This is a genomic window from Halorubrum sp. FL23 (assembly GCF_052439115.2).
Taxonomy (GTDB): Archaea; Halobacteriota; Halobacteria; order Halobacteriales; family Haloferacaceae; genus Halorubrum; species Halorubrum persicum.
In genome coordinates, this window is record NZ_JBQVRO020000005.1 from 1 (window position 1) to 223280 (window position 223280).

At 69.4% G+C, this 223280-nt stretch carries 209 protein-coding genes, 3 tRNA genes and 3 pseudogenes (1 of these 215 running past the window's edge); 113 read left to right on the plus strand and 102 right to left on the minus strand.

Annotated elements, in window-relative coordinates; genetic code table 11:
* A pseudogene (locus tag ACT4MF_RS07420) lies at nt 1–70 on the plus strand (IS6 family transposase); the annotation flags it as partial.
* Nucleotides 71–162: 92 nt separating this feature from the next.
* On the opposite strand, the gene ACT4MF_RS07425 reads toward ACT4MF_RS07420, so the two are convergent.
* The 7 genes from ACT4MF_RS07425 to pdxS all read right to left on the minus strand — a co-directional run bounded on the left by ACT4MF_RS07425 (nt 163) and on the right by pdxS (nt 6744).
* Complete coding sequence (locus tag ACT4MF_RS07425; protein ID WP_099253995.1) at nt 163–942, minus strand: ABC transporter permease; 780 nt, start codon at nt 940–942, stop codon at nt 163–165.
* The gene (locus ACT4MF_RS07430; RefSeq protein WP_444682365.1) at nt 908–2224 is read right to left on the minus strand and encodes an ABC transporter substrate-binding protein; all 1317 of its coding nucleotides are present in this window, start codon (nt 2222–2224) and stop codon (nt 908–910) included. The genes ACT4MF_RS07425 and ACT4MF_RS07430 overlap by 35 nt, the downstream gene beginning before the upstream one ends.
* Nucleotides 2221–3084 (minus strand): ABC transporter ATP-binding protein, encoded by an 864-nt coding sequence (locus ACT4MF_RS07435; RefSeq protein WP_099253997.1) that lies wholly within the window; start codon nt 3082–3084, stop codon nt 2221–2223. The genes ACT4MF_RS07430 and ACT4MF_RS07435 overlap by 4 nt, the downstream gene beginning before the upstream one ends.
* A 3-nt stretch (nt 3085–3087) precedes the next feature.
* Complete coding sequence (locus ACT4MF_RS07440; protein WP_099253998.1) at nt 3088–4041, minus strand: ABC transporter substrate-binding protein; 954 nt, start codon at nt 4039–4041, stop codon at nt 3088–3090.
* 246 nt (nt 4042–4287) lie between these two features.
* Complete coding sequence (locus tag ACT4MF_RS07445) at nt 4288–5076, minus strand: Nmad3 family putative nucleotide modification protein (protein WP_444682364.1); 789 nt, start codon at nt 5074–5076, stop codon at nt 4288–4290.
* Between the two features lie 22 nt (nt 5077–5098).
* Nucleotides 5099–5692: a DJ-1/PfpI family protein gene (locus tag ACT4MF_RS07450; RefSeq protein WP_444682363.1), complete on the minus strand. Its 594-nt coding sequence runs from the start codon at nt 5690–5692 to the stop codon at nt 5099–5101.
* A gap of 143 nt (nt 5693–5835) precedes the next feature.
* Nucleotides 5836–6744: a pyridoxal 5'-phosphate synthase lyase subunit PdxS gene (pdxS, locus tag ACT4MF_RS07455; RefSeq protein ID WP_444682362.1), complete on the minus strand. Its 909-nt coding sequence runs from the start codon at nt 6742–6744 to the stop codon at nt 5836–5838.
* 145 nt (nt 6745–6889) lie between these two features.
* On the opposite strand from pdxS, the gene mobA reads away from it, so the two are divergent.
* On the plus strand, nt 6890–7579 hold the full coding sequence (gene mobA / locus ACT4MF_RS07460; RefSeq protein WP_099254002.1) for a molybdenum cofactor guanylyltransferase: 690 nt from the start codon (nt 6890–6892) through the stop codon (nt 7577–7579).
* Between the two features lie 27 nt (nt 7580–7606).
* Here mobA and ACT4MF_RS07465 read toward each other — a convergent pair whose 3' ends face one another.
* Together ACT4MF_RS07465 and ACT4MF_RS07470 are read right to left on the minus strand one after the other, a co-directional pair.
* Nucleotides 7607–8170, minus strand: coding sequence for a J domain-containing protein (locus ACT4MF_RS07465; RefSeq protein ID WP_444682361.1), 564 nt, complete (start codon nt 8168–8170; stop codon nt 7607–7609).
* A 101-nt stretch (nt 8171–8271) separates the two neighbouring features.
* Nucleotides 8272–8997: a hypothetical protein gene (locus tag ACT4MF_RS07470; protein WP_444682360.1), complete on the minus strand. Its 726-nt coding sequence runs from the start codon at nt 8995–8997 to the stop codon at nt 8272–8274.
* 94 nt (nt 8998–9091) lie between these two features.
* Here ACT4MF_RS07470 and mutS point away from each other — a divergent pair, with 94 nt between their 5' ends.
* Both mutS and mutL read left to right on the plus strand, forming a co-directional pair.
* On the plus strand, nt 9092–11947 hold the full coding sequence (gene mutS / locus ACT4MF_RS07475; RefSeq protein ID WP_444682359.1) for a DNA mismatch repair protein MutS: 2856 nt from the start codon (nt 9092–9094) through the stop codon (nt 11945–11947).
* Nucleotides 11937–13637, plus strand: coding sequence for a DNA mismatch repair endonuclease MutL (mutL, locus tag ACT4MF_RS07480; RefSeq protein ID WP_444682358.1), 1701 nt, complete (start codon nt 11937–11939; stop codon nt 13635–13637). Before mutS ends, mutL begins: the two co-directional genes overlap by 11 nt.
* A 22-nt stretch (nt 13638–13659) precedes the next feature.
* Here the strand turns inward: mutL and ACT4MF_RS07485 are convergent, their stop codons facing one another.
* Both ACT4MF_RS07485 and ACT4MF_RS07490 read right to left on the minus strand, forming a co-directional pair.
* Nucleotides 13660–14871: a mechanosensitive ion channel family protein gene (locus ACT4MF_RS07485; protein WP_444682357.1), complete on the minus strand. Its 1212-nt coding sequence runs from the start codon at nt 14869–14871 to the stop codon at nt 13660–13662.
* A gap of 84 nt (nt 14872–14955) precedes the next feature.
* Nucleotides 14956–16332, minus strand: a complete 1377-nt coding sequence (locus tag ACT4MF_RS07490; protein WP_444682356.1) for a DUF7115 domain-containing protein — start codon at nt 16330–16332, stop codon at nt 14956–14958.
* A gap of 194 nt (nt 16333–16526) precedes the next feature.
* Between ACT4MF_RS07490 and ACT4MF_RS07495 the strand changes: the two genes are divergently transcribed.
* The 8 genes from ACT4MF_RS07495 (at nt 16527) to ACT4MF_RS07530 (ending at nt 24051) form a co-directional block, all read left to right on the plus strand.
* Nucleotides 16527–16680: transfer RNA gene (locus ACT4MF_RS07495), tRNA-Met, on the plus strand.
* A 155-nt stretch (nt 16681–16835) separates the two neighbouring features.
* Nucleotides 16836–16973 carry a hypothetical protein gene (locus ACT4MF_RS07500; protein ID WP_444682355.1) on the plus strand — a complete coding sequence of 46 codons (138 nt, stop codon included), beginning with the start codon at nt 16836–16838 and terminating at the stop codon, nt 16971–16973.
* Complete coding sequence (locus ACT4MF_RS07505) at nt 16966–17172, plus strand: hypothetical protein (RefSeq protein WP_444682354.1); 207 nt, start codon at nt 16966–16968, stop codon at nt 17170–17172. Before ACT4MF_RS07500 ends, ACT4MF_RS07505 begins: the two co-directional genes overlap by 8 nt.
* Nucleotides 17165–17455, plus strand: coding sequence for a homing endonuclease associated repeat-containing protein (locus ACT4MF_RS07510; RefSeq protein ID WP_444682353.1), 291 nt, complete (start codon nt 17165–17167; stop codon nt 17453–17455). Before ACT4MF_RS07505 ends, ACT4MF_RS07510 begins: the two co-directional genes overlap by 8 nt.
* A 438-nt stretch (nt 17456–17893) precedes the next feature.
* Nucleotides 17894–21523 carry a BGTF surface domain-containing protein gene (locus ACT4MF_RS07515; RefSeq protein WP_444682352.1) on the plus strand — a complete coding sequence of 1210 codons (3630 nt, stop codon included), beginning with the start codon at nt 17894–17896 and terminating at the stop codon, nt 21521–21523.
* Nucleotides 21524–22020: 497 nt separating this feature from the next.
* Complete coding sequence (locus ACT4MF_RS07520; protein WP_444682351.1) at nt 22021–22260, plus strand: hypothetical protein; 240 nt, start codon at nt 22021–22023, stop codon at nt 22258–22260.
* Between the two features lie 113 nt (nt 22261–22373).
* Complete coding sequence (locus ACT4MF_RS07525; RefSeq protein WP_444682350.1) at nt 22374–22901, plus strand: hypothetical protein; 528 nt, start codon at nt 22374–22376, stop codon at nt 22899–22901.
* Nucleotides 22902–23556: 655 nt separating this feature from the next.
* Entirely contained in the window at nt 23557–24051 is a 495-nt protein-coding gene (locus tag ACT4MF_RS07530; RefSeq protein WP_099254007.1) for a CBS domain-containing protein, read from the plus strand.
* Nucleotides 24052–24064: 13 nt separating this feature from the next.
* Here the strand turns inward: ACT4MF_RS07530 and ACT4MF_RS07535 are convergent, their stop codons facing one another.
* Nucleotides 24065–25180 carry an Rv3195/Rv3626c family protein gene (locus ACT4MF_RS07535; protein ID WP_444682349.1) on the minus strand — a complete coding sequence of 372 codons (1116 nt, stop codon included), beginning with the start codon at nt 25178–25180 and terminating at the stop codon, nt 24065–24067.
* 114 nt (nt 25181–25294) lie between these two features.
* Here ACT4MF_RS07535 and ACT4MF_RS07540 point away from each other — a divergent pair, with 114 nt between their 5' ends.
* The 3 genes and pseudogenes from ACT4MF_RS07540 to ACT4MF_RS07550 all read left to right on the plus strand — a co-directional run.
* Nucleotides 25295–26359, plus strand: a complete 1065-nt coding sequence (locus tag ACT4MF_RS07540) for a M28 family peptidase (protein WP_444682348.1) — start codon at nt 25295–25297, stop codon at nt 26357–26359.
* A gap of 121 nt (nt 26360–26480) precedes the next feature.
* Nucleotides 26481–26555, plus strand: a tRNA-Glu gene (locus ACT4MF_RS07545).
* A gap of 175 nt (nt 26556–26730) precedes the next feature.
* Nucleotides 26731–27143, plus strand: a pseudogene (locus ACT4MF_RS07550) (alkaline phosphatase PhoX); the annotation flags it as partial.
* Between the two features lie 580 nt (nt 27144–27723).
* Here the strand turns inward: ACT4MF_RS07550 and rdfA are convergent.
* On the minus strand, nt 27724–28350 hold the full coding sequence (gene rdfA / locus ACT4MF_RS07555) for a rod-determining factor RdfA (RefSeq protein ID WP_444682347.1): 627 nt from the start codon (nt 28348–28350) through the stop codon (nt 27724–27726).
* A 251-nt stretch (nt 28351–28601) separates the two neighbouring features.
* On the opposite strand from rdfA, the gene ACT4MF_RS07560 reads away from it, so the two are divergent.
* Nucleotides 28602–30116: a phosphoenolpyruvate carboxykinase (ATP) gene (locus tag ACT4MF_RS07560; RefSeq protein ID WP_444682346.1), complete on the plus strand. Its 1515-nt coding sequence runs from the start codon at nt 28602–28604 to the stop codon at nt 30114–30116.
* Nucleotides 30117–30275: 159 nt separating this feature from the next.
* Here the strand turns inward: ACT4MF_RS07560 and ACT4MF_RS07565 are convergent, their stop codons facing one another.
* Nucleotides 30276–32204 (minus strand): archaea-specific SMC-related protein, encoded by a 1929-nt coding sequence (locus ACT4MF_RS07565; protein ID WP_444682345.1) that lies wholly within the window; start codon nt 32202–32204, stop codon nt 30276–30278.
* 712 nt (nt 32205–32916) lie between these two features.
* Between ACT4MF_RS07565 and ACT4MF_RS07570 the strand changes: the two genes are divergently transcribed.
* Genes ACT4MF_RS07570 through ACT4MF_RS07590 form a run of 5 tightly spaced genes read left to right on the plus strand, consistent with a single transcriptional unit; the run spans nt 32917 to nt 40365 of the window.
* The gene (locus tag ACT4MF_RS07570; RefSeq protein ID WP_099254012.1) at nt 32917–34017 is read left to right on the plus strand and encodes a hypothetical protein; all 1101 of its coding nucleotides are present in this window, start codon (nt 32917–32919) and stop codon (nt 34015–34017) included.
* Between the two features lie 54 nt (nt 34018–34071).
* Nucleotides 34072–35094: a hypothetical protein gene (locus ACT4MF_RS07575; protein ID WP_099254013.1), complete on the plus strand. Its 1023-nt coding sequence runs from the start codon at nt 34072–34074 to the stop codon at nt 35092–35094.
* Nucleotide 35095: 1 nt separating this feature from the next.
* The gene (locus ACT4MF_RS07580; RefSeq protein WP_099254014.1) at nt 35096–35731 is read left to right on the plus strand and encodes a hypothetical protein; all 636 of its coding nucleotides are present in this window, start codon (nt 35096–35098) and stop codon (nt 35729–35731) included.
* On the plus strand, nt 35724–37469 hold the full coding sequence (locus ACT4MF_RS07585) for an ATP-binding protein (protein WP_444682344.1): 1746 nt from the start codon (nt 35724–35726) through the stop codon (nt 37467–37469). Before ACT4MF_RS07580 ends, ACT4MF_RS07585 begins: the two co-directional genes overlap by 8 nt.
* Nucleotides 37462–40365: a hypothetical protein gene (locus ACT4MF_RS07590; protein ID WP_512053246.1), complete on the plus strand. Its 2904-nt coding sequence runs from the start codon at nt 37462–37464 to the stop codon at nt 40363–40365. The genes ACT4MF_RS07585 and ACT4MF_RS07590 overlap by 8 nt, the downstream gene beginning before the upstream one ends.
* A 57-nt stretch (nt 40366–40422) precedes the next feature.
* Here the strand turns inward: ACT4MF_RS07590 and ACT4MF_RS07595 are convergent, their stop codons facing one another.
* The 11 genes from ACT4MF_RS07595 to ACT4MF_RS07645 form a co-directional block, all read right to left on the minus strand.
* Entirely contained in the window at nt 40423–42705 is a 2283-nt protein-coding gene (locus ACT4MF_RS07595) for a hypothetical protein (protein WP_444682342.1), read from the minus strand.
* On the minus strand, nt 42698–43723 hold the full coding sequence (locus tag ACT4MF_RS07600) for a hypothetical protein (RefSeq protein ID WP_444682341.1): 1026 nt from the start codon (nt 43721–43723) through the stop codon (nt 42698–42700). The genes ACT4MF_RS07595 and ACT4MF_RS07600 overlap by 8 nt, the downstream gene beginning before the upstream one ends.
* Nucleotide 43724: 1 nt before the next feature.
* Nucleotides 43725–46664, minus strand: a complete 2940-nt coding sequence (locus tag ACT4MF_RS07605; protein ID WP_444682340.1) for a hypothetical protein — start codon at nt 46662–46664, stop codon at nt 43725–43727.
* A 9-nt stretch (nt 46665–46673) separates the two neighbouring features.
* Nucleotides 46674–47903, minus strand: a complete 1230-nt coding sequence (locus ACT4MF_RS07610) for an FtsZ/tubulin family protein (protein ID WP_444682339.1) — start codon at nt 47901–47903, stop codon at nt 46674–46676.
* A 3-nt stretch (nt 47904–47906) separates the two neighbouring features.
* Nucleotides 47907–50003, minus strand: a complete 2097-nt coding sequence (locus ACT4MF_RS07615) for a hypothetical protein (protein WP_444682338.1) — start codon at nt 50001–50003, stop codon at nt 47907–47909.
* Nucleotides 50000–51016, minus strand: a complete 1017-nt coding sequence (locus ACT4MF_RS07620) for a hypothetical protein (RefSeq protein ID WP_444682337.1) — start codon at nt 51014–51016, stop codon at nt 50000–50002. Before ACT4MF_RS07620 ends, ACT4MF_RS07615 begins: the two co-directional genes overlap by 4 nt.
* Entirely contained in the window at nt 51013–51288 is a 276-nt protein-coding gene (locus tag ACT4MF_RS07625) for a hypothetical protein (RefSeq protein WP_099254532.1), read from the minus strand. Before ACT4MF_RS07625 ends, ACT4MF_RS07620 begins: the two co-directional genes overlap by 4 nt.
* Nucleotides 51285–52568 (minus strand): FtsZ/tubulin family protein, encoded by a 1284-nt coding sequence (locus tag ACT4MF_RS07630; protein WP_099254531.1) that lies wholly within the window; start codon nt 52566–52568, stop codon nt 51285–51287. Before ACT4MF_RS07630 ends, ACT4MF_RS07625 begins: the two co-directional genes overlap by 4 nt.
* Before the next feature lie 126 nt (nt 52569–52694).
* Nucleotides 52695–54716 carry a magnesium transporter CorA family protein gene (locus ACT4MF_RS07635; protein ID WP_444682336.1) on the minus strand — a complete coding sequence of 674 codons (2022 nt, stop codon included), beginning with the start codon at nt 54714–54716 and terminating at the stop codon, nt 52695–52697.
* 232 nt (nt 54717–54948) lie between these two features.
* Nucleotides 54949–56577, minus strand: a complete 1629-nt coding sequence (locus ACT4MF_RS07640) for an FtsZ/tubulin family protein (RefSeq protein WP_099254529.1) — start codon at nt 56575–56577, stop codon at nt 54949–54951.
* Between the two features lie 113 nt (nt 56578–56690).
* Nucleotides 56691–58382 (minus strand): hypothetical protein, encoded by a 1692-nt coding sequence (locus ACT4MF_RS07645; protein WP_444682335.1) that lies wholly within the window; start codon nt 58380–58382, stop codon nt 56691–56693.
* Nucleotides 58383–58484: 102 nt separating this feature from the next.
* On the opposite strand from ACT4MF_RS07645, the gene ACT4MF_RS07650 reads away from it, so the two are divergent.
* Nucleotides 58485–59078 carry a class I SAM-dependent methyltransferase gene (locus ACT4MF_RS07650; RefSeq protein ID WP_444682334.1) on the plus strand — a complete coding sequence of 198 codons (594 nt, stop codon included), beginning with the start codon at nt 58485–58487 and terminating at the stop codon, nt 59076–59078.
* A gap of 29 nt (nt 59079–59107) precedes the next feature.
* Here ACT4MF_RS07650 and ACT4MF_RS07655 read toward each other — a convergent pair whose 3' ends face one another.
* From ACT4MF_RS07655 to ACT4MF_RS07670, 4 genes are all read right to left on the minus strand, one after another.
* Nucleotides 59108–59797, minus strand: coding sequence for an Sjogren's syndrome/scleroderma autoantigen 1 family protein (locus ACT4MF_RS07655; RefSeq protein WP_444682333.1), 690 nt, complete (start codon nt 59795–59797; stop codon nt 59108–59110).
* Between the two features lie 82 nt (nt 59798–59879).
* Entirely contained in the window at nt 59880–60302 is a 423-nt protein-coding gene (gene sufU / locus ACT4MF_RS07660; protein ID WP_099254525.1) for a Fe-S cluster assembly sulfur transfer protein SufU, read from the minus strand.
* Nucleotides 60303–60382: 80 nt separating this feature from the next.
* The gene (locus ACT4MF_RS07665) at nt 60383–60913 is read right to left on the minus strand and encodes a response regulator (RefSeq protein WP_444682332.1); all 531 of its coding nucleotides are present in this window, start codon (nt 60911–60913) and stop codon (nt 60383–60385) included.
* Nucleotides 60914–61101: 188 nt separating this feature from the next.
* Nucleotides 61102–62379, minus strand: coding sequence for an aminotransferase class V-fold PLP-dependent enzyme (locus ACT4MF_RS07670; RefSeq protein ID WP_444682331.1), 1278 nt, complete (start codon nt 62377–62379; stop codon nt 61102–61104).
* A 280-nt stretch (nt 62380–62659) separates the two neighbouring features.
* Here ACT4MF_RS07670 and ACT4MF_RS07675 point away from each other — a divergent pair, with 280 nt between their 5' ends.
* The 5 genes from ACT4MF_RS07675 (at nt 62660) to ACT4MF_RS07695 (ending at nt 66576) form a co-directional block, all read left to right on the plus strand.
* Complete coding sequence (locus tag ACT4MF_RS07675; RefSeq protein WP_444682330.1) at nt 62660–63025, plus strand: hypothetical protein; 366 nt, start codon at nt 62660–62662, stop codon at nt 63023–63025.
* A gap of 63 nt (nt 63026–63088) precedes the next feature.
* On the plus strand, nt 63089–64264 hold the full coding sequence (hemC, locus tag ACT4MF_RS07680; protein ID WP_444682329.1) for a hydroxymethylbilane synthase: 1176 nt from the start codon (nt 63089–63091) through the stop codon (nt 64262–64264).
* Complete coding sequence (gene cobA, locus ACT4MF_RS07685) at nt 64257–65090, plus strand: uroporphyrinogen-III C-methyltransferase (RefSeq protein ID WP_444682328.1); 834 nt, start codon at nt 64257–64259, stop codon at nt 65088–65090. The genes hemC and cobA overlap by 8 nt, the downstream gene beginning before the upstream one ends.
* Entirely contained in the window at nt 65087–65899 is an 813-nt protein-coding gene (locus ACT4MF_RS07690) for a uroporphyrinogen-III synthase (RefSeq protein WP_444682327.1), read from the plus strand. The genes cobA and ACT4MF_RS07690 overlap by 4 nt, the downstream gene beginning before the upstream one ends.
* A 278-nt stretch (nt 65900–66177) precedes the next feature.
* Complete coding sequence (locus ACT4MF_RS07695; RefSeq protein ID WP_444682326.1) at nt 66178–66576, plus strand: hypothetical protein; 399 nt, start codon at nt 66178–66180, stop codon at nt 66574–66576.
* Between the two features lie 37 nt (nt 66577–66613).
* On the opposite strand, the gene glmM is transcribed toward ACT4MF_RS07695, so the two are convergent.
* Nucleotides 66614–67975: a phosphoglucosamine mutase gene (gene glmM / locus ACT4MF_RS07700; RefSeq protein WP_444682325.1), complete on the minus strand. Its 1362-nt coding sequence runs from the start codon at nt 67973–67975 to the stop codon at nt 66614–66616.
* Nucleotides 67976–68082: 107 nt separating this feature from the next.
* Between glmM and ACT4MF_RS07705 the strand changes: the two genes are divergently transcribed.
* A complete protein-coding gene (locus tag ACT4MF_RS07705; RefSeq protein ID WP_099254516.1) occupies nt 68083–68685 on the plus strand; it encodes a hypothetical protein in 603 nt (200 codons plus the stop codon).
* A 21-nt stretch (nt 68686–68706) separates the two neighbouring features.
* Here the strand turns inward: ACT4MF_RS07705 and ACT4MF_RS07710 are convergent, their stop codons facing one another.
* From ACT4MF_RS07710 to ACT4MF_RS07725, 4 genes are all read right to left on the minus strand, one after another.
* Nucleotides 68707–69312, minus strand: a complete 606-nt coding sequence (locus tag ACT4MF_RS07710; RefSeq protein WP_099254515.1) for a DUF7504 family protein — start codon at nt 69310–69312, stop codon at nt 68707–68709.
* Nucleotides 69313–69355: 43 nt separating this feature from the next.
* A complete protein-coding gene (locus ACT4MF_RS07715) occupies nt 69356–69748 on the minus strand; it encodes a DUF8057 family protein (protein ID WP_444682324.1) in 393 nt (130 codons plus the stop codon).
* Nucleotides 69748–70443 carry an RAD55 family ATPase gene (locus ACT4MF_RS07720; protein ID WP_099254513.1) on the minus strand — a complete coding sequence of 232 codons (696 nt, stop codon included), beginning with the start codon at nt 70441–70443 and terminating at the stop codon, nt 69748–69750. Before ACT4MF_RS07720 ends, ACT4MF_RS07715 begins: the two co-directional genes overlap by 1 nt.
* An 84-nt stretch (nt 70444–70527) precedes the next feature.
* On the minus strand, nt 70528–71013 hold the full coding sequence (locus ACT4MF_RS07725) for a chemotaxis protein CheW (RefSeq protein WP_099254512.1): 486 nt from the start codon (nt 71011–71013) through the stop codon (nt 70528–70530).
* Nucleotides 71014–71115: 102 nt separating this feature from the next.
* Between ACT4MF_RS07725 and cheB the strand changes: the two genes are divergently transcribed.
* The 12 genes and pseudogenes from cheB to ACT4MF_RS07785 all read left to right on the plus strand — a co-directional run bounded on the left by cheB (nt 71116) and on the right by ACT4MF_RS07785 (nt 85533).
* Nucleotides 71116–72228, plus strand: a complete 1113-nt coding sequence (cheB, locus tag ACT4MF_RS07730; RefSeq protein ID WP_180271722.1) for a chemotaxis-specific protein-glutamate methyltransferase CheB — start codon at nt 71116–71118, stop codon at nt 72226–72228.
* Nucleotides 72228–74495, plus strand: a complete 2268-nt coding sequence (locus tag ACT4MF_RS07735) for a chemotaxis protein CheA (RefSeq protein ID WP_099254510.1) — start codon at nt 72228–72230, stop codon at nt 74493–74495. Before cheB ends, ACT4MF_RS07735 begins: the two co-directional genes overlap by 1 nt.
* Nucleotides 74492–75301: a CheR family methyltransferase gene (locus ACT4MF_RS07740; protein WP_099254509.1), complete on the plus strand. Its 810-nt coding sequence runs from the start codon at nt 74492–74494 to the stop codon at nt 75299–75301. Before ACT4MF_RS07735 ends, ACT4MF_RS07740 begins: the two co-directional genes overlap by 4 nt.
* Complete coding sequence (locus tag ACT4MF_RS07745; RefSeq protein ID WP_099254508.1) at nt 75301–76509, plus strand: HEAT repeat domain-containing protein; 1209 nt, start codon at nt 75301–75303, stop codon at nt 76507–76509. Before ACT4MF_RS07740 ends, ACT4MF_RS07745 begins: the two co-directional genes overlap by 1 nt.
* Nucleotides 76510–77382: a CheF family chemotaxis protein gene (locus ACT4MF_RS07750; protein WP_444682323.1), complete on the plus strand. Its 873-nt coding sequence runs from the start codon at nt 76510–76512 to the stop codon at nt 77380–77382.
* 80 nt (nt 77383–77462) lie between these two features.
* Nucleotides 77463–78098: an IS6 family transposase gene (locus ACT4MF_RS07755; protein ID WP_444682322.1), complete on the plus strand. Its 636-nt coding sequence runs from the start codon at nt 77463–77465 to the stop codon at nt 78096–78098.
* A 199-nt stretch (nt 78099–78297) separates the two neighbouring features.
* Nucleotides 78298–79011 (plus strand): ribulose-1,5-bisphosphate 5-phosphatase, encoded by a 714-nt coding sequence (locus ACT4MF_RS07760; RefSeq protein WP_099254506.1) that lies wholly within the window; start codon nt 78298–78300, stop codon nt 79009–79011.
* Nucleotides 79008–79697, plus strand: coding sequence for a ribulose-1-phosphate aldolase (locus tag ACT4MF_RS07765; protein ID WP_444682321.1), 690 nt, complete (start codon nt 79008–79010; stop codon nt 79695–79697). Before ACT4MF_RS07760 ends, ACT4MF_RS07765 begins: the two co-directional genes overlap by 4 nt.
* Before the next feature lie 337 nt (nt 79698–80034).
* Nucleotides 80035–80232 (plus strand): annotated as a pseudogene (locus tag ACT4MF_RS07770) (hypothetical protein); the annotation flags it as partial.
* Nucleotides 80233–80637: 405 nt separating this feature from the next.
* Nucleotides 80638–83142, plus strand: a complete 2505-nt coding sequence (locus ACT4MF_RS07775) for a heavy metal translocating P-type ATPase (protein ID WP_444682320.1) — start codon at nt 80638–80640, stop codon at nt 83140–83142.
* Nucleotides 83143–83455: 313 nt separating this feature from the next.
* Entirely contained in the window at nt 83456–84421 is a 966-nt protein-coding gene (locus ACT4MF_RS07780; RefSeq protein WP_099254504.1) for a ribose 1,5-bisphosphate isomerase, read from the plus strand.
* On the plus strand, nt 84418–85533 hold the full coding sequence (locus ACT4MF_RS07785; protein WP_444682319.1) for an ATP-dependent ribose-1-phosphate kinase: 1116 nt from the start codon (nt 84418–84420) through the stop codon (nt 85531–85533). The genes ACT4MF_RS07780 and ACT4MF_RS07785 overlap by 4 nt, the downstream gene beginning before the upstream one ends.
* Before the next feature lie 20 nt (nt 85534–85553).
* On the opposite strand, the gene ACT4MF_RS07790 is transcribed toward ACT4MF_RS07785, so the two are convergent.
* Nucleotides 85554–86747, minus strand: coding sequence for a hypothetical protein (locus ACT4MF_RS07790; protein WP_444682318.1), 1194 nt, complete (start codon nt 86745–86747; stop codon nt 85554–85556).
* A gap of 292 nt (nt 86748–87039) precedes the next feature.
* Between ACT4MF_RS07790 and ACT4MF_RS07795 the strand changes: the two genes are divergently transcribed.
* The 3 genes from ACT4MF_RS07795 to ACT4MF_RS07805 all read left to right on the plus strand — a co-directional run bounded on the left by ACT4MF_RS07795 (nt 87040) and on the right by ACT4MF_RS07805 (nt 90064).
* The gene (locus ACT4MF_RS07795) at nt 87040–87261 is read left to right on the plus strand and encodes a DUF8028 family protein (RefSeq protein ID WP_099254501.1); all 222 of its coding nucleotides are present in this window, start codon (nt 87040–87042) and stop codon (nt 87259–87261) included.
* 190 nt (nt 87262–87451) lie between these two features.
* Nucleotides 87452–89110, plus strand: a complete 1659-nt coding sequence (locus tag ACT4MF_RS07800; RefSeq protein WP_444682317.1) for a DUF255 domain-containing protein — start codon at nt 87452–87454, stop codon at nt 89108–89110.
* Nucleotides 89111–89257: 147 nt separating this feature from the next.
* A complete protein-coding gene (locus ACT4MF_RS07805) occupies nt 89258–90064 on the plus strand; it encodes a TrmB family transcriptional regulator (protein ID WP_444682316.1) in 807 nt (268 codons plus the stop codon).
* Between the two features lie 30 nt (nt 90065–90094).
* On the opposite strand, the gene mptA is transcribed toward ACT4MF_RS07805, so the two are convergent.
* Complete coding sequence (gene mptA / locus ACT4MF_RS07810) at nt 90095–91024, minus strand: GTP cyclohydrolase MptA (RefSeq protein WP_099254498.1); 930 nt, start codon at nt 91022–91024, stop codon at nt 90095–90097.
* A gap of 177 nt (nt 91025–91201) precedes the next feature.
* Between mptA and ACT4MF_RS07815 the strand changes: the two genes are divergently transcribed.
* The 6 genes from ACT4MF_RS07815 (at nt 91202) to ACT4MF_RS07840 (ending at nt 95103) form a co-directional block, all read left to right on the plus strand.
* Nucleotides 91202–91495 carry a 50S ribosomal protein L21e gene (locus tag ACT4MF_RS07815; RefSeq protein WP_004047020.1) on the plus strand — a complete coding sequence of 98 codons (294 nt, stop codon included), beginning with the start codon at nt 91202–91204 and terminating at the stop codon, nt 91493–91495.
* 5 nt (nt 91496–91500) lie between these two features.
* Nucleotides 91501–91857: an RNA polymerase Rpb4 family protein gene (locus ACT4MF_RS07820; protein ID WP_004047019.1), complete on the plus strand. Its 357-nt coding sequence runs from the start codon at nt 91501–91503 to the stop codon at nt 91855–91857.
* Nucleotides 91858–91988: 131 nt separating this feature from the next.
* Nucleotides 91989–92831: an eIF2B alpha/beta/delta subunit family protein gene (locus ACT4MF_RS07825; protein ID WP_444682315.1), complete on the plus strand. Its 843-nt coding sequence runs from the start codon at nt 91989–91991 to the stop codon at nt 92829–92831.
* Nucleotides 92832–92956: 125 nt separating this feature from the next.
* On the plus strand, nt 92957–93922 hold the full coding sequence (locus ACT4MF_RS07830) for a DUF7260 family protein (RefSeq protein WP_099254496.1): 966 nt from the start codon (nt 92957–92959) through the stop codon (nt 93920–93922).
* Nucleotides 93923–93961: 39 nt separating this feature from the next.
* A complete protein-coding gene (locus tag ACT4MF_RS07835; RefSeq protein ID WP_444682314.1) occupies nt 93962–94165 on the plus strand; it encodes a hypothetical protein in 204 nt (67 codons plus the stop codon).
* The gene (locus ACT4MF_RS07840) at nt 94162–95103 is read left to right on the plus strand and encodes a TIGR03571 family LLM class oxidoreductase (protein WP_444682313.1); all 942 of its coding nucleotides are present in this window, start codon (nt 94162–94164) and stop codon (nt 95101–95103) included. The genes ACT4MF_RS07835 and ACT4MF_RS07840 overlap by 4 nt, the downstream gene beginning before the upstream one ends.
* A 381-nt stretch (nt 95104–95484) precedes the next feature.
* Here the strand turns inward: ACT4MF_RS07840 and ACT4MF_RS07845 are convergent, their stop codons facing one another.
* Complete coding sequence (locus ACT4MF_RS07845) at nt 95485–96558, minus strand: aldo/keto reductase (RefSeq protein ID WP_444682312.1); 1074 nt, start codon at nt 96556–96558, stop codon at nt 95485–95487.
* Between the two features lie 140 nt (nt 96559–96698).
* Between ACT4MF_RS07845 and ACT4MF_RS07850 the strand changes: the two genes are divergently transcribed.
* From ACT4MF_RS07850 to ACT4MF_RS07865, 4 genes are all read left to right on the plus strand, one after another.
* Complete coding sequence (locus ACT4MF_RS07850; protein WP_444682311.1) at nt 96699–96875, plus strand: hypothetical protein; 177 nt, start codon at nt 96699–96701, stop codon at nt 96873–96875.
* 63 nt (nt 96876–96938) lie between these two features.
* Nucleotides 96939–97850: an acyltransferase gene (locus ACT4MF_RS07855; RefSeq protein WP_099254492.1), complete on the plus strand. Its 912-nt coding sequence runs from the start codon at nt 96939–96941 to the stop codon at nt 97848–97850.
* A gap of 74 nt (nt 97851–97924) precedes the next feature.
* Complete coding sequence (locus ACT4MF_RS07860) at nt 97925–99217, plus strand: phosphoglucose isomerase-related protein (RefSeq protein WP_444682310.1); 1293 nt, start codon at nt 97925–97927, stop codon at nt 99215–99217.
* Between the two features lie 88 nt (nt 99218–99305).
* On the plus strand, nt 99306–100034 hold the full coding sequence (locus ACT4MF_RS07865; RefSeq protein ID WP_444682309.1) for a CPBP family intramembrane glutamic endopeptidase: 729 nt from the start codon (nt 99306–99308) through the stop codon (nt 100032–100034).
* A 13-nt stretch (nt 100035–100047) separates the two neighbouring features.
* Here the strand turns inward: ACT4MF_RS07865 and ACT4MF_RS07870 are convergent, their stop codons facing one another.
* Nucleotides 100048–101337, minus strand: coding sequence for a DNA double-strand break repair nuclease NurA (locus ACT4MF_RS07870; RefSeq protein ID WP_444682308.1), 1290 nt, complete (start codon nt 101335–101337; stop codon nt 100048–100050).
* Between the two features lie 165 nt (nt 101338–101502).
* On the opposite strand from ACT4MF_RS07870, the gene ACT4MF_RS07875 reads away from it, so the two are divergent.
* The gene (locus ACT4MF_RS07875; RefSeq protein ID WP_099254488.1) at nt 101503–103443 is read left to right on the plus strand and encodes a methyl-accepting chemotaxis protein; all 1941 of its coding nucleotides are present in this window, start codon (nt 101503–101505) and stop codon (nt 103441–103443) included.
* Between the two features lie 36 nt (nt 103444–103479).
* Here the strand turns inward: ACT4MF_RS07875 and ACT4MF_RS07880 are convergent, their stop codons facing one another.
* Both ACT4MF_RS07880 and ACT4MF_RS07885 read right to left on the minus strand, forming a co-directional pair.
* Nucleotides 103480–103914: a DUF7993 family protein gene (locus ACT4MF_RS07880; protein WP_444682307.1), complete on the minus strand. Its 435-nt coding sequence runs from the start codon at nt 103912–103914 to the stop codon at nt 103480–103482.
* On the minus strand, nt 103914–104435 hold the full coding sequence (locus tag ACT4MF_RS07885) for a DUF2240 family protein (protein ID WP_099254486.1): 522 nt from the start codon (nt 104433–104435) through the stop codon (nt 103914–103916). The genes ACT4MF_RS07880 and ACT4MF_RS07885 overlap by 1 nt, the downstream gene beginning before the upstream one ends.
* 155 nt (nt 104436–104590) lie before the next feature.
* On the opposite strand from ACT4MF_RS07885, the gene ACT4MF_RS07890 reads away from it, so the two are divergent.
* Entirely contained in the window at nt 104591–105475 is an 885-nt protein-coding gene (locus tag ACT4MF_RS07890) for an aldo/keto reductase (protein WP_444682306.1), read from the plus strand.
* Nucleotides 105476–105483: 8 nt separating this feature from the next.
* Entirely contained in the window at nt 105484–106266 is a 783-nt protein-coding gene (locus ACT4MF_RS07895; protein ID WP_444682305.1) for a class I SAM-dependent methyltransferase, read from the plus strand.
* Nucleotides 106267–106306: 40 nt separating this feature from the next.
* Here ACT4MF_RS07895 and ACT4MF_RS07900 read toward each other — a convergent pair whose 3' ends face one another.
* Nucleotides 106307–107146, minus strand: a complete 840-nt coding sequence (locus ACT4MF_RS07900; RefSeq protein ID WP_444682304.1) for an ion transporter — start codon at nt 107144–107146, stop codon at nt 106307–106309.
* Between the two features lie 140 nt (nt 107147–107286).
* Entirely contained in the window at nt 107287–108750 is a 1464-nt protein-coding gene (arcD, locus tag ACT4MF_RS07905; RefSeq protein WP_099254482.1) for an arginine/ornithine antiporter ArcD, read from the minus strand.
* Between the two features lie 222 nt (nt 108751–108972).
* On the opposite strand from arcD, the gene ACT4MF_RS07910 reads away from it, so the two are divergent.
* Nucleotides 108973–109959, plus strand: coding sequence for an NOG1 family protein (locus ACT4MF_RS07910; RefSeq protein WP_099254481.1), 987 nt, complete (start codon nt 108973–108975; stop codon nt 109957–109959).
* Between the two features lie 79 nt (nt 109960–110038).
* Here the strand turns inward: ACT4MF_RS07910 and ACT4MF_RS07915 are convergent, their stop codons facing one another.
* The 3 genes from ACT4MF_RS07915 to ACT4MF_RS07925 form a co-directional block, all read right to left on the minus strand.
* Nucleotides 110039–110797 carry an SIMPL domain-containing protein gene (locus ACT4MF_RS07915; protein WP_444682303.1) on the minus strand — a complete coding sequence of 253 codons (759 nt, stop codon included), beginning with the start codon at nt 110795–110797 and terminating at the stop codon, nt 110039–110041.
* A gap of 91 nt (nt 110798–110888) precedes the next feature.
* Nucleotides 110889–113027 carry a formate/nitrite transporter family protein gene (locus ACT4MF_RS07920; protein ID WP_444682302.1) on the minus strand — a complete coding sequence of 713 codons (2139 nt, stop codon included), beginning with the start codon at nt 113025–113027 and terminating at the stop codon, nt 110889–110891.
* Nucleotides 113028–113243: 216 nt separating this feature from the next.
* Nucleotides 113244–114533, minus strand: a complete 1290-nt coding sequence (locus ACT4MF_RS07925) for a TIGR00341 family protein (protein WP_512053250.1) — start codon at nt 114531–114533, stop codon at nt 113244–113246.
* A gap of 182 nt (nt 114534–114715) precedes the next feature.
* Here ACT4MF_RS07925 and ACT4MF_RS07930 point away from each other — a divergent pair, with 182 nt between their 5' ends.
* Complete coding sequence (locus ACT4MF_RS07930) at nt 114716–114967, plus strand: DUF8006 family protein (RefSeq protein WP_099254478.1); 252 nt, start codon at nt 114716–114718, stop codon at nt 114965–114967.
* Between the two features lie 248 nt (nt 114968–115215).
* On the plus strand, nt 115216–116097 hold the full coding sequence (locus tag ACT4MF_RS07935) for a homoserine kinase (RefSeq protein ID WP_099254477.1): 882 nt from the start codon (nt 115216–115218) through the stop codon (nt 116095–116097).
* A gap of 105 nt (nt 116098–116202) precedes the next feature.
* On the opposite strand, the gene ACT4MF_RS07940 is transcribed toward ACT4MF_RS07935, so the two are convergent.
* Genes ACT4MF_RS07940 through trxA form a run of 3 tightly spaced genes read right to left on the minus strand, consistent with a single transcriptional unit; the run spans nt 116203 to nt 118302 of the window.
* Complete coding sequence (locus ACT4MF_RS07940) at nt 116203–116775, minus strand: class I SAM-dependent methyltransferase (RefSeq protein WP_444682301.1); 573 nt, start codon at nt 116773–116775, stop codon at nt 116203–116205.
* Between the two features lie 45 nt (nt 116776–116820).
* Nucleotides 116821–117960 (minus strand): aminotransferase class V-fold PLP-dependent enzyme, encoded by a 1140-nt coding sequence (locus ACT4MF_RS07945; protein WP_444682300.1) that lies wholly within the window; start codon nt 117958–117960, stop codon nt 116821–116823.
* On the minus strand, nt 117961–118302 hold the full coding sequence (trxA, locus tag ACT4MF_RS07950) for a thioredoxin (RefSeq protein WP_099254474.1): 342 nt from the start codon (nt 118300–118302) through the stop codon (nt 117961–117963).
* 137 nt (nt 118303–118439) lie between these two features.
* Between trxA and ACT4MF_RS07955 the strand changes: the two genes are divergently transcribed.
* The 3 genes from ACT4MF_RS07955 to ACT4MF_RS07965 all read left to right on the plus strand — a co-directional run bounded on the left by ACT4MF_RS07955 (nt 118440) and on the right by ACT4MF_RS07965 (nt 120556).
* A complete protein-coding gene (locus ACT4MF_RS07955; RefSeq protein ID WP_444682299.1) occupies nt 118440–118970 on the plus strand; it encodes a DUF5817 domain-containing protein in 531 nt (176 codons plus the stop codon).
* Between the two features lie 111 nt (nt 118971–119081).
* Nucleotides 119082–120095, plus strand: coding sequence for a DUF7490 domain-containing protein (locus ACT4MF_RS07960; RefSeq protein WP_444682298.1), 1014 nt, complete (start codon nt 119082–119084; stop codon nt 120093–120095).
* Nucleotides 120092–120556 (plus strand): DUF8060 family membrane protein, encoded by a 465-nt coding sequence (locus ACT4MF_RS07965; RefSeq protein ID WP_099254471.1) that lies wholly within the window; start codon nt 120092–120094, stop codon nt 120554–120556. The genes ACT4MF_RS07960 and ACT4MF_RS07965 overlap by 4 nt, the downstream gene beginning before the upstream one ends.
* A gap of 22 nt (nt 120557–120578) precedes the next feature.
* On the opposite strand, the gene ACT4MF_RS07970 is transcribed toward ACT4MF_RS07965, so the two are convergent.
* Both ACT4MF_RS07970 and ACT4MF_RS07975 read right to left on the minus strand, forming a co-directional pair.
* Nucleotides 120579–120914 (minus strand): DUF8113 family protein, encoded by a 336-nt coding sequence (locus tag ACT4MF_RS07970; RefSeq protein ID WP_099254470.1) that lies wholly within the window; start codon nt 120912–120914, stop codon nt 120579–120581.
* Nucleotides 120915–121002: 88 nt separating this feature from the next.
* Nucleotides 121003–121845, minus strand: a complete 843-nt coding sequence (locus ACT4MF_RS07975) for a Rieske (2Fe-2S) protein (protein WP_099254469.1) — start codon at nt 121843–121845, stop codon at nt 121003–121005.
* A 184-nt stretch (nt 121846–122029) separates the two neighbouring features.
* Between ACT4MF_RS07975 and ppc the strand changes: the two genes are divergently transcribed.
* The gene (gene ppc / locus ACT4MF_RS07980; RefSeq protein WP_444682297.1) at nt 122030–124732 is read left to right on the plus strand and encodes a phosphoenolpyruvate carboxylase; all 2703 of its coding nucleotides are present in this window, start codon (nt 122030–122032) and stop codon (nt 124730–124732) included.
* A 294-nt stretch (nt 124733–125026) separates the two neighbouring features.
* Here the strand turns inward: ppc and ACT4MF_RS07985 are convergent, their stop codons facing one another.
* From ACT4MF_RS07985 to ACT4MF_RS07995, 3 genes are all read right to left on the minus strand, one after another.
* Nucleotides 125027–125482, minus strand: a complete 456-nt coding sequence (locus ACT4MF_RS07985) for a 30S ribosomal protein S19e (protein WP_099254467.1) — start codon at nt 125480–125482, stop codon at nt 125027–125029.
* 137 nt (nt 125483–125619) lie between these two features.
* Nucleotides 125620–126963: a hydroxymethylglutaryl-CoA synthase gene (hmgB, locus tag ACT4MF_RS07990; protein WP_099254466.1), complete on the minus strand. Its 1344-nt coding sequence runs from the start codon at nt 126961–126963 to the stop codon at nt 125620–125622.
* Nucleotides 126964–127029: 66 nt separating this feature from the next.
* The gene (locus ACT4MF_RS07995; RefSeq protein ID WP_444682296.1) at nt 127030–128931 is read right to left on the minus strand and encodes an Ig-like domain-containing protein; all 1902 of its coding nucleotides are present in this window, start codon (nt 128929–128931) and stop codon (nt 127030–127032) included.
* 347 nt (nt 128932–129278) lie between these two features.
* On the opposite strand from ACT4MF_RS07995, the gene ACT4MF_RS08000 reads away from it, so the two are divergent.
* Complete coding sequence (locus tag ACT4MF_RS08000) at nt 129279–130004, plus strand: guanosine phosphorylase (RefSeq protein WP_099254465.1); 726 nt, start codon at nt 129279–129281, stop codon at nt 130002–130004.
* 23 nt (nt 130005–130027) lie between these two features.
* Here the strand turns inward: ACT4MF_RS08000 and ACT4MF_RS08005 are convergent, their stop codons facing one another.
* Nucleotides 130028–130477 (minus strand): UPF0179 family protein, encoded by a 450-nt coding sequence (locus ACT4MF_RS08005; protein WP_099254464.1) that lies wholly within the window; start codon nt 130475–130477, stop codon nt 130028–130030.
* Nucleotides 130478–130600: 123 nt separating this feature from the next.
* On the opposite strand from ACT4MF_RS08005, the gene tmcA reads away from it, so the two are divergent.
* Entirely contained in the window at nt 130601–132961 is a 2361-nt protein-coding gene (gene tmcA / locus ACT4MF_RS08010; protein ID WP_444682295.1) for a tRNA(Met) cytidine acetyltransferase TmcA, read from the plus strand.
* Between the two features lie 107 nt (nt 132962–133068).
* On the opposite strand, the gene ACT4MF_RS08015 is transcribed toward tmcA, so the two are convergent.
* Nucleotides 133069–133398, minus strand: a complete 330-nt coding sequence (locus tag ACT4MF_RS08015; protein ID WP_099254462.1) for a 4Fe-4S dicluster domain-containing protein — start codon at nt 133396–133398, stop codon at nt 133069–133071.
* A 93-nt stretch (nt 133399–133491) separates the two neighbouring features.
* On the minus strand, nt 133492–135264 hold the full coding sequence (locus ACT4MF_RS08020; RefSeq protein ID WP_444682294.1) for a glutamate--tRNA ligase: 1773 nt from the start codon (nt 135262–135264) through the stop codon (nt 133492–133494).
* Here ACT4MF_RS08020 and ACT4MF_RS08025 point away from each other — a divergent pair.
* Together ACT4MF_RS08025 and ACT4MF_RS08030 are read left to right on the plus strand one after the other, a co-directional pair.
* Entirely contained in the window at nt 135263–135415 is a 153-nt protein-coding gene (locus ACT4MF_RS08025) for a hypothetical protein (protein WP_444682293.1), read from the plus strand. The genes ACT4MF_RS08020 and ACT4MF_RS08025 overlap by 2 nt on opposite strands.
* A gap of 234 nt (nt 135416–135649) precedes the next feature.
* Complete coding sequence (locus tag ACT4MF_RS08030) at nt 135650–135889, plus strand: DUF8527 family protein (protein ID WP_512053257.1); 240 nt, start codon at nt 135650–135652, stop codon at nt 135887–135889.
* 14 nt (nt 135890–135903) lie between these two features.
* Here ACT4MF_RS08030 and surE read toward each other — a convergent pair whose 3' ends face one another.
* Both surE and carA read right to left on the minus strand, forming a co-directional pair.
* Nucleotides 135904–136797, minus strand: a complete 894-nt coding sequence (gene surE / locus ACT4MF_RS08035) for a 5'/3'-nucleotidase SurE (protein WP_444682292.1) — start codon at nt 136795–136797, stop codon at nt 135904–135906.
* 163 nt (nt 136798–136960) lie between these two features.
* The gene (gene carA, locus ACT4MF_RS08040; RefSeq protein WP_099254459.1) at nt 136961–138022 is read right to left on the minus strand and encodes a glutamine-hydrolyzing carbamoyl-phosphate synthase small subunit; all 1062 of its coding nucleotides are present in this window, start codon (nt 138020–138022) and stop codon (nt 136961–136963) included.
* Between the two features lie 96 nt (nt 138023–138118).
* On the opposite strand from carA, the gene ACT4MF_RS08045 reads away from it, so the two are divergent.
* Both ACT4MF_RS08045 and ACT4MF_RS08050 read left to right on the plus strand, forming a co-directional pair.
* Complete coding sequence (locus tag ACT4MF_RS08045) at nt 138119–138532, plus strand: Lrp/AsnC family transcriptional regulator (protein ID WP_004047093.1); 414 nt, start codon at nt 138119–138121, stop codon at nt 138530–138532.
* A gap of 163 nt (nt 138533–138695) precedes the next feature.
* Nucleotides 138696–139277 carry a hypothetical protein gene (locus ACT4MF_RS08050; RefSeq protein WP_444682291.1) on the plus strand — a complete coding sequence of 194 codons (582 nt, stop codon included), beginning with the start codon at nt 138696–138698 and terminating at the stop codon, nt 139275–139277.
* Nucleotides 139278–139505: 228 nt separating this feature from the next.
* Here the strand turns inward: ACT4MF_RS08050 and ACT4MF_RS08055 are convergent, their stop codons facing one another.
* The 6 genes from ACT4MF_RS08055 to ACT4MF_RS08080 all read right to left on the minus strand — a co-directional run bounded on the left by ACT4MF_RS08055 (nt 139506) and on the right by ACT4MF_RS08080 (nt 148324).
* Nucleotides 139506–142367, minus strand: a complete 2862-nt coding sequence (locus ACT4MF_RS08055; RefSeq protein ID WP_444682290.1) for a TRAP transporter permease — start codon at nt 142365–142367, stop codon at nt 139506–139508.
* Nucleotides 142364–142861, minus strand: coding sequence for a DUF1850 domain-containing protein (locus tag ACT4MF_RS08060; protein ID WP_444682289.1), 498 nt, complete (start codon nt 142859–142861; stop codon nt 142364–142366). The genes ACT4MF_RS08055 and ACT4MF_RS08060 overlap by 4 nt, the downstream gene beginning before the upstream one ends.
* A 103-nt stretch (nt 142862–142964) precedes the next feature.
* Nucleotides 142965–144005 (minus strand): TAXI family TRAP transporter solute-binding subunit, encoded by a 1041-nt coding sequence (locus ACT4MF_RS08065; RefSeq protein WP_444682288.1) that lies wholly within the window; start codon nt 144003–144005, stop codon nt 142965–142967.
* 283 nt (nt 144006–144288) lie between these two features.
* Nucleotides 144289–145551, minus strand: a complete 1263-nt coding sequence (gene icd, locus ACT4MF_RS08070; RefSeq protein WP_099254453.1) for an isocitrate dehydrogenase (NADP(+)) — start codon at nt 145549–145551, stop codon at nt 144289–144291.
* A 90-nt stretch (nt 145552–145641) separates the two neighbouring features.
* Complete coding sequence (locus ACT4MF_RS08075; RefSeq protein ID WP_444682287.1) at nt 145642–146580, minus strand: glycosyltransferase family 2 protein; 939 nt, start codon at nt 146578–146580, stop codon at nt 145642–145644.
* A 106-nt stretch (nt 146581–146686) separates the two neighbouring features.
* Entirely contained in the window at nt 146687–148324 is a 1638-nt protein-coding gene (locus ACT4MF_RS08080; protein WP_444682286.1) for an HTTM domain-containing protein, read from the minus strand.
* Between the two features lie 116 nt (nt 148325–148440).
* Between ACT4MF_RS08080 and ACT4MF_RS08085 the strand changes: the two genes are divergently transcribed.
* On the plus strand, nt 148441–149373 hold the full coding sequence (locus ACT4MF_RS08085; protein WP_099254450.1) for an isoaspartyl peptidase/L-asparaginase: 933 nt from the start codon (nt 148441–148443) through the stop codon (nt 149371–149373).
* A 120-nt stretch (nt 149374–149493) separates the two neighbouring features.
* Here ACT4MF_RS08085 and ACT4MF_RS08090 read toward each other — a convergent pair whose 3' ends face one another.
* Together ACT4MF_RS08090 and ACT4MF_RS08095 are read right to left on the minus strand one after the other, a co-directional pair.
* Entirely contained in the window at nt 149494–150144 is a 651-nt protein-coding gene (locus tag ACT4MF_RS08090; protein ID WP_444682285.1) for a potassium channel family protein, read from the minus strand.
* 3 nt (nt 150145–150147) lie between these two features.
* On the minus strand, nt 150148–151611 hold the full coding sequence (locus tag ACT4MF_RS08095) for an APC family permease (RefSeq protein ID WP_444682366.1): 1464 nt from the start codon (nt 151609–151611) through the stop codon (nt 150148–150150).
* 136 nt (nt 151612–151747) lie between these two features.
* Here ACT4MF_RS08095 and cofD point away from each other — a divergent pair, with 136 nt between their 5' ends.
* The 8 genes from cofD (at nt 151748) to ACT4MF_RS08135 (ending at nt 157437) form a co-directional block, all read left to right on the plus strand.
* Complete coding sequence (gene cofD, locus ACT4MF_RS08100) at nt 151748–152782, plus strand: 2-phospho-L-lactate transferase (protein WP_444682284.1); 1035 nt, start codon at nt 151748–151750, stop codon at nt 152780–152782.
* Complete coding sequence (locus ACT4MF_RS08105) at nt 152779–153609, plus strand: tRNA-dihydrouridine synthase (protein WP_444682283.1); 831 nt, start codon at nt 152779–152781, stop codon at nt 153607–153609. Before cofD ends, ACT4MF_RS08105 begins: the two co-directional genes overlap by 4 nt.
* Entirely contained in the window at nt 153606–154574 is a 969-nt protein-coding gene (locus ACT4MF_RS08110) for a triphosphoribosyl-dephospho-CoA synthase (RefSeq protein ID WP_444682282.1), read from the plus strand. The genes ACT4MF_RS08105 and ACT4MF_RS08110 overlap by 4 nt, the downstream gene beginning before the upstream one ends.
* Complete coding sequence (locus ACT4MF_RS08115) at nt 154571–155218, plus strand: DUF447 domain-containing protein (RefSeq protein ID WP_444682281.1); 648 nt, start codon at nt 154571–154573, stop codon at nt 155216–155218. The genes ACT4MF_RS08110 and ACT4MF_RS08115 overlap by 4 nt, the downstream gene beginning before the upstream one ends.
* 123 nt (nt 155219–155341) lie before the next feature.
* Nucleotides 155342–155536 (plus strand): 30S ribosomal protein S17e, encoded by a 195-nt coding sequence (locus ACT4MF_RS08120; protein ID WP_008007028.1) that lies wholly within the window; start codon nt 155342–155344, stop codon nt 155534–155536.
* A gap of 133 nt (nt 155537–155669) precedes the next feature.
* Nucleotides 155670–156905, plus strand: coding sequence for a tripartite tricarboxylate transporter permease (locus ACT4MF_RS08125; protein WP_444682280.1), 1236 nt, complete (start codon nt 155670–155672; stop codon nt 156903–156905).
* 83 nt (nt 156906–156988) lie between these two features.
* Nucleotides 156989–157168, plus strand: coding sequence for an HVO_2753 family zinc finger protein (locus tag ACT4MF_RS08130; protein WP_004047107.1), 180 nt, complete (start codon nt 156989–156991; stop codon nt 157166–157168).
* Between the two features lie 2 nt (nt 157169–157170).
* On the plus strand, nt 157171–157437 hold the full coding sequence (locus tag ACT4MF_RS08135; protein ID WP_008007020.1) for an elongation factor 1-beta: 267 nt from the start codon (nt 157171–157173) through the stop codon (nt 157435–157437).
* Between the two features lie 99 nt (nt 157438–157536).
* Here the strand turns inward: ACT4MF_RS08135 and ACT4MF_RS08140 are convergent, their stop codons facing one another.
* The 5 genes from ACT4MF_RS08140 to ACT4MF_RS08160 form a co-directional block, all read right to left on the minus strand.
* Entirely contained in the window at nt 157537–157917 is a 381-nt protein-coding gene (locus ACT4MF_RS08140; protein ID WP_099254442.1) for a thioredoxin family protein, read from the minus strand.
* 60 nt (nt 157918–157977) lie between these two features.
* Nucleotides 157978–161622 carry a UvrD-helicase domain-containing protein gene (locus ACT4MF_RS08145; protein WP_444682279.1) on the minus strand — a complete coding sequence of 1215 codons (3645 nt, stop codon included), beginning with the start codon at nt 161620–161622 and terminating at the stop codon, nt 157978–157980.
* Complete coding sequence (locus ACT4MF_RS08150) at nt 161585–162892, minus strand: PD-(D/E)XK nuclease family protein (RefSeq protein ID WP_444682278.1); 1308 nt, start codon at nt 162890–162892, stop codon at nt 161585–161587. The genes ACT4MF_RS08145 and ACT4MF_RS08150 overlap by 38 nt, the downstream gene beginning before the upstream one ends.
* Nucleotides 162889–163707: a hypothetical protein gene (locus tag ACT4MF_RS08155; protein ID WP_444682277.1), complete on the minus strand. Its 819-nt coding sequence runs from the start codon at nt 163705–163707 to the stop codon at nt 162889–162891. Before ACT4MF_RS08155 ends, ACT4MF_RS08150 begins: the two co-directional genes overlap by 4 nt.
* 218 nt (nt 163708–163925) lie before the next feature.
* Nucleotides 163926–165029, minus strand: coding sequence for a sensor histidine kinase (locus ACT4MF_RS08160; protein ID WP_444682276.1), 1104 nt, complete (start codon nt 165027–165029; stop codon nt 163926–163928).
* Between the two features lie 104 nt (nt 165030–165133).
* Here ACT4MF_RS08160 and phoU point away from each other — a divergent pair, with 104 nt between their 5' ends.
* The 6 genes from phoU to ACT4MF_RS08190 all read left to right on the plus strand — a co-directional run bounded on the left by phoU (nt 165134) and on the right by ACT4MF_RS08190 (nt 167770).
* A complete protein-coding gene (phoU, locus tag ACT4MF_RS08165; RefSeq protein WP_099256470.1) occupies nt 165134–165808 on the plus strand; it encodes a phosphate signaling complex protein PhoU in 675 nt (224 codons plus the stop codon).
* A gap of 5 nt (nt 165809–165813) precedes the next feature.
* Nucleotides 165814–166212 (plus strand): acyl-CoA thioesterase, encoded by a 399-nt coding sequence (locus tag ACT4MF_RS08170; protein WP_444682275.1) that lies wholly within the window; start codon nt 165814–165816, stop codon nt 166210–166212.
* Nucleotides 166213–166337: 125 nt separating this feature from the next.
* Entirely contained in the window at nt 166338–166577 is a 240-nt protein-coding gene (locus ACT4MF_RS08175) for a glutaredoxin family protein (protein ID WP_099256472.1), read from the plus strand.
* Nucleotides 166574–167107: a cob(I)yrinic acid a,c-diamide adenosyltransferase gene (locus tag ACT4MF_RS08180; protein WP_099256473.1), complete on the plus strand. Its 534-nt coding sequence runs from the start codon at nt 166574–166576 to the stop codon at nt 167105–167107. The genes ACT4MF_RS08175 and ACT4MF_RS08180 overlap by 4 nt, the downstream gene beginning before the upstream one ends.
* Before the next feature lie 136 nt (nt 167108–167243).
* Entirely contained in the window at nt 167244–167525 is a 282-nt protein-coding gene (locus ACT4MF_RS08185) for a DUF7553 family protein (RefSeq protein ID WP_099256474.1), read from the plus strand.
* Between the two features lie 170 nt (nt 167526–167695).
* A tRNA-Val gene (locus ACT4MF_RS08190) sits at nt 167696–167770 on the plus strand.
* Between the two features lie 286 nt (nt 167771–168056).
* Here ACT4MF_RS08190 and ACT4MF_RS08195 read toward each other — a convergent pair.
* The 4 genes from ACT4MF_RS08195 to ACT4MF_RS08210 form a co-directional block, all read right to left on the minus strand.
* Nucleotides 168057–168908 (minus strand): SDR family oxidoreductase, encoded by an 852-nt coding sequence (locus ACT4MF_RS08195; protein ID WP_444682274.1) that lies wholly within the window; start codon nt 168906–168908, stop codon nt 168057–168059.
* Between the two features lie 213 nt (nt 168909–169121).
* A complete protein-coding gene (locus ACT4MF_RS08200) occupies nt 169122–169400 on the minus strand; it encodes a DUF7123 family protein (RefSeq protein ID WP_444682273.1) in 279 nt (92 codons plus the stop codon).
* Nucleotides 169397–169675 (minus strand): DUF8028 family protein, encoded by a 279-nt coding sequence (locus ACT4MF_RS08205; RefSeq protein WP_099256538.1) that lies wholly within the window; start codon nt 169673–169675, stop codon nt 169397–169399. Before ACT4MF_RS08205 ends, ACT4MF_RS08200 begins: the two co-directional genes overlap by 4 nt.
* 377 nt (nt 169676–170052) lie before the next feature.
* A complete protein-coding gene (locus tag ACT4MF_RS08210; RefSeq protein WP_444682272.1) occupies nt 170053–170730 on the minus strand; it encodes a hypothetical protein in 678 nt (225 codons plus the stop codon).
* A 206-nt stretch (nt 170731–170936) separates the two neighbouring features.
* On the opposite strand from ACT4MF_RS08210, the gene ACT4MF_RS08215 reads away from it, so the two are divergent.
* From ACT4MF_RS08215 to ACT4MF_RS08225, 3 genes are all read left to right on the plus strand, one after another.
* A complete protein-coding gene (locus ACT4MF_RS08215) occupies nt 170937–172064 on the plus strand; it encodes a tRNA (guanine(26)-N(2))-dimethyltransferase (protein WP_444682271.1) in 1128 nt (375 codons plus the stop codon).
* An 80-nt stretch (nt 172065–172144) separates the two neighbouring features.
* Nucleotides 172145–173428 carry a YihY/virulence factor BrkB family protein gene (locus ACT4MF_RS08220; RefSeq protein ID WP_444682270.1) on the plus strand — a complete coding sequence of 428 codons (1284 nt, stop codon included), beginning with the start codon at nt 172145–172147 and terminating at the stop codon, nt 173426–173428.
* 16 nt (nt 173429–173444) lie between these two features.
* The gene (locus ACT4MF_RS08225) at nt 173445–174425 is read left to right on the plus strand and encodes a phosphatase PAP2 family protein (RefSeq protein WP_444682269.1); all 981 of its coding nucleotides are present in this window, start codon (nt 173445–173447) and stop codon (nt 174423–174425) included.
* 124 nt (nt 174426–174549) lie between these two features.
* Here ACT4MF_RS08225 and ACT4MF_RS08230 read toward each other — a convergent pair whose 3' ends face one another.
* The 4 genes from ACT4MF_RS08230 to ACT4MF_RS08245 form a co-directional block, all read right to left on the minus strand.
* The gene (locus tag ACT4MF_RS08230; RefSeq protein ID WP_099256495.1) at nt 174550–175002 is read right to left on the minus strand and encodes a hypothetical protein; all 453 of its coding nucleotides are present in this window, start codon (nt 175000–175002) and stop codon (nt 174550–174552) included.
* 129 nt (nt 175003–175131) lie between these two features.
* Nucleotides 175132–175287: a hypothetical protein gene (locus tag ACT4MF_RS08235; RefSeq protein ID WP_444682268.1), complete on the minus strand. Its 156-nt coding sequence runs from the start codon at nt 175285–175287 to the stop codon at nt 175132–175134.
* Nucleotides 175288–175380: 93 nt separating this feature from the next.
* A complete protein-coding gene (locus tag ACT4MF_RS08240; RefSeq protein ID WP_099256496.1) occupies nt 175381–176355 on the minus strand; it encodes an aldo/keto reductase in 975 nt (324 codons plus the stop codon).
* A 65-nt stretch (nt 176356–176420) separates the two neighbouring features.
* Nucleotides 176421–176618: a hypothetical protein gene (locus ACT4MF_RS08245; protein ID WP_099256497.1), complete on the minus strand. Its 198-nt coding sequence runs from the start codon at nt 176616–176618 to the stop codon at nt 176421–176423.
* A 195-nt stretch (nt 176619–176813) separates the two neighbouring features.
* On the opposite strand from ACT4MF_RS08245, the gene ACT4MF_RS08250 reads away from it, so the two are divergent.
* The gene (locus ACT4MF_RS08250) at nt 176814–178502 is read left to right on the plus strand and encodes a cryptochrome/photolyase family protein (protein WP_444682267.1); all 1689 of its coding nucleotides are present in this window, start codon (nt 176814–176816) and stop codon (nt 178500–178502) included.
* A gap of 30 nt (nt 178503–178532) precedes the next feature.
* On the opposite strand, the gene ACT4MF_RS08255 is transcribed toward ACT4MF_RS08250, so the two are convergent.
* Together ACT4MF_RS08255 and ACT4MF_RS08260 are read right to left on the minus strand one after the other, a co-directional pair.
* Complete coding sequence (locus ACT4MF_RS08255; RefSeq protein ID WP_099256499.1) at nt 178533–178778, minus strand: DUF8151 family protein; 246 nt, start codon at nt 178776–178778, stop codon at nt 178533–178535.
* Between the two features lie 90 nt (nt 178779–178868).
* Nucleotides 178869–179048, minus strand: coding sequence for a DUF7470 family protein (locus ACT4MF_RS08260; protein WP_099256500.1), 180 nt, complete (start codon nt 179046–179048; stop codon nt 178869–178871).
* 91 nt (nt 179049–179139) lie between these two features.
* Here ACT4MF_RS08260 and eif1A point away from each other — a divergent pair, with 91 nt between their 5' ends.
* Together eif1A and ACT4MF_RS08270 are read left to right on the plus strand one after the other, a co-directional pair.
* A complete protein-coding gene (gene eif1A, locus ACT4MF_RS08265; RefSeq protein ID WP_008847545.1) occupies nt 179140–179430 on the plus strand; it encodes a translation initiation factor eIF-1A in 291 nt (96 codons plus the stop codon).
* 56 nt (nt 179431–179486) lie between these two features.
* Nucleotides 179487–180389, plus strand: a complete 903-nt coding sequence (locus ACT4MF_RS08270; RefSeq protein WP_099256501.1) for an ATP-grasp domain-containing protein — start codon at nt 179487–179489, stop codon at nt 180387–180389.
* Between the two features lie 54 nt (nt 180390–180443).
* Here ACT4MF_RS08270 and ACT4MF_RS08275 read toward each other — a convergent pair whose 3' ends face one another.
* Nucleotides 180444–180821, minus strand: coding sequence for an Hsp20/alpha crystallin family protein (locus ACT4MF_RS08275; protein WP_099256502.1), 378 nt, complete (start codon nt 180819–180821; stop codon nt 180444–180446).
* 253 nt (nt 180822–181074) lie between these two features.
* Here ACT4MF_RS08275 and gap point away from each other — a divergent pair, with 253 nt between their 5' ends.
* Both gap and ACT4MF_RS08285 read left to right on the plus strand, forming a co-directional pair.
* Nucleotides 181075–182127, plus strand: a complete 1053-nt coding sequence (gap, locus tag ACT4MF_RS08280; protein ID WP_099256503.1) for a type I glyceraldehyde-3-phosphate dehydrogenase — start codon at nt 181075–181077, stop codon at nt 182125–182127.
* 100 nt (nt 182128–182227) lie between these two features.
* Complete coding sequence (locus ACT4MF_RS08285; RefSeq protein WP_444682266.1) at nt 182228–183451, plus strand: phosphoglycerate kinase; 1224 nt, start codon at nt 182228–182230, stop codon at nt 183449–183451.
* Between the two features lie 82 nt (nt 183452–183533).
* Here the strand turns inward: ACT4MF_RS08285 and lrp are convergent, their stop codons facing one another.
* A complete protein-coding gene (gene lrp, locus ACT4MF_RS08290; protein WP_004047126.1) occupies nt 183534–183995 on the minus strand; it encodes an HTH-type transcriptional regulator Lrp in 462 nt (153 codons plus the stop codon).
* A 126-nt stretch (nt 183996–184121) separates the two neighbouring features.
* On the opposite strand from lrp, the gene glnA reads away from it, so the two are divergent.
* On the plus strand, nt 184122–185492 hold the full coding sequence (glnA, locus tag ACT4MF_RS08295) for a type I glutamate--ammonia ligase (protein ID WP_099256505.1): 1371 nt from the start codon (nt 184122–184124) through the stop codon (nt 185490–185492).
* A 227-nt stretch (nt 185493–185719) separates the two neighbouring features.
* Here glnA and ACT4MF_RS08300 read toward each other — a convergent pair whose 3' ends face one another.
* Nucleotides 185720–188866 carry an adenosylcobalamin-dependent ribonucleoside-diphosphate reductase gene (locus ACT4MF_RS08300; RefSeq protein ID WP_444682265.1) on the minus strand — a complete coding sequence of 1049 codons (3147 nt, stop codon included), beginning with the start codon at nt 188864–188866 and terminating at the stop codon, nt 185720–185722.
* 427 nt (nt 188867–189293) lie between these two features.
* Here ACT4MF_RS08300 and ACT4MF_RS08305 point away from each other — a divergent pair, with 427 nt between their 5' ends.
* Entirely contained in the window at nt 189294–189533 is a 240-nt protein-coding gene (locus tag ACT4MF_RS08305) for a DUF8029 family protein (RefSeq protein ID WP_099256507.1), read from the plus strand.
* 61 nt (nt 189534–189594) lie between these two features.
* On the opposite strand, the gene ACT4MF_RS08310 is transcribed toward ACT4MF_RS08305, so the two are convergent.
* Together ACT4MF_RS08310 and ACT4MF_RS08315 are read right to left on the minus strand one after the other, a co-directional pair.
* Nucleotides 189595–191862 (minus strand): CDC48 family AAA ATPase, encoded by a 2268-nt coding sequence (locus ACT4MF_RS08310; RefSeq protein ID WP_444682264.1) that lies wholly within the window; start codon nt 191860–191862, stop codon nt 189595–189597.
* Nucleotides 191859–192110: a DUF7127 family protein gene (locus ACT4MF_RS08315; protein WP_099256509.1), complete on the minus strand. Its 252-nt coding sequence runs from the start codon at nt 192108–192110 to the stop codon at nt 191859–191861. Before ACT4MF_RS08315 ends, ACT4MF_RS08310 begins: the two co-directional genes overlap by 4 nt.
* A gap of 151 nt (nt 192111–192261) precedes the next feature.
* On the opposite strand from ACT4MF_RS08315, the gene ACT4MF_RS08320 reads away from it, so the two are divergent.
* From ACT4MF_RS08320 to ACT4MF_RS08335, 4 genes are all read left to right on the plus strand, one after another.
* Nucleotides 192262–193044: an alpha/beta fold hydrolase gene (locus ACT4MF_RS08320; RefSeq protein WP_444682263.1), complete on the plus strand. Its 783-nt coding sequence runs from the start codon at nt 192262–192264 to the stop codon at nt 193042–193044.
* A gap of 281 nt (nt 193045–193325) precedes the next feature.
* Nucleotides 193326–194054 carry a DUF2391 domain-containing protein gene (locus ACT4MF_RS08325; RefSeq protein ID WP_444682262.1) on the plus strand — a complete coding sequence of 243 codons (729 nt, stop codon included), beginning with the start codon at nt 193326–193328 and terminating at the stop codon, nt 194052–194054.
* A gap of 67 nt (nt 194055–194121) precedes the next feature.
* Nucleotides 194122–194502, plus strand: a complete 381-nt coding sequence (locus ACT4MF_RS08330) for an Hsp20/alpha crystallin family protein (RefSeq protein WP_444682261.1) — start codon at nt 194122–194124, stop codon at nt 194500–194502.
* Nucleotides 194503–194505: 3 nt separating this feature from the next.
* On the plus strand, nt 194506–196179 hold the full coding sequence (locus ACT4MF_RS08335) for an ABC1 kinase family protein (RefSeq protein WP_444682260.1): 1674 nt from the start codon (nt 194506–194508) through the stop codon (nt 196177–196179).
* 77 nt (nt 196180–196256) lie between these two features.
* On the opposite strand, the gene ACT4MF_RS08340 is transcribed toward ACT4MF_RS08335, so the two are convergent.
* The 3 genes from ACT4MF_RS08340 to ACT4MF_RS08350 form a co-directional block, all read right to left on the minus strand.
* Nucleotides 196257–197408, minus strand: coding sequence for a site-2 protease family protein (locus ACT4MF_RS08340; protein WP_444682259.1), 1152 nt, complete (start codon nt 197406–197408; stop codon nt 196257–196259).
* A gap of 281 nt (nt 197409–197689) precedes the next feature.
* The gene (locus ACT4MF_RS08345) at nt 197690–197950 is read right to left on the minus strand and encodes a DUF7123 family protein (protein ID WP_004047147.1); all 261 of its coding nucleotides are present in this window, start codon (nt 197948–197950) and stop codon (nt 197690–197692) included.
* Between the two features lie 335 nt (nt 197951–198285).
* Nucleotides 198286–199155, minus strand: coding sequence for a molybdopterin synthase (locus ACT4MF_RS08350; RefSeq protein WP_444682258.1), 870 nt, complete (start codon nt 199153–199155; stop codon nt 198286–198288).
* Between the two features lie 140 nt (nt 199156–199295).
* Here ACT4MF_RS08350 and pyrH point away from each other — a divergent pair, with 140 nt between their 5' ends.
* From pyrH to ACT4MF_RS08370, 4 genes are all read left to right on the plus strand, one after another.
* On the plus strand, nt 199296–200021 hold the full coding sequence (pyrH, locus tag ACT4MF_RS08355; protein WP_099256516.1) for a UMP kinase: 726 nt from the start codon (nt 199296–199298) through the stop codon (nt 200019–200021).
* Nucleotides 200018–201727 carry a lysine--tRNA ligase gene (lysS, locus tag ACT4MF_RS08360; RefSeq protein WP_444682257.1) on the plus strand — a complete coding sequence of 570 codons (1710 nt, stop codon included), beginning with the start codon at nt 200018–200020 and terminating at the stop codon, nt 201725–201727. The genes pyrH and lysS overlap by 4 nt, the downstream gene beginning before the upstream one ends.
* Nucleotides 201728–202021 carry a DUF7573 domain-containing protein gene (locus tag ACT4MF_RS08365; protein ID WP_444682256.1) on the plus strand — a complete coding sequence of 98 codons (294 nt, stop codon included), beginning with the start codon at nt 201728–201730 and terminating at the stop codon, nt 202019–202021.
* A 77-nt stretch (nt 202022–202098) separates the two neighbouring features.
* Complete coding sequence (locus ACT4MF_RS08370; RefSeq protein WP_444682255.1) at nt 202099–203106, plus strand: sensor histidine kinase; 1008 nt, start codon at nt 202099–202101, stop codon at nt 203104–203106.
* A gap of 51 nt (nt 203107–203157) precedes the next feature.
* Here the strand turns inward: ACT4MF_RS08370 and ACT4MF_RS08375 are convergent, their stop codons facing one another.
* The 9 genes from ACT4MF_RS08375 to ACT4MF_RS08415 all read right to left on the minus strand — a co-directional run bounded on the left by ACT4MF_RS08375 (nt 203158) and on the right by ACT4MF_RS08415 (nt 209067).
* Complete coding sequence (locus tag ACT4MF_RS08375) at nt 203158–203292, minus strand: hypothetical protein (RefSeq protein ID WP_008847522.1); 135 nt, start codon at nt 203290–203292, stop codon at nt 203158–203160.
* Nucleotides 203293–203445: 153 nt separating this feature from the next.
* Nucleotides 203446–203739 (minus strand): DUF5808 domain-containing protein, encoded by a 294-nt coding sequence (locus ACT4MF_RS08380; protein ID WP_444682254.1) that lies wholly within the window; start codon nt 203737–203739, stop codon nt 203446–203448.
* A gap of 92 nt (nt 203740–203831) precedes the next feature.
* Nucleotides 203832–205523 carry a bifunctional N(6)-L-threonylcarbamoyladenine synthase/serine/threonine protein kinase gene (locus ACT4MF_RS08385; protein WP_444682253.1) on the minus strand — a complete coding sequence of 564 codons (1692 nt, stop codon included), beginning with the start codon at nt 205521–205523 and terminating at the stop codon, nt 203832–203834.
* Nucleotides 205524–205532: 9 nt separating this feature from the next.
* Complete coding sequence (locus ACT4MF_RS08390) at nt 205533–205841, minus strand: 30S ribosomal protein S24e (RefSeq protein ID WP_099256522.1); 309 nt, start codon at nt 205839–205841, stop codon at nt 205533–205535.
* Nucleotides 205842–205936: 95 nt separating this feature from the next.
* A complete protein-coding gene (locus ACT4MF_RS08395) occupies nt 205937–206515 on the minus strand; it encodes a GTP-dependent dephospho-CoA kinase family protein (protein WP_099256523.1) in 579 nt (192 codons plus the stop codon).
* Nucleotides 206516–206555: 40 nt separating this feature from the next.
* Nucleotides 206556–206753, minus strand: coding sequence for a transcription elongation factor subunit Spt4 (gene spt4, locus ACT4MF_RS08400; RefSeq protein WP_099256524.1), 198 nt, complete (start codon nt 206751–206753; stop codon nt 206556–206558).
* Entirely contained in the window at nt 206753–207328 is a 576-nt protein-coding gene (locus ACT4MF_RS08405; RefSeq protein ID WP_008007806.1) for a DNA-directed RNA polymerase, read from the minus strand. Before ACT4MF_RS08405 ends, spt4 begins: the two co-directional genes overlap by 1 nt.
* A 22-nt stretch (nt 207329–207350) precedes the next feature.
* Complete coding sequence (locus tag ACT4MF_RS08410; RefSeq protein ID WP_099256525.1) at nt 207351–207821, minus strand: type II toxin-antitoxin system VapC family toxin; 471 nt, start codon at nt 207819–207821, stop codon at nt 207351–207353.
* Nucleotide 207822: 1 nt separating this feature from the next.
* Nucleotides 207823–209067, minus strand: coding sequence for a translation initiation factor IF-2 subunit gamma (locus tag ACT4MF_RS08415; protein ID WP_099256526.1), 1245 nt, complete (start codon nt 209065–209067; stop codon nt 207823–207825).
* A 187-nt stretch (nt 209068–209254) separates the two neighbouring features.
* Here ACT4MF_RS08415 and ACT4MF_RS08420 point away from each other — a divergent pair, with 187 nt between their 5' ends.
* Both ACT4MF_RS08420 and ACT4MF_RS08425 read left to right on the plus strand, forming a co-directional pair.
* On the plus strand, nt 209255–209743 hold the full coding sequence (locus tag ACT4MF_RS08420; protein ID WP_444682252.1) for a DUF5810 domain-containing protein: 489 nt from the start codon (nt 209255–209257) through the stop codon (nt 209741–209743).
* Nucleotides 209744–209779: 36 nt separating this feature from the next.
* Nucleotides 209780–210217, plus strand: coding sequence for a DUF5809 family protein (locus tag ACT4MF_RS08425; protein ID WP_099256528.1), 438 nt, complete (start codon nt 209780–209782; stop codon nt 210215–210217).
* A gap of 132 nt (nt 210218–210349) precedes the next feature.
* On the opposite strand, the gene dpsA is transcribed toward ACT4MF_RS08425, so the two are convergent.
* Complete coding sequence (gene dpsA / locus ACT4MF_RS08430; RefSeq protein WP_444682251.1) at nt 210350–210898, minus strand: DNA starvation/stationary phase protection protein DpsA; 549 nt, start codon at nt 210896–210898, stop codon at nt 210350–210352.
* A 169-nt stretch (nt 210899–211067) separates the two neighbouring features.
* On the opposite strand from dpsA, the gene ACT4MF_RS08435 reads away from it, so the two are divergent.
* Both ACT4MF_RS08435 and ACT4MF_RS08440 read left to right on the plus strand, forming a co-directional pair.
* On the plus strand, nt 211068–212504 hold the full coding sequence (locus tag ACT4MF_RS08435) for a HEAT repeat domain-containing protein (RefSeq protein WP_444682250.1): 1437 nt from the start codon (nt 211068–211070) through the stop codon (nt 212502–212504).
* A gap of 69 nt (nt 212505–212573) precedes the next feature.
* Nucleotides 212574–214313, plus strand: coding sequence for a phospholipase D-like domain-containing protein (locus tag ACT4MF_RS08440; RefSeq protein WP_180271847.1), 1740 nt, complete (start codon nt 212574–212576; stop codon nt 214311–214313).
* A gap of 36 nt (nt 214314–214349) precedes the next feature.
* Here ACT4MF_RS08440 and han read toward each other — a convergent pair whose 3' ends face one another.
* A complete protein-coding gene (gene han / locus ACT4MF_RS08445) occupies nt 214350–216296 on the minus strand; it encodes a Hef-associated nuclease (RefSeq protein WP_444682249.1) in 1947 nt (648 codons plus the stop codon).
* Nucleotides 216297–216446: 150 nt separating this feature from the next.
* Here han and ACT4MF_RS08450 point away from each other — a divergent pair, with 150 nt between their 5' ends.
* From ACT4MF_RS08450 to ACT4MF_RS08470, 5 genes are all read left to right on the plus strand, one after another.
* The gene (locus ACT4MF_RS08450) at nt 216447–216968 is read left to right on the plus strand and encodes a JAB/MPN domain protein-containing protein (RefSeq protein ID WP_099256532.1); all 522 of its coding nucleotides are present in this window, start codon (nt 216447–216449) and stop codon (nt 216966–216968) included.
* Complete coding sequence (locus ACT4MF_RS08455) at nt 216965–217426, plus strand: FAD synthase family protein (RefSeq protein WP_444682248.1); 462 nt, start codon at nt 216965–216967, stop codon at nt 217424–217426. Before ACT4MF_RS08450 ends, ACT4MF_RS08455 begins: the two co-directional genes overlap by 4 nt.
* A gap of 115 nt (nt 217427–217541) precedes the next feature.
* Nucleotides 217542–218945, plus strand: a complete 1404-nt coding sequence (locus ACT4MF_RS08460) for a heme o synthase (RefSeq protein ID WP_444682247.1) — start codon at nt 217542–217544, stop codon at nt 218943–218945.
* 48 nt (nt 218946–218993) lie between these two features.
* Nucleotides 218994–219236 carry an Rdx family protein gene (locus ACT4MF_RS08465; RefSeq protein WP_444682246.1) on the plus strand — a complete coding sequence of 81 codons (243 nt, stop codon included), beginning with the start codon at nt 218994–218996 and terminating at the stop codon, nt 219234–219236.
* 102 nt (nt 219237–219338) lie between these two features.
* Nucleotides 219339–219884 (plus strand): hypothetical protein, encoded by a 546-nt coding sequence (locus tag ACT4MF_RS08470; protein ID WP_099256536.1) that lies wholly within the window; start codon nt 219339–219341, stop codon nt 219882–219884.
* A gap of 8 nt (nt 219885–219892) precedes the next feature.
* Here the strand turns inward: ACT4MF_RS08470 and ACT4MF_RS08475 are convergent, their stop codons facing one another.
* Nucleotides 219893–222370, minus strand: a complete 2478-nt coding sequence (locus tag ACT4MF_RS08475) for a heavy metal translocating P-type ATPase (RefSeq protein ID WP_444682245.1) — start codon at nt 222368–222370, stop codon at nt 219893–219895.
* A gap of 97 nt (nt 222371–222467) precedes the next feature.
* Entirely contained in the window at nt 222468–222668 is a 201-nt protein-coding gene (locus ACT4MF_RS08480) for a DUF8131 family protein (protein ID WP_099253964.1), read from the minus strand.
* 97 nt (nt 222669–222765) lie between these two features.
* Between ACT4MF_RS08480 and ACT4MF_RS08485 the strand changes: the two genes are divergently transcribed.
* Entirely contained in the window at nt 222766–222942 is a 177-nt protein-coding gene (locus ACT4MF_RS08485) for a hypothetical protein (protein WP_180271690.1), read from the plus strand.
* Between the two features lie 7 nt (nt 222943–222949).
* Nucleotides 222950–223280 carry the 5' portion of a cytochrome c oxidase subunit II gene (locus tag ACT4MF_RS08490; RefSeq protein WP_099253963.1) on the plus strand. 185 nt of this gene lie beyond the right edge of the window, so the window shows 331 of its 516 coding nt (coding positions 1–331); its start codon is at nt 222950–222952; its stop codon lies off the right edge, out of view.

A 223280-nucleotide genomic window follows, 5' to 3' on the forward strand; every position in this document is an offset into this window, starting at 1 on the left:
TGTCGCGCTCGAGACAGCTCAAAATTGGCTCGAAGCCCTCGCCGTCTACCACAATTCACGCCAAACTTAACGCGACCAAGCCGGCGTGTGAAACCGGCGTGCGAAACCGGCGTGCAGAACCGGCGCGCGCGACGGCGTCGGGGGAGGGAGAAGCGAGACCGGCTATCCCCAGTTCCACCGGGCGTGGAGCCGGCGGACGGAGAGGTCGAGCCAGAAGCCGATGAAGCCGATCACCAGCATGATCGCCGGGATCTCCGCGTAAGAGAACCGGTCGCGGGCGTCGAGGATGAGGTAGCCCAACCCGGTGTTGACCCCGAGCATCTCCGCGGGGACGAGGATGATCCAGAGGATCCCGATCGAGAGGCGGATCCCGGTGAGCATGTCCGGGATCACCGCGGGGACGACGACCCGGCGGAGCAACGCGCGCGTGTCACCGCCGAGCGACTCGCCGACCGTGATCCAGTCGTCGTCGATGGTCCCGATGCCGTGAGCGGTGTTCAACACGATCGGCCAGAGGCCGGCCATGAACATGACGAACACCGCCGACCGGGTCCCCACGCCGAAGACGATGATGGCGATGGGGAACCACGCCAGCGGCGAGATCATCCGCATGAACTGGAACAGCACGGTCGTGGCGCGCTCGGCCGCCGCGAAGTAGCCGACGACGACCCCCACCGGGAGCCCGACCGCCAGACAGAGGCCGAGCGCGACCGCGAACCGGTAGAGGCTGACGAACACGTGGTCGTAGAACTCGGGCGACACCACCAGCTCCGCGAGGACGGCGAACGTCGCCGCCGGCGCGAAGTTGGTGATGATGCCGCTTCCGAGCGCCGTCACCGTCCACCAGACGGCGAGGCCGACGAGGAGGCCGACCGCCGGAAGCAGGCGGTCGGTCTCCCCGAGCAGCTCAGAACCGTATCGTCTCTTGTCTCTCGTAGCCATCTTCTTCAGGTACGTCGAACGCCGGCGGTCCGCCGGCGTCTTCCAGCGCTGTGCGAACGGGGTCGTACGCGACGAGGTCGTCGGCGACGGTCGCGGGGTCGAGCTCGTCGAGGAAGGCGTCCTCGCCCTCTACGCGCGTCTCGCTCATGCGGCGGATCAGCTCCTCCGTGTACGACGGGTACGGGTACGGGTAGAAGCCGATGCGGTCGATGTCCCAGTCGGCGTTCCGGATCGCGCCCGACTCGAGGTACGGCTCGTGCTCGTCGTAGTGGGTGAGCGCGCGGTCGATCGGCTCCGGCCCCTGCGGGAGCAGGCCGCTCCCCTCAGAGGAGAGCAGCCGCGCCGCCTCCGACCGGTTCTCGCGGAGGTACTGTTGGGCGTCGACGAGCCCGCCCATCACGTCGGTCGTCCACTCGGGCTGCGACTGCACCAGCTCCTCGCGCATCACGACGACGCAGCAGGCGTGCTCGCGCCAGACGTCGCCGGTGAACCGCAGTATCTTGCCGCCGGCGTCGAGCTCGCCGATCGCGTTGAACGGCTCGGCGACGATGTACCCCTCGATGGAGCCGTTTTCGAGCGCCGCGGGCATGTCCGGCGGGGGCGTCACGACGAGGTTCACCTCGTCGTCCGCCACGGCGTCCGCCGAGGAGTCGGTCCGGGGCGTGAGTCCGTGCTCGCGGAGCCCCATCTGGAGGATCACGTTGTGGATCGAGTACCAGAACGGGACGGCGACGGTGCCGCCGCCGAGGTCCGACCACTCGTCGATCTCCTGCTGGACGGTGAGCGCGGAGCCGTCCGTGTGGTCCCACGCGACGACCTGCACGTTCGCGTCCAGCTCGTCGCCGTAGCGCATCCACACCGTCATCGGCATGAGGAAGTGCGCGACGTTCACCTCGCCGGAGAGGAACGCCTCCGCGAGGTCCGACCAGCCGCGGAACAGGGTTGGCTCCGCGGCGTCGACGCCGTGGTCGGCGAAGTGGTCGTTGGCGTACCCCGTCAGGAGGGGCGCCGCGTCCGTGATCGGGAGGTAGCCGATCTCCGCGGTCGGCGGGCCGTCGTCGCCGCCGCTCCCGCCGCCGAGACAGCCGGCGGTCGAGCCGACGCCGGCCGCCGCGAGCGACGCCAGCCCGGACTCCTTCATGAACTCGCGCCGCGAGAGCCCGCTCGTGCGGGCCTTCTCCGACGGGTTCCGCCAGCCGGCGCCGCCGACGAGTTCGCGCGCGCTCGCCGCGACGTCGGGGTCGACGCTGTCGTCGCGGTTTGCGGAGTGTTCGTGCGTCATTCGAGCCCCACCGCCTCCAGGCGTTCGAAGGTCGCCGCGCGCTCCGCGAGGAACGCCTCGTCGTCGCGCGAGCGCGTCTCGCTGTCGATCCGCTCGACGTGTTCGATGCCGGCGGGGACCGGCCCCATGATCGCGACGCGGTCGCCGAGGTACACCGCCTCGTCGATGTCGTGGGTGACGAAGACGGCGGTGACGCCGAGCTCGTCGACGATCCGGAGCAGCTCGTCCTGCAGCTCCATCTTCGTCAGCTGGTCGAGCGCGGAGAACGGCTCGTCCAGCAGCAGCACGTCGGGGTCGTTCGCGAGGGTCCGCGCGAGCGACGCGCGCTGCGCCATCCCGCCGGACAGGTCGGACGTGTCGGCGTCGGCGACGCCGTCGAGTCCGACCAGTTCGAGCAGCTCGTCGACGTGGTCGGCGTCGGGCGTCTCGCCGCGGAGGCGCGGGCCGATCTCGACGTTCTCGCGCACCGAGAGCCACGGGTAGAGGAGCGGGTCCTGAAAGACGACGCCCCACCGGTAGTCGGGGCCCGTCACCGCCTCGCCGTCGATCTCGACGCGGCCGTCGGTCGGCTCTTCGAGTCCCGCGAGCAGGTGCAGCAGCGTCGTCTTGCCGCAGCCGGACGGGCCGAGCAGACAGCAGACCTCGCCGGGCGCGACCCGGAGGTCGAGCCCGTCGAAGACGAGGGTGTCGTCGTACCGCTTCGTGAGGTCGCCGGCGACGATCGGCGCCGCGTCGGCGGCGTGACGACCGACCGTCTCGGCACCGTCGGCGGCGGCGCCGACCGGGGACGCGGCGTCGGACCGGCCACCGGACCCGTCAGCGTCATCGTCGGCCGCCGCCGGACGGGACTCGAGGGACATCGGTTAGTCCGCCGTCGCCTCGGGCTCGTCTTCCTCGGACTCGGCCTCGTCGTCCGGGATGACGCCCTCGTTATCGAGCTCCTCTGCGGTGCCGATGTCGGCGTCGTCCGGGACGAATCCCTTCTCGCGCATCCACTCCGTCGTCGCGCCGATCCGGTCCTCGTCGGGGGCACGCACGGGGAGGAACTCGCGGAGCTCGAACTCCTCGCGGAGCCGCTCGAAGTTCACGTCGTCGAAGGCCGCCTTGTCGGCCGCCTCGTCCTCGAGGAGCGCGACGTAGCGGTCGGTGTACCCGTCGAGGTCGTCGTTGATGTCGGCGACCGCGCGGTTCAGCGCCGCGAGGAACCCCTCCAGCTTCTCCGGGTCGGGCTGCTCGCGCGTCGTGATGGCGGCGCGGCACGGGCCGTCGAACACCTCCTTCAGCTCCTCGTCGTAGCGGCCGAGGGTGACGAACGGCTCCAGAACCGCGATGGAGTCGACCTCGCCGTCCTTCACCGCGTCGAAGCGGTCCTCGGCCTCGCCGACGTGTTCGAGGACGATCTCGTCGTCCTCGAACCCCTCGTTCTCCAGCATCTCCCGCATCGAGTAGAACGAGGTGGCGTACTTGTTGATCCCGACGGAGCGGCCGCGCAGGTCGTCGATCGTCTCCGCGTCGTCGGCGGCGTCGACGAAGACGACGCGGTCCCACTCGCTGTAGGAGCCGACGATGTCGCGGTCGGTCTCGGAGACCTCCTGCACCGCGTTCCACTCGCAGACGCCGTGGGTGCCGCCGTCCTCGTCCATGTCGTCCCACCAGTCGGCGTCGAAGGCGTTCTCGCCCTCGAACTCCTGCGTCCCCGGCGCGAAGTACGAGAGGTCGGCGTCGACGCCCTCGTCCTCGAAGTACCCGTTCTCCTCCGCCACGTCCTGCACGAGTCTCCACGTGAAGTATTCGTGGGAGACATTGAGATCTGACATCGAATGTCTCTTGGTTTTATTGTAAGGTATAGCTCCGGAAACCGACAAGCATGAGCGGTGAAACCGTCTTCGCGCAAATGTTGCGACGGCCGACGAGCCTCGTTCATTGACGCTTCGACAGAATCACCGTAACGTCCCGTTACGTCCCGAGACACGCCCGTTCTGCGGCAGCGACCGTGAGCCGTTCGCACTCGGGAAATCGGCAACATTTGTCTCATCCTGCGTCGCTGGAGAGAAGTCGGCCACTCAGCCCCTCTCAACGCGATTCAGCAGGGTTTCGGTCGCGTCGGCGTCGAACGACATGGGTCGTCGCCACCACGGCCCCTTCCCGGAGTCGCTGGAGAGCGCCGTGACGAGGCGGTTCGCGTCCGCGCCAGCCTCGGGCGTGCTCAGCGGGACGACGCGCTCGAAGAGCCCGGAGGCCGTCGGGTCGCCGGCGACGACGACCCGCGCGTCGAACGGGTCGCGCTTCAGGTGGGCGTTGGTCGGCGCGAGCGCGGCCGCCGCGTCGCGGTCGACGGCGCGGTCGCCGTCACCGACCGCGAGCACCCGCTCGACGCGGATCCCGGCGAAGAGGTACGCGCCCCAGTCGGGCGCGATGTCGTCGTCGGGATCGAGGCCGCCGGCGTCCGCGTCGCGACCGCCGGTCTCGCCCGGTCCGACCCACCCGTGGGGGCGCAGCGACAGCGTCGCGTAGAAGAACAGCCAGTCGCCCGGTTCGAGGCCGGCGATCCGACCGGCCTTCACGCCGTGGGGGTCGCCGTAGGTCGCGCGGTCGCGGCCGTGGACGCCGGGGAATTCCGGATCCATGTGGACCGGGGTCTCGCGCAGGTCGGCGGGCACCGCGAAGGGGAGATTGAGGTCGCCGTAGGTCGGGAGGGGTTCGTCCACCGGGAACCGCTCGCGCGGGAGCGTCGCCGCCGACTCCGGGATCGGCACGTACGCGAACGACCCGTCGGGGTAGACGGGGCCGCGGAAGTCGGGTTGGTTCGTGTTGGCGGCGACGTTGACGGCGACGGCGCGGGGGTCGGTCACGAAAAGCGGGGATCCGGGCGCGTCAGTCCACCGCGGGGGCGGGCGTGCCGTGTTCGATCTCGGTGCCGAGCAGGTCGAGGAACTGCGCGATCCACTCGGGGTGGTCGGGCCACGCCTGCCCCGTGACGAGGTTCCCGTCGGTCGTCACGCCGTCGACCCACGAGCAGCCGGCGGCCTCGACCTCGGGCCTGACCGCGGGGTAGGCGGTGAGCTCGTAGCCGTCGAGCACGCCCGCGGCCGCGAGGATCTGCGGACCGTGACAGATCGACGCGACCGGCTTGTCGGCCTCGAAGAAGTGCCGCACCGCGTCGAGCACCTCCTCGTACCCCCGCAGGTACTCGGGCGCGCGCCCGCCGGGGACCACCAGCGCGTCGTACTCCGTCGGGTCGATCTCGTCGAATCCGTGGGTGAGTTCGAAGTCGTGACCGCGGGTCTCCAAGTACGTCTGGTCGCCCCGGAAGTCGTGGATCGCGGTCTTGACCGTCTCTCCGTCCGCCTTTTCCGGACAGACGGCGTGGACCTCGTGCCCGACCGCCTGCAGCGCCTGGAACGGAACCATGATCTCGTAGTCTTCGCCGAAGTCCCCGACGATCATCAGTATCTGTTGTCCTGTCATGTGTACAACACCACTGCCACCTACGTCCCGATCGGTCATAACGGTACTGGCAGGTGGTGGCACGGCTCGAGGCGAACGATATCACGACGCAGCCGCTCGATCGAAGCGCGTCCGAGGAGGTGCGGACGCTTTCGCGCCGTCGTTCAGACGCCGCGGCCCTGCAGCTGCTCCTCTTCGCTCATGTCCTCGTTCGACTGACCCTTCATCCCCTTGCCGATGCCGGAGGCGATGTCGGCGAGTTCGTCGGGGTCGTCCCAGTTGTTGACGGCCTCGACGATCGCGTTCCCCATCTCGACCGGGTCCTCCGCGCCGAAGATACCGGAGCCGACGAAGATGCCGTCACACCCGTGGTGCATCATCAGGGCGGCGTCGGCGGGCGTCGCGATGCCACCGGCCGCGAAGTTGACGACCGGGAGTCGACCGGCCTCGGCAGTCTCGTGGACCAGATCGCGGGGGGCGCCGTGTTCGCGGGCCCACTTCTCTCGCTCCTCGTGGTTGAGCCCGGTGAGCGTCCGGATCTGGTTTTTGATCGTGCGCTGGTGTTGGACGGCCTGATTCACGTCGCCGGTGCCGGCCTCGCCCTTCGTTCGGATCATCGCCGCGCCCTCGCGGATGCGGCGGAGCGCCTCGGGGAGGTTCCGGGCGCCGCAGACGAACGGCGACGCGAACTCCCGCTTGTCGATGTGGTACTCGTCGTCGGCGGGCGTGAGCACCTCCGACTCGTCGATCATGTCGACGCCGAGCGACTCGAGAATCTCCGCCTCCTTGCGGTGGCCGATCCGGGATTTCCCCATCACCGGGATCGACACCTCGTCGATGATCTCGGTGACGTTCTGCGGGTCGGGCATCCGCGCGACGCCGCCGCGCTTGCGGATGTCGGCCGGGACCGCTTCGAGCGCCATCACCGCGACAGCGCCGGCGTCCTCCGCGATCCGCGCCTGCTCGCGGGTGACGACGTCCATGATCACGCCGCCCTTCTGCATCCGCGCGAAGCCGCGCTTGACTAGGTCGGTCCCCCGCTTCAGCTCCTCCAGATCCGTGGCCTCTGCCATGTCCGATCGGTGGGCCGCCGGCCACTTAACGGGTCGCTTTACCCGGAGTTGGAGGGGTATCGTCGGGTCGGTCCCGGAGCGTCGGCGCCGACCGGATTCCCGAGCGATCGCAACCGCGAAGGCCCTCGGGGGCGAGACGCGAGCCGTGACGACCGGAGCCATCCTCGCCGGGGGGCGCTCGACGCGCTTCGGCGACCGCGATAAGGCGACCACCCCGCTCGCGGGCGTCCCCATGGTCCGCCGCGTCGCGGACCGGCTCGCCGGCGACGCCGACCCGGTTCCGCCGGGTGCCGACCGCGCCGCCGGCGGCGACCCGATCGTCGACGAGCTCGTGATCAGCTGTCGCCCCGATCAGCGGGAGGCGATCGCCAGCGCGCTCGGGGGGCTCTCGCTCCCGCTCCGCTGGGCGATCGACGACGAGGCGGGTCTGGGGCCGGTCGCGGGGATCCAGAACGCCTGCCGGACCGCCGCCGCCGAGTACGTCGCCGTCGTCGCCTGCGACATGCCGTTCGTCGACCCGTCGTTTCTCGCGGGGCTCACCGACGACGCCGCGGGACGCGACGCCGCGATCCCCCGGCTCGACGACGGCTGGCTCCAGACGACGCAGGCGGTGTACCGCGCGGAGCCGATGGCGGCCGCCTGCGAGCGCGCCCTGGCCCGGGGCGACCGAAAAGTGCTGGCGCCGATCGACGGGCTCGACCGCGTCGTGGTTGGCGACGCCGCGATCCGCGAGCGCACCGCGGAGCGGACGTTCACCAACGTCAACACGCGGACGGAGCTCGCGGAGGCGGAGGCCGTGGTCTCGGAGGCCCTCACCGACACCGACGCCCGGTGATCGAACGGGGGTGTCGAACGCCCGCCGTCACTCCCGTAACAGCTCGTACGCCTCGTTCAGCTCCTTGAACGCCGCCTCGTCGCCCGCCTCCCCGTCCGGGTGGAGCCGCTTCGCCCGCTCCCGGTAGGCGGACCGAATCGTCTCGCTGTCGGCGGTCCGGTCGACCCCGAGCGTCGCGTACGCCTCGCGCTCGGACATCCCGCTCGCCGACGGAGCGCGGTCGCGGGGGTCGCGACCGTCGGCGCCGCCGGCTCCGGATCGAGCTCCGCGACCGCCGGTGCCGCCCGCCGCTCCGCGACCGAACCCGCCGTCCGTCGCGCCGGCCGAGCGGTACGCGGATCGACGGTGTTCGGCGGCCCGTGCGCGCTGTCGGGCCCGTGCGCGCTCTCCGGGCCCCACCTGCGCGGCCTCGCGTTGGACGCGGTCGCGGAGCCGGCCGCTGGCGTGGTACCAGAAGAAGTACGAGACGACGGCGAACGGAACGGCGACCGCCAACAGGACGGGGGAGACGACGACTCCGGCGACGAGCAGGAGGGCCGTCAGGCCGATGAACGTCGCTGCCATGCCGACGACGATCGCGCGGTTCGTCACGGTCTCCCTCAGGGCTCCATCGTTGTAAGCGCTCGGGCGGAAGGCGAGCGCTCCGGGCGGATATCGGGCAACGGCGTGTTCGATCGCACGGGGGCGATCGCTCAGGCGAGGGTGTCGCTCCCGCCGAGGCCGTCCACGGAGTGGCGGACGTACTGGACCGCGATCCCGGCGACGAACAGCGCCGCGAACGCGGGGTTCGAGAGCGTCGCCTGCTCGACGAACGCCACGGGCTCGCCGGCGGCGACGGCTCGCCAGACGGGGACGGTCGTCGCCACGAGCCCGGCGCCCAACGCGACGAGCGACAGCGTGATGATTGAGTCGTAGTACCGTAGCGCGAGGAGTCCGGCGACCGCACCGACGACCACCGCGATCAGGAGGAACCGCTGAAACGCGGGCTGTGAGAGCAGCGACGACTCGATCGCCGCGTCCACCGCGACCGCGTCGGCCCCGGACGCTCCGGGGCGGTAGAACTGCCGGAGGAGCGATTCGCCGGCGGTCAACACCAGCACGGCGAGGGTCGCGAAGACGAACGCCGCGATCGACACCGCGAACCGCGCCGCCAGCGGGATCAGCACTCGACCGAGCACGGTGCCGATCAGCACGGCCGCCCCGGCGAGGAGCAGCCGTTCCCCGCCGACCGGCGGGGCCGCCGTGAGCTCGGGGACCACCACCCAGCCGACGAACCCGCCGACGATCGCGCCGCCGAGCCAGCTGATCCATCCGAGCACGTGGTCCTTGAGGTCGTACGCGCTGACGACCAACACGGCTCCGACGAGGGTGTTCACCGCGAGCACCGACAGCGCGAACGGCCCCGACGAAAGTGACATTCGTTGACACTATTCGGCGATCGACTTAGTTGTCCGGGCGACACCGCCGCCCGGCTCCGCACCGCTTATGCCCGCGGGCGACCGGACTCGTGGTATGCCGACTGCGGACCGCGAGACGGTGACCGGGCTCCCGCCGGGGATCGCCGACGCCCGCGAGGAGCTGACGCCGATGCTCTCGCAGTACGCCGACCTGTGTGCGGCCCACGAGGACGCCCTCGTGCTGTTCCAGGTCGGCGACTTCTACGAGGCGTTCTGCGAGGCTGCCGAGGCGGTCGCCCGCGTCTGCGAGGTGACGCTGACGGAGCGCTCCGACTCGACGGGCGACTACCCGATGGCGGGCGTGCCCATCGACAACGCCGCCCCCTATCTCGAATCGCTGCTCGACGCGGGGTACCGCGTCGCCCTCGGCGACCAGGTCGAGGACGCCGAGCAGGCGTCGGGGCTCGTCGACCGGGCCGTCACCGAGGTGATCACGCCCGGCACCGTCGTCGAGGACGAGCTGCTGGACGCCGGGACGACGAACTACGTGGCGGCGGTGGCGGCCGGGGAGGGTGACGGCGGGACCGGCGCCGAGCCGGACGCCGTCGGCCTCGCCGCCGTCGACGTCTCCACCGGCGAGTGCCTCGTCACGTCGGGCGACCGCGATGCGGTCGCGGAGGAGCTCGACCGGGTCGCCCCCGCGGAGCTGATCGCCGGGCCGGACGCCCCCGCCTTCGAGCCGGCCGACGCCGAGCGGGGGTGGACGACCCACGCGTACGACGACGCCGTCTTCGAGCGGCGGGCCGCGATCGAGCGGCTGGAGCCGTACCTCCCCGCCCCCGACCGCCGGTTCGAGGGGGACGCCGAGCTCCGCGCCGCCGGCGCCGTCCTCGCGTACGCCGAGTACACGCAGGGCGACGACGGCCCGCTCTCGTACGTCACCCGGATCCGGCGGTACGACCCGCGCGACCGCCTCCGGCTCGACGCGGCCGCCCAGCGCAGCCTCGAACTGTTCGAGAACCGGGGGTTGGGCGCCAGCGACACCCTCTTCGACGCGCTCGACGAGACCAGCTGCGCGCTCGGCCGCCGGTGCCTCGAACGGTGGCTCCGGCGCCCGCTCGTGGACGCCGACGCGATCCGGAGCCGCCACGACGCCGTCGGCGAGCTGGCCGACCGCACGCTCGTTCGCGAGGGGCTCGCCGACGCGCTCGGGGCGGCCTACGACCTCGAACGCCTCGTCGGACGGATCTCCCGAGGGCGCGCCGACGCGCGCGACCTGCGCTCGCTGCACGCGACGCTCGCGGTCGTGCCGGCGCTGAAGGCGACGCTGGCGGGGGCGGATGGCGACACCGACGCGGACGCCGACAGCCCCCGCACCGACCACCTCCGCGACCTCCGCGACCGGCTCGACGAGCTGGTCGAGGTCCGCGAGCTGATCGACGAGGCGATCGCCGCGAACCCCCCACCGGAGATCACCGAGGGCGGCGTCGTCCGGGAGGGGTTCGACGACGACCTCGACGACCTCCGGGCCACCGAGCGCGAGGGGCGCGAGTGGGTCGCGGAGCTCGAGGCGAGCGAGCGCGAGCGCACCGGCATCGACTCGCTGTCGGTCGGCCACAATCAGGTCCACGGCTACTACATCGAGGTGACCGACGCCAACCTCGATCGCGTCCCCGACGACTACCGCCGCCGGCAGACGCTGAAGAACAGCGAGCGCTACTACACCCCCGAGCTGAAGGAGCGCGAGGAGGAGATCGTCGGCGCCGCGGAGCGCGCGGACGCCCTCGAGTACGAGCTGTTCGTCGACGTGCGCGAGCGCGTCGCGAGCGAGACGGAGCGGATACAGGGGCTCGCGGACGCCATCGCCGAGCTCGACGCGCTCCGCTCGCTGGCGAGCGTCGCCGTCGAGCACGACTACGTCCGCCCGGCGATCGTCGACGACCCCGACGCAGGGGTCGAGATCGAGGGGGGACGCCATCCAGTCGTCGAGCGCGCCGAGGAGTCGTTCGTGCCGAACGACGCGGACCTCCCGCGCGGGTCGGTCGCGGTGATCACGGGGCCGAACATGAGCGGGAAGTCGACGTACATGCGGTCGGTGGCGCTCGCGGTCGTGCTCGCGCAGACCGGCTCGTTCGTCCCCGCGCAGGCGGCCTCGCTCCCCGTCTTCGACCGGCTGTTCACCCGTGTCGGCGCCTCCGACGACATCGCCGGCGGCCAGTCGACGTTCATGCGCGAGATGAGCGAGCTGACGGAGATCCTCCACGACGCCGGCCCGGACTCGCTCGTCCTCCTCGACGAGGTTGGCCGCGGGACCGCCACGACCGACGGGCGGGCCATCGCCCGCGCCGCCGCCGAGTTCATCCACGACGAGCTGGGCGCGACCGCGCTGTTCGCCACCCACTACCACGACCTGACCGACCTCGCGGCGGAGCGGGAGCGCGTCTTCAACCTCCACTTCACGGCGACCCGCGAGGGCGGCGACGTGACGTTCCTCCACCGGGTCGTCCCCGGCGCCTCCTCCTCCTCGTACGGCGTCGAGGTCGCCGAGCTCGCCGGCGTTCCGACTCCGGTCGTGAATCGCTCCCGCGACCTCGTGAGCGCGGAGACCGGGGAGGCAGCCGACGCCGATGGCTCGACCGACCCCGGTGGGTCGACCGACGCCGAGGCCTCGGCCGACATCGGAAACTGGGACGACACCGAGGACTCGGCCGACGACGAGGAGGGCGACGCCTCGCTCCGGGAGTTCCTCGCGGAGGACGAGGGCGACGACGCCGCGGACGGGGGCGACGACACCGGAACCGCCGCCGGCGACGCGGACCCCGGACGGAAGGGCGGTTCGGAACCGTCGTCAGCCGAGTCCGACCCCGATCTGGCCGCCGCTCTCCACGACCTCGACCTCGCCCGGATGACGCCGATCGAGGCGCTGAACGCCCTCCACGACCTCCAGTCGCGAGTCGACGATGAGGGGTGAGGACCGCGTCCGTCGGCTCGACCCCGCCACCGTCGACCGGATCGCCGCCGGGGAGGTTGTCACCCGCCCCGCTCGGGTCGTCGGCGAGCTGATCGACAACGCGCTCGACGCCGGCGCGTCGCGGGTCGAGATCGCGGTGGAGAGCGACGGCACCGACCGCGTCCGGGTGGCCGACGACGGCCGGGGAATGAGCCGCGAGGACGCCCGGCTCGCGGTCGAGCGCCACGCGACGAGCAAGCTCGCGCCCGGCGGCGACCCGGTCGGCGTCGGCTCGCTCGGCTTCCGCGGCGAGGCGCTGGCCGCGATCGCCGAGGCGGCTCGGCTCGAACTCGTCACGAGCGACGGCGACGCGGTCGGAACGCGGGTGGTCGTCGACGGAACGGAGAGCGACGGCGGTGCCGCGGACCCGACCGTCGCCGACGCCGGGCGCGCTCGCGGCACGACCGTCGTGGTCGAGGACCTGTTCGCGACCCGGCCCGCGCGCCGGGAGTCGCTCGCGGGGCCGGCGGCCGAGTTCGCGCGGGTCTCATCGCTGGTCGCCGACTACGCGCTGGCGAACCCTACGGTGGCGTTCACGCTCGACCACGGTGGGTCGCGGACCCTCTCGACCCCCGGATCCGGCATCACGGAGGCGTTGCTCGGCGTGTACGACCGCGAGACCGCGAGCCGCTCGACGGAGATCGCGGCGAGCGTCGAGGACGCGGCGGGGGGAGACGAATCCGGCTCGATCGAGGTCGGCGGCGCCCTCGCGTACCCCTCGGTGACCCGTTCCTCGCGCGATCACGTCCGGATCTCGGTGAACGGGCGCCCCGTCCGGAACGACCGGCTCGCGGCCGCGGTCCGGGCCGGGTACGGCCGGCTGATCCCGGACGGCCGCGAGCCGGTGGCCGCCGTGGACGTCTCGCTGCCGCCGGCCCGCGTGGACCCGAACGTTCACCCGGCGAAGCGGGAGGTCGGGCTCCGAGACGCCGACGCGGTCGCGGACGCCGTCGAGTCGGTCGTCGCCGACGCGCTCACGGGCGCCGACCTCCGGCGGAAGGCCGAGGTGGACACCGGACTCGACGGGGCGCTGGAGCCCGTCGGCGGCGACGAGGGGGAGCGCCCGGCGGCCTTCGCGGACGCGACGCCGATCGGGACGTTCCGCGACCTGTACCTCCTCGCCGAGGCCGGCGACGAGCTGCTCGTCATCGACGGCCACGCCGCCCACGAGCGCGTGAACTACGAGCGGCTCGCCCGGGCGTTCGACGGCGAGGCGGTGCCGACCGCCGCCCTCGACCCGGCGGCGACCGTGTCGCTGTCGGCCGACGAGGCGGCGGCCGCGGAGGCGCACGCCGACGCCCTCGCCGCGCTCGGGTTCGAGACGGAGCCGTTCGGCGGCGGGACCGTCCGGCTCCGGACCGTCCCGGCGCCGTTCGGGAGAGCGGCCGACGCGGCCGCGTTCCGGGACGCACTCGCGACGCTCTCGGACGGGGAGCCGCCGCGAGACGCGCGGGACGCGCTGCTCGCCGACCTCGCGTGTCACCCGTCGCTGAAGCGGGGAGAGATCGGCGCGCTCGACGCGGGGGAACTGCGGTCGCTGCTCGACCGGCTCGGCGAGTGCGACCGCCCGTACGCGTGTCCGCACGGGCGGCCGACCGTCCTCTCGGTGACCGAGTCGACGTTCGCGGCGGGGTTCGGTCGGGACCGGTGAGGGGTCGCTGTCCCCGTCCGCGCTAGGTGGGGCGGTCGCTCGGGCGCCCGTCGCTGCGGCGAGCCGCGCGCTCGACGGTCTCGCCCGTCTCCGGCGTTCCCGGCGGGTACGACACGGTCCGCTGCGGGTACGGGATGGATATCCCGGCGTCCGCGAAGCGGTCCTGTATCAGCCCGACGGCCGTCGCCTTCGAGCGCCAGCGCGCCTGCGGCGTCGGCGGCTCGATCCAGAACCGGAGGTCGAGGAGGATCGCGGAGTCGCCGAACCCGGAGGGGATCACGTACGGCTTCGGGTTGTTGGCGATGGTCTCGATCTCAGTCAGCACCTCCTCGGCGATCTCGCTGGCTTCGTCGGGGTCGTCGTCGTAGCCGATCCCGACCTCCATGTGGATCCGGAGCCGCCCCTCGCGGCTCCGGTTCGTGATCGCCTGGTTGGTGACGAGGTCGTTGGGCACGACGACGTACTCGCCGTCGAAGTTCCGCATGTGCGTGTTCATGATCGTGATCTCGGTGACGAACCCCTCCTCGTCGCCGATCTCCACCCAGTCGCCGATCTCGAAGGGGCGCGCGAACATCAGCACGAAGCCCGCGATCAGCGACCCGAGGGTCTGGCGGGCCGCCATCCCGAGCACGATCCCGAGGAACCCGGCGCCGACGAGGAGGCCGCCGAGGTTCACGCCCCAGATGCCGAGGACGGTTACCCCGGCGATCACCAGCACGCCGACCTGCATGATCCGGCTGAGCAGCTGCTCCTGGTGAGCGGTGATGCGGTCGCTGTCGGCCGAGAGGTCCTCGACGTACTCGTCTAACACGTCGCTCGCGACGTAGGCGGTGCCGAGGAGCATCGCGGAGAGGAACGCCCGCGCGCCGATCGTCAAGGCGTTCTCCGCGACCGGGAGCACCGCGACGACGACCGCGAACTGGCCCCACAGCGCCAGAATCGCGACGGCCGCGAGCGCGAACAGCGCGAGCTGGAAGAGGCCGACGAGCAGGCGCAGCGCGAACGACGTCGGGAGCGCCTCCCGCATCGTCTCGAGCGAACTCTCGCCGCGCCCGTCGAGGAACCGCTCCAGCCAGCGCGTCGTCACTCGTTCGCCGGTCCGAACGGCCCGAGGGAGGAGCAGCCAGCCGACGGCGAGCGTCGCAAGCAGAATCCCGGCGGTCACGGCGACGCGGGCCTCCGTGCTCGCGACGCTCCCCAACAGCGCGTCGAGTCGCGTCAGTTGTGCGGTCACTGTCCGACGGTTTCCCTTCGCGGTTAAAAATCGTCTCCGACAGCTATCGATCGAGAGAACTGGGCGCAGGCGACGGCGTCAGCGTCAGCGACCGCGGCGGAGCTCCTCGATGAGCTGTTCGATGAGCGCGGACTGCCTGTCGAGGCGCTCGGACTGCTGTTCGACGGTGTGACGCAGCTCGGCCACCTCCGTCGCGAGGTCCTCGCCCTCGACGCCGGCGCTCTCGAACGGTGAGCCGTCGAAGGCGTCTGCCTCGGTCGTCTCGGCCGTCTCGGGCGTGTCCCCCGTTTCGACGGTGTCGGTCGCCGCGATCTCCTCCGCGGTGGCCTCCCCCGCGGCGTCGCTCGCGAAGCCGGCCTCTGACCGCGCCGCCGGGTCGGCGTCGACGACCGGCTCCGGCTCGGAATCCGCGATCGGGTCGTCGGCGAGCGGATCGTCGCCGAGCGGGTCCGAGTCGACGGCGTGGCCGGCGACCGGCTCCTCGACCGACTCCGCGCTCGGCGCATCCGCGGGGTCCTCGACGGGCGAGGACGAACGCTCACTGCGCCTCGACGCCTCGCCCCGCGCCGGCTCCCCGTCGCGCGTCCGGGCCTCGCCGGCCGCCGTCTCGCTTCCGGCGACGGGCTCCGGCTCGGAGCGTGTCGTCGCGTCGGGCTCGGCCTCCGAAACGGGGCTCGGATCCGACGGGGCCTCGGTCCCCGGTTCCGCTTCCGCCTCCGCGTCGGCGACCGGCGACGCCGACAGCGGATCGGGGCCCTCGCCGAAGTCGGTGGTGCTGCCGCTGTCTCCCGCGGCGTCCGCGGCCACGCCGTCGTCGTCCTCGTCGGCGACGGTCACGCGGAACTCCTCCAGGCTGTCGACGCCGTAGTACGAGCAGAGGGCGTCGACGAGCGTCTCGCGGACCGCGCGAGCCGACTCGTTGGGCGCTTTGAACCGCTCGGAACGCCCGCCGTGCGTCAACACGACCGCGGTGGCGACCGTTCCCTCCTCGAAGTCGAGGTCGGTGATGTCGTCGTAGGCGAACTCCTCGAACTCCTCGTCCCAGACGGCGGAGCCGACGTGTTTGACCAGCCGGTTGCTGGTGACGACGAGGGTGAGCTCGGAGAAGCGGAAGGTGCGGACGACGGACTCGCCGGGGTCGGTGACGCCCGTGGCGGAGAGGACGCCGGCGAGGATCGGGTGGAGCACGTCGTCGGCGCGCTTGGCCGGCACCGAGATGGTCTCGTCGCCGTCGAGGCCGTAGCCGAGGGTGAGTTTCGCCTTGCGGCGACCCGTCGAGACCGCGATTCGCTCGACGTCGTGGGAGTACTCCGAGACCGACTCGTCCGACAGCAGCCCGTCGCCGCGATAGACGAGCGTCCGCGTCGGCGTGACCGCGAGCCGGTCGGCTCCCCCGAGCGGGACCTCGGCCACGACCTCCTCGTCGCCGACGGTCCCCGCGAGCAGTTCGGGAAGGCTCATATCCCGGAGATACGACCCGCCGGCCATAAATCCGCGGGGTCCGCGTCGGCAACGGTTACGGGGGTGGTTGCGGATGGGATGGACGGGACCGTCGCGGTCGGGGTTCTCCGCCGACCCTGTAGACTCTGTCACCGGTTCGCAACCTTCCGACGGATGGGAAGGTTAAAGGGTTTCATCGCGGTACGGAGAGGTGAGGCCGGGTGGCTTAGCTGGACATAGCGCCGCACTCATAGGGTTCGGAGATTCGGTGCGGTGACGCCTTGGAAGCGTCCGCGTCCTTCCCGTGGCTCCGCCGAGCCTCGGACCTGGGACATGCGGAGATCGTGGGTTCGGAGCCCACCCCGGCCATTCACTATATTGTTTATATTTCTAGTTATAAACCCCGTAATCAGGGTTTTAGACGGTCTCAACGCGGATCCTGTTCTGTCGGACGTTCGAAACACACACCAAATACGGCGATAGCGAGTGGCTCACCGGGTGCTACAACGGAGGTGACCGCGTAGATGGCGGTCTCATCCGGCCGTTCTGCGGCGCACTCGGTTGTCGTGAAGACGCCGAGGTCATCATTCGCAACCGGTACGGCGTACCGCTACGCCTGCGACGAGCACGCCGACGACGGCGAGGTGGTCGACGATGTCTGAGAGCGATGTCTCCGCCCGTGACGCCCTCGCGATCGCACAGCGGTCGCTCGCACGCTTCCAGGAGGTCGAGGACGAACTGCGTGGCGACCTCGAAGAGACGAACGAGACTGTCGACCAGCTCCAAGACGACCTGACCGCGATCCGAGCGCCCTCTCTGCAGACGAGAAGGTCGGCAACCCAGCCCTACAGACATGCGTGAATATGTCTTACACAGTGAACAGACGTACACGAGACGGTTCGGCTCGTGGTTGGCGGCGCTCGAGGCGGCCGGCTTCGATCCCGATCGCGGCCCGACTGACGCCGAGCTGCTCGCCGAGCTCCGACGACTGCGCGACGACCTCGAGAAGCAGCCCTCCGCGCAGGACATGTCCGACCACGGCGCCTACGGGACGACTACGTACGTGCGTCACTTCGGGTCGTGGTCGGCGGCGCTTGAGGAAGCGTTCGACGGAGAGGGTGACAGAAACGGGGAGTCCGGGTGAGCCCGACGCGCCGGTCGACGTGCGTCCGGCAGCCAGAAGGGCAATCGCGGTGTACCCAACCCAACAACACTGTCTGATGCCCCGCTGCGGGCTCACACGATACTACTCGGCCGCGTTTGGTAAGTGTTCTGTTAGAGCGATGCTCGCAGTCGGTGTCGGCGTTCCCTCGGGGTGCTGAGCGGTGCAGATCCGCCTGAACGCAAATCCGGCGTTTGACGGGTTCTCGCGGGCATTGGTACGGTTTCACACGCCACGAAATAGACACAAAGTATTTACCAAGACCGCCACTCGTTCTGAGTGCAGTACCCCACCCGATGTGCTAGAGCAAGTAACCCTGACCCGAGTCCACTTGTGCCCTCGATGCAGTGTTGGTCGATCGACGAATGGGCGTCAGGCGATGGAGAAAGCTGCTAGCGCGATGCAGAACGAAACTACACAATGACAAACGAAACAAACTATCGCAAGAAGACCAGCGCGGTCCTCTTTGCGGCGATCATGGTTGTGTCCATGTTTGCGGCCGGTTTCGCTGCAGCACCTGCTGCGGCGCTCACCGTCGGCAATAATGGACTCTCCGCTTCCACGGGAAGCGATATTCCGGTCGACTCGACTGGAACGCAAGATGTAACGTTCAACATCGACGTTGAATCAGGCGATACTGACGTCCCCGTCACACTGGATGTGTCCGACACGTCCGACTTCAGTAGCTTCTCTGTCAATTCGGTTTCGACTTCCGCTTCTGGAGTCACAATCAGCAGTGATGGGACGGTCGATAGTGGTCTACACACCCTGACTGTCACCAAAGATAACGGTGATCAGGAGGCAGAGGACGCCACGATCACTATCACGTACGACTACGACAGTAATGGCGCCTCTGCCGGTAGTGCAGCCCACGACATCTACGTAGACCAGACTGACGCCAGCGGTGATGCAGATGGGTCTGCTTCCTACAGCGTCACATCGAGTGCCGTTGTGGGCGGTATCGCTGCCTCCACCACTGATGCTGACCCCGGTCAGCAGGTTGAGGTGACTGGTGTTAAGACGCAGAACAACGACGACCACGTCGCTGTCTGGACGACCGACGGCGATGGTAACCCGGAAACCCCCCTCGGCTCCACGCAGGTTGGCGCTGGTGGCTCGACGGCAGTAACCGTTGGTCTTGACGAACCGTACACGAGCGAGCAGGAACTGATCGCTGCTGTCCACCCGAACGACGGTGGTAGCCCGGATCAGGGACAGATCTACGCGACTGCCTCGGGTACCGTGACGCCGACCGCAAATGCGATTGCGGTCACGACTGGTGCGTCCGAACTTGAGCCCGGTCAGACGACGGCCGCAACTGCGACGGCGACCTACGAAGGTACCAACGGAGAAACTGGTACTGCCGATGTCACGAGCGACGTGACCTTCGACAGCGATAACACGGGCAGTATCACTATTAGCGGCAACACGCTGTACGCACAGAATCAGTTCGGCCAGTCTAATATCGGTCTCGCGAACAACTTCCAGAGCGTCGCAACCGGTGACGTCACCGAGACAACGGTCTCTGTCGTCAGCGATGCTTCTGGCGGTAGTAGCAATGCGGATGTCCAGTTCCTTGACGACGACTTCGCGTACCAGGGTCAGGACGTCCTCGTGGACCTTTCCGACACTGGTCAGAGCGTCGGTAGTACGGTGCGCCTGCGTCAGGTCGACAGCTTCGACAACAACAACATTGACTCGAGCAGCAACGTCGAGCAGCTCAACGTCGAACGTGCAGATACGTACGACCAGTTCGACCTTTCGGGTGCGGGTCTCGCTAACGACGACCCGGTCGTCCTCGTCGAGACGGACGACCTCGAAAGCGCTGACTTCTTCATCCGTGGTAGCGGGATCGCCGAGATCCGCGCGAACACGTTCGAAGTCGGCACGCAGAGTCTGAGCGCCGAGTTCGACGATGATTCGGTTAACGACGCTGGCTCGCAGGCCCGCACGGACCTCGACATCTCGTCGAACCGTGCCAGCTACAGCCTGAACGTCAGTGCCGACGGCGACCTCTCCGACGAGGAGCTGTACGGCATCTTCGCGCCTGGGCACTCGGACAGCTTCAGTGACCTTCCGGTCTACGAGTACGACGAGTCTCAGGACGACAACCTCAACCAGATCGACGGTGGTACCGGTCTGGCCGGTAGCTTCGGCGTTGCTCGCTACCAGGACAGCGAGGAGGACGCTGACGAGAAGATCGTTCTCGTCGGCTTCAGCGACGAAGAGTACGAAGTCGACTTCACGGACATTGACACGGGCGACTACGACATCGACTTCAACTCGACTGACACGGAAGCCTCTGACGCTGGCTCCATCACGGTCGAGGAGCAGGACACCGGCGCAGGCTGGAGTGAGGGCGTTTACTCCCAGTCTGCTGGTGACGTCGTCGAGATGAGTGTCGAACTTGAAGACGCTGAGGACGCGTACGTCCAGGTCGGTGACGAAGACTCCGGCTACGTCGACATCCTCTACATTGAGGACGACGACGACGACGACGAAGTGACCTTCCAGGTCAACACGCGTACTGTCGGAACCACTGGCGCTGACTCGTACTACTCCGACGAGGACATCGTCGAGAGTATGGCTGAGGACAACAGCGGCCAGATCAACGACGAGTTCTCCGATGTCACCTTCCACGACGAGGAGGTTGACTCGGGAACCACGTTCAGCACCCTCGACGACTACCGCGATGCGCTTGACGTTGAGCCGCTTGTCCGTCCGCTTCAGCCGACGGACTATCCGGTTGCAGTGAACGGTAACGGCGACTTCGTCGTGAACGACGATGACGAGTCCGAGCTCGACGACGAGCTCGACCTCGCCACGATCGACCTGGTGGCGCCCGAACTGGGCGACATCACCACGTGGACCGCGCCGTCTGACAGCGCCGACGAGAACGACAACCTCACGGAGGTCCTCGACACGGTGTCCGAGCGGTCGGAAATCGCCGAGGACGACCGCCTGGTCATCCAGGTTGAGGCGTCGGGTCTCTACGGTGCGATGGTCCAGAAGGAAGGCGACTACGAGGCACTCGATAACGGCTTCGAGCCGCAGACGGTGCAGGAGGTGCTCGACGAGGACGGTGAGGGCATCAACATCGATGTTGAGGCCCAGTCCTCCACGGGCAATCAGCAGGCGACTTCGCTCAACTTCGGCGGCAGCGCCGACACTGGCGACGTCTTCACGCTGGTCGACAACGATGCCGGTGAGATGTACATCATCGTCGACACGAGTTCGAGTGATGCGTGGTCCGGTTCGAGCGGCGTCGAAGCCGGCGACGACTTCGACGTTGAAGTCGAATACGAAACGGACGACGACAACCGCTACGAGTTCTTCAACAACGGATTCGAAGCGAACGGTCCGTTCAACGGCGCCGCTGACGGTGACAGCACCGCGAACGACCCCGCGTACCCGTACTTCATGGCTGACAGTACGGTGACGTCCACGGGCGAGTTCAGCATCGTTGAGGAGGACGCTGAGTTCGACAACCTCAACAACAACGATGAGGTTGAGGTCGAAGTGAGCGAGACCGCAGAGGTCTCCGGTACGACGAGCGTTGCGCCTGGCTCGGATGCCAGCGTCCGCATTCGCTCCGCGGATGGCGTCTCGCCCTCGTTCGTCGAAACGGCTGACGCCGAGATCAGCGAGGACGGCTCGTTCTCGGCCGAGTTCGACCTGAGCGGTAACGCTGCCAACGACACGGGTACGGTCAACTTCCGTGTCGAGGGCAGCTCGATCTCGAACTCCGACATGGTCCTCATCGAGGAAGTGCAGGATGAGGATGGTGAGGACGGTAGCGACGACGGCGAAGACGGCAGCGACGACGGCGAAGACGGTAGCGACGACGGTGAGGACGGTTCCGACGACGGTGAGGACGGCTCCGACGGAACTGACGACGGCTCCGACGGAACTGACGATGGTTCCGACGGTGAGGACGGCTCCGACGACGGCGGTGACGGCTCCGAAGACGGCACGCCCGGCTTCGGTGCGCTCGTCGCCCTCGTCGCCCTCATCGCGGCTGCGCTCCTCGCGACGCGGCGTAACGAGTAACGCAGCAGCGACTCACCACACTCGCTAACTATCGGCCCTCGCGGGCCGACCCCGTGCGGTCTTTCTTTATCGCGCCACGCCTCGACCGCTGAGCGACTGCTGTCAACGTCGTGTTGGGGATCCGTCTTGCCCCCCTGAATGAAAAGACCGAGGCCGCTACGTGTCGAGCAGCGCGTCACGCGTGGGAACAGTCACCCGCGGACGCCCGACATCGGTTCCGAGGTGGTATCAACAGTCGAGATGCTGATGAGCGCCGAACAATGGTCACTTCAAGGAGACACGCCGAGCGACGGACACGCTGGTACCACGGTCGAAACGATGTCGTAACACCACAACACACATACGAACGCGGTTGCAGAGCAGCTGCGGCTCGCCAAAGAGAACGGCACCCTCCCGACGAGATCGAGTTCAACGACAACACGGACGACCAGGAGACCGCCGATGACTGATCCAGAGCGCGCGTCCGAGGGTATGACGACCACGGAGGGGCCGTGACAATGCGCTCGTTCGCTGACACCGAAACCCATTTCGCGATCGTCCCGTCGGGCAGTCAACCCTCCGCGGACGGGGTCTCGATCACGGAGCCGAAGTTCCTCCGCTGTGACGAGTGTGGCGCGCAGGTCCGGATCGACGGGCCAGAGGGTTACACGACGACGATCGACAACCTGCCGCACGAGCGCAACTGCCCACAGCGCGGCGTGACGAGTCAGTACTTCGAAGAGCAGCTCGTACGGTAGGCGCTCTCTAGAGACGTACAGCGGGTGTCTCGAAGGGTGACACCGAGGCGGTTCGGGTTCGCTTCTTACCCCGAAAGACAAGAGTTACAAGCGATTTTCCGTAATATGAGCTAATGAAACAGCGTCCAGGCCGTCGATCGTTCCTCGCAATGACCGGCACCGGTGCAAGTGCAGCCCTTGCTGGGTGCTCCGGCCCGACTGGCCAGTCGCAAGCCGAGGGTAACGAGGGGACAACACCCGACGGAGAGGCAACACTGACGATCCAAATTCGAGGGGATCAAGAAGCGCTCACCAGCTTCCAGGAAGAGCTGCAGACAGAGCTTGAGAATGGGAACATCACTCGAACGGAAGCACAAGAGGAGTACGAGAGTAAACAGCAAGAGCTGATAACAAACGCTACAACCACGTACAAAGATTCTGTCGCGGATGCTGACGCCGTCGCAGTCAATGACGTTGCACCGGAGGTTGGCCTCCTGCGCCTCACCGCTCCCGCAACGACGTTTGTGAACGGGCTCGAGGACGGCGATCTGGCTGCGGTTCTTCCCAACGAGTACTACGATCAGTACCTCCAGCAACAACAGATTCAGGATGCGGTTGAAGACCAAGCAGCAAACCAGGAGAACAATTCGACGAGCAACTAGTTCCTCCCAGCGCGACGTGACGAGTCACGACTTCGAGGAGCAGCTCATGCGTAGGATTCCCGTCTTCAGTTCCATTCCGGAAGCGCAGCGGCGCTTTATTATCTCACCTCTCAAGTATCTTCAACTCAATTGTATTTAATACAGAGTATTCGATGACGAGACGCCGCCAGCGTCACCCGTGAGAGTATCCAGACGCTGCGCGTGGCCGTTAGCTCGCACCGAACGCAAACACCGACCCATGATGCCGACATCAACGACGCATACAAGCAGGTTCACGCCAGCGTCCGTGAATCGAACCTCTCGTGACTGCCGTTTCACCATCAGTTCTGTACGAGCTGATCCGCGACATCGGCAAGGTGACAGGCCGACAGTTCCACGCGCGATACGAAGGGACACAAGAGTGGCGCCACGATCACGGAGCGGAACGCGAGCGTTCAAAGTGCGGCCCGTACTTTTTCGAGATACACATTGTCGGGACTCGCGGCGGGCCTAGTGACCGGGACAGCAACGTCGGACCGCGACTCGACCATGCCGGATCGGTGTAACGAGTTGATGGGTACTGTTCGTGTATTAATACGTTCTCTGTCCGACTCCATCCCCGATCGGCGCGGGCGTGGTCGAAACGCCTACCCCTGAGCGACGCGACGGCGACCGTATGCAAGCGCGTGACCTGATGGAGACAGATGTCAAGACGGTCGCCCCGGACGACGACGTGGCGGACGTGTTCAAGAAGTTCGCTCGGTTCGACTTCAGCGGGTTCCCGGTCGTCGACGACGAGGGGGGGCTGGTCGGCGTCGTCACCGAATCCGACCTCGTCGACCTCTTCGAGCCGGACGACGAGACGCTGTGGATCCCGATCGGCCTCCCGCCGTTCGTCGACACGCTCACGTATCAGGTGAAGGCGCCGTGGGGCGATCTCGATCTCGGCGTCGACATGGTCCGGAACGCCGACCGCCCGATCTCGGACGTGATGAGCATCGACGTGGCGACCGTCTCGCCCGACACCGACGTGAACGAGGTGCTCGACCTGCTCGCCGGCGACGACCCGAACATCAACCGCGTGCCGGTCGTCGACGATGACGGAGCGATCGTCGGCATCATCGCCCGACAGGACGTGATCCGGGCGTTCCGCGACAAGCGCCTGACGTAACGCCGCCGCCCGTTCAGGGATCGACCCGGGACAGCCACGCCGCGGGGTCGTCGAGCTCGTCGCCGGTCGGGAGGTTCTCCGGGCGCTCCCAGACCGCGCTCGCCGCCTCGATCCCGCGGACGTCGGCGACCGCGCGGAAGAAGGCGGCGCCCCGCTCGTACTGCCGGCGCTTCAGGCCCAGCCCGAGGAGCCGGCGCGCGAGTCGCTGAACCGGGCCGCCCCCGCCCCGGCGCTCGTCGAGCTTCCGACGGAGGTCGGCGTACTCGCCGTCGAACGCGCGGTCCATCAACACCTCGGCGTACCCCTCGACCGCCGTCATCGCCGCCTGTAGCTCCGCGAACGGCCCGGTGTCGAGCGCGTCGACCGGCAGGCCGCCCGCGGTCAGCCCGTCGCTGCCGGCGACTCCCCCCTCACCGCCGGCGAACCCCTCGATCCCGCGCTCGACCCGCGATTCGAGGTACTCGGGGAGCCACGGCGCCGCGCCGAACTCCGCCGCGTGCGTCACCTCGTGGAAGGCGATCCAGCGCCGGAACCGCGGGAAATCGACGTCGAGCGACGCCGCGACCGCGACGATGTTCGGGTGGACGAAGTAGAGCCCGTGGTCGGCGTCGGGCTCGTCGGCCAACAGGAGCGGGTCGTACTGGCCGAGCACGTTCCGCGCTAAGAACCCGAGCGTGAACGCCATGGACCCGGTGTTGGCGATCCGCGAGAGGTCCCGCGCGAACCCGCGCGTGAGGTCGCCGCCCGGCACCCCTGCGGGCCCTCCGGTCGGCTCGACGATCCCGCCGGTCGGCGAAGTCGCTGACCCGACCGACGCGTCGTCGCGCCCGGTCGCGGCCGCCTCGATCGGCGCCATCACGTTCCGAAACGTGTCGACGCTGGCGTCGATCCAGTGGTGCCGGTGCTGCACCTCGATCATGTCGGGCACGTCGAACTCGATCCCGGCGACCTCGCGAAGCCGGGAGCGCGCGTCGCGTACGTCGGTCGCGTACCCCGCGCGATCCGCGTCGGTGAGCGCGAGCGAGCCCGGATCGGTGCTCGCCTTCGCGGCCGCCGCGGCCCGTTCCCAGTCGACGACGCCCGGCCCGCTGGCCTCGGAGACGGTCCGGAGGCTTCGGAGGATGTCCATACGGACCGGAGGGGGGCGCGCCTCAAGTCCCTTGTGTCGGTTGCGAGGGGAGAGCGAGCCCGTCGCGCTGCCCGGTATCGGCGGTTTCTTGCGACTCCCCGGATCAGCGAGCGTATGCGCGACGCACACAGAGCGTTCCTCGACGATCTGCTCGCGACCGCCAGCCCGTCCGGCTTCGAGACGCCGAGCCAGCGAGTCTGGACCGACTACGTCCGCGGGTTCGCCGACGAGGTCTCCGTCGACGCCTACGGCAACGCCGTCGCCGTCCACGAGGGCGATCCCGACGCGCCCACCATCGCGCTGACGGGTCACGCCGACGAGATCGGCTTCATCGTCCGCGACGTGCTCGACGACGGGTTCCTCCGGATCGCCCGGATCGGCGGCTCCGACCGCACCGTCTCGAAGGGCCAGCACGTCACCGTCCACGCCGACGAGCCCGTCCAGGGCGTGATCGGGCAGACCGCGATCCACCTGCGCGACCGCTCGGAGGACGAATACGAGGAGATCGCCGAGCAGTTCGTCGACATCGGCGCGGCCGACGCCGAGGCGGCCCGCGAACACGTCGAGATCGGGGACCCCGTCACCTTCTCGACCGAGGTTCAAGAGCTCGTCGGCGACCGGATCGCCGCCCGCGGGATCGACAACCGAACCGGCACGTGGGCGGCCGCGGAGGGGCTCCGGCGGGCGGCGGAGCGCGACGCCGACGCGACCGTCTACGCCGTCTCCACGGTGCAGGAAGAGGTCGGACTGAGAGGGGCTCAGATGGTCGGCGTCGACCTCGACGCGGTGGACGCGTTCGTCGCCGTCGACGTCACCCACGCCACCGATAATCCAGACGTCGACAGCGAACACCGGGGGCCGGTCGAACTCGGCGCCGGCCCCGTGATCGGTCGCGGGAGCGCGAATCACCCGGTCCTCGTCGACCTCGCGCGCGACGCCGCCGGCGCCGACGGCATCGACGTTCAGCTACAGGCGGCCGGGTCGCGGACCGGCACCGACGCCGACGCCTTCTACACCGCCCGCGGGGGGGTCCCGTCGCTCAACATCTCGATCCCGAACCGGTACATGCACACGCCGGTGGAGGTGATCGACACGAGCGACCTCGACGCCGTGGCCGATCTCCTCGCCGCGATCGCCGACGGTGCCGTCGACGCCGCCCCCTTCGCAGTGGACGTGTGAGCGACGCGTCACGCCGGCGGCAGCGAGACAACTGGGCACGGTAAACCGGGGCACGGCGGGGTTGAAACGGAACTGTTTTACAATATCCTGCCATACCGGTAATTGCGTCGAACGGACGCGCGCTCTGGTGGTGTAGTCCGGCCAATCATATCACCCTCTCACGGTGATGACCTGGGTTCGAATCCCAGCCGGAGCATCCTTTTGCTGTCGTCGTTCTGTGAGTGTGAACTGATACCGCGATCACCGACGCCGCTTGCCGGAGGTCGATGCGAGTTGGAGCGTCGGTGACCCGCGTGAGCCGAGGGACCGCACGGCGTCCGCCCGTCTCTGTTGTCGATCCGAGCGGTATATACCCACAATAGGTTTCAAATATACCGGAGGGTGAGACGCCCGGTGTCCCGAGCGTCAAAGGGGATCTCAAGCGCCTCTCGACGGCGGCCTTCGGAGCGGAGGTGACGGGAACAACGACGACTTCCCGGAGGTCGGGATCCCCGACACCCAAGCGAAACAGCGCCGGGTTCGGTCCAAGGCCGGCGACTACGAGACCCTCGTTCGGGGGCGCGAGCCGATCGACGGCGGCGAGGAGCTGCTCGGCGTCGCGCAGACCACGGACGGCACCGACATCAACCAGGACGACTTCGCGGGGACGCAGTACGGCGCCGCGGCGACGAACCCCGACTGTAACCGGTTCGTCGCGACGGACGAGGAGGGAACCGAGGAGTACCTGTTCACCAACTGGGTGAACAGTCCCGGCTGCATCTCGCGGGTCTTCATCAGCCAGGACGCGGACGACGGGAGCGCCTTCACCCCCGCCACGCAGCCGGGCACGGTGACGGTCGCCGAAAGCGGCGCCGGAAGCGACGCCGACCAGTCGACCGGTGGCTCCGCGGCGGACGGGGCCGGCGCCGAGTCCACGGCGAACGACGTGCCGCGCTCGCCGGTCCTGCCCCTGATCGCCACCGGAATCGTAGCAGCCGCCGGCGCCCAGCGACGAGACTGACGGGAACAGACGCAGGTCGCGACCGGCGGTTCGCCGTGGCGGAGCGGCGATCCGTCGGGACGCGGCTCCGACGACCCGTCCGACGCGTCACCGGCCCACCATCACCGTTCCACTCCATGAGTTGGACAGTTCGACTCCCGAGAGCAATTCGGATACGGAAGATGGATCGCGATGCGCGGCGTGACCCGACGCGGTCGATCTCGAACGACGGTTCACCTGGCGGGGCAGGGGGAGTCGACGGCTGCGGTGCGCGGTTCGATGCCACCTTCTGTGGCGAGACCTATAAGATTTATACACTATATGTGAAACTGATAGCTTGACGCAGTCAGCGCCGAACTCCCGATCCGGCGAACCGATCGCCGACTCACTCGTCGCCGTCGCCCTCGGACGCAGCCGTACAGCCGCAGCCGCCCCGTCGGATCAGCTCCCCGACCGGTGCGTCGGCCCCGCAGTTCGGGCAGACGGCGCGCACGTCGACGAGCACGTCGTAACCGTCCCGGTCCAGCTCGCCCGCGTTCGCGAGCGACGAGACGGCGGATTCGGCGACCGCCGAGACCCGGCCCTGGAGCTTCTCGATGGTCTCGACCTTCCGATCCGCCATATTTTCATCTGCCGCCGGGAGGCTCGCCTCGCGCTCCTGCGTGAGGTACGTGTGGATCGCTTGGTGGGTGACGAAGTCTCCGGTGAGCTCGTCGACGTCAACCCCCTCGCGCTCGAGACGGCGACGCGCCCGCGTCGACGACGATCCGGATTCCCCGCGGAGAGCGTCGTAGGTGGTCGACACGTCGACGCTGAGCGACGAGACGCCGACCTCGCGGAGAGCCGCCTCCAACACCGCCTGGTTGAACTCGTCGGCGAGGTCTCGCAGGCTCGTCCGCTCGCCCGCCTCGCCGGTCCACGCGGCCTCCAAGTTCGCGCCCATGTCGTCGAGACCGTACTCGCGGATCACCCGCGCGACCTTCGTGTTCGCGCCACTCGCTTCGGTGGTCATACCCGGGTTTCGGCCCCGAGCGTGACAAAATCATCGGTGTCCGGGCTCTCGACGGGACGAGAGATCGCCGATCGTGGTTGGATTATATTCCATATTTCATATGTTTTTGCGTATTAGACACTCTACGTAAGTGATCGTCCGGGAGTTCACACGTCCTCTGACCCCACCCGACGGCACCCTACGATCGGCGGGAGTCGGAGAGTGTTCTCCCGTTCAGTACCCTTATTATACTCTCGCTCGCAATGCTGTACATGGCCTCTCATAAACCAGTCCCGGAGCCCACACAGTATCCGGATCCGGCGACGACAGAGCACATCACGTACAACCCCTCGTTCGCGGAGCTGCGCGAGCTATCGGCGGACGAGGAGGTGACGACAGAGCACGGGTCGCCGTCGTACGTGAGCGACTACCGGTCGCGGAGCGCCGATGCGACGGCGAACACCGTCGACGACGACTTCGACGACGCCGATTTCGACGTGTTCGCGCGCGGGGTCGAGTGGGTCAACGATCCGGACAACGACGTGGTGTGCGTCGATCGGGTCGTCGGTCGACACGAAGAGGCCTCGTACGTGTGCCGGCTGTTCCTTCCCGCGGAGTACAGCCGGATCGCGCTCTCGTGGGCGAAGCTCCTCGAACCGGCACAGGGCCGACCGGCGGAGTTCGTCACGGTGCAGTTACCCGACGCGACGGACGATCCGAAGATCCGCGTCGATCCCGAAGCGGGCGTCACGACGGTCCTGGGAAGCGATTACACGGGCGAGGCCAAGAAGTCGTTCCTCCGGCTGTTCATGCGCCGTGCCAAACAGCAGGGCGGACTGGGCCTCCACGCGGGGAGCAAGCGCGTCACGCTCGCCGACGGCGACGACACCCGGACGGTCGGGCAGGTGTTCCTCGGACTCTCCGGCACGGGGAAGTCGACGCTGACCAGCCACGGGCTCTGGCTCGACGAGCCGGAGGGCGTCGAGATGATCCAAGACGACGTCTGCGCGCTCCTGCCGTCGGGGACGGTCGCCGGGAGCGAGGGCGGCGGCCTCTACGTGAAGACGATCGGGCTCGACGCGTCGGAACAGCCGGAGCTGCACAGCGCCGCGACCGACGAGAGCGCGGTCTTGGAGAACGTCGCGGTCGACGACGACGGCACGGTTCACTTCGACGAACCGCGGTACGGCCGCAACGCGCGGGCGACCATCCGCCGAGACCGGCTGGAGAGCTCGGCCGACGACATCGACTTGAATCGCGTCGATCAGGTGTTCTTCATCACCCGGAACCCCCTCATGCCACCGATCGCGCGCCTGGACCACGAACAGGCCGCGGTCGCGTTCATGCTCGGTGAGTCGGTCGAGACGAGCGCTGGCGACCCCTCGCGAGTGGGCGAGCCGATCCGGGTCGTCGGGACCAACCCGTTCATCGTCGGCTCCGAGGGCGGGGAGGGGAACCGATTCCGCGACCTCATCGCCGACCTCGACATCGAGAGCTACGTCATCAACACGGGCGCGGTGGGGACCGACGATCCGATCGACGTCGGCGTCGAGGAGACCGTCGCCGTCCTGGAGGGAGCCGCCCGGAACCGCATCGAGTGGGAGCGCGACGAGGACCTCGGGCTGACCGTCCCGAGCAGCGTTCCGGGGATCGACATCGGCCGGTTCGCCGTCGCCGATCGCGTCGACGACTTCGAGGCCGCTCGGGACGCGCTCCGCGAGGACCGCCGGGAGTACCTCGCCGGGTTCGAGGACCTCGACGACGAGATCCGCGACGCGCTGTACTAGCGGGCGCACCGGAACGCCCGAATCGGACGACTGCGGCGGGAGCGGTGAGCCGGGGGCTATGAGGGTTCATCATTACGCCCTTAGTTTTGTAATGTATCGACGCCGATGCGGCGGAGTCGTGAGAAGCGAACGGCGAGTCGCTCCGCGCGAGACGGAGGGTCAGTCGATGCTCTCGACGTAGGTGTACTCCTCGGAGAGGGCGGCGGCGTCCTCGGGCAGGAGCGCGGCGAGGAGGTAGTCGGCGTGCGTCCGGAAGTAGTCGACGACGCGCGCGATTCGGTCCGAGTCGATCGCCTCGAGCGAGTCGAGCAGGACGAACGGAACCGTCTCGTGGACGTCGTGGACGAGGTACCCCGCGAGCGCGAACACGAGCCCCGTCACCTCCCGCTCGCTCTCCGAGAGGTGGTCGACCGTGTCCTCGTAGGCGGTCCCGTCAGGCGACGAGCGGACGATGTGGAGGTCGAACCGAGTCCGGGTGACCTTCCGGCGCCCCTCGCGGACCTCCGTCTCTCGGCGCTCGATCCAGATCCGGTCGAGATTCTCGTACTCCAAGATGTCGAGGACCGTCGCCATATGCTCGTTGAACTCCTCGACGGCGTTCTCCTCGATCCGGTCGACGCGCGTCCGCAGCTCCGTCAGTCGGTCGGCGAGCGCCTCGCGCTCCGCCTTCAGCTCCTCGCGCCGCTCGATCGCGGCCTCGCGCTCGTCGATCTCGTCGTCGATCTCCTCGATCTCGTCCTCGAGCCGCTCGATCCGGAGCTCGATCCCGTTCGCCTCGCGGTGGAGCTCCAGCGCCTCGTCGTAGCCGTCGACGTCGATCGACTCGGCCGCCGCCTCCAGCTCCTCGATCTCCGCCTGTTTCGACTCGATCTGCGCTTCTAACTCCTCGATTCGCGACTCGGTCGACTCGATCTCCGTCTCGACGGTGTCGAGCCGCTCCTCGGCGCGCTCGATCTCGCGTTGCGCCTCGCGGATCGACGACTGCTTGTCGGTGAGCTCCTGGATCTCCGCTCGGATCTCGTTACGCTCGTCGAGCTTGTCGGAGCGGAGCTCCCGAAGCCGGTCGAGGGTCGCTTCTATCTGGTCGGTTTCGACCTCGGACCCGCAGGTCCAACAGACCGTCTGGTCGCCCGCGGTCAGCGCGTCGGTCGGGTCATCACCGGGCGTCCCGTCGTCGATGTCGATCCCCGAGCCGTCCACCATGTCCTCGTTGAAGCCGATGACGCTCCCGAGCTCGTTGATGTCGTCGTCGAGCGAGCGCTTCCGGCGGCGCAGCTCGTCGATCCGGCCCGCGAGACGGTCCGGGTTCTCCTCGGGAGCGTCCGCCTCCTCGACCGTCTCTTGAAGCGTCTCGCGCTCCGATTGCAGCTCTGTAAGCGTCGAGCGCTCCGTTTCCAAGTCGAACTCGAGGTCGTCGAGGGCCGACCGAGCGTCGCGGACTCGCTGGAACGCCTCCTCCATCTCCTCCTTGCGCGTCCGGCTCTCCTCGACGCCGGCGTCGAGGTCGTCGAGCTCCTCGCGGACCGATTCGAGCTCGGCTCGTGCCGCCTCCAACTCCTCGACCTTCTCGCGGCGGTCCGCTTCGAGGTCGGGCAGGTCGCGTTCGAGGCTGTCGAGCGTCTCGATCTCGGACACCAGGTCGTCGCGTTCCCGCTTGCACTCGCGGATCTCCGCGTCGATCGCGTCGGTGTCGATCGGACGCATGATGATCTCGCGGAGGTCGTCGCCCCGCGCCACCGCCCGGCGCGCCTCGTTGTTCTCGAGCAGGAACGCGAACAGGTCGGCCAGTTCCGGGTCGTCGAGGTACGGGTCGCCGCCGAACGCGATGGAGTCACCGCGGCGCTGCAGCGTTCGGGTGTACGTCTCGTCGCCGAGTTCCAGGGTCACTTCGCCCTCCTCGGCGTCACCCTTCAGGGAGCTCTGCCGGCTGCCGAGTCCGGCCATCAGCGCCTGCAGGAAGGAGGTCCGGTTCGTCGCGTTTCGTCCGGTCAAGATCGACACGCCGTCCGGGAGCGTCACCGACGCCTCGTCGATGCCACCGATGTTCCGAACATCGACGCGGACGGCGGATTTCGAAATCTGAGACATCGATATGCATTCAGAACGACGGTCGCGATGTTAAATCTATGCTTCGCGTGACGACCCGCGCGGCTTCGTGCAGCGACCCACGGCGCCTCGGCGACCGGGAGCCTCTCGTCGCTCCAGCGGTGGTTGCGGCCCGCCGAGACTGCCGGGGAGACGTTTCTGTGATCGAATAGTTCTAGGATATGTTAAGAGCCCAGAAACGTCGGTGACCCGCGGCCGGCGACATCGATCCGAACGGCGGAGCGAGTCGATCCGCGCCGAACGCCGCCGCGATCGTCTGTCTCGTCGATGAAAAGAGCCGAAATCATAGGGATAATCGCACAGCCTACCATAATTAACTAACATGTGGAAAATACAACCACAATTAAATTGCAAAGAAATAAAGTGGCGTCACGGAGCAACGACAGATAGGTTTCCTCAGAGAATCGCCCGAAATGGGCGATCTGGCGAACAGCCATCGGGAGGGGTCCGGCTTTTAAGAAAAAGTGTCAGAAGTAAAAATAATAACCTAAATTTATCATTCCGGAGTCAGACCGTCGCTCGGGCGATCGGATACTCCGACGGACCCTCCGATTTTCCCGCGAACCGCGTGGAGCCGACGGAGGGCCCCCGGCCCGAGCACGGAACGCCGCGGCGGTGCGGGGTTCGGGTCGGGTCGGGACGCCGGCCATCGTGTTCGCAAGGTTTAGTATGAGAGCCTGTCACGCATGTGGTAATGACGATTCTGCCGGTGGATACGGACGTCCTCGAGGACGTCTGTCGAGATATCGCCCAAGACAACTACGGGTTCGTGTACGTCGCGGACCAGAAGTCGGAGATCAAGGCCGGCTACGAGAACGCGGACGTCGGAACCCTCAACGCCGGATCGCTCGCCGCAAGCGACATGCGAAAGGCGCTCTCGGAGATGTCGGGTGACGAGTTCGTCGACCTCGAACAGCTCCGAGACGGGGTGTACTACGTCGACCCCTTCGGCGTGAAGGGGAACATGAACATCACTCGGGAGCTGACGAACCTGTTCGGCCAACGGCTGGTCGTCACCGGGGAGACGCTCCGCTCGCGGTTCTCGCTGGCGATCGACGACCTCGACTTCTTCGTCGACGAGCTCACCAACCGCGACTACCTCCGCCGCATCACGGCGGGCAAGCGCGACTACTACACGATCGGTCCGAAGCTCAAGGAGCACGCCGACGACGTGGGGCTGGACGCGCGTCTGGAACGCGAGGCGTCGAACGGGAAGATCGCCCACAGCGACCTCGAGAGCGTCATCGACGTGAACGCCACTTCCGACGTGATCCGGTACCTCGACCGGGAGGGGTACATCGTCGACCTCGACGGCGAGTACCTCGTCGAGGAGGCGATAGACGAGTACGCGGAGTTCCTCGCGGACGAGATCGAGGAGACGGTCGGCGAGGAGTTCGAGGGGTCGCACCACGCGCTGCGCGTCGGAGAGTTCGAACAGGTGGTCGAGAACGCGATCGACTCCCGGTTCGACGTGCTGTCGGCGGCGCGGAGCGTCCGGCCGGAGATACTCAGGGAGACGCGGTCGACGCTCGTCGACCGGCTGGGGCTCGCCGAGGGCCCGGAGATCGTCACGGTGGAGGAGCCCTTCGACCGGCTCGTCGACGAGCGGGCCCGCCGGATTCTCGGTGAGGTGAAGGGGAAGTACGACGTGTTCGCCTCTCCGTCGGAGTTCACCGAGCGCGCCGAAGAGCAGTTCGACGAACTCCGGGTCGCCCGCGACGACCGCGTCAACGAGCACGTCCGCGAGGCGGTGATCGACCGGTACGAGACCGTCGTCGCCGACGAAGAGTTCTGAAAGCCGATGGAATAATGTGGATTGACTGATTTATACAGACTCAACGACTACCGAATGACTCGCAAATATTCCTTCGAAACCAAGACGATCAACGGTCAGCAGTTTGTCATCGCGGACGGGCGTGGTCAGTCCTCCGAACCGATCCGCGTCCGAGCCGACTGGATCGAGAGCGACGACATGGAGGGGAAGTGGGAGGATCTGATCAAGCAGATCGTCCAGCCGGAGAACATCGACCAGATCGACATCGACGAGGGGCACGGCGGGATCAACCGTCGGGAAGCCGTCGAGGCGCTCGCCGGGGCGACCGCCGACGGAGAGACGATCGTGTCGAGCGAGCAGCAGGCCGACGTGCTCGTCGAGTACCTCGCGGAGGAGGACATCGTCGAGATCGAGGGCGAAGAGCTCGTGCTGTTCCGGGACCCCGACGAGGAGAGCCTCAACAGCGCGGCGCTGATGAACTGGGCGGCGCTTATGTCGGCGGTGATCGAGAGCATCGACGAACACCTCGAACGGGTCGAAGACGCGAAAGAGCGGTTCCAGGAGACCGTCGACACGCTCGAAGTCGAACAGCAAGACTCCGAAGAGCGCCTCTCGAAGACCGCACAGCGGATCCAGAACCTCGGCCCCGGACAGGGCGTCCCCGACCCGGACACGCTGAGCGACGAGGAACGCCAGGAGTACACCCAGCTCAAGGAGCACTACCTGTACCTCCAAGACATCGAGAAGGCGAAGTCGGAGAACTTCGTCGAGAACGTGAGCGCCGGCGTCGATCAGATAGGGATGGCCATCGAACGGCTCGAGGCCGCCCGCGAGGCGTACGACATGTTCCACAACAACACCCGGAAGGCGGCGCTGAAGAGCTCCGTGTTCCCGGAGGAAGCGCTGGAGTTCGTCGACAACGCCGGGAGCCTGATCAACGAGCTCGCCGGGCAGGAGGAGAGTCAGGCGGACGACGTCGCTGACGAGGACTTCGCCGAGATGATCGAGGAGAACCACGGCGAAGCCGTCCAAGAGCAGGCCGCGGAGACGGCGAACCTGGCCGAGACCGCAGAGGAGGCAGCGGGGTTCAAACGGTAGGATGTACGCCTCATCGTTTATCGAGGCGTTCGAGACCGTCGAGAGCGCCGTCGAGCGCGCGCTCTCGCTCGACACCTACCGGCGAGCGGGCCGGGTTCGCCGGATCCGGTCCGAGGCGGTGGCGGCGGTGGACGATATCGCCGAGCTGGCGACGGTCGCCGTGGCCGGGGTAGAGCTGTCGGGGTACGGAGAGTGGGAGACCGACGACACCGTCGAATCGGTTATCGCGGCCCGGATCGCGGGCCGCGACGACCCCGACCTCGCCGTCGAGGACATCGACCGCGCCGTGAGCGCCGATCGCCTCGTCGAGGAGGCGGGAACGGTTCTCGTCCCGTTGACCGAGGGCTCGGGAGCGATCCGAAACTGGTGGCTCCTGGCGGACGCGCTGCGCGACTGGCTCGCGGATCTGATCGACGACGCGAGGCGGCTTCACCGCCGCGCGTCCGTGGACGGATCTGATCTCGTGGAGACCGCGTTCTGGACGCTCCTGGACCGGCTGGTCGCGCTCCGTGAGCTGCTGGACGAGGCGCTGACGATGGGCGAGTTCGTGTACCGGTCGACCCGGCGGGAAACGTTCGAACTGCTCACCGACGTCGGTCGGATCGCGGGAACGATCACGGAGCGGACCCATGCTTAACATCAAGCCGATCGCGCTGTCGCAACAGCCGACCTCGCACGTCAAGATCGGCGATTCGAAGATCAGCGCGTCGACCGAGGTGGTGCAGCTGAAACACAAGGGGATCGGCGCGTACTTCTACGTCAACACCGTCGACGACCTGTTCAACGACATCGGGAACGAGGTCCGCGTCCACGAGAACGTCGAGCGGCTGTTCGGGGGGTTCGACCGGAGTCGGGACTTCCTCGTCGACACCGATGTCTCGATCGGGGAGGTGCCAGACTGCACGTCGGTCTCGATCCACGCGGAGACCGACGAGAGCGAACTGGAGGCGTTCCTCCGAGAGAGCAATTACCTCCTCCACCCGATCGAGGAGGCGGTCGAGCGCGGCGACCGCCTCGAGACGTTCGATCCGGTCGAGCTCGAACCGTCCGGCTACAACACCCTACGGGTGACCGACGAGACCGAGATCGAGTTCGTCGACACCGGGGAGTACCGCGAGCGCAAAGCGATGTCGGACTCCCGGTCGAGGGGACCGGGAACGGGCGGACAGGGCCGCGGCGGGCAGGAAGAGGATGACGAGGCGGTCCAGGTGTCGCTCGAGCCGAAGAAGCCGACGGTCAGCTTCGAGGAGGACGTGGCCGGGCTGCCGGAGGTGAAACGCACGGCGGAGAATCTGCTGGCGCTGTTCGACCCCGACGTGCGCGACGAGGTCGTCGACCGCTACGGCGACGAGTTCGCCTCGCGCGGCAACAGCATGCTGCTGTACGGGCCGCCGGGCTGCGGGAAGACGCTCGTCTCTGAGGCGATCGCCTACGAGGCGAAGTACAACTCGAACATCGAGGAGAGCTACGGCGAGGTGAAGTTCCTCGAGATCAAGGGCAGCGACGTGCTCTCGAAGTACTCCGGGGAGTCGGAGAAGCGCGTGGAGGCGATCTTCGAGAAGGCGCACGGGATCGCACAGGACGGGTTCGCCGTCCTCTTCTTCGACGAGGTCGACACGCTGATCCCGGACCGCGGCGACGACTCGCTCCAGCGCCACGAGCGCTCGCTGACGAACGCGTTCCTCCAGGAGATGAACGAGATCGAGGATAACCTGCTGGTGATCGGGGCGACGAACATGCCATTCACGATCGACCCGGCCGCGACCCGCCGGTTCCCGATCCAGCAGTTCATCCCGCAGCCGGAGACGGAGGTGATGGCGCAGGTGTGGCGAAAACACCTCGCGTCGATGCACGGGACCGACGAGATCGACTACGATCGGCTCGGCGAGCTGTCGACCGGATACACGCCGGCGGAGATCGCCGACCGGGTGCTCGGAAGCGAGCTCCAGCGCGAGTTCGTCGAGAGCGTCCACCTTCCGGACCGAGAGCCGATCGAGCCGACGACCGACTACTTCGCGGACCGGCTCGGCGAGACCGAGCCCAAGACGATCCGCCAGTACGTCGCCAGCGTCCGGACCCAGATCGACGACCTCGAAGGGTATCCGGAGCTGCGGCGGTACGTCGAGGAACAGGCGGAGCGACTGGACATGCGGCTAGGCAACGAGCCCTCGTCGCTCGAACAGCTGTTCGGCGGGGAGGAAGGCGACGACGGGGGCGGTGGCGACGACGGGATCGGCGGTGGGGGAGGCGGCGAGCGCGGAGGCCAGAGCGGCGAGGGACCGAGGGCGGAAGGCGACGCCGCCGGGGGGACCGAGGACACCGGACCCGTCACTGAGACCGCCGAGGCGGAGGTCGGGGGTGACGGCCGTGACTGACGGCTACCGGCAGGTCGGCTCCTTCGAGAGCGACGCCCCGTCCGCGGTCGGGGTCGGACGCGACGTGATCGCGTTCGGGCTCGGCGCCCGGATCACGCTGGTCTCCGGGCGAGAGCGGACCGCGATCGACCACGGCGAGCCGATCGTCGATCTGGCGGTGGCGGACCGCCTGCTCGTCCTCTCGCCGGAGACGCTGACGGCGTACTCGCTCGACGGAGACCGGGTTTGGAGCCACGACGCGGTCGACGCGTACGCCGTGGCCGGCGCCGAGTCTCGAGAGTGCTGCGGCGTCCTCGACGCGGACACCCTCCGGTTCGTGGAGGTCGCGAGCGGCCGCGAGCGGTTCGCAGTCAGCCGGACCCGCCCGGGGACGCCCGACGACGCCTTCCTCGCGACGCCGACCGGCTTCGTGATCGCGACGTGGTCGTTCCTCACCGCGGTCGACGGCGACGGCGAAGTCACGTTCGACCGCGATCTCTCGGCGGTCGTTCGGAGCGTCGGCGTCTGCGGCGGGACCGTGGTCGCGGCGCTCCAGAGCGACCGGCTCGTCGGGCTCGACCGCGGGAGCGGCGAGGACAGCTGGCGCACGGAGCTGGACGCCCGACAGGTCGCGCCGGTGGGGGACGGGTCGGTGCTGGTCAGCGCGGCCGACGGCGTGCTCGACGTGGGGCCGGACGGGGCGACGGAGACGGTCCCAGACCTCCCGACCGGCGACGTGTACGCGACCGGGGACGGCGCGGTCGTCTGCTCGGTGCGCGACGGAACGATCGCGACGTACGTCCCCGACCGGGATCGGGTCGACGTGGCGCTACTCACCGACTCGGTCGGGGTCGGGGGGACGGTCGACGTCGAGGTGTCGAACCCGACCGAGCAGGAGCGGACGGTCGATCTCGCGCTCGACGTGGACGGCTGCTCGCTCTCGCCCGCCGAGCGGACCGTGACGGTCGCCGGTGAGGGCTCCGAGGTCACCGACTTCCCCGTCGCGTCGGTGCGCCGAGAGGGGCGTGCGGACGCGACGGTCGCGGTCGACGGCAACGAAGCCGGACGCGGGACCGTCGAGGTCGAAGACGCGGCGAGCGGCGGGCTCGCAGTCGAGACGGCCCTCCACACGGCGCGGATCGACGACGGGGTCGCCGAGATCGGGGTGACGGTCGAGAACGTCGGGGGCGTCCCCCTCGACGCGGTCCGGCTGTTGGAGGCCGGCACCGAGGCGGCCGGCGTCGCCCCTGGAGACACGTGGGAGGGGACGGTCACTCGGCCGTACGAGCCCGACACCCGGGTGTCGGTCGGGCTCGAAGTGACGCGCGGCGACCGCCGTCGGGAGTACGCCCCCACGTGTACGCTCCCGTCGCGGCCGACGATCGACGCGGCGGTGGAGCGCGACGCACTGCGGGCGACCGTTTCGGTCGCCGACGGCGTTCCGGTCGAAGACCGGCTCGTGGTGGAGATGCCGGGGGCCGGGCGCGTGCGGTCACCGGTGACGATCGACAGCGACGAACTGCTGCTCCTCGTCCCCCAGTACGAGTCGGGGGTGGCCCGGATCGCGCTCGACGCGCTCGACGCCGAGGAGCGCGTCCGCGTCCCCGGGAACGGAACGTTCACGACACCCTCGTCGACCGGGGGGCGCGACCGCGACCGGTCGCGGTCGTCTCGCGATCGCGGCTCGGAGCGGAGCCGGACGGACGAATCAGAGGAGAGCCGGAGCCGGACGGACGAAGCGGCGAAAAGTCGGAGCCGGTCGAGCGAAGCGACGAGCGGCCGAGACGAGGCGGCGTCAGGGCCCGCGTCGACGGGAACCCCCGCCGAGGATCGAGCGGAACCGTCGGCCGAGGCTCCGACGGAGGGGCACTCCGCGAGCCGATCCGAAGGCGGACCGTCCCTGTCGGTGACGCGACACGCTCCGGACCGCGCGCCCGGGATCGGCCACGCGGTCCGCGATCGGATCGTGGTCGAGAACGAGGGGGAGTCGACCGACTCGGTCGAAGTCGCCCTCGACGACGGTGAGCGCCTCTCGCTCGGCCGCCTCGACCGCGGCGAGACCGCGTCGATCGACCGATTCGTCGCCGCGGGCGAGGACAGCGAACTCGCCCTCCAGTCGGTCGCGGTCGAGGCGAACGGAACGGTCGTCGGCGAGGTCGACGCCCGGCGGCTCCCGGTGAGCGACGACGCGGTCGGCGTGGTGGCGACGGTCGATCCGGCCGACGGCGCGCTCACGGCCGCGGTCGAGAACGGCACCGACCGAGCGTGTCGCGTCACCGGCGTCGACCCCGGACCGGACGGCGGTCGGGCGCCGCTCTCGACCGCGGTCGACGCCGGCGCGAGCGCGACCGTCTCGGCGACGGTCGCAGAGCGCCCGGCCCCCGGCGACGCCGTCCCCGTCTCGTTCTGGGTCGAGTCCGACGGCGAGGAGCGTCGGATCGACGTGTTGGCGGCGGCCGACGGGGACGCGCCGGCAGCCGGTGGAGAGCCGGCGCTAACTCCGGGGATCAGCCCGGACACTCACGTCGCGGGCGAGTACAGCTCGGTCGTGCTCGCGTTCGAGAACGACGGCGACGAACCGCTGACGGACGTTTCGGTGGTCGCCGACGGCGACCCGATCGACTCGATGTTCTACTCGCCCGCCCGTCGGGATCGCGTCGCTCCCGGCGGTCGGATCGAACACTACGTCGACCTCGAGTCGGGGTACGCCGAGCCGAGCTTCGAGGTCACCGTCTCGTACGCGGTCGACGGGACCGAGCGGGAGTACGCCGCCCGCGCCGCCGGTCCGGCCGGAGAGGACGAGTCCGCGTGGACCGACGATCTCCTCGCCGCGTGGTCGCTCGATCGGATCGACGCGGCGACCGCGTCGCCCGAGGTCCCCTCCCGACTCTCGACGCCGCTGCGGAGCGAGGACTGAGAGCGCCGCCGACCGCGGTCGTCCGTCTCAAAAAAGTCGCCGTCGCGGTTTCCGGACCTACACGAGGAAGTCGCCGCTGACCGACTCCCGCGTGTCGCGGACGTACCAGAACATCCGCCTCGCGGTTCGGAGAGTCAGTCCGACCGCGACGAGCGCGTAGACACCTATCGCGCCGAAAAGCGAGTATCGGGCGATCCCGAGCGCCGTGGTCCGCGACTCGTGCTCGGCCCTCACCTCCTCGGCGCGCGTGGTCTCGCCCGCGCTCTCGAACGCGTCGATCGCCTCCTGATAGGTGGCGTCGATCGACGCCGTCCCCGCCACGAACGCGTCGTAGTTCGCCGGGTTCAACAGGAGCGGCTGGCCGAGGACGACGACGAACTGCTCGTCTTCCATCCGGCTCCACGTGCTCTCCGCCTCCTGTACCGCCTGTTCGCCGGCCGAGACGGAGTCGGAGTAGCTGCTGAACGCCTCCTCCGCGTCGCTTTCGAGCTGGTTCGCGCGCTCTTCGTCGCCTTGCAGGAGCGCGATCCGCGCGAGCTGGCGCTGCGTGGTCGCCTCCTCGATCAGCGACATATCGCCCGATTCGAGCCGGTCCTCGTAGTACGCCTGCTGTTCTTGGATGAGCCGATCGAGGTCGCCCTCCGCGTCCGACTGAGCGGTGTTCGCGAGTCCGCGGAGCTCCTCGTTTTCGAGCCGATCGGCCTGGAGCCCCATCGTGTTGTACGCGGCGGCCGCCCGGATGATCGCGGACTGCGCTTGGGCGTTCTCGCCGTTCTCCAGGTGGCCGTCAGCCTCCGCGACCGCCTCGGAATACAGCGTCACCGCCTCGCCGAAGGTCAGCACGGTGGAGATCTCCTGGTTCGCGCTCGCTCCGCTCCGGAGACGCTCGTCCATCCGGTCGACGAGTTCGAGGGTACTGTCGGCGACGGCCGTGTCGTACCCGGAGAGATCGTTTCGGATCGGTTCGAGGTCGAGCGGGACCGGCGAGGCCGTGACCTCGATGGTGGCGTCGTCGCTGTCGCCGTCGACGTTATACACCCATTCGTAGCTCTCTCCGAGCTCTGCGCTGGTATCGAACTCCAGCGAGAACGTGGCGTCAGCGCTGCCGCCCGCGCTCACCGAGCTCGGCGCACTCTGGAGCGTGAGCCACTCCTCCGGGCCGTCGGTGAGCGTCGTGTCGACATCGTTGACGTCGTTGTAGCCGAGCTCCTCGCTGACCGTCACGGTCCGGCCGTTGGCCTCGCCGATCGCCACGTCACCGATATCGGCGTTGTCGGCGACGAGGCGCGTCTCGTGGACGATATCGAAGCTTCCGTCGAGGCTCGCGTCGTCGCCGTCGAACCCGGGCGTGTCCACGGTCGCGGAGATGTCGTACGACCCTTCCGGGAGGTCCCGGTCGGCGGTGACGCGGAGGGACGCGTCCTCGGTCGACTGCCCGTCGATCTCGTTCGGCGTGCTCGAGGCCGTCACGGAGACACCCGCGTTGGGCGAGGACGCAGAGACGCTGCCGACCTCGATCGGGGTGTCCCCGTCGTTGGGGATCTCCAGATCGATCGTCCGGGTCAGCGTGTCGCCCCCGTCGCGCGGCTCGTCGAACGTGAACTCGTCGTCGCCGAGCTCCAGCTCACCGAAGTAGCCGGGGTAGATGGCGCGGGCCTCGACGTCGACCTCGCGGGTCGCGTCTGGGTACCGCGAGTCCGACAGCTCGACGGTCCACTCGAGGTCCTCGTGTTGCGGCGCGTCCGAGTCCGGGGTCACCGTCCAGTCGACGGTCCCGCTGCTGCCGCTGACGGAGGCGCCGCCGGAGAAGTCGAGATCCGCGTCCTGATCGCCGCTCACTTCGGTGATCTCGACCCCGTTGAGCGACCCGCCGCCGCTGACCTCCTCGACCGTGACCTCGCCCGAGGCGGTTTGCCCGACGAGCACGTCGCCGAGGTCGAGCGGCTCGTCCTCGAAGCCGGCGAGCGGCGGGGTGTTGACCGTCAGGTAGAACTCGAACGGCTCGCCGTTGACGTTCCCGGAGACGGTGCCACTCTCGGCGTCGAACCCGGCGGTGATGTCGAGCGGGACGTCGGTGGTCGTCCCCGGTGCGAGGTACGTGTCCGCGCCCGAGACCGAGACGCCGGACGGCTCGCTCGTGATCGTCACGTCGGCGTTCGTCCCGTTCTGGCCGCTGTTGGTCACCTGAATGTCGTGGCTGTCCGTCTGGCCGTCCGTCTGGACATTCATCGTGTAGTCGCTCGCCTGCACGTCCGAGACGTTGGCCGCGCCGACCGCGGGCGCCGCGAGCAGGCCGAGGACGACCGCCACCACGAGGGCGGCGGAGCGCCGCTTAGACATCGCCGTCACCTCCCGAGACGATCGACCCGATCTGGGCCATCTCGTAGGTCCGCCGCCAGAGGAAGATCCGGCCGAGCACCACCGTGCCGATCAGCCCGACGACGAGCCCGTAGCCGACGAGTATCGAGGCGGAGGCGACGCCGAGGGAAAGCCGCGCGTCGCCCACGTCGTCCGCGAGCGCGCTCAGTTCGGCTGTGCGCTCGTCGAGGCCGTTCTCGCTCGCGTCTGCCTCTGCCGACCGCACCTCCGAGAGCACGTCCTGAGAGGACTGATAGCGCCCGAACGTCTGGACCGGGTTGGCGCTGCCGCCGATCGCCCCGGCGACGGTACCGCAGTCGAGACACTGATCGAGGAAGGCGCCGGCGGTGGTCTCCGCGTCGTCCATCCGCTCCACCGCGGCGTTGTACTCGGCCGAGAGCTGTTCGGCCTGCAGGTTGAACTCCGCGGCCTCGTTCGGGCGGTTCGCCCGTTCGTACGCGGTCGCGGTCATCGAGAGCAACTCGATCCGGTCCGGCGTCCGCTCGGCCGCCGATGCCTGATCGCGGAGGCCGTCGCCGAGGCTCGCGTAAAAGCGGGTCACCGCGAGGTCCGCGAGCGTCGCTTGGGTCTCCTCGTAGGACTCCAGCTCGTCGATCGCGGCCTCGGCGTCCTCGGCCGCCGCGAGACTCGCTTCGTACTCGCCGGCGCCGGCGCGGTCGTACGCCTGCTCGAACGCCACCATCGTGTCGAGCACCGCGTCGAACTCGGCGCGGTCGTCGTCGTCGAGCGTCCCCACCTCCTGCGCGCGGGAGACGGCGAACGTCCGGATCGTTTCGAACTCCTCGTACTCCTGATACGCCTCGGTCCCCTCCATCGAGCGGAACGTCTCGAAGTACTCGTTCGCGGTCTCCGGCTCCTCCTGTGCGGCCGCCGTCCCGGCGCCCCCCGCCGCGATCGACGCGAGGACGAGCAGGCCGGCGAGCGCGCAGGCGACCACCGTCCGAGTCGTCCGCGTGCGTGTTGTGCGTGTTTCGGTCATGTCAGAACACCGTTCGTGTGAGCCGCTCGCGGAGGGCGTCGTGCTCGAACAGCTCCTCGACCGCGTCGAGTAGCAGCAGGGACGTGTAGCCGATCGCGACCGCCTCGGGACCGCGGTCGGCCTCGCGCGTCAGCTCCCACGCGCGCTGTTGCATCTCTCTGGCCGGCGCGATCTCCGAGAGCTCGCCGCGCCGGTCCTCGATGAGGCCGTCGACCGCCTCGTAGCGCTGCTTCACCTCGCGGCGCTGCGCGCCCGAATCGGCTTCGAGCCGGTCGAGCAGCTCCGCGAGGTCGAAGGTCCCGCTCCACCGGACATCCGCGTCGGGCATGTCGGCGCAGGCGGCGAACAGGTCGACGTTCCGCTTCGTCGTCATCGCCTCGGCGATCGCGTCCGTCGTCCGCTCGGCCGCCGCGAGGATCCCGTCGACCGCGTCGCCGGGATCGGCCTCGCGGCCGACGAACTCGTGGCCGGCGTCGGGCACCGACTCGGCGACATCGAGCATCGACTCGACGACTGAGGCGTAGTAGCGCGGAATCGTCCCGTCGCGGCCGCCGCCCTCAGAGACCGACCGAACGTCGCGTCGGATGCGGTCGATCCGGTCCCGACGGTCGGCGTCGAGCCGCCACGTGAACCGGGCGTCGACCTCCGCCCGCGCGGTTCCGGACTCGCGCACGGTGACCGTCGTCTCCGTTTTCTCGTACCCGTCTCCGTCCGCGAGCGTGGTCTCGACCCGGTACTGGCCGATCGGCAGCGTCCGCTCCTCGAGCGTTCCGTCGGCGTTGGTGGAGACCGTCTCGACCTCGAAGCGGTCGGAGAGGAACTCGTCGTCGGGGACGATCCGGATCGGAACCGCTCCGACCGCCGTCCCGTCGACCGTGGCCGACCCGCGGAGGCGTCCGGTCCGGCGGTCGAGTTCGACGGTCGGGCTCGCGTTCTGCCGGAACCGGACCCGTTCCGTGGCGTCGGCGTACCGGTCGTGGGACACCTCGATCTCCGCGTCGGTCGCGTCCTCCGGCGGGTCAAGCGTGACCGCGCCGTTCCGGTCAGTCGTTCCCGAAATGCCGGCTTCGCCGCTGATCGTCGCGTCGGCGACGGGCTCGCCGTCGACCGCGTCGACCACGGTGAGCGTCGCCTCAACCGGGATCGTCAGGGTCGCCGCCGGATCGTTCGCGTCGACCGTCTGGACGTTCGAGCGCGCGGAGCCGTGGCGCGCGTACACCTCCCAGGTCCCGGTGCCGGGCAGCTGGATCGTCTCGCGGCCGCCGCGCACGGACACCGGGTCGTACCGGTCCCGTCCGTCGGGCTTCCGGTAGTGGACGCTGACATCGCCGCGGAAGAGGTCGGAGCCGTCGGTGACGGTCACCTTGGCGGCGAACGGGCCGGACGCGGCGACGACTCCGGGTTTCCGCGAGGCCACCACCGTCGGTACCACCGGGGTCACGGCGGCACCGATCACGACCCCGACGAGCCCGACCCACTGGAGCGCCGTTCCAAGGATGGTGATTGGCGCCAGCGCATGAACCGCGAGGAGTGCGAGGAGTGCTAACGCGAGTCCCACCCCCCCGAGTATGAGCTTCGACACGATGTCGGGAACGTCGTTTTGGAACTGGGAGATGATCCCGCCGAGCCCGAGCCCGACGACGATCGGAACCAGGAGCACGGCGAGAATCGGGAGGATGCCGCCGATCGCTCCGACGGAGCCGGCGGCTGCGCTGCCGCTACCGCCGCCCGATTCGAGCGACGCGGCCACGTCGCCGGCGGCGGTCGACAGCAGCAGCGTCTTCGCGCCGCTCAGGTCGGTCTCCTCGGGAGTCAAACGCCCCTCACTACCGATTTCGCCCTCGATATCGGCGTACGTCGAGCCGCCTTCGTCGCCGGCTCCGACGACGGCGCCGTCGACGGCGAGTCCCGCGAGCGATCGGTCGAAGCGGAGCGTGCCGTCGTCCGAGAGCTCGGCGTCGACTTCGGGCGGTCCGGAGTAGGTGATCGGGTCGTCGTCGGTGTAGTTGGCGAGCGTGGTCCCGTCGGCGGTCGACACGCGGATCGCGGTGTCGTTCGCCGACAGTCTCGACAGTTCGAGGTAGCCTTCGTCGGTCTCCGCGGCGGTGGCGGTGTAGCGAGCGTCCTCGCCGACGGTGCTCGCGTCCACCGTGTACGTCTCGCCAGAGGCGAACAGCGGGTGCCAGAGCGCGAGTCCGTCTCCCCGCGAGCGCAGTTCGGGTTCGATCTCCGGTTCGTCGACCACCGGACCGGCGCTCGACAGCACCCGGAGGTCGAGCGTCTCCCGCGAGTCGCCGACCTCGGAGAGCAGCTCGTCGCGGTCAACGGTGAGTTGTTCTCCGTCTCCGTGAACGGTCCCCGTCACGTTCGCGGTCTCGCTGCCGTCGACGTCGATGTCGACCGTGTCTCCGTCGGGCACGCCGACGGTGCCGGCGGCGTCGAGGGGGACGTAAAGCGTATCACTCGCGTTTTCGGCCTCTCCTTCGCCGATCCACGCCGGGCGGTCGTCCGCGAACGCGACCGCGTGAAGGGGAACCGACGTGCCGTTCGTCAGCTGCACGGCCGTGGCGTTGTCGCCGCTCGGATCGACGGTGACGGTCACCGTCGCGTCCCGCAGGTCGGTGCCGTTGACGGATCCCGACGCGGGGTCCGTCACGTCGATTCGGACCGTGTTACCGTCGCTCCGCGTCGCGTTGGCTTCGTAGCTGATCTCGGGGTCGGCCGGGTCGGTCACCGCGACGGTGACCGTCTCCGGATCCTCGACCTCCGAGACGTTGACGACGAGGTCGGTTCCGTCGCGTTCGAGCGTATCGTCGGCCGAGGCGACGCCCGGCGCGAACCCGACCGCGACGAGGCCGACGAGGACCAGCGAGACGGCCACGATGGCGGCTCGCCGGGACGATTCGGACGCTGCGCCGGCCGGTGATTCGTGTGGGCTCATCTCGCTGGATCACTCCGCATTCTTGTCGACGTACGCTTCGAGGTTGTCGACGATTCGGTCGAGTTGTGCTTGCGTCAGCTCGCCGCCGGTCCCGCCGCCGGTCCCGGCGAGGCTGTCCCCGAGCATCTCGAACTCGTCCCACGAGTGGTCGAGCAGCGGGTTCAGGTCGAACCCGCCCAACAGGAGGAGCACGTCGACGTCGCTACCGCGCCCCCGTTTCGGGGTGAGGCTTGCCTGTCCGGCCACGTTGATGTCGTGTTTGGTGGTCCAGTCGCGGAACGCGCCGTACACCTCGGGCTCGCTGATCTCGTCGTCGTCGATCATGCTCTCCGGGGCCCGGACGATGGCGTACGCGGCGGTCGTCGTGCCAACGTCCATCGGCACGTACGTGTTCTCCGCGGCCTGATCGAGCATGTACTCGAGCTCGTACACCTGTCCGTTCATCTCGGTCGCGACGGCCGGCGTGAAGTGGTACGCGTCCATCTGCGAGGGGATGGTCACGTAGTCTTTCACGTCGATGACGCTGCGGGTCTCGCGGCCGGCGCCGATCATCAGGTCGATGGCCGTGATGATCGCGTCGTTGATCGAGTCGTAGTGTCGCCCGTTCCCGTTCTCCTCGTCGTCGAGCTGGGAGTTCGAGGCGAGCAACACCATGTCCGCGTTCTGCGTGTCGTCCGCGGTTCGAAGCAGCCGCGAGAGCCCGCACACCGCGTTGAAGTGCCGCTGCGGCTGCTCGTAGTAGTAGGGCCACACGCCGAACGCGGTGTGGATCACGCTGTCCATCCAGTCTTCCGTCGCGCCGGCTTCTTCGAGGTCGGCGAGTCCGGTCTTGAACTGCTCTATCGTGTACGGGATCGACCCGTTTCCGGTGCCGCCGCCGAGCGTCGCGACGTGCATGAACGCGTCCGAGGTCCCGAAGTCCTTGATCCGGGACACGATGCGGTCGAGGTCCTCCCGCGCGCACGCCTCACCGTTCGGGAAGAAGTTCCCCGCGCCCTGCTGCGAGCCGAACTCCAGCGCGTGCGACTCCATCGTCTCCTCTTCGCCGCGCTCGTCCTGGAGGGTCCCGCGCATCCGGTCGATCGTGTTCCGGAGGTCGGCCCGGTTCGTGTTCATCACCAGCACCCGGTCGTCGATCCCAGGGTTCTCCGCCCGGTCGAAGAACTGCGACGCGATGCGGCCGCCGCCCTCTCCCGACGCGATAACGCTCCATCTCGTAAACGTGTCCGTTTGTGCCATTGGTCAGTGTTCGTTGATCTCGAGTCCCGTTTCGGTTATCGTCACGCTGTGCTCGCCGTCGATCCCACCGACCACGTCCCGGACCACGGAGTCCGGGACCGGCGCCGAGAGGAAGTTCCGTCGCAGATCGGCGAAGCTCACCCGGTCGCCCGGGTCGACGTTGTACCGCAGAACGTTGGTCACTTCGCGTTCGATCTGATCGTCGTCGTACACGACGACGTCGCCGTCGCTCCGACAGATACCGTGGCCCGCCTCGTCGCTCCAGACGGCGAGCAGGCAGGCCGCGTGGGTGTCTTGCACGGGGAGGTCCATCTCCGTCGACACGTACCCCTCCTCGGCGAACGACGACTCGAGTCGGGACCGCATGTCCGGCAGGACCTCCGTCATGTCGACGTCGACGTCGGCGCAGAGCTGTTCGCGCAGCTCCCGTTCGCGGAACTCCACGGACACCGACGCGTCGCCGTCGACCCGCACGTCGCGCTCGATCGCGCCGAACGCGTCGTCGCCCGGGTCCGCCGAGAGCTCGTGGGTGCCCGCCGGAACGTTTTCGAACGCCGCCGTTCCGGCGACCCGCGTCTCCACGGTGACGGCCTCAGAGTAGCCGCCGCCGTCGAGCTCGACCGTCGCCGTGCGCGGGCGTTCGCTGCCGTGTTCGTACGCCACCTCCACGGTGAGGTCGTGCGTTTCCACGTCGCCGCGCCGGAGTGCGGGGACGCTCGGGTCGAACTCCAACCCCTCGTTCCGTCGATAGTAGAGCCCGAGGAACTGGTCCGCGTGCCGCATCGGGAGGTCGTCGCCGACGACCTCGCCGCGCTCCGCCAGCGCCGTCTCGATCGTCTCCGAGACGTCGTCGTACGCGTCGACGACCGCGGCCTTGGTGCTCGCCGTCTCGACGGCGTCACGCAGGTCGGTCGCCGCGGCCTCCCACCGCTCCGTGAACAGCTCGAGGTCGTCGATCGCTTCGAGTTCGGCCGCGAAGCGCTCGTCGACCGCGTCCGGCTCGGTGTAGTACCCCGGCGGGAGGTCGGCCGCCCGCAGCGTCTCGGCGTGGTCGGCGAGGCGGCGCTCCATCGTTCGGATCATGTCGAGACAGACCCGCCGGAGGTCGGAGCGGTGGCGGCTCGCCTCGGAGAGGTCGAGCGCCGAGTCGAGGTCGGACACCGCCGCGTCGATGCGGTCGACCTCGTCGATCGAGCTCGCCTCGACGTGCGCGTCGACGTCGGCCCGGTCGACCGCGTCGACGAGGTCGCGGATGGCGTCCAGCTCCTCGTTGAACGAGCCGGAGAACTCGTCGCGGAGCCGGTCGCGCGCCTCGAGCACGGACTCGACGGCCGACTCGAACTCCACGCGGTCCAGCGCCGCCTCGGCGTCTTCGAGGTCCGCTTCGATCGCGCCGCCGTCGTCCGCGCGGTGCCCGCCGCGCCGCATCTCGCGGACGGTCTCGATCGCCTCCTCGATCGTCCCGCGCGTCGCCTCGCGCGAGCTGTCGAGCACGTCGCGGCACTCGGCGACGGACGCGCTCGAATCGGGCGCCGAGAACGACTCGCTCGGCTCCGCGAGGTCGACCTCCGCCAGTCGGTCGAGCACGCGCTCGCGCCGGGAGAGGTCGCCGGCGACGAACTCCCGGAACGACGACTCGACCTCGTCCTCGAGCCGCTGTGTCTCGTTCGAGAGGCGTTCGAACTCCTGGAGGTCGGCCGACTTGACGCCCGTTCCGAGGTCGAACGCACCGGTCTCCCGATCGACGGTGACGCCCTGCGTCTCGAAGTCACCGACCGCGGACTCGACCTGCGCGTCGATCCCCGGGTCCCAGTCGGGGTAGGCGGTCCGGAGCGTCTGCCGCTGCCGGAGGAGCGCCTGGAACTCCTCGGCCGTCGACCGGGCGCGGGTGCGGACGAACTCCTGTTCGCTCGTCCCGCTGCGAGTGATCACGCCCCGGACGTACAGCCCGATTCCGAGGACGACGAACAGCGGGATCCCGATGAGGACGAACCAGGTCGCCGCCTGCGACCCGGACCAGATGAAGATGCCCGCGCCGATCGCCGCGGCCAGCACGACGAGCGCACCGATCCCGAGCGCGGTCCGTCGGTTCGCGTTCATGCGATCACCCGGAGGAGGGGGTCGACCCCGATCATCACGGCGAGGATCGCCGCGCCGCCGACGGCGGCGACGATCCCGATCAGGATCGGGAGCAGCGCCGTCTTCCGGTCGTAGCTCACGTCGCGGCTCAGCTTCATCTTCTCTTTGACGCGGCGCGCGGCGATCAGCGGGACCGCCGCGCCGGCGACGAGCCCGAGCGCCACGCCGGCGCCCAGCGATCCGAGCACCGAGAGCCGCACCGTCGAGCGGGGGCCGTCGGCCGTCGCCTCGACGGCTTCGGTGTACGCGGTCGCCGCCGCCGTCACGTTCGAGTCGGTGCGTTCGTACTTCTCGTCGGCCGCTGCTGCGGCCGCGACGGTGCCCGCCGCAGTCCCGTTCTCACCGGCCGATCTGAGACGGCCCAGTAGGTCCGCCCGTGTCTCCGTCATCGTCTTGTACTCCTCCCGCAGCGAGTATACCGTTTCGTTCGCGTCATTGAGGCTGACCTCGTCGGCCTCGAGGCCGCTGGTCGTTTCGTTCAGCGCCGTCGTCGCGTTCTCGGTTTCGTCTACGGCGCTGCGGTACTGGCTGTCGTCGACCCCGTCGACGGCCGTGGGGCCGGTACCGCTCGACTCGGCCACGGTGACGACCAGCCGGTCCTCGAACGTCGGCTGGTCTCCGTCCGCGAAGTGGTCGGCGAAGTCGACGGTCTCCGTCTCGCCGGTGATCGTGACGGTGTACGTGTGACCGTCGCGCTCGCCGACCTCGTACCCGGTGCCGTCGGAGAGCCAGTCGCGGTCGGCCGGCTCACCGAACGAGCAGTAGCCGACGGTCAGCGTCGATCCGGGATGGAGCGTCACCTCGTCGGTGTAAACCGTGTCGCCGGCGCCGCCGACGATGGCGCTCCGGTTCTCCCCGACCCCTTCGCAGTAGTCGCCCGGGCCGGCGGCGGCCGCCCCGTTGACGGCGACGAGGGAGAGAAGGCCGACGCAGAGCAGCGACGCCAGCAACAGGCGTTCCGCTCGGCCCGTCATTCGAGCCGCCCCCCGATCTGCTTGCTCTGGTACCAGTACGTGGCACCGCTCGCGACCACCGCGCCGATGCCCAACCCGATCAGCGCGCCGCCGGCCGCGAGGTACGGCACCTCCCCGGCGAGCGAGGCGGCGGCCGTCGCCGTCGCCGTCGCCTCGATCGCCGACCGAACGGTCGCGCTCCCGTCACCGACGACGACGCCGACGGAGCCGACCAGCACGGCTGCCGCGACGAAGGCGATCCTCGCGAGCCGCGGTCTCGCCGTCCGAGTCATGCGAACAGTTCCTCCGTCTCCTGTTCGTAGGCGTCGGCCGCGGCCTCGATCTCGTCGAGGCGGTCGAGGTCCTCGCGGCGGTACGTGAGCAGCGTCACGACCGATGCGAGGTTGCGACCGCTGAGCGCGACGCCGATGTTGACCTCGCTGAGCCGACAGCTCCGTTCGAGGTACTCCTTGATCGTCCCGGTCTCGACGCTGTGTGAACCCGGGCCGATGTTCGCGCTTGGCGCGCGGACCAGCGCGATCGCCTTCTGGGCGTCGTTCGGGTCGGCCTTCGCGAGCGACTGTTTCGACGCCGAGAGCCGCGCGAGCGCCGCGCTGTCGATGTCGCGGCGCCCGACGAACGGCAACAGATACCCCGACAGCGACCGCGTCATCGTCACCGATCGCCCGATCGCGCCGTAGCCCGGTCTGGACTCCTCCCCGGCGACGCCGAACGACAGCGACGTGACGATGTCGCGAACGTCGATGTCGGGTGTGTCGACGCCGTCGACCTCGCTGGCGTCGACATTGCTCAGCATCGGGCCGACGACGATGTCGTGGAACGCGGCGGCGACGTACTCGTTGTACTCGCCGAACTCGCCGCCCGCCGAGTCGAGGTACGAGATCCGCTGGTTGTCGACGAGGACGATTCCGTCGACCTCGTCTTCGAGGCGGTCGAGCCCGTACCGGGCGTTCCACGCCTGACGGCCCGCGCTGACCTCGCCGTCCGTCTGGTCGTCCTCGACCCCGCCGCGGGTGTTCGGGAGGACGGTCACCGCGACGACCTTGGTCCGGTCGTCGGTGAACTCCTTGATACCGCGGGCGATGTGCGGGCTGATCCCGCACCCGGTGCCGCCGCCGAGCCCGACGAACAGGAACGCGAACTGGATCGCGTCGGTGTCGGTCGCCGCCACCTCCTCCTCGTCGGCCGCGGCGGCGGCCCCCCGCCCCCCGAACTTCGATTCGAGGGTCGTCTGGAGCTCGTCGGCGTGGTCCGCCATCACCTCGTCGGCGTCGACGGGGTTCCGTCCGAAGCCGCCTGTTACCATCTCCTCGAAGCCGGGCTCGGTCCCTTGGACGAGCCCGTGCTGCTGTGCGACCCCGTACTGGTCTTCCGCGGGGACGTTCGAGAGGTTCTGTAAGTCCCGCATCGTCGAGTTGAACACCAGCGGCCGACCCAGCGTCGAGATGTCCGTGGACTCGAACAGGCCGAGCATGGAGTCGTCCGTGTACTCGAAGATCGCGTCGACGATCGCTCCCCCCGCTTGCCCCGCGCCGATAAACAGATACGTCATTTAGCTGGTGGTTCCTTGGTACGCCTGCTCGGGAAAATAGTTATCGAACAGTACATGTCTCTACGACAGATATTACTGGAACATCGGATTATAAAGATGGTGGACGTACCAGTACACGGACAGGCGTCAGCCGCGCAGCCGACGAAGCATCACGCTGTACTCGTTGCGCTCGTATAGCTCCTCGACGTGGTCGAGGAGGTCGCTCGCTGCGGCGAGCTGGCCGGCCGCCTGATGCGGCTGTTCGTTCCCCATGCGCCGCGCCCGGTCACAGAGCGTGTCGGCGAGGTCGAGGAAGTGCTTCGGGATGGTGTGGTTGTGGTCGGCGCGCACCGAGACGTACTCGTCGTTGACCGACGCGATCCGGTCTTCGATGTCGCGCGCCCGTCGAGCGACATCGACGCTCTCCGAGGAGCCGTCGGACCGCGAGAGTCGGGGGACGAGCGTCCGGTCGTAGAAGGTGCACTCCTGATAGATGGCGTACAGCTGCACGTCGTCGACACCCTCGCCGACCATCGCCTCCAGCTCGCGGACGCGATCCGCGAGGTGCCGGTACACCGTCCCCTCCTCGCGTTCGAGTTCGCTGTCGAGCGAGTCGAGCCGGCGGCGGACGTCGCTCGTCCCGATATCCGCCACCGCCGCGCGGAGCTCGGCGTACTCGTCGATGGTTTCGACGGTCGATTCGAGGGCCGCGGAGAGCTCGTCGTCCGCCCAGTCGGAGCCGCCGAGCGCCGCGAGCAGCTCCCGTGACTGCGCCGTCTGCGGCCGGAGCGTGTGCTCGACCTCGTCGACGATCGGAGCGAGCTCCCCTCCGGGGGTGTCGAAGACGATATCGCCGTCTTCGAGCGCGTCGGCAAGTTCCACCAAGCGGTCGTCAGTGTCCGTCGTTCGGAACGAGAGCGCGTCCGTCCGAGCGGCCTCTTGACAGACGCTCCCGGCCGCGCCCTCGATCCGGTCGTAGCGCTGTTGGTACCGGTCCAGTTCGGCTTCGAGCTCTTCGATCTCCTCCCGGTGCTCCCGGGCGTGGTCCGTACCGGAGTCCGCCTCGGACTTCGCCTGCGAGAGGTCGCCTTCGAGCGTCAGTATCCGATCGAGCGCCGATTCGACGCCCTCGGCGAGCGGCCCGTCCTGGCGGCCGACCGAGCGCTGCGCCGACTCGACCCGCCGCTCGTCCGGCGAGCGACCGAGGTCCTCGACGGCGTCTGTGACGGCACCGGCGCGCTCCAGCCGGTCGATCACGTCGGCGAGGACTTCTTCGAGCCGCTCCTCGTCGGGCGAGCCGTCGGACAAGGCGCGACACAGCTCGGCGGCCAGCGGATCGCTCGGTCGGGTCCGCGAGGCGATCTCGTCGGCGACCGTCGTCACCGGGTGGACGGCCGACGTGTCCGTACCCTCGCCGGAGGCCGAATCGCCGCTCGGATCGGTATCAGCGTCGGTCTCGGTGTCTTGCGCCGCGGGGGACGCGGTGGACGACTGCGTCGCCCGATCGGACGCGCCGGACGCGCGTCCGGGATCGTCGCGGCGGTCCCGGCGACGGCCCTTGGGGTTCTTGATCTCGCGGACGCGCTGGCGCACTTCCGAGACGACCTCGTCGACGGTGTCCGTCGCGGCCGAGCTGATCCGGGTCGATCCCCCGCCGGAGGTCTTGATCTCGAGCTCGGTGAACGTGCCGTCTTGATGCGACTGCACGCCGGTCACCTGATCGTAGTATATCTCCTTGTTGGTCCCGCCGCCGACGCCCGACCGGGACTTCATGTCGTACTCCGCGCCCTCGTTGAGGTTGATCGAGGTCTCACTGACGACGATAGTCGTGTTGTAGTAGGTGTCGGACGCTTTGACTAACAGGGGAGAGCTCCCGGAGTTGTACGTGAGGTTGTACAGCTTCGCCTCGTCGAGGTCGATCCCCCGCTTCGCGTTGCGTTCGGATTCGCCGATGAACTTCTGGACGAACGACCGGTAGTTGGCGTTGATCTCGCGGACGCCCCAGTACCACGTGATTATCCCCGCAAAAATCCCGAGAACGAAGAGCAGTCCCGGCTGATCCACGCCCGCTCCGATCAGCGTAAACACGATCGTGACGCCGATGGTGACGGCCCAGGGAGACCACCCGATCTTCCACCGGACGTTGTTGACGCTACCGTCGTCTGTCATGAACAGTACATGCCCTCACGCCGTGATTAATCTTCTGGACTGATAGGTTACCGCTCCGAGCAGTTCCCGACTCTCCGGGGCGGACGCCGCCTTCCTGTCAGCGGGTCGATCCGCGGATCGAGACCGCCGACCGGGAACATCGCCAGAATCCGACACGCGGAAGCGACGCAGCGCGGCCCGCGGCGGGGGATCCCATCTCACGGAGCGATCGGAGCGGGAGAGGCGAGGCGGTTCAGGCCATGTTCTCGCGGCCGAGACACGAGAACAGCGCCTCGACCTCGTCCCACACCTCACGGACGTTTTCGGCCTGTTCGCTGTTCCCCTCCTGTTTGAGCGTCAGCGCGTGGTCGTACATGGCCTCGATCGACGGCATCTCGGGGTTCCACAGCGTCCCCCACAGGTACACGTCGTCGAGGTACGGCGTCACGAGCTGTTTGATGTGGATGTCCACCGACTCGATCCCGGTCGAACGGCCGGCGTCGAGGAACTCCTCGTCGCCGATGATGCTCGCGAGGGTGCCGTCGCCGATCAGCTCCGAGACCTCCCGCATCTTCCCCTCGGGACCGTACATGAGGAAGGTCCCGCCCCACGCGGTCGTCGGGTCGAACTCGGCGAGCTTGTTCTGGAACAGCGCGTTCCGGACGAGCAGCTCCAGCTTCGACTCGTCGAACGTGTTCGCTCGCGAGCGACCGAGCACCGGCGCGAGCACCACCGCGGGCGAGAAGTCCCGGTCGGGGTCGCGCTGGTACTTGTCCTGGACCGGGCGGAAGCTGTCGGCCGGATCGAACACGTCGCCTTTGATCGACATCGTCGCGTCCCGGTCGAGGAACTGCGGCACCGACGACATCGTGAACGCCTCCAGAAAGGCCACGAGCGGCTTGTTCACCTCGACGTACTGCGGGGGGTTGTACTCGCCGAGCCGGTCGATCCGGGGGCGAATGTCGGCGCCCACGTCCTCCAGCCGCTTGTTGTCGAACGGGACGATCGCGTCGACGGTCCGGGAGGTGCGGGCCAACCCGACGACGCCGTTCACCTTCGCGCGGCCGCCGAACTCCGAGTACTGGGTCCCCTCCGAGGGGATCACGACGCTGCTGAACAGCGGCTTCGAGACGATCCCGTCGTCGAGCACCTTCTCGCGGAGCTTCTCGGCGAGGACGGGAGTCGCGCCACAGCCCGTCCCCTTGGTGACGCTGTGGACGAACATCACGGCCTGCGAGTCCCGGAGCCGCTCGCCCTTGAGGTCCCATCGCTCCCGGAAGGGGTCGGCGTCGTCGGCGAAGTCGGCCTCGATCAGGTCGCGTCCGAGGTCCCACCGGTAGCCGGCGCCGGCGTAGTCGTGTTCGCCGAAGCCGATGATGCAGTTCGGGAGGAGGTCGTTGCGGCTGTACCCCTTCTCCTCTTGGGCGTAGTAGGTCTGTTCGAGCTCGCTGACGTTGGTGTTCAACAGCCCGTACCCCGCTAACCCGCCCTGCCAGATCCGAGCGCGACGCTCGTTGTTCTCCTCCAGCGTCGCGCGTCGGAGCAGAATCGCGTCGAGGATGTTGTTGCCCGCGCCCCCGACGCCGACGAGGTACCACTTCTTCCCGTACGCGTCGTCCATCAGGTCGTCGCTCGGCGTCTCGGCCCCCGAGGGCGCCGGCGTCGCCGCCCGACCGAACTCGTCGGTGTCGGCCGGGTCGGCCGGGTCGTCCTGACCGTCGGCGGCCGGGCCGCCCTCGGACAGCGCCGCCTCCTTGAGGTCCGGATACACCTGCTCGACCGATGCGGGCTCGTCCGCGTGGGCCCGGGACAGGTGTTCGACTAGCGACCCGCCCGCCCACTTGTTCGAGCGCTGCATACAGATCTTACAGATGTCGGTCATGTTCGGATACGGTAGTGGGGGTGACGGAGCTACATAAAACATTACGGACGCGGCCGGTCGCGCCCGATGTCGTTTTCGGAGCCTGACAGAAGTTCGTCAGCGTTCCCCGCCGCCTACCCGCCGTGTCGTTCCGTGAACCGCTCCCGGAGCGCGTCGAGGCCGGCGGACGCGGTGGTCCCCTCGCTGAACTCGACCTCGAAGAAGCCGGGCGGCGCGTTCTCCTGAAGCGTCACCGACGCCACGAGGTCCGTCTGTCGGCGGCAGAACGTCGCCAGCGGTTCGAGCACCTCACGGCGTGCCACGGCGTCGGGGAGCAGTTCGGTCTGGTACTCGACGGCGCCGGCCCCGCCGCGACCGTCGAGCTCCCGAAGCACGAAGAGGATCTCGTCCGCGACCGCGTCCGGCGTGAGCTGCTCGCGACCACCGCCTTCCTCCCGTCCCGATCCGGCCGTCGAACCGGCCGACGGCGAGAGACTGCCGGCCTCACGCCCGGGGTCGGACCCGTCGGCGCCGGGGGTCGATCCCCCTCCGCCGGCGGACCGAGCGGAGCCGCGCGCTCCGGCCCGCGACGACTCGCCGCCGGTGACGACGAGCTCGTCGCCGTCGAGCTCGACGTCGACGGCGTACTGTCGTTCGAGGATCGGCGCGAGATCGGCGACGAACGCGTCGTCCACGCCCTCCGGGATCCCGACACGACCGCTCCCGTGGTCGATCGTTCCGGTGACCCCGCCGAGGAAGTCGACCGCCATCAACAGGTCGTCGCCGGCCCGCTCGGCGTTGCGGATCACCCGGTCGGCGTCGTCGAACGCGCAGGCGTGAAGCGTCCGGTCCGCGTTGTCGATCCGGCGCTCGATGTCGCGGACCCCCGGGAGCGCCTCGTGGCGGCCGTCGACGACGAACTCCCGCACTCGGTCGGCGAGGGCACCGTCGAAGCGTCCGGTCATCTCTCGGACATCCTCGAGCGAACGCTCCGCCTCGCGTCGCGTCTCGAGGTACGACTCCTCGCGGCGCCGGATGTGCGACTCGATATCGCCGCAGTGGTCGTGGACCACCGCGGCCGTTCGAGCGGCCTCGTGGATGTCCCAGTCGGCGAGCGCGTCGCGGACGGCCCCCTCCAGATCCGCCACGTGAACCGTCTCTCCCCCGGGCGGAACCGTCAGTTCGCGGAACCGACCCGGCAGGTTCACCACGTCGTAGGTCCCGCCCAGCGGCGAGGTCACGGTCGGGTCGAACACTCCCCCGTCGACCGCGTCCTCGACCGACTGCCGGAGGTCACGCTCCATCGCGTCGACCGCGCTGGGCGCCGCGTTCCGATCGGTCGGGAGCCGGTCACGGACCTGCGAGACCGCGTCCGGCACGACCGGTTCGAGCCGGTCCAGGGTCCGATCGCCGATCCGGTCGTCGAACGCCGATCTCGTGTCGCCGGCGTCCGATCGGTCCGCCCCCTCACCGTCCGACGCGGTCGCGCTGCTCGTTCCGGGGCCCGCCCCCCCGTTCCCGTCCGCGGTGGCCCCGGCGCCGCCCGCGGAGCCGCCGCCGGTCGGAGACGCCGAAGCGCCGCTGGATCTGTCGGTGGTCCGGCGGCGGTACACGGCCAACGCTCCGACCGCGACGGCGAGAAGCACCGCGGCGCCGGCGGCGGCGAGCAGGGTCGACCCGGAGCCGCCGGTGACGCCGACGACGCTTCCGGCGGGTTCGACACTTCGGACGGCGTCGGAGGGGACCGCAGTCGCGCCCGGTTCGGAAGCCAGCTCGGTCCGCTCGGCGATCGCCGACCGGACTCCCTCGAAGCGGTCCACGTCCATACGAGCCATGTGTAGCTGACTGGGCTAAAGACCTGTCGCCCGCGCGAGAGGACCGCCGGGAGCGATCCGAGCCGCTAACTGCGCCGAGCGTCACGCCCGGGTATGGATCGCTTCCGGAACACGGGACAGCCGGACTGGGACTGGTGGGGTCGAGTGTGGCCGACGCCGGGCGCCACCCTCGATCGGCTCGGGCTCGCGCCCGGCGACCGCGTCGTCGAGATCGGCAGCGGAAACGGCTACTTCGCGCTGCCCGCGGCGCGGATCGCCGACCCGGCGACGGTGTACGCCGTCGATGTCGACGAGTCGCTGCTGGCCGAGCTCGACGCGCTCGCGGCCGAACAGGGGATCGACACCGTCAGCACCGTCAAGGGGGACGCGCGAGCGCTCCCGGAACTGCTCCCCGAACCCGCAGACTTCGCGCTGCTCGCGAACGCGTTCCACGGTATCGAAGACCAATCCGCGTTCGTGGAGGGTGTCGCCGCCGCGCTCGCCGTCGACGGCCGGTTCGCCGTCGTAAACTGGCACGACCGACCGCGTGAGGGGACGACGATCGGCGGCGAGCCTCGGGGGCCGCCCACCGACCTGCGCCTCCCGCCGGAGGCGACCCGCCGAGCCGTCGAGGACGCGAGCGATCTGCGTCTCGCAGAAGCGATCGAGCTCCCGCCGTACCACTACGGGCTGGTCTTCGAGCGCTGAGGTCGTCTTCGAGCGCCGCGGTGTCGCCGTCAGTCCAACGCCGCCAGCGCCTCCGCCGCCTCGCGGGCCGCCTGCAGGTTGTCGCGGGCGCGTCGCGGGTCATCCGTCTCCTCGGCCGCGCGGGCGAACCGGGCCAGCGTCCGCGTCAGCGACGCCCGAGCGTCGGCGACGGTTTCCGATGCGGCGGGCTCGGCCCGTGGGGTCGGCGTCGACCCTCCCGATCGCTCGGCGTGCGACGAGGGCGAGGCCGAGGGCGCGCCGGAGGCGGGAGCGCTCTCCGCCGGAGGGGACGTGGCGCTCGGACCCGTGGCGTGTCGGCTTCCGTTCGAGGGGGGCGACTGCCCCTCCGCCGCGGACGGAGAGGCAGCCGGGGCGTCCGCCTGCGGTTGGATTCCGTCCCGGTCCGCGGTTTTCGCCTCCTCTCGGGGGGGCCGTCCCGCCGTTTGAGCCGCGGTCTCCGCGGTTCCCGTCTCGTCGCTTCCCGTCTCGTCACTTCCCGTCTCGTCGCCCGAGCCGGTCGCCTGACACGTCGGACAGAACTCCTGTCCGTCGTGCCGGAAGATGGGGTCGCCACAGTCGTCGCAGTGGCGGTTCGTCATCGTCGCGCCCTGTAACAGCAGCTCGGACATCCGTTGGGTGTGCTCGCGCTTCTGTTCGTCCTCCGCGAACTTCTCGCGGAGCTTCTCGCGTTCGGCCTCTTTGTCGAACCCGTCGCTCATACGCGGACGAACGTGACTCACGAGCAAAAGTCCGGTGGGCTCGGGACGGTTCGGGGACGCCGGGAGAGACCGGGGAGCGAGGCTACTCCTCTGTCTTCGTGCGGTCGTCGGGGTCGAGCTCACCGCGGTAGATCTTCGAGCCGTCCTGCGCGACCTGCCGCCCGAGCACCGCGCATTTCACGCGCATCGGAGAGATGTCGACGCCGAGCATCTCGGTGATGTCGTCGGTGTCGAGGTCGTCGAGCTCCTCGATCGACATGCCGTGGAGGCGCTCGGAGAGCATGCTCGCCGAGGCCATCGAGATGGCGCAGCCGTCGCCGGTGAACCGCACCGCGTCGATCGTCTCGCCGGCGTCGTCGAGGGCGACCTGCATCCGGATCGTGTCGCCACAGGAGGGGTTCTCGCCGACGTGGGTGAAGTCGGGGTCCTCGAGCTCCCCGTAGTTGCGCGGGTTCTTGTAGTGGTCGAGGATCTGCTGCCGGTACATGTCCGAGCCCAGTCCCATATCGGTCTCGAGTAGGCCCGTGCAAGTCAAAAGGGTTCCGTCGATCCCGGCGGGCCGGAGCGCCGACGGCGAGCCGCCGACTACTCCGCCGAACGAGACGCGCCCGACGACGGCTCCGGGAGGTCCGGCGAGACCGGCGTCGGCGTGCGGAGGGTCCGAACGTCGTCGTCGTCGACGAGCCGACAGAGCCGTTCGAGAATGCGGTCGTACTGGCCGCGCTCCGGACGCTTCGAGAAGAAGCCGTCCGCGCCCGCGTCGAACGCCTTCGCCGCCGCCTCGTCTCCGCGGCAGGTGGTGTGGAACACGACCGGCACCTCGACGCCTCGCGTCCGGAGCCGTTCGATCAGGTCGACGCCCGTGCCGTCCGGGAGCCGCTGTTCGGTCACGATGCAGTCGGCCGCGTCGATCTCGCGTCTCGCCGCCGCCATCCCGTCGACCGACCGGACCACGAACCCGTCGGCGAACCGCTCCGCGAACACCGCCAGCAGCTCCGCGGAGCGCGCGTCCGGCTCGACGTGAAGCAGAACGACGGAGCCGCCGTCTTCCGTCGCGTCACCGGCGGCGCGGTCGTCCCGAGAGCGGTCGTCTGCCGTCCGCGATTGGTCTGTCATACTGATTCGGCGAACGCGGTGCGTACGGGTATAAAATGGAGATCCTCACCCCGAATTTGCCCGGATTAAGCCCGTTTAACCGTCGAGTGAGGCGGGCGTGTATCTCGGGACGACGACCACGCGCCGATGCGGGAACCTGCGGCCGAGAAGCGGCCTCCAGAGTCTGGCGCGCGGAGCGCGCCGCCGAGTCAGGCGAACAGGTCGCGGGCCTCGCCGACGGCCTCGACGAGCGCGTCGATCTCCTCGACGGTGTTGTAGAGGTAGAAGGAGGCGCGCGCGGAGGCGGCGACGCCGAGTTCGTCGTGGAGCGGCTGGGTGCAGTGATCGCCGGCGCGGATCGCGACGCCGTAGTCGTTGAGGATGCTGGACAGGTCGTGGGCGTGGACGCCCTCGACGTTGAACGCGACGAGGCCGCCGCGGTCGTGGCCCGGCGGACCGTAGATCTCAACGCCGCCGAGGGCCGTCAGCTCGTCGTACGCGTACTCGGCCAGCAGGTCCTCGTGGGCCTGCACGTTCTCCATGCCGATCTCCTCTAAGTACTCGATCGCTGCCGCGAAGGCGATCCCCTGCGCGATCGAGGGCGTGCCGGCCTCGAACTTCCACGGGAGGTCCTCCCACGTGGAGTCCTCGAAGGAGACGCGCCGGATCATGTCGCCGCCGTAGAGGTACGGCTGCAGCTCGTCGAGGAGCGCCTCGCGGCCGTACAGCGCACCGATTCCGGTCGGGCCGCACATCTTGTGGCCGGAGAAGGCGAGGAAGTCGACGCCGAGGTCCTCGACATCGACCGGGCGGGTGGGGACCGACTGGGCCCCGTCGGCGAAGACGTACGCGTCGTGGTCGTGGGCCATCGCCGCGAGCTCCGGGATCGGGTTGACGGTGCCCAGCGTGTTCGAGACGTGGACGACCGACACCATCTGCGTGTCGTCGTCGATGCACTCCGCGGCGTGTTCCATGTCGAGCCGACCCTCGTCGGTCACCTCGATGAACCGCACGTCGGCGCCGGTGCGCTTGCCGATCTGCTGCCAGGTGACGAGCGAGGAGTGGTGCTCCATCTGCGAGAGGACGACGTTGTCGCCCGGTCCGAGCTCTTCGAGCCCCCAGGCGTACGCGACGAGATTCATCGCCTCCGTGGTGTTCTTCGTGAAGACGATCTCCTCGCGGCCCGACGCCCCGACGAAGTCGGCGACGGTGTCGTGGGCCTCCTCGTAGGCGACGGACGCCTCCTGGCTCAGCTGGTGGATCCCGCGGTGGACGTTGGCGTTGTAGCCGCGGTAGTAGTCCGCGATCGTGTCGACGACCTGGTCCGGCGTGTGCGAGGTCGCCGCGCTGTCGAGGTAGACGAGCGGGGTGTCGTCGCCCGGCCCCTCCCCCGGCGTCTCCGGATCGCCGCCGACCTTCCGGTCGAGGATCGGGAAGTCGGCGCGGACGGCCTCGATGTCGAACGGGTACTGTTCCTGAACTCCCATTACCCGTATCTGGGCCCCGAGCACTAACACACCTTCGGTCCGGTACGTGTTGCCAGTACCGCGGAGGCTCCCTCACGGCGACGAGGCGCACTCGTAGAACCCTCCCGAGACAGCGCTCACGAGACAGCACTCGCGTGTACTCGTGCGGCGTTCGTGGGAGACAGCACCCACGCGTCCTCGTGCGGCGTTCGTGGGAGACAGCACTCACGCGTCCTCGTGCGGCGTTCGGTGGACGCGAACACACGAAGTTTAATAGACGATAGGCGACGCTTTCGAGTGGATGCCCTCCAACAGAAGCGGTACGATCGTCGCGGTACTCGTTCTGATCGGTGTCGCTGTCCTCCTGTACTCGACAGTTATCCTGCAACAGATCCTCCGGGGCGTGGGGGTCGCGGTGTCGGCCTTCGTCATCGCGGCGTTCGTGTATTACGGGGGTACCGACCGGCAGACGCTCACCCGGGCAACGATCGCTGTGACGGTCGTCTACGGCGTTTTTACTCTCCAGTTGCCCCTCGCCGTCATCGCGGCCTGTGCCGTCTATCTCTCCGCGTGGCTCACCGGTTCGGACGGCCCGCTCGACGCACCCGACACCGAGATCTTCCCGGTCGAACGTACGGATACCGATGAGCCCGAGGACGGCGACTGAGCGACGCGACGGCGTCACGCCCGAACTAGTGCGCTTTTGAACGCGGGGGACTTCGGTTCGGGTATGACCGATACGCTCAGGCTCGCGACGCGCGGGTCGGACCTGGCCCTCCGGCAGGCCGGGACCGTCCGCGACGCCCTGTCGAGCCGCCGCCGCGACGTGGAGCTCCGGCGCGTCGAGACCCGCGGCGACCAGATCCCGGACGAGATGATCCACCGTCTCGGCAAGACGGGCGCCTTCGTTCGCTCGCTCGACGAGGAGGTGCTCGACGGCGACGCCGACCTCGCCGTTCACTCCCTGAAAGACGTACCCACGGAGGAGATGGGCGAGATGGTTATCGCCGGCATCCCCGAGCGCGCGCCCTCCGGCGACGTGCTCGTCCACCCCGACGGCCTCGGCATGGAGGACCTCCCGTCCGGCGCCGTCGTCGGGACCGGGTCGCTCCGGCGGACCGCCCAGATCAAGGCCGCGCGGCCAGACCTCGTCGTCGAACCGCTCCGCGGCAACGTCGACACCCGGATCGAGAAGCTGCTCGCCCCGCGTCTGCAGGCCGACCACGAGCGCCGGCTGATCGCCTCGGGGGAGGCGTCCGCGGCGACCGCCGAGGAGGGCGGTGGCGACGGCGGCGACGACGCGGACGCGGAAGACGAGATCGACGAGGAGTTCGACCAGACGGTCGAGGAGTGGTTCGACTCGCTCTCCGACCTGGAGCGCTCGGCGATGGAGCGCAAAGTCGAGACGGAGTACGACGCCATCGTGCTCGCGGAGGCCGGGCTCCGCCGCTCGGAGCTGTTCTACGACGTGCCCACGACCCGGCTCCCCCGCGAGGAGTTCGTCCCCGCGGCCGGGCAGGGCGCCATCGCCGTCACCGCGACCGATCCGGACGTGATCGACGACGTGCGCTCCGCGGTCGACCACCCGCGGACCCGAGTCGCCGTCACCGTCGAGCGCACGGTCCTCGGCGAGCTCAACGGGGGGTGCGTCGCGCCGATCGGCGTCTCGGCGCTCGTGCAGGGCGAACACGTCCACACTCGCGTCCGCGTGCTCTCGACCGACGGCACCGAGGAGGTGGCCGACACCCGCGACCTCCCGATCCGGTCGCACGCGAAGGCCGCCGAGGAGTTCGCGGCCGATCTGGCCGATCGCGGAGCCGCCGACCTGATCGAGACCGCTCGCGAGGAGGCCGAGGCCGACGAGGCCGCTCGGGAGGGAACGCGGCAGGAGGCCGACGATGAGTGAGGAGGGCGGCGCCGAAAGAGCGCCTGACGGCGACGTGGGAACCGTCTACCTCATCGGCTCCGGACCGGGCGATCCGGACCTGCTGACGGTGAAGGCCGCGGAGCTGATCGAGGCGGCCGACGTGGTGCTCCACGACAAGCTCCCCGGCCCGGAGATCCTCGGGCAGATCCCCGAGGCGAAACGCGAGGACGTGGGGAAGCGCGCGGGCGGCGAGTGGACCCCGCAGGAGTACACGAACCGGCGCCTCGTCGAACTGGCTCGCGAGGGGAAGTCGGTCGTCCGCCTGAAGGGCGGCGATCCGTTCGTCTTCGGGCGCGGGGGCGAGGAGGCCGAACACCTCGCCGAGGCCGGCGTCCCCTTCGAGGTCGTCCCCGGCGTCACCGCCGCGATCGCGGGTCCGGCGGTGGCCGGGATCCCCGTGACCCACCGCGATCACGCCTCGTCCGTCTCCTTCGTCACGGGTCACGAAGACCCGACGAAGGAGGAGTCGGCGGTGGACTGGGACGCGCTCGCCGCGACCGGCGGCACCATCGTCGTGCTGATGGGCGTCGGGAAGCTGCCGGCGTACACCGCGGAGCTCCGCGACGCCGGTCTCGGCGGCGACACCCCGGTCGCCCTGGTCGAGCGCGCGACGTGGCCCGGCATGCGCGTCGCGACCGGCACCCTCGACACCATCGTCGACGCGCGCGACGAGGCGGGGATCGAGCCGCCGGCGATCACCGTGATCGGCGACGTGGCCGCGACGCGCGACCGGGTGCTGGCGTTCCTCCAAAACGGTGACGGGCAGGGCGACGGCCACGGCGATCGAGGGGGTGACGAGGCGTGAGCGACGAGCCGGACGCGACCGACGCCTCCGGCCCCCCGAGCGTCGCCGTCTTCCGCCCCGCGGACGAGCGGATCGAGGACGCGGAAGCGCTGTTGGCGTCGCTCGGCGCCGACCCGGTCGCCGACCCGATGCTCGCGGTGGAGCCGACGGGCGCGACGCCCGGCGAGGCGCCGTGCGTCGTCCTCACGAGCAAGACCGGCGTCGAGCTCGCCGCCGAGGCGGGCTGGGGCCCGGGCGACGCGACCCTCGTCGCCATCGGCCCCGCGACCGCGGACGCGGCGCGGGCGGCGGAGTGGACCGTCGACCTCGTGCCGGACGAGTACACCTCTGCGGGGTTGGTGGCGGCGCTGAAGGGCCGCGTCGACGGCGAGCGCGTCGAGGTGGCGCGCTCCGACCACGGCAGCGACGTGCTCCTGCAGGGGCTCCGTGACGCCGGCGCGAACGTGACCGAGACGGTGCTCTACCGCCTGACGCGCCCGGAAGTGGCCGGGGAGTCCGCGGCGCTGGCCGCCGCGGGCGACCTCGACGCCGCCGCGTTCACCTCGTCGCTCACGGTGACTCACTTCCTCGACGCCGCGGCGGAGCGCGGCGTCCGAGAGGCGGCGATCGCGGGGCTGAACGACGCCGTTGTGGGCGCGATCGGCCCGCCGACCGCGGAGACGGCCGCCGACCACGGGATCGACGTCGACGTGGTCCCCGACGACGCCGACTTCGAGGCGCTCGCGCGGGCCGTGGTCGACGCGGCCGCCGGCAGCGGAGAGGGCGACCGCGCGGAGGCCGACGACGGGACGGCGGAGCGCCGTCGATAGCGGCCGGGACGCTCACCGGACGCCGAACGGTTGTGGGCAGCCGCGGACGGGGGATCGCCGATCGGGAGCCCAAATTATCAGAGTTTTAATACGCCGGTGAATATCACGTTCGATATCGAGACGAGTCTTGACATCGTCTTGCGAAAACGCTCAGACTCAGGTTAATCCCCGGTTAAAACCTGTTTGCGAATCCGCCGGACAAACCCCCAACCGCTCTGGTTATCAATGGAAATAACCAGTACGTCACAGTTATCCGCCGACACGTGAGAGCTGATACCATGGAACCGAGCGAGCGGTGGTCGATCCGAGTCGACGACGGGGTAATCGTCGTCGAGCTCCCACACGGGACGGGGCTCTCCCCGTCGGACGGCGAGCGACTGCTCGACCGGTGGCAGACGCTCGTGGCCGATCGACGGGTGCACGCCGCCGTGCTCGTCGTGCGGACGACGCGCCCCTGCTCGGACGCCGGCCGCCGGACGCTCCGGCGCACGGCGCGGGCGGCGGCCGATCGCGGCGTGACGCGGTTCGCGGTGGCCGCGGAGCGTCCCAAGCGGCAGTACCTCGAACGGACGATGGACGTCGAGGGGATCGACCCCGAGCCGTTCAACGACGCCGCGGCCGCGGTGCGCTGGGCGAAGTGCCCGCCCGAGCCGGCGGTGTCCGCCGTCTCCGAGTGAGTGGTCGCCGTCTCCGCTCGAACTACCCGTACCCCTCTTACCGCCCGCTCTCGACGGCGACGTACATGTCCGTCGCGAGCCGTTCGGCGCGGTCGGCGTCGGCGGACTCGGCGTAGATCCGGATCTTCGGCTCGGTGCCGGAGGGGCGAACGAGCACCCACGCGTCGCCGTAGTCGAGCCGGTAGCCGTCGGTCGTGTTCGGCTCCGCGTCCGCGGTCTCGACGTAGGCGCGCGCGGCCGACAGCATCTCGTCGCGCTCGTCGTCATCTGCGTACTCGACGTTACGCCGAACGAAGTGGTAATCCTCGTAGGGAGCGACCGCCTCGCTGACCGGCGCGTCGGCGGCCGCGAGCAGTTCGAGGAACCGCGCGCCGATGTACGCGCCGTCCCGCGAGAGCCGGTACGGCGGGAAGAACACCCCGCCGTTCCCCTCGCCCGCGATGGGGACGTTGACCCCCTCCTCGTGGAGTTCGCGCGTCCGGGTGATGATGTTCGTCGCCCCGATGGGCGTGAGTTCGAGGTCGGCGTCGTTGGCGTCGCAGACGTCGACGAGCCGCTGGGAGACGTTCACCGCGCTGACGACGGCGTCGCCGGGGTCGAGGCAAGCGTCCGCCATCGCCGCGAACGAGGTGTCGCCGTCGACGAACTCGCCGTCTTCGTCGACGAACACCGCCCGATCCGCGTCGCCGTCGTGGGCGATCCCAACGTCGGCGTCGGTGGTCGCGACGAGTCGCTGGAGGTCGCCGAGGTTCTCGGGGACGGGCTCGGACTGCCGACCGGGGAAGTGGCCGTCGGGCGTCGCGTTCACGGTCAGCACGTCGCAGCCGAGTTCGCGGTAGATCCGCGGGGACGACACCGACGCCGCGCCGTGGCCGGGGTCGACCGCGACCGTGAGCCCCGCGTCGGCGATCGCCTCGGCGTCGACGGCGTCGATCAGCTGGCCGACGTAGTCGTCGACCGCGCCCTCGATCCGAGTCGTGGCGCCCGCGTTCCGCCAGTTCGCGTGGTCGTAGTCGTCGTCGAGGACCCGCCGCTCGACGCGTTCGAGCACGCCGACCGACAGCTCCACGCCGTCGTCGCCGACGAGCTTGATCCCGTTGAACTCCGGCGGGTTGTGCGAGGCGGTGACGAGGACGCAGGGGACGCCGGCGGTCTCGCAGTAGTTCCCGACCGCGGGCGTCGGGACGACGCCGAGTCGGTCGACGTCGCAGCCGACCGCGGCCAGCCCGCTGGCGGCGGCGTTGGCGAACAGCTCGCCGGTGGTGCGGGTGTCGCGGGCGACGGCGACCCGGTCGGCGTCCCAGGTCGTACCGGCGGCCTTCGCGATGTCGAGGACGAGCTCCGGCGTGAGATACCGGAGCGCGACGCCGCGAATGCCGCTGGATCCGAACAGCTCCATGGGCGGTCATGCGCCGGCCGACGGGAAAGCGGTTCCGAACCGGGCGCGCGCTGACGCGGGCGGGGGCGACGCGTGCGGTTCAAGCCGGCCGCGCCCGAACGGACTGCATGGAGCGCACGCGACGCGATCTGTTGGCGACGAGCGCGGCGACCCTCACCGCCGCCGGCTCGGTCGGGGTCGCGGGGTGTCTCGACTTCGCCGCGGGCGACGGGCCGCAGGGCCCCGAGGGGGTCCCGACGACGCTGACCTGCGAGGACGACGCGTTCGTCCGGCTGACGGCGCCCTTCGACGAGCCGGTCGAGGGGACCATCGTCGACGCCGCCGGGACCCGGTTCGAGCTGGCGACGGAGGGGAACGCCGAGACGTACGGGCAGTCGATGCGGCTCGTGTTCCGCAACACGGGCGATCGGTCGGCGACCGTCCTCGGCAAACACGCCTACTCGTTCCAGCGCGAGACGGGCGAGGGGTGGGTCGACGTTCGGGGATCGAGCTCGGGCGAGGCGGTCGAGCTCCCGCGCGACGAGGAGACGCTCGACCCGAGCGGCGCGTACATCTGGTCCATCGACCTCGAGGAGGCGGCGATCGCGTCGGCGGTCCCCGACCGGGACCTCGAGGTGTGCCCGCCGCTCGGAGCCGGCACGTATCGGTTCGTCTACTGGGGGATCCCCGACGCGCCGCCGCTGGGGGCCGAGTTCGACCTGGTCGGGTGAACGCCGGAAGAGGGCAGTGTGCTAAAACGAGATCCACTCCGAGGGTTGCCCGACCCGTCCGCGGACGCGGAACTCCCGGTCGTCCTCGACGCGGGTCTCGGCGATCACGTCGAACGGCTCGTGGAGCGTGTGGACCACTTGCTCGTCGTGGGCGGTCGAGTTGAGCACGCCGACGAACGGCCATCCCTCGCCGGACGTCTGGGAGGTCATCACGCGGGTGAACCGGTAGATCCGTTCGGGGTCCCAGTACATCAACAGCTGTGACAGCGAGTAGACGCCGACGGCGCGGTCGCGGCCGACCGACGACTCGACCACGTCGGTGAACTTGATCCCGATGTCGGTGAGGTTGCCGGCGCTGGCGACGTACTTCGTCATCGGCGTGTCGTCGCGTTTGTCGCCCTGCTCGTGGGTGACGCAGTCGATGACGACCACGTCGTCGCCGTCGTGTCCCGTGATCGACTCGTAATCCTCGCGGACCTTCTCCGCGGTGCGACCGGTGGAGATGACCACCGGCCCGGTCGACCACGCGGCGAGCAGTCGGTTGAACAGGTCGTACTTCCCGCTCATCGGCGGCCCGGTGACGAGCACGCTGTCGGCGTCGCGGACAGCGTCGGGAAGCACGGTCATGTGTCTGGCTTGAGGGGGTGTCGGGTAAAACCCTTCCGAGGGATCACTTCCGGAGCATCGACGGGAGGTCGAGCGACGACGGGGGGCCCTCTCGGGGGCTCCTCGTCAGTGTCAGTTCCGTTATCGCTCCGGGAAGCGCCGCCGAGACGGGCGAACCGCGCGGAGAGCCGGCGCCGTCGACGAGCTGGTCCCAGACCGCGTCGGGGTCGTCGGTATCGGTTTCGGCGGCGATCTCGAGCGCCTTGGTCCGGCCTTCGTCGTACGAGAGCTCGATCAGGCTTCGGTCGTACGCGTTCTCGAAGGCGTCCAGAATGCGGTCGAGCTCGGCCGGACGCTTGCTGTCGACGCCGTCGGCGACCCCGAGTGCGAACGCGCGCTCGACCGCCTCCTCGCGGTCGAGGTCGTCCCACTCCGTCCCGAAGGTCCGGTCGTACATCAGTGGCTCACCGTCGCGGCCTCCCCGACCCGGAGCCCGCCGTCGGTGAACTCGATGCCCTGAATGTCGGTGTCGAGGTCGGTCCCGCGCATCTTCAACACCTGAATCCCGCGCTGCATCCCGTCGTCTTCGAGGTAGTTGTGCATGAAGACGACGCCGTGCGCGAGGTAATGCTCCTCGGAGTAGGCGCTCGGGTCGGTCATCTCGGAGATGAGCAGGGTCGTCGCGTCGGTCCGCTTCAGCGAGGAGAGCAGCTGGATCATCGTGTCCTCGTCGTCGTCGAGGAGGAACCGCAACAGCATGGTGGAGTCGAAGACGACCCGGTCGATGTCGCGGGAGTTGATGAACCCCGTGAGCCGGTTCGTCACTCCCGAGTGGTCCCGTCGCTCGCCCGGCAGGCCGAAGAAGCGCCGACCGTCGGAGGAGAAGGAGTCGAGGAAGGTGATCCGGTCGGTGTCGAGGGCGCGGTCGAACCCGAACTCGTACCCGCTCATGTCGCGACGGATCCCCTCCTTCGTCTCGTGCATGCTGATGTACAGCACGTCTTCGCCGTTGCGGGCGCCCTGCGCGGCGAACTGCGAACAGAACGTCGTTTTCCCGCTTCCAGGAGGGCCGCTGACAACGTACAGGCGATTCTCCGGGAAGCCACCGTCGACGATGTCGTCGAACCCGGGAACGCCACTTGAGGCGCGCATACGGAGGAACGTGTCGGTTATCGGATAAGGGTTACCACCCAGTTCTCACGGGTGAGAACGATCGACAAGGATCGGTCCGGGGCGCTATGCGTCGTCCGCCTCGCCGTCGGCGTCGATGTCGGGGGCGTCGAGGGCCCCGATATCGTCGATGTCCGGCGAGACCCAGACCACGAAGCGGTCGTCGGATTTGACGATCCCGTTGACCCCCTCGTCGTCGACGGTCGTCGCCTGGTCGACATCTTCGGGCGCCACGTCGCGGACCTGAAACACCTCGTCGACCATCCAACCGACGGTGCCGCCCTCGTCGATCTCCTCGTCGTCGAACACGACGATCCGCTCGCGGGGGCCCTCCTCGTCGATCGAGAAGAGCGTCTTCGGATCGACGATCGTGGTCGTGCGTCCCCGGAGGTCCATCACGCCCTCGACGTGGTCGGGGGAGTTCGGAATGCGCGTGAGCTCGCCGGCGTCGACGATCTCGTCGATGACCCCGATGTCCAGACAGTACGTCCCGTCGCCCAGCCCGAACTCCAGCACCTTCGTGGGTTCGGCGTCCGTCTCCATGGCTGCCATGGACGTGTCTGCGGCGAAGAGGCCAATAACCGTGTCCCCTGAATTATCAGGCGTGATTACCGGGTCCGTGGATTTATGCTGATTCTGGGCCCGCTTCCCTACATGAGTAGGACGACGGATCGGCGAGACGATCGCGACGACTCCTTGCGGGCGGTCGTCGTCGACGACTCGCCGTTCATGCGAGGCTTGATCTCCGACCTCTTGACCGACGCGGGGGTCGCGGTCGTCGGCGAGGCGGGGGACGGCGCCGAGGCGCTGTCGGTGGTCGCCGAGACGCGTCCGGACGTCGTGACGATGGACGTCGAGATGCCGGGGATGGGCGGGCTCGAGGCCGTGGAACGGCTGATGGACGAGACGCCGACGCCGGTGTTGATGCTCTCGGCGCACACCGCCGAGGGCGCGGAAGTGACGTTCGAGGCGCTCGAACGCGGCGCGGTCGACTTCTTCTCGAAACCCGGCGGTGAGGTGTCGACCGGCGTCTCCCGCGAGTCCGACCGGCTCGTCGAGGCGGTCCGATCGGTCGCGGGGGCCGACCTCGCCGCGGCGACGCGCGACCGCCGCGAGCACGACGCCGCCGAGGAGAACGCGAACGCGACGGCCTCCCGAGCGTCGACGCCCGCCACGCGGACCGCGAGCGCCGACATCGACGAGCCGCTAACGGTCGTGATCGGGGCGTCGACCGGCGGACCGAACGCGGTCGAGCGCGTCATGTCGGCGTTACCGATGACCGACTGCCGGCTCGTCATCGTCCAGCACATGCCGGAGGCGTTCACCTCGCGGTTCGCCGACCGCCTCGACGAGGCCTCGGCGTACGACGTGCGCGAGGCGAGCGACGGCGCCCGGATCGGCTCCGGAGAGGCGCTCGTCGCCCGGGGCGGGAGCCACACCCGGATCGACAGCTACCGGTCGGGGCGCCTCCGCGTCAAGCTCGACGAGGACGACTCGCAGTCGGTCACGCCCGCCGCGGACGTGACGATGCGCTCGGCCGCCGAGGTCGTCGACGGCCCCCTCGTCGGGGTCGTGTTGACCGGGATGGGCGCCGACGCCTCCGAGGGGATCCGAGCGATGGCCGACGCGGGCGCGCGGACGATCGCACAGAGCGAGGACACCTGCGTGATCTACGGGATGCCGAAGCGAGCGGTGGAGACGGGCGGGGTCGACGAGGTCCACGACCTCGACGACGTCGCCGGCGCGATCGTTGGGGGTGGGGCCTGATGGACTCCCACCGCGCCGCGTTCGTCGCCGAGGCCGAAGACGGGATCACGGACCTGAACAACGCCCTGCTCGCCCTGGAGGCCGACCCGGAGGACGCCGAGGCGATGGACGACGTGTTCCGCGTCGCCCACACGCTGAAAGGGAACGCCGCGGCGATGGGGTACGAGGACGTTTCCGACTTCGGGCACGCCCTCGAGGACCTCCTCGACGCGGTGCGACAGGGCGACCGCGAGGTGACGCCGGAGCTGATGGACCTCCTCTTCGAGGGGGTCGACACCGTCGAGGCGATGGTGTCCGAGATCGCCGACACGGGCGACGTGTCGACCGACCCCACCGACTTGGAGAGTCGCCTCCGAGAGATGGAGGAGCACGGGACCGTCGGCGGTGAGGACGCAGACGAGGACGGGACCGCCGGCGCGGGCGATTCCGGCAGCGAAGCGACCGACGGGCCCGAGGCCGGCGCCGACACCGCCGACGACGCGACCGATGAGGGCGACGGAGACGCGGACGACATCTCCGTCCCCGATCTCCCCGACGAGGCGGCCGCCCTCGGCGAGCCGGTCGCGTACGCGGACGTGACGGTCGGCGAGACCGCGATGGCGGGCGTCGACGCGGCGCTCGTCTTGCAGGCGCTCGACGGCCAGTTCGGCGAGTTCGTCACCGTGCCCGGCCCCGAGGCGCTGGAGGACGGTGAGTACGAGGAGCGGTTCGACGCCTTCGTCGCCGACGCCGACCCCGCGGTCGTCGCCGAGGGGCTCGGCGCGCTCACGCAGGTCGAGTCGGTCGCGACGACGCTCGTCGGAGCGAGCGAAAGCGGTGGAGACGCCGAGGCGGACGAGTCGGGTGAAGCCGACGCCGACGCCGAAGCGGGTGTGGACGACGAGGGCGCCAACGCGGAACCCGAGGTCGAGGACGCCGCCGACGCGGAAGCGACCGACGAGGGTGCCACAGACGACGCGAACGCAACCGACGAGAGCGACAGCGGCGAATCCTCGTCCGGGACCAACTCCGGCTCCAGCACGGACTCCAAGTCCGGCGACGAGATCAAGTCGATCCGGGTCGACGTCGATCAGGTCGACGAGCTGTACGGTCTCGTCGAGCAGCTGGTGACGAGCCGGATCAAGCTCCGCCGGGAGCTGGAGGAGCTGGACGCGCAGTCGGACGCGTTAGACGAGCTCGACAAGCTCGCGTCCAGCCTGCAGGATACGGCGATGGACATGCGGCTCATCCCGTTCTCGCAGGTGTCCGACTCGTTCCCGCGGCTCGTCCGCGACATCTCGCGGGACCTCGACAAGCGGATCGACTTCGAGATCGAGGGCGACGACGTGGAGCTCGACCGCACCATCCTCACGGAGATGCGCGACCCGCTCGTCCACGTCCTGCGGAACGCGGTCGATCACGGGATCGAGTCCCCCGAGGAGCGCGAGGCCGCCGGCAAGGACCCGACCGGACACGTCAGGCTCACGGCCGAGCGCGAGCGCGACCACGTGATCATCGAGGTGGCCGACGACGGCGGCGGGCTCGACCCCGATCAGCTCCGCGAGAAGGCCGTCGACGAGGGCGTCAAAAGCCGCGAGGCGGTCGAGGCGATGGAGGACGGCGAGGTGTACGACCTCGTGTTCCACCCCGGCTTCTCCACCGCGGAGGAGGTGACCGACGTCTCCGGACGCGGCGTCGGGATGGACGTGGTCCGGACGACCGCCCGCGACCTCGACGGCTCCGTCTCCGTCGAGAGCGACCCGGGCGAGGGGACCACGGTGCGGTTCCGGCTCCCCGTCACCGTCGCCATCGTGAAGGTGATGTTCGTCGACGTGGGCGGCACGGAGTACGGGATCCCGATCAAGTCGATCGCCGAGGTCGCCCGCGCGGACGACGTGGAAGAGGTCCACGGAGACGAGATCGTGCGCCACGAGGACGACCTCTACCCGGTGATCCGGCTGAACGAGCGGCTCACGAACGGCGGCGCCGCGGCGGCCGGGTCGGGCGCCGGCGCCCCCGATGGTCCCGACGAGTCGGGCGGCGACGGGCCTGCGGAGGCCGACGCCGCGTCCGCGACGACCGACGGCGGCGTGACCGACGACGGGATGCTCGTTCGGATCCGCGAGGAGACCCGGCAGGTCGCGCTCCACTGCGACGCCGTGCTCGATCAGGAGGAAGTGGTCGTGAAACCGCTCGACGGGCCGTTGTCGGGGACGCCGGGACTCAGCGGCACGGCGGTCCTCGGCGACGGCGACGTCGTGGCCGTGCTCGACGTGGTGAGCCTATGAGCGGCGAGACCGAGACGGAGTTCGAGGGCGTCCTCAGGCAGATCGACGACACGGTGCCGTTCGAGCCCGGCTACTACAACGAGTCGTACCTCGACCGCCGGATCACCGCCCGGATGCGCCGCCGCGACACCGAGTCGCACGCCGAGTACGAGCGGCTGCTCCGAGAGGACGACGGGGAGCGCGAGGCGCTGATGGACGCGCTCACGATCAACGTGACGGAGTTCTTCCGCAACCCGGAGATGTGGGACGTGCTCCGCGGCGTGCTCCGCGATCGGACGAGCGAGCAGCGTCGGGTCCGCGTCTGGTCGGCACCCTCGGCCGACGGTCGAGAGCCCTACTCGGTCGCGATGTTGGCCTGCGACGACCCCGAGATCGACGAGTCGCGCGTCGAGGTGCTCGGCTCGGACATCAGCGAGGAGGCGCTCGACGACGCCCGCGAAGGGGTCTACCACACCACCCGGACGACCGACATCGCGGCCGAGCTCGAACCGCTCTCGGACCCGGACCGCTACGTCGAGCGCGACGAGGACGCGTTCCGGGTCCGACCGGCGGTCCAGCGGCTCGTCGACTTCGAGACGCACGACCTGATCCGCGACGGCGCTCGCGATCCCTTCGACGTGGTGTTGTGCCGCAACCTGCTGATCTACATCGACGTCGACCACAAGGGGTCGCTGTTCGACACGCTCGAATCGTCGCTCGCTGACGACGGCGTGCTCGTGCTCGGTATGACCGAGAGCGTCCCGCCGGACCGGTCGGACAGATACGAACCGATCGACAAGCGCCGCCGGGTGTTTCGGAGGGTCTGATGTCGCTGTACCAGCACGCCCGGGACGGGAACGCCGAGCGGCTCAGGGACGCCATGGGCAGCGACAGCGCCGCGGTTCGGAAGCGCGCGTCCGAGTTCCTCGGCGAGGTCGCCGACCCAGACGACCAGCCGTCCATCGACGTGCTCCTGCGCGCCGCGACCGGCGACGAGGACGCGCAGGTCCGCGGGGCCGCGGTCGACGCGCTGGACGAGATCGGCGAGGCGGCGCTCGAACAGCTCCTCTCGGAGCTCACCGGCACCAAGGGCTCCGAGGCGGAGTGGGTCACCGCCCGGAAGTTCGCTCGCGCGCTGCAGGCCGACCGCCCGGAGCTCCGGATGGCCGCCGCGAACGCGCTCGGCCGGCTCGACGACGGCAGCGGTCTCCAGCACCTCGTCGAGGCGCTCGACGACGAGGACCCCCGCGTCAGGCTCCGCGCGTGTCAGGCCTGCGGGACGTTCGCCGACCCGCGGGCGATTCCCGGGCTGACGGAGCGGCTCGACGACGAGCCGCGGGTCCGGCGGGCGGCCGCGAACGCGCTCGGGAACATCGGTACCGATCAGGCGCTCTCTCCCCTCCTGGACCTGCTCGACGACTCGGACGAGTCGCTCCGGCGCATCGCCGCCGGCGCGCTCGGGAAGGCGAACAACCCCGAACCGGTCGAACCGCTGGCGCGCGCGCTCGGCGACGAGAGCGCGGTGGTTCGGAACGCCGCGGTGTACTCGGTCATCGAACTGCTCTCGAACGTGCCGACCCAGCAGAGCCACGCGGTCCGCGATCAGGTCGTCTCCGAGCTGAAACAGGCCGACGACGCGACCGTCGTCGAGCCGCTCGTCGAGATCCTCACCGACGGCCAGCAGAGCCGCCAGCGGCGGAACGCGGCGTGGATCCTCGGCCGCGTCGCGGAACCGGAGTCGGCGGTCGCGGTCGAGGCGCTCGCTGACGCGCTCGCCGACGAGGACCCACAGACCGCGCAGTTCGCGGCCACCAGCCTCAAGAGCCTCGGCGGGCCGATCGTCGAGGACCGGCTCCTCGACCGGCTCGGCACCGAACATCCCGAGGACGCCCGCGCGAAGGCGGTGTTCGTGCTCGGACAGGTGGGCGGCCAGGAGACGCTCAACCGGCTCGAAGAGTTCACCGACGACGAGAGCCCCGCGGTCCGGAAGCGGGTGTTCTCGGCGGTGTCGAAGCTCCGAGCGGGGGGGCGGTAAATGTCGGGCGGGAGCAGCGAGTACAAGATTGCCGACACCCAGGCGCGGTTCGCGGTCGCCGTCCGCGAGGGGCGGAAGGTGAGCGACGTCTCGTGGACGCCGGGGCGCGTGCTCCTGTCGAACCGCCGGCTCATCTTAGCCGGCAACGACGGGAAGCGAACGGTTCCGCTCTCGAAGCTCGAAGGGCTCGGCGGGCGCCACGACGCCAACCAGTCGGTCGCGCGCGTCTCTAACTACGTCAGCTTCGACCTCGGCGATCAGGTGTTGCTCGTCGCCGCCTCGGAGCACGAGTCGTTCGAGCGCGACGTGTACCGAGCGCTGCTCGACCAGCGGACGGTGACGGCGAAACACCCCGCGATCGAGGGCGGCGTCGTCCAAGAGACGGAGTGGGAGCAGGCGCGGGTGAAGATCGACGAGAACGGGCTCAACGCGGCCCTCGAGAGCGGCGCGTTTGTGAAGTTCGACCTCGACGACATCAGCGGGCTCGACGCCGCGAAACGCACGGTCAACGGCGAAAAGAAACCCGTTATCGAGGTGTCGCACACCGACGACGAGGGGACCAGCATCGAGACCCACATCGCCGGGGACCCCAACCGGATGCGATTCGTCGAGGCGTGGCTCCGGAAGGGCGAGGAGCGGAGTTCGACGAACGTCGACCTCTCCAGCCGCGACCGCGAAGTGTTGATGGCGCTGTACTCCGGCGTCTCGCCGTTCGAGATCCCGTCGTTCCTCGGAATGGACGTCGACGCGGTCGAGGAGACGTTCGAGCGGCTCGTCGAGCTCGAAGTGGTCGAGGAGGTGCGGGTACGCCGCGAGGTGGCGCTGAACTCCCGCGGCCGCAACATCGCCAGCGAGGCGATGAACGAGCAGTAGCTGGCGGGCGATCGCCCGACTGAGGAGGCGGTGTTCAGATAAGGATTGAAAGGAGAGGCGGTGCGTTTTCAAAGTGATCTATGCCCGAAAACGACCGCCTCAGCGGCTGTTTAGACGAGATCAACTTAGAGTTTGTGGAGCGAGAAGCAACACCAAAACTGTTGATGAAGCTCAGTATTCAGCTCCATCTGGCTGGATTATCTCTTTCGAATACTGTTTCGTTTCTTGAGGTGTTTGGTGTTGATCGGGTTCGATCTACCGTTCATAACTGGGTTCACAAGGCCGATTTACAGCCGAAAACAGGGCAGAGCCCGAATCACGTTGCGGTTGATGAAACTGTGATTCAACTTGATGATGAACAATATTGGCTGTACGCCGCCGTCGATCCGGACTCGAACGATCTGCTACACACAAAGCTTGAGCCGACGAGAACAAACGTGATCGCGGATCAGTTTTTCGTGGAACTCCGCGAAAAACACGACGTGAATGACGCGATCTTTCTCGTTGATGGCGCGGTTCCACTTCATCGAGCCTGTGAAAAGCACGGCTTCGATTTCAGATACGAACGACATGGAAATCGGAATAGCGTCGAACGTATCTTTCGTGAGATAAAACGCAGGACTACCTGTTTCTCAAACTGTTTCAGCAACGCCGAAGCAGAAACTGCTGACGAGTGGTTGAGATCGTTCGCTTTCGCATGGAATCAGCTTATCTGAACACTACCACTGAGGAGTGGCGAACAGCCGGCGCATCGGCGTCCCCGCTGCGGTGCGCCGGGCTCCCGCCTCGGCCGCCGCGGGCGTCGCTCACGTCACGAGCGGCCTGGCCGCGGTATCGGTCATAAGCGACCGGGTCGCAGGGGACGACCCGCCGCCGTCGAACCACTCTTAAGTCGGTACCGTGCGGAGTGGGGCCATGAGCTACGAGGCGGTGTTCTTCGACCTCGATAACACCCTGTATCCGTACGCCCCCTGCAACGAGGCGGGCAAGCGGGCCGCCCTCGCTGCGTTCCGCGATCGGGGGTACGAGATGGACCGCGAGACGTTCGACGAGCTGTACGCGACCGCGCGGCGGGAGACGAAGCGGGAGACCAGCGAGACCGCCGCCTCCCACGACCGGCACATCTACTTCAAGCGCGCGCTGCAGCGCCGCGCCGGCGAGCACGACGCCGCCGACGCGCTGGCGCTCGGCGACGCGTACTGGGAGGGGTACGCGAGTGAGATGGCGCTTTGCGACGGGGTCGAGCGGGTCTTCGACGCCCTCGCCGCGGCGGGGACAGACGTCGCCATCGTCACGAACCTCACGACCCGCGTTCAGCTTCAGAAGCTCTCGCGGCTGGCGATCGACGAGCGGATCGACCGACTCGTTACCTCCGAGGAGGTGGGCCGCGAGAAGCCGAGCGCGATCCCCTTCACGACCGCGCTCGCGGCGTTCGACCGCCGGCCGAGCGAGGCGCTCATGGTCGGCGACAACATCGGCGCCGACGTGGCCGGCGCGAACGCGCTCGGCATGGACACGGCGCTGTTCGTCGCCGACGGCGACGCCCCCGCCCGCGACGAGCTCGACGGCGACCGGCGACCGGACCATCGACTCGACGCGTTCGCCGACCTGCTGGAGGTGGCGGCGTGACCCGCGACGGCCCCGGTGCCGACACCGACGCGGATCCCGACCGCCTGCGAGAGGCGCGCGAGGAGGTGGTGGAGTACGCGCCGGCGCTCGCGGAGCTGACGCCCGGTCGGACGGGGAACCTGAGCGTCCGCGACGGCGACCGAGTCGCCGTGACCCCCACCGGCGTCCCGTACGACGCCTTCGACGCGACCGACGTGCCGGTGGTCTCGCTGGCGGGCGAGCGGGTGGCGGGCCGCATGGCCCCGTCGAGCGAGGTGCCGATGCACACCGGCATTTACAAGCACGACCGGCCGGGCGCGATCGTCCACACCCACTCGCCGTGGGCGACGACGATGGCGACGCTCCACCGGAAACTCCCCCCGGTTCACTACATGATCGCCGCCGTGGGGCGCGAGGTCCCGCTGGCCGACTACGCCCCGTACGGCACCGAGGAACTGGCCGCGAACGTGGTGGCGGCGATGGCCGAGGCCGACTCCGACGCCGCGATCCTCGCGAACCACGGACTCGTCGTCACCGGGCCGGACATCGAGACGGCGGTCGAGAACACGCATCACGTCGAGGACCTGTGTCGGCTGTACCTCCGGGCGTCGGCGGTCGGCGATCCGCACGTGCTCTCCGACGAGCAGATGGCGACCGTCGAGGAGCGGTTCGAGAGCTACGGCCAACAGCCGGACGGTGACCGATAGCGGGTGACGATGACCGGTCGGCGGCGACTCGTCGCCGCACCGCCTGGTCGTGTTACCGTAACATCGGTTCCAGCAGACGGCGAAGGTCCGGAGACACGGTTCTGAGACTCCAGCGAACGCGCGGTACGAAGTACGTCCTCGTCGGACTCGGCATACTAGCCTTCCCGCTCGTCCTCTCGGCCCTCTACCGGGGAGCCGTCGTCCCCCCACTCCTATTCGGGATGTCCTGGCCCACGTTCATCGTCTACGCCTCACGCTACTCGTCCTCGCACGCCCGTGTGCGTTCGTCATCTCGACGCCCGTCTCGGTCGTCTCGGGAATCGCGAGCGCGGCCTAGAACGGCGTCATCCGGCAGATCTGGGCTAGCCTCGGGGTCAAGGCCGCGCTCGCGGTCGCCGTTCCGTTCGGACTGGTTCCCATCTGGTTGGTCGTACTGGCGGGCGATGCCGGGATGACGACCGCCGTCACCGGGAACGCGATGCGACTCTCACGGTTCGCACCGACCGACGTTACTGACGATCTCGCCAGATCATGAGTCACACGCTGGACGGCGAATTAGCCGGGTTCAGTCGGTGTGGACCGTCGTCGGTCTCACCCTCGTCGCGCCGGTAGTCGGGCAGTTCGGCGTTCCACAGAGAAAACAAGGCGAGTGCCTCGGGGCTTGACCCCGAGGCGGTTCACGAACACACCGGTAGTATCGTTGTCCCAGCGGTCGTTCGCGGCGGCTACAACGCAGTACCGTACGTGTTCAGTTCCCTCTCGCCGGCTGACTCAATCCCGTCGGCCGTAGCCGTACAGCCACTGCTCGATAGCTGGGTCGAAATAAGGTTCCTTACAAGTGGCTCGGCTACAGTACTATTCTGTCGACAAAGCGCATGCGTCCAACGAAGCCTCAGTATGCTCTCAAAACGGATCGGCGCCGTTCCGGTGAGGGTCCTGAATGAGTGACGCCGGTCCGACGCGCGAGTGTAACGTCTGTCGGCAACCGATCGCGGGTGACCCGATAGCGAGCAATTCCGACGGGCCGTTCTGTAGTACCGGGTGTCGAGAGATTAGCCGACTGCTCGGCGATGACGCTCCATCGGACCGTCCGGCAACGAAATCGGACACCGATCGATCGGTCCCCGACGGCGTCACGCGGACGTTCCTTCGGATCGACGGGATGTACTCGCCGACGTGTGAGGCGTACCTCGAACACATCGCCGACACGCAATCCGGAGTGGTCGCCGCAGAGGCGAGTTACGTCACCGAGACGGTTCGCGTGGACCACGACGCAGACGCGGTGTCGGCAGACGACCTCCGTGACGCGTTGAGCAGAACCGGCTACACTGCGTTCCTCCGATCCGACGCGATCGCGGACGGAAACGCGAGCGGGACGCGTCGTTCGCGGGAAGCGGACGGCCTCCGGAAACGCCGGAGCGATGAGGTCCTCGGACTTCGGTATGCAGCCGGGATCGTGTTCGGTGCGTTCCTGATGGTCCCGTACGTGGCAATCATGTACCCCGCCCACCTCGCACCGTACTTCGACGCCGCGTTCCTCAAAGCGTTCGAAGGCGCGTTCCAACTGAGCGGGGGTAGCGGGTTCCTGTTCCTGAGGATTTACTTCGTGTTGACCGCGATCGTGCTGTTTTTCACCGGCATGCCGGTGTTGCGTGGGGCGTACATCAGCCTGAAGATGCGTCGGCCGACGACGGACCTCCTCGTCGCGTTCACCGTCGTCAGCGCGTTCTGCTACGGCACGGGCGCGGTGCTCCTGGGGGACAACAACATCTTCTACGACCTGACGCTCGTCGTCGCGGCGGTCGTGTCGGGCGTCTCATTTTACGAGACGTCGATCAAACAGCGGGCGCTCGAACGGCTCACCGAACTCACCGTCTCGCAGGTGGACAGCGCCCGGCGGCTCGACGACGGTGACGACGCGACGGAGGTGGCGGTCGACTCCCTGGATCCCGGCGATCGGATCCTCGTCCGCGAGGGCGAACGAATCCCGGTTGACGGGACGCTCGTCGGCGACGGCTGTAGCGTCAAGGAGGCGGTCGTCACCGGCGAGGCACTCCCCGTCGCGAAGCGAACGGGGGATACCATCGTCGGCGGCGGGGTCGTCACCGACGGCGCCGCAGTCGTCGAAGTCGGTGACCCGGTGACGAGCAGCGTCGACCGCATCACCGATTCACTGTGGTCGATCCAGAGCGCCGATCACGGGATCCGACGCCGCGCCGACGCACTCGCGTATCGTCTCGCGACCCTCGTCGCCGGTGTCGCGGTCGCCGTCGGTGTCTGGGTCATCGTCAGCGGTGGCTCACTTCCGGCGAGCGTCATGGCCGTACTGCTCGCGCTGCTCGTCGCCACCCCGTGGGCGCTCGGGCTCGCGACGCCGCTCTCGGTCGCGACGAGCATCCGCGATGCGATGGAGCGCGGTATCGTCGTGCTCGACGACACGATCTTCGAGCGGCTCCGCGAGGTCGACGTGGTCGTGTTCGACAAGACCGGGACCCTCACGACCGGCGAGATGGAGGTCGTCGAGGTGGACGCGTCGGACGAGGCGCTCGCCGACGCCGCCGCGCTCGAACGGCGTGCCGCGCATCCGGCCGCGGCTGCGATCGTTTCCGCGATCGACTCGAAGACCGGCGACGCGACGGCACGCACCGACGGCGACCACATCGACGGCAGTGACGCTGAAGACGGCGCGACGCCGCCCGCCGGGCGCGACGTGCGCGACTTCCGGACGCACGCGACAGGCGTTTCCGGAACCGTCGACGGTCGCGACGCGCTCGTGGGGGATCTCGATCTGTTCGCCGAGCGAGGCTGGACAGTCCCGTCGGAGGTCCGAGCGAAAGCGCGCGACGCCCGCGGATTCGGCCGTCTCCCCGTCGTGATCGGCCGTGACGGGCGTGCGAACGGACTCGTCGTGGTCGGCGATAACCCCCGACAGGGATGGCTGGACACGGTCACCAGCCTTCACGAACGCGGGATCGAAGTGGCCGTCCTCACGGGCGACAACGAGGAGGCGACGGACTTCTTCGCAGAACAGGAGGCGGTCTCGTACGTGTTCGCGGACGTGCCGCCCGAGGGGAAAACGGAGGCCATCCGGCGGTTCCAACGCGATCGCCGCGTCGCGATGGTCGGTGACGGAACCAACGACGCGCCCGCTTTGGCACAGGCGGACCTCGGAATCTCGTTGGGAAGCGGGACGGCACTCGCCGCCGACGCCGCCGACATCGCCATCGTCGACGACGACCTTTCCCTCGTCAAGACGACGTTCGAGTTCGCTCGGGCAGCGCGCCGCCGCGTCCGGCAGAACGTCGGGCTCGCCTTCGCGTACAACGCCATCGCGATCCCCGTCGCGCTCGGTGGCCTGTTCAACCCCGTGACAGCGGCGATCTCTGTCGCCGTCTGTGGCGGGCTCCTCGCCGTGAACTCGTCACGGGACCTATTCGCGGAATGAGAGACCGACGACGATAGCGGTGTAGCGACCATCGGCGGGGACACAAGTCCCCTACCCGGAGCGGCTCCATTTCCTCTGGGGAGCCTTCCACGAGCTAACGAGCGTTATCAGCGACTCCAGCCAACGAATCGAGGAACGTTTCCGCGGTACTCCTCGTATTCCCGGCCGGACTGATCACGGAGCCGCGCTTCCTCGGCGAACGGAAAGAGAGCGTAGACATAATTAGTTTGGAATAAAACGCCTCATCCTCTGAGTTAACGTGACCTCGCCTCCTGCCCGGTTTTATAAATACCGAGGCGGCTACTGGATCGGTATGACTGATACGGAGCCGGCGGCCCCGGTCCGGGAGACCGCCGAATCGATCGCGACGATGGAGATCCGCGGCGCGGCGACCATCGCCTCCGCGGCCGCGGAGGCGCTCGCCGAGCAGGCCGAGGCCGCGGCCGAGGAGGCGGAGAGCGACCCCGCCGCCTTCCGCGCGTCGATGCGCGGCGCGGGGCGGACGCTCCGCGAGACCCGCCCGACCGCCGTGTCGCTACCGAACGCCCTCCGCTACGTCCTCCAGCGGATGGAGGGAGACACCGTCGACGAACTGCGCCGCAGCGTCGTGGGCGCGGCGGACGCGTTCGTCCGCCAGCTCGACCGCGCGCAGGACGACCTCGGGCAGGTCGGGGCGAACCGCCTCGCCGACGGCGACACGGTGATGACGCACTGCCACTCGACTGACGCGCTCGCCTGCATCGAGGCCGCCGTCGATCAGGGGAAGTCGATCTCGGCGGTCGTCAAGGAGACGCGCCCGCGCCAGCAGGGCCACATCACCGCCGAACAGCTCCGCGACGCCGGCGTCCCGGTCACCCTGATCGTCGACTCCGCGGCGCGGCGGTACCTCGACGAGGTCGACCACGTCCTCGTCGGCGCCGATTCGATCGCCGCGGACGGCGGGGTGATCAACAAGATCGGCACGTCGGGGCTCGCGGTCAACGCCCGCGAGCGCGGGGTCCCGATCATGACTGCCGCCCAGACGATCAAGCTCCATCCGGAGACGCTGACGGGCCACACCGTCGAGATCGAGATGCGCGACGAGGAGGAGGTGATCGGCTCCGAGGCCCGCGAGGAGATCGGCGAGATCGAGGTCGAAAATCCGGCGTTCGACGTGACCCCGCCGCGGTACATGGACGCCATCGTCACCGAGCAGGGGCAGTTCCCGCCCGAGAGCATCGTGACGCTGATGCGGGAGCTGTTCGGCGAGGGCGCCGCCGAGCCGTGGGCCGAGCCATGAGCAGGGACGGCTCGGAGCGCGGCGGCACCGACGACTGGGAGGAGGAGGTCGCGGAGTGGGACGAGGAGGTCTCCGAGTGGGAAGAGGGCGACGGCGCGACCGCGGACGGCGACGACCACGTCGACGACGACCCGGACCTCGACCCCGACTCCGCCGACCGCGTCCCGAAGGTGGTCTCGGCCGGCCACATCAACTGGGACGTGACGATCCACGTCGAGCAGCTCCCGGAGCCGGACGGCGAGACCCGGATCGACCTGCTCGAACAGTCCGGGGGCGGCAGCGCCGCGAACGTGGCGGTCGGGCTCGTCGGCCTCGGCGGTCAGTCGGTCGTCTACGGGAGCGTCGGCGGCGACGAGTCGGGCGCGCTGGCGCTCCGCGAGCTGGCGAGCGCCGGGGTCGACCCGGGGCAGGTCCTCGTCGACGCGGACGCCCCGACCTCGGTGAAGTACGCGATCGTCGACGGGAGCGGGGAGCTGCTAATGTTGGCGAACGACGGCGCCAACGAGTCGTTCACCGCGGCCGAGCTCGACCGCGACACGCTCGCTGCGGCCGACCACCTCCACCTCACCGGACAGCAGCCGGGGACCGCGGCCGCCCTCGCGACCGCCGCGGCCGAGGCCGGAACGACGCGGAGCTTCGATCCGGGTCGCCGGCTCGGCGACCGCGAGTTCGAAGCCGCGCTCCACGCCACCGACCTGCTCTTCCTCAACGCCCCGGAGGCCGACGCGCTCGCCGACTCGACCGACATCGACCCGTGGGAGCCCGACGACCGCGTCGTCGCGATCAAGCTCGGCGAGGAGGGCGCGACGATCCGGACGCCCCGCGGCGACGTGTCGCATCCGGGGTTCGACATCGACGCGGTCGACACCGTCGGCGCCGGCGACGCGTTCGCGGCCGGCTTCCTCGGGGCGGCCCTCAGAGACCCGGACATCACCGGCGACGGATTCTCGAACGACCCCCGCGACTACCAGGTGCCGCTGCTCGTCGGTAACGCCTGCGGCGCGATCGCGACCGAGACGGTGACCGCCCGCGCCGACCTCTCGTGGGACCGCGTTCGCTCGATGATGGGCGAGTCGCCCGAGTCGGACCTGCTGATCGAGGTTCGGGTCTGAAACGACCGACCCAGAGCGCGCTATCCGACGTAGTCGAACGCGACAGCGATGTCGGCGGCGCCGAAGAAGACGAACCGGTAGCGCCCCGGCTGCAGGTCGGGACAGACTCGTAACCCCTCGGGCTGGTTCTCGTCGGCGACGAGCCCCGACTCGGTCATCGTGAACTCCCACGCGACGGTCTCACCCGGAGGGTGTGAGATCGCCTCGTCGGTGTAGTCGAAGCGGGCGTCCTCCGCGCCGCGCACGTCCTCCCAGCCGGCCTCTGTGAACGCCTCGACGTTGTACTTCCCGTGGTTGCCGACGGACACCGGTCGGCTCGAGACGTTGGTCAGTTCGATGCGCACGTCGTCGCCGCGCTCGAACGTCAGCGCCTCCGCGCGATCCCCTCCGTCGTACGCGGGATTCACGACGCGGAGCGCGAGCGCGCTCCCCCCGTCCTCGCCGGCGCCGCCGCCGGTCCCCCACGAGACGCCGTCGGCGTAGGCGGACGGGTGACGCCCGAACGACGCGTCCTCGCAGTCGAGCGGGGCGGGCACGGTGTGGGGATCACTCTCGGGCCGGACGAACCCGTCGAGCCGGGCGGGGTCGCGGACCCCCTCGTCGCCGGTCAGCTCCGCGGTCTCGCCCCAGCCGTCCGTCACCGACAGCCGGAGCGACTCCGGACGCGGGTCGGCCGTGACGCGGAGCAGCGCGCCGGAGAAGGTGATCGCCTCGCCGCAGGCCTCGTCGTCCCCGGCGGTGTTCTCGACCGTCGCGCTCGCGCTGAGCGTTCCCGCTTCGACGTCGACCTCGTCGAACGCGATCCGGTTGTGACAGGTGGTCGGCCCGACCGACTCGACGTACGCGAGCACCGACTCGTCGAAATCGGTCGCCGCGACGAACTCACCCACCTCCGCCGGGACGTCGTCGAACAGCCACCAGCTTTCGTCCTCTTCGGTGAAGAGCACACAGAAGCCGCGGCGCGACTCGCGGTTCCACGCGGGGCCGGAGAGCGCGACGCCGACCTGCTGGACCGCCGTGTCGGTGACGACGGAGCCGCCGTCGTCCCCGTCGTCTCCGTCCCCGCCATCGCCGGTCCCGTCCTCGCCGTCCCCGTCGCTCCCGTCGTCGCCATCGCCCGCACCTGGATCGGTGCCGTCGGTGCAGCCGGCGAGGGCAGCGACGCCTCCGGATCCGATACCGTATATCGCCGTTCGGCGCGTGAGTTCGGTCATGACGGGCGCTGCTACGACGGCTCCCCATAAGGGCTTCCCGTAGGCACAAAGGCCTCTCTGTGTTACGCCGGCGTCGCGAGCGATCCCCGACTCCCTTCCCCCTATCGCCGCCGATCGAACCGCCTTATCGACGATCGTCGTCAACACGCTGGAAAAGTGTGAGAGAGCTCGATGAAGAGTTAGACCGATCCTGAGCGCGTTTTGAAACGTCGTCGAGCGCCGAGAAACGTGGTGAAATCGTGCGAACCCTCTGCGGGCTATATGTGGCTACCGACGGTGGGTAGTAGTGTCCATGTCCATCCCCGCACCCACGCGCCTCGCCTCCGGCCGGCAAGTCGCCGGACTGATGACCGGAACGATGAAGGCCGCCGCCTTCTGGGCGGCGATCGCCATCCCGGCCACGTACCCCGCCCTCCTGTACTCGGGGCTCGACGGCACCACCGGACAGCTGTTCGTCGGCCTGCTGTTCGCGAACGCCCTCGCGCTGGCGCTCGGCCACGACTACAAGCGCTGAGGCCGACGCGCCCGCCGAATCGCATCGCCACGACGACCGATCGGCTCCCTCCGACGACCCGCCCTCCCTTCGCCCTCTGGCCGTCTCACGCTGTGCCGCCTTCGCGCCGCTCACCGGCTCTCCGCTCATTGGCCGACCGCCGGCGCACCGGTCTCGAAGCGCTTACCCACCGCGCGGTCCGACTGTCGGTATGACCGACGAGACGCACGTCGAGTGGCGAGGGTGGGGGGAAGCGGCCTTCGCCGAGGCCGACAGGCGGGACTCCCCGGTCCTCCTCTCGCTGTCCGCCACGTGGTGTGAGGGCTGTCACGAGATGGACGCGATCACCTACGCGGAGCCCCGAATCGCCGCCAACATCAACGAGGGGTTCGTCCCGGTCCGCGTCGACGTGGACCGCCACCCCCGGGTGCGCGAGCGGTACAACATGGGCGGGTTCCCGACGACCGCCTTCCTCACTCCCGAGGGAGAGCTGCTCACCGGCGCGGGCTACCTCGACGTGGACGGGATGCGGCAGGTGCTCGAGTCGGTCCGGCAGATGTGGGCCGACAAGGGCCGGGACGCGGGGCGGATCCCGCGCGCGCTCGACGCCGACCTCCCGCCGAGCGGGGAGGTGACGGACGCGATCGAGAGCCACCTCGCCGGCCAGATCGAAGTGAAGTACGACGAGGAGTACGCCGGATGGGGATCGGACGCGAAGTTCCCCCTCCCGCGGACGGTCGAGTTCGCGCTGAAGCGCGACCGCGACCGCGCCCTCCGGACGCTCGACGCGGTGCGCGACCACCTCGCCGACGACGTGGCCGGAGGGTTCTTCCGGTTCGCGGGGACGCCCGACTGGGGCGACGTGGCCTACGAGAAGCCGATCGACACGAACGCGGCCGTCACCCGAGCGTTCGCGAACGCCTACCTCTACACGGGCGACGAGATGTACCTCGCTCCCGCGACCGACGCGGTCGAGTTCCTCACCGACGACCTCTGGACCGGTTACGGCGTCGGCGGGAGCGTCGGCCCGGGGCTCGGTCGCGCCTACTACGCGGCCGCCGCCGCCGATCGCGAGGAGTTGGACTCACCGCGCCGGGACCTGACCGTCTTCGCGGGCGGGAACGCGCTCGCGGCCGACGCGCTGCTCGCGGTCGCCGCCTACACCGACGACGAGCGCGCCCGCGAGTACGCCGAGCGAATCCTCGGCGGGCTCGAACGCGACCTGATCGACGCCGAGAGCGGAGCGGTGACCCACTACCGCGGGAGCGACGAGGTGGGCGAGGCGGACCTCCTCGCCGACGCCGCCCGCGTCGTGAGCGCGTACACCCGCGCCGCGGGCGTGCTCGGCGAGGGCGCCGCCGTCGCCCGCGCGGTCGCGGACAGAGCGATCGACCGGCTGCACGTCGACGGCTCCTTCGTCGACGGGCCGCGGTCGGGCGCGGGGCTACTCGACCGGCCGTTCCGCCCGCTCGACGGCAACGTGGAGATGGCGACCGCCCTGCTCGATCTGGCGGCGCTGACGGGCGAGGAGCGCTACGAGGCGGTCGCCCGCGAGACGGCCGAGTCGTTCGCCGGCGCGACCGAGCGACTGAGCGTTCAGGTCGCCGGGTACGGCAGCCTCGCGGGGCGGCTCCTCCGCGGGACCACCGTCGTCGCGGTCGGCGACGAGCCCGGCAGCGACCTCCACCGCGCCGCGTGGCGGGTCGCGGACCACGAGAAGGTCGTCGTCCCGAACGCCCACCGGTCGGACGCGCCCGCACCGCGGTCGGTACCCGCGGGCTCGGCGGTCGTGCTCGCCGGAGACGGCGCCTCCGAACCCGCGAAAACACCGGACGAGTTGATGACGCGGGTCGCCGAGACGATCGAGTAGCTATCCGGCCCCGCGATTCGTCTCGCAGCGGGCGCGTTTTTGTTCGGTATCTGCGTCGGATCTAGCTGAGAGGAGTTACACCGAGGACCACCGGCACGCCGTGTAAACCGGCGACGTGTTTATACGGATCCCGACGGATGAGTCGGTATGGCATCTCTCCGCGATCTGGGGCTTTCCGAGTACGAGGCCCGCGCGTATCGGGCGCTCCTGCGCACCGGGCCGACGACGGCGAAGGACCTCTCGCGGGCCAGCGAGGTCCCGATGGGTCGGGTGTACGACGTGCTCAACAGCTTGGAACAGCACAGCCTGGTCCGGAGTCAGGCCGCCAGCCGCCCGAAGAAGTACGCGGCGGTGGAGCCGGACGCCGCGCTCGACCGGCTGTTAGAGGAGAAGAAGCAGGAGCTGGAGACGCAGGCCGAGCAGTACGAGGCGGTCGTCGACGACCTCTCGACGGAGCTCGACGCCGGCGAGCCCGTCGACGGGCAGTTCTGGACCGCGGCCGTCGGCGCGGAGGACGCCACGGACCTCCTCTTAGAGCGGATCGCGGCCGCCGAGCGCCGGATGGTCGTCGTCGCCGGCGCCCCCGCGACCGGCTTCGATCTCGGGACGGTCGGCGAGCGGGTCACCGACGAGCTGGAGGCGGCGCTGGACCGCGGGGTCGAGATTCGCGTGTTGCTGTCGCCGGAGACGGTGGACGCGCTCCCGCGGAGCGTCGGTCGGCGGTACACCGCGGACCTCTCCGACATGGCCGGGTTCGAGGTGCGCACGACCGCCGGCGTCGACGGGACCTTCTCCGTCTTCGACGGGATCGAGGTGTGCATCGAGGTGCCGCACCCGCTCTCCGGCGACGAGCCGTTCGCGATGATCGACGTGAAGGACGCGGAGTTCGCGGCGAGCGTGAAAGACCAGTTCGAGCCGCAGTGGGCGGAGGCGGAGCCGCTGACGTTCGGGTGAGCCGGTGACACCCGACGGCTGACGCGCCGATCAGGCCGCGTCGAGTTCGTCTCGCAGGTCGCCCATCGTCACTTCCCGCTCGGCGTGGGCGTTGTGCTGGTGGATCGACTCGTCGTTCGACTGTCGCATGTGGATCACGGCGTCGTCGGAGAGGTGGTCGAACTCGGCGACGGTGCCCTCGGCGAGCGCGCGGACGCAGTCCTCGACGAACTTCGCGTCGGCGTGGGCCTCGTAGGTCATGTGGTCCTCGTCCGGCCGCTTCGCCATGTTGTAGATCCGGGCGCTCATCGAGTCGCGAGCGATGTCGATCACGTCCCTGAGGTCGACTTCCGGGTGCCCGTCGGTCGTGATCGTCAGCGTCGCGTGGCCGCGCTGGGAGTGCCCCGGCTGCGGGACGGCCTCCAGGAACTCCTCGGTCGTCTCCTCGTCGACGCCCAGGTCGGCGAGCTTGTCGCGGGCGCGGGACTCGCTCATCCCCTGCGAGCAGGGGCAGACGGTCATCCCGGTGACCTCGGCGCCGATCTCCTCGCGGGTCCCCTCCTCGGTCGCGGTGGCGCTGGCGACGATCGTCGCCGTGCTCTGCGTCTCGATCCCGGACGCGGGCGTGTCCTCGCGGGTGACGAGCTCCGCCGACATCGACACCTCGGCGGTGGTGGTGTAGTCGTGCTTTTCGAGGAGCCGCTCGGCGGCGTCGCCGCACACCTCCTCGACGCGGTACGCCTCCTCGCGGGTGATCTCCTCGAGGATCTCGTCGATCGTCGCGAGGTTCCGCGACATGTCGATCCCCTTGCGGCCGCTCGGGAGGTCGACGAACACCTCGAACTCCGCCATGAGGACGATGGGGCGCATCTCTCCCCGGGCGAGCTTGACGAGCTTCTCGACGCCGGTGACGCCGACCTGCGAGAGCCCGACGGAGACGTCGGGTGCCGACGCCTGGACGTCCGGCAGCTGGTGACTCATTACACGAACGCAAGGGAGTCACGGGATTAGCCCTTTCGGAAGGGGGAGTCGTGTGGGGTAGTCTCGGCCGCCGGTTACGACCGGAACACCAGCTCCCGGAAGACCGTGGTATCGGCTCCCGTTCGAGGGCCGTAACGCACCATTTATAACCGCGGCAGCGGAAGAACGCTCAAGACCATGCCGAGTTCCAATGGGCCCCAGAAGGCGACCCGCGACAAGCTCTCGAACAAACCCCGTGACCGCGGCACGTCGCCGCCGCAGCGAGCGATCCAGGAGTTCGACGAGGGGTCGCAGGTCCACCTCAAGATCGACCCGAGCGTCCAGAAGGGCCGCTTCCACCCGCGCTTCGACGGCCGCACCGGTACGGTGGTCGGCAAGCAGGGCGCCGCGTTCAAAGTCGAGATCCCGGACGGCGGCAAGACGAAGACGCTCATCGTCGCCGCCGCCCACATGAGCGCACAGCAGAACTGACCGAGATGACGATATTCAAAGAGAAGCTCGACGAGGAGTACGTCACCACCTCCGAGGCGAAGGAGATCCTCGTGGATATCGAGGCGGAGCGCGCGGACGACGAGGACCGCGACCTGCGCTACGAGCTCGCCCGCGCGATCGAGCACGTCAACCGCTTCGCCCACCTCGACGCCGAGGAGTCCAGAGAGCTGGTCGAGGAGCTGACCGAGCTCGATCAGATCGACGTGCCGACCGCGGTGAAGATCGCTGACCTCCTTCCCGAGGACCGCACCGAGCTGCGCTCGGTGTTCGCTCAGGAGCGCTACTCGCTCGACGGCGACGAGCTCGACGACGTGCTCAACGTCGTCGCGAAGTACGCCTGACGCGGCGGTAATCGGCTTTTCCGTGCGGCCCGTTTTCGCGATACGCCCGTAGCTTGGCCGATCGGGATGGCGCGTTCGCCGTCCGGCGAGACCCCGGAACCCCTTTGCATCGGGGCGACGACCCTTACGATATGATCGACGAGACGGTCGCCGAGATCCGGGCAATGCGGACCCACAGCACGTCGGCGGTGGCCGTGAAGGCGACGCGGTCGCTCGCAGATCTCCTCGACCGCGAGTACGTGACGGTCGACGAGTTCGAGCGCGACCTCGAACACAACGCGGGGGTGTTGCGGCGGTCGAACCCCTCCCACGCCGCCCTCCACAACGCGATGCGCGAGGTCGAGCGCTCGATCGTTGGCGAGGCGACGAGCGTCGAGGGCGGCAAACAGCGGCTCGAAGAGACCATCCACCGCGTCGTCGAGGACATCGAGACGGCGAAGGGGGAGGCCGCCGCCAACGCGGCCGAGCACATCGAGGACGGCGACACCCTGCTGGTCCACGACTACTCGACGACGGTGCTGGAGTCGATCGAGGCCGCGGCCCGCGACGGCGCCCACCTGACGGTGTACGTCACGGAGGCGCGCCCGCGCACTCTCGGCCGGAAGACGGCCCGCGTGCTCGCCGGCATCGCGCGGGTCGACACCCGAATGGTGGTCGACAGCGCGATGGGGTACGCCCTCCGCGACTGCGACCGCGTCCTCCTCGGGATCACGTGTATGACCGGCGGGACGTACTACAACCGCATCGGGACGTTCCCGCTCGTCGTCACCGCCCGCGAGCTCGGCGTGCCGGTGACCGCGGTCGGCTCCGGCGCGAAGCGGATCGAGGAGTTCCGGTTCGAAAACGAGTTCCGCGACGCCGTCGAGGTGATGCGCGAGCCCGTCGAGGACGTGACCATCGAGAACCCGAGCTACGACGCGACCCCGATCGGGATGATCGACACCGTGATCACCGACGACGGCGTCGTGGAGTAGCCGGATCGCCGACGACCCCGCCGCCGTCACCGAGACGGTCGTGATCCCCCGGCTCCGGGAATCGCCGTGTCGGGGACCGAGGCCCGCCATAAGCGCTTTGTACGTGTGACGTGTTAGCGTATACAATGAGCGTGAGACACGGAGCGGCGGGGGTCTTTCGGGTTCAGGGCACGGATCCGGCGACTGCGGAGTGTTCGACCCTCTCCTGTGACCTCGCCGCGATCGCGACCGATCCCGGCGTCGTCACCGCGCTGGTCGTCGCGGGCGTCGTCGCGTTCGCCGCCCTGGCGTACGTCCGCGACGCCAAGGCCGAGTGCCGCGGCGAGCGGCGGCGGGTCCTCGACGAGCGCGCCGCCTTCGAGGAGTTCGCGGACCGCGTCTCCGGGCTCGACCCCGCGCCCGCCTCGTCGACCGCCACGTCGTTCGACGGGCCCACGGCCGCGGTCCGCACGGTCCCCGCGGCCGACGGGCGGGGCGGGACCGACGACATCAGGCTCCGGCGCGTGCTCGCGGCGTACCGGGACACCGTGATGTCGCTGCCTCACTACAGAGAGGAGTACGACGAGACGATCCCCGAGAGCCTCGCCGCCGAGTTGGGGCCGGACACGGCCACCGCGCTGGCCTCCAACGGCACGCTCTCGTCCGGGGCGCAGTCGGCGCTGGTGCGGCGCAGCCGGCAGGCGGCCGACGCCCGGTCGTCGCTGGCGGACGCGATCGACGCGGAGATCGACGCGCTGTCCCGGTACGAGACCGACCTGAATCGCGTCGATCGGCGCCGCCGCCGGCTCCTCGAACACCTCGACAGCGTGGAGGGGGACCGGACGGACGCCGCGATCGACATCTGGCACCGCCTCGACGAACTCGAGGCCGACTGCAACGAGGCGGCCGGCGAGCGCCAACGCGACCTCGACGACCCGCCGATGGCCGTCGACGCCACGGGCGGAGGGGCGGATCACCAGTCCTTCCACGAGTACCTGTACGGGCCGACCGACGGGCCGCGGTACCCCGTGTTGGCCCAGATCGCGGAGCTCGCCGAGCGGATCCGGACCGATCGCGAACGCGTCGGGAGCCGGGTCGCCCGCAGCGACTGAGTCCCCCGCTTTCATCCCGCACCCACGCGTGGCGACGCCATGAGCAGGAGCTGGCCGTTCGCGTGGGGGCTCGCCGCGGTGACGTTCGGCGGCGGGCAGCTCGCGTCGTCAGGGGACCCGGCCACGTTCGCCGCCGGCGGCGGGACCGTCGCGGTTGAGGCGGGCATCGTCGCCCGGCTCGCGCAGCGACCGGAACAGCGATCGCAGCAGCGATACGGCACCGGCGAGGAGATGAACCAATGACCGACTCCGACGCGACGGAGCGCCCCGCCCACGCGAACGCCGGCTTCCGACGGCTGTTCGGCGACGACGGACTGACGTTCGGGCTCGGATTTCCGCTAACCGGCACGCGGCGCGAAACCCCTGATCCCGCGGCGGAGGCTCGGCTCGCGGAGCGCGCCGAGGCCCTCGGGTTCGACGGGCTCTGGGCGCGGGACGTGCCGACCTACTGGCCGCGGTTCGGCGACGCTGGCGGGGCGTTCGACCCGTGGACGCTGCTCTCGCACGTGGCCGCGCGGACGGACGAGGTCGCGCTGGGGACGTCGAGCGTCGTCCTCCCGCTCCGACACCCGATCCACCTCGCGAAATCGGCCGCGAGCGTCGACCGGCTCTCGGACGGGCGAGTCGTGCTTGGGGTCGCCTCCGGGGACCGCGATCCCGAGTACTCGGCGTTCGGCGTCGACCTCGAGCGACGGGGCGAGATGGTCCGCGACCGGATCGCGGCGATGCGCGCGTGCTGGCGCGAGACGTTCCCGGAGATCGACGGCGAGTGGGGCGCTCTCGACGGCGACCTCGACGTGCTCCCGAAGCCGACGACGGAGACGCTCCCGGTGTTACCCACGGGCAACGCGCGACAGTCGACCAAGTGGATCGCCGACCACGGCGACGGCTGGCTGTTCTACCACCTCCCGGACGAGACGCTCCGGAGCTACGTCGCGGAGTGGCGCGAGCTGGCGGGCGAAAAACCGTTCGCCATCGCCGTGGGCGTCGAGTTCGCCGACGACCCGAGCGCGGAGCCGGACCACCTCCACCTCGGCTATCGCGCCGGGGCCGAGTGGTTCCGAGAGTACTTCCGCCGGCTCGACGAGATCGGGGTCGATCACGTCATCGTCGGCCTGCGCGGCGACGACCCGGAGGCGGCGATGGAGACGTTCGCGGACGAGGTCGTCGCGGCGTTGTGACCTCGGCCCCGTGAGCCGGGGCGGCCAGAGCCGCTCCATCGCGGGAGGTTTATACCCGACGACGGCCACGCTGCAGACGGTGGCCATGACGACGTGTTACCCCCACTGAGCCCCTTGTGATGAGGGTTTTCCACCGAGCCACCACTTCGAAACCGCGAGCGACAGCGCTCCCTCGCGAGGCTGCGGCGGGACGCGGGGCGCGCCGTGAGCGCGTTCTCGGGAACGCCGTGGAGCGTAGTGACGACGACGAGTGATGCCACCAACAAGCGATGGCGCCGACGGGCCGTGGTGACGAGTGTCAGGCCACGGTGAAAGTGAAAACTGCGCGCACCGAGGGCGCTTCGTCGTGCGATCTCGACGAGAAACGGGCGGGTCGGCCGTTCAGTACGACGCGGCGCGCTTGTCGAGGCCGGCGGCCTCGATGTCCTCGCCGTCGACGGAGGTCCGGAGCACGTCCATCCCGTCGTCGCGGTCGATGTCGAAGTTGCGCGCGTACAGCTCGTCGACCCGGTCGTACTCGGCGTCGGAGAGGGGCGGCACCTCGCTCGCCGCGCTCCACTCCGCGATGTCGTCGCTGTCGCGGAACGTCGGCGTCACGGAGGCGACCTCGTCGTGCGCGAGGAGCCAGCGGATCGCGGCCTGCGACATCGTGCGCGTCCCGTCGGCGTGGTCGGGCTCTTCGAGGAAGCGGATCGCCTCCACCTTCTCCCAGCCCGTCTCGTACCACTCCTTCGGGCGGTGCGAGCGGTGGTCGCCGTCCTCAAGCACCGTGTCGGGCGTCACCTGCTCGTTGAGCAGGCCGGAGGAGTGCGGGACGCGGGCGATCACCGAGGTGTCGGAGTCGGAGTCGCGGATCGCGTCCACGAAGTGGCGGCCCGGCTGTTGCTCGAACAGGTTGAAGACGGTCTGGACCGCGTCGAACTCCTCGTACTCGATCGCGGCGTCGCCCTCGGCGAGCCAGCCGATGGAGGGGCCGAGCGCCCAGCCGAGCGCGCGGACGCGCCCCGACTCCTTCCACTCGCGGAGGAGGTCCCGGACTTCGGGGGTAACGTCGTCGACGTTGGCGTTGTGGAGCTGGAGCAGGTCGACGTGGTCCGTGTCGAGGCGGTCGAGCGAGCGCTCGAACGCGGTCTCCAAGTACTCGCGGTCGAGCTCCTTTGGGAGCTCGCCGTGACCCGCCTGCGGGTTGTTGTAGAAGTCGTAGCCGATCTTCGTCGCGAGCGTTACCTCGTCGCGGCGACCGTCGATCGCCTTCCCGATGATCTCCTCGCTGTCGCCGTGGCCGTACACGTCGCCGGTGTCGACGTAGGTGACGCCCGCGTCGAGCGCGTCCTCGACCATCCCGACCGCCTGTTCGTCCGAGCGGTCGCCCCACCAGTCGGTGCCGACGACCCACGCGCCGAAGCCGATCTCCGAGACCTCGACGCCCGAGTTTCCGAGTTCGCGCCGTTGCATACACGGCGGTTGGCGGTCGGGACACTTATCGGGCGCGGTCGATCTCGCATCGATGGAAACCGACGGGGTCGTGGCGGCCGACCGTCCCCCTCCACGCCACGTCGTTGGATATTACGTCGTTCGTCTGCAATCGGGCGGCCATGGACGACGCCCTCCGTCGCCGACTCGATGCCGTGATCGCACTGCTCGGGGTCATCGCCACCGTCTCGATCGCCGCGCTGTTGCTCTCGTTCGGCAGGGCCGCGATCGCCCCGTCGTTCGCGATCGCCTTCGTGGGCGTTCTCGTCGGCTTGTTCGTCGACGCCGAGCTGTACTGACCGGATCGGGCGCCGCGTTCGCACAACCGAATCCCTTTGAGTGACGGCGCCGAAGGTGCGACGATGACAAAGCGACACGTCTCCCTCCCCGACGGTGCGGAGGCCGGGGTCCGAGGGTTCATCGACGAGGTGGACGAGCGCCTCTCCTCGGCGGAGGACACCTGCGAGGTCGTCCGGGACACGCTGATCGATCTCCACGGCGACCGCGAGCGCTGGGAGGCGTGGCAGAACGGCGAGTCGGTGTCGAAAGCCGAACGCGTGCGCCTGCAGGGGTACGACCCCTGTAACGCCACGCTGGAGTCGGAGTACTACGCCGAGAAGGACGAGGACCGGTTCCAGCGCTCGAAACACCTCCAGTGGCTCTGGCGCCAGTTCGACGCCACGCCGATGGCCGACAACGTCGAGTTCGCGCTCCGCTTCCGCCAGATGCTCGGCAACCACCTGTTCGCCGAGTGCGGCGACAACTGTCGCTTCTTCAAAGGGATCTCGGTCACCTACGGCCACAACATCGAGATCGGCGACAACGTCGTGATCCACGACGACGTGCACCTCGACGACCGCGGGCAGCTGACGATCGGCGACCGCGCGTCGATCTCCGACGGCGTCCACCTCTACAGCCACGACCACGACCTCGTCGACCAGACCGAGGTCAGGAACTTCCACACGATCGTCGAGGACGACGCCCGCGTCACCTACGACGCAATGGTCCGGGCGGGGTGCCGGATCGGCGAGAACAGCGTCGTCGGCTCGCGCTCGGTCGTGCAGGGCGACGTGCCCGACCACCACGTCGTCGTCGGCTCCCCCGCCCGGAGCGTCCGCGTGAAGCCCGGCTGGGAGGACGCCGCCGACGAACTGGAGGACGGGCGGCTCCCCGACCGGCAGGACGAACGCGAGATCGAGTACGAGCTCCCCGACGATCTCGACCAGTTCGACGAGTTCCAGCGCGACCTCCGACCGCCGAATCCGCCGCAGTGAGTCGGCGCGGGTTCGCGGCGTCGCCCCCCGAGACGGAGACCCATTCTTAAGTCCCGGTCGCACCCACGTCCGGTATGCACGTCGACCTCGGCAACGCCTTAGAGACGACACCGGGAGTGACGGAGGAAACGTTAACGCGGCTCGACTCGCGGGTGACGGACGCCCACGAGCGGATCACCGCGGGCATGGCCGACGGCGAGTTCGGCTACGCCGCACTGAACCTGCCGGAAACGACCGACCCGGACGCGATCCGCGCGGCGACCGACCGGTTCGACCGCCCCGAGGCGGTCCTGACGGTCGGGATCGGGGGGAGCGCGCTCGGCGCGGCGACGCTCGCGGACGCCCTCGAAAGCGACGTGGACGCGTACTTCCTCGACAACGTCGACCCGGACGCGGTCGCGTCGCTCCTCGACGACCTCCCCCTCGACGAGACCGTCGTCAACGTCGTCTCGAAGTCCGGGACGACCGCGGAGACGCTCGCGAACTTCCTCGTCGTCCGCGAGGCGATGGAGGCGGCGGGCGTCGACTGGACCGAGCGCACCCTCGTCACGACCGGCGAGGAGGGGAACCTCCGCGCGCTCGCCGACGCCCACGACCTCCCGGCGCTCGACGTGCCCGACGGGGTCCCGGGGCGGTTCTCGGCGCTCTCGACGGTCGGGCTCGCGGTGCCGGCGCTGCAGGGCCACGACATCGACGCGGTCCTCGCCGGCGGGCGCGACGGGATGGAGAGTCTGTCGGCGTCGCTGTTCGAGACGCCCGCCTACGCCTACGGCGCGGCGACGTACGCGCTCGCCGAGCGCGGCGCGCTCACCAACGCCGTGATGCCGTACGCGGAGTCGCTGGAGACGTTCGCCGAGTGGTTCGCGCAGCTGTGGGCGGAGAGCCTCGGCAAGGACGGGCTCGGACAGACCCCGGCGCGCGCGCTCGGCGCCACCGACCAGCACTCGCAGCTCCAGCTGTACCGCGCCGGCCCGCCTGATAAGCTCGTCTCGCTGATCCGGCCGACCGAGCGCGCCGAGACCGGAATCCCGGAGACCGACCTCGACGGGCTGGCGTACCTCGGCGGCTCGTCGCTCGGCGACCTGCTCGACGCCGAGTTCGAGGCGACCGAGGCGAGCCTCGCGGCCGCCGACGTGCCGAACCTCCGCGTCGAGATCGACCGCGTCGGCGAGCGGGAGCTCGGCGAGCTCCTCTACGAGATGGAGGCCGCCTGCGTGCTGTACGGCGAGCTCGCGAGCGTCTCGACGTTCACCCAGCCCGCGGTCGAGTGGGGGAAGAAGGCGGCTCGCGGGCTGCTCGGCGGCGGGGACTTCCCCGAGGCCGACGCCGTGGCCGACAAGCGCGAACTGCGGATCGACGGCTCCTGAGCCGGCGCGCAGGGCCGGCGGTGCGGCGCCCGGTCGCGGACCGTTTCCTTCCGGTGCCGATAAACCGCCGCGAGTCGTATCGCCGTCGATGAGCGAGTCGCCTCCCGAGCCGGTGAATCGGATTCTTCGCGTCGTCAGCGCCGCGTTCGCGGTCGTCTTCGCCCTCCTCGTCGCGAGCGCGGTGACCGCGCCGGTCGCACAGGTCGCGGTCTCGCTGGGGCTCGTCGCCGAGGAGACGACCGGGCTGCAGGTGTTACAGACCATCCTGCAGTTCGCCGGGTTTCTCGCCGCGGTCGGCGGCTACCTCGTGGTCACCGACCAGCGCGAGCTCGTCGGCGTCTCGCGGCCGACGCTCCGCGAGGCGGGGATCATCCTCGGCGGGGGAGTCGTCCTGTTCGCGTTCCAGTACGGCGCCCTGTTCGCGCTCGATCAGGTCGGGCTCACGACCGGCCAGAACCAGGCGGTGGTCCCCGCGGGCGACCCGGTGACCTACTACCTCGCGATGATCACCGTGTCGCTGCTCGTGGTCGGACCGGTCGAAGAGGCGCTGTTCCGCGGCGCCGTGCAGGGCGGGCTCAGGCGGGCGTTCGACGCCACCCCGTCGATTCTGCTCGCGAGCCTCATGTTCGGGTTGGTCCACCTCCCCTCCGTCTCCGGGACGACGGGGCAGCGGTGGGCCTACGTCGCCGTCGTCGTCGTGCTCGGGGTCGTGCTCGGCGTCCTCTACGAACACACGGAGAACGTGCTCGTCCCGGGGCTGGCCCACGGCGTGTACAACGCCGTCATCTACGTCGTGTTGCTCGCGCAGGCGCTCTGAAGCGCGGGAGCGGTCAGTACGGCTCCTTCCCCCACCGCCGGTCGTCGTAGGTCGCCTGCTGGTCGCTGTCGAAGCGCTCCTCGAACTTCCGCCGGAGCGCCGCCTTTTCCGTCGCTGAGATCCGCGCCAGCTCGTCGGCCTTGCCGACCGCCTCGGGCGGCCCGCGGGTGGTCGCCACGTCGGCGAGGACCTGCCGGGTGAGCCGCTCGCGCACCGAGTCGTCGCGGGCGAACGCGTACGGCGTCTCAAACTTGTACGTCACGTCGGTCCGGGGGTCGTACACGACCATGAACGCCGGCTCGTACAGCTCCGGGTCGAGCTCGCGCTCGATCCCGAGGGCGTCGCCGTCGGCGGCCATCGTCGCGTCGGCGCCGCCCCGGCTGCGGAACCACGTGGTGAAGGTGAGTTCGTCGTCGACGCGGGCGGGGCGGCCGCCGGGAGCGTCGCCGGGGGAGTCGCCGCCGCCCCCGCCGCCGTCCTCGCGCCGCTCCAGGAGCCGGGTGAAAAGCGCCGTGTCGTCGGGCCACGGCGGCTCGACGCCCTTCCGGGCCAACGATCGGACGATCGTCCCGCTGGAGGGGTTTTTGACGAAGCCGGCCAGCGGCACGTCGCGCTCGACGAACCGCTCGACGAGCCGGACGTACTTCTCGACCACGGCGCGGGGTTTCGCCTCCCGGGCGAGCGCGCCGAGTTCGGGGTTGCGGTCGTCCCACGTGAACAGCTCTTTGGGGTAGATCGGGCCGTCCAACACGAGCAGGTCGTCGACCCGATCGGCGTGATCGAGCGCGTGGGTGCCCTCGGCGAGGTATAGGGCGAGCGCGTGGACGACGCCCTCCGCGTACCGGTTCACCCGCGGCGCGTGAAGCACGCGCTGACGGGTGTGACCGTCGTCGCGCTTGCGCCACTCGCCGTCGAAGTTCGCGGTCGAGTCGCCGGCGTGGACGGTCGCGACGATCGTCCGGTCGCGGTGGAGGTCCAGGTCGCTCGGCGCGCTCGCCATCGCGGCGTGGGCCACGTCGACGACGAGCCCGTTTTTGAACGTCGTCGGGTTGATCGTGCCGGAGTCGAGCCCGTGGACCGTCTCGAACGGGCGGTCGGTGAGCGCGGCGTCGTCGATGGGGGCCCGCCGGCGCTCGTGCTCGTCGACGGGCTCGATCACGACCCGGCCGTCGCGGCGGAGCTCGGGGAGCCAGTCGCGCCACACCCGCCCCGCGAGGTCGTCGTGATCGGTCGTGTCCACGTCGCCCGCGATGCCGTACGCGAGCTGTGCGATGTTCTCGACGTGGATCGGATCGAGCGTCACGGCCGTACCGGGGTGCGGAGGGATATAAAATACGTCGGCTCAGGTGGACGCGAGGCGGGGCCGGCCACTCATCTGTGCCCGGAGCGGCGTTCGAGCGGCGAGCGACGGTATCAGGGGTAATATTCGGAGGGTGTAATCTTTTAAACGGCACGACGAGCGTTTAGTATGGCTGAATCAACGGTCGGGTCGAGCGGAGAGAGCTACGGCCCGTCGACCGCCGCGGGAGGCGGCCCGTCGGGGCCGGTGGCGAAGGTGAGAGAGGTGCTCAGATACGTCCCTGACGGCACGTCGATGCCGAAGGAGATGTGGGCGGGGCGCCACCGAAACATCCTGCTGTCGATCCTCGTGCAGGTACCGTTTCTCATCGCGTTAGGGCTGTACAGCGGGACCGAGTCGATCACCGGTGCGCAGATCCCGGCGACGCCGACGTGGATGCTCGGCGGGTTCACCGCCGTCATCATCGGGACGGCGGCGCTGGCGAACTGGTCGCGGTTCGGGCGCCGGACGCGGACCGTCCTCGCGGCGTTTAGCCTCATGACGGTCTCGATGGCGCTCGTCAAGCTCTCGGGGGGGTACATCGAGGCTCACTTCAGCTTCTTCGTCTTCGTCGCGGTGCTCGCGCTGTACGAGGACTGGCTCCCGTTCGCGGTCGGCGTCGGATACGTCGCGGTCGGGCACGGCGCGTTCAGCCTGATCGACTCCAGTCTGGTGTACAACCACTCCGCAGCGATCGAAAACCCGGTCATCTGGGGCGGCATTCACGCGTTCTTCGTCCTCGGGCTCGTGGGCGCGCTGATGATCAACTGGTACTCCATCGAGAAGTCCCGCGAGGAGGCGCAGCGGCAGCTCGACCTCGTCGCCGAGCAGAAGTCGGAGATCCAAGACGTCGAGGAGGCGAAGGCGGAGGTCGAACAGCGCCGCCGAGAGGTCGAACGGCTGAACCAACACCTCGAAACGAAGGCCGACGACTACAGCGCGACGATGGATATCGCCGCCGACGGCGATCTCACGGTCCGGTTGGACGCCGAAAGCGAGAGCGAGGCCATGGAGCAGATCGGCGCCGCGTTCAACCAGATGATGGACGACATCGAGGCGACGATGCGCGACGTGCAGTCGTTCGCCGGCGAGGTGTCGACGGCGAGCGGGAAGACGGTCGAGGGCGTCGAAACCGCCGAGGCGCGCAGCGAGGACGTTCGCCGCTCGATCGAGGAGATCGCGGAGGGGGCCGACGACCAGCGCGAGATGTTAGAGCAGGTCTCCGGCGAGATGAACAACCTCTCGGCGACGATCGAGGAGGTCGCTTCCTCGACGGAGACGGTCGCCGACGCGGCCCAGCAGACGGCCTCGATCGCCGACGAGGGGCAGGACACCGCCGGCGAGGCGATCGACAGCGTCCGGGAGTCGCAGGACGCGATCGGCGAGACGGCGGAGAAGGTGCGGGTGCTCGACGAGCGGATGGAGGATATCGGCGAGATCGTCGACCTCATCGGCGACATCGCCGAGCAGACGAACCTGCTCGCGCTCAACGCCAACATCGAGGCGGCGCGGGCGGGCGGGAGCGGCGGCGGGAGCGACGGGTTCGCCGTCGTCGCCGACGAGGTGAAACAGCTGGCCGAGGAGACGCAGGAGGCGGCCCAGGAGATCGAGGAGCTCATCGCCGGGACGCAGGCGCAGACGCAGGCGACCGTCGGGGAGGTCCGGACCGCCGAAGAGCACATGGAGGAGGGCGCCGAGGCGGTCGGGGACGCCGCCGACGCGTTCGCCGAGGTGGCGGCCAACGCCGCGGAGACCGACGACGGGATCCGCGAGATCAGCAAGGCGACCGACGATCAGGCCGCGAGCACGGAGGAGACGGTGTCGATGGCCGAGGAGGTCGCGGGGATCAGCCGGGCGACCGCCGACGAGGCCGACGAGGTCGGCGCGGCGGCCGACGAGCAGCTCGCCGCGATGTCGCAGGCGACCGCCGAGGCCGGTTCGGTCGCCGAGCAGGCCGAGCGGCTCCGGGCGCTGCTCCGGAAGTTCGAGGTCCGCAGCGGGTCGGTCGACGACCCGTCGGCGTCGGGATCGCGCAACGTCGCCATCGGCGACGGCGGACAGAGCAACTGACGGCGACCGCGAGAACCGCGTCGACGTCCCACCCCGCTACCCGCTTTTCCCGACCGCGTCGACGACCGCTTCGAACACCGGGAGCACCCGTTTCACCTGGGCGCCGTTCTCGACGAACACCAGCGTCCGGGGCGGACGGACCGCCTTCGGCCTGACTCGTAACCCCTCACCGCCGGCGGCGTCGGCGACGACCTCGGGGATGTCGGTGGCGTCGCTCCCGTCGTCTCTCCCGACCCCGCCGACGAACTCGACCCGGAGCCGGTCGGGCTGGACGTACGCCTCGGCGACGAGGTCCGCCGCGCTCCCGCCGTCGCGGACCACCCTGTACGCGAGCGCCCCGTCGGGCGTCGGCTCGGCGTCGGGGTCGGCGTCGGACAGGGCGAGGTCCCGCAGGCGCCCCTCGTTGCCGGAGATCTCCGAGGCGAGCAGCTGGCCGATCCGGACCCCGTCGGTCAGGCGCTCGTCGACCATCACTCGGCCCCCGGGGCGCCGGTCGTCGCGCCGGTCCCCGCGTCCGCGTCGCTCGGCGTGTCGTCCGCGTCGCCGGCGGCGGCCAGCTCCTCGCGGACGTCCGCCGCGAGCTGGTCGACGGCGGCGCCGTGCTCCTTCGCGAAGAGGACCGCGGCCGCCTCGATGCTGATCGCGAGCGAGCGCTGGCGCTCGTTGATGCCCGCGACCGCGCGCTGCTTCTCGACGCCGGCGGCGACGATCGCGTCGAGCGCCGTCTCGAAGGTGGACTGCTCCCGGAGGATCGACTCGTCGGGGGTGAACCCCTCTGGAACGGTCACGTCGGCGGGGTCGAACCGCGCGACCAGGTCGCCGTCCTCCTCGGCCACCAGCCCGCGCCCGACCGCGACATCGACGAGCCGCTTCGCCTGATCCGGCGAGAACCAGTCCCGATCGAGCGACAGCGCGACGACGAACTCCCCCTCACCCAGCCGCTCCGTCGCTCGCTGTTTGAAGGGCACGGCGACGGCGACCTCGAGGCTCATGTACGGACGAGGGGGCGTCGACGGCGGTAAACCTACCGGACCGCGGTCCGAGAGCGAGGGAGTGTGAGGCCCGGAGCGGGGTCGACGCCCGTCGCTCGCGATCGAGACCCGCGCCGCCGACAACCGTTATGCCGCGCCGGCGTGATGGCGTACGCATGCAGACCCGCTCGCTCGGCGACACCGGCCACGACAGCACCGTCATGACGTTCGGTGCGATCGCGCTCAACTGGCTCGAACAGGAGGGCGCGAATCAGCTGGTCGAGCACGTGCTCGACTACGGCGTCAACCACGTCGACGTGGCCCCGACGTACGGCGACGCGGAGCTGAAGCTCGGCCCGAAACTCCGCCAGCACCGCGAGGAGATATTCCTCGGCTGTAAGACACAGGAGCGGACCTACGAGGGCGCGTGGCGCACGCTCGACCGATCGCTGAACCGTCTCGGCGTCGACGCGATCGACCTGTACCAGGTCCACGGGCTCGAGTACGACGAGGAGCTCGACGCGATCACGGGCGACGACGGGGCGCTCGCGGCGTTTCGTGAAGCCAAAGAGCAGGGGCTGATCGACCACATCGGGCTGACGAGCCACGGCCACCCGGACCTCGTCCTCGACGCGCTCGACCGCATCGACGACCTCGAGTCGGTGATGTTCCCCCTGAACCCCGTCGTCGCCGGGAAGGACGACGACGAGCACGACTACGAGGCGGTGCTCGCCCGCGCCGACGAGCGGAACGTCGGCACGCTGGGGATCAAGGCGTTCGCCGGCGGCACGTGGCCGTCGACCGACGAGCTCCCCGAGTCGGACCGACCGTTCGCGAACTGGTACCGACCGGTCACCGCGCCGGACGAGGTCCGCGAGCGCTTCGACTTCGCCGCCGCACAGGGGCTCACCAGCGTCGTCAGCGCCGGCGATCCGAAGCTCGTCACCATGATCCTCGAGGCCGCCGCCGGCTACGACGGGATGGACGAGGCCGCCCGGCGGTCGCTGATCGAACGGGTGCGCCACGACGAGAGCCCGGTTCCCGAACAGCTGCACCACTGAGCGCGACGATGAACGTGCCGGAGACGGTCGCGACCGCGCTCGACGACCGGGAGGTTGCCGGGACGCGCTGTCTGGAGGCCGGTGCGGGCGCCGGGAACGCGACCGCCGGACTGCTCGCGAACGGTGCCGCTCGGGTGTACGCGGTGACCGACGACAGCGAGCATGCGCGGACGACGCGGCGGCGCGTGGGTGACGTGGGTGACGACACCGACGACAGCGGGGGCGGCGACAGCGATGACACCGACGACGGAACCGACAGCCGCGACGACCGGCTGGCGGTGGTGGAGGCCGACCTCCGCGCGGTCCCGCTCCCCGACGGCTCCGTCGACCTGATCACGGCACACGGTCTCTGTAACGTCCTCGACCCCGCGGCGCTGTCGGCGGTCGCCGAGGAGTTCTCGCGGGTCGCGGCCGCCGGTGCACGGCTCGTCGTCGACGACTACGACCCGCTCCCGGACGGCGCCGCGATTCGCGAGCTGTTCGCCGTCGAGAACGCCGCGTCGGAGTTGGCTCGCGGCCGTCCGGCGCTCACCTTCTACCCGGCGGCGTTCCTGCGGCGGCTCTTCGCGGGGCGCGGCTGGGAGTTCGAGCGGGAGCGGACGCTTCTGGAGCCGGTACCGTGGACCGAGAGCCACGTCGCCGCCCACGCCGACGAGGCGGTCTCCATGGCCGCGGAGTGCCCCGAGGGGGCGGGTGACGCGCTGGCGGCGGCCAGCCGTGGTCTCGCGAGCGAGATCGGGTCCGAATCGGTCGGTCGGATGTACAGTCTCGCGTTTCGGCTGCCGAGGTGACGACCGCCAAGATGGGGGCGCGTCGAAGCCGTTCAGTTTGCTAGCTGCTGTCGTCGTACTCCTGGTAGATCACGTGTCCGCAGGCCTTACAGTGGGACGCGTCGGCGTCGTGGTGGTTGAGCCCGCAGTTCGGACAGGTGGCATCGACCCTGTCTCGGGAGGTCCACTCGCGGACGATTCGCCCGGCCTGCCAGGGGATGAGGAGGATCCCGGCGAGGATAGCGCTTACCGTCACCCACCGACCGCCGGTCGTGACGGGCGTAATGTCACCGAATCCGACGGTGGTGAGCGAGACGACGGTGTAGTAAAAGGCGTCCCCGAAGGTGCGAACGCCGGGGTTGACGACGTGCTCGGCGCTATAAAAGATCCCTGCGGTAGCGAACAGCAGGACGAAAATGGTGAGCACCAACTCCCCGGCGCGGAGCGTCTGCGCCTCGACGGTGCCGAAGAAGAACTTCTCGTCTTGGGTGAACCGGTAGAAGCGGAGCACCCGGACGATCCGAGCCACGCGGAGGAACCCGAGTTCGAAGGTGACGGGGCCCGGCAGCAGCAGCACCGACAGCGTCGGAAGCACCGAGAGCAGATCGATCACCGTGTGGGGGTTGGTGAGTTCTTCGAAGCGGTCCTCCGCGCCGTAGAGTCGCAGGACGTACTCGACCAGAAACACGCCGGCGATACCGACCTCCAGACGCCACAGCAGCGCGTCAGTCGCCGCGGTGTGAGGATAGGTCTCGACGACGAACACCAAGATGAACAGGAGATTCAGCGAGAGCAGCGCGATGTCGATCGCCTTCCCGATCGGCGTGGTGTGGTCGAGCAGATAGAACCGCACCACCTTGCGCGGGGTGTCCTCCCGCAGAAGCGGGGACTGAAGCTCCATACCGAATCAACGGAATCCCCCGATATTAGAGGGACTGGTCGGTACACGCCCGAGTGGGTGGTCAGAGCGAGGCCCTCGAGAGCAGAGGTGGACCGTCGAGAGCAGGGGCGATGCGTCAGCTGACCGCCGCCGTCGACCCGTCAGTCGTCGTCGGTCGCCGCGGGCGCCGTCGCCGCGGAGCCGACCTCCGCGTCGGTCGGCGTCGCGTTCAGGCTGTAGCCGGTCGCGGCCATCGCGAACAGCACGAGCGGCGAGAGGAACGCGAACAGGAAGTACGGCGCGTACTCCAAGGTCGGAACGTCGGTGGCGCCCGCCATGAACACGGCGCCCGCGTGCCACGGGATCAGCGCGCCGGTCGGGGTCCCGGCGGCCTCGACCGCGCGTGAGAGCTGATCGGTGTCCAGGCCGAACTCGTCGTAGGTGTTCCGGAGCGTGACGCCCGGAAGGACGATGCTCATGTACTGCTGGGAGGTGAGCGCGTTGATGAGGATCGCCGAGACGCCGGTCCCCGCGACGAGCGCGCCGGGACTGCGCACGGCGGAGGTGAACGCGTGCGCGATCACCGCGAGGACGCCCGTGCGCTCCAGGATGCCGCCGAGCGAGAGCGCGGCGACGACGACCGTGATCGTCCACGCGGAGCCGGTGAGTCCGCCCGTATCGAGGAGTTCGTTCACCGTCGTGGAGGCCGACTCCGGCCCGGTCCCGGACATGAATATCTCCCAGGCGGCGACGAAGCCGGTCCCCTGGAGGAGGATCGTCGTGAGCGCGCCGGCGAACACGCCCGCGACGAGCGTCGGGAGCGCGGCGTACCCGCGCAGCGCCAGCCCGAAGGTGACGACGAGCGGGACGAAGGCGACGACGGTGATCGCGTACGTCTCGGTGAGACCGCCCTGGATCGCCGCGATCTCGCCGGCCGGGATGTCGCCGCTCGTGCGGAGACCGAGCGCGGCGAAGCCGAGGACCGCGAGACCGAAGGCGATCGCGGTGCCGGTCCGCATCCGGCGGATGTGTCCGTACAGGTCGGTGTTGGTGACGCCGGCCGCGAGGTTCGTGGTGTCGGAGAGCGGCGACTGCTTGTCGCCCGCGTACGCGCCAGAGAGGACGGCCCCGACCGTCATCGGTGCCGGGACGCCGAGCCCCGCGCCGATGCCGACGAAGGCGACGCCGAGCGTCCCGACCGTGGTCCACGAGGAACCGATGGCGAACGCGACGATCGCCGCGAGGACCGCGGCAGCGGGGAGGAACGTCGTCGGCGAGAGGACCTCCAGCCCGTAGTACATCATGCTGGGGATCGTGCCGGCGCTGACCCACGTCGCGATCAGCCCGTAGATGGTGAAGATGATGAGGATCGCCTGCAGCCCCATCACGAGGCCGTTGGCGATGCCGTCGAAGAGGTCGTCCCAGTCGTAGCCGAGCCACAGCCCGAACGCGCCGACGAAGGCGATACTCCAGAGGAGCGGCGGGTGCGGGTCCAGTCCGAGGACGGCCGAGCCGATGCCGAGGAACGCCACGATGGCGAGGACCGGGACCAGCGCCGCCGCCAAGCTCGGGCGACGGTCCGGGTCGAGATCCTCGTACGTCGTGGGCGTGAACGAGCGTGCCATGGCCGATTGTATTCCTTTGAAGCATAAATATGACTCGGAATATGAGCCAATAGTATAACGATCGTTCATCGTCGTTCGCGGTCGGCGGGCAGGGCCCACCGCGATCGGTGTGCCCGTCGGGGAGCCGGCGGCGCCACCCGCCGCGTCCGACCGTGTGCCGCCGTATCGCGGGGATCGCCGAACGGACGGTCTTATACGGGTCGGCGGTCAAGTCCGGGCAACATGATATTTGAGGGCCTCCCGACGACCCCCCGCTCGGAGGAACTCGTCGACAAGGCGTTCTCGCGGGCGGCGCGCGCGGGGCGCGCCAAACACGGACACGAGGCGCAGGAGTCGATGCTGCGGACCGCCGGCAACGTGCTCTCGGACAACCTGGAGAACGTCGTGGTGTCGTGGCCCGACTTCGGCTTCGACGTGGAGCCGTTCTACTACGAGCTCGCCGACGCCATCGTCGACGTCGACCGGCTCCGGCAGGCGCTGTCGCAGGTGATGTGGGCCAGCCGGCAGATCGAGGACCTCCGCGACGAGTACACGACGAAGATCCGCAACTCCGACGTGGACACCGCGCGGAAACACCGGAAGCAGGCGTTCGCGCGCATGGCCGACGTGATGGACCAGATCGAGGACGACTTGCGGTACATCGGCGACTCGCGGGACCAGCTGAAGGTGCTGCCGGACGTCAAGCCGGACGAGCCCGCCATCGTGGTCGCGGGCTACCCCAACGTCGGCAAGTCGTCGTTCGTCAACCGGGTCACCCGCGCCTCGAACCAGATCGCGGAGTACCCGTTCACCACGAAGGGCGTCCAGATCGGCCACTTCGAGCGGGACCACATTCGCTACCAGATCGTCGACACCCCCGGCCTGCTCGACCGGCCCGCCGACGAGCGCAACGACATCGAGCGGCAGGCGGTCAGCGCCCTCGAACACCTGGCTGACGTGGTCGTGTTCGTGCTCGACCCCTCCGGCGACTGCGGCTACCCCCTCGGCGTCCAGCTCGAACTCCGCGAGGAGGTCCGCGAGCTGTTCGGCGAGGCGGTCCCGTTCCTCACCGTGGCGAACAAACACGACCGCTTCGACGCGGTGCAGGCGGAGTCGGTCGACGCGACGATGAGCGTCACCAAAGACGAGAACGTCGAGCGCGTGCTCGACATGGCCGTCGAGGCCGCCGCGTTCGAGCCCGACCTCCCGACGCGCGACGGCGAGGAGTAACGACGGACACAGCGCGTCGTCGCCGCGGCTCCGCCGTCGACGCTTCTCAGTTAAGAAAAACTCCCGAGCGGGCGCCCGGTCAGGCCTGCTCGGCGACGTAGACGACGTTGACGCTGACCCGCACGCTCACGTCGCCCGTCTCGATACTGGTGGCGGCGCCGCCCGCCCCGTCGCTCTCGGTCGCCATGGCGGCGTCGGACACCCGGTACGGCGTCACGCCCGCGTTGGCGGTCGAGACGCTGTAGACGCCGGCCAGCTCGAGCTCGCTGGAGTTCGCGAGCACGGTGGCGTCGTCCTCGGCGCTCGCCATCGCGTTCTCGATGGCGGCGTCGCGGACCTCGCGCTCTCGCTCCTCGCTGAGTCCGAACGCGATCCGCTGGACCTCGTCGGCGCCGGCGTCGACGGCGACGTCGATGACCTCGCCGACCGCGTCCACGTCGTCGATCTCGATCGCGTAGCGGTGAACACCCTGGTACTCCGTCCGTTCGGGGTTGTCGCGCGTCTCGTAGGACTCCCGCACGTCGTACCGGTCGGTCTTGATGTCGTCCTCGTCGAGTCCCCAGTCGGTGAGCGCCGCGCGGAGCTCCTCGTCGCCGGCGGCGAGGTCGTCGCGGACGGCCGCCGAGTCGTCGCCGGTGGCGGTCACCGCGACGCGGATCGTCGCGCGGTCCGGCTCGGCCGTGGCCTCGCCGTCCGCGACCACTTCGATGTTCCGTTCGAGCGCCGGTTCGTCGCCCGCGTCGACGCCACCGACCCCCGTCGAGCCGGCGAGCCCCGTACAGCCCGCGAGCGCGACGAGCAGCGTGACGCCGATCGCAGTTACCAGTTTTCGGTTCATACCCGGAGCGTCGGCGGGTAGCATCAAATAAGGCACAGATAGGACAAAGAGCCGTTTGCGCTATCGGACGCGGCCGATCCGACGACCGCGATCAGGCGGAGCGACCCTCGTCGGCGTCGTCGCCCTCGTCGTCTTCGTCGCCGTCCGCCCCGCGGTCGTCCGCCGCTTCCGCGTCAGCATCGGGGTCGTCGTGGTCCGTGATCACCGCGGGCTCCGGCAGCGAGTCGTCGTCCGCCTCGTCGCCGCTATCGGCGTCTCTGTCACCGTCGTCGCTCTCGTCGTCTCCCGGAACGGAGCCGTCGAGCTCGGAGTCTGTCTCGTTCCGCCGGTCCGAGTCGCCGATCTGCGCTCCGCTCGACGCGTCCGGGTCGCGCTCCACGCCGCCGTCCGGCGGGCCGGACACCCGTCGCCCGGAGCCGAAGAGGCGCTCGCGGATCGTGCGCCGGCTGGGACGCTCGGCGAGCAGCAGCGAGCAGTCCACGTCGTTGACCACGTCGAGGTGAAGCGAGTTCGAGACGAGCCGCGAGAGCAGCCCCTTCTCGGTCGCGCCGATGATGACGAGGGAGTTGTCCGCCGCCTCCCTGGCGATGGCGTCCTCGACGTCGCCGCTGTCGTCGATGATCAGGTCGGCGCCCGAGAGCCCGTTTTCGGCGGCCCACGCGGTGAGGAACTCTTCGCCCTCCGGGCGGTTCTCGGGCCCGTCGACGACGTGGAGCAGGCTCACCGTTGCGCCCGCGGTCCGGGAGAGCACGCTCGCGACCTCCGCGCCCAGCCCCGAGTCCGGCCCCCCGGAAGTCGGGACCAGGATCCGGGACGTGTCGAGGTCGCTCTCGCTCAGGATGAGGAAGTCGCAGGGGAGCTGGTTGGTCAGCTCGTCGATCGGCCGCTCGGCGCGGGCCGCGCTCCAGAGCTGGTCTTCGCCCCACCCCATCAACACGGCGTCGGGACGGGTCCGGCGGGCCATGTTGAACACCTCCTCGAAGGAGCGGTGCGAGACGACCGTGGAGGTGGAGACGTCGACGTCGTACTCCTCGGCGGTCTCGCGGAGTCCGGCCATCCCCTCCTCGGAGACGTCGGCGATGCGACCGGCGCCCGCCGCCAGCGACATCCGCTCCGGCGCCTGCACGACGTGGACGATGTGGACAAGCCCGTCCTCGTGGTCGCTGGCGAGCCGGCTCGCGAGTTCGACGACGGGGCCGTCGGTTCGCGGGTTCGTGATGGGGACCATGATCCGGTATCCCTCGTTGGCGAACAGCGTCGCCTCCGTCGCGTCCAAGATCGGGACGTAGGAGCGGCCCGCGGCGCGACCGAGCACCCACTCGGGCACCGTGAGCCGGCGGGTCATCCCCTCGAAGCGCGCTTCCTCCAGACGCTCCTCGCTGGTCTGGAAGTAGTTCACCAGCGTCACCAACACCACCCCGCCGATGGTGTTCCCGAGCAACACCGGGATCACGAACCCGACGATCCCCGAGTAGAGGCTGATCTCAGCGCCGTACAGCGGGATGCTGTACTCGAAGAACAGGTAGAGCACCTCGGTGAAGGAGACGACGACGTGGAACAGGTCGCCGAGCGGGATCGCGAGGAAGGCGAGGTAGACGACGAGCATCCGGCTCACGGAGTCGGTCGAGGCGAAGCCGACCCAGACGACGCCGGCGACGATCAGCCCCGCCATCGCGGCCTTGAAGAACAGCGGGACGGCGCCGACTTTGAACCCGCCCTCGGAGATGTACCGCGCCGCGTCGACGGTGTCGCCCGTGAAGACGCCGCCGTACGACAGCACGAGCGCGCCGATACCGCCGCCGACGAAGTTGCCCGCGAGCACGATCGTCCAGTGACGCAGCAGCGTCGGGACGCTCGCGAGCCGCTCCAACGTCAGCGCCACCGGCGGCAGGGTGTTCTCGGTGTACAGCTGGTAGCCGCCGATGATGATGTAGATGAACCCGAGGGGGTAGAGAAGCACGCTCAGAATGGGGTTTCGGCCGGTCGCCGCCGTCAGCGACGCGTACAGCATGAACGTGATCGTGATCGCCAGCCCGGCGGCGAGCCCGCTGAAGAAGAGTTCGCGGCTCCCCGAGGTCACCTCCTCGTCCGCGGCCGCGATGATCCGCTGGAACACCTCGTCGGACGAGAAGCGGTCTCGGACGGCCTCGCCGACCGCCGGGGCGCCGCTCCGGGAGCGCTCGACGACCTCGCGCATGGAATCGTCGTCGGGTCGCTGTGAGTCAGTCACTGGCGGATCACTGTCGGCGGGATAAAAAGTAGTTCCTCTTTCGCCATGCGTGTGTAAAACGCCGGGTACAGCAAGGATATCTGAAAAGTTGGAAGACGTGTTCAAAAAGGCCGCTTAGATCGTTTCAGTTGTCACACCGGCACCATCGAAGCGACGCCTCGGACCGGCCGCGTCTCGGGCGCTGTCGGCCGCGTGGCAAGCCCGGTCGGCCGCGTGTCAGGCCCGGTCGATGGTCACGAGGCGCACCTCGACGCGCACCTCGGTCCCGGTGGTCGCCTCGATCCGGCGGTCGAGGGCGTCGGCCACGCCCTCGACGCCGCCGGGCGGCGCCCCCACGGTGACGACCACGCGCTCGGTGGTGAGCGGCGGGACCGTCCCGGTGCGCTCGACCTCCAGTTCCAGCAGTTCGAGACCGGAGTCGAGCGCGGCGAGCTCGTCGCCGGCGGCGCTCCGGATGTCGGCCTCGGTGGTCGAGGCGACGTACGACTCGTAGGTGACGCCGCCGAGGAACACCGAGAGCAGCGCGATGGCGGCCGCGAGCACGGCCGCTCGCTTCAGGAACGCCGCGCGCGCCTCGTCCTCGCGGAACCAGCGCTGCGGGCGGTACCCCTCGTACCAGAGCACGACCAGCGCGGAGAGGTTGATCGAGAGGACGTTCACCGCGACGATCACGCCGGCACCGAGCACCAGCCGGGGGATCTGGAAGGCGATCCCGATCCCGACGGCGGCCGCGGGCGGGATGAGCGCCACCGCGATCATCACGCCGACGAGCGTCGCGGAGACGCCCGTCATCAGCGAGACGATCCCGGCGACGCCGGCGCCGATCGCCACGACGAGCACCAGAACGTTGGGCGCGAGCCGCTCGCCGACCTCCGCGAGCTCGAGCGGGTTGAGCCCGGGCGGGACGAGCGCGAGCCACTGCAGGGCGAGCGCGAACAGCGTCGCGGCCGCGACCGCGACCGCGACGCCGAGGACCTGCATCCGAACGCCGCGCCGGAACATGTCCTCGTCGTCGACGACCGTGCCGATCGCGGCCGACATCGCCGGCCCGATCAGGGGGGCGATCACCATCGAGCCGACCACCGTCGCCGGCGAGTCGAGCAGGAGCCCGGCGGTCGCGATCACGGCCGAGATGACGGTCATCAGGACGTACGTCCGGAGCCCGGAGGCGAGGTCGTCGGCCTTCGCCTGTAGCTCCTCCCGGGAGATCCGGTCGCCGCCGCGTTCGGCCTCCGCTTCGTACTTGTCTTCGAGCGCCTCGAACCGGCGGGAGATCACCGTCTCGGCCGCGACGATAACGGTGTAGGTGCTCTCGTCGATACCCGCCTCCCGGAGCCGTTCGAGCACCGGCTCGACGGCGGCGGTCGGGAGCGGGAACGTCGCGACCGCGGTGTACTCGCGGCCGCTCGTCTCGTCGGTGACGACGTAGTCGACGCCCTCGTCGTCGAGCGCGCGGATCACGGCGGCGCGCTTCCCCGCCGGGATCATGACCTGAACGAGTCGCACGGTCGGTCGTCTCGCCGGCACGACTTATAAGAGACGGTGACCGGAGCGGCGGGACCGGGAGGACGCGCGGCGAGTCGGGAGTCCCGATCGGCCTCGGGGTCGTCGATCCCGGCGGCGACTCCCCGTCCGTCCCGCGCGAAACGGAACTTTAATGCGCGAATCCCTCGCACGTTCAGACAAGAATGCTCTCGCCGCTGTTCATCGACACGTTCCTGCTCGATTACCACCTCGGGCACGTCATACTGCTCGGGTTCATCGTCTCGCTGCTGGCGACCGCGCCCCTGAAGTCCCAGAAGGTGATCGCGTCCGTCTTCGCCGGCTTCGGGACGATCTTCCTGGTCGCCCCGTACACGACGATGCCGCAGGTGTACATCCTCGGGGGCATTCCGCTGATCCTGATCGGCGCGCTGCTGTGGACGATGGCCGGGAACTGACGCGGTTCCGACTGCGCCTCCGTTTTCTCCCGCCCCCTCACTCCCGTTTCTGTCGCTCTCTCATCCCGTTTCTGTCGCCCCTCACTCGCATTTCTGTCGCCTTCGTCTCTCGCTTCCGCCGCCCCCGACCCCGCGCGCGTTCCGCTGCTCCGACAGCGCTGGCCTCTCGTCTCACACACCGCCGGGGCGCCTCGCCGTGCCGTTGCTCGATCCCGCCTCTTTTTGCACCCCGAGCGACACTCACCGCCATGGTTACGGTACGGGCACCCGCCACGAGCGCGAACCTCGGCAGCGGGTTCGACGTGTTCGGCGCGGCCCTCACGCGGCCGGCGGACGTCGTCACCGTCGAGAAGGCGGCAGAGACGACGATCGAGGTCACCGGGGCCGGGGCGCAGTACATCCCCGAGGACCCCGAGAAGAACACGGTCGGCGCCGTCGTCGAGGCGCTCGACGCGCCCGCGCGGATCCACATCGACAAGGGCGTCCGCCCGGCCTCCGGGCTCGGCTCCTCGGCGGCCAGCGCCGCCGCCGCCGCCGTCGCGCTCAACCGGCTGTACGACCGGGGGTACTCTCGGTCGGAGCTGGTTCCGATCGCGGCCGAGGGCGAGGCGGTCGTCTCCGGCGTCGCACACTCGGACAACGTCGCCCCCTCGATCCTCGGCGGCTTCACGGTGACGACGAGCGAGGGGACCCACGCCGTCGACGCCTCGATCCCGCTCGTGGTCTGTCTCCCCGACGTCGCCGTCTCGACCCGCGACGCGCGCCGGGTCGTCCCCGAGACGGCCTCGATGGACGCGTTAGTCGAGACGGTCGGCAACGCCGCCACCCTCGCGGTCGGGATGTGTCGCTCCGACCCCGACCTCGTGGGCGCCGGGATGAGCGACCCCGTCGTCACCCCGGAGCGCGCCCGCCTGATCACCGGGTACGACGACGTGCGCGCGGCCGCCTTCGACGCCGGCGCGACCGGGGTCACCGTCAGCGGCGCCGGCCCCGCGATCCTCGCCGTCTGCCGCGGCGGGCGCCGACGGGGAGTCGCCGCGGCGATGCTCGACGCCTTCGCCGACGCCGGCATCGACGCCCGCGCCTACCAGACGCGGATCGGGCGGGGGTCGACGGTGCTCGAAGAATAAGGCGACGAGGGCGGTACATCGGTAGATCGGTACGTCGCGACGAGTCGGCGACGCCGTGACGGCGGTCGCTGACTCCGTGAGGACGGTCGACGCGGTCGAGAGCGCCTACGGCGCGACGGCGACGACGGCGAACGTCTCAGTGCGTTCGGACGCGGAGCGGACCTCGAACCCCGCCGCCTCCAGCGCCTCGACCGCGTCGCTCGCGGCGAACCGCTCGTCGACCGGCGGACCGTGCTCGCCGTCGCCCGCGGCCGACCAGTCGAAGAGGGCGATCCGTCCGCCGGACCTGAGCACGCGGGCCAGCTCCGCGATAGCGTCGTCGCTGGCGAACTCGTGGTACGTCATCGTGGAGAACACGGCGTCCAGCCCGCCGTCGTCGAACGGGAGCGTCGACACGTCGCTCTCGACGAGGTCGACGTTCTCGGGGACCCCCTTCTCGCGGTAGAACGCGTGCATCTCGGCCTGGACGTCGACGCCGTAGACGGTCTCGACGTGTGGCGCGACCGCGTCGGTGTAGAAGCCGGTGCCGCTTCCGAGGTCGGCGACGGTCGCCGCCGCGCGGTCGGCGCGGTCGGCCCCCAGCGCGCCGATAATCTCCTCGGCGGACACCCAGCGATACCGGACCGCGGGACGCTCCAGTCGGTCGGCCTTGTCGGCGTCGAACGTGTGAAATCCCATGCGCGGTCTTGTACGCGAACCACTAAAACGCGTCCGGTCGAGCGTTCACCACTCGGCGGCGAGGGCGTCGGTCAACCGGTCGATCTCGGCCTCGGCGGAGACGGCGTGGATCGACACCCGGACGCCGTCGGGGTGGGGAAGCGAGCGGACGACGATCCCCTCGTCGGCGAGCCGGTCCACCGTCGCCTCGGGGTCATCGACGTCGACCGTGACGAGCCCGGTCTCGTACTCGCGGGGGCTCAACAGGCGGTCGTCGGGGACGCCGTCCTTGAACCGATCTGTGAGCGACGCGATCCGGTCACGGATCGCCGGGAGCCCGACCGCGTCGACCGCGTCGAGCGCTTCGACCAGGCCGACGTGGGCGGCCGGCGTCGTCGTCCCGATCTCGAAGCGCCTCGCGCCCGGCTTGAACGTGATCGTGTCGGCGCCGGAATCCTCGACGCTCCGATAGCCGACCGCGCGCGGCGCCAGCTCCGCCGCGGCCTCGCGGTCGACGTAGAGGAACCCGGAGCCCCACGGCCCGAGCAGCCACTTGTGGCCCGCCGCCGCCACCGCGTCGGCGCCCCACGCCGACACGTCCATCGCGACCTGTCCGGGCGACTGAACCGCGTCGACGAGCGTGAACGCACCCGCCTCGTCGGCGATTTCGACGAGGTCCGCCACCGGGAGCCGCGTCCCGTGCGTCCACGTGATCGCGCTGAAGCAGACGAGCCGCGCGTCCGCGACCGCCTCCGCGTACGCCTCGCGGTCGATCCGACCGTCCTCGGTCTCGACGACCCGCACCTCGACGCCCTCGCGCTCGAGCCGCTTCCACGGGAGGACGCCGGCGGGGTGTTCGAGATCGGTCCGGACGACCACGTCGCCGGGCTCCCAGTCGATCGCGCCCGCGATCCGGGTGATCCCGTCGGTGGTGCTCTCGGTCAGAGCGATCTCGTCGGGTTCGGCGCCGACGAAGTCGGCGACGCGCTCGCGTACGATCTCGTACGTCTCGAAGGCGCGCTCGTACGGGTCGGTCGTCCCCGAGCCGAACTCGTGGTCGGCGATGAAGTCGGACGCCGCCTCGACGACGTACTCCGGGCTCGGCCCGTGCGCCCCGAAGTTGAAGTACGCGGCCTCGTGGAGCGCCGGCACGTCCGCGCGCAGCTCGCGCGGCGTCATTCTGCCGTCGGACTCGGGGTCGTTCATTCAGGCGGTGTGCTCCGTGATCGCGTCGGTGAGCGCCGCCTCCGTCTGTGCGCCGACCATCTGCTCCGCGAGCTCGTCGCCGGCGAACACGAGCAGCGTCGGGATGCCCTGCACGCCGTACTCGGCGGCTAACCCCTGATGTTCGTCGACGTCGACCTTCAGCACGGCCGCGCCGGTGTCGTTCGCGATCGCCTCGACCGCGGGCTCCATCATCTGACACGGTCCGCACCAGTCCGCGTAGAAGTCGACGAGGACCACGTCGTGATCGGTGACGTAGTCGTCGAACTCGTCGGCGTTTGACAGCTGAATCGGTTCCGTGGGGACAGCATCGGTTGAACTCATCACGCTTTGCTACGCGCCCCACGCGGATAATGGTTTTGAATAGAGAACACAATACCGCATGTCGAGCGAGCCGCACACAGATCGGTCCGGCGGCGCCGGTCCGAGGGTTCAAATCCGAGGGCGACGAACCGCGCGGCATGTACGCGGTCGTCGGCTGCAACGAGTGCGCGGCGATGTGGCTCCTCTCGGACCCGCGAACGAGCGACAGCGCGCAGTGTCCCCGCTGCGCGAAGACGCACCGGACGGCGAAGCTCAAGCGGTTCTTCGAGTCGGAAGACCGGGAGGCGGCCCGCGAGGCTCGGGCCGCCCTGCTCGCGAAGAAGCGGGACGAGAGCGCAGCGTTCGCCGAACTCGACCACGTCTCGGAGCTCGAACGCGCCGTCGACGAGGCGGGGATCGACGACCGCGAGTACCTGGAGGCGTCGGGGATCGACGCCGACGCCGTCGACGAGGCGGGCGCCCGCGCCGAGGGCGGCGGGTCGAGTGCGCGAAGTCGGACCGAGGTCGTCCGCGACGCGGTGAGGGCCGTCGACGATCCCACCGAAGAGAATGTTGCGGCCCACGCAAGCGAGCACGGCGTCCCCGCCGAGACGGCCAGAGAAATTCTGACCCGGCTCGCGCGCCGCGGGGAGCTCTCCGAGTCGGGCGGGCGCTACCGCGTGCTCTGACGGGGACGCGGCGCCGAGCGACACAGTGCCGAGCGACACAGCGCCGAGCGACGCCGCCCCGGACGCCGGTCCCTGACAAAGCACTTATGTTGTCGTTTAGACGTGACGGGTATGGACACGCGAACTGCCCTCCTGGCGGCCGCTGCCGCGCTCCTGCTCGTCAGCGCGGTCGGCGCCGTCGCCGCGCCGGACGCGATCGTCGACCCCCGCAAGGCCGACGAGCGCCCCGGCGACGTTAGAATCGTTGGCACGGTCGTCTCGCCGGGCGAGGTGCGCGGCGAGACCGCGGAGCTCCGGCTCGGCGTCGACCTCCGGCACCGGGGGTCGGCCGTGGAGAACGTCACGGTCCGCCACCGCGCGATCGGCGCCGACTCGGGGCTGCTCGTCGACGAGACGACGGTCGCGGTCGGCGAGGTCGACGGCGGCGGCGAGCGGACCGTGAACGGCTCCGTCGACGTGGAGCGCGAAGGCGGCTACCGGATCGAGACGGTCGTCTTCGCCGACGGCGAACGGCGCGCGGCCCAGACGACCCGCGTCGACGGCGTCGCGGCGCTCACCCCCGACTACGCCGACTCGCGCGTCGGCTTTACCGAAGGCGACGTCTGGCCGACCGTCGCGGTCAGCGTGAGCGAGGCCGACAACGAGACCGCGACGCTGTCGGTGTCGGTCTCGGTGACGAACCGCGGCGACGCCGTCTCGGAGCCGCTCGACCTCCGCGTGCTGCTCCGGCAGTCGGAGTCGAACGTGATCGCGGACGAGGCGACCGAGACGGTCGGCGAGGTCAGACCCGGCCGGACCGACACCGTGACGACGAGCGTCGAGGTGCCCGCGAACTACAACTACTACGTCGACGCCGCGCTGTGGAGCGACGACGTGCTCATCGACGAGACGCAGGGCGTCGCCAACCTGAACCCGCGCGAGACGATCAGCGCCAACGAAACGGTCGAAGAGGTCGATTTCACCGTTGAGGACTTCACGCGCGAAGAGGGCGGCGACGCGGGAGGCGACGGCGCCGACCGGGGCGCCGACGGCAGTAGCGGCGGGGATTCGACGCCCGGCTTCGGTCCCCTCGTCGCGCTCGTCGCGCTCGTCGTCGCGGCGCTCGTTGCGCGGAGGCGACCATGACCGACGAGCGCGACCGCGGCGATTCGACCGGCGGGGCCGACGACCCCGCCCCGAACGACAGCAGTCCGACCACCGCGTCAGCCGACACCACCGACTCACACACCGGATCCATGACCGACACAGCGACCGACGACACCGCGACCGACGATCCCGCACCGCGAACGAACGACCCCGAAAACGCCGACGGAGGCGGCCGCTTCAGTCGGCTCTCCACTGACGACCTCCGCGGGCTCATCGACCGGATCGGGCTGGCGGCGCTGATCCTGCTCGCGCTGATCGCCGGCTGGAGCTTCTACAGCCAGGCCGGCCGAGCGATCCGGACGTGGCTCGACCCGGCGTATCAGCCGATCGCCCTCGCGGCGTTCAACCTCGCGGTGCTGCTCGTCGCGCTCGCCGGCGTCGCCCACCAGCTCTACCGGATCCGCCGGAGCGAGGGGGAGGGCGGCGACGGGGAGCAGTAGCGGTCGAATCGCCTTCGCGGGTCTACTCTTCAGGGAGGTCGTCGGTGTTGGCCGGAATCTGCTCGACCTGTCCCGCGAGCGTCGCCGCGTCGCCCGCGACGGTGGAGGCGTCGACGCCGGCCTCGCTCGCGACCAACCGGACGTGCGCGGCGAGAAGCGCGAGCGCGCGGAGCCCGTCGTTCTCCGCGTCGCCGTCGTTCCGCTGGGCGAACGTGGTGTCGATTTCGCCGTCGCGGACGACGCCGACGTGAACCGCCTCGATCTCCTCGCCGTCGAGGAGGTCGCGGGCGCGGTCGATCTCCGCGGCGAACGAGTCGTCGGGCGTCGCTCCGTCTTCGGGGACCTCGTCGTCGCTCATGGAGACGCGTACGCGAAGCGGAGAGAAAAGCGCGGCGCCCGTCGGGGCGCGCGGCTCGCGAGCCCGCCGGTTTGGGCGGATCCGTCGGTTACTCGCCCGGACGCGGGCGAGCGATGAACAGCGACTCTTCCAGCGTGAACGGGTCGTACGTCGACTGGTGACAGACGCAGTAGGTCCCGTTCGCGGCGTCGTATCGAGCCGACTCTTCGAGCACCTTGTAGTCGGGGATACAGCAGAAGTGCGTACAGACGTTGAGGTACGCGACGAACCCCTGATCGGTGGACGCCTGGAGCCACTCGTCGTCCGAGTTCTCGACGGCTTCCTCGATCCGCGGGGAGCGGATGACGATCGCGTTCAGGTTGGTGTCGGCGTCTTGAGACCGCCACGTGACGGAGGCCGGCTTCCCGACGCCGTCGTCGCCGACCCCGTTGCCCCACTCGGCGTAGTCGTCGAAGTCGTCGACGTGGATCTTGGCGCCCTGGTCGTACGTCTCGTCCTGCCAGTCGTACTTGCCGGGCGCCGCCCGGAACAGGTTGTCCGACTCGTAGTCCGGGGAGACGTTCTCCTGCGACTCAACGCCGCAGTACTGGAACCACGCGCCGGAGTAGGTCTTCCCGCCGATCTGCTCCTGTGCGACCTGGATCTCCTTACCCTCCTGCGTGACGGTCTGCGTTTCGGGCCAGATACCGCGGATGAACCCGTCGTCCGTGACCTCAACCGGGATCTGTGGGAGGCCGCGCGGGGCCGGGCCACCGGTCTGGGCGATCGACATCGCGACGGTCGAGCCGCCGCCGACACCGCCGGAGGTCGTCAGGGTGTTCACCGTCGCCGACCCCATCGCACCGACCCCCGCGAGGGCCGCGCCGCCGACGACGCCCTTCACGAAGCGACGCCGACCGGACTCGGCCGGATACTTGTCGGACTGACTCATACTCGCTACTCGGGTTGGACCGGTAAAAAGGGTGACGAACCCTCCACCTGAGCGGGAACGGTACAGGTTATCGACCCGACCGCGATCGAGGTGTCGGACGATCGATCAATACGTTTACTCAAAACTGAGGCAAACCTTCGTTCAGACACCGCTTTTAACCCACCACGACGGGTGTGTCTGTGGTATGGTGTTGCACAATCGGGACGTGCGGACGGACGTGCGCGAGCTCGGTGCGCTCGTTGGGGACGTCCTCGCCGCGCAGGCCTCCACCGAGGCGTACGAGACCGTCGAGGACCTCCGAAACGCGGCGATCGACTATCGGCGCGGCGACGCGGCGAGCCGGGACGTACTCCACGAGTCCGTCGAAGAGCTGTCGACGACCCGAGAGGGGATCGTCGCCCGCGCGTTCACGACGTACTTCGAACTCATCAACCTCGCCGAGGAGCGCGAACGGGTCCGCGCCATTCGGGACGCCGACGAGGACGGATCGCTTCACGACTCGTTCGACGCCACGGTCGCCGAGTTCGCGGAGGCCGGCGTCGAACCCGACGAGCTCCGAGAGCTGTTACAGGACGTGCTCATCGAGCCGACGTTCACGGCGCACCCCACCGAGGCCCGGCGAGCGACCGTGAAGGCGAAGCTCCGCTCGATCGCGAACCACCTGGAGGAGCTCGACGAGCGCAACCTCACCGAGCGCGAGCGAAACGGGATCTGGCGCGACGTCACCGCCGAGGTGACGAGCCTCTGGGGGACCCGACAGGTCCGCCAGCGCAGCCCGGAGCCGGAAGACGAGGCGCGCAACGTCCAGTGGTACCTGGAGAACACCCTCTTCGACGTGGTGGGCGACGCCTACGAGGAGTTCGAGGAGACCATCTCGAAGGAGTACGACGACGTGGACTGCCCGAAGCTCTTCGAGTTCCGCTCGTGGGCGGGGTCCGACCGCGACGGCAACCCGTTCGTCACGCCGGAGGTCACCGACGAGACGCTGGGGCGGCAACGCGAGGTGGCCGTCGAGAAGTACCGCGACCGGTGTAAGCGCCTCTCGGCCGTGCTGAGCCAAGACGGCGAGCGCTACGCGGTCGACGACCGGCTCGCCGAGTCGCTGGCGGTCGACGCCGACCGGTTCCCGACGGTGGTCGAGGAGGCCCGCGAGCGGTACCCCGACGAGCCGTACCGCCAGAAGCTCCGCCTGATGCGCGAACGGCTCGACCGCGTCGACGACGTGCGACCCGGCGAGTACCCCGACGGCGACGCGTTCCTCGCGGACCTCGACGTGATCGCCGACTCGCTGGCGGCCGACGGACAGGACGCGGTCCGCGAGTCGTTCGTCGAGCCGCTCCGCCGGCAGGTCGACACGTTCGGGTTCACGCTCGCGTCACTGGACCTCCGCGACCACCGCGAGAACCACACCGAGGCCGTCGCCGAGGCGGTCGCGACCGAGGGCGTCGACTACCGCGAGATGGACGAGGACGCCCGGCAGGAGTTCCTCACCGAGGCGATCCTCCAAGAGGACCCGGTCGTCGACGCCGACGAGCCCGGCGACGTCTCCGAGACCACCGAGCGCGTGCTCCGCCGGTTCCAAGAGCTCGCCGAGTGGCAGGACGAGTACGGCACACAGGCCATCGACACCTACTGCATCTCGATGACGGAGGAGCCGAGCCACGTGCTCGAAGTGCTCTTCCTCGCCGATCAGGTCGGCGTCGTCTCGCTGCCGGACCACTGCGGGCTCGACGTCGTCCCCCTGTTGGAGACCGAGTCCGCGCTCAACGGCGCCGAGCGCATCCTCGGAGCGCTGTTCGAAAACGAGGCGTACGCGACGGCCCTCGAGGTCCGCGACGAGGTCCAAGAGGTGATGCTCGGCTACTCCGACTCCAACAAGGAGAACGGGTTCCTCGCCGCGAACTGGGACCTCTACGAGAACCAGCGCCGGATCGCGCGGTTCTGTCGCGAAGAGGAGGTCACCCTCCGGCTGTTCCACGGGCGGGGCGGCTCCATCTCGCGCGGCGGCGGCCCGATGAACGAGGCGCTGCTCGCGCTCCCCAACGAGACCGTCACGGGACAGGTGAAGTTCACCGAGCAGGGCGAGGCGATCGCGGAGAAGTACGCCAACCCGCGGATCGCCGAACGCGAGCTCGAGCAGATGCTCGACGCGCAGATCCGCGCGCGACAGGAGGCCAACGAGGAGCCCACCGAAGACGTGCCCGGAGAGTGGGTCGACGCGATGGAGACGATGGCGCCCGCGGCCCGAACGACGTACCGCGACCTCCTGAACACCGACGGGTTCGTCTCCTACTTCGGCCAGGCGACGCCCATCTCCGTCGTCGAGGACCTCAACCTCGGCTCGCGGCCCGCGTCGCGCTCGGGCGAGCGCACCGTCGAGGACCTGCGTGCAATCCCGTGGGTGTTCTCGTGGACCCAGACGCGGCTCATCCTTCCGGGGTGGTACTCGCTCGCCTCCGGGCTCGACGCCTACCTCGACGACGTCGGCGAGGACGAGGGGCTTGAGACCCTCCGGGAGATGTACGAGGAGTGGCCGTTCTTCCGCACCACCCTCGACAACGCCGCGCTCGCGCTCGCCCGCACCGAGCCGGAGATCGCCGCCGAGTACGCCGACCTCGCGGACGACGATCTCCGCGAGCGCTTCTTCCCCGAGCTGATCGGCGAGTACGAGCGCGGTCGCGAACTCGTCTTGGCGATCAGCGGTCGCGACGAGCTGATCCGTCGCGAGTGGCTCGAAGAGAGTCTCGACCGGCGGAACCCCTACGTCGATCCGCTGAACCTGCTGCAGGCGGACCTGCTCGGACGGACCCACCGCACCGAAGAGGAAGAGCGGACGCTGCGGCTCACCGTCAACGGGATCGCCGCCGGGATGAAGAACACGGGATAAGCCGGGACGCGGTTCGATCGAAGCGACGCTGACCGCTCCGCCCGACGCCGTTTTTCGCCGACGCCATCGAGAGCCGAGGCGCCGGCACGCCGAGCGCGACGGTCGCCTTGTCGATCGCGCAGCGGATTTTGTATATCGACATGCGGTGTATGCCGCCAGGCGCGGGGCGGTCGCTACTGAGCGGCGAGACGAGAGAGAAACCGCGTAGCGGCCGATTATCGGCGTATTTGTGGGAAACTCACTCCGAGCGCTGTGGCTCGGAGGCGATCGATATCGGGAAAACGAATCGGCGATCTACGCGTAGCGTTCGAGTTCCGGGCGGTCGAGGTCCTCGAAGACCTCAGTGGCGACCTCGGAGAGGAAGGCCTCGCCCTCGTCGGAGATGCGGCGTCCCTCGCCGGCGGCGGTCGTCACGAGCCCGTCGTCTTCGAGGGCCTGCAGCGACGCGCGGATGAGCTTGCGGGAGCCGCCCTCGTGCTCGCCGGGGCGGACGGAGTAGCGGTTCGAACCGCGCTTCTTCGAGCCGTACTCGGTGGCGAGCCGCTCGATGCCGATCGGCTCGTTCTGGGCGACCTTCCGGAGGAGGCTGGCGGAGCGCACGTACCAGAAGTCCTCCTGTTCCGGCGGGAGCTCCTTCCCGGCGCCGCTCTTGGCGAACTCGACCCAGTCGGGCTCGTCGATCCGGTCCTCGAGTCGTGCGGCGACCTCCTCGATGAGGGCGTCGGCCGGCACGTCGTAGATGGTTACCATTGAGGTGAATTTCTGCCTAACGTCGTTTAAACCCATCGTATTCGAGAAGCGTCGTGTGACCGGTTTTCACGGGTAGCGGAGCTACAGCAACGGAATCGGCGGGCAAAATCTCTCGCCCGCAGCGCGCAGCCGAACGGCTACTCGACGTACTCGTACTTCCGCTCGTTCATGCGGCCCCAGCCGGTGAAGACGAACTCCGCCTCTGGCTGCGTGAACTCTTCGATCTCGCGTTCAACGTCCATGTCGTACTCGTGAACGTCGTGCACGTCCTCGTACTCCTCCCACGTGAGGTCGTAGCGCGCGGCGAGCCGGTCGTCAATGTCGAGCGACTCGATCTCCGCGCGCCAGCCCTCGCGGATCGTCTCCGCGTGAATCTCCGCCTGCGCGCCGGAGCCGTAAGAGGCCACGAGCAGCGTGTCGTCGACGAACGACCGGTCGCGGGTCAGGGCGTCGCGCAGCGCGCTGATGCGGGCGATGTGAACCGAGCTGGTGTACCAGTTGCCGACCTCCCGCGAGAGCCCGAGCGTCGGCTCCACGGCGGTGTCGTACCACGTCTGATACTGCTCGGTCGTCTTCAGGTCGTCCATGTAGTCGCGAATGGCCGCTTCGTACGCCTCGCGGTCCGCGTAGTCCTCCTCGCGGGGCTGTCGCCCGATCTCGTCGGCGAGCGCGTCCTCGTGCTCCGAGTCGCGGATGACGTGGCGGTACGCCAGCAGCGCCGCCTTCCGAACCATGCCGGGGAACGGCGTGTGGAAGGGGGCGTACGCGAAGTCGTCGAGTTCGATGTCGTCGGTGACCGACTCGTAATCTTCGAGGGCCTCGCGCATCCGCGAGAGGTACACCTGGACGGAGCGCTTCCCGTCGACGCTGGGGAACTGCTGATTCGGCTTCAGGAAGTCCGTCTCGTCCTTCGAGCCGTACCCCTGTTCCGTCGAGAGCGCGACGATCGAGGGGTCCTCGTCGATCAGCATCGCGACGGCGCCGGCGCCCTGCGTCGCCTCGCCGGGGTCGCCGCGGGCGTACAGCGCCGTGTCCGTCGTGACGACGAGCGCGGCGCGGTCGCGGTTCCGCCCCGCTCGGATCCAGTTGTAGGCGTCGTCGATCGCTTGCGTCCCGGCCAGACAGGCGAACTTGCGCTCGCCCTTGTTCGCGTGGGTGAAGTCGCCGTCGTACACCCCTTCGAGACAGCCCGCGATGTACGTCGACACCGGCTTCGAGTGGTCGAACGCCGACTCCGTCGCCACGTCGATCCGGCCGATGTCGTCGGGTTCGAGCCCCTTGCGGTCCATCAGCCCCTTCGCGGCGTTGGCGCCCATCGTGACGATGTCCTCGTACACGTCCGGGAACGAGGAGTTGTTGAGCCCGAGCCCCTTCGTGTACTTCTCCGGGTCGTCGCCCTTCTCCGGCGCGAACGTGCCCGGTAAGTCGAGCTTGAGCTTTCCGGTCCAGATCTCGACGGCGTCGATGCCGACTTCAGTCATACACGGTCGTTCATGCGGCCGGCATATGGTTTTGTCGATGGGCGTTTACGTCGATCGTGGAAGTGTTTACGAGATACTCTCGATTGTTATCGTGGTTGTGGTTCCATCGTCGAATCGGAGCGTGATTGTTACGTTATCACCAGACATTCCTCTCGGGTTGGTTTTACCGCTCTGACCGCGCACTTGTCGGAACTGTTGTAGATTAAATGTCTCCGTCGATCCTTGAGCTATTACCGCGTTCGTGTCGAGATCGGTTATCGACGTCGCACCGATTTCGAGGACCTGGTTGGACGGGAGACTAAGGTCGCCGCTGGCTCCACTGAATTCGGTATTTTCACCGTTATTGATCCGCTCGGCTGGCGTATCCGTGGTGTCATCAACCCTGATTCCGGTAATCGTTGCGTCAGCGCTACCCGTGTTTTCGAGTTGGAACGTTATTCTACCGTTGTTATTGGGATCGGTACCAGATCCAGCCACGTACCCAAGCATGGGTTCGTTTGACCCGATAACCTCGACACGAATTACGTCAACGTCGTCTCCGGCCGAGGCGTAGACATCAAACTCGTCTCCTGCGTTCGCCTCGTTTGGATCGAAGTTGACTGTTGCCGTTCCGTCGTTCTGATCCGATGATTGCGTCGAGCTCAGAGACGGGAGTCCACCGTTCTGGAGTGGAGAGAACGAATAGTCGATTTTCGAATCTCTGATCAGGTTCCCGTCGCGGTTGGTAACCTCGACATCGAGTTGCTCGGAGTTGCCCTCTTCGACAACTGTTACTGGTTCCTCGTTGAGCCAAGTGACGTTGAACGTCCGATTTTCTCCGGTGCCACCCGTTCCGCCGGCTGCGCCGAGGTCGTCGTAGGAGACGGATTCCCACACTTCAGTGTCGTCGTTGATATACAGGTCGAGGTCCACGGGTCCGTCGGTCGCCTCGTAGCTGACGCGTCCGTCCTCATCGGTACGTTCTGTCCCAACTTCTGTTCCGTCGGCGACAACGGTCACAGCCGCATCCGCAACGGGATTGTTGAACCTATCACGGACCTCTGCGACTGCCACGCCGTTAGTCGACGAGACCTTGGTGATGTATCCGTTGGACTCGTTCTCAGGGGTTGTCCCGGTACCGAGGCCGATTTTTCCGAGTTCGAGACGGTAGGTCTCGGTTCCGTCGAGCACGATTCGGATCGCTCCGCCTGCAACGGTGACATCTTCGGCGTTTTCACCGAGACGAGCACCCCACTGTTGTTCGAGGTCCGTCGCTCGATCCGGTGAGACAGCGGTCGGTAGTTCGAGGACGATCGGGTCGCCACCGGTCGCACTCAGCGTCACCGAACGCCGGCTCTGCGAGAGCGTCTCCGGATCCAGACTCGTCCGTTCGACGCCCGACTCGTCGACCTCCCCGTCCAGCGCCGTCAGTCGGATCCGATCACGACCGCTGTCGACCGCTGTCTGCCCGGTCCGGCCGAGGGCGGCGGTGTCGAACTCGGCTACGACGAGCGAGTGTTCGTAAACGAGGTCCGGACCGTTTCTGAATTCGTTGTATCCCGGGGAGTACCGCAACGAGCGGGTGTAGAATGTGATCGCGTCGTCAGTCGCAGTCCTGTTTGCCCAGTATGAACCGATATTATTGTCGTCGTCCACCGTTACGTTTTCAATACGCAGCTCCCGGGGTTCAGTTGTCGATAACTCGCCCGACGCCGGTGGGGGATTAAGAGAGAACGTCCGCTGCGGATAACGAGTACCGAGTTTCAGCGAGGTCGGTCGACCGTCACCGGTGCGGCTCGCGCTCAAGATCGCGTTCCGGAGGTCGATGATTTCACCTTCGACCTGCTGGCTGTGGTCGAACTCGACCTCACTATTCTCCTGCGGAACCACCTGCACCTGATACAGCGAGAGCGCTACGATCAGGAAGCCGAACAGGATCACGGTCCCGATCACGACCGACTGTCCCCGACGGTCGTGGCTGAATCGCATGACGAGATATCGAACCCGGACGCGTATAAAAGCCTCCGCCCGGCGTCTCAGTTGCGATAACCGTCTTCGCCCCCGCATCGCGGGCGATTCAGCTCGTCGTCCGCCGCCTGGCGGGCCGTGCGTCCACGCCGACGCGAGCGAATCGGACGAGCCAACCGGAGGCGGATCTGCCGCTAACGAGCGACGAATCCGGGTTATCGGCCGTTTCGATCGTCGGGGTTGCGGAGCGGAGAATACGGTGACGCACCCACCGATAAATCACATAGCGCGATATCGAATCGGATCTGCGACACCAATCCCGCCGCCCGACCGGTCCGTTTTTGCGCGCGGCGGCTGTCTCGGCGCGTATGGCGAAACAGCCGCATCTGCTGGTCGAGGAGGGCGACGTCCACGAGATCGCGATCATTCCGGGCGATCCGGGGCGCGTCGACCGGATCGCGAACCTCTGTGACGAGAGCGAGCTCGTCGCGCAGAACCGGGAGTACAAGATCGTCAACGCGAGCTACGACGGGACGGACCTCACGATCTGCTCGACCGGGATCGGCTGTCCCTCCGCGGCCATCGCGGTCGAAGAGCTCTCGCGGGTCGGCGTCGAGACGTTCCTCCGGTGTGGCACCTGTGGCGCCCTGCAGGCCGACATGGAGGTCGGCGACATGGTGGTCGCGACCGGCGCCGCCAAGGAGGAGGGGACGAGCAAGCGGTACGAGTCGGTCGAGTACCCCGCGGTCCCCGACTACGAGGCGCTCACCGAGCTCGTCGGCGCCGCCGAGGACAACGACGAGGAGATCCACGTCGGGCCGATCGTCTCCGACGACGCGTTCTACAACGAGGACGACGAGTACGTCGCAGACTGGAACGACGCGAACCTGCTCGCGATCGAGATGGAAGCGGCCACCGTCTTCTCGCTGGCGCGCCGCAAGGGGCTGCGGGCCGGCGCGATCTGCACCGTCGACGGCAACCTCGTCGCGGGCTCGCAGAAGGGCGCCGACTCCGACGACGAACTGCCGGAGAAGGCGAAAGACAACGTCGAACGCGCGATCCGGATCACGCTGAACGCGGTCACCGCGCTGTAAGGGTCGCGTCCCGAGTCCGACTCCTACCCGTCTTCCGCCCGGAACTCCACCAGCGTCAGGTCTCGGTCGAGCGCGCAGGTGTCGTGCGGCGGCTCGCCGAGCACCTGGTCGATCACGCGCTCGTCGTCGAAGTCGGCGCCGTCGGGGACGCAGTATCCGTGGCTCGGGCACTCGGTGTGCGGACACGGACCGGCGAGCGAGACGCGACTGCCGGCGTACGCCTGCCGCGACGGGACGTTCGCGGGGACGGGCGCGGGCTCGACCTCGACCGCGCGGACGCCGGCGTCGTGGACGGCGCAGTCGAGCGTCTGGGCGTTCTCGCGGATCCCGGTCACGCGGTACCGAGTTCCCTCGGAGAGGTTGAGACACTGGCTCCGGTAGGGACACCCCTCGCAGTCGGGCGACTCCCCCTGATAGACGAACTCGCGGCCCGTGTCCGCGAGCCGCGTGCCGATGAGCGTGACCGTGGTCATGCCCGGAGGGACGCGCCGGGCGTCCGTAAGCGTCCCGCCTCGCGTGGCGGGGTCGGCGTTGGCGACGAAGGCGGCGCGGGAGGGCAAGACACATCTGCACCCCCCGGCAACGACGACCGAACGATGATCGCGGGGCTGGCACGAGGCGCGAAGCGGGAGGCCGAAGCGACGAACGAGCGGCGCGTTCTCGTGCTCGCCGGCGACCGCGATCGCGGATTCGACGCGGCCTACGACGCGATCGAGGCGGTCGTCAGCGACGAGTCGGACGACGTCGAGGGGCGTCGCGAACGAGCGTCGGTCTCGATCGTCTCCACGCGCGAGGGGTTCCGGTTCGAGGAGCATCGCCCGCGGGGCGCCGACGAACTGCTCGGCCGCACCCGCGAGGTGGTCGTCCTCGACTGCCACGAGCAGTTCGTCCCGAACGCGGTCGGTCGGTGCGTCGGCGCGGTCGACGGCGGCGGTCTCCTCGTCCTGCTGACTCCGGACCTCGACGCGTGGCCCGCGATCCGCGACCGGTTCGACGACTCGCTCGCGGTCCCCCCCTACGAGATCGACGACGTGACCGGACGGTTCCGCGACCGCTTCGTCGACACGCTCCGGTCGCACCCGGGGATCGCGATCGCCTCGCTCGGGGCGGACGGACCTGGGGGCGACGCGATCGAGCGCGACGGACGCACCGGCCCCCGAAACGACGCGATCGGCGCATCGAGCCAGCGGGCGCCCGCGGAGCGACCGGCCGCCCCGCCGAACGCGGCGTTCCCGACGGCGGCCTACGAGGCCTGTCTCACCGGCGATCAGGTCCGGGCGGTGCGGGCGTTCGAGTCGCTCGCGACGCCGGGGAACGCGGTCGTCGCCGAGGCGGACCGCGGGCGGGGGAAGTCGAGCGCGGCGGGGATCGCGGCCGGGGCGCTCGCGCTCGCGGGCGCCGACGTGCTCGTCACGGCGCCGGCGTTCCGCAACGCGGCGGAGGTGTTCGAACGGGCCGAGGAGCTGTTCGAACGGTGTGAGCGCGACGAGAGCGGGTCCGCCCCCGGCGGCGACGCTCACCGTCTCGACGCGCCCGGCGGAGGGCGGGTGCGCTACCGCACTCCCGCCGAGGCCGCCGACCTGCCCGACGACCCGGACGCGGTGATCGTCGACGAGGCGGCGGCGCTCCCGGTGCGGCTGCTCGAACGGTTCCTCAACGCGCCGGCGGTCGCGTTCTGCACGACGGTTCACGGTTACGAGGGGGCCGGCCGCGGGTTCTCGATCCGGTTCAGAGAGCGCCTGCGTGAGAGCCGGTTCGCGGTGCGTGACGTGCGGCTCGACGAGCCGATCCGGTACGCCCGGAGCGATCCGGTGGAGGCGTGGGCGTCGCGGGCGCTCCTGTTGGACGCGCGCCCGGCGGTCGACGAGGCGGTCGCGGGCGCGGCGCTCGACGGGGCGACGTATCGGACGCTGGCTCCCGACGACCTGCTCGCGGACGAGGCCCTGCTCCGCGAGGCGTTCGGGCTGCTCGTCGCCGCGCACTACCGCACGGAGCCGAACGACCTGGCGCGGCTGCTCGACGCGCCGAACCTCGCCGCGCGGGCGCTGGTCGCGGACGGGCGCGTCGTCGCGGTCGCGTTGCTCGCGCGGGAGGGCGGGCTCGACGCCGAGACCCGCAGGCGGATGTACGAGGGCGAGCGCGTCCGCGGCAACATGGTGCCGGACGTGCTCACGAGCCAGCTCCGGGACGAGGCCGCCGCCGAACCGCGGGGGCTGCGGACGGTCCGGATCGCGACCCACCACGCGCTCCGAGGCGAGGGGTTCGGCGCTCGGCTGCTCGACGAGGTGCACGGGGAGTTCGGGACCGACGGGAGCGAGAGCGACGGCGTCGACTACTTCTCGGTCGGCTACGGCGCGACCCCGCGCCTGCTCCGGTTCTGGCGGCGCGCGGGCTACCGGACGGTCCACCTGTCGACGTCGCGCAACGACGCGTCCGGGGAGCACTCCGCGATCATGGTGCGACCGGTGACCGCGCCCGGCGAGGACGGACCGGGGAGCGACCTCCTCGACCGCCACGCGGTCACCTTCCGGGACCGCGAGCGCGACGGGCTCTCGGACGCCCACCGGGACGTGGATCCGGACGTGGTCGTCGGTGCGCTCCGCGCGTGTTCCGCGCCGGCGCCGACCGACCTGACCGAGGCCGAGTGGCGCTCCGTGGTGGGTGCGTCGTTCGGCCCGGGGATGTACGACAGCGCGCCGGGCGCGTTCCGCGACCTCGCGCTCGCGGCGCTGATCGAGGGCGACGCCGGGAGCAACGAGCGCCTCGACGACCGCGAGGAGCGCCTGCTCGTCGAGAAGGTCCTCCAAGGCCGCCCGAGCGAGTCGGTCGCTGACGACCTCGGCTACGTGTCGACGGGCGCGTGCATGCGCGCGCTCGGCGACGCCTACAAACCCCTCGTCGAGCGGTACGGGACCGACTTCGCGCTCGAAGAACGGGAGCGGTTTACGAGCGACTGAGCGGCGTCGACAACGATATTTATAAACAGATCTGCGGTGGCGCGTAGCGAGGAGCGGCCGTCAGGCTGCGAGTCGCACGCGTGAGGTCGTCGGGCTTCGCCGACCGATTATATCCGATTCTCGCGGCCGGGGTCCACGTCGATCGCGTCGACCGGACAGACGTCGACACAGAGCATGCAGTCGATACACTGGTCCTCGTCGGCGGGGTTCGCCTTCCGCTCGGACTCCGGATGCCCCGGCGTCTCCACCCACTCGAACACGTCGACCGGACAGTCCTCCAAACACGCGCCGTCGGCGAGACAGATGTCGAAGTCGACCGCGACGTGGGTCCCGCGGATCCCCTGCTTCTCCGGCGGCTCGACGGGACCCCAGACGGCGACGCCGTCCTCCTCGCCGACCTGCTCCCGGTTCTGTTCGAAGTTCGAGTCGATGGCCATCTTGCCCGTTGTTCCGGGGCTCGCTACTTAACCCCCGCGGCAGGCGGTCGAAGAGAGCGCTCGGGGACCGTGCCGCGTCGACGGCGGCGCCGGCTACGGGTGCGCGTAGTACGCGAGCAGGTCCTCCTCGCCGTTCGGCCCGTCGGGCTCGTCGGTCGCCTCGGGGTCGAACGCGTCGATCCGGGCGAAGCCGACGCGCACGAACTGGACGACCGTGTCGGGATCGACCTCGGCGAGCGCGGGCTCCGCGACGCCCCGAACGTCGCCGGAGACGGTTCGAAGGAGCGTGTCGAGGCCCTCCTCGGCCGGGGCCCAGTGGATTACGTCCACGTCGCCCTCACGGACCACGTCGATGTCGGCGTCGACGAAGACCAGCTCGTCGCCCTCGTACCGGACGCAGCCGTACCCCTTGAGCCAGACGCGCTCGCCCTCGCTCGGGAGGTCCGGGGACTCGACGACGATCCGACCGGCGGGCACCTCGCGGTCGCCGCGGTCGGCGTGGTCGGGGTGGAGCGGCGGGTGGCCCGCCTCGGGCGCGGGGGCGTCGCCGTCGACGACCGGGAGCTCAGCGGCGGGCGCGTCGTCGCGGTCGCGCACGAGGAAGTAGCGGTTCGCCTCGTCGTCGACGAGGTCGCGGTTGTTCGCGTACACCGACGACATCGCCAGATCCACGTCGGAGGTGGACATCCCGAGCTCGGTCATCGAGTCGACGAGGGCCTGTCCCTGAATCCCGCGGCGGCGCATCGATTGGATCGTCGGCGCGCGGGGGTCGTCCCATCCCGTCAGTTCGCCGTCGTCGATCAGCCCCTTGATCGTCGAGGTGGACAGTGTCACGTCGTACTCGTCGACCTGCACGTGGCCCCAGTGGAGCACCTCGGGGTACTCCCAGTCGAAGTAGTCGTAGACGAACCGCTGGCGCTTCGCGGAGTCCTGCAGGTCGATGCCGCGGATGATGTGCGTGACGCCCGTGAGATGGTCGTCGACGCCGGACTGGAAGTCGAGCATGGGCCAGCAGCGGTACTCGGCCGCCTCCTCGCGCGGATGCGGGGTGTCGATCAGCCGGAACGCGACCCAGTCGCGCAGCGCGGGGTTCTTGTGTTCGATGTCGGTCCGGACCCGGAGGACCATCTCGCCGGCGGAGTAGTCGCCGTCGACCATCGCCGCGAACTCCTCGTGGACGGTGTCGACGTCCTTGTCGCGGTGGGGGCACGCCTCGCCCGCGTTCTTCAGCTCGGAGAAGTCGTCGCCGGAACACGAGCAGGTGTAGGCGCCCCCGGCGTCGATCAGATCACGGGCGTGGTCGTAGTAGGTCTCCAGCCGGTCGGACGCCCGGAGCACGCGGTCGGGCTCGAAGCCGAGGTACTCGATGTCCTCCAAGATCGCGTCGTACGCCGCCAGATCGGGCCGTTTCGTCTCCGGGTCGGTGTCGTCGAACCGGCAGATGAACTCGCCGTCGTAGCGCTCCTTGTACGTCCCGATGACGGCGGGCATGCGCGCGTGACCGACGTGCCACGGGCCGTTCGGGTTCGGCGCGGCGCGCATCACGACCTCGCCCGCCTCGGCGTTCGGGAGCTCGGGGAGGACGTGTTCGTCCGCCTCGTCTTCCGCCTCCAGCTCCGCGAGCTTGTCGGGCGCGAGCTCGCCGAGCCGCTCCCGGCGCTCCGCCTCGTCCATGCCGGCGATCCGGTTCACGACCGGCGCGACGACGCCGGGAATCTCGTCGCCGTGCGGTCGGAACTCGGGGTTCTCGCCCATGAGCGGCCCCATGATGGCCCCCACGTCCGGGTCGTTGCCGTGTTTGAGCGCGTTAAACAGCGCGGCGGCCTCGCCCGCCGCCTCGACGCGCTCGCGGAGTTCGTCGTCCATGCCCACCGGTTGTCGGGGTCGGCTCAAAAGCGCCGCGGAACGGCGGCCGAGGGGGCGACTCGCCGAGACGCGACCCGTCGCGGACCGATCCGAGCCGGAGCGCGTCGACGAGGCGGGACCGCGGTGGAAGGGGCCGCGGGTAGGGGCGTGAGACACCTGCGCGCGGACGAAGTTAAACGGTCGAGACCGTTCACGGCCGGAGATCGGCGGTATCGGCGTAAACGGTCGAGAGACTTATCAGGACCGACGGCGTAGGCGTGTGGATTGTTCGCGAAGCACGTGCCGCGTCGGCCGGGCTCCGCCGGCTTGATATCGGGGCGAACCGTGGATGGCCCATGGACACGGGAGCGATCGGAGACCGGACGCGGACCGCGGAGGGGTCGGCGTGGTAGGACCGATGTCGGAGGCGGAGCGCGACAGCGGAAACCGACGGATAAAGGCCGTCATCCTCCTCGTCGTGGCGGTGTCGCCGCCGCTCATCTCGCTCCAGTTCGACCCCGCTCCGATCGAGCTGCTCGCCGCGCTCGGCGGCGGGACCGCGCTGGGGCTGGTCGTCGTGTGGTATCTGGGGCGGTTGGGGAAGGAGTTCACCGGGGAATCGCGTCGACCGGGCCGCCGGCGCTGAAGAGGGGTCGTCCGTCAGTCCTGTTCGATCCGCGAGGCCGCCGAGCCGATCGCCGGGCCCGTAACGACCTCGCCGGCGCGGTCGCCCGCGACCGAGCGCGACGACGACAGCGGCGAGATGCTCACTTCGCCCTCGACGGCCGCGAGCCGGTCGGAGCCGGCGTCGTCGGGAACGTCGCCGCGGAGGAACTCCCGCCAGAAGCGGTCGCGGAGCTCCATCCCCATCTCCCCGCGCCGCTCGCTGAACTGCCAGTCGTCGGGGACGTCTTCCGCCTCCGGAGCCTGCTCTCCCGGTCGGAACTCGATCACGTCGAAGCCGCGCGCGGGCTCCGTCAGCCGGTACGTCGGGTCCGCGGCCGCCTCGTCGTCGGCCGCCGGAACGTTGACGTTCAGCACGTCGGCGCCGAACGGGAGGACGGGAGGCCCGTCTCCGCTCTCGGCCCGATCGAGCAGGTCGGCGACGACCTCGCCGGCGACCGCGAAGTCGCCGTTGTCGAGCGTCGGCGGAACCGGGAGGTTGCCGCGGTCGTACAGCGACACCGCGATCGCCGGGGTGCCGAGGAACGACGCCTCCATCGCGGCGCCGACCGTCCCGGACTGGCCGAGGATGTGCGCGCCGATGTTCGGTCCGTGGTTACAGCCGGAGACGACCACGTCGGGGTCGAGTCCGAGCGCCACGTCGGCGACGGCGACGCAGTCGGCGGGGGTCCCTTCGACCGCGTAGCCGAGGTCGGTCTCGGCGTACTCCACCGTCGTGTCCCACCACGAACGCGCGCCGCCGACGCCGGACTGGTTGCTCGCGGGGGCGACCACCGTCACCTCGTAGTCGTGCGAGAGCGCGTCGGACAGCGCCCGGAGCCCGACGGCGTCGATGCCGTCGTCGTTGGTGAGGAGGATCTCCGTCGTCATGGCCGTCACTGCGAGGGGACGGGGGAAAACGTCGCCGGTCGCGGACGGATGGGACCCGGCGGACGTGTGCGAAACCGTGTGGGGACCGCGGGCGTCGGCTCGGTGGTACTCGGTGGTCAGCGAGAGGGGCGGGAAGCGGGGTGGTGGCGCGCGGGAGCCGGCGTCAGTCGGCCGCGACCGACGGCGTCGATCGTGCCAGGTCGAGCACGTCGTCGAAGAAGCCGAGCGAGTCGTGCGGGCCGGGGTTCGCCTCGGGGTGGTACTGGCGGGTGATGACGTCCAGCTCCTCGCTGTCGAGCCCCTCGACGGTGTCGTCGTTGACGTTCACCTGCGTCACCTCAAGCGGACCGGTGTCGTCGACGGTGTAGCCGTGGTTCTGGGTGGTCATCACGACCTTGTCGGTGCGGAGGTCCTTGACGGGCTGGTTGACGCCGCGGTGCCCGAACGCCATCTTCTCGGTCGAGCCGCCGAGCGCGCTCGTGATCACCTGCTGGCCGAGACAGATGCCGGCCATGGGTAGCTCGCCCGCGAACTCGTCGACGACCTCCTGCGCGGCGACGAAGTTCTCCGGGTCGCCCGGCCCGTTCGAGACGAACAGCACGTCCGGATCAACGTCGGCCACGTCCTCGGGGGTCGCGTCGTACGGGAGGACGTGCACGTCCGCGCCGCGCTCGGTGAGCGAGGAGATGATCGACCCCTTCGCGCCGCAGTCGAGCAGGGCCACATCGGCGACGCCGTCGCCCTCGTAGACGGTCGGCTCGGTCACCGACACCTGCGCGCCGATGTCGACGTGGTCGCTCATCGGCTTGCACGCCTCCATCTCCTCGACGGCGTCCTCGGGGGTCGCGTCCGGCCCGGCGGCGATCCCGCAGGCCATCGCGCCCTCCTCGCGGACCGTGGTGACGATCTCGCGGGTGTCGACGTGGTCGACGGCGGGCACACCCTCGTCGGCGAGCCACTCGGCGACGTCGTCGGTCAGCTCGCGGGCGATCGCCGCGCGCGGCTGGACCGAGTCGGACTCGAACCGCTCGCTTCGGACGCCGTAGTTCCCGATCAGCGGGTACGAGAAGGTGAGTATCTGTTCGGCGTAGGAGGGGTCAGTGAGCGACTCCTCGTAGCCGGTGTACGCGGTCGTAAACACCAGTTCGCCACGGGTACGCCCCGGCGCACGAGCGCGCGCTTCGAGCACGCGTCCGTCGGCCAGCGCGATGTAGGCGTCCGACATTACGAGAAACGTACACGCAAAGGGTAATAAATGCGTCGTTCGTAGCTTCGTTACGATATTCGTAACGAGTAAGTTGGCGGGGTGAGAGGGTCGGGTATGGACGACCTCGATCGCCGGATCCTCTCGATACTGCGACGGGACGCGCGAACCCCTTACACGGAGATCGCGGACCGGGTCGGCACCTCGGAGGGGACGGTGCGCAACCGCGTCGATCGCATGACCGACGAGGGGATCATCGAGCGGTTCACGGTCACGACCCGCACCGGCAACGTGAAGGCGATGATCGAGATCTCGGTGGAGATGAACGTCGACACCGCCGCCGTCGGCGAGCGCATGGTCGACTGGGAGGAGGTGGACTTCGTCTGGCAGGTTTCGGGCGAAGACGACATCGTTCTCGTCGTCGACGCGGTCGACACGCGCGCGGTCAACGAACTCATCTCGCAGGCCCGCGAGATGGACGAGGTCAAGTCGACGAAGACGCGGCTCATTCTCGACGAGCGGCTCGGGTGAACGCGGCGGCTCCGTGGCAATCCGTCAGTGATCCGCCGATAAAAACGAGACGAGGAGTCGGTCAGTACGGGCGACGTAAGCAGCAGAGGCGTCGCCCCTCGAATCCCCCGATCTCCCGGATGCGATAGGTTGGTTATATGCGTTGGTGAGGTGACCTGTGTGTATGGCCCCCGACTGGTCACGGCGGAAGACCCTCCACCTCTCCAGCACAGCAGTCCTCGCCGGTCTCGCTGGGTGCAGTACCCTCGGTTTCGACGCCCGACCGCAGGTCGATTCGTCGCTTGGAACGACCGCCGACGATGGGGTTATCGATGGCCAACCAACTCCCGAGAACGGTGTTCCCGCAGCGTGGGGGATCGTATTCGCCCATCCAGACGCCGCGCGTAAACTCATCGACTGGGGGGCGCTCACGCCCATCGACGGGGACAGCGGTCCCGGAAAGGAGTTCCGCACGTTTGACCCGGATACGCAGTTCATGTCAGCTATCGTCGGTGTGCTCCCAACGGGTGACGGTCTCACGGAGCATAGCGAAGACGACAAGAACCTCGTCGAAGACGTCGCCGATGACTTCAGCGAGCGCTCTGCCTACCGAGACGGACGACTCCACTACGACGTAACTTCATATCAAGCGTTCCCCCCGGACCCAGGCACACCCGAGTATCATTACGATTATACGTTCACCCGCTGGCAGCTGAACGGTGCCGACCGACCAACCGAGATCGCCGTCGAGTATCACGACCCCTAAACCGATCTAGTACGGCTGATGCCCCTCGTGGGGAGTTGATGGTAGGCGTGTACGCTCGTTCTTCCGTTTGACCGACACCACCACGTGAGATAACGGACGGTGCCCTGCTGGACTCATCCGCCGCATTCAGCAAGACGCTTCGTAGCTGTCAGTATCGAAGGGGTTCAACAGAGCCAACGCAGCGAAAACGCCGACCGACGGAACTCCGGGCGGAACCGACAGCGCCGATCAGGTCGACTCCGAGTCGGCGGCGACCGCGGCCGATCCCGTCGGCTCGCCGGCTCCGACCGCGCCGTCCCCCTCGCCCTCGGAGGTCCGTCGGTTCCGGAGCGCGAACAGCGCGAACAGGACGAAACCGACCGCGCGCAGGGCCAGGTCGAGCAGGAGCGCGTTGACGGAGACGCTCACGCCGAAGAGCCCGAGAACGTCGAAGACGGACTCGGACAACATCCCCGGCGCCATCAACAGCAGCGAGCTGAACGCGAACACGGTCCGCCCGAGCCGGTCGACGCGGGTGTACAGCGTCCCGATGACGGTGGCGCCGAGCGCGATCACGCCGAGGAACACACCGACGACGGGGATGAGGATCTCGGGGACCGAGTAGGAGAGGTCGGCGAGGTCGGCGAAGTTGACCACGCGGTACTGCTCGCGGATTGCGAGCTCAGCCGCGTTCTCCTTCCGCCGGAGCAGGACGATCCCCGGGACGAACACGAACGCGAAGGGGACGATCGCCTTGTTCAGCGACAGCGAGAACGCCTTCACCCCGGTCTGGAACGGGTCGGATTTAGCGACCCCGCTCGCGGCGTACGCCGCCACGGCCACCGGCGGCGTGATGTCGGCGATCACGCCGAAGTAGAGGATGTACAGGTGGGCGGCCAGGAGCGGGATGCCGAACTGCACGAGCGGCGTCGCCAGCATGGAGATGAGGATGATGTAGGTGACCGTCGTCGGCATCCCCATCCCCAGGATGATGCTCGCGACGGCCGTCACGAGCAGCATGATCACCTTCGACCCGCCCGAGAGGGCCAACAGCAGCGAGGTCAGGTTGGGACCGAGTCCGGAGACGCTGATAACGCCGGGGATGATCCCCGCGGCCGCGACCGCGATCACGACCGGGACCGCGGTCCGGGCGCCCTCGTCCATCGATTTGACCACGAACGTGCCGAGCTTGAACGGTTGGCTGTCGCCCAGATCGCGGTCGGTACGCTCGCCGAGGTCCGTGGCCGTGTCCTGGATCGTCGGGTTGAGTTCGAGCAGCGTCGCGTCGAGGTCCGGCTTGGAGAGGAGCGTCAACGCCCCCGCGAGCATCACGTACCACTCGATGCCGGCGCTCACGGCGCTAACTGCGTCCGCGATCGGGAGCCCCGCCCCGCCGGAGCCGGTCACGAGGCCGGTAAGGGGGACGCCCGCGAGAACGTGGCTCGCCAGGTTGAGGCCCACGATCGCCGCGAGGATCCCGAAGAGCCGGACCCGCGTCTCCTCGCTGTACGCCGCGATGAAGGCGATCAGCGCGACCAGCGCGACCAACGTGAACCACGCGGACCGGGAGACCGAGAGCCGCTCGATGATGAGGTAGTAGAGGAGCAGCCCGATCGGAACGAGGTAGAACCAGCCGCGCTGGAGATGGCTCCAGAAGGAGACGGTGTCCTCGTCGGAGACGCCGCCGATCCCCTCCTCGACCGCCTTGAGGTGAACCATCACCCAGACGCCGAAGAAGAAGACGATCGCCGGAATCGTCGAGAGGATGATGATGTCCGCGAACGGCGTCGCGGTGTACTGGACCATCAGGAAGGCGGCGGCCCCCATCACGGGCGGGAGGATCTGTCCGCCGGAGGAGGCGGAGGATTCGACGGCCCCCGAGAACTCGGGCGAGTAACCCGACCGCTTCATCAGCGGAATGGTGAACGCGCCGGTGGTGACCGTGTTGGCGATCGACGAGCCGGAGATCGTTCCCATGAACCCGCTGGCGAGGATGCTCGCCTTGGCCGGCCCGCCCTTCCGCCCGCCGGTGAGCGCGTACGCGAGGTCGATGAACCACTGGCCGGCCCCGCTCATCTCGAGGAACGAGCCGAAGAGGATGAAGATGTAGATGAAGCTCACCGAGACGGTGACCGGGATGCCGAAGACGCCGTTCTCCGTGTTGTACCAGAGGTTCTGGACGATGTCCGGCCAAGTGAGCTCCGGGATCGCGAGCAGGCCGAGGAACGGCGTCCCCGAGCTGATGAGGTACCCCCACCGAGCGTAGACGATGAACGTGGCGACGATGATCATCAGCGGGAGGCCGAGCGTCCGGCGGGTGGCCTCTAACACCAGCAGAACGCCGGTCACGCCGAGAATCATCGCGTAGGAGTACTCGCTCACGAACGGGACGCCGCCGAGGAGGGGTTGCAGGAACGCGAACACCTCGGTCACCGGGCGCCCCGAATCGATCCCGAAGACGCGCATGTTCTGGATCTCCGAGAACTCGGTCAGGAAGTAGAGCGCCGACAGGATCGCCGCCGCGATACACAGCAGATCGAACGGCGTCACGCGCTCGCGGTCGGGGTCGAGGAACGCCCACCGGAACGCCGACCGAACGCTCGTCGCGAGTCGCGTGAGCGGGTTGCTCTCACCGAACTGCCGGGAGATCGCCGGCACGATTCGCCCGAGGTTCCGGGAGACGATACCGTCGCCCATACTCCCCGGGAAGAGCAGGAAGGTGAGCACGAGCGCGAAGGCGACGTGGATCGCGTTCGCCTGCAGGAGCTGGAGCGACACCTGCCAGGGGGCGAGCGAGATTCCGGCGAACTCGACGGTCGGGAGCCAAACGGTGAACGTGAAGCTCCGGGCGGCGAGGAACAGCTGGAAGATCGAGAACAGGATTCCGACCGCCGCGACCGCCACCGCCGCGGTCCCCTGCAGCGAGCGGCGGCGCTCGATCTCCTCTATCAGCTCGTCGGCCTCCTCGCGGGAGAGTTCCCCGTCGCCGTCGCCCGGCGAGGCACCCGCGCCGGACGCGTCGGGAGCGTCCGGGCCCCCGGGGCCGGGGTCTCGCGAGCCGTCGTCGTTCGGATCGTCGGTGCCGCCGTCCGTTCGGTGAGTCGTGGTCATAGAATCATCTCAAGGAACGACCGTTGTTCGATGTGGAGCGTGACGTCGTTGGCGTCGGTCACCGCGACGAGGTCGTGTTCCCGCCCGTCGACGATCAGCGTGTGGCCGGCGATCCGGCCCGGCGAGACGGAGAGGCGTTCAAGCTCGGTTATCGGCTCCGCGGGATCGTACACGAGCGTCCCGTTCACGTTCGTGACGTTGACGCGCGCGGGGAGCCCCCATCCGTACGACTCGAACTCCATCCGCGTGTTCACGAGCGTCTCGCCGTCGACGCGGTACTCGTCGTACACACGGGACTTCTCGACGCTGTGGGTGTACTCCAGCGCCACGGTGCTTCCGGAGTCGACCGGCTCCGTAAGATAGCGTTCACCCGTCTCGATGTCCTCGACGACGAGCACGGCCCCGACCGGTGCCGTCATCGCGACGCCGACGAGGACGAGCACCGCGACTGCGAGGATCGCGGCGCCCGCGGTCGAGCGAGAAAGGTGGCCCATGGTTCGGGTGATTGTCGTGGGATCGAGTTTGAAACGTTTGTGAAACGATCCGCGGACGGGCCGAATGGAGCGGATCGATCGAGGCGGTTCGCGGTGGAGCGAGTTAGGCGTCGAAGTACGACGCAGCGCCCTCGTGAAGCTCGATAGACATTCCGTCCTGCGCGCTGTCGGCGGTGATGAAGTCGGTCTTGATCGTCAGCTCGCCGAGGTTGTCGAAGATCGCCGCGGTGACCGTCTCGACGGTGTCGGCCGAAACCTCGGAGTTGGTGGCGATCATCGCCTGCACGGCGACGGTGTCGACGTCATCCTCGACGCCGCTGTAGGTGCCGCCGGGGATGGTGTCGTCCGCGAACCAGGAGGCGTCCTCCTTGACGGCCTCGCGGTTGTCGCCCGCGATCGGGACGATCTCGAGGTCGTTCGTGTTCGCGAGGTCCTCGATCGCGCCGACCGGCCAGCCGCCGACGACGAAGGCGGCGTCGATGTCGCCGTTCGCGAGCTGTTCGGACGCCTGCGAGAAGCCGGCGTTCTGCTCGTTGTAGTCGGAGATGCCGAGCGACTCCAGGATCTGCACCGCGTTGACCTGCGTCCCCGACCCGAGGTCGCCGGTGTTGATCGTCGCGCCGCTGAGGTCGTCGACCGAGGAGATGTCGTTCCCGGCCAGCGTGACCAGCGTGATCGTCTCCGGGTACAGCGTCGCGACGCCCTGGAGATTCTCGATCGCGTTGTCCTGGAAGGCGTCGATGCCCGTCCCGTTCTTCGCGAACGAGGCGATGTCGTTCTGGATCAGCGCGAAGTCTGCCGAGCCGTCGGCGAGGCTGCCGACGTTCTCGACGCTCGCGCCCGTGGACTGGACGTTCAGCGAGAAGTCGGTGTTGGCCTCGACGATCGTCTTGAACTCGTTCGAGAGCGGGTAGTAGGTGCCGCCGGTACCGCCGGCGTGCCAGCTCAGGCGGCTTCCGCTGTCGCCACCGTCGCTTCCGTCACTGCCATCGCTTCCGTCGCTTCCGTCGCTTCCGTCACTGCCGTCGCTTCCGTCGCTTCCGTCGCCGCCGTCGCCGCCGTTTCCGCTACAGCCGGCGAGTGCGGCCACGCCAGCGACACCTGTCGCCTCAAGGAATCTACGTCGTGTTCGGTGTGATGACATACGTTAATCGAATACGAAGACAAGTATATATATCTGAGGATATAGTAAAGGAACGTTATCGGATACGCAGGTATATGGTTACAATTCGCACCAATCTCGGGTTTGTAATTTACAACCATTATAAACAATTTCGCTCCGGGGATAGCGCGCTCGACCGAGGCGCGGGCGCCACCGCGGAGAGTGTCCGCGACGCACGGGAAGCGGTCGAGGCCGGAGCGGTGCGCGATGCGATCGACGCGATGTCGACAGAAAGCGAAACGGGCGCGCGGTTCGGCGAGCTCGCTTAAGCGAGCTCGTCGATGTTTTCGACGACGGCGTCGGCGAACTCGCTGGTGGCGAGTTTCTCGCCGCCTTCGATCTGCCGGTGGAGGTCGTAGGTGACCTTCCCCGAGGAGATGGTCTCTTCGACGGCGTCGCGCACGAGGTCCGCGGCGTCGTCCCAGCCGAGGTAGTCGAGCATCTCGCGGCCGGAGAGGATCATCGCGGTGGGGTTCACCTTGTCTTCGCCGGCGTACTTGGGCGCGGAGCCGTGGACGGGTTCGGCGAGACAGCGGCCGTGGCCGCGGTTGATCCCGGGGGCGATGCCGAGGCCGCCGATCTGCGCGCCGGCGGCGTCGGACATGTAGTCACCGTTGAGGTTCATCGTCGCGATGACGGAGTACTCGTCGGTGCGGGTCAGCAGCTGCTGGAGCATGTTGTCCGCGATGCGGTCCTTGACGACGACGGTTCCCTCGGGGCGTTCGCCGTCGTGGTCGTCCCACAGTTCGTCCTCGGTGATGACGTCCTCGCCGTACTCTTCCTCGGCGACCTCGTAGCCCCAGTCGCGGAACGCGCCCTCGGTGAACTTCATGATGTTCCCCTTGTGGACGAGGGTGACCGAGTCGCGGTCGTTGGCGAGCGCGTAGTCGATCGCCTCGCGGATGAGGCGTTTCGAGCCGTGCTCGGAGATGGGTTTGACGCCGATCCCGACCGGACCGTCGTGGATGACGTCGGGGACCTCCATATCCTCCTCGAGGAAGTCGCGCACCCGCTCGACCTCGTCGGTGCCGGCTTCCCACTCGATGCCGGCGTACACGTCCTCGGTGTTCTCCCGGAACGTGATCATGTCCATCGCCTCGGGGTTCTTGACGGGCGACGGGACGCCGTCGAGGTGGTAGGTCGGCCGGACGTTCGCGTACATGTCGAGCGTCTTGCGGAGCGCGACGTTCAGCGAGCGGAAGCCGGCGCCGACGGGCGTGGTGAGCGGGCCCTTGATCGCGACGCGGTGGCTTCGGATCGCCGAGACGGTGTCCTCGGGAAGGTTCTCGTCGTACTTCTCGCGGGCGCTCTCGCCGGCGTAGACGCGCATCCACGCGATGGAGCGACCCGTCGCCTCCGCGGCCGCGTCCAGTACCTTCTGGGCGGCCGGCCCGACGTCGGTGCCGATCCCGTCACCGTGAATGATCGGGATGATCGGGTTCTCGGGAACGTTCAGCTCGCCGGTCTCCTCGTCGGCAAGCGTGATCGCCTCACCGTCGTCGGGGACATCGACCTTGTCGTAGCTCATGAACGTTCGTGCGTTGTCGGAGCCGCGTAAAGTGCCTGCCGCTTTGCCGCTGGCCGCCAGATCCCGCGGAATCGGCGGCTGTTGCCGGCGCTACTCGGGGAGCACTTCCACGTCGAACGGCGATCGCCACCGGTACCGCCGCCCGCCCCAGACGAACGTTCGACGCGCGATCGCGTACCCGAGGAAAACCGGCGAGACGAGCACCGACGGTCCGGTGAGCAGGAACGTCGCGCGGCGGATCCCGAACCGTGCGTACACCGCGGCCGACACCGCGGTGACGAGCGTCACGCCGATCACCGGCGCGAACAGACACAGCGCGGCGAACGCGGTCGCGAACGCGACGTCGAACGCGGCCGCGCGGGGAGCGTGGAACCGCATGATGCGGAAGAACCGAACGAACCGCTCCAGCGAGCCGCGAAGCGACCCGCCGCACGGCACGGTCCGCGTCCGGTCCGCGGCCGTTACGTCGACGTGCTCGGAGAGGGTCCCGTCGTCGCTGACGGTCCGGCGGAGGTCCGCGAGGAACGCGTCTTCGCCGTCTCGGAGGTCGTCGCGCTCGAAGATGACCGCGCCGCCCCAGGCGATCCCGCCGGCGAACACCGCGGCGGTCCCGCCGATCGCGTACGCGGGCTCGAACAGGCGAGCGAGGGGGTCCTCCCCGACGAAGACCGGTATCTCGGTCGTCGGTCCCTGTCGCTCGTAGTCGGCGTTGAGCGTCGCGAGCCAGTCGTCCGGGTGCGCGAAGTCGTCGTCGGTCCAGAGGAGTCGGTCGCGGTCGGCCGCCTCCATTCCCGCGGCGATGGCGTTCGCCTTGCCGGAGCACCCCTCGGGCTCGCCGGCGAGGAGGATCCGGACGCCGTCCGGCGTCGTTCCTCGGCGGTCGGCGACGGGGTCGGCGTCGGTGTCGCAGATCACGAGCAGTTCGTCGCGGTCGCCGAGCTGCGCGGCCACCTCCTCGCAGGCGTCGGTCCAGCGCACGGTGGGGAGGAGGACGGAGGTCGGCGCGTGGTCCTGATCCGTGCTCGTCACGCCGACCGCTTCGCGCGGGGGACGTATAAGTGGTAACTGCTCGACCCGTCGCCTGCGCGCCGAGAACCCCGTACCGCGTTCCCACCGAGAACCGCGCGCCTCGATCTCACCGGCACTCGCGCGAGCCGAGCTCGACGACCCGCGTGTCGCCGCTCCCGACGGCGACCTCGACCGACGAGACCGTCACCGACTCCGCCTCCGCGCCGGAGAGTCCCGCGGCGCGGTCACAGAGGCGTGCGAGCGTCGCGTCGACGCGGTCGGCGTCGGCGGCCGACAGCAGCGAGAAGTGCTTCCGCCAGCGAGCGGTGGGGTATCCCCGCGCGTCCGACGGGGAGCGGTCGGTCGCCACGGGGTCGCCGTACAGCGCGTCGATCCGGTCGCCGTCGGCGGTCGTCGCCGTCGCGAGCACGAGGTCGTCGGTCGACGGCGGCTCCGGCGCGAACATGTCCCAGTCGCTCTCGGTCGGGTCAGACACTGCCGCGACGGAGTCGGGCGCGCCGACGACCCCGAGCCCCATGACGGTCCACGCCAACAGCGAGACGAGGAGGAGCGCCGCGACGGCGTCGGCGACGCGACCGCGGGTCGCCCGTCCGGGGCCGAGGCCGGAAATCCGACCTGTGGCGACCGATCCACCGCCCAGCGAGCTGAGGACCCGCTCGGCCGCCGACCGGGAGGGCCGGATCGCCGGGGCGACCAGCGACTCGATCCGGTCCCAGACGAACGGCGGCAGGAAGGGGAGCAGCGCGGTCGCCGACACGGCGGCGAAGACGCCGATCTGCAGCGTGAGGGCCATCGAGAGGTGGGCAGTGATCAGGGTTCCGGCGAGGGCGGCCCGGATGCGACCGGCGGCCGCGACGAGCAGCGGTGACGCGACGAGCAGCGCGAGCCAGCCGTACGTGGCGGCCGCGAGCAGCGCCGGGCTCTCGGGCACCGCCCCCCCGAGCGGGCCGTGGAGGTACGTGAGTCGGAAGACGGTCTCGACCGCCTCGCCCGCGGGCCACGCCTCGCCCCGGAGCTTCACGACCGCGTTCGAGACGTAGACCGCGAGGACGACGGCGAACAGGAGCGCCGATCGGGGACCGGCGAATCGGCCGTCCGGGGTCGGTGAGCGAGTCCCCGGAGCGTCCCCCCGTCGCCGAACCGCGTCCACCGACCACCGCGCGCCGAGCGGGCACAGCAGTCCGGCCCCGAGCAGCTGCCAGAGCAGCGTGTCGCCGGCGTTGAGCACGAACGGGTTCCGGGCCTGCAGCGACGCGAGCAGGGCCAGCGAGACCGCGGCCGCGATCCGGGTTCGGTAGCCGACCGCGAGGGCGACCGCGGCGACCGCGGCGGCGAGGAACAGCAGGCCGGCGACCCGCGCCTCGCCGGAGAGGGCGTACAGCGAGACGCGCGCGAGTGGGTACGCCTCCGCGAGCAGCGGTCGGGGAAGGACGCCGGCGTCGGTGTAGAAGGCCGTCAGGTTCCGGGCGCGCAGGGCGAGGTCGACGAGGAGGACGGCGGCGAGCGCGATCCGGAACGCCGCGAGCGCGCGCACGTCGATTCCGAGCCGGCGCCGGAGTGCGGCGCGGAGGCGGTCGGAGGGCGGGGGGTCAGCAGGCGGGGGGTCAGCAGGCGGGGGGTCGTCCGGTGACCCCGACGGCTCGGACGGGGAGCTGGTGGCGTCGCCGGCGCTCTCGGCGGTGTCGCCGACGCTCCAGGCGTCGTCATCGCCGGATCCGGCGCGGGCGTCTCGGTGGTCGGCCACGATGGTGACGACTCTCCGAGGAGGGCGAATAGGTCTTACGGGGGCGAGCGGACCGGCAGCCGGGGCGGTCCCAGCGCGTCCCGGGCGCTTATCCGGGCGCCGCGAGACGCCGGGGTATGCGAGTCATCGCTCACGGCGGCGCCGGGGGATCCCCGGACGAACCGGCTGCCAGACAGGAGACGCTCGACGAGGCGACACGCCGCGGGGCCGACGCCGAGACGCCCCTCGACGCGGTCGAGGCGGCGCTCGGCGTCCTCGAATCGGACCCGCGGTTCAACGCCGGCGTCGGCGGCGCGGTCCAGTCCGACGGCGTCGTCCGCACCGACGCGGGCGTGATGACATCGGACCGCGAGATCGGCGCGGCCTGCTCGATGCCGGGCGTCGAGCACGCGGCGAGCGTCGCCCGCGTCGTCCACGCGGAGACTCCGCACGTCTTCGTCTCCGGGGAACACGCGGTCGCCCTCGCCGACGAGTTCGGGATCGAGACCGGCACCGATCTGCTCACCGACGAGACGCGCGAGCGGTACGAGGCCGAGGACCCGCCGCGAGGCGGCCCCCGCGAGCACCTCGACTGGCTCGCGACGCGGTTCGGATCCGGCGAGGATCAGGCGGGGGGCCGCGACGACCGATCGGACGGAGACGGGGAGCGCGGCGCTCCGGACCACGACACGGTCGGCGCGGTCGCGACCGACGGCGAGACGGTCGCCGCGGCGACCTCCACGGGCGGTCGGTCGTTCGCGCTCGCGGGGCGCGTCGGCGACGTGCCGCAGGTCGGGTCGGGCTTCTTCTGTACCGAGGCGGGCGGCGCGAGCGCGACCGGGGCCGGGGAGGATATCGCGCGCGTGACGCTCTCGCGGCGCGCGGTGGAGGCCCTCGACGACGGACTCGACGCGCAGGCGGCCGCCGACCGGGCGATCGACGAGTTCGAGGCGATCACCGGGTCCGGCGCGGGCGTCATCGTTCTCGCCCCGGACGCGGCGGGCGGGGGCGCCGCGGGGAGCGCGTTCAACACCGCGGGGATGCAGACGAGCGTCGCGCTCGACGAGTGAGGCGTGACGGTCAGCAAGTGAGGCGGGACCGTCGGCGAGTGAGGCGGGACGGTCAGCAAGTGAGGCGGGACCGTCGACGAGTGAGGCGGGGGAGTCACCGAGCCGGCCCGGCGCCGACGCCTACCCCCGGAAGAGGTTCAGCACCTCGTCCACGACCGACGGCTCGACGGCGACGAGGTACGACTCGCCGGGGTGGAGCACCGTGTCTGGGCCGGCGAGGGTGTCGCCGGCGGCGTCGGAGACGATCAGGCTCCCGCGAGGCAGCGACACCTCCTCGAGCGATCGGTCGGCGACCGGGGCGTGCTCGGCGACGTGGAGTTCGAGGATGTCGAGGGTGCCGGTGACGTCCTCTAAGGTGTTCACGTCGGGTTCGATGGCGTTGACCGCCGCCCGCGCGCCGGCGCGCTCGGGGAATATCACCTCGTCGACGAAGCGGTCGAACTCCGTGCCGGGTTCGTCCTCGGTCCGGACGACGGTCTGGGTGTCCGGGGCCAGTTCTCGGGTCAGCAGGCAGACTGCGAGGTTCGTTCCGCTTTGGCTCGTCAGCGCGGCGACGACGTCCGCGCGCTCTAACCCCGCCTGCTCGAGGACGCCCGGTCGCGTAGCGTCGCCCTCGATCACCGTGGCGACGTAGTCGTCGCTGAGCGTTGCCGCCTGCTCCGGGTCCCGTTCGATGACGGTCACGTCGTGGCCCCTGTCGTCGAGGATGTGGGCGACCCGCTTCCCGACGCGGCCGCCGCCGGCGATGACGATCCGGAAGTTCCCGTCCATGGATCAGTCGACGCCGCCCTCCCCATTAGAACTGTCCGTGGATTCCGCTGGCGGCCCCCTCCGGCGGAGCCGCAGGGCATAGTACGCGAGGCCCCCAGCGAGGATCCAGCCGACGCTCAGCGCCAGCGCGAGGGGGTCGGTGCGGACCAGATACACCACGAGGACGGCGGTGAGGAGGCTGTTCAGTACGATCCCCAACACGGGCGGGATCGGATAGTACGGCATCTCGTACGGGCGCCGCATGTTCGGTCGCTCCCGGCGGAGCTTGATCACGGCCGCGTTCACGATGATGAACGAGAGGAGGAAGAAGAGACTGGACATGTTGCCCGCGCTCTCGGTCGGCAGGGCGACCGACCCGAGCATCATGACCGCGCTGACGAGGATGGCGAGGAACGGGGTGCCGTACCGGTGGTGGATGCGGCCGAGCCGCGGGAGGAGCTGTCCCTCCCGCCCCATCGAGAACGCGACCCGCGAGGAGGCGATGACGACCGCGTTCAGCGCCGTGAGCGTCGAGAAGACCGCACCGAACACGATGAGGGCGCCGCCGTTGCGGATGATCGGGAGCCCCGTGGGCATGAACGAGGTGGCGGCCCGGGCGATGCCCGCCTCGCCCGCGGCCGCGAGCCCCTCGGCGCCGAGGGTGCCGATGGCGACGACGACCACGAGCGCGTAGACGACGACCGTGGCGCCGAGGCTGTAGAAGATCGCCCGCGGGATGTTCTCGCGGGGGTTCTCGACCTCCTCGGTGACGGTGGTGATGAGGTCGTACCCCTCGAAGGCGATGAACGTCAGCCCCATCGCCGGGAGGATCGAGAAGGGCGAGTTCCCCGCGGGAAACAGCGGATCGAACTGCTGGAACGTGAAGCTGGTCTCGCCGCCGCCCCCGGCCGAGAGGAATCCGAAGGCGACGAACACCACGAGAATGGCGATCTTGACGGCGGTGAACACGGTCTCGGCGCTGCCGCTCGCGGCCGTCGAGAGCGCGTTGACGGTCACGAGGAGGGCGACGGCGGCGAGCGCGAGCCCGACGGCGGCCGGAACCGACACCGGCAGTATCGGTACCGCGATGGCGCCGACCTCTCCCGGGGCGGCGGTGAGCCCGTAGACGTGTAACAGCTCTAGGAAGTTCGGCGCGAACCCGAGCGCGTAGAGGCCGCCCGCGATCATGTAGGCGAACCAGAGCATCCACCCCATCAGAAACGAGGGGAGGTCGTCGAACGTCTCCCGGACGAAGGCGTACCCGCCGCCAGATTTCGGGATCGAGGCGGCGAGCTCGGCGTACGACAAGCCGGTGAACGCCGTTACGACGCCGTTGAACAGGAAGACGAATATCGCGGCCGGCCCGGCGATGTCGGCCGCGAGCCCCGTCAACACGAAGATTCCGGCGCCGATCATCGCCCCCATCCCAATCATTGTCGCGTCCAGCAGCCCGAGTTCGGCGGCTGGCGCGCGCTCACCGGCGCTCATCGTCGCGAACGACCGGTTCCACGGGATTAGTTGTTTGGCCATCGAGCCGAGGCGAGCCGCTCGGCGGCGGCGCGTCCGCCCGCCGGCGGCGACCGCGGAGGCGAGGATACAAACCCGCCCGCCGCGTTGCCCGCGTATGGTTACGTTTCTCGCCGGGGGCACGGGGACGCCGAAACTCCTCGACGGGGCGGCCCGCGTGTGGGACCCCGTCGAGACCGCGGTCGTCGCCAACACGGGCGACGACGTCGAGCTCGGCGGTCACCTCGTCTGCCCCGACGTCGACACCGTGCTGTTCGCTGGCGGCGGCGTCCTCGACCGCGAGACGTGGTGGGGCATCGCTGACGACACGACGGCGACCCACGAGGAGCTCCGCCGGCTCGCAGACGCCGCCGAGCTCGGATCGGGCCCCAGATACCTCGGCGACGAAGCGCAGACGGCGGGTCGAGATATCGCCCGCTGGCGGCGTTTCTCGGGCGTCGGCGAGTTCATGGAGATCGGCGACCGCGACCGCGCGGTCCACGTCACGCGCACGAGCCTGCTCGACGAGGGGCGCACGCTCACCGAGGCGGTCGGGAGCCTCGCGGACGCCTTCGACCTCGAGGTCGACCTCCTCCCGATGTCCGACGACCCGGTCGCGACGCTGATCCACACCGAGGCGGGCGAGACGATCCACTTCCAGGAGTACTGGGTCGCGCGGCGCGCCGACCCGGCAGTCGCGGACGTGGAGTTCCGAGGCGCCGCGGACGCGGAGCCGACCGCCGCCGTCGAGGAGGCCCTCGCCGACCCCGTGGTGATCGGCCCCTCGAACCCCGTGACGAGCGTCGGGCCGATGCTCGCCCTGCCGGGCGTCGAGGCGGCGCTGTCGGCGACCCCGGTCGTCGCCGTCTCGCCGTTCGTCGGGGAGGAGGTGTTCTCCGGGCCCGCCGCCGACCTGATGGCTGGCGTCGGGCGCGACCCCTCGACGGCGGGCGTCGCCGACGCGTACCCGTTCGCGGACGCGTTCGTCCTCGACGAGGACGATCCGACCGATCTCCCCGACCGTCACGTCGAGCGCACCGACACCCGCATCGACGACGCGGACGACGCCGAGCGCGTGTCCCGAGCGTGCGAGCGCGCGCTGGCGGCGGTGGGAGGCGGGGAGGCGGGACCGGACGCGGAGGTGGTGGAGTGACGGCGACCGAAGCCGACGACCCGTCCCCGTTCCTCGTCGCGGCCAGCCTCAGCGGCGCGGCCGACGCCGACTGGGCCCGGGCCGCGGCCCCGCACGTCGACGCCGCGGTTCTCGGGGGGATCGCGCTCGACCCGGCCAGCCGAGCCGCAGCGCGCGATCTCGTCGCGCGCGACCGCTCGGAGTTCCTCCCCGCGGACCCGCTCGCGTGGATCCGTCGCCAGTTCGACCGGCTCGCCGACGCCCCGCTCCGCCCCGGCGCCAACGTCCGGAGCGCGACCGTCGGTCCCGTGCGCGAGGCGGCGGCGATCTGCGCCGAGCGCGACGCGGTCTGCGAGGTGAACGCCCACTGCCGACAGCCCGAACTGCGCGCGGTCGGCTGCGGCGAGTCGCTCCTTCGAGATCCGGCCCGGCTGACCGCGTACGTGACCGCCGCCGCCGAGACCGGGGCGACGACGAGCGTGAAGGTCCGCGCCGAGGTCCCGGGCGTCGACCTCGGCGCCGTCGCGGACGCGGTCGCGGACGCGGGCGCCGACTGGCTCCACGTCGACGCCATGGACTCGGAGGCGGTAATCGAGGAGCTGACCGCCGATCGGACGGCCGGCGCGGCGAGTCGCCCCCGCCACGACCTCACCGTGATCGCCAACAACGGCGTCCGAGGCCGGGAGACCGTCGCGGAGTACGCCGCGTACGGCGCGGACGCCGTGAGCGTCGGGCGACCGAGCGAACGCCCCCCGGCGCTCTCTCGGGTCGCCGACGCGGTGGCGGCGTGGGGGGAGGGAGAGCTGCTCGATGGCCCCCCGACGACCCCGGCGGAGGCGCCGCCGTGACATCGACGCCCGTCGACGACGCGACGCTCGCGCTTCTGCTGGAGGTGGCCGGGACGCCGAAGCCCGGGAACGTCGACCGACGTCGGGACCTCGACGACCTCCGGTTCGAGGCGTTTCTCGGCGGGGCGGTCGGGGCCCGACGGGGGCTCGAGCTGGCCGCGGCCGAGGAGGCCGAGATCGGTCGCGCCTTCGAGCGCGGCGTCGCGGGGATGGCGGCGCGGGCCGGAACGAACACCCAGTTCGGCTGTCTCCTCCTGCTCGTTCCGCTGGTGCGGGCGACCGTCGCGGAGGGCGAGGCCGGCGGGGCCCTCTCGCCCGCCGGCGTCGATCGGGTGACCCGAGCGGCGACCGTCGACGACGCGGTCTCGTTCTACCGCGCGTTCGAGCACGTCGACGTGGCGGTGGCCGACCCGCCGACCGACGCCGCCGCCCTCGACGTGCGGCGCGGGAGCGACGCGGCCCCCGCGCTCAGAGAGCGGGACGCGACCCTCCGGGACGTGATGGCCCTCTCCGCGGATCCGGCCGGTTCCGGTGGCTCGGACGACACCGAGCGGGTCCCCGACCGCAACGCGCAGGAGTGGGTCGAGGGGTTCCCGCGGACGTTCCGCGCGGCCGAGTGGATCCGGGACGACGAGGGACCGCTGACCGACCGCGCGGCGAGAGCGTTTCTCGGCCTGCTCGCGGGCGAGCCGGACACCCTGGTCGCGGCGAACCACGGCCCGGAGACGGCCCGCGAGGTCAGCGATCGGGTGGCCGCGCTGCTCGGCCGGGATGGCGCGGATTCCGACGGGGGCGCCGCTGGCAGCGGCGTCGACGCCGCGGCGGTCCACGGCGCCGACCTCGAGGCCGCGGAGGAGCTGGCGGCCGCGTTCGCCGACGAGGGGGTCAACCCCGGGACGACCGCGGACATCACCTGCGCGTCGCTGTACGTCGCGCTCCGGCGCGGCGCGGAGGTGGCGCCGTGAGCGGGAGCGACACCGACCACACCGACGCCGTCACACCGCACGGCTGGCCGGTCGCCCTCCGCGGCGTCACCGAGTCGGTCGTGACGACGCTCGGACCGAACGACCGGTGGAACGTCGCGGCGCTCGGGCTCCACGCTCCCGACGGCCCCGACGACCCCGTCACCGCGCGGACGTACGGTCGCACCCGAACGTGGCGGAACTTCGCGGAGCGCGGCGGCGGAGTCGTGCAGTTCACGGCGGATCCGCGGACCTTCGTCGACGCCGCGCTGACGGTCCGCGAGGCCGACGACCCGGTCCTCCCGACCGCCGACGCGTGGGTCGAGGTGACCGCCGAGGAGGTCGGGAGCGAGGTCGAGGGCGACACGGCGATCCGGACGTGGGCGCTCGATCCGGTGGAAAGCGCGGTCGTGAGCGAGCGCGTGCCGACGGTGAACCGCGGGTTCGGCGCGGTCGTCGACGCGACGGTGGCCGCCTCGCGCCTCGACGTGCCCGGGTTCGACACGGCGGAGCTGCTCGACCGACTGCGGTACTTCGCCGACGTGGTCGAGCGGTGCGGCGGCCCGGCGGAGCGCGAGGCGTTCGCCAGAATCGACGAGGCGACCGGGTGGCGGGAGCAGGCGGAGGCGCGGGCCGGTGAGGAGTAACCGACGGCGAGACGCAACCGGCGATGAGGGGAACCGATCGAGGCGTCGATGGGCACGAGCGCGCCTGCGGCCCGCTCGCGGCGTAACGAACCCTTTTAGTTCGGGCCGGCGGTATCGCTCGGTATGGCCATCAAACCCAAGTACATCAAGCAGCTCGGGAACGTCCTGCTCGAACGGTATCCCGACTCGTTCAACACGGACTTCGAGACGAACAAGGAGAGCGTCACCGCGCTGACGACCGTCGAGTCGAAGGGCGTCCGCAACCGGATCGCCGGCTACGTCACCCAGAAGAAGGCGCAGGCGGCCCAGAAGGCGTAACGGATTCGAGTTCTCGCCGGGTCGTTCCGCCACCGCTGAGCCGCGGCGTCGCACGTAATCGCCGCGGCGGCGGCGGTCGAGCGTCTCTCGCGTCCTCCACGTTTATCCCGGAAGCCGAGGCCACCTCGGCGCGATGGACGCACTGGTCCGGCCCGTCGTCGATCCGGGGTTCGCGGCGGCGGCGCTGGCGTTCCTGTGCGGGGGCGTCGCCCTCGGAACCGCGAGCGGGCTCGTCCCGGGACTGCACGCCAACAACTTCGCCCTGTTTCTGGCCGGGATCGCCCCCTCGGTGTCGGCCGACCCGCTGCTCGTCGGCGTCGCGATGCTCGGCGCGGGCGTGGTCCACTCCTTCCTCGACATCGTGCCCGCGCTCGCGCTCGGCGTCCCCGACGCGGCCACGGCGGTCGCCGCGCTGCCGGGCCATCGGCTCGTGGTGGCCGGCCGCGGTCGGGAGGCGGTTCGGCTGTCCGCCGTCGGGTCGGGGCTGGCGGTCGCGCTCGCGGTCCCGCTGGCGCTCCCGATCACGTGGGGCATGATGCGCGGCTACCCCGTCGTCAGGGACCACCTCCCGCTGATTCTGGGCGTCGTCGTCGCCTTCCTCGTGTTCACGGAGTCCTCGAAGCGGGCCGCGCTCGGGGGGCTCGTCGCCTTCCTCGCGAGCGCCGCGCTCGGGCTCGCAACGCTCGACGCCGACCCGTCGGCGCCCCTCGACGCCGGCGGGGTCCTCGCGCCGCTTTTCGCCGGCCTGTTCGGCGCACCCGTGCTCGTCGACGCGATGGGCGGCGGGGGCGTCCCGCCGCAGGCCGACGCCCGGATCGCGATGAGCCGCCGCGGGCTCGGGGTCAGCGCCGGCGGCGGGTCCCTCGCGGGCGCGGTCGTCGGCTACGTGCCGGGCGTCTCCGCGGCCATCGCGGCGGTCGCGGCGCTGCCGGCGGTCCCGCGGGACGAGTCGGACCGCGGGTTCGTCGTCGCGACGAGCGGCGCGAACACGGCGAACACGATCTTCGCGCTGTTCGCGCTCGTCGCGCTCGGGACGCCGCGGACGGGCGTGACGGTCGCGATCGACCGCGCCGAAGTCCCCTTCGCGCTCCCGATCCTGCTCGTCGCGGCCGCGACCGCCGCGGCGTGCGGCTTCGCGCTCGTGCTGCTGGTCGGCGACACCTACCTCCGCGTCGTCGGGAACGCCGACTACACGCGGCTCTCAGTCGGCGTACTGGGGTTGCTCGCAGTGATATCGTACGCGTTCGCGGGCGCTTTCGGCGTCGGCGTGTTCGCCCTCGCCGGGACGCTGGGGCTCGTCCCGCCGCGAGTCGGCGCGCGGCGAGTACACCTGATGGGAGTGTTGATCGGGCCGCTCATGCTCGGATGAACCACGGTATCGCGTCGCAATCGGCCGTACGGGACCGAGGGCAAAGAACAACGGTTAAAAGTCGCGCGGTGGTGGATCACTGTATGAGCGAGAGTGAAACGCAGGGCACCCGGCAGTGTGTCTCCTGTGGCATTCAGGTGGCCGGGATGAACGCTGCGCGGTTCTCCTGCCCCGACTGCGGCGAGACGATCCACCGGTGCGCCAAGTGCCGGAAGCAGAGCAACCTCTACGAGTGTCCCGACTGCGGCTTCCGAGGGCCCTAACAATGGGAGACGTCGCCGCCAAGATCAAGGTCATGCCGAACAGCCCCGACGTGGACCTCGACGACCTGCAGGACCGGCTGGAGGAGTCGCTCCCGCAGGGCGCCAAGATCCGCGGCTTCCAGCGCGACGACGTCGCGTTCGGGCTCGTCGCCCTCCTGCCGACCGTCATCGTCCCCGACGGCGCGGGCGGCACCGAGGCCGTCGAAGAGGCGTTCAACGAGGTCGACGGCGTCGAGTCCGTCGCCGTCGAGAACGTCGGCCGCCTGTAGACGACGCCGATCTCGTCGACGGCGCGAACACACCTTTTCGAAGCGACCGTCCGTGACCGGAGAGCGTCGGCCGTGCGGCCGGCTCAACGGGATGCGGCGTTACGCGACGCGATCCGCGATCCACGCCGTGAGATCGTCTCCCGGGATGAACCCGTCCGCGCGGCGCGCGACCGGCTCGCCGTCGACGAACAGCACGAACAGCGGGACGCTCCGCACGTCGAACCGCTCGACGAGCGGCGGGTCGTCGCGGGGGTTCACCGTGGCGACGGCGACGTCGAGCTCGCGGGCGACGTTTCCGAGGACGGGCTCCATGCTCGCACAGATGCCGCAGCCGTCCGTGTAGAACTCGACCACGGCGGCGTCCGCGTCGGCGACGAAGGCGTCGAGCGCGTCCTCGTCGTCGAGGGGGGTCGGCCGTCGGGGCTCGGCGGAGGCGTCCTCCGCAGACCCCGAGTCCGCCGATCCAGTCTTGGATTCCATACACACTATTGTTGTCGGACGGGCTTAAAGGCTCGCGTCAGCGCCGTGACCGAGCCTGACTCACCGATCGAGAAGCCGCCGCAGTCGACGGTGGACGACGTCGACCGGCCACGAGGCGGTCGTCGTCTCGGTCGCGACGCCGAACGTCTCGACGGTCCGGTGAACGGGCGCGTCGGACGCGCCGTGCTGGGCCGCGAGGAACGCGTACGCCGCGATCTGGATCTCGTAGCGTCGCCGGGTTTCGGCGGTCGGCTCGGCTAAGGCGATCTTCACGTCGGTCACGAACCGCTCTCCGGTGGGGTGTTCGACGACGAAATCCGCCCGCCCGTGGATCTCGAACTCCAGACCGCCGACTTCGGCCAGTCCGTCCAGGGGGCGTTCGACCCCGACCTCGGTCGCCGGGTCCGCGATCCGGCCCCACAGGTCGGAGCCGACGAAGTCGTCGAGGACGGTCTCGAAGAAGGCGAACATCCCCTCACGCTCGGGCTCGCCGACCGGTGTGCGAATCCCGTCCACGGCCTCGTCGAAGGCGGCGCGCACCGCCGGTCCCCCGTCCCGGATGGCCCGTTCGTCCACACCGCGGGCGACCAGTTCCGTGAGCGCGTCGTGGAGACACGTGCCGACCGCTTCGGGACCGAGCCGGTCGAACCGGAGGGGTAGATCGTCGGCGACCGCGTTCGTCGTCGTGTGCAGCGGCTCGCCCAACAGGTGAGCGAGCGCGTACCGGTCCGCGTCCTCCGTCAGCGGGTACATCGTGCTCGGGCTCAGGAACCGCGGGACCCACGGGGCGAGCCGATCGCGGCGCGGCGGGGACCGGGCGACGAGGTCACATCCGGTTCGGGACGGGGCGTCGCGTCCGGCGAACAGGTCGACGTCGTTGACGCCGACGTCGATCGCGTTCCGGTTCGGGTCCGCGTCGAGCCGAAACTCGTAGGAGTCGGTCCCGCCGCGCGGGAACGCCAGCCCATCGCGGATCGCGTCGAGCCACCGGTCCCGGCTCCGGTCCGCTCCCCCGTCCGAGCGGGGAAGGGGAACGACGAGGTGATCCCGGGCGCGCGTCACCGCCACGTACAGCAGCCGCCACGCCTCGGCGCGTTCGTTTGCCGCGACGCGACGGAGCCTGTCGGGGCCGACGAGCGCGTCGCGGTCCGCGAGGCCGGAGTCGGACTCAGATCCGGAGCCGGACGCGGATTCGGGGCCGGACGCGGCGTCGCGCCAGCGGGCCGTCGCCCACCGAAGCCCGGCGTCGCGGCCCCACCCGTCCCCGGCGCCGTACAACCCTCCCTCGAACGGCGGGACCGCGATGTCCTCTGGCACGTCCGTGTTCGTCGGCGGGGCGAGCCCCGCGATCGGCCCCTGAGCGACGAACCGCCGGGTGTGAGGACCGCGCGCCCACACGTCGAACCCGGGATCGGCGACGACGACCACGTCGTCTTGGTCGCCCTTGGCCCGGTGGACCGTACGGAACTCGACGTCGTACGCGGCGCCGGCCGCGCTCGGCTGCGCCGGGCCGACGCCGGGATCCTCGCGGAACGGCTCCGCGAGGTCGATCAGCTCCGAGGGCGCGTAGCGGCCGTCCCCTTCCCACTCGGCGATCGTCTCGACGAGCGCGTCCAAGTTCGCGACTCGCTGGGCCGGATCGGTCTCCGCGGTGTACCCGCTCGGGTCGGCCCGCAGGGCGAGCGCCTCGATCGCGTCCTCGACGTACGCGCTCGCCGGGAGCCGGCCGAAGGCGTCGCTCCGGTCGCGAAGCCGGACGAGCCCCTCGAGGGCCCGTCGCTCTGACGCTCCGACGGCGGGCGGGTCGTCGGCGAGCACCCGGTCGAGGTCCCACGACCGGGCCTCGAAGGGAGGCGCGTCGAACGCGGCGTTCAGGGGAGATTCGGTGAGGAGTTCGGCGGTGCGCTCCGGGGAGCCGGGAGCGATCAGCCACTCGCAGACGGCGAGCACCGTCTCGACGGCGGGGCAGTCGAACAGCGCGTCGGTCGCGGTGCGGACGCGGAGCCCCTCCGCGGCGAAGGCGGCCTCGTACTCGGCCATCCGCGTCCCGCGGCGGAACAGCACCGTGACGCCGAGCGGATCGCCGTCGGCGTCGCAGAACGTCCCGTCGGCGAGCCCCCGCGAGACGTGTCTCGCGAGCACGTCCGCCTCGCCGACATCCCCGTCCGGGTTCGCCCACGTCGCGGAGCCGGGGTGACCGACGCCGGCGAACGAGGAGACGTGGACCGCCGCCCCGTCGCCGCCGTCCCGAGCCGCGTCCAACCAGGGGTACGAGACGCCGAGGTCGCCGAGGCCCCCCCGAGCCGGGTCGGTGAACACCGGCTCGGCGATCGCGTTGATCCCGGCGGCGACGGCCGGCACGCACCGGTAGGTGGTGGTCGCCGTCCGGTTCTCGTGAGTGTCCCAGTCCACGCCGAGGTACCTCCCCTCGGTGGTCGCGGCGGCGAACCACTGCGGGTCGGCGTGGCGCCACAGGTAGATCCCCTGACGGACGTCGCCGCAGGCGAACACGCGCGATTCGCTCGTCACGACGTGCGAGAGCGCGGCGTGTTGGACGGCCGAGACGTCCTGCGCCTCGTCGATGATCAGGCTCCGGATCCGCGACCGATACGTCCGCCGGAGCCGAGCGCGGCGCGAGTCGGCGACCGACTGGAGCTGCTCCGGCAGGTCCGGTCGTCCGTCGGGCCCGTCGAAGTACGCGTCCACGAGGTACGCGACATCGGTGTGCGAGACGGCGCCGCGCTCCCGAACCGCGGTCCGGTATCGTGCGCGGTACGCCGAGAGGACGGCGCAGAAGTCGTCGATGCGCGCGTCCCACGCGTCGTACAGCTCGCGGTCGGCGTCGAGCAGGCGCGCTCGGTCCGCGCCGGTCACCGTCTCGCGGACGCGGTCGCCGGTTCGCTCGGTGGCGCCCCCGCTGTCGTCGACTCCGCCGCCGGCGACGAAGCGCTCGACAGATCGGACGATGTCGTCGAAGGAGTCGGGCCTCCCGTCGGGATACGTCGACTCGCGCGTCCGCACCAGCGCCGACCGAAACGCCCCGACGGAGAGGCGGCGATCGCGGCAGTACGTCAGCGCCTCGGCCAGCATCTCGTCGACGCCGGCGTCGTACTCGCCGTCGGGGTACGCGGCTTCGAGGTCGCGGAGCCGGCCGGCGTGTGCCGAGTCGTCGCGGAGCGACTCGTAGCAGTCGCGGTGGACCCGCTTCAGGAGCGCCTCGTTCCCGACCGACGGCACCTCGTCGAAGCCGATCTCGCCGGCAAACTCGCGGAAGATGCCGCGCAGGAAGCCGTCGATGGTGCCCGCGTAGGGGGCCTGCCGCGTGCGCTGCTGGAGGTATCGCAGTTCCGCCGCGGAGACGTCGGCCGCGGCGGGGACGAGGTCGTGCTCGACGAGCGCCCGCAACCGGTCGCAGATCGCCGGGACGATCGCGGCCGCCTCGTCGCGGTTGAACGAGACGACCGCGACGTGCTGCTCGGGCGTCGGATCCCCGGCCGCGTATCGCCGGAGGATGTCCTCGGCGGCGATGTGATGGGCGACGACCGATTTGCCGGCGCCGGGGACGCAGTCGAGGGTGAACAGCCCGGCGTCGGACGCGACGTACGCGTCCCGTATCTCCCGCTGTGCCCCCCGCAGTCTGAGCGGGCCGGCGGCGCCGTCGTCGCCGTCACTCACGGTCTCCCTCCGCGGCGCCGCCGTCGGCATCGGTCCGTCCGTCGACGACCGCCCGCAGCGCCGGCGGGAGCGCGCTCTCTGCCCCGACCAGTCGCCGCCGGTCCGCCTCGGAGACCCGCCGCGTCTCGACGTGATCGAGCAGCGGGGACCGGGCCACGTCGTCGCCGCCCGGAGTCCGGGTGTGGCGGGTGAAGACGACGCAGCGCCCCGCCGCCCGGAGCGTGTCGACGAACTGGTCCCGGTCGCGTCCGCCGACCCACGCCGGCTGCGGCGCCAGCGTCCCGGACGCCCCATCGCCACGGAGAACCGCCTCCTGGAACTCCGGCGGAAGCACGGACTGCGACGGCTGCGGCCACGCCTCGGCGGTCATCCCGACCGCGATCACGTACGGGACATCGAGCGCCCAGAGGTCGTTCGCCTCGAAGACGTCGAGCGCGCGGGCGTTCGAGTGCTCCCGGCGACCGGGGCGCTGCGTGGCGATCACGCCGGCGAGGTCGGCCACGTCGCCCCACGAGCGCTCCAGCGTCCCGTCCTCCAGGCGGTCGGCGAACTTGTGTCGCAGCTGGCGAACGAGGGTGCGAACCCGCACCACCGCCCGCGCGTCGGTCTCGGTGTCGAGCAGCGCCGGTTCGTCCGCGGCCTTCGTCTCCGGGAGGCCGCAGTCGGCGTACGCCTCGATCACCTCGTCGAGAAGCGAGGCGACCGACGCCGGATCCGGTGTCGGGGCTCCGTCGATCCACTCGGCGAACCGCCGGAACCGGTCGTCGACGCCGTCCGTCGCGTCGACCCGCTCGATCCACTCCGCGATCGGTCGCGAGCCGTCCGGGAGGGCCTCCCGAGCCCGGTGTACCGCCTCGGGTTCGATCGGCCATGCCGGGTCCGGGGACGGCGAGCGGTCCGATGCCGCGGCGGGCGGGTCGCCCCCGCCCGCCCCCGCCGGCGACCATCGGAACTCGAGCGGACGCAGGAACGTCTCACGGTCCACGGCGTCTCCGGCCAGCGCCTCGCACACCGACTCGACGAGGGCGTACGGGCGGGTTCGCGTCACGCGAAGCTGCGTCCAGAACACGGGGGCGATCCCGGACTGGAGCGCCGCCCGGAACAGGGGCTCCTCGTACGGGTCGAGGTCGCGGACCGCGACGGCGACGTCTCGGATCGGGACGCCCCGGTCCCGGAGTGCGGCCGCCACCGCCATCGCGCTGCGCGCCTCGTCTCGACGCGTCGGGGACGCGAGTTCGACCGCCGGAACGTCGGGCGCGCGGATCGGCGCCGAGAGCGCGAGCCGGTCGGCGCCCGTCATTCGAGCGCCTCCGTTCCGGGGTCGGCGACGGCGAGGAGGTCGGGGGCCCGACGCCGGAGGTACTCCCCGGTCCCCTCGCGAAAGTGGATGTCGACCTCGACGGACGTGGCGGCCAGCAGCCCGTGGACGAGGTCCGTGTGAGGCGCCGACAGGCTGCTGAGCCCGAGGAGCGTGAGCCGGTCGACGTTCGGAAACGCCTCCGCCCACGCCGACCCGTTCGTCGCCGTGATCGTCCGCGTCGCGCGGCGCAGGAGCGCCGTCTCCGAGACCGCCTTCGCGGTCAGCTCTCGGAGCTCGCGTTCGATGCCGACCCCGGCGTCGAGGAGCGCCGTCGACTCGTCGCCGATCGGCCCGGCGAGTTCGCCGGCCGTCTCCGTCCACGCCGCGATCCGCTCCGGGTGAAAGTTAGTGGTCGCTTCGACCGCGGTGCGGATCTGCTCGAGGCGTCGCGGGTCGTGGGACTGCACGCCCGTCGGCAGCGAGCGGTCGGTCGAGCCGTCACCCGCCGGGGGGTCGTTGATCGACCGGATCAGCGAGAGGCGGTCCACGCGGTCGACGGCGGCGGTCGGCCGCTCCGCCCTCTCCAACACGCGGAGACAGATCCCGACCGGATCCTCGAAGCGAAACGCGTCCTTGGGCAGCCGCGCCTCGCGAAGCCGACGCTGGACGTTCCGCTGGTGGAGTTCGACCGGGGAGACGACGAGTTCGGTCGGTCTCGGGCGAGCGCGGGCGCGCTCGAGCAGCTTCCCTTCGTCGCCGACGTGAAGCGTCAGCCGGTCCGGGATCCCGTCGTCGCGTGTGCGCGTTCCTTCCATTGATCGGGGGCGACAGTTGGTTGGTCCGGGCTACAGCGTCCACCCCCGAACCGTTGTCGATCGCGGACGCTGTCGGTGGGTACGCCGTCGGGCGGGGACCGCTCAGATCGATATCGAACCGGGGCGTCGCGAAACGCTAGCGCTCGCCGACGACCACTGCGACCACATCCGCGGGAGCATCGTCGACCCCGAGCGGGTGGGGCAGCCCAGCACCGGCATCATCCGCGCCGGGAGCGCGACCGCGACGACGACGCCGAGTCCGACTCAGATCGTGCCGGCAGGACGATCCGCACGACCGTCCCCTCCGGATCGTTCTCGTCGAACTCGATCGTTCCGTCGGACCCCCTGATAGTCCAGTAGAGAATCCACAGTCCGAGACCCCGCGTGTGTGCGAGAGCCGTCTCCTCGGGGAGCGCGATGGCCTCTCGGTCCGGCGCGGGTATCCCCGTCCCCGTGTCGCTGATTTCCAGTTCCACCGTCTCATCGGGGAGCGCCTCGACCGTGATGTCGACCGACACGTCGGCGGGGTTGTGCTCGACGGCGTTCACCAGCGCCTCCTGAATCGCGAGCGGGAGCGCGGTGTGCGCGATTACCCGGCACTCCTCCGGGAGCGTCGAACTGAACGTCGCGCTCGGGTACTCCTGACGCAGCCGGCGGAGCTGGTCGTCGACGATCGACGCCAGATCGTGTTCGGTCTCGTCGCTGGTGTCCCATATCGACACGATCTTTCTGGTTCGGTCCGTGGTGTCGAGGAGCGCCTCCAAGTGGTCGCGAATCACCCTGAGATCGTCGTCGACGGTTTCCCCGTCGACCGTGCGCTCGACGTTTTCGAGGTGTCCGAGCGCGATCGAGAGCTCGTTTCGGAGGTTGTGCCGCAGGACGCGCTGGTTGATCTTGAGGAGCTTGGTAAGTTCTTGCGTCTCGGTGAGTCGCTCGTTGGATTCCACCGCGTAGAGGCTTCCCCGGGCCCCGACCGCTGCCCCGAGCGAGGCGGCGAAGGCGAGGAGAAAAGATAACTCCCGGTTCACCCCGTCGATCGACCACGTCAACCAGACCAGAAACGCGAGCGCCGCGAACGCGACCGACAGGAGGATCGTCAACAGGAGCGCTCTCCACCGCCCCTCGATGGAGACCGGCCGTTCCGGGAGCTCGTTCCCCGTGTACAAGACGACGGTTGCCAGCCCCACGATCATGAGAACCTCGAGGGCGGTTTCCAACCCCCCCGCTTCCAGTCGAGAGTGGGCGATTCCGATCCCGAAACAGATCCAGCCGAGCACGTAGAAGCCGTGTCGCGGCCGGAGCGTTTCGGTGGAGAACGACATCGATATGCGTACGATCCCACGGGTACCCCCTTTGTTGTTGGGCCCGTAATCGGTCGACTGGCGACGTGTTTTTATACGTCCGGTGAGGGTGATACGGCAACACGATGCCACGCGAACAGTACCAAACGAAACTGGAGGGGCTCCGCGACGACGTGCTCTACATGAGCGAACTCGTCGCCGAGCGGCTCCGGATGGGTCTCGACGCCCTGGAGCGGCAGGACGCCGAACTGGGCGAGAAAGTCATCACCGGCGACGCGGAGATCAACGACCACTACCTCGAACTGGAAGGGAAGTGTACGGACCTCATCGCGCTCCAGCAGCCGGTGGCGGGCGATCTGCGTTTCATCGCCGCCTCGTTCAAGATCATCACCGACCTCGAACGGATCGCCGACCTCGCGACGAACCTCGGGGAGTACGCCAAAGAGGCCGACCGGGAGGTGTTCCCCGACGTCGACGTGCAGCGTATCGGCGACGACACGCTGGCGATGCTCGACGACGCGATGGCCGCCTACGCCGACTCGGACCCCGAGCGGTGCTTCGCGGTCGCCGAGGCCGACAACGAGGTCGACGCCGCCTGCGAGGCCGCGAGCGAACTCGTCGTGCGCGACCTGATCGAGCGCGACGAGCTCCGCGACGAGGAAGACGTGGAGGGGACGATGCAGAACGTCTCGCGGCTCCTCCTCACGATCCGCGACCTCGAACGCGTCGGCGATCACGCGGTCAACATCGCGGCGCGCTCGCTGTACATGATCGAGAACGACGACGAACTGCTGTACTGACCGGCGTGACCACCTACACCACGGAGATCGACGTTCGCTTCCGCGACATCGACGCGATGGGCCACGTCAACAACGCCGTGTACGCGACGTACCTTGAGCAGGCGCGGACCACCTACTTCCGCGACGTGCTCGACGCCGACCTTTCGTCGATTGCGACGGTGTTGGCGTCGCTGTCGATCGACTTCCGGCGCCCGGTCGAACTGACCGACGGGACCGTCGCCGTCGAGATCGCGATCGACGAGCTCGGCACCTCCAGCGTAACGATGGCCCACGACATCCGTACCGGCGGCGAAGTCGTCGCCGAGGCGGAGGCGACGCTCGTGAGCCTCGATCCGGACTCCGGGAAGCCCGCGCCGATTCCCAACGAGCACCGGTCGGCGATCGAGTCGTACCACGGGGTCTGACGGGCGGACCGCTGTCTGCGCGTCCGGCGTCCTCCCGCCCGGCGTCGTTCCCCCGCGCCCCCTCGCTCGGCGGACGCACACCGGAGCCACCTACCTTCTTGCCGTCGCGCGCCGATCGATCGGGTATGTCCGTTCGACTGTACGCTCTCGACGGGTGTCCGTGGTGTGAGAAGGCCGCCGAGGCGTTAGACGACGCCGGCGTCGCGTACGAGACCGAGTGGGTCGACGCGCTCCACTCCGACCGCAACGGGGTGAAGCGAGTCAGCGGTCAGCGCGGCGTTCCCGTCCTCGTCGACGAGGAACGCGGGGTGACGATGGCGGAGAGCGCGAACATCGTGGAGTACGTCGAGAAGAGCCTCGCATGACCATCTACACCGGACGCGGCGACGAAGGCGATACCGACCTCCGGGACATGAGCCGGGTGTCGAAGGCCAGCCCCCGGATCGAGGCGTACGGAACGGTCGACGAGGCGAACGCGCTGATCGGGACCGTCCGTCCGACCGGCCACGACGACCTCGACGACCTCCTCGAAACCGTCCAGAACCACCTCCACGTCGTGCAGGCGGATCTGGCGAACCCGGATCCGGACCCCGACGACCCCGCGGTCGAACCGGGACACGTCGAGACGCTGGAAGAACACATCGACGCGCTCGACGAGGAGTTGGAGCCGCTGCGCTCGTTCATCCTCCCCGGCGGCGGCGAGGCGGGTGCCCGGCTGCACCACGTCCGGACGGTGACCCGGCGGGCGGAGCGACGGGTCGTCGAACTGGCGCGGTCGGAGCCGATCAACGAGGCGGTCGTCACCTACCTCAACCGGCTCTCGGACCTGCTGTTCACGCTCGGCCGCGTCGCGAACGCGCGGGACGGAGAGCCCGAAGAGGCACCCTCGTACTGACGCTCCTTACCGGTTTTCGTCGCTGTTGCCGTGCGGAGCCGATGGCTTCGACCCGACAGCGGCGGCGAGATTACCCCCAATCTGTCCCCGGCAGATAGCCACAAAGAATATATCCGTCGCATACCAAAGGACAGATATGAGCAAACACTTCGAAGACGCACGGTACTACCTCGGTCGAGCGGCTGAGCACGCGAAAGCGGGCGTGAAAGAGGAGTTAGAGCCGGTCGAGGAACGAGTGAAGAGTCTCGTTGGCATCGAAGCGGAGGAGGAGGCGCCGGAGCCCTCGCGGCTCGACCGGCTGCAGGCCGACCTGAAGCAGCTGGAGGAGCGCGCGGAGGGCGAGGCCCGCGAGGCGGTGGCGTCGGCGCGCGAACGCGTCGCCGAGTACCGGGGCCACGACGCCGCGAAGACGGAGTAGGCGTCGACCACGGTCAGCCGTCGATCCCGCGGGAGTACCGGAGCGGACGACGGGTCCACGAAGCCCCCGGTGTGCGTACGCGTCGATCGTCGCGGGGTTGGGCCGCCCGGCGAAGCGCCTTCGCCGTAAGGTAACTCTTAAGTCCGGAGGTCGGATACGTCAAATCGCGCGGGTTGGTGGTCTAGCCAGGTTATGACGGCTCCTTCACACGGAGCAGGTCGGCGGTTCGAATCCGCCCCAACCCACTCAGTTCCTTACTGCTCCTGACAGCCGTCCGCTGTCTCAAGACTCGATCTGGTAACCGCCGTGGTGGGTCGGCTCGACGTTTAACGAACCGACGTTTCCGCTCCCGCGGGCCGGTGGCGGCATCAAGTGACCGACGGGGTCCGTCTCGCCGTTTTCTCCGTGGCATCCACCTCCCAAACGTTGGGGAATGAGGGCTCGCGGTCGGCCTGCGCTCTCGTGTTCCCCTCCCAGACCGCTGAGTAGGTGGTAGACGGTGGGGCTGCAACCGCGACGTGCCCGGACCGATCACGCGTCGCGTTCGAACTCGGGATCGAACAGCCGCGCCGACATCGGCGCCGGGTCGCCCTCGGTGAGGTTGTACGCCGAGAAGTCGGTGACGCCCGCCTCGCGGAGGAGGTCCTCGTCGTAGAAGCTGTTGCCCGTACACGCCGCCGGATCGCGCGCCAGGATCTCGAGCACCGCGTCGGAGACGACCTCCGGGGTGCGCCAGTCGTCTTCGGTCCCGAGCCCGAAGTAGCGGGTCGCGCGGGTGTCGATCGTCGTCACCGGCCAGAACGTGTTACAGCCGACGCCGTCGCCGGCCAGCTCCTCGGCGAGCGAGAGGGTGATGAACGACATGCCGAGCTTCGACCACGCGTACGGCGCCTTCCCCGGCGAGCGGTCGGTCACGACCGGCGGCGAGTTCGACAGCAGCCACGCCTCGTCGAGCCCCGCGAGATGCTCGGCGAACGCGTGCGCGACGAGATGGGTCCCGCGGACGTTCACCTCGGTCAGGAGGTCGAACCGATCGGCCGGCAGATCGGCGACGTTCGCGAGCTGGATGGCGCTCGCGTTGTTGATGACGATGTCGACCGCGCCGAACCGATCGATCGCCCCCTCGACGGCCGCCTCGACGCGGTCCTCGTCGCGGAGGTCGAGCTCGAGCGCGAGCGCCTCGACCCCGCGGTCGCGCACCTCTCGAGCCGTCTGCTCGATCGAGCCGGCGAGCTCGGCGTCGTCGTCGTCGGTCGTCTTCCCGGTGGAAACGATGTTACAGCCGCGGTCGGCGAGCGCGAGCGCGAGCTGTTTGCCGATGCCGCGGGTCGTTCCGGTGATGAACGCTGTCGACCCCGTGAGGTCGGGATCCGCGAGTGTCATACCCCTCGTTCGGCCGACCGCGGCATAACTCTCGGTGTCTGGCGCGCGGGTCGGCGGCGTCGAGGTCGTCAGCAACTACCACAGGCGCCCCGTGTCGTGGCGGTCGATCGGACCGTGTTTGCGCCGCGTCGAAACCCGGAGAAACAGCCCGCCCGCGGGCGCGACCCATGTCGGTGCGCTCCTCGGATCGCTGTCGGATGACGTGGGCGAGCGCTACGCCGTCGAGACACGCCACGTCGTCGCGCCGGTGTACGACCACTTCTCGATCTCGAGGTCCTGCACCGAGTCCTGCAGCTGGACGATCAGCGCGCCGATCTCCTTGGGGGAGAGCCCGACATCGTCGCTGATGAACTTCGCCTTGAAGTACGTCTCGCCGTCGGCCGCCTCCTCCCGTAGGAAGGACGCGAGGCGGTCGGCCTTCGAGGCGGTCGATTCGGCGGCTCGATCGGCGGACTGCTCGGTCGTCTGCGCGGAAGATTGAGTAGTGCTCATGGGTGGGTGGAGGAAGCGTCGTCGGAGGGGGTGTTGTGCTCGTGGCCGACCACGACGCAGGCCATGTGGACGGCGATGAGTGCGAGCGCGCTCCACGCGCCCTCGAAGCCCATCACGCCGTACGCCGCGGGGACGTACGCGAGGGGGAGGATGATCGCCGCCCAGAACGCCGCGGCGCGAACGCCCGCGATCGCTTTGGTCCGGCAGGCGGTCGACAGGCTGGACCCGATCCGAATCGGCGCCCGAATCGATGAGGGGGACGTTTGGCTTGACATGGGGAACACCGTCTTCGCTCGACGCATGGAGCGCCGGGGGGATATAAGCGCCAGAGCGTTGTCGCGTCTTCAGCCGGATTAAGGATCGCTGCGGTGATTTTCGGACCGTTCATCGGTTTCGCTGACTGTTTAAAAACAGTTCAAAGAGCGTTAGAATATTTATAACCGTTTTTGAGACCGTTTCCCAGATCAGAGCGGAAATCGCCGCCTGCCGAGAGATGGGCTGTCACTAGCGGCTTTTGGAGGCTCGTTCGTCGCGGTACGGACCTCGGTCGCCGCGGGCGTCACGGCGCGCGCTCGGATCAGGTGCCCGTCTGTCGGGCGGGATCGGTCGGACGCCTCGATCGTCTCGAAGGCGGGTCGGACGCGCTGCTCGACTACGAGTCGTCCGAGGTCTTCTCTTCGACCTTCTCGTCCACCGTCTCTTCGACCTTCTTGTCGACGGTCTCCTCGACCTTCTCGCCAACCGTCTCCTCGACGGTCTTCTCCACTGTCTCCTCGACCGTCTCCTCGACCTTCTCGCCCACCGTCTCCTCGACGGTCTTCTCCACTGTCTCCTCGACCGTCTCCTCGACCTTCTCGCCCACCGTCTCCTCGACTTTGCCGGTTACTTCCTCGCTGACGGTGTCGGTGACCTCGTCGGCGACTTGGCTGACCTCCTTGTTGACGGTCTCGCCGACCGTCTTCTCCACCTCTTTGCTGACGGTCTCGCCCACGCTCTTCTCGACCTCCTTGCTGACCGTGTCGCCGACCGTCTTCTCCACCTCTTTGTTGACGGTCTCGCCCACGCTCTTCTCCACTTCCTTGTTGACCGTTTCGCCCACGCTCTTCTCGACCTCTTTGCCCACCTGATCGGCGACCTCGCGGGTCATCCAGTCGGGGTCGAACCGGGCCATCTTCCAGACGACGTGGACGACGTAGGAGGCGAACACACCGATCCCGAACGCCACCCCGATGTCGTTCACGTTGAGCGTCGCGATGAGGACGATCGCCAACGCGATCAGCGCGCCGTAGGCGATGTCGGTGATCGCGTCGACGCGGGCGGGGCTCACCATCGCCGATCCGCCTCCGGGACCGCGACGCGTCCGCGAGTCGCTCCGCCACCGATGTCCGCTCGTCGGCTCCACGTAGGAATCATTCGTACCTCCTCTATCCTCGCTGGCGGGCTAAAACTCCCGCTTCTCGACGGCGGTAGGCGCGTGAGCGGGTCGCGCTGCGCGCGGAGCGGGCCCCTTTTGTGGCGGATGGCCGAACGGCGGGTATGGACATCGAGGAGGGCGGTCTCACCGTCTCCGTTCCCGAGGCCCGCGACGGGGCCAGCGAGGGCACCGGCGGCGGGGTCTTCTTCAACCCCACGCAGGAGCTGAACCGCGACATCACCGTCGCGGTGTTGCGCGCGTATCGCGATCGAGAGCCGCGCGCGGCGTCGTACCTCGACGCGATGGCGGCCTCCGGGGTTCGAGGCGTCCGCGCCGCCGCCGAGGGGTACGAGGTCACCTGCGCCGACGTCGACCCGGACGCGGTCGAGCTGGCGGGCGACAACCTCGCCGCGAACGGTCTGGACGGGGAGACCGTTCACCGCGACGTCAACGCCCTCCTGTACGAGAACGTCTTCGACGTGGTGGATCTGGACCCCTACGGGACGCCGATCCCCTTCGCCGACGCCGCGCTGGCGAACGCGCGCAATCTCGTCTGCGTCACCGCGACCGACACGGCACCCCTCTGCGGCGCTCACCTCAACAGCGGGATCCGGAAGTACGGCGCGGTCCCGCGGAACACCGACTACCACCCCGAGATGGGGCTCCGAACGCTGATCTCCGCGCTGGTCCGGACCGCCGCGCGATACGACAAGGCGGCCCGTCCGATCGTTTCACACGTCTCGCGCCACTACGCGCGGACCTACCTCGAACTCGAGTCGGGCGCGCAGGCGGCCGACGCCTGCATCGACGAACTCGGGTTCGTTGACCACTGCGAGGACTGTCTCTGGCGCGAGCCGACCCGCGGGCTGATCGCGGACCCCGTCGACGCCTGCCCCGTCTGCGGGAGCGACCGCGTGCTCACCGCCGGACCGCTCTGGCTCGGGCCCGTCGCGGACGCCGACTTCGCCCGCGCGGTGCGCGAGCGCGTCACCGACGACATGGGCGAGGCGAAGCGCGCCCGGAAGCTGCTCGGGACCGTCGCGCGCGAGATCGACACGCCCACGCACTACGACCAGCACCGCCTGTACAAGGAGTGGGGCGAGGCCGCCATCGGGATGGACGAGTTCGTCGAGCGCCTGCGCGGGGCCGGCCACGAGGCGAGCCGCGCGCACTACCGCGGCACGGCGGTCAAGAGCACGGCCTCGATCCCCGAGATGCGGGAGGCGGTCCTCGGCGACGACGGGGCCTGACACCCCGGCTTCGGCCACTCGCTGAACCGGATCCGCTCGTATCCGCCCCGCTTTTGTCGCCGTCGACCGAATCCGAGAGCGTGTCCCGTCACTCGACCACCGCGCTCGGAACTGCCCGCAGCGTCGTCGACACCGCGCTCGACCGCCAGGTAACGTTCCTCGCCGCCGCCATCGCCTACTACGCGTTCGTCTCGCTGATCCCCGCGCTGCTCCTGCTCGTCGTCGTCGCCAGCGCGGTGTTCGGGGAGGCGATCGCCGCCGAGCTCGTCGCCGTAACCGGCGAGTTCCTCACGCCGGCCGGCGAGGAGGCGGTCGGCACCGCTGTCTCCTCCGCCGGGGGCCGGACGGGCGCGAGCGTTCTCGGGGTGGCGGTGTTGCTCTGGTCGACGCTGAAGGTGTTCCGCGGGCTCGACACGGCCTTCGTGACGCTGTACGGCGTCGAGGGCTCTCCGGACTTCCTCAAGCAGGTCACCGACGCCGCCTCCGTCGTCTTCGGCGTCGGCGTCGGGATCGCCGTGATGGTCGCCGTCGGCGCGTTCGTCGCGGCCGCCGACACGGTCCCGATCGTCGAGACCGCGAGCGTCCTCGCGCTGCCCGCCTTCCTCGCCGTCGTCTTCCTCCCGATGTACTACCTCCTCCCCCAACCCGCCATCGGGATCCGAGAGGCGCTCCCGGGAGCCGTCTTCGCCGCCGTCGGCTGGACGCTGCTGCAGGCCGGCTTTCAGGTGTACGCCGCGAGCGCCGGGCAGTACCAGGTGTACGGCGTGATCGGCGGGATCCTGCTTTTGGTCACGTGGCTGTACCTCGCCGCCGTCGTCGTCGTGATCGGCGGCGTCGTCAATGTCGTCCTCGCGGGGCGGGGCGACAGGATCGCCGCGCGCGACGACGGCGCGGACCGGCAGTTACAACACGACCGCGACCGACCCACGGGTATGAACGGTGAGTCGGACGGCGCGGGCGACGCCGGCGACGAGGAACGCCCGGCGGGGGCGCCAGACGTGGCGGCGCTACAGGAGGAGGTGAGCCGACTGCGGGCGGAGTTCGACGCGTTCGAGGACGACGTCGAGCGACGCACCGTCGACAAGCCGGCCGTCGAGTCGGAGCTGAAGCGGTACGTCCGCTCGCGGATGCGCCGCGGCCACGCCCGCGGCTGGGGGCCGTACCTCGTGCTGTTGTACGGTACGGTGCTGATACTCGGCGCGTTCTCGTTCCTCGACGGGGCGTACGCCATCGCCGCGATGCTCATTCTCGGGCTGTCGACGCTCGGGCTGTACACCCTCTTCATCATCGTGGGGATCGGCCTCAACCTGCTCGAAACGCCGGGGAAAGCGCTCGATTACGCCCGCGATCGGGGCGGCGACTAATTCGGGTGGTCGGCGCATGACCGGACTCGTCAGCGCGGAGCGCGGCATCGGCGAAATCGTCCTCGTCGACGCGCTCCCGGAGTTCGTCGTCGTCGTCTTCGCGGCCGTCACCCACCTCGCAGACCCGTGGTTCCTCTTCGGACTGTTGGCGGTCGGCTACTGGTTCGCGAGCGACCGGTTCGCGGCCGCACCGCGCCGCGCCGGCGCGACCGCGATCGCGGCCGTCACCTGCGCGTACGCCGCCACGGCGCTCGGCAAGGCGTGGTTCGCGGTCGCCCGTCCGCCCGGCGCCGTCGGCCCCGCGGACGTGCCGGCGTGGCTCCCGGGGCTGCTGTCGGCGTGGTACGAGGCGCAGGTGCTCTCCGACGGCTTCGGCTTCCCGAGCGGACACGCCACCGGCGGCGCGGCGGCGTACCTCGCGCTGGCGCTCGCGTACGACCGGGCGTGGACCGCGCGGAAGCGCCTCTTCGCGGCCGCCGCCGTCGCCGTCGCCGTCGCGGCCTCGCGGGTCGTCCTCGAGGTGCACTACCTCGTCGACGTGCTCGCGGGGTTGGCCGTCGGCGTGGGCGTCGTGCTCGCCGCGTTGTGGCTCGCGGGCGACTCGCGAGTGCGACGGGACGATGCCGCCGGCCGCGGCGCCAGTCCCGCGCTCGATCCCACGGTGCCGTTCCTGCTGGCGGCGGTCGTCTCCCTGGGCGCACTGACCGTCGCCGTCGCTGACGGGCACAGCGGCGAGGTGGTCGAGGCGGGGATTGGGATCGCTACCGGCGTCGGCGGCGCGATCGGCTGGCGGTTCGTCGACGGCGACGAGCCCGCAGTCCCGGTCCGGATCGCGATCCCCGCGCTCGCCGTCACCGGCGGACTCTGGGTGGGCGCGTACGCGCTCGCCGGGACGCTCGGGGTCACGCTGGCCGCGACGACCGCCGCCGTCGTCGCCGTCGTCGCGCTCCCGGCGCTGCCGGAGCGGATCGATCGGCTGTCGGCGAGCCGAAGCTGACGGGGTCGCCCGGTGCGACCGGCTCCGCTCCGCCCATAGCCTCTTGTGAGCTCACCCGACGAGCGGGACGCTTCCGATCGACGGAGCACCGAGAAAAACCGCGGTCGCAGAGGGCCGCGCCGAGTCAGTCGTCTTCGATGGCCTGCGCGATGCGCTGGAGCTGGCGGGTGGCGTCGCGGACCTCGTCGCGGAGCTGGCGCACCTCGCGGACGAGCTCCTCGTTACCGGCCTGATCGCCGCGTTCCTCGCCGCGACCGCCGGCGCCGCCCGGACCGCCCGGACCGCCGCCCATCCCCGGCGGGCCGCCCGCGCCGCCCGGACCGCCGCCGCCCATCATGCCGGACATCATCTGTGCGAAGGGGTTGCCGCCGCCGCCACCGCCCATCCCCGGCGGGCCGCCGCCGCCCATCATCTCCTCGGGATCGGGGCGGTCGCCCTCCTCGCGCTCCTGCTCGCGTCGCTCGCGGATCTCCTCGACGCGCTCGCGGAAGGACTTCTCCTCGCCGTCCTCTCCCTCGGCGGCGCTGTCGGCCTGTTCCTCGCCGGTATCGGCGTCGGTGGCGTCGTCGTCTGCCATGGGCCCCGGTTCGGTATCCCCGCCGAAAAGGGTTGTCGTGCTGCCCGCGACGGTGCGTTTATATGCAGGTGACGAGGCGGGGAGCGTCGCCGCGTCCGGCGTCGCCGCGCGAGCGGCCCCGAACCGGCGTCACGCGCGAACCAGCCGGTGGCAGTTCGGACACTCCGCCGTCTTCCCGTCTCGCCCGGCCACCGGGACGCGGTCGCCGCAGTTGGGGCACCGCAGCCGAGTGCGCGCGTATTCGGTGCGCGATCGGACGGCGGATCGATCGGTGTCGTCGGACATACACTATTGGTAACTAATGGCACACAAATAGCTTCTCGACATATTCCTAAAACACGATTTAGGGGGTAGTAGGGTCGGATCGGGCTCCCGCGACTACTCGTGGCCGGAGACGCGGACCGGCTCGTACGGCGCTTCGAGCCAGTCGATGTCGGATTCGGAGAGGTCGATGTCGAGCGCTTCGACGGCGTCTTCGAGGTGTTCGACGCTGGAGGTGCCGACGATGGGCGTGTCGACCCACTCCTTGTGGAACAGCCACGCCAGCGCGATCTGGGCCATCTTCACGCCCTTCTCGTCGGCGAGTTCGGCGACGCGCTCGTTGACCGCCGGCCCGCCGCCCTCGCGGTACGGGTGTTCGTAGAGGTGCTCTTCGGTCTCGCCGCGGAGCGTTGCGTCCACGTCCTCGTCCGGGCGCGCGAGGTAGCCGCGCGCGAGGGGGCTCCACGGCATCACGCCGATCCCCTCCGTCTCGCAGAACGGGAGCATCTCGCGCTCCTCCTCGCGGTACGCGAGGTTGTAGTGGTTCTGCATGGTGGCGAACCGCTCGTACCCCTCGCGGTCGCTCGTGTGGAGCGCCTCGGCGAACTGGTGGGCCCACATCGACGAGGCGCCGATATGACGCACCTGGCCGCGCCGCACGGCGTCGTCGAGCGCGGCCAGCGTCTCCTCGATCGGCGTGTCGTAATCCCACCGGTGGATCTGATACAGGTCGATCGTCTCCATCCCGAGCCGGTCGAGGCTGTGCGACAGCTCCTGTTCGATCGCCTTCCGCGAGAGCCCGCCCGAGTTCGGGTTCGACTCGTCCATCTGGAAATACGCCTTCGTGGCGACGACGCTCTCCTCGCGGTGGCCCGCCAGCGCCTCGCCGAGGACGCGCTCCGACTCGCCGTTCGAGTACATGTTGGCGGTGTCGAAGAAGTTCACCCCGAGCTCGAGCGCGCGCTCGATGATCGCCTTCCCCTCCTCCTCGTCGAGGACCCACTCGCGCCAGTCCGGGTCGCCGAAGCTCATGCAGCCGAGACAGATCTTCGAGACCGTCGTCCCGGTGTTCCCGAGCGTCGTGTACTCCATACCGCGAGCAGACGGAGCGGAGGTAAAAAGCTACCCGCGCCGGGCGAGGTCGCCGCGAGACGCGCCTATCTGTCCCGGAACGACGCGGTGTACACGAAGAACGCCCCCGTCAGGAGCACGAACGCGAGGAACGTCACGAGCGCGAGCACGTTCGCGACCGGGGCGAGCGGTTCGAGGAACGACTGCCCGGTCGAGTCGAGCACGAGCACGGCGAGGAGGGCGGCGATCAGACCGAGGAGCCAGTTCGTGAGGATCTCGTCCATACCTCTCCCCTCACCGAGGCTGAGTAAAAAGGCGGGGGATGTCACGACCGAGAGGGAATCGCGGCCGCCGCCCGGCTCGTACACACGTCGCCAGCGACCGTCTACCCCGTCGCCAGCGCTCGTTCGTCTCCGTCACTAGCGCTCCTCCGTCCCTGCGCCCGTACACCTACGTTGTCAGCGCCCATACGGAGTCGCATGAGCGACGACGCCGTCCTCTGGCTGCTGGGCGATCAGCTCAACCCCGACCTCGACGCGCTCGCCGACGCCGACGAGGTGCTGCTGATCGAGGCGCACGGCTTCGCCGACCGGAAGCCGTACCACGCCCACAAGCTGACGCTCGTGTTCTCGGCCATGCGGCACTTCCGCGACGCGCTCCGCGACCGCGGTCACGACGTGAGCTACGTGAAAGCCGAGTCGTTCGGCGAGGGGGTAGACGGCTTCCTCGCCGACCGACCCGACGCTCACCTCCGGCTCATGCGCCCCGCGAGTCACGGCGCGGGCGACCGCCTGCGCGAGCTCGTCGCCGAGCGCGGCGGGTCGCTGGAGCTGGTGGACAACGAGCTGTTCTGGACGACGCCGGCCGACTGGCGCGAGTGGACCGGCGAGCCGGGCGAGGAGGCGACCCGACCGGTCGTCGGAGAGGACGGGAGCGCCGACAGCCGCTACCGACAGGAGGGGTGGTACCGCTACGTCCGCCGCGAGACGGGAGTGCTGATGGACGGCGACGAGCCGGTCGGCGGCGAGTGGAACTACGACGACCTGAATCAGGAGACGCCGCCGGACGACTGGGAGCCCCCCGAACGACCGCGGTTCGACCCCGACGAGCTCACCCGCGAGACCCACGAGTGGGTCCGCGAGCGGTTCGATACGTGGGGGGCGGAGTCGCTCGACGCGTTCGGGTGGCCGGTCACCCGCGAGGAGGCGCGGGAGGCGCTCGACGCGTTCGTCCGCGACCGGCTCCCGTCGTTCGGGCGGTACGAGGACGCGATGGTCGAGGGGGAGCCGTTCCTCTCGCACTCGCTGCTCTCGCCCGCGATCAACCTCGGGCTCCTGAACCCGCGAGAGCCCGTCCGGGCGGTCGAGGCCGCCTACGGGGAGCGCGGCGTCGAGCCGGGCGCGTACGACTCCGACGAGGGCTCCGCCGCCGGCGGGTCGGCGACGACGCTGGACGCGTTCGGCGAGGGAGAGCGAGAGGACGGGAACGCCGGCGCCGGAGACGCCGATCTCCCGCCGGTCCCCCTCAACGCGGCGGAGGGGTTCGTCAGACAGGTGATCGGGTGGCGGGAGTTCACCCGCCACGTCTACCGCGAGGCGATGCCGGAGCTGGCGACGGCCGACCGGCTGGGGCAGTCCCGAGGGCTCCCGCCCGCCTACTGGGACGGCGACACGGACATGCGGTGTCTCTCCGAGGCGGTCGGCCACGTCCGTGAGTACGGCTACGCCCACCACATCGAGCGCCTGATGGTGCTCTCGAACGTCGCGCTCCTCTACGGGACCGACCCGGCGGCGCTGAACGAGTGGTTCCATCTCGGCTTCGTCGACGCCTACCACTGGGTCACCACGCCGAACGTCGTCGCGATGGGGTCGTTCGGCACGGACGTGCTCTCCTCGAAGCCGTACGCCGCCTCCGGGAGCTACGTGAACCGCATGAGCGACTACTGCGCGTCCTGCCCGTACGCCGTCTCGCAGACCACGGGCGAGGGCGCGTGCCCGCTCAACGCGCTCTACTGGGACTTTCTGGCGGAAAACGAGGAGACGCTGCGGGGAACCGGTCGGATGGGACTCATGTACTCACATCTCGACGAGAAGGCGGGAGCCGAACTGGACGCGATCCGTGAGCGGGCGAGCGCGGTCAGAGAACTGGCGGCAGACGGGAAGCTGTGATCCCCTCCGCCTTCGGCGTCCGTGCCGAACTCAGGCGCCGGCGGCGAGCCGCCGCAGCCGGGGGATCGCCTGCTCGTAGCCGAGCGCGACGACGCCGACGTACAGCGCCAGCAGCCCCATCCCCACCGCCCACGCGCCGAGCGCGAGGTCGCCGGCGGTGACGGCGCTGAGCCCGAAGCGCTCCAACAGGACCCCGATCACCGAGGCGGCGCCGGCGCCGATGACGACGGCGAGGAGTTCGATCAGTTCGACGGCGAACGCGGGTACGTCGACCATACCGGTATGCGACGGTGACGAAATATCACTCTTTCGGGCGCGTGCCGCGCGTGAGTCCGCGAGAATCCGCCGCCGTGAGGCCACGAGCGGCTACTTGAGCCCGAAGGCCCGCATCGTCGAGTCGGCGATCCCCTTCGCGATCAGCGCGAGTCCGGCCAGCAGGATCGTGACGCCCGCCCCGACGACCGGATCGTGGACGGTCAAGACGCCGACCGCGACGAGGACGATCACGACGCCGGCGATGCCTTCGGATCCGAGTGTGTCGCGCATACGCTCCGGTCGCCGCGTCGAGAATTAAAAAGGGCGCTTCCGCGCGGAGAGCGGCCCTTTTATTTCCGGGAGCGCGTATCACCGCGTACGCATGAGCAACGGAGACGGCGGCGGTCGAAACGACCTCCGGATGCCCGACGACGACGAGGTGTTCGCGGAGGTCGTCGAGATGCTCGGCGCGAACCGGGTCAGGGTGCGCTGTGCGGACGGGAAAGAGCGGACCGCGCGGATTCCCGGTCGGATGCAAAAGCGCGTCTGGATCCGGGAGGACGACATCGTCCTCGTCGAGCCGTGGGACTGGCAAGACGAGAAGGGCGACATCTCGTGGCGCTACGAGAAGAGCGAGGCCGAACAGCTCCGCGAGGAAGGCCACCTGCAGTGAGCCGGGCGGGGTTCGCCCCGCGCGATTTTTAAGTCCGAACGGTCCCGAGCGAACGTATGCTCCGGCTCGCGATGACGACGGACGCCGAGACGTTCGAGCGCGTGCGCGGGCCGCTCGCCGACCGCGGCGTCGCGGTCGACCACGTGCAGGCCAAAGAGCGGTCGCTCCGCGTCTCCGCGGGAGCCGATCGCGAGGAGGCGGCGGGCGGCGACGGCGAGTTCGCCGACTTCGACGCCGGCTTCGTCTATCCCTCGCGGCTCATGGAGGGCGCCGTGGTCGACACGCGACTGTCGGTCCCGTGGGTGAACGGCCGCGAAGCGGTCCTCACCTCCCGGAACAAGGCGGGCGTGCTCGCCGCGCTCGACGACGCCGGGCTCCCGACCCCGCGAACGACGCTGGTGTCGAACCCCGTCGACGAGGCGGTCGTCACCGAGGCGGTCGAGCCGTTCTCCTACCCCGTCGTCGTCAAGCCGAACTCCGCGACCCGCGGGGTCGGCGTCGCGACCGCGAGCGACCTCGACTCGCTTCTGGGCGTCGTCGACTACCTGAACCTCGTCCACGACTACCGCGCGACCGGCGACAAGTCGTACCTGATCCAAGAGTTCCTCCCGGACGCGCGCGACTACCGAGCCATGGTCGTCGACGGCGCGTACGTCGGCGCGGTCGAGCGGCGACTCCCCGCCGACGCGGTCGAGGAGGGGCGGTGGAAACACAACGTCCACCGCGGCGCCGCGGCCACCGGCGTCGGGCTCTCCGACCGCGCACGCGATCTGGCCGAGCGGACGGCCGAGACGCTCGATATCGACTACCTCGGCGTCGACCTCTTGGAGACCGACGGGCGACTGGTCGTCAACGAGACGAACGCGCGGCCGACCGTCGACGCGGCCACGAAGTACGAGCCGGGGTTCTACGACCGGCTCGCGGGGTTGATCGAGCGGACCGCGGCGGCAGGAGAGTGAGAAAAGCCGGGCGTGAACCGGGGACCGAACGCGAAGTCGGAAGCCGACTGCCGGCTACTCTAGGTCGATCGAGGCGGAGTCGTCGTCGCGGTCGAACACGACCTCCAACACGCCGTTGTTGAACGTCGCGTCCGCCGAGTGCTCGTCGACCGGGGCGGGGAGGTCGACGGTCTCGTCGTACTCCCGCCGGTCGGACGCCGCGGAGATGGTGAGCGCCTCCCCGTCGCACTGCAGGGAGAGCTCCTCTTTCGAGACGGCCGGGAGGTCGGCGACGAGCCGCACGCCGTCCTCGGTCGTGTACGCGTCCACGTGCGTCGCCGAGCCGAAGCCGGCGTCCTCGTCTCCGGGGTTCCCGTTGGCCATCTCGTTCATCATCCGTTCGATCTCCTCGAAGAAGTCGCCGAACGGATCGTCACGGTCGTCTCTGTCCATGTCTCACGTGACGGCGGTGACCCCGATAAGCCTTCTGTCCACGACCGTCTTCGCCGCCGCTCGGGGTCGTGCGGGCGGTACGCGGTGTGTTCAGCGCTCACTTCTCGCCGGCTCGGTCTCCCGGTCGGCCCGTCGAACCCCGCGAGCGGCGAGCCCCGGAAGAGAACCGACCGTCCGTAACAAAATCGAACGATAGTGACCGTCACGCGCCGACTCGGTCGGTTTTAAGTATCTGGGCTTACCTTTTTCGAACATGAGTAAATCATATCTCGCCGCGGCCGACGACGTGAGCGACGACGAAGTCGTCCGGGTGGGCCTCAACGGCTTCGGTCGGATCGGGCGGAACGTGTTCCGGGCGGTGCTCGAATCGCCGCGGATCGAGCTCGTCGGGATTAACGACGTGATGGACTTCGACGACATGGCGTACCTCGCGAAGTACGACACCGTCATGGGCCGGCTCGACGGCGTCGAGCGCGACGGCGACGCGCTGACGATCGGCGGCACCTCGGTCGACCTGTACAACGTGCAGGACCCCGCCGACCTCCCGTGGGACGAGCTCGACGTGGAGGTCGCGTTGGAGTGTACGGGCGTCTTCCGCACCCGCGAGGACGCGAGCGCGCACATCGACGGCGGCGCCGACACCGTGATCATCTCGGCGCCCCCGAAGGGAGAGAAGGAGGTCAAACAGCTCGTCTACGGTGTCAACCACGACGAGTACGACGGCGACGACGTGATCTCGAACGCCTCCTGTACGACCAACTCCATCACGCCGGTCGCGAAGGTGCTCGACAACGAGTTCGGTATCGACGCCGGCACGCTCACCACCGTCCACGCGTACACCGGCTCCCAGAGCCTGATCGACGGGCCGAAGGCGAAGACCCGCCGCGGCCGCGCGGCCGCCGAGAACATCGTGCCGACCTCGACGGGCGCCGCGGGCGCCGCACAGCAGGTCCTCCCGCAGCTGGAGGGGAAGATCGACGGGATGGCGATGCGCGTGCCGGTCCCGTCCGGCTCGCTCACCGAGTTCGTCGTCAGCCTCGACGAGACCGTCACCGAGGAGGACGTGAACGCCGCCTTCCGCGAGGCCGCCGACTCCGGCCCGCTCGCGGGCGTGCTCGGCTACACCGACGACGAGGTCGTCTCCAGCGACATCGTCGGGCTCCCCTTCTCCAGCTACGTCGACCTGCAGTCGACGAACGTCATCGCTGGCGGGAAGCTCCTGAAGATCCTCACCTGGTACGACAACGAGTACGGCTTCTCGAACCGGATGCTCGACATGGCCGCGTACGTCCACGACGAGGCGTGAGCGGCTGATCGCGGCCGGACGAGCGAACGCCCCGGCACCCCGGCGGCAACGTTCCCCCGGAGAACCACCGCTTAAATATTTCATCGACGACTGTTCACTCATGTCCACGTTCGACACCATCGACAGCCTCCCGGCAGACTCGCGCGTCCTCGTTCGGCTCGACCTCAACTCCCCCATCGAGGACGGAGAACCGCAGGACAACCGCCGGTTCGAGCGCCACGCCGAGACGGTCCGCGAGCTCGCCGACGCCGGCCACCGCGTCGTCCTGCTGGCCCATCAGGGCCGCCCGGGCCGGGACGACTTCACGTCGCTCGCCGGGCACGCCGACATCCTCGCGGACCACGTCGGCCGCGAGGTCGCCTTCGTCGCGGACACCTACGGCGACGAGGCGCTGGCGGCGATCGACGCGCTCGGCGCGGGCGAGGTGCTCCTGTTGGAGAACACCCGGATGTGCGACGACGAGCTCCCCGAGGAGTCGCCCGAGGCGAAGGCCGAGACGGAGTTCGTGACGACGCTCGCCCCGCGGTTCGACGCGTACGTCAACGACGCCTACTCGGCGGCCCACCGGAAGCACGCCTCGCTTGTCGGCTTCCCGCTCGCGCTCCCCTCGTACGCGGGCCGCGTGATGGAGACGGAGTACGAGGCCAACACCGCCATCGCGACCCGCGAGTTCGACGGCCCGGTGACGATGGTCGTCGGCGGGACGAAGGCGACCGACGTGATCGGCGTGATGGACGCCTTAGACGACCGGGTCGACCGCTTCCTGCTCGGGGGCGTCGCCGGCGAGCTCTTCTTGCGCGCCGCGGGGCACCCGGTCGGCCACGACGTGGGAGAGATGGACCTGTTCGACGAGCAGTGGGACGAGAACCGCGAGCTGATCGAGTCGGTGCTCGACGAGCGCGGCGACGAGATCCGGCTCGCGACCGACCTCGCGTACGAGGGCCCCGACGGCGACCGCGCGGAGGTCGCCGTCGACGACATCGACGAGAAGACGGAGGGGTACCTCGACGTCGGGTCGGAGACGGTGGCGGCCTACGAGCCGCCGATCCGCGAGTCCGACGCGGTGTTCGTGAAGGGCGCGCTCGGCGTCTTCGAGGACGAGCGCTTCGCGGACGGCACCGTGGGCGTGCTCGAAGCGATCGCCGAGACCGACTGCTTCTCGGTGGTCGGCGGCGGCGACACCTCGCGGGCGATCGAGATGTACGGGCTCGACGAGTCGGCGTTCTCGCACGTCTCGATCGCCGGCGGGGCGTACATCCGGGCGCTGACGGGCGAGCCGCTGCCGGCCGTGGAGGTCCTGGAGGCGGCGGCCGCGGAGCAGTAGGCGGGACCAGCGCGACCGGGAGTCGGATACGGAAAGGGGAGAGCGGAGGACTGACGACTCGTCCTCGTGCGCTCGGCGGCGACTACTCCTCGTTGAGGTCGAGGTCGAACTGTTCGTTTTCGGTGACGGGGTTGAGCACGACGCTGGTGTTCGATTCGCGGATGTCCGCGTCGGTGAGGATCGACTTGATCTGCTCGTTCATCCCGTCCGTGTCGGTGAACTTCCCGATGGCGATCACGTCGTAATCTCCCGTGACCTCGTAGACGCTCACCATCTGCTTCTCCTGCCGGAGCTTCTCGGTCACGTCGGGGAGCGCGCTCCCCTCGACTTTGAGCTGGAGCACCGCCGTCACGTCGTAGCCGAGCTTGTCGTAGTCGACGATCGGGGTGTACCCCCGAATCACCCCCTCGTCCTCGAGATCGCGGAGGTGGTTCGACACCGTCGTCACCGATACGTCGAGCTCGTCGCCGAGGCTTCTGAGACTCGCCCGCCCGTTGCTGAGAAGGGAGTTGACGAGTTTCGCATCGAGGTTTTCGTACGTCATCACACCTATCCACGTCGTCAGGGGTTTATAATTTTACGAACGTCCAGCATTTTTGCGCGACTGGCGGTTCATGCGCCAAGCGATAAGGCCTTTATACTGGCAGATAACGAATGAAACGTCCAGAACATGACGGACGAACACGCGAAACCGGACGGCGGCCTCACGGCCGAAGAACAGGCAGTACTCGACGAGATCGAAGAGAAAAACGTCGATTTCCTGCGGCTCCAGTTCACCGACATTCTCGGCGTCGTGAAGAACGTCTCCGTCCCCGCCCACCAGGCGGAGAAGGCGTTCACCGAGGGGATCTACTTCGACGGCTCCTCCATCGAGGGGTTCGTACGGATTCAGGAGTCGGACATGCGTCTCGTCCCCGACCCCGAGACGTTCGCGGTGCTCCCGTGGCGGAGCGACGGCAACGGCGACAGCGGGGCCGCGCGGCTCATCTGTGACATCGTGACCACGGAGGGCGAACCGTTCGTCGGCGGTCCGCGTCAGGTGCTCAAGCGCGTCCTCGAGGAGGCCGAGGAGATGGGTTACTCCGTCTCGATCGGGCCGGAGCCGGAGTTCTTCCTGTTCGAGAAGGACGACGACGGCAACGCGACGACGATCCCCCACGACAACGGCGGGTACTTCGATCTGGCGCCGAAGGACCTCGCGTCCGACGTGCGCAAGGAGATCATCTTCACCTTGGAGAAGATGGGCTTCGAGATCGAGGCCTCGCACCACGAGGTCGCCGAGGGGCAACACGAGATCAACTTCAAGTACGACGACGCGCTCACCACCGCGGACAACATCGCGACGTTCCGCGCCGTCGTCCGCGCGGTCGCCGAGCAGCACGACCTGCACGCGACGTTCATGCCCAAGCCGATCGCCGACATCAACGGCTCGGGGATGCACAGCCACATCTCGCTGTTCGACGAGGACGGCAACGCGTTCGCCGACGACTCGGACGAGTTCAACCTGAGCGAGACCGCCTACCAGTTCATGGGCGGTATCCTGAACCACGCGCCCGCGTTCACGGCCGTCACCAACCCGACCGTGAACTCCTACAAGCGCCTCGTGCCCGGCTACGAGGCACCCATCTACGTCGCGTGGTCCGACACGAACCGCTCGGCGCTCGTCCGCGTCCCCGACGCGGCCGGCGTCTCCGCGCGGTTCGAGGTCCGCAGCCCCGACCCGTCCTGTAACCCCTACCTCGGGATGGCGTCGCTCATCGCCGCCGGCCTCGACGGGATCAAGACGGAGGCCGACCCCGGCGACCCGGTCCGCGAGGACATCTACGAGTTCGACGACGAGAAGCGTCAGGAGTACGGCATCGAGACGCTGCCGCCGAACCTCGGCGCCGCGGTCGAGGAGTTGGAGGCGGACGAAGTGATGCAGGAGGCGCTCGGTCCGCACACCTCCGAGAAGTTCGCCGAGGCGAAGTCCCAGGAGTTCAGCGAGTACCTCACCCAGGTGTCCGAGTGGGAGGAGGACCGCTACCTGGAGACGTTCTGAGGCGACGACGCGGTTCGACGCCGGCGGTCTCTCCCGGTGTCTTTCAACTCTCTCGGTCTCTTGCGGCTCTCTCCTGCCGTCCGGTTTCGTTCCGCCGCTGTGTCGGTACCGACCTGCGTTCCGTGACGTGCGCGTAGCCCGAACGCGGTCGATAGCGGTGCGCAGTACACCACGGCAAGAAGCGAAAATCGCGTCGTCGAGCGTCCGTTACCGACGGCCGCTCCCGCCTAGCACTCCGACCAGCCGCACGACTCGCACGTCTTGCAGCCCTCGGAGTAGTAGAGATTCATCCCGCCGCACTCGGGACACTCGGGCGACTCGCCCGCCGCGATCAGTTCCTGCATCGCGTCGTCGGCGCCGGCCGCGTCGTCCGCGGTCTCGGGAGCGTCGGCGCCCGAAACGTCGGTCGCGGACGACGCGCTGACCGCGCCGCCGTCGGTCTGGCTCGGGGGTTCGGCGACGCCCTCCACGTCGTCGAGGCTCTGCTGTTGGGGGATCCCCTTGTCGATCTCGTCGTCGAGGTAGCGGCGGAGCGCGGTGCCGATCGCGTCCGGGATAGACTGGATCTGCTCGCCTTTGTCCCACGCGACCTTCGGGCTCCGGGTGCCCTGCAGCTCGTCGACGATCTCCTCGGGGTCGACGCCCGAGCGGAGCGCCGTCGAGATGACCTTCGCGAGCGCCTCGGTGAAGGAGTTGGTGTAGCCGCCGGAGTGGCCGATGTTCGCGAACAGCTCGAACGGCAGCCCCTTCTCGTCCTCGTTGATGGTGACGTACAGCTTTCCGTACCCCGTCTCGACCCGCTGCGTGACGCCGTTCAGGGAGTCCGGGCGCGGACTGCGTTCGCTGTAGTCGATCCGGGGCTGCTCGCTGGCCTCGAGCAGGTCCGAGATCTCCGCGTCGATCGCCCGCTGGACATCCTCGTTGTCGAGGAACGACTCGATGCCGCCGAACACCTCGCCGATCTGCTCGACGATCGCCTCGGCCGCCTCGCTCTCGTCGGCGAACTCCGTGTTCTTCGCGCGCGTCGTGAGCACCTGCTTCGAGCGGGTGCCGTCGCGGTAGACGGTGACGCCCTTGCCGCCGTGGTCGTAGATGTAGCGGTACACCTCTTCCATCTCCTCGGCGGTGGCGTCGTTCGGGAAGTTACACGTCTTCGAGATGGCGGAGTCGACGCCCTCCTGACACGCGCACTGGACCGCCGCGTGCTGCTTGCCGGAGAGGTCGCCGGTGACGACGAACAGTTCGCCGATGGCGTCCGGCACCGTCTCCAGGCCGTCAACGCCGTCGAACTCGTTCGTCGCCATCTGCTCTTGGGCCTCCTGTTTGACGGCGTCGACGTCGACGTCGTTCTCCTCTAAGGTGCGGAGGAAGTAGTCGTCGAACTCGACGAGCATCTCGTCGCCCTGCACGTCGTCGGAGACGTTCTTGTAGTAGGCGACGTTGTAGATGGGCTCACAGCCGCCGGTGGTGTTGCCGATCATCGACGTCGTGCCCGTGGGCGCGATCGTCGTCGTGTTGTGGTTGCGCACCGGGAAGCCATCTTCCCACTCGTCGGCGTCGAGGCCGGTGTAGTGCTCGAACCACTCGCGGTACTCGGTGGGGTTCGCGTACTTCGACTCCTCCCAGTCGTTGAACGTTCCGCGCTCCTCGGCGAGCTTGTGGGAGGTCTGCTTCGACGCGTGGTTGATGTGGGTCATCAGCTGGCGGGCGACCTCGTTGCCCGGCTCGGTGCCGTACTGGATCCCGAGCTGGATGTACAGCTGTGCGAGCCCCATGATGCCGAGCCCGATCTTCCGCATGTCGCGGACCTTCTGTTCGATCTTCTCGACCGGGAAGTCCGACATCGTGACCACGTTCTCCAGGAAGCGGGTCCCGTAGTCGATCCGCTCGTCGAACTCCTCGAAGTCGATCGCCTCCTCGAGGAAGGCGTCGATCGCCGCCGCCTGCGAGTCGTACTCGTCGGCGTGCGCCTCGGACCAGACGCGCCAGTCCGGCGCGTCCTGCGCCGCGAGCGTCGAGAGGTTGATGTGGCCGAGGTTACACGCCTCGTACTCCTCGAGCGGCTGCTCGCCGCAGGGGTTCGTCGCGAGGATCCGGTGATCGGGGTGCTCCTCGACGTCGAACGAGTGCTCCTTGTTCACGCGTTCGAGGTAGATGACGCCCGGCTCCCCGTTCTCGTGAGCGCCCTCGATCATGTCGTCCCACAGCTCTTGGGCGGGGATCGAGAGCTCCTCGCCGACCTCGACGTGCTCGCCGAGGCCGAACATGTCGTAGATCTCCTTCGTCTCCGGCGTCGCGATGTGCGGCTCCTCGGTGCGGGGGTTCGTGAAGGTGAACTCCTCGTCGTTGTACAGCGCCTCCATGAAGTCGTCCGTGACGCCGACGCTGATGTTGAAGTTCGACAGGTGGCCCTCGACCGCGTTGCGGAGGTGTTCGGGGACCTTCCCGTCGTCGTCGATGAGGTCGCGGGCCTCTTCCAAGGCGTCCGCGAAGGAGTTGTGGGTGAAGTCGTCGGGGTCGTTCAGCCGGAGCGAGTGCGCCAGCGAGACGTCCTTGTTCTTCGAGTGGATGAACTGGATGACGTCGGGATGGGAGACGCGCATGACGCCCATCTGCGCGCCGCGTCGCGCGCCGCCCTGCGCGATCGTCTCGCACATCTGGTCGAACGTCCGCATGAACGTGATCGGCCCGGAGGCGATGCCGCCCGTCGAGCCGACGGAGTCGCCGTAGGGGCGGAGCTTCCAGAACGCGTACCCCATGCCGCCGCCGGACTGGAACACCTCGGCCGCCTCCTTGGCGGTCTGGTGAATGTCGGTGATGTCGTCGTCGGGGGAGTCGACGAAGCAGGCGGAGAGCTGCTGGAGCTCGTCGCCCGCGTTCATCAGCGTCGGCGAGTTCGGCATGAAGGAGAGCTGTTCCATCCCGTCGCGGAACCGGTCCGCGGTCGCTTCGACGTGGTCGCGCACGCTCTCGGGCAGCTCGGGGACGACCGTGTCGTACGCGAACTTGTTGACGTTGTGCGCGGTGAGCGCCGTCTCGACCTCGTCGTCCGCGGTCGTGCCCGTGCCGAAGACCTCGGCGGCGAGCTCGTCGCGCCGCGGGTGGTCGGGCTTCAGCTGGTCGGGCGTGACCGTGACCTCGACGCCCTGTTTCTCGGCCTCGAAGACGGCCTCCGCGAGCGCGACGTTGCGCGCGACGCGGTCGAACAGCTCCTCGGGGTCTTCGATCGCCTCCCCGTCCGCGTTCTTCCGGAGGTAGCGCGCGGGCAGGATGTTGTGATAGGCGTTGGCCGTGAGACGCTCCTCCATCGTCTCGCCCGTGGTGCGTTTGATCGGCAGTTCGAGTTCGTCGGCGGCGACGCCGTCGCTGCTCATTCGACGGCCACCCCGCTCGGTTGGCGTGGGATATGGATCATCTGTAGTGTTGATGTACTGGCGAGGCGGGCCCTTGTACGTTCGGATGTTCGGACCCGACAGTCGCGATATGTACGATTCGTTATGCAACGTCCGTTCCGCGCGTCTGACGTTGGATTTCGGTACGTCGGCAACGAACGGACTCCGGACACATAAGCGTAGCCAGACCGGGGTGAAACTGATCGGCCACCGAGAAAACCGGGGTAATGAGCCGTCTCCCCACCGGAACAAAAGGGGGGTTTCGAGACGGCGATGCGCCGAAGGGTGCGGCGCGGTCCCGCGCTCACGGCCGACGGACCGGTGATCATTTGTCGTCGTTTGGCGAAGTTCTTGCTGCGAACCTGTCAGAGTTCGACAACTGGCCGCTCGAGCGCCCTCCCACAAACTTATGCCGGACCTCGCCGTGGACGCGGACATGACCACTTCGCTCGCCGCGCTCGCGGCCTCGATACCGCTTCAGGCCGGCATCCTCGGCAGCCAGACCGGACAGCTACTCGTCGCGCTCGTCGCCGTGGCAGTCGTGATCATCCTCGGGAAGTTCGTGTTGAAGCTCGCGTGGCGGCTCGTCACGATCGGGATCGTCGTCGTCGCCGTGCTCTACCTGCTGTCGACGCTGGGCGTCGTGTGAGCCGTCGGGTACCGTTGGAAAAATCGCCGCCGCGGACCGACGCTGACCGAAGCCGGGCCGACTACTGGAACGCCGTGCCGGGCTCGGTCTCCGCAGATTCGACCTCCGACCGGCGGAACTGCTGTTCGATCTCCTCGTAACGCTCGCGCGTCTCGGGGGTGACGCTCGGGTTCACCTCGTCCAGGGCGTCCTCGAAGTGCTGCATCGTGACGCGGACGTTGCCGACGGACTCGCCGACTTCCTCGCGCGTGACGCTGCCGATGAACTCCCGGGAGGCGTTCATCGACGCCTCGCGGGCCACCGCCTCGATGTCGGCGCCGACGTACCCCTCGGTCTTCCGAGCGATCGCGTCGAGGTCGACGTCGTCGGCCAGCGGCTTGTTCCGGGTGTGGACCTCCAGGATCTTCCGGCGCGCGTCCTCGTCCGGCACGGGGACGTGCACGTGGCGGTCCAGCCGGCCGGGGCGGAGCAGCGCCGAGTCGATGAGGTCCGGGCGGTTCGTCGTCGCGATGACGACCACGTCCTCCAGCGACTCGAGCCCGTCGAGCTCCGTCAGCAGCTGGGAGACGACGCGTTCGCCGACGCCGGAGTCACCGGAGTTCTTGCCGCGCTCGGTCGCGATCGAGTCGATCTCGTCGAAGAACACGATCGTCGGCGCGTTCTCGCGGGCCTTGCTGAACACCTCGCGGACGCCCTTCTCGGACTCGCCCACGTACTTGTTCAGCAGCTCGGGCCCCTTGATCGAGATGAAGTTCGACTCGCTCTCGTTGGCGACGGCCTTCGCGAGCAGGGTCTTCCCCGTGCCCGGCGGCCCGTACATCAGCACGCCCTTGGCGGCCTGCATGTCGAGCTCCTCGAACACTTCGGGGTACTCGAGCGGCCACTGGATCGTCTCGCGGAGCCGCTCTTTGATGCCCTCCAACCCGCCGACCTGCTCCCAGCTCACGTCCGGGACTTCGACGAACACCTCGCGGAGCGCGGAGGGTTCGATCCCCTTCATCGCCTCCTTGAAGTCGGACTCCGTGACCTGGATGGAGTTCAGCACGTCGGCGTCGATCTCGTCGCTTTCGAGGTCGATCTCGGGGCGGATGCGCCGCAGCGCGTGCATCGCCGACTCCTTCGCCAGCGATTCGAGGTCGGCCCCGACGAAGCCGTGCGTGTTCTCGGCGTACTCGTCCAAGTCGATCTCGTCGACCAGCGGCATGTTCCGCGTGTGGACCTGCAGGATCTCCTTCCGTCCGTCGCGGTCCGGGACCCCGACCTCGATCTCGCGGTCGAACCGGCCCCCGCGCCGGAGCGCGGGGTCGATGGCGTCGACGCGGTTCGTCGCCCCGATGACGACGACCTCACCGCGCTCTTCGAGCCCGTCCATCAGCGAGAGCAGCTGGGCCACGACGCGGCGCTCCACGTCGCCGCCGGCCTCCTCGCGCTTCGGCGCGATGGAGTCGAGCTCGTCCATGAAGATGATCGCGGGCGACTCCTCGGACGCCTCCTCGAACACCTCGCGGAGCTTCTCCTCCGACTCGCCGTAGTACTTCGACATGATCTCCGGGCCGGAGATCGTGTGGAAGTTCGCGTCGATCTCGTTGGCGACGGCCTTCGCGATCAGCGTCTTCCCGGTGCCCGGCGGGCCGTGCAGGAGCACGCCCTTCGGCGGGTCGATCCCGAGCCGCTTGAACAGCTCCGGGTGCCGCATCGGCAGCTCGATCATCTCCCGGACCTGTTCGAGCTCGCTGTCGAGCCCGCCGATGTCCTCGTAGGTCACGTCGGGACCCTCGCTCGCGGCGTCGCCGTCGCCGCTCGGCTCGGCCAGCTCCTCGGCGGGGACCTCGGAGATCTCGATCTCGGTGTCGTCGGTGATGACGACGGTGCCGGAGGGGGTCGTCGAGGCGACTTTCATCGGCACCGCCTGCGACTGGCCGCCCATCAGCCCGAACCCCATCGACGTGCGGATCGTCTGGCCCTCGGTCACCGGCTGCCCGGAGAGCTTGTCGCGGATGAACGGGGCGATCTGCCCGCGGACGCGGAGCTGGCTCGGGAACGCGATCGTCACCGACTCCGCCCGCGAGACGTCGACGTCCTCGACCGTCACGCGGTCGTCGATCCCGACGTTCGCCTCCTGGCGAAGTCGGCCGTCGATACGCACGACGCCGGTTCCGTCGTCTTCGGGGTAGCCGGGCCAGACGCGGGCGATCGCGGCCCCGTCCGGTCCCTCGACGCGAACGATGTCTCCGCCGGAGAGCCCGAGCTCCTCGGCGGCGACGCGGTCGATCGCCGCGAGGCGGCGTCCGGCGTCCTTCTGTTTCAGCGGTCTGACGGTGAGCTTCATCGCTGTCCCTCCACGGTGATCACGCCGTTCTCGACGACGACCGAATCGGCCTCGCCCGGGAGCTCGAACTCCGACTCGACGGGCTCGCCGTCTCCCTCGATCACGACGATCGCTGTCTCGCCGACGGTGTCGACGGAGACGTTCACGGCGTCGGCGCCCAGATCGGCGGCGACGACCCACCCGTCCTCGTACTCGTACCGGCGGAGCAACGCGCCGTCGCCGGTCGATCGGGTCTGTTGGTGATTCATGCTAACTACAAGTTAGGCGCGAGAGTATATAAATATATCGCCTAAAATCGCATGACGTGAGATATCGACGGCGTATCGGTAGTGTTGCGGTTCGGGGGTCGATCCGGGCGCGGCGGCGACCTTTATGAGGCGGCGCGCGGGACCAACCTCCATGGAGCGGGTCACACACCACGGGCGCGACACCGCCTACCGAATCTCCGACCGCGGCGGCGACGGACCGACGGTCTGTTTCGTCCATGGAAGCGGAGGGAGCAAAGACATCTGGAAGGCGCAGGCGCGCGTGAGCGACCGATTCCCCGTCGTTGCGCTCGACCTCTCGGGCCACGGCGACAGCGACGACGTGGACGCGCCGGCCGGGCGCGACGCGCTCGCGGAGTACGCGAACGACGTGGTCGCCGTCGCGGAGGCGACGGGCGCGACCGTCCTCTGTGGCAACTCGCTGGGGGGAGCCGTCGCGCTGTGGGTGGCGATGGAGCGCGACCTGTCGCTCGACGGGATCGTGCTCGCCGGCACGGGCGCGAAGCTCACCGTCGCCGAACCCCTCCGCACCGCGCTCGCGACCGACTTCGATCGGGCGATCGAACTGCTCCACGAGCCCGACCGGCTGTTCCACGACGCGCCGCCGGAGTACGCGGAGCTGTCGCGCGCCGGGATGCGGGCGTGCGGGCGCGCCGTCACCGAACGCGACTTCCGCACCTGCCACGCCTTCGACGTCCGCGACCGCCTCGACGAGGTCGCGGTCCCGTCGCTCGCGGTCGTCGGCGAACACGACGCGCTCACGCCCGTCGACTACCACGACTACCTCGCGGAGCGAATCGAGGACTGCGAGCGCGCGACGATCGAGGGCGCCGCGCACCTCGCGATGCTCGAACGGCCGGAAGCGTTCAACGCGGCGCTCACGGCGTTCTGCTCGCGGATTGACCCGGCGGCGTAGCGTCGGCTCGTCGTCCGCGCACGTCCTCAAAAAGCCGCGGCGAGCGAAGCGGTCGCCGGGGGCGCGCCCCGGAACGGGGACGCGACCCGCGTCCGGAAGCCGTCTGGACAGACCTCTGTTCGATACCACCTGATCGTCGGTCGCTGTTGGGCCCGGTCCTCGATATCTTCCGTACTCACCTCGTGTGCCACGATAGCACACCCCATTACTTAACTCGTTCGCCGCCGCCAGCCGCGAGGGCGCCGGCACGCTTTTTAAACCACGGTCTCGATCGACCCCCAATGGACGGCTCTCGCTCCGAGGGTGACGCCGATCACTCCGAGCCTCGCGGGGGGGCCGACTCCCCCGAGAGCGGCCCCAGATCAGACGCCGCACGCGAGCGGGACGCCACACAGGGTCCCGCAGACCCGGACATTAACGACCTGCTCGCGAAGCTCGACGCCCTGCGCGACACGGTCGACGAGGGGCACGAGCGCGAGGAGGTTCGCCAGACCATCTCGCTCGTCGAGCGGATGCCCGGGAGCGCCGCGTTCACCACGCGAATCACCAAGTACACGTCCCGCGACATGGCCGAGGCGTTCGTGGGGTCGGTCCTCTTCGCGCTCCCCCTGCTCGTTGAGGGGGGCGTCTTCGAGATCGCGGCGTGGTTCGCCGCGGTGACGCCGGGCGGCGTGCCCGTCCTCCTGCTCGCCCACGTGGGGTTCGTCCTGGTCATGACCGCCGGCCTGCTGTACTTCGCCGACTTCCGACAGATAGCGATCAGCCACCCGATACTCGGCCTCGTCCCGCGGCGCTACGCCGGCATCTTGCTCGTCTCCCTGTTTACCTCGGCGTTCATGCTGGCCCTCTGGGGCCGGCTTCACGAGGGGGATCCCACCGGGCTCGAACGGATCTCACGCGTGGCCGTCGTCTGGGCCGCCGCGGCGTTCGGCGCCGGACTCGGTGACATTCTTCCGGGGGAGTCGCAGGGAGAGGACATCAGCGAGCTCGATCTCGACTTCAGCGGCTAACCGGTCCCCGGCGGGAGCGTCCCCCCCTTTCCACACCTTTTTCGCCGCGGCGACCGTACTACTGTACATGTCAGCGTTACGCGACGCGCTCCGGGACCTCCCGGACGCGGTGTTTGCGGACCTGCTTGAATCCGACGAGGGGTACGTGCTCGTCGTCGACCTCCCCGGCGCCGCCGCCGAGACCACCGAGGTCCTCGCGGAGGACGGCCGGATCGCCATCGAAGGACGGCGCGAGAAGTCGGTCCCCGAGGGGTTCCGCTACGTGCGTGAAGACCGACCGCTGTTCCTCGACGTGGAGCTCCCCCTCCCCGGCGACGCGGACGGTAGCGGCGCCGACGCCGAGATGGACCGGGGGGTGCTCGAAGTGACGATCCCCAAGCGGACCGGCGGCACCTCCCGCACCATCCCGGTCGACGAGGCCGGGGACGACGAGGCCGACGGCGCCTGATGGGTGGTTACGCTGGTTAACCTCCGCGCATACTGGCGGTTCTTCGTGGTCATGCGGCAGTTCTCGCCGCTGATCGTCGCCTACTGGCGAGACCGGAAGCGGTACTTCCTGTTCGGCGGCGGCCGCGAGGTCGACCCCGAGACGCAGCGCGAACGCGCCGCCATCCTCCTCGACATCCTGCTCACGCTCGGGCCCACGTTCATCAAGCTCGGACAGATCCTCTCGACGCGGCCGGACATCCTCCCGCCGGCGTACATCGAGGTGTTGGAGGGGCTCCAAGACGACGTGCCGCCGGCCCCGTGGGCGGAGTCGAAGACCGTCCTCGAAGACGAGCTCGGTCCGGTCGACGAGACGTTCGACGACTTCGACCGGGAGCCGATAAGCGGCGCGAGCCTCGGGCAGGTGTACACCGCGCGCTACGAGGGGACCGACGTGGCCGTCAAGGTCCGGCGACCGGGGATCGAGTCGCTCGTCGAGGCCGACCTCCGGACGATCCGGTGGTCGATCCCGCTGGTCCGGCGGTTCATCGGCAGCGGGCGGGCCTTCTCCTTGGAGAACCTCGCGGACGAGTTCGCGAAGACGATCCGCGAGGAGATGGACTACGACCGCGAGCGGGAGATGCTCGAGGAGATCCGCGCCAACTTCGCGGACGAGGATCGGATCCGGATCCCCGCCGCCTTCGAGGCGGTCTCCGGCCCGCGCGTGCTCACGATGGAGTACATTCCGGGGACCAAGATCAGCGACACCGGCGCCCTCGACGACGCGGGGATCGACCGGAACGCCATCGCAGAGACGCTTCAAGAGGTGTACCTCCAGATGATCATCGAGGACGGCGTGTTCCACGCCGACCCCCACCCCGGGAACCTCGCGGTCGACGAGCGCGGGGCCGTGATCTTCTACGACTTCGGGATGGCCGGACGCGTGGACCCGTTCATCCAAGAGAAGATCGTCGACTTCTACGTCGCGGTCGCCCGGCAGGACATCGACGGCATCCTCGATACGCTGATCGCGATGGGGACCCTCTCGCCGGAGGCCGACCGCGACGTGATGGGGAACGTCATGGAGCTGGCCATCGCGGACGCCAGCGGGGAGGACATCGAACAGTACCAGGTGAACCAGATCATCGAACAGGTGGAGTCGACGATCTACGAGTTCCCGCTGCGGCTCCCGCCGAACCTCGCGCTCGTGTTGCGCGTCGCGACCGTCGTCGAAGGGGTCTGCGTCACGCTCGACCCCGAGTTCGACTTCATCTCGACCGCGACGGAGTACCTCAAGGAGGAGGGGTACTACGAGCAGACCGCCCGCAACCTCGCGGAGGACGCCGGACAGCAGGCCCAGAAGACGGCGGAAGCGCTGTTCACGGTTCCCCCGAAGGCCGACGACTTCCTCGACCGGGCGAACCGCGGCGACCTCCACGTCGACGTCACGATCGACGACGGCTCGAACGTCCTCGACAAGCTCGCGATGCGGATCGCCTACTCGGTGCTGCTCGCCGTCGGCGTGCTCTCGGCGACGATCCTCTACTCGTTCGCCCAGTCGTGGCGGCTCGCGGCGGTCGTCCTCCTGCTCGCCGCCCCGCTCGCCGTCGCGCTCTACCGCTCGTTCCGGAGGAAGCGCGGGCTCCGCGCGACCCCCCAGTTCACCAGACAGGGGATGAAGAAGCGACGCGAGGACTGACCCAGCTCACGGCGGGAGCGGCCCGCCGACCGCACGTTCCGGAGACCAGACGCGCTGCCGGCCGCGCCCCGATGCCCTTACGCCCCGACGACTTCGATCGGAACGAGGAGGAAACAGAGCGCCCCGACCACGAACGTCCCGATCCCGACGGCGAGGCGGGCCCAGTCGAGCCGCTCCTCGTCGGCCGGGTTCGCGGGGCCGTTGAACGCGATCACGAGCGAGAACACCCCCCAAAACGCCCAGAGCCCCACGGACTGGTCGAGGCCGAAGCCGCGCCAGAAGTAGAGGTAGGCGGCGATCGTGAAGAGGGCCCCGGGGACCAGCGCCGCGACGGTCTCCTGTCGCGGGCCGACCATGGCCCGGACCATGTGCCCCCCGTCGAGCTGTCCGACCGGGAGGAGATTGAGCAGGGTGAAGAACATCCCGACCCAGCCGCCGATCACCACCGGGTGGGCGGAGAGGGACGGATCCTCATATGCCGTCGGCTGACCGAGGAGGTCGGCGATGAGCCCCAACAGCGGGGGGTTGTTGAAGCGGATCACCGGCCCGGAGGCGTTCGCGATCTCGGCCGGGACCCGGATCGGGTCGAGCGAGAGCCCGATCGCGGTGACGACGACGGTCGCGACCAGCCCGGCGATCGGGCCGGCGACTCCGATGTCGAACAGGGCCTTCCGCGAGGGCATCCGGCCCCGCATCCGGATGATCGCTCCGAGGGTGCCGAACGGGAAGATGAACGGGATGACGTACGGCAGCGAGACGTCGACGCCGTGGTAGCGTCCGGCGACGTAGTGGCCGAGCTCGTGGGTCATCAGGACGCCGAGCACCGCGGCGGTGAACGGCCACGCCCGCAGCATGACGAGCGGATCCGCCGCGATCTCCTCCCAGCCGATGTAGTACCACCCGTACGCGCCCACGAACAGCGTCGACAGGACCGTCGCCGCGAACATCGCGACGTTGACCCACGGGACCCCGTCGCGCCCGCGGTCGAACGGCGTCGCGACGACGACGTGCCCCCCCTCGACCGCCTCCAAGTCGACGTCGTATCCGGCGTCGCGGAACCCCGGAACCAGCTTCCGCAGCAGCGTGCGCTCCGGGATATACGACTCCCCGACGTACCGAACGCGACCGTCTTCCCGGCGCACCTCGTCGACCCGGAAGAACGTCCGGAGCGGCTCCGGACGCGGAACGTCGGACGCGCCCGACGGCTCCCCGTCCTCGTGTTCTGGCATCGTCGGTCGTAGCTGGTCGGCGAGTATAAACCCCGCGTCGGGCGAAGCGGCTCTCGGTCGGGTCGACAGAGAGGTCCGAGCCGTGCGGATCGAGCGACGCGCGGCCTTCAGCGGGACGAGAGTGAGGAAGCGGTCGCGGGCGAGACGGGGGAGAACGGAGAGTGGGGAGCGGTACTGGGGTTGAGAGCGGAGCTCAGTGGCAGGGACCGAAGGGAGTCAGTCCGTCGATGCGGGGACGCGCACGGGCGCGCTGTTCGGCCGCGGCGGGACGCTCCGGACGGTCAGGCCGGCTCGACGCGCCACGTCGTCGCGCCGGTGTACGACCACTTCTCGACGGTGAGCTCCGTGGCGGAGTCGCGGAGCTTCACCATCAGGGCGCCGATCTCCTTCGGCGAGAGCTCGACGTCCTCGGAGATGAACTTCCCCTTGAAGTACATCTCACCGTCCTCCGCGCGGTCGAGCAGGTACCGCTTCAGCCGCTCTTCCTTGCTGAGGTCGTCGGTCGTTGTCGCGGTCGTGGAGGGGTTTGCAGTCGCGCTCATGGTACACTCCCTGCTTCTCCCCGGAGGATGTTATAAAGGTAAGACCGTTGGGGGGTGTTCAGTAGCTTTCATCGCGTTTCAGGCGACGACGGGGGAGTAAAAGGTGTCAGACGGATCGTTCACAAGTATTTCAGAATCGGTTAGACGTTTTATAACTGTCTCAGAATCCTTCGATATGGATCGTCGGTAGCCAAGCGATTCCGGTTCGTTCGGCGTGAGGACCCGTCGTGTACCGGCAGAAAGATCCGCAACGAGACGGCCAACGCCCTCGTCCGCGCGCGGTCGCCCCCACGTCCGTGGCCACTCAGAGCGCTCGCAACCCGGCGCCGCCGGGACTACTCCCGCCGGTGGACCCAGAACTCCTCGGCTTCCGTGGTCTCCTTCTTGAATATCGGCACCTCGTCTTTCAGCCGGTCGATCCCGTCCTCGACGGTCCGGAACGCCTCCCGGCGGTGGCCGGCGAGGACGACGACGAACACGATGTCCTCGCCCGCCTCGATGACGCCGGTCCGGTGGTGCATCCGAACCTCGAACACGCCGTCGCGCTCGGCCAGCTCGGCCGCGATGCCGTCCATCCGCTCCGCCGCGACCCCCTCGTACTTCTCGAACGCGAGATGGGTCGTCCGGTCGTCGTCGGGTGCGTCGCGCGCCCGAACGCGCCCGGTGAACGTCGCGATGGCGCCGGCGCGGTCCGCGTCCGCAGACGCCTCCACGCGACTCACGAGCGTCTCCCGGGTGATCCACGGCTCCGCGTCTGCCAACTCCGCGACGAGCCCGGTGAGGGCGATCTCGTCGGGCGCGTCGGCGGCGGCGACGACCGGGCCGGGGACGTCACCCGGTTCCGCGTCGGCACCGAGCAGGACCGTCGGGACGCGCAGGCGGGACTCGCCGACGGCGACGAGATAGTCGTGATCGGGCGCGAGCCCGTCGAGGAGATCGTCGAACCCGCCGACGCGGCCGCGTCCCGTCCACGACCCGTCGGAGCCGAGCGCGAGCGTCGTGTCTGCGGTCGGCGACGCTACCCCGTCGCCGTCGCCTCGTCCCACCGCGACACCGCCGTCGGTCGCCTCGGAGTCGGCGGATCGGCGGGTACCCTCCCCCGTCTCCGTCTCGCAGTCGACGACCGCCACTCGTCCGTCGAGCCGATCCGCGAGGCGTCCCGCGAGGTCGGTCGCTCCCGGCCCGACGATCGAAATCGGTTGCATACTCGAAGGCGGGCTGCGAGCGGCTTAGGCGTTTCCCGGCGGCAGGGCCGGTCTCGCCCGTGTCGCCGATCTCCCGTTTCCGCCTTCCCACCTGTTCCGCTTGATAATCCTTAAGACCGCGACAGGGGTATTCCGCCGTAATGAGAGTCGTCGTTTCTATCGGCGGGAGCGTGCTCGCGCCGGATCTGGACTCCGACCGGGTGGCCGCGTACGCCGAGGCGATCGAGCGGCTGGTGGCCGACGGCTGCGAGGTCGGCGTCGTCGTCGGCGGGGGTGGTGTCGCGCGCGAGTACATCGAGACCGCGCGCGACTTGGGCGCGAACGAGGTCGAGCTCGATCAGCTCGGCATCGGAACCACCCGGCTCAACGCCCGCCTGCTGATCGCCGCGCTCGACGACGGCGCGAACCTCTCGCCGGCGACGGGGTACGAGGAGGCGGCGGCCGCCCTCCGCCGCGGAGAGGTGTCGGTGATGGGGGGGATGACCCCCGGTCAGACCACGGACGCGGTCGCTGCCGCCTTCGCGGAGTCGATCGACGCCGACCTGCTGGTGTACGCGACGAGCGCTAACGGCGTGTACGACGCCGACCCCAACGCCGACCCGGACGCGACCCAGTTCGGGTCGATGTCGCCGGCGGAGCTCGTCGACATCGTCCTCCCCATGAGTCGGAACGCCGGGGCGTCCGCGCCCGTCGACCTGCTCGCGGCCAAGCTGATCGACCGGGCGGGTATCCGGTCGATCGTCCTCGACGGTACCGACCCGAGCGCGGTCGTCGACGCGGTGCTCCGCGGTAGCCACACCGGAACCGACGTGATTCCGACCGGGAGCGACGAACCGACCTACTGGACGGGGGCGAGCGACGCGTGAGCGACGCCGACTCACCCCACATCCTCTCCGAGCAGGGGAGCGAGGCCGGCGGCGCAGGAGGCGGCGCCGACGGAATCGACGAGGACGGCGGCGAGGAGTTCCACGCCTTCTGGGCCGACGTGGTGGCGGACGAGGTAGAGGCGCGCGACCCGGACGAGCCGATCGTGATCAAGGGGGGCGTCTCCCCCTCTGGGGTCGCGCACCTCGGCAACTTCAACGAGATCATCCGGGGGTACTTCGTCGCGGCGGTGCTTCGCGAGCGGGGCCACGAGGTCCGGCAGGTGTTCACCTCCGACGACAAAGATCCGCTCCGCAAGCTCCCGCGGAAGCTGGCGAACGCGGACGGCGAGATCGTCGGGCTCGGCGAAGTGGACGCCGGCGCGCTCGGCCGGAACCTCGGGAAGCCGTACACCGCGATCCCGGACCCGTTCGGCGAGCGCGAGTCGTACGCCGCCCACTTCGCCGCGCTGCTGAAGGCCGACGCCGACCGGCTGGACATCCCGGTCGAGATGGTCTCGAACACGGAGCTGTACGCCGACGGCGACTTCGACGACGTGACCCGGACCGTCCTCTCGGATCTCGACGGGGTCCGCGAGGTGCTCTCGAAGTACCAGGATAAGGTCGACGGGGAGTACGTCCCGTTCAACCCGGTGTGCGCCGAGTGCGGGAAGATCACGGAGACGGTGACGAGCGTCGACGCCGACGCCGGGACCGTCGCGTACGTCTGCACCGACATGGAGGTCGGCGACAACGTCATCGAGGGATGCGGCCACGAGGGAACCGCCACGTTCCGCGAGGGGAAGCTCCCGTGGCGGCTGGAGTGGCCCGGCCAGTGGGACGTGCTCGGCGTCGACTTCGAGCCGTTCGGAAAGGACCACGCGGAGGGCTCGTGGCCCTCCGGCGTCGACGTGGCGCGGAACGTGTTCGGGAGCGAGCCGCCGGTGCCGATGGTGTACGAGTGGTTCACGCTCAACGGCGAGCCGCTCTCCTCGTCGGCCGGCAACATCGTCACCGTCCCCGAGCTGCTCGAGCTCCTCGAACCCGCGGTGCTCCGGTACTTCTTCGCGCTCCACCCGAAGAAGGCCCGAGACCTGGACATCGAGCGGCTCGACCAGCTCGTCGACCGCTTCGATCGGTTCGAGCGCGCGTACTTCGGCGAGGTCGACGACGAAGACCTGACCGCCTTCGCCGAGCGCGCCTATCCGTTCGTTGTCGGGCGCGCGGACGACCCGCCCGAGGAGAAGCCCGTCCGGCTCCCGTACACCTTCGCGGCCGTGCTCGGGATGGTCGACGACCCCGCCTTCCGCGAGCGGCTCGCCCGCGACGAGGGGCACATCCCCGACGACGCCGACGACGAGACTGTCGAGGCGGCGCTGGCCCGCGTCGAGAAGGCGCGCAGCTGGGCGGAACGCACCGGCAACGAGTACGACTACCGGCTTCAGACGGAGCTGCCCGACGTGGACTTCGACGATGACGTCGCGGCCGCGCTCGACGATCTCGCTGACTTCGTCGCTGCGGGCAACGACGGCGACGCGATCCAGTCGGAGATGTACGAGACGGCGCGCGCACACGACGTAGAGGTGAGCGACTTCTTCGCCGCCGGCTACCGCCTCTTCTTCGACGACACCCAGGGGCCGCGGCTCGGCGAGTTCCTGGGCGAACTCGAGCGCGACTACGTCGTGGCGCGGCTCCGGCGGGAGGCGTAGATGCCCGAGGACCGCTCGCTCGACGAGTTCGGCGGAGCGGGCGCGGACACCGGCGCGGCCGAAACCGAGACGGCCGGGGGCACAGACGACGAAACCGAGACGACCGAGACCCCAGACGACGACTCCTCATCCGCGGAGCCGGACGACGGGGAGAGTGTCGAGGAGCCGACGCCCGCCACGGCGACGGCGACGTGGACCGCCGGCGGCGCCGACTGCGAGCGGTGCGGCGACCGCGTCGAGCGCCGCTGGCTCGACGACGGGGACCGCGTCTGCCCCGACTGCAAGTCGTGGTGACGCCGGTCAAAGTTTAATACCTCCCGGGGACTGCCGTTAGTTACGCCAGAAATTGTTCGAGGTTTAGTAGAGTATAAATGAAATTAGAATCCGATCTCGTCTTCGACCGATCCCCGCGGAAGCTCGCCGCCGCGTATCTCTGTCTGGGGTCGCTGTTCGTCGTCGCGGCGGACCTCGCGGTGGGGGCGGCGGTCGGATCGCTCTCGACGTGGACGCCGGCGCGTGTCGTCGACGGGTGGGCGTTGGTCGGCACCTCGTCGCTGGTGCTCTACGGTGCGACGACGTATCAGCGGCGGCGTGCGGTTTCCGCCCGGAGTGAGCTCGAAACCTCGAACCAGCAGCTGCAGGTGTTGAGCAGAGTGTTCCGCCACAACGTGCGGAACGACCTCAACGTCATTCAGGGGTACACGGACCTGCTCGCCGACCGGGTCGAGGACGAGCGGAGCCAGGAGTGTCTGGAGACGATCCGGGAGACGACCGACGACGTGGTCGAGATCAGCGAGAAACTGCGCGTCATCGAGGACGCGTCGCCCGCGCCCCCGAGCGGACGGGTCGATCTCGCCGACGCGGTCCGCGAGGCGGCCGCGGAGGTCGACCGCGCGGACGTCGCGCTCACCGTCGACGCGCCGGCCGAAGCGTGGGTCCGCGCGGACGAGTCGATCGAGTACCCGATCCGAGAGGTGTTCGAGAACGCCGTCACGCACAACGACGAGTCGACGCGCCGGGTCGACGCCCGAGTCACCGAGCGCGGCTCGACGGTCTGCTTAGCGGTCAGTGACAACGGCCCGGGGATCCCCGACGACGAGCGGGCGGTGTTGCGGGCCGAGGAGGAGACGCCGCTGTCGCACGCGAGCAGCATCGGGCTCTGGCTCGTCAAGTGGATGTGCGAGACGCAGGGCGGAACCGTCGGCTTCGAGACGAACGACGACGGGACGACGGTCCGACTCCGGTTCGAGTCGGTCGATGACCCGGCGGGAACGGCATCGACGGCAGAGGCGAGACAGCGGGCGTCGCGCGGGAGCGGTACGGCGCGAGCCGACACGGTCGCGGACGGAAGCGGGGAGAGACCGGTCGATAACGGCTGAGTGGAAGGTGAGCAGAAGAGGGGACAGAAGAGCGGACCCTCGACCGCGAACCTAGTCGAGTTCCGTGATCGTCACCGCGTACACCGCCCCGCAGTTCCCGCATTCGACGTGAACCCCGCGGCTCGCCTCCCCGCGGGTGAACTCGGAGATCTCCTCCGAGCACGAGCACTCGAACTGGACTTTCATTGCCTTCGGTACAGCCTTCTGGTATTTAAATGACGCCGTCCCGTAATCGCAACTGAAAACCGGTTCGCCGCGACCGGCTTCCGGACCGGGTGTCGGCGGCTCGTCAACGTCGTCAACGATCGGTCGGCGACCGCTCCCCGTCGGGGCCCCCGATCAGTCGTCGTCGACGATCACTTCGACCGGCTCGTCGCTCGCGTCCGCGTCGTCGTCGGACGAGCTCGCGCCCCCCGCAGACTGCGTCTGCTGGTAGTAGAGCCCGCCGGCGACGGCGAGGACGATCCACGACCGCCAGTTCGCGAGGTTCAGCGTGTAGCCGATGCCGAACGGCTTCTCCACCAACATCCCCTTGCTGGGCTGCCAGTACGACGAGAGCAGCCGGCCGAGGCTCGGCCGCTCGAAGTTGTACGGGATTCCGAGGATCTCTCCCGAAGACGGTTTGTCTGCCATACCGGCATATCAGTCGCCGGGGATATAAAGCGTGGCGCAACTCGGCGCCGTTCGTCGTCTCCCGGCGGCTCACAGGTCCTCCGTCCCGCCGCTCACCGGTACCGGCCGCGCCCCTCCACGTCGCGGAGCCGGTCGAGAACGCCCTCGTCGCCGACCGCCGCGTACCCGGCCTCGAACGCCTCGATCAGCGGTTCCGGGTCGGTCGCTGTCGCGCGGACGGAACCCTCGAACACGTGGAGGTCCATCGCGTGGTCCTCGACGTGACCGGTGTGGTACGCGAGCCCGAAGTCGATGAGCGCGGTCCGGTCGTCCTCGGTCGCGGCCGCCGACTCCTGCGGCGCTGCCCGCACTCCGACTCGCGCGTTTCGCGTGGTGGGGTCCCCGTGAACGATCCCCGCCGCGTGGAGCCGCGCGAGGTGCCGACCCACCGACCGCGCGTGCACCGTCCCTTCGTCGACGGCGGCGGCGAGGTCGCGGTCGCCGACGTGCTGGAGCGTCAGCGTCGCCCGTTGCACGTCGGCGTCGTGCACCAGCGGCGTCGGCACCCCCGCCCGGCGCGCCTCGCTCGTCAGTCTGGCCTCCGCGACCGTCCGATCACGCCTGAGCGTCCGGTCGAGTTCGGGGTGGCGGTACGTCTTCGGGACGCGTCGCTTGATCACGCGGCGACCACCGGCGCCGTCCGCTTCGGAGACGAACTCCACCGTCGCTTCGGCGCCCCGCCGGTCGGCATCGGTCCCGTCGGCATCCGATCCGGGACCGCGTCCGCGAGCGACGGACTCGCCGGACCGCCACGTCACGGGCACCTGATCCGGACGGAAGTTCGGGTCGATCGCGGATTCGGGGATCGGGACGGTGTCGCCGGCCCGCGCCATCTTCGCCCCCAACACGGCGATCATTCCCGCGTTGTCGCGGAGGAAACGGGGCTCCGGCGCGTGGAACCTCGCGCCGCGTTCCGCACACATGGAGGCCAGCATCTCGCGGAGCCGGTCGTTCTGCGCGACCCCGCCGCCCAACACGATCTCGTCGGCGCCCGTCAGCGAGAGGGCGCGCTCCGAGACCTCCGTCAGCATCGCGAACACGTGCTCCTGCAGCGAAAAGCAGATCTTCTCGACGGGGACCCCGTCGTCGTACGCGTCGTTCGCCGCGGAGCTGATCCCGGAGAAGGAGAAGTCCATCCCCTTGACGACGTACGGGAGGTCGAGGAGATCGCCCGAGTGCTCCTCGGCGTACCGCCGCGCCGCCGCCTCGACCTTCGGGCCGCCGGGGTGGTCCCAGCCGACGTGACGAGTGAACTTGTCTATCGCGTTGCCGACCCCGGCGTCCATCGTTTCGCCGAGCACGCGGTAGCGTCCGTCGTGGTAGCCGAGCAGGTGGGCGTTCGCGCCGGAGGCGTTCAGACACACCGGGTTCTCGAAGCCGGACTGGTGGCGACCGATCTCGAGGTGCGCCACCATGTGGTTGACGCCGGCGAGCGGCACGTCGAGCGCCCCCGCGAGCGACCGAGCGGCCGTGCCGACGGTGCGGAGACAGGGTCCGAGCCCCGGCCCCTTCGAGAAGGCGACCGCGTCGATCGCGTCCGGGCCGTGTTCGTCCTCGGCCGCGGTGAGCACCGCGTCGACGACCCCGGGGATCGCCTCGGACATGTGCTCGGCCGCCTCGCGCGGGTGAATGCCGCCGCTGTCCGGCTCGTACGGGTCAGATTCAATGAGAACGGAGTCGGCCTCGGCGTCGTACAGGGCGGCGCTTGCACACCACGCGGTCCCCTCGATGCCGAGAACGCGCATCCGGCGTGGTCAGGCCTCTTCGGCGTCCGCGTCGCCCTCGCCGCCGATCTTGTTGCGTTCGAGCATGTACTCCTGCTCGACATCGAGCGCGTCCTCCGCGTTGTCGTACACCTTCGCGTAGCCGACCGTCTTGCGCATGCCGAACTTCGTGTCCAGTTCGTGGACGACGACCTCCTCGGAGGCCTTGTCCAGCTTGGCCGCGAGCGAGTCACGGACCGACAGACGGGAAGGCGTCGCCTCCTCGTGGGTCGTCTCGAAACGAATGTCCGTGCGGTGCAACATCGGGTTCTCCTCTTCGGAGATGATATCGACGTCCATGGTTCAGTTACGGGTATATCGCCTCGAAAGCTGTAAAAGGATTTCGAAGCGGGGGTGCTGCCGGCGGCGAGCGTTCGGCGGTCTCCGCCCGGATCTCACGTATCTCCGCCGGGGCTCCGGCCGAGCGCCTTGTAGGCCGCCTCGATGTCGCCGTCGAGCGCCTCGAACAGCTCTCGGGCGTTCTCGCGGGTCTCCGGCGTGACCGCGACGCGGACCATCCCCTCGCCCGGCTGACCGTAGACGACGCTCGCACCGTCGGGGGCGGCGAGAATCGCCGGGAGGGTGGCCAGATCCTCTTCTCCGGTCACCTCGATGATAACCGGGTCGTCGTCGGAGAGCGCCTCGGAGAGCGCTTCGAACAGTTCCGCCGACAGCGACGCGGGGGGGTTCTCCACCGGGATCCGGCGGGCGTTCGCGGCCGTGAGCGCGGACTCGATCGCCGCGTCGACCGCCTCGCGCTCGGTCTTTCCGTCGATCAGCGCGACGTCGGGGACGCGCCCCGCCTCCCGCAGGTGGTAGGTGACCACGTCACCGACCGCGATGATGGGGGCGTCGGGCGCGACCCGCTCGCCGCGGGTCTCCGCCGCCCCCGCGAGCAGTTCGTCGGCGTCCGTCGTCACCGGGCCGAGCGGCTCCTTGAACGCGTCGCGCAGCGAGTCGGGGAGTGTGAGCATGGTGGAGTGGTGGCCGAAACCGTCGCCGCGAACCGCCGTCCTATCTGACTTTCAGCGCGTACGAGCCGGGCTTCGTGACGTTCATCTCGTCCGCGATCTGGCTCTCCTCGGGCTGGGTGATGATGACGTAGCCCGCCCAGTCCTCGGTGAGCGACGACGACCCGCAGTGTTCGCAGGTCTGTGAGTCGGGGTCGTTGACGTGGTGGCACTCACGACACGCCAGGCGGTCTTCGGCCATCAGTCGGCCTCCTCACCGGTCTGTTCGCGGTGTTGTCGCTGCCCCTCCAACCACTCGTGTTTCCCGAGGCCGGGCTGTTTGGCGGTGAGCCCGATCTTCGAGTCGCGCGGGTTGCGCTCGTCGATGCTCTTGGTCACCACGCGCACCCGGACGGCGTCGTCGACGCCGAGGGTCTTGTCGGAGTCGGAGGAAGCGAGCTGCTGGTTCGCCCCGTCAAAGGTGAGGTACTCGTCGGTGATCTGCGAGACGTGCAGCAGGCCGTCGACCGGGCCGATGCCGACGAAGGCACCGAACTCGACCGTCTCGACGACCGTACCGTCGGCGACCTCCTGCATGTCCGGGTCGTACGTCAGCGCGTCGAACTCGGCCTCGTAGTAGACGCCGGGGCGGTTGTGCAACACCGCGCCGTCGCCGATATCGTGGACCTCGATGACGCTCACGACGCTCCCCACGTCCTCGTCCATTCGTCCTTCCAGTTTGTCCTGCAGCAGGGCTTTCACCCGCTCGTCGGTGACGTCCGCCAGGTGTTTCGGCGGCACCTCCACCGTATCCTTGAGTCGAACTCGTTTGTACATATTCGTTGGTTGTCCGCGTCCGCTAGGGTTCCGTTATCGCCAGTGTGTTCCGACCCCTTAAACCGATTACTGGTGCGCCCGCCTCCAGCACTCGGTTCGCCAGCGGTCGATCGTTGGTGACGACGCCGTCGACCCGGCCCTCGGAGACCAGTTCGACCAGCGCGTCGTCGGCGTACGATTCTGTCGTCTCCACCGCTTCCGCCCGGGTCGCGAGGTCCGCGCCCACGCTCGCCGCGGTCGCCGCCTCGCCGTTGCCGCCCTGCAGCCGGTCCAGCTCCGACACGACCGCCGTCGGGACCACGACCTCGTAGGCGCCGAGGAGCCGATCGAGCTCCTCGAACAGCCGGAGGTCGGCCTCGACCGGCGCCATCAGGGCGCTCGCGTCGAGCGCGACGAGCGGAGCGCCGTCGGGACCGTCTCCCGCGAGCCCCTCGGAACGGGCGCCGCCCGCGGGCGTCGGCTCCGGATCGTCCGCGCGGGCGTCGTCGACCACGCTACGACAGCGTCCCGACGCCGATGAGTCGCCAGCGCGCGCCGACGCGCCGGTTGATCGCGATCTGAGCGCCCTCCTCGGCGCAGACCGGACGCTTGAGGCTCACTTCGCACTCGCCGTCGCGGGCGCTCGTCACCGCGCCGACCGTGGTCGCGGTGCCGACCGTGAGCATCAGCGGCTCGCCGGTGTTGATGTCCTCGATGTCGCTCTCGCCGCTTTCGTCGTCCTCCTTCCCGACGACGCGGTCGAGGAGGTCGACCTGCATCTCGAACTCGTTGCGCGTCGGCGGGAGCGTGCCGGGCTCGCCGGCGACCTGTCCCGCGAGCGCGTCGCCCTTCGTCAGGCTCGGGTCGAGTCCGGTGCCGACGCCGAGCAGCCCGCCCGGACGGGCGGACTCCACGTCGTTGCTGCCGGCCTGCAGCGAGCGCACCGTCGTTTCGAGCGGGCGCCACTCCGTCTGGCCCTCTTCGTCGACCTCGCGGCCGGGTCGGATCTCCAGCCCGTCGCCGACGGACAGCTCGCCGCTGACGAGCGAGCCGCCGACGACCCCGCCCTTGAGGTCCGCAGCGGTCGCGCCCGGACGGTTGATGTCGAACGAGCGGGCCGCGTACATGCGGGCGCTCTCGCCCGGGTCGCGGTCGGGGGTCGGGATCTCCGTCTCGATGGCGTCGATGAGCAGGTCGAGGTTGACCTCCTGTTGCGCGGAAACGGGGACGATCGGCGCGTCCTCCGCGACCGTGCCCTCGACGAACTCCTGGATCTGCTGGTAGTTGTCCACCGCGCGGTCGCGGTCGACCAGGTCGACCTTGTTCTGCGCGATGACGACGTTCTCGATCCCGATGAGATCGAGCGCCATCAGGTGCTCTTCCGTCTGCGCCTGCGGGACGTCTTCGGTCGCGCTCACGACGAGCACGGCGCCGTCCATGATCGATGCGCCGGAGAGCATCGTCGCCATCAGCGTCTCGTGGCCCGGCGCGTCGACGAACGAGACCGTCCGAATCGGCTCGCTCTCGGAGCCGTCCTCGCACTCCTCGTCGACGGTGTAACACTCGGGCGCGTCGACGCCGGGACAGCGCCGGAACGTCGCGTCCGCGTATCCCAGCCGGATCGAGATGCCGCGTTTCATTTCCTCGCTGTGCTGGTCGGTCCACGAGCCGGACAACGCCTGCACGAGCGTCGTCTTCCCGTGGTCGACGTGACCGACGAGACCGATGTTCACCTCCGGTTGTGTGTTGGCTTCAGTCACTGTTGGACCTCCTAACGGAGTAGTCTTATGCGAAATTCGCCCCGTGCGAGTGATAAAGTTGCTGTTATAGCCGCGGAAGACACCCGGTGGCGGGGGAGGGGACGACGCCGCCGACACCGGCGGCGGCTCGCGAGCGCCTCCCGATCCGACGCCGATTTACGAGCCGGGGTCGTAGGGCGGCTCACCAATGGGATACGCGTGTCCGGTGTGCGAGACCCCGCAGCGCGACGGCGAGCACCTCGCCCACCACCTCGCGTTCACGGCGATGTTGCACGGCGGCGATCACGAGGCGTGGCTCGACGACCACGCGCCGGACTGGGGCGACCGGGAGCCCGCGGGGCTCGCGGCCGAGGTGACGCCGCACGCCGAGGCGGCCGAGTACCACGAGGTGTTCGAGGACACGGTCGATCGCGGGCGACCGAACGTCGATCTCGGAGCGCACGACGGCGTCGGCGCGGGCGGTCAGGGAGGTCACGCGGGCCACGACCACGCGGGCCACGACCGTACCGCCGGCGGCCCGGGAGCCGTCGATTCGGCCGGCGGGACCGATCCGCAAGTGGCCGAGGCGATCCGCGAGGCCCGCGAGATGGCGCGGGAGGCGGGCGAGGACGAGGACGGCGAGAGCGACGCGGCCGCCGGCGACGACGGCGACGGTGCCGACGAGCCGTCCGCGTAACGGAACGCCCTTTTCAGTCGACGGTGAACGGCGGGTATGGACACCAGAGGGACGTTCGCCCCGGAGACGCGCGCCGACGCGCTCGAGCGGTACGAAGACGTCGGGCCGGTCGCACAGGTCGTCGTCCGCGAGGCGACGAAGGCGATGTCGTTCGACGCCGACGAGTACGACGAGCGAGTCACGCCCGAGGTGGTCCGGACCGCGCGCGACGCGACGTTCGCCGAGCTGCTCGCAGTGCACGTCGGCGGGGAAGGGGAGTTCGACGAGTGGCTCGCGGAAAGCGACTTCGACGAGGACGACGTGGTCCAGCTCGGGTCCGACAACGTCGACAACGTGGTGTGGCACCCGATCCCCTTCGCCGACACCGTGATCGCGGCGACGTACCAAGAGGAACCGGACGCGGCCGCGAGCACCCTCCGCCGGAACGCGTTCGGTCGGGTGTACCGCGAGGAGTTCTACGAGTCGGGGCGCTAGCGCTCTACGGGTCAGGGCGTCAGGGAGTCAGGATAGGTCGTGTCTTCCCACGTTGGCGCCGCTATCTTGCGAAAACGGAGAAATGCGAGGCCGCAAACGGGAGACCGCCGGCGATCGCCGGATCGCTGACGCCTATTCGAGCGTGCCCTGCGTGACGAGGGTGTCGTCCTCCAGGTAGTGCTCGACGTGGTGGCCGTGCTCCTCGACGTCTTCGAGGATCTCGCGGAGCTGCTCTTCGGTGTTGTAGTCGCCGAGGTTGTTGGCGAGCTGGATGTGCTCGCGGAGCTGCTCGATGATGTCGCCGAAGATCTCCAGGTCGTTCTCCAGCGAGGTGCGGATGTCGTAGGCGTCGGCGTCCTCGGGGCTCACCGGCGCGTGCTCCTCGTAGTTCGCGCCGCCCGAGAGCGGCACGCCGCCGAGCGCCTGCGCGCGCTCCGCGAGCACGTCAGCGCCCTCTTCGAGGTCCGCGGCGACCTCGCCGAGGTACTCGTGGATGTCGTGGAACTCGGCGCCCTCGACGAGCCAGTGGTGCTTTTTCACCTGGTGGTAGAGGACGTACGTCGCCGCGAGATCGGAGTTGAGCGCGTCGACGAGCTGTTCAGCCTTCTCTTCGGGAATGCGCAGCGCTTCGCTTTCGTGGACGTCTCCGTACTGTTGACGGGCCTCTTTCTGCGTGCTCATGTCTACTTCCGACTACGCGCGCTACCCACTTAATCGTTTTTACTTTAACAAGAAGAATTTCTAATGTTGAAAACGTTTTTCTAAGAAATACAATTTCGATCTGTACCCGCCGCCGATACCGCCCGCGAAGGGAAACGTCTTAATGGAGTACGCGTCCAGTTTGTGGTGTATGAGCAACGGCGACGACGACCCGGCCGACGCCTCCGAGGGGGCCGACGCCGCAGACGACGCGGAGGAGGCAGGCGGCGCCGGCGAGTCGACGGACGCGGCCGCCGCGCCGACGCTTCCCGACGAAGCGACCGAGGAGTCCCTGAACGAGTACCTCGACGAGATCGCGGATCGCCTCGACGACGCCGAGACCGAGGCGGACCTCGACGACATCGACGCACTCCTCGATGACGCCGAGGACGGCCTCGAGGAGGCCGATCTCCCCGAACCGGACGAGGACGACGAGGACGCCGACGACCCGCGCGGCGACCTCGAAGCCCGGATCGCGGAACTCCGTGACGGCGTCGAGGAGGCCCGCGGCCCCTACGCCGAGGACGTGGTCGACGCGGTCGAAGGGGCGGCGTCGACGCTCGAAGACACCGAGTGGACCGCCGCCGGTCGCGACGACGCCGCGGACGCGGTGGTGGCGTTCGTCGACGCGGCGGCGGACGCCGTCGACGACGGGGTCGACGCGGACGAGATCGAGCCGGATACCGCCGACCTCGAGGCGGCCGACGCGGACGCCGCCGAGGGAGCCGACGGCGACCGGATCGAAGACCTCGTCGCGGCGCTCGACGCCGTCGCCGAGGCGGTCGCGGACGCGGACCTCGACCCGGACGACGACGCCGAGACGATCTCGGCCCTGCTCGACGCGACGGACGGGCTCGAGGCGGGGCTCGACGACGCCGAGGAGTGGGACGACCTCGAGACCCACGAGCAACTCCGCGCGCAGGGGTACTACGACGTGCTCGGCCACTACAAGGACTTCCCCGTCGAGTGGGCCGCGCTGAAGGAGCACGAGGCGCGGGGCAACGTCGACATGATCCTGCTCGCGCTCGACTCGCTGCAGTCCGACTTCATGGAGCGCCACTGCCTCGAGGCGCTCGAACGCATGGGGAAGCGCGGAAAGACCGAGGCGTCGGTCGAGGAGCTGCTCGGCCGCGCCGAGAAGCGCAGCCAGCCGGCGATCCGGATCCTCGGCAAGATGGCGGCCGACGAGGCGACCGAGACCCTCGTCGACTACGTGCCGGAGGACTCGAACCCGCAGCTGCAGAAGGCCGTGTTCAAAGCCCTCGGCGAGATCGGCGCCGCGGAGGCCGTCCAGCCGCTCGCGAACGAGCTGGACCCCGAGGGCGACACCGCCGACCTCGTGCGCCCCCACGCCGCCCGCGCGCTCGGGCTCATCGGCGACACCCGCGCGATCGACCCCCTCGCCGACGCGCTCGCCGACGACGACTCCGACGACGTCCGCGCGGCGGCCGGCTGGGCGCTCCGCCAGATCGGTACGCGCGAAGCGCTCGAAGCGGTCGCCGAGTACGGGGACGAACACTCCTTCATCGTCTCCACCGAGGCCGAGAAGGCCGAGCGCGCGCTCGACGAGCCGGCGCCGACCGCGTAACGCCGGGGCGTCAGCACCCCGACGCCGTCCGACCGACTCCTCTTATCGCATGCCGCGGGCAGAGATTCTGTGTCGCCCGCACCGTCCCACCCCGCAAGCGGCTCGATCGCGAGCGTCACCGCCGTCGCGCTCGCGCTGCTCGTCCTGACGGCCGCCACGCCGGCCTCGGCCGCGAGTGGCGTCGGGACCGACACGGCGGTCCCCGCGCCCGACCCGAAAGGCGTCGCCGAGCAGTCGAACGACCGCCCGGAGAACCGGACGCTCGTGGCGATGCAGCCGCGGATCCTCGAGCTGTTTCCGAATCCGACGGCGACCGGGAACCGCGGCGAGTACCTGGTCGTCCGCCTCCCCGAGCGGGGGAACTGGTCGCTCTCCGACGGCTACCACGAGGAGCCGATCCCGGCGAACGCGACCGGCGTCGTCGCGCTCTCGATGGACCCCGCGAACGCGACGGCGCTGCTCGACGACGAGACAGCGGTAGCCGGGAGCGGCGGCGTCGGCGAGCCGGAGCTCCGGGCGCTCGACGGCTACTTTCCGCTCGCCGCGTCGGGCGACCGGATCGCGCTTCGCCGCAACGGAACGGCGGTCGCGGTGGTCGACTACGACCGCGCGCCCGAGGGGCACCGCTGGCGCGCGGACTGGGGAGAGTGGCGGCCGCGCGGGTACGACCCGCGGCCCGCGGCCAGAACGGAAAACGCGACGGTGACACCCTTCGTGTTGCCGGACAGCCCGGAGGTACCCGTCGAGCCGCTCCGCGCGGCCGACGACCGCCTGCTGCTCGCCGGCTACACGCTCGGGTCGGAGCGCGTCGCCGACCTGCTCGTCGCGGCCGCCGACCGCGGCGTCGACGTGCGGGTCCTCGTCGAGGGGTCGCCTGTCGGCGGGTTCTCGGCGCGGAGCGCGCGGCTCCTCGACCGGATCGCGGCCGCCGGCGTCGAGGTGCGCGTGCTCGACGGCGACCCCGAGCGGTTCCGCTTCCACCACGCCAAGTACGCGGTGGCGGACGACCGCGCGGTCGTCCTCACGGAGAACTGGAAGGCGTCCGGGACGGGCGGGCGGACCAACCGAGGCTGGGGCGTCGTCACCGGGCGCTCTCGGGCGGCGGCCGCCGACGAGACGACCGCGGACGACCTCGCCGCACTCTTCCGTGAGGACGCGGCGGCGGACGACGCCATGCCCTGGTCGGAGTTCCGAAACGACACCGAGTTCCACGGGTCGGGCAAAGCGAACGGGAGCTATCCGACGCGGTTCGAGACGCCGGCGCCGTCGACGGCGGACGTCGAACTCCTGACGACCCCGGGGAACGCCGCCGATCGCCTGGTCGCGCGGATCGACGCTGCCGACGACCGCGTGTTGGGCGTGGTGCCGCGGACCGGCGGACCGGACAACCGGATCGTCCGCGCGCTCCGACGGGCCGCCGACCGCGGCGTCGACGTCCACCTGCTGGTGTCCGGCGCGTGGTACGACCGGGAGGCGAACCGCGCGCTCGTCGAGGCGCTCGAAGGCGAGCCGATCGAGGTGGCCGTCTCCGAGCCGCGCGGTCGGTTCGGGAAAGTTCACGCGAAGGGGCTCGTCGTCGACGACACCGCCGTCGTCGGGAGCCTCAACTGGAACGAGGGCGCGGCGACGGAGAACAGGGAGGTGTTGCTCGCGATCGAGGACCGGTCGGTCGCGGAGTTCTACGCCCGCGCGTACGCGGCCGACTGGCGGGGTGGGGGCGTCCACCTACCGGTCGGGTTGCTCGGCGGGCTGGGAGCCGCTCTGGCGGGCGCTGGAGTCGTCGCGCGTCGAGAAGTAGCGTTCGTGTGAGGGGGCGCCGCGGGCGAAGGCCCCCTTCGGGCCGCGTCAGTCGTCGATCGCCGCCGTCGACGAGAGCGCCTCGTCGATCTCCGCGTCGGCCATCTTCTCGACGAGCGTCTCGATGACGGCGCTCCGTCGCCCCTTCACGAACTTGATCGAGCCGACGACGAGGTGGCCGCCGCCCGAGACGCCCGCCTCGGGAAGCTCCTCGTTCAGCTCGGTCACCATGTTCGGGATGTCGAGCCGGACGCCGTCGGACCGGAGCACGCAGAAGTCGGGACCGTAACCGATGGTGATGACGGGGTCGCCCGTCTCCTGGACGCGGGTGTCGTGGAGCTCGCCGGTCGTCTTCCCGGGCGCGGGGTACGTGAACCGGTGGGCGTACTCGTCTAAGTCGATGCGGTAGAGGTGTGCCCCGGAGGCGAGCCGCTCGTGCTCGACGTGGTCGTCGACGGCGTCGAGCTGGCGTTGCACGTCGCGGTCGGCGCGGTCGGAGAGGAACTCGACGAGCTCCTCGTGGCGGTCCTCGTCCTCGCACCCCACGTTGAGGGCGTCGTTGACCAGCGTCTTCCCCTCGGAGTAGCGGAGCCAGTGCGCGGCGTAGTCGAGCGCCTCGCCGATGTCGAGTAAGTCGGACTCGTCGTAGCCGGCCTCCTCCGCGAGCGCGACGTAGTCGTCCATCGCCTCCGCCTTCGAGCGGTCGGAGAGCCCGGCGACGGCGGGGACGTGTTCGAGCTCCTCGGTGATCGACGGGTCGATGAGCCGGGCGAGCTCGACGCACATCATCCCCGTCGTGACCCGGTAATCCTCGTCGTGGAGGTACGGGTTCACGTGGGCGTCGAGCAGCGGTTCGACCGCCTCGGGGTCGGGGTGGTGGTGGTCGACCGCCGCGATGGGAATGTCGTAGTGCGCGAGGTTCTCGTAGGCGGGCACGTCCTCCTCGGTCGAGCCGTTGTCGAGCATCAGGAGGAAGGGGAGCTTCTGCCCGTGGCGGGCGCGGCCCTCCAACGCGAAGTTCAGGTCGCGGGTCACGTCCTCCATCTCGTAGTACGGCGCCTTGCTCGGGAGCCGCTTGAACAGGTGCCGGGCCGCGTCGGGGTCCTCGTGCACGTCGCGGACGAAGTTCTCCAAGGCGAGCTGAACGGGGATCGCGGCGCACATGCCGTCGCCGTCGGCGTGGTGCCGGACGCGGATCGGGCGGCCGGAGAGGACGGTGCGACGGAGCAGGCGGGCCAGCTCCCGGAGGTCGTCGTGGATCGGCTCGAACGCCTCCCACTCGACGAGCGGCTCGACGTCGGCCGGCTCGGCGCGCTCGTCGAGAGCGGCCTCGAAGCGCTCGCGAGCCTCGGTCGCCCGCTCCTCGGGAAGCCGCTTCAGCGAGTCGACCTCCAGCTGGAGGGCGTTCTCGCGCGTCTCGATCGTCCCGCTGACGTGGACCATGTCGCCGACCGCGACCTCCGGATACGCCCTGACGCCGGCCTCCTCGAAGGCCGCACAGGAGACGACGCCGGAGGCGTCGGCGACGGCGAAGATCGTCGGACCGCCCGTCTGTTTCGCCTGGACGACCTCCCCTTCGACGGTGACCTCGTCACCGGGCGTGAGCCCGCGGACGCGGGAGACGGTCGGCTCGTGAGCGACGGTCTCAGTGCGGTAGTCGGCGACGGCCACGTCGTCGAACGCCACGTCGCCGTTCTCCTTCACCTCGGTGAGTCGGACGACTAGCCGGTCGCCGACGGCGTAGTCGTCGTCGAGGTTCGACTCGTGGACGAGCCCCGAGAGGGCGTCGGAGACGTCGACGAAGATGCCGTAGTCGACGACGCCGTTGACCTCGGCGTGATACAGCGCGTCGACCGCGGCGTCTTCGAGGGTGCAGTCCGGTGCCAGATCGTAGACGATCGGCCGGTCGTCGGCCGTCCCCTCCGCCGCGTCGGCGTCGGGTTCGGGGCTCGAATCGCCCCGCATGCCGGAATCCCCGGCGGTGTTCTCGCTCATGGGCACTTCTCGGGAACGGCCGATGTTAAGCCTGTTCTCTCGCGTCTCGGGGGGGTCGGGTGCAGCGAACCGGCCGTTCGGACGGCCGATCGACGACCGCCTGCTCCGCGGTCCGGAATCCATATGGGGCGACGGTGCCTTCGCTCGCGTATGCGACTGTTCCGCTCGGACGAACTCCTCGGGATCGCCCGGGAGACCATGGAGTTCGTCCTCGAGGCGAGCGAGGAGAGCCACCCCGACGAGTACATGGGGTTCCTCCGCGCGGACGACGCCCGGAAGCTCGACCTCGATCGGGACGGGCAGGTGATCACCGACGTGCTCGTCATCCCCGGCACGGAGTCGAATCCGACGAGCGCCACCGTCCGCACCCACATGAAGCCGAACGACATGCGCGCGGTCGGCTCCGTTCACTCCCACCCGAACGGCGTGCTCCGGCCGAGCGACGCCGATCTCGCGACGTTCGGACAAGGTCAGGTCCACATCATCGCCGGCGCGCCGTACGGGTGGGGCGACTGGAAGGCGTTCGACAACGAGGGGGCCCAAACGACCCTCGACGTGCTCGACGTGGAGGTCCCCGACGAGCACTTCTTCGACTTCACACAGGAAGACATCGACCGCGAGATCAGCGAGGAGCGACGCGACGCCGGCGGTCTCCTCTCGTGGTTCCGATGACACGGGTCGTCGCGCAGGGGACGTTCGACCTGCTTCACCCCGGCCACGTGCACTACCTGGAGGACGCGGCGACGTACGGCGACGAGCTCCACGCCATCGTCGCCCGCCGTCCCAACGTCACGCACAAGCCGGCGCCGATCCTCTGTGCCGAGCAGCGCCGGGACATGGTCGCCGCGCTCGGCGCGGTCGACGAGGCGCACCTCGGCCACCCCGAAGACGTGTTCGTCCCCATCGAGCGCCTCGGTCCCGATGTGATCGTGTTGGGGTTCGATCAGCACCACGACGAGGGGGACATCGCCGAGGCGCTCGCCGAGCGCGGCATCGACTGCCGGGTGGAGCGCGCCTCGGCCCGAGATCCCCGGTACGAGGACGAACTGCTCTCCAGCGGCGACATCGTCGATCGGATCGTAGAACGGCGGGGGCCGGACCGCGACGGCGACTGCGGCGACCGGGGATAGCCGCGGGACGGGAACGACGACCGGGGACGAGAGAAGCGGCCGCAGTCGCAGCGACGAACGCGGACGGTACGGTGAAGCGCGGAGCATATATGGATCGGTTCCTAAGATCGCCCAAGTGACGATACCCGACCGATTCCCCGCGGTTCTCGCGGCGGCGGCGATGGGCGTCTACCTCCTCGTCGTCGTGGGGGCCACCACCTCACTCACGGAGGCGGCGAGCGCCTGCGGTGGCTGGCCCGCCTGCGGGAACGGCGCCGCGCTCCCGACGGCGACCGAAGGCTGGATCGCCCTCGGGCACCGCGCCCTCGCCGTCGTCGTCGGCCTCCTCGTCGCCCTCTCCGCGGCGCTCGCGTGGCGGGACGGCGCCGACCGGCGAGTCCGGGGCGCGCTCGCCCTCGCCCTGGTCGTGTACCCCGCACAGGCCGGCGTGGGCGCGCTCGTCGCCGTCGGCGAGCTCCCGGCCGCGGTCGGCTCGCTCCATCTCCTCCTCGGGATGGCCATCTTCGGGGCCGTTCTCACCGGACTCGCGTGGTGGCTGGAGGCCGAGACCGGCGACCCGGACGACGCCCCGGTCGACTTCGAGCCCGGGACAGACGACCTCCCGCCGGTCGAGGAGGCGCCCGATCCGGACGTGCCGACCGCGACGATTCCCCGGCTGCGGGCGACCGCGGCGGCGTACTTCCGGCTGATGAAGCCGCGGCTGATGTGGCTGCTCTGCCTGGTCGCCGCCGCCGCGATGGCGCTGGCCGGCGGCCCCGGGTTCACGCCGTACGCGGTCACCGCGACGCTCGTCGGCGGCGCGCTCTCGATCGGCGCCTCCGGGACGTTCAACCACGTGCTCGAACGCGACGTGGACAAGCGGATGCAGCGCACGAACGACCGCCCGCTGGCGACCGACCTCGTTCCGGTTCCCCACGCGCTCGCGTTCGGTGGGCTCCTCACGCTCGTCTCGCTCGGCCTGTTCTGGGCGGTGAACCCGCTGACCGCGGCGCTCGGCCTGGTCGCCATCGTGTTCTACAGCGTCGTGTACACGCTCATCCTGAAGCCGAACACGGTGCAAAACACCGTGATCGGCGGGGCCGCCGGCGCGCTGCCGGCCCTCATCGGTTGGGCGGCGGTGACCGGCGAGATCGGCGGTGGCGGCCTGTTGCTCGCCCTCGTCATCTTCCTGTGGACCCCCGCACACTTCTACAACCTCGCGTTGGCCTACAAGGACGACTACGAGCGCGGCGGCTTCCCGATGATGCCCGTGGTCCGCGGGGAGACGACGACGCGCCGCCACATCGTCTGGTACCTCGGCGCGACCCTCGCCGCGGCGGTCGCGCTCGCGGCGGTCGCCGAGCCGCTCGGCGCGCTCTACGCCGTCGTGGGCGTCGCCGTCGGCGGGCTGTTCCTCTGGGCGGTCGTCCGGCTCCACTACGAACAGACCGAGGACGCGGCGTTCCGCGCGTTCCACGCGTCGAACGCCTACCTCGGCCTCCTACTGTTCGCCGTCGTCTTCGACGCGCTGGTGATCTGATCGCGGCAACGGCCTATTTAACATCGCTCGCACCCTACCATCGCTCGCATGACACGCATCGAAGTCGAGTACTGCGTCCCGTGCGGCATGTTGAATCGCGCCCAAGACGTCTCGGAGGCGATCCTCAAGCAATTCGGCGAGCGAGTCGACGAGGTCGCGCTGATCACGGGTGACGACGGCGTGTTCGTCGTGCGCGCCGACGACGAGGTCGTCTTCGACAAGACCGAAGACGAGTACGATGTCGACGCCATACTCCGCGCGGTCAAGCCGTACGTCGGCGCGACAGCGTAACGGCGCGGACACTAACGGCGCGGACGCCGACGAGACGGCGCGGCGGGGAAGAACTGCTTACGCCGGGACACGTTTATTATTTCACGTTAACAACTCCCACAGATGACCGATCAATCGGTCGACATTCAGGACGGCGGCGAGGGGGGTGGCCATCGATCGACGAGAGGCGAGTCCGCGGATCGGTCGGTCGCCGAGCGCGAGTGGGTCCGTCGCGTGTGGTACCGCTCCCGTATCGGCCTCGTCGTGATCGGGGTAGACCTGCTCTTGATGGTCCTCCTCATGGGCGGCACGGTCGTCGCGTACGAGGTGCCCTTCTCGGAGCTGGACCGAATCGCCGAGGGGATCGTCCCGCCGTACGTGTACGCGTTCAGCCTGTTCGGTGCGCTGGGGTTCGTCTTCACGGCGCTGATCGAGGAGTTCGACAGTTCGACCGGCGACCTGCTCCGGTACAACTTCCGGCTGCCCGCCGCCCTGCCGCTCGGCGTCGGGATCTATCTGCTGTCGGGCGTCATCCTCGGGAACAGCGCGTCGGAGTTCCCGCTCGTCGCGGGGACGGTCTTCCTCGCCGGGTTGTACGTCAATCTCGCGTACAAGCGCCTCGGCGCGCTGGCGCGGCGGCTCCTGCCGGGCCGGCGGAAGAACGGCTGACGATCGGATCACTCACGCGTGTCAGCCTTGTACACGGCGCGCGCGGAGTTCGACACCACGAGGAGGCTGCTCGTCCCCATCGCGACCGCGGCGAACAGTGGATTGAGGACGCCCGAGACGGCCATCGGAATCGCGACCGCGTTGTAGACGAGCGCCCACCCGAGATTCTGCTTGAGCCGGCGGTTCGTCCCGCGAGTGATCGCGAACAGCTCCGGGATCGCCGCGAGGCGGTCCTCCAGCAGGACGGCGTCGGCGGCGTCGGCGGCCAGATCGGTCCCGCTGGCCACGGAGATACCGATGTCGGCGGCGGCGAGCGCGGGCGCGTCGTTGCTCCCGTCGCCGACCATCGCGACGCGCTCGGTCGCGGTCAGGCGCCGGACCGTCTCCGCTTTCCCCTCCGGCGGGACCGCCGCGAACACCTCGTCGACGGCGGGATGGTCCGCGAACCGTCGGGCCGCGGCCGGAGCGTCACCCGTGAGCACGACGATCCGGCGCCCGTCCGCCGCGAGGTCGCCGACGACCTCCTCCCAGCCGTCACGCACCTCGTCGCCGACGACGAGCACCCCCCTGACGGTCCCGTTCCAGCCGACATACACGGGAACGCGGCCGGCCTCGTGGGCCTCTTCGCCCGCCGTGTCGAGCTGATCGGGCACACTCCACCCGTCTCCCTCGAACAGCGAGCGGTGGCCGACAACGACCTCGTCGCCGTCGATCCGGCCGGAGACCCCCCTGTCGGTGACCGTGGCGTCTGCGGCGGCGGACGGCGGCTCGGTTCCGGTCGGCGTGTCGGCGTCGGTCGGTGATTTGCCGTCGATCGCGGTGCCGTCGTCGGTCTGTGTGCCGCCGTCGGTGGCTGTGGTCGAGCGGGCAGGGGACTCGCCGCGTTCCGCCTCGCCCCCCTCCGTCCCCGCGACGATCGCCTCCGCGATCGGGTGGACCGAGGCGCGCTCCAGCGCCGCGGCACGCCTCCGAACGGTTTCCGGGTCCGACCCGTCCGTCTGGGTCTCGATCAGCCGCATCTCCCCGTCGGTGAGCGTGCCGGTCTTGTCGAGGACGACGGTGTCGACGTCGGCGGCCTCCTCGAAGACGGCGTCGGAGACGATCACGATCCCCCGCCGGGCCGCGTCGCGGATCCCGGCCGCGACCGCGAGCGGGGACGCGAGCCCGAGCGCGCACGGACACGAGACGATGAGCACCGTGAGGCCGATCAGCGCCGCCTCGGTCGGCGCGGCGCCGAGCGCGAGGGTCGCGCCGGTCGCGAGGACCGCGACGGTGACGACGAGGGGGACGAACACCGTCGCGAGCCTGTCGACGAGTCGCTGGATCCCCGACCGGGAGCTCTGGATCTCCCAGAGCATCCGCACGAGCGTGTCGAGCGTGCTCTCGGCGTCTTCGCCCACCTCGACGACCAGCGGAGCGTCGGTGACAACGGTGCCGCCCCGGACCGCGTCGCCCTCGCGCTTCGTCGCCGGGAGCGACTCGCCGGTGACCAGCGCCTCATCGACCGCGGCGCGTCCCTCGGCGACGGTCCCGTCGAACGGGACGCGCTCGCCGGGGCGCACGAGCAGGCGATCGCCGGGATCCACCGCGTCGGCGGCGACCGTCTCACCCTCCTCGGTCCGGATCTCCCGATCCATCGCGGTCGTCAGCCCCGAGAGGGCGCCGGTCGCGCGCCGCTTGATCAACGACTCGTAGTGGTTGCCGGCGGTGACCACCAGGATGACGGCGATCGTCACGTCGAAGTAGAGGTCGGTCCGGCCGAGAAACATCGCGAGCGTGCTGTACGCGTACGAGCTCACCGCCGCGAGCGACACCAGCAGATCCATGTTCGGCTGTCGCGCGCGAAGGCTCACGTAGGCGCCCCGCAGTATCGGGTAGCCCGTGTAAAAGAGGACGATGGAGGCGAACACCCACACCTGCGTGAACAGGTAGAGCCCGGTGACGCCGCCCAGATCGAGGAAGGGATCGTGGCCGAAGTAGGTGGGATAGAGGAAGACGACGTACCACAGCATCGCCATCATTCCGAAGAAGCCGCCGCCGATCAGGAACCGGACGACCGCGTCGTCGTCTTTGGCGTCGGGGTCGGCGCGGTGGCTCGCGGAGTACCCGGCGACCGAGAGGCGCTCGGGGAGCTCGTCGGCGTCGACGGCATCGGGATCGTAATCGACTCGGATCGTGTCGGTCGCGTAGCTCGCCTCCGCGGCGGCGATGCCGGACTGTTCGCCGGCCGTCATCTCCAGGAAGGATTCGCAGGTCGCGCAGTGCATGCCGTCGACGTGGAGGAACGTCGTCTCGCCGTCGAAGTCGTCAGCGGGTTCGGCGTCGGGCCGCCGCTCCTCGACGTCGGAGAGCCCGTCGACCCCCTCGGCGTCCCCGAGCGACCGGGCGACGGCGAGGCACCCCTGACAACAGAACTCACCGTCGACATCGGGGTCGGTGTGGGGGTCGTCCCCAGTCGGCAGGTCACAGAGTGTGCAGGGTGGCATGTGTGTTCGCTTCCGGGGGCCGCAAGCGCGGTCCGCGGCTCAAACCGTCAGATTCCGACCGAGGTCGTTCCGCCGCCGCGGCGTCCGTTTCCGTCGACTACGCGTGTTCGGCGTCGGCCGTGTCGCCGCTGATCCCCGGCACGCTTCCACCAGTCGCGATCCGGAGGCTCGTCCAGATGAGGAGCACGTTCACCAGCGTGATCGCGACGTAGAGCTCCGATCGGTCCGCGATGAACACTGCCGCGGGGACGAGTCCGCCGAGCACGAGGAGTACGGCCTGTTGGAGCGAGAATCTCATAGGTCACCTATGGACCGCCAGAGCATATATAACACTCGTATTTTCAGGGTCCGAGAACGGGTAGACGTTATATAGTTGCCTGCAAACAATAGCGTCTATGGGCCGAAACGAGACCGCACACACGTCAGCGGGTGACGTGAGCGGAGACACAGAAGAGTTCGATCCGATCGGAACTCTCACGCTCATTGGGATTTACTTCGCAATCCTGGTGCTGGCGTGGGTGTACATCTACTACATCGAGTTCCTTGGCCGCGATCTGGTCGTCGTGGGGTGATTACAAGATGCACATACATGCCTACGAGAAGCTCTGGCTCGCGGCGTCGGTACTGCTGATACTGTTGCTCATCGGCTCGGTCACGTACGGCGCCGTCGGGCCCGGCGTCGCGATGGTGAGCGACAGCCAGCCGACGATCGACGCCGGCGGGCTCGACGAGGACGAGCGGTTCTCAGAACCGCGTGTCGAACAGGTCGGCGAGAACGAGTACGCGGCGTACGTCGTCGCTCGCCAGTTCGTCTTCCAGCCCGACCCCATCGTCGTGCCGGCGAACAGCACCGTGACGTTCTACGTCACCTCCGCGGACGTGATCCACGGGTTCGAGGTCGCCGGAACAA

What these genes read in the sequence shown, in the direction of transcription:
- ACT4MF_RS08225 (WP_444682269.1), top strand. Translation starts at nt 173,445, where the DNA reads ATGACCGGACTCGTCAGCGCGGAGCGCGGCATCGGCGAAATCGTCCTC.
- ACT4MF_RS07585 (WP_444682344.1), top strand. Translation starts at nt 35,724, where the DNA reads ATGCTTAACATCAAGCCGATCGCGCTGTCGCAACAGCCGACCTCGCAC.
- ACT4MF_RS07755 (WP_444682322.1), top strand. Translation starts at nt 77,463, where the DNA reads ATGCCCGAAAACGACCGCCTCAGCGGCTGTTTAGACGAGATCAACTTA.
- ACT4MF_RS07625 (WP_099254532.1), bottom strand. Translation starts at nt 51,288, where the DNA reads ATGACTCGGACGGCGAGACCGCGGCTCGCGAGGATCGCCTTCGTCGCG.
- ACT4MF_RS07530 (WP_099254007.1), top strand. Translation starts at nt 23,557, where the DNA reads ATGCAAGCGCGTGACCTGATGGAGACAGATGTCAAGACGGTCGCCCCG.
- ACT4MF_RS07845 (WP_444682312.1), bottom strand. Translation starts at nt 96,558, where the DNA reads ATGCAACGGCGCGAACTCGGAAACTCGGGCGTCGAGGTCTCGGAGATC.
- ACT4MF_RS07565 (WP_444682345.1), bottom strand. Translation starts at nt 32,204, where the DNA reads ATGTCTCAGATTTCGAAATCCGCCGTCCGCGTCGATGTTCGGAACATC.
- ACT4MF_RS07720 (WP_099254513.1), bottom strand. Translation starts at nt 70,443, where the DNA reads ATGCGCGCCTCAAGTGGCGTTCCCGGGTTCGACGACATCGTCGACGGT.
- ACT4MF_RS08150 (WP_444682278.1), bottom strand. Translation starts at nt 162,892, where the DNA reads ATGACGGGCGCCGACCGGCTCGCGCTCTCGGCGCCGATCCGCGCGCCC.
- ACT4MF_RS08365 (WP_444682256.1), top strand. Translation starts at nt 201,728, where the DNA reads ATGCCCGAGGACCGCTCGCTCGACGAGTTCGGCGGAGCGGGCGCGGAC.
- ACT4MF_RS07605 (WP_444682340.1), bottom strand. Translation starts at nt 46,664, where the DNA reads ATGAGCCCACACGAATCACCGGCCGGCGCAGCGTCCGAATCGTCCCGG.
- rdfA (WP_444682347.1), bottom strand. Translation starts at nt 28,350, where the DNA reads ATGACCACCGAAGCGAGTGGCGCGAACACGAAGGTCGCGCGGGTGATC.
- ACT4MF_RS07975 (WP_099254469.1), bottom strand. Translation starts at nt 121,845, where the DNA reads ATGAGTCAGTCCGACAAGTATCCGGCCGAGTCCGGTCGGCGTCGCTTC.
- ACT4MF_RS07430 (WP_444682365.1), bottom strand. Translation starts at nt 2,224, where the DNA reads ATGACGCACGAACACTCCGCAAACCGCGACGACAGCGTCGACCCCGAC.
- ACT4MF_RS08235 (WP_444682268.1), bottom strand. Translation starts at nt 175,287, where the DNA reads ATGTCCGACGACACCGATCGATCCGCCGTCCGATCGCGCACCGAATAC.
- ACT4MF_RS08380 (WP_444682254.1), bottom strand. Translation starts at nt 203,739, where the DNA reads ATGGCAGACAAACCGTCTTCGGGAGAGATCCTCGGAATCCCGTACAAC.
- ACT4MF_RS07520 (WP_444682351.1), top strand. Translation starts at nt 22,021, where the DNA reads ATGCGCTCGTTCGCTGACACCGAAACCCATTTCGCGATCGTCCCGTCG.
- ACT4MF_RS07785 (WP_444682319.1), top strand. Translation starts at nt 84,418, where the DNA reads ATGAGCAGGGACGGCTCGGAGCGCGGCGGCACCGACGACTGGGAGGAG.
- ACT4MF_RS08270 (WP_099256501.1), top strand. Translation starts at nt 179,487, where the DNA reads ATGCTCCGGCTCGCGATGACGACGGACGCCGAGACGTTCGAGCGCGTG.
- ACT4MF_RS08215 (WP_444682271.1), top strand. Translation starts at nt 170,937, where the DNA reads ATGGACATCGAGGAGGGCGGTCTCACCGTCTCCGTTCCCGAGGCCCGC.
- ACT4MF_RS07820 (WP_004047019.1), top strand. Translation starts at nt 91,501, where the DNA reads ATGACGATATTCAAAGAGAAGCTCGACGAGGAGTACGTCACCACCTCC.
- ACT4MF_RS07655 (WP_444682333.1), bottom strand. Translation starts at nt 59,797, where the DNA reads ATGAGCGACGGGTTCGACAAAGAGGCCGAACGCGAGAAGCTCCGCGAG.
- arcD (WP_099254482.1), bottom strand. Translation starts at nt 108,750, where the DNA reads ATGGCACGCTCGTTCACGCCCACGACGTACGAGGATCTCGACCCGGAC.
- ACT4MF_RS08330 (WP_444682261.1), top strand. Translation starts at nt 194,122, where the DNA reads ATGTCAGCGTTACGCGACGCGCTCCGGGACCTCCCGGACGCGGTGTTT.
- pdxS (WP_444682362.1), bottom strand. Translation starts at nt 6,744, where the DNA reads ATGGCAGAGGCCACGGATCTGGAGGAGCTGAAGCGGGGGACCGACCTA.
- phoU (WP_099256470.1), top strand. Translation starts at nt 165,134, where the DNA reads ATGCCACGCGAACAGTACCAAACGAAACTGGAGGGGCTCCGCGACGAC.
- ACT4MF_RS07670 (WP_444682331.1), bottom strand. Translation starts at nt 62,379, where the DNA reads ATGGGAGTTCAGGAACAGTACCCGTTCGACATCGAGGCCGTCCGCGCC.
- ACT4MF_RS07435 (WP_099253997.1), bottom strand. Translation starts at nt 3,084, where the DNA reads ATGTCCCTCGAGTCCCGTCCGGCGGCGGCCGACGATGACGCTGACGGG.
- cobA (WP_444682328.1), top strand. Translation starts at nt 64,257, where the DNA reads ATGAGTGAGGAGGGCGGCGCCGAAAGAGCGCCTGACGGCGACGTGGGA.
- ACT4MF_RS07600 (WP_444682341.1), bottom strand. Translation starts at nt 43,723, where the DNA reads ATGACCGAAACACGCACAACACGCACGCGGACGACTCGGACGGTGGTC.
- ACT4MF_RS07940 (WP_444682301.1), bottom strand. Translation starts at nt 116,775, where the DNA reads ATGGGATTTCACACGTTCGACGCCGACAAGGCCGACCGACTGGAGCGT.
- ACT4MF_RS07525 (WP_444682350.1), top strand. Translation starts at nt 22,374, where the DNA reads ATGAAACAGCGTCCAGGCCGTCGATCGTTCCTCGCAATGACCGGCACC.
- ACT4MF_RS08130 (WP_004047107.1), top strand. Translation starts at nt 156,989, where the DNA reads ATGAGCGAGAGTGAAACGCAGGGCACCCGGCAGTGTGTCTCCTGTGGC.
- ACT4MF_RS07935 (WP_099254477.1), top strand. Translation starts at nt 115,216, where the DNA reads ATGGTTACGGTACGGGCACCCGCCACGAGCGCGAACCTCGGCAGCGGG.
- ACT4MF_RS08315 (WP_099256509.1), bottom strand. Translation starts at nt 192,110, where the DNA reads ATGAATCACCAACAGACCCGATCGACCGGCGACGGCGCGTTGCTCCGC.
- ACT4MF_RS08285 (WP_444682266.1), top strand. Translation starts at nt 182,228, where the DNA reads ATGTCCACGTTCGACACCATCGACAGCCTCCCGGCAGACTCGCGCGTC.
- ACT4MF_RS07510 (WP_444682353.1), top strand. Translation starts at nt 17,165, where the DNA reads ATGCGTGAATATGTCTTACACAGTGAACAGACGTACACGAGACGGTTC.
- ACT4MF_RS07805 (WP_444682316.1), top strand. Translation starts at nt 89,258, where the DNA reads ATGGCATCTCTCCGCGATCTGGGGCTTTCCGAGTACGAGGCCCGCGCG.
- ACT4MF_RS08000 (WP_099254465.1), top strand. Translation starts at nt 129,279, where the DNA reads ATGGCGAAACAGCCGCATCTGCTGGTCGAGGAGGGCGACGTCCACGAG.
- ACT4MF_RS07970 (WP_099254470.1), bottom strand. Translation starts at nt 120,914, where the DNA reads ATGAGCGACGACGAGGTCCCCGAAGACGGAGCGACGCCCGACGACTCG.
- mptA (WP_099254498.1), bottom strand. Translation starts at nt 91,024, where the DNA reads ATGAGTCACCAGCTGCCGGACGTCCAGGCGTCGGCACCCGACGTCTCC.
- ACT4MF_RS07835 (WP_444682314.1), top strand. Translation starts at nt 93,962, where the DNA reads ATGAGCAGGAGCTGGCCGTTCGCGTGGGGGCTCGCCGCGGTGACGTTC.
- ACT4MF_RS08020 (WP_444682294.1), bottom strand. Translation starts at nt 135,264, where the DNA reads ATGGACGACGAACTCCGCGAGCGCGTCGAGGCGGCGGGCGAGGCCGCC.
- mutL (WP_444682358.1), top strand. Translation starts at nt 11,937, where the DNA reads ATGAGGGGTGAGGACCGCGTCCGTCGGCTCGACCCCGCCACCGTCGAC.
- ACT4MF_RS07440 (WP_099253998.1), bottom strand. Translation starts at nt 4,041, where the DNA reads ATGTCAGATCTCAATGTCTCCCACGAATACTTCACGTGGAGACTCGTG.
- ACT4MF_RS08015 (WP_099254462.1), bottom strand. Translation starts at nt 133,398, where the DNA reads ATGGCCATCGACTCGAACTTCGAACAGAACCGGGAGCAGGTCGGCGAG.
- ACT4MF_RS07570 (WP_099254012.1), top strand. Translation starts at nt 32,917, where the DNA reads ATGACGATTCTGCCGGTGGATACGGACGTCCTCGAGGACGTCTGTCGA.
- ACT4MF_RS07715 (WP_444682324.1), bottom strand. Translation starts at nt 69,748, where the DNA reads ATGTACGACCGGACCTTCGGGACGGAGTGGGACGACCTCGACCGCGAG.
- hemC (WP_444682329.1), top strand. Translation starts at nt 63,089, where the DNA reads ATGACCGATACGCTCAGGCTCGCGACGCGCGGGTCGGACCTGGCCCTC.
- ACT4MF_RS08370 (WP_444682255.1), top strand. Translation starts at nt 202,099, where the DNA reads ATGAAATTAGAATCCGATCTCGTCTTCGACCGATCCCCGCGGAAGCTC.
- ACT4MF_RS08145 (WP_444682279.1), bottom strand. Translation starts at nt 161,622, where the DNA reads ATGCCGACGGCGGCGCCGCGGAGGGAGACCGTGAGTGACGGCGACGAC.
- ACT4MF_RS07955 (WP_444682299.1), top strand. Translation starts at nt 118,440, where the DNA reads ATGTACGCGGTCGTCGGCTGCAACGAGTGCGCGGCGATGTGGCTCCTC.
- ACT4MF_RS08305 (WP_099256507.1), top strand. Translation starts at nt 189,294, where the DNA reads ATGCCGGACCTCGCCGTGGACGCGGACATGACCACTTCGCTCGCCGCG.
- ACT4MF_RS08425 (WP_099256528.1), top strand. Translation starts at nt 209,780, where the DNA reads ATGGACACCAGAGGGACGTTCGCCCCGGAGACGCGCGCCGACGCGCTC.
- lrp (WP_004047126.1), bottom strand. Translation starts at nt 183,995, where the DNA reads ATGACGTACGAAAACCTCGATGCGAAACTCGTCAACTCCCTTCTCAGC.
- ACT4MF_RS08185 (WP_099256474.1), top strand. Translation starts at nt 167,244, where the DNA reads ATGAGCAAACACTTCGAAGACGCACGGTACTACCTCGGTCGAGCGGCT.
- ACT4MF_RS07890 (WP_444682306.1), top strand. Translation starts at nt 104,591, where the DNA reads ATGCAGACCCGCTCGCTCGGCGACACCGGCCACGACAGCACCGTCATG.
- ACT4MF_RS07830 (WP_099254496.1), top strand. Translation starts at nt 92,957, where the DNA reads ATGAGCGTGAGACACGGAGCGGCGGGGGTCTTTCGGGTTCAGGGCACG.
- ppc (WP_444682297.1), top strand. Translation starts at nt 122,030, where the DNA reads ATGGTGTTGCACAATCGGGACGTGCGGACGGACGTGCGCGAGCTCGGT.
- ACT4MF_RS07815 (WP_004047020.1), top strand. Translation starts at nt 91,202, where the DNA reads ATGCCGAGTTCCAATGGGCCCCAGAAGGCGACCCGCGACAAGCTCTCG.
- glnA (WP_099256505.1), top strand. Translation starts at nt 184,122, where the DNA reads ATGACGGACGAACACGCGAAACCGGACGGCGGCCTCACGGCCGAAGAA.
- pyrH (WP_099256516.1), top strand. Translation starts at nt 199,296, where the DNA reads ATGAGAGTCGTCGTTTCTATCGGCGGGAGCGTGCTCGCGCCGGATCTG.
- ACT4MF_RS07515 (WP_444682352.1), top strand. Translation starts at nt 17,894, where the DNA reads ATGACAAACGAAACAAACTATCGCAAGAAGACCAGCGCGGTCCTCTTT.
- ACT4MF_RS07910 (WP_099254481.1), top strand. Translation starts at nt 108,973, where the DNA reads ATGATATTTGAGGGCCTCCCGACGACCCCCCGCTCGGAGGAACTCGTC.
- ACT4MF_RS08340 (WP_444682259.1), bottom strand. Translation starts at nt 197,408, where the DNA reads ATGCCAGAACACGAGGACGGGGAGCCGTCGGGCGCGTCCGACGTTCCG.
- hmgB (WP_099254466.1), bottom strand. Translation starts at nt 126,963, where the DNA reads ATGACTGAAGTCGGCATCGACGCCGTCGAGATCTGGACCGGAAAGCTC.
- gap (WP_099256503.1), top strand. Translation starts at nt 181,075, where the DNA reads ATGAGTAAATCATATCTCGCCGCGGCCGACGACGTGAGCGACGACGAA.
- ACT4MF_RS07505 (WP_444682354.1), top strand. Translation starts at nt 16,966, where the DNA reads ATGTCTGAGAGCGATGTCTCCGCCCGTGACGCCCTCGCGATCGCACAG.
- ACT4MF_RS08090 (WP_444682285.1), bottom strand. Translation starts at nt 150,144, where the DNA reads ATGGACGGGAACTTCCGGATCGTCATCGCCGGCGGCGGCCGCGTCGGG.
- ACT4MF_RS07490 (WP_444682356.1), bottom strand. Translation starts at nt 16,332, where the DNA reads ATGAGCCTTCCCGAACTGCTCGCGGGGACCGTCGGCGACGAGGAGGTC.
- ACT4MF_RS08095 (WP_444682366.1), bottom strand. Translation starts at nt 151,611, where the DNA reads ATGAGCGCCGGTGAGCGCGCGCCAGCCGCCGAACTCGGGCTGCTGGAC.
- ACT4MF_RS08200 (WP_444682273.1), bottom strand. Translation starts at nt 169,400, where the DNA reads ATGAGCACTACTCAATCTTCCGCGCAGACGACCGAGCAGTCCGCCGAT.
- ACT4MF_RS07750 (WP_444682323.1), top strand. Translation starts at nt 76,510, where the DNA reads ATGTCGGGCGGGAGCAGCGAGTACAAGATTGCCGACACCCAGGCGCGG.
- ACT4MF_RS07740 (WP_099254509.1), top strand. Translation starts at nt 74,492, where the DNA reads ATGAGCGGCGAGACCGAGACGGAGTTCGAGGGCGTCCTCAGGCAGATC.
- ACT4MF_RS07725 (WP_099254512.1), bottom strand. Translation starts at nt 71,013, where the DNA reads ATGGCAGCCATGGAGACGGACGCCGAACCCACGAAGGTGCTGGAGTTC.
- ACT4MF_RS08375 (WP_008847522.1), bottom strand. Translation starts at nt 203,292, where the DNA reads ATGAAAGTCCAGTTCGAGTGCTCGTGCTCGGAGGAGATCTCCGAGTTC.
- tmcA (WP_444682295.1), top strand. Translation starts at nt 130,601, where the DNA reads ATGATCGCGGGGCTGGCACGAGGCGCGAAGCGGGAGGCCGAAGCGACG.
- ACT4MF_RS07620 (WP_444682337.1), bottom strand. Translation starts at nt 51,016, where the DNA reads ATGACGGGCCGAGCGGAACGCCTGTTGCTGGCGTCGCTGCTCTGCGTC.
- ACT4MF_RS08465 (WP_444682246.1), top strand. Translation starts at nt 218,994, where the DNA reads ATGACACGCATCGAAGTCGAGTACTGCGTCCCGTGCGGCATGTTGAAT.
- ACT4MF_RS08135 (WP_008007020.1), top strand. Translation starts at nt 157,171, where the DNA reads ATGGGAGACGTCGCCGCCAAGATCAAGGTCATGCCGAACAGCCCCGAC.
- glmM (WP_444682325.1), bottom strand. Translation starts at nt 67,975, where the DNA reads ATGGAGCTGTTCGGATCCAGCGGCATTCGCGGCGTCGCGCTCCGGTAT.
- ACT4MF_RS07635 (WP_444682336.1), bottom strand. Translation starts at nt 54,716, where the DNA reads ATGACAGACGACGGTAGCGTCAACAACGTCCGGTGGAAGATCGGGTGG.
- ACT4MF_RS07610 (WP_444682339.1), bottom strand. Translation starts at nt 47,903, where the DNA reads ATGGCACAAACGGACACGTTTACGAGATGGAGCGTTATCGCGTCGGGA.
- ACT4MF_RS08055 (WP_444682290.1), bottom strand. Translation starts at nt 142,367, where the DNA reads ATGACCACGACTCACCGAACGGACGGCGGCACCGACGATCCGAACGAC.
- ACT4MF_RS08325 (WP_444682262.1), top strand. Translation starts at nt 193,326, where the DNA reads ATGGACGGCTCTCGCTCCGAGGGTGACGCCGATCACTCCGAGCCTCGC.
- ACT4MF_RS07790 (WP_444682318.1), bottom strand. Translation starts at nt 86,747, where the DNA reads ATGACCGAACTCACGCGCCGAACGGCGATATACGGTATCGGATCCGGA.
- ACT4MF_RS08085 (WP_099254450.1), top strand. Translation starts at nt 148,441, where the DNA reads ATGCGAGTCATCGCTCACGGCGGCGCCGGGGGATCCCCGGACGAACCG.
- ACT4MF_RS08120 (WP_008007028.1), top strand. Translation starts at nt 155,342, where the DNA reads ATGGCCATCAAACCCAAGTACATCAAGCAGCTCGGGAACGTCCTGCTC.
- ACT4MF_RS08255 (WP_099256499.1), bottom strand. Translation starts at nt 178,778, where the DNA reads ATGGTCGACGTACCCGCGTTCGCCGTCGAACTGATCGAACTCCTCGCC.
- ACT4MF_RS07665 (WP_444682332.1), bottom strand. Translation starts at nt 60,913, where the DNA reads ATGACAGACCAATCGCGGACGGCAGACGACCGCTCTCGGGACGACCGC.
- ACT4MF_RS07880 (WP_444682307.1), bottom strand. Translation starts at nt 103,914, where the DNA reads ATGGTCGACGAGCGCCTGACCGACGGGGTCCGGATCGGCCAGCTGCTC.
- ACT4MF_RS08485 (WP_180271690.1), top strand. Translation starts at nt 222,766, where the DNA reads ATGGGCCGAAACGAGACCGCACACACGTCAGCGGGTGACGTGAGCGGA.
- ACT4MF_RS07540 (WP_444682348.1), top strand. Translation starts at nt 25,295, where the DNA reads ATGCGCGACGCACACAGAGCGTTCCTCGACGATCTGCTCGCGACCGCC.
- ACT4MF_RS07615 (WP_444682338.1), bottom strand. Translation starts at nt 50,003, where the DNA reads ATGAACGCGAACCGACGGACCGCGCTCGGGATCGGTGCGCTCGTCGTG.
- ACT4MF_RS07780 (WP_099254504.1), top strand. Translation starts at nt 83,456, where the DNA reads ATGACTGATACGGAGCCGGCGGCCCCGGTCCGGGAGACCGCCGAATCG.
- ACT4MF_RS07695 (WP_444682326.1), top strand. Translation starts at nt 66,178, where the DNA reads ATGGAACCGAGCGAGCGGTGGTCGATCCGAGTCGACGACGGGGTAATC.
- cofD (WP_444682284.1), top strand. Translation starts at nt 151,748, where the DNA reads ATGGTTACGTTTCTCGCCGGGGGCACGGGGACGCCGAAACTCCTCGAC.
- ACT4MF_RS07965 (WP_099254471.1), top strand. Translation starts at nt 120,092, where the DNA reads ATGACCGACGAGCGCGACCGCGGCGATTCGACCGGCGGGGCCGACGAC.
- ACT4MF_RS07855 (WP_099254492.1), top strand. Translation starts at nt 96,939, where the DNA reads ATGACAAAGCGACACGTCTCCCTCCCCGACGGTGCGGAGGCCGGGGTC.
- ACT4MF_RS07995 (WP_444682296.1), bottom strand. Translation starts at nt 128,931, where the DNA reads ATGCGATTCAGCCACGACCGTCGGGGACAGTCGGTCGTGATCGGGACC.
- ACT4MF_RS08470 (WP_099256536.1), top strand. Translation starts at nt 219,339, where the DNA reads ATGACCGATCAATCGGTCGACATTCAGGACGGCGGCGAGGGGGGTGGC.
- ACT4MF_RS08230 (WP_099256495.1), bottom strand. Translation starts at nt 175,002, where the DNA reads ATGGCAGACGACGACGCCACCGACGCCGATACCGGCGAGGAACAGGCC.
- ACT4MF_RS08240 (WP_099256496.1), bottom strand. Translation starts at nt 176,355, where the DNA reads ATGGAGTACACGACGCTCGGGAACACCGGGACGACGGTCTCGAAGATC.
- ACT4MF_RS08310 (WP_444682264.1), bottom strand. Translation starts at nt 191,862, where the DNA reads ATGAAGCTCACCGTCAGACCGCTGAAACAGAAGGACGCCGGACGCCGC.
- ACT4MF_RS08450 (WP_099256532.1), top strand. Translation starts at nt 216,447, where the DNA reads ATGCGACTGTTCCGCTCGGACGAACTCCTCGGGATCGCCCGGGAGACC.
- ACT4MF_RS07710 (WP_099254515.1), bottom strand. Translation starts at nt 69,312, where the DNA reads ATGACCGTGCTTCCCGACGCTGTCCGCGACGCCGACAGCGTGCTCGTC.
- ACT4MF_RS07675 (WP_444682330.1), top strand. Translation starts at nt 62,660, where the DNA reads ATGCCCTCCAACAGAAGCGGTACGATCGTCGCGGTACTCGTTCTGATC.
- han (WP_444682249.1), bottom strand. Translation starts at nt 216,296, where the DNA reads ATGAGCGAGAACACCGCCGGGGATTCCGGCATGCGGGGCGATTCGAGC.
- ACT4MF_RS07775 (WP_444682320.1), top strand. Translation starts at nt 80,638, where the DNA reads ATGAGTGACGCCGGTCCGACGCGCGAGTGTAACGTCTGTCGGCAACCG.
- ACT4MF_RS07930 (WP_099254478.1), top strand. Translation starts at nt 114,716, where the DNA reads ATGCTCTCGCCGCTGTTCATCGACACGTTCCTGCTCGATTACCACCTC.
- ACT4MF_RS07450 (WP_444682363.1), bottom strand. Translation starts at nt 5,692, where the DNA reads ATGACAGGACAACAGATACTGATGATCGTCGGGGACTTCGGCGAAGAC.
- ACT4MF_RS08385 (WP_444682253.1), bottom strand. Translation starts at nt 205,523, where the DNA reads ATGCGCGTTCTCGGCATCGAGGGGACCGCGTGGTGTGCAAGCGCCGCC.
- ACT4MF_RS08300 (WP_444682265.1), bottom strand. Translation starts at nt 188,866, where the DNA reads ATGAGCAGCGACGGCGTCGCCGCCGACGAACTCGAACTGCCGATCAAA.
- ACT4MF_RS08250 (WP_444682267.1), top strand. Translation starts at nt 176,814, where the DNA reads ATGAGCGACGACGCCGTCCTCTGGCTGCTGGGCGATCAGCTCAACCCC.
- trxA (WP_099254474.1), bottom strand. Translation starts at nt 118,302, where the DNA reads ATGAGTTCAACCGATGCTGTCCCCACGGAACCGATTCAGCTGTCAAAC.
- ACT4MF_RS08320 (WP_444682263.1), top strand. Translation starts at nt 192,262, where the DNA reads ATGGAGCGGGTCACACACCACGGGCGCGACACCGCCTACCGAATCTCC.
- icd (WP_099254453.1), bottom strand. Translation starts at nt 145,551, where the DNA reads ATGAGCTACGACAAGGTCGATGTCCCCGACGACGGTGAGGCGATCACG.
- ACT4MF_RS07595 (WP_444682342.1), bottom strand. Translation starts at nt 42,705, where the DNA reads ATGTCTAAGCGGCGCTCCGCCGCCCTCGTGGTGGCGGTCGTCCTCGGC.
- ACT4MF_RS07640 (WP_099254529.1), bottom strand. Translation starts at nt 56,577, where the DNA reads ATGACCGACATCTGTAAGATCTGTATGCAGCGCTCGAACAAGTGGGCG.
- ACT4MF_RS07580 (WP_099254014.1), top strand. Translation starts at nt 35,096, where the DNA reads ATGTACGCCTCATCGTTTATCGAGGCGTTCGAGACCGTCGAGAGCGCC.
- ACT4MF_RS08005 (WP_099254464.1), bottom strand. Translation starts at nt 130,477, where the DNA reads ATGACCACGGTCACGCTCATCGGCACGCGGCTCGCGGACACGGGCCGC.
- ACT4MF_RS08350 (WP_444682258.1), bottom strand. Translation starts at nt 199,155, where the DNA reads ATGCAACCGATTTCGATCGTCGGGCCGGGAGCGACCGACCTCGCGGGA.
- ACT4MF_RS08405 (WP_008007806.1), bottom strand. Translation starts at nt 207,328, where the DNA reads ATGTACAAACGAGTTCGACTCAAGGATACGGTGGAGGTGCCGCCGAAA.
- ACT4MF_RS07865 (WP_444682309.1), top strand. Translation starts at nt 99,306, where the DNA reads ATGAGCGAGTCGCCTCCCGAGCCGGTGAATCGGATTCTTCGCGTCGTC.
- ACT4MF_RS08160 (WP_444682276.1), bottom strand. Translation starts at nt 165,029, where the DNA reads ATGTCGTTCTCCACCGAAACGCTCCGGCCGCGACACGGCTTCTACGTG.
- ACT4MF_RS07795 (WP_099254501.1), top strand. Translation starts at nt 87,040, where the DNA reads ATGTCCATCCCCGCACCCACGCGCCTCGCCTCCGGCCGGCAAGTCGCC.
- ACT4MF_RS07915 (WP_444682303.1), bottom strand. Translation starts at nt 110,797, where the DNA reads ATGAACCGAAAACTGGTAACTGCGATCGGCGTCACGCTGCTCGTCGCG.
- ACT4MF_RS08345 (WP_004047147.1), bottom strand. Translation starts at nt 197,950, where the DNA reads ATGAGCGCGACTGCAAACCCCTCCACGACCGCGACAACGACCGACGAC.
- ACT4MF_RS08245 (WP_099256497.1), bottom strand. Translation starts at nt 176,618, where the DNA reads ATGGACGAGATCCTCACGAACTGGCTCCTCGGTCTGATCGCCGCCCTC.
- ACT4MF_RS08140 (WP_099254442.1), bottom strand. Translation starts at nt 157,917, where the DNA reads ATGGAATCCAAGACTGGATCGGCGGACTCGGGGTCTGCGGAGGACGCC.
- eif1A (WP_008847545.1), top strand. Translation starts at nt 179,140, where the DNA reads ATGAGCAACGGAGACGGCGGCGGTCGAAACGACCTCCGGATGCCCGAC.
- ACT4MF_RS07650 (WP_444682334.1), top strand. Translation starts at nt 58,485, where the DNA reads ATGGATCGCTTCCGGAACACGGGACAGCCGGACTGGGACTGGTGGGGT.
- ACT4MF_RS08455 (WP_444682248.1), top strand. Translation starts at nt 216,965, where the DNA reads ATGACACGGGTCGTCGCGCAGGGGACGTTCGACCTGCTTCACCCCGGC.
- cheB (WP_180271722.1), top strand. Translation starts at nt 71,116, where the DNA reads ATGAGTAGGACGACGGATCGGCGAGACGATCGCGACGACTCCTTGCGG.
- ACT4MF_RS08420 (WP_444682252.1), top strand. Translation starts at nt 209,255, where the DNA reads ATGGGATACGCGTGTCCGGTGTGCGAGACCCCGCAGCGCGACGGCGAG.
- ACT4MF_RS07945 (WP_444682300.1), bottom strand. Translation starts at nt 117,960, where the DNA reads ATGAACGACCCCGAGTCCGACGGCAGAATGACGCCGCGCGAGCTGCGC.
- ACT4MF_RS07840 (WP_444682313.1), top strand. Translation starts at nt 94,162, where the DNA reads ATGACCGACTCCGACGCGACGGAGCGCCCCGCCCACGCGAACGCCGGC.
- ACT4MF_RS07560 (WP_444682346.1), top strand. Translation starts at nt 28,602, where the DNA reads ATGGCCTCTCATAAACCAGTCCCGGAGCCCACACAGTATCCGGATCCG.
- ACT4MF_RS08390 (WP_099256522.1), bottom strand. Translation starts at nt 205,841, where the DNA reads ATGGACGTCGATATCATCTCCGAAGAGGAGAACCCGATGTTGCACCGC.
- ACT4MF_RS08275 (WP_099256502.1), bottom strand. Translation starts at nt 180,821, where the DNA reads ATGGACAGAGACGACCGTGACGATCCGTTCGGCGACTTCTTCGAGGAG.
- ACT4MF_RS07575 (WP_099254013.1), top strand. Translation starts at nt 34,072, where the DNA reads ATGACTCGCAAATATTCCTTCGAAACCAAGACGATCAACGGTCAGCAG.
- ACT4MF_RS08260 (WP_099256500.1), bottom strand. Translation starts at nt 179,048, where the DNA reads ATGCGCGACACACTCGGATCCGAAGGCATCGCCGGCGTCGTGATCGTC.
- ACT4MF_RS07885 (WP_099254486.1), bottom strand. Translation starts at nt 104,435, where the DNA reads ATGAGCCTCGAGGTCGCCGTCGCCGTGCCCTTCAAACAGCGAGCGACG.
- ACT4MF_RS07875 (WP_099254488.1), top strand. Translation starts at nt 101,503, where the DNA reads ATGGCTGAATCAACGGTCGGGTCGAGCGGAGAGAGCTACGGCCCGTCG.
- ACT4MF_RS08210 (WP_444682272.1), bottom strand. Translation starts at nt 170,730, where the DNA reads ATGGTGAGCCCCGCCCGCGTCGACGCGATCACCGACATCGCCTACGGC.
- ACT4MF_RS08435 (WP_444682250.1), top strand. Translation starts at nt 211,068, where the DNA reads ATGAGCAACGGCGACGACGACCCGGCCGACGCCTCCGAGGGGGCCGAC.
- ACT4MF_RS08155 (WP_444682277.1), bottom strand. Translation starts at nt 163,707, where the DNA reads ATGGAAGGAACGCGCACACGCGACGACGGGATCCCGGACCGGCTGACG.
- surE (WP_444682292.1), bottom strand. Translation starts at nt 136,797, where the DNA reads ATGACGACGGAGATCCTCCTCACCAACGACGACGGCATCGACGCCGTC.
- ACT4MF_RS07645 (WP_444682335.1), bottom strand. Translation starts at nt 58,382, where the DNA reads ATGGACGTGGACCGCTTCGAGGGAGTCCGGTCGGCGATCGCCGAGCGG.
- ACT4MF_RS07825 (WP_444682315.1), top strand. Translation starts at nt 91,989, where the DNA reads ATGATCGACGAGACGGTCGCCGAGATCCGGGCAATGCGGACCCACAGC.
- ACT4MF_RS07960 (WP_444682298.1), top strand. Translation starts at nt 119,082, where the DNA reads ATGGACACGCGAACTGCCCTCCTGGCGGCCGCTGCCGCGCTCCTGCTC.
- ACT4MF_RS07985 (WP_099254467.1), bottom strand. Translation starts at nt 125,482, where the DNA reads ATGGTAACCATCTACGACGTGCCGGCCGACGCCCTCATCGAGGAGGTC.
- ACT4MF_RS07900 (WP_444682304.1), bottom strand. Translation starts at nt 107,146, where the DNA reads ATGGAGCTTCAGTCCCCGCTTCTGCGGGAGGACACCCCGCGCAAGGTG.
- ACT4MF_RS08050 (WP_444682291.1), top strand. Translation starts at nt 138,696, where the DNA reads ATGGCCCCCGACTGGTCACGGCGGAAGACCCTCCACCTCTCCAGCACA.
- mutS (WP_444682359.1), top strand. Translation starts at nt 9,092, where the DNA reads ATGCCGACTGCGGACCGCGAGACGGTGACCGGGCTCCCGCCGGGGATC.
- carA (WP_099254459.1), bottom strand. Translation starts at nt 138,022, where the DNA reads ATGTCGGACGCCTACATCGCGCTGGCCGACGGACGCGTGCTCGAAGCG.
- ACT4MF_RS08025 (WP_444682293.1), top strand. Translation starts at nt 135,263, where the DNA reads ATGCCCACCGGTTGTCGGGGTCGGCTCAAAAGCGCCGCGGAACGGCGG.
- ACT4MF_RS08195 (WP_444682274.1), bottom strand. Translation starts at nt 168,908, where the DNA reads ATGACACTCGCGGATCCCGACCTCACGGGGTCGACAGCGTTCATCACC.
- ACT4MF_RS07425 (WP_099253995.1), bottom strand. Translation starts at nt 942, where the DNA reads ATGGCTACGAGAGACAAGAGACGATACGGTTCTGAGCTGCTCGGGGAG.
- ACT4MF_RS07500 (WP_444682355.1), top strand. Translation starts at nt 16,836, where the DNA reads ATGGCGGTCTCATCCGGCCGTTCTGCGGCGCACTCGGTTGTCGTGAAG.
- ACT4MF_RS07630 (WP_099254531.1), bottom strand. Translation starts at nt 52,568, where the DNA reads ATGACGTATCTGTTTATCGGCGCGGGGCAAGCGGGGGGAGCGATCGTC.
- ACT4MF_RS07745 (WP_099254508.1), top strand. Translation starts at nt 75,301, where the DNA reads ATGTCGCTGTACCAGCACGCCCGGGACGGGAACGCCGAGCGGCTCAGG.
- ACT4MF_RS07850 (WP_444682311.1), top strand. Translation starts at nt 96,699, where the DNA reads ATGGACGACGCCCTCCGTCGCCGACTCGATGCCGTGATCGCACTGCTC.
- ACT4MF_RS08180 (WP_099256473.1), top strand. Translation starts at nt 166,574, where the DNA reads ATGACCATCTACACCGGACGCGGCGACGAAGGCGATACCGACCTCCGG.
- ACT4MF_RS08480 (WP_099253964.1), bottom strand. Translation starts at nt 222,668, where the DNA reads ATGAGATTCTCGCTCCAACAGGCCGTACTCCTCGTGCTCGGCGGACTC.
- sufU (WP_099254525.1), bottom strand. Translation starts at nt 60,302, where the DNA reads ATGGGACTGGGCTCGGACATGTACCGGCAGCAGATCCTCGACCACTAC.
- ACT4MF_RS07895 (WP_444682305.1), top strand. Translation starts at nt 105,484, where the DNA reads ATGAACGTGCCGGAGACGGTCGCGACCGCGCTCGACGACCGGGAGGTT.
- ACT4MF_RS07470 (WP_444682360.1), bottom strand. Translation starts at nt 8,997, where the DNA reads ATGTCACTTTCGTCGGGGCCGTTCGCGCTGTCGGTGCTCGCGGTGAAC.
- spt4 (WP_099256524.1), bottom strand. Translation starts at nt 206,753, where the DNA reads ATGGCCGAAGACCGCCTGGCGTGTCGTGAGTGCCACCACGTCAACGAC.
- ACT4MF_RS08395 (WP_099256523.1), bottom strand. Translation starts at nt 206,515, where the DNA reads ATGCTCACACTCCCCGACTCGCTGCGCGACGCGTTCAAGGAGCCGCTC.
- ACT4MF_RS08060 (WP_444682289.1), bottom strand. Translation starts at nt 142,861, where the DNA reads ATGGGCCACCTTTCTCGCTCGACCGCGGGCGCCGCGATCCTCGCAGTC.
- ACT4MF_RS07800 (WP_444682317.1), top strand. Translation starts at nt 87,452, where the DNA reads ATGACCGACGAGACGCACGTCGAGTGGCGAGGGTGGGGGGAAGCGGCC.
- ACT4MF_RS08475 (WP_444682245.1), bottom strand. Translation starts at nt 222,370, where the DNA reads ATGCCACCCTGCACACTCTGTGACCTGCCGACTGGGGACGACCCCCAC.
- ACT4MF_RS08045 (WP_004047093.1), top strand. Translation starts at nt 138,119, where the DNA reads ATGGACGACCTCGATCGCCGGATCCTCTCGATACTGCGACGGGACGCG.
- ACT4MF_RS07535 (WP_444682349.1), bottom strand. Translation starts at nt 25,180, where the DNA reads ATGGACATCCTCCGAAGCCTCCGGACCGTCTCCGAGGCCAGCGGGCCG.
- dpsA (WP_444682251.1), bottom strand. Translation starts at nt 210,898, where the DNA reads ATGAGCACGCAGAAAGAGGCCCGTCAACAGTACGGAGACGTCCACGAA.
- ACT4MF_RS07760 (WP_099254506.1), top strand. Translation starts at nt 78,298, where the DNA reads ATGAGCTACGAGGCGGTGTTCTTCGACCTCGATAACACCCTGTATCCG.
- ACT4MF_RS07860 (WP_444682310.1), top strand. Translation starts at nt 97,925, where the DNA reads ATGCACGTCGACCTCGGCAACGCCTTAGAGACGACACCGGGAGTGACG.
- ACT4MF_RS08175 (WP_099256472.1), top strand. Translation starts at nt 166,338, where the DNA reads ATGTCCGTTCGACTGTACGCTCTCGACGGGTGTCCGTGGTGTGAGAAG.
- ACT4MF_RS07735 (WP_099254510.1), top strand. Translation starts at nt 72,228, where the DNA reads ATGGACTCCCACCGCGCCGCGTTCGTCGCCGAGGCCGAAGACGGGATC.
- ACT4MF_RS08125 (WP_444682280.1), top strand. Translation starts at nt 155,670, where the DNA reads ATGGACGCACTGGTCCGGCCCGTCGTCGATCCGGGGTTCGCGGCGGCG.
- ACT4MF_RS08205 (WP_099256538.1), bottom strand. Translation starts at nt 169,675, where the DNA reads ATGTCAAGCCAAACGTCCCCCTCATCGATTCGGGCGCCGATTCGGATC.
- ACT4MF_RS07705 (WP_099254516.1), top strand. Translation starts at nt 68,083, where the DNA reads ATGGAGCGCACGCGACGCGATCTGTTGGCGACGAGCGCGGCGACCCTC.
- ACT4MF_RS08065 (WP_444682288.1), bottom strand. Translation starts at nt 144,005, where the DNA reads ATGTCATCACACCGAACACGACGTAGATTCCTTGAGGCGACAGGTGTC.